Genomic DNA, 230,686 nt, shown 5'->3' with positions numbered 1-230,686 from the left:
GGTCGAGGACGCCGGGCATTTCCTTGTCATCATCGACATCGGTTGCAAGTTCAAGAAGCCCGCGCAATACGACGATCTGCTCACCTTGCGGACCACCGTCACCAGGGTGACGCACGTCAAGATCGTCCACAATTACCAGCTCTTCCGCGACGGCGAACTGCTCGCCGAAGGCCATTCGACCCTCGCCTGCGTCGATCGCGACGGCAAGCCCCAGGGGTTGCCTGAGATGCTCAAATGAGGATGCGATTCACTCGCTCGCGCTTCGAGCTTGTATTGGGGACTTCGGGTCACAATACAAGCTCGAAGCGCGAGCGAGTGGATTGATCCGATGGCCGCCTCTATCAGCGGAGCAGGCGGATCAGCTCGGCGCGGAGGTGGTCGAGGTGGGGTTTCGACTCGTCGAGGTCGGCGAGGTCGTGGGTCTGGTCCGGGTCGGCGGCGACGTCGAAGAGTTCTTCGCGGCCGTCGCCGTTGCGGATGTAGACGCGACGACCGCTCGCCACGGCTTTCATCGGGCCTCGGAAGACCGGCGATCGGCCCTGGTTGGGCGCGGTCTCAACCGGTGCGTCGACCGAGGAAAGCACCGAGTCGGGCGCCGTCGGCGATCCGTCGGCACCTGACCAGCAACGGGCGAGCGAGCGGCCGGGGAAGGGGGAGTCGGCCCCGAGGCCCAGCACGTCGACGACCGTCGCGGGGAGGTCGCGGAGGCTCACCGGGTCGGCGACGGTCCGGCCGGCGTGCGCGGATTTGGGGAGCAGGACGAGCAGAGGGACGCGCAGCTCCTGGTCGTACAGGCTGCTCGCGTGCCCGTACAAACCGTGCTCGCCGAAGTGCTCGCCGTGGTCGGCCGTGACGATGACGAGCGTGTCGTCCAGCTTGTCGCGGAGAGCGAGGTCGCCCAGGATGCCGTCCACCTGCGAGTCCAGATATGCGAGGCAGTCGTCGTAGGCGTCGGAGACGAGCTGAACGTCGCGTGGGGTGAGCGTCGACTTGTCGAGGATGAACCAGCGCTCGAACAGCTTCAGGTCGTGCTCCGACTCGGGCTCGGCTCCGAACGGGGCGTTGAACTCGTGAGGCGGCAGGTAGGGGTTGTGGGCGTCGAACAGGTTCAGGAAGGCGAAGAACGGCCGGTCGTCGCCCCCTTCGCGATCGACCCATGCAAGGAGGTCGCGGCGAATATGGCCGGCGTTCTTGCGGAGGTGGTCGCAAGGATGGCCGTCCGAGCGCCGATCCTGGGGGGCGAACAGGGGACAGAGAATGCGGCGGCCGACGACCGTCGTCCACAGAACGTCCTTGAACGACACCGTGTGATCCTCGTACCGCGCGAAACCCCGGTCGAGCCCCGTCTCGGCGCCCGCGTAGGTGGTGTTGGCGACGAAGCCGGCCGTGTCGTAACCGTGGCCCGCGAGGTACTCGGCGAGGGTCGGGTCAGCGTTGTCGAGCGGCCGGTTCATGCCGGCGGACAGCTCGTGACGCCATCGCCCCGTCATCATGCTTGCGTGCGATGGAAGGGTCCAGGGAGCCGTCGACCGCGCCTGGCCGAACGTCACGCCCCGACCCGCAAGCCGGGCGAGCGAGGGAGTCGTGTCGCGCTCGTATCCATACAGACTCATCCGGTCGGCGCGGACGGTGTCAAGAACGATCAGCAACACGTTGGGCGGCTTGGGCGCGGCGGCCGGCAGGGAGGGCAGGCGCTTCGCGGCCGACGATTCGCGGAAGATTTCGCCTCCCAGCGACAGGCCGACCATGCCCGTCGCGACGGCCGCCAGCGGAATCAGGCTGCGCCGGACGAGCCGGAGCAGCGACCCGACACGAGGCTCCAGCCGGATCGCCAGGCGGTAGCCGAGGCCGCAGGCCAGCACCAGACAGGCCACGTCGTGGAGCTTGCGGAACGAAAGCAAGAGGGTCAGGACGGCGAGCATGCAGAGCGGAACGAGCGCCCACCGCGCGCGGGTTTGGGGCTTGAAGCAGAGGATCGCGGCGGCGACCATTCCGAGGATCAGGAACAGGACGAGGTTGACCGTCGGCATGGTCCAGAGGATGAACCGGTTCATCCGGAACAGGCCGGGCGAGGGATCGAACAGCGGCTTGAGCCCGAACGCCAGGCCAAGTTCCGCTAGACCCGCGACGAGCCCGAACCAGGTGGAGACCGCGACCGCTCCTCGGGGAGTCAGCAAAGCCGTCGCCGCGTTCGGCTCGCGGACCTCGCTGCGCGCCCGGACGCGCGGCAAGATCGATCGGCCTGAAGGTGCCGAGGTGTTCATCGAGTTCATCATCCTTGAATCGGGTTCCGATCGCGTGAGACCGCGGGCTCGACCCTTCGTCTTCGTTCTCCACCTTCCCTGGTGGGCGGGCGTTGACGAGCGGCTGGATTTCAGACGGCCGTATTATGATCAAAACCGTCAGGAAAGCCAGACCGATCAGGCGTCCGGCCGGGACATGAAAGACTCTTCATACCGGGCGCGGACGCGGCCAGTTCTCAGGCCTCCTCGACGACCGAGCCGCCGAAGAACGCTTCGGCTTCGGCGACGATCGCGTGAACGGCGGCTTCGGCCTGGGATTCGGTGATGCCGATCAGCTTGCGGGCCGTCTCGACCCGCTCGTGGTCGGCTTCCGAGAGCACCCGGTCGGCCACGACGCCGCGGATCAGCAGGGTGAACTCCTCGGCCAGTCGCTCGGCGATCCACGCGTCGTCGAGGTTGTAGGCGCGGGCTTCGGTCATCAGGGCGGCCCATTCCGATTTCGAGGCGGGCAGGTCCTCGAAGATGCGCCGCAGCTTCTTGCGCCACTGTTCCACGTCGTAGAGCGAGGGCAAGTCGGCGTCGGCCGAGGGCGCGATCGACGAGGACTCTCGGGCGGCGGTCGGCGAATCGTCGTCGAGGCCCCAGGCGTCGCGAAGCCGGGCCCGGGCGTCGTCCGAGGCCCCAGGGTGAGCCACGCTGGAAAGAAAGCCCTTGAGTACGTCGAAGAATCCCATCGAACTGTCTCCATTGGGGCGATCGTCGTTCGACTTGCTCATCGCGTTCCGGGGGCCGGGGGGGCGCCCGGGGTGGTTTGAGGTTTCGACGGCTCCTTGGCGACCGTCGACGCCGGGCCGGGAGTCTCGGGCTTGTTCTGGAAGTGGTCGAAGACTTCGCGGGCGATCTTGGCGCAGATCAGGTTGCCCGCGTTGTCGGCGATCCAACGTTGGTCTTCATTATCGGTCGTCAGCACGCAGAGGGCGACCGAGCCGGCGGGGCACTCGATGAGGCCGGCGGCGGTGCGGCTGGCGTCGACGCTCCCGGTCTTGAACGCGATCTTCGCGCCCTCCGGCAGAAACCGAGGAAACTTGTCCTTGTCGTCGCAGGTCGCGAGATGTTCATACATCGCCGCGCTGGCCTTCGGATCGACGAGCCGCCCGGCCTTGAGTTCCTCGCACAGCCGAATCATCTGGGCGGCCGTCGTGCTTCCCAGACCGTAGAGCTTGCTCCGCTCGGGGAAGACCGAGGTGTCACGGCGATAGACCTTGGAGTGGATCTTCGTGTCCGGACAGCCAAGCTTCACCATCGTCTCGGCCGTCGCCCCCATGCCGATCGCGTCGAGCACCAGGTTCGTGGCCGTGTTGTCGGAGAATTTAATCATGAGCCTCACCGCGTCGCGGAGGGCGAAGGTCGCCCCGTCCGAGAAGTGATCGGTCAGAATCCCCGATCCCGGCACCTTGTCGGCCTTGTGCAGCTTGATGGTCGAGTCGAGGTTGATCCGGCCCGCGGCGGCCTGTCGATAGGCTTCGATCATCACCGGGAACTTGATCAGGCTGGCGGTCGGCATGACGTCGTCGGCGTGGTAAACGTACGATTCACCCGTCTTGAGGTTCTTGACGGCGACGGCGACCTTCCCCTTGTGGGCCTTGACGAGGGGCTCGATCCGCTGCGCAAGGGTCTTCGCGGGCGGCTCGGGCGACGTCTGCGCGTCGGCGGCCGTCGCGCACGCGCCAAAGGCCAAGAGCAGTGCCGACGCCAGCGCCGCGCGGCGGAACAGCGCTCTTGGAGACATGGACCGTTCCTTCATTCGACGAGACCTGAGATCGAACATGGCGAGAGATTCCGCTGGCGTCGTCCGGGCTTGAACAGAATGAGTTTGTATTCTCGCATGCTCGCGGGCTCCCTCCAAGAAGCATCCTGACTTCAAGGACTCGCGAGAGGAGGCGAAGCGGCCGAAGCCGGTTTTTTGGTTTCGAGCATCAGGATCAACCGCCTGGCGACGATTCGCGCCCATAGATCGGCGCCGCGCGGGGAGAAGTGGTCGTCCTGGATCGCGCGGTTGTACAGCAAGCTCGCTTCATAGCCCTTTCCCTCGCGGATGGCGTCGCGCTTCAGCCGTAGGTTCTCGTCGATGAATTCGTCGACGGGGTTGCAATACTGCGCCGGGGCGGCGCGGAAGATGTTGCAGACCTGTCCCGGATAGAAGGCTTCCTTGCGCTGGTGTTCTATCTGGATGTGAGTCGGGACGGCCACCAGGAAGAGGGAGGCCGAGTGGGCGTTGCACCAGAGCTGGATCTTCTCGAGCCAGTAGGCGGCCTCGTCGAACCAGTCGCCGGCGCCGGCGAGGACCGGCATGCCGTCGCCGAAGTCGTTCGGGCAAACGCTGACCACCACGAACTGCGGACGCATCCGCTCGCCGTACTCCTCAAGCGCGAAATAATACTGCTCGGGCGAGTAGCCGATGTGGCCCGTGTTGGCGATTGAGACGGTCTGTTTCCAGTGGTCTTCGAGATGCCTGGCCAGGTAGATCGACGGGGTTTCGGCGTCGCCGTTGAACATCGATTGCATGAACGAATCGCCCAGAACAACGCCCCGGAATGGTGCGTTCGGGTCGGGCTCGGGGCCGCGGAGGCCCCAAGAATTCGTGTTCTGGACCGACCCTTCGTCGACGATCGCCCCGGCGCGCTCCGCGGCGGCCCGGTGTTCGGGGGCGTCGAGCACCTGGAACAGGCCGAACGGCCCGTTGTGAAGCGTGACCTGCCGGAGCCAGACCGATCGCGTGTTGGGACGCATCCGGTACGATCGACCGTGGTCGTCGCGCTCGAAGACCTGCGACGAGATCAGGAACGCCTGATCGCCGCGGCCGTATCGGATCAGGCCGTGGTCGGGGTCCATCCCGGCGACCCGGAACAGCGCGCGCATCTCGTCGGACGTTCCATCGTAGAATTTCGACAGGACGTCGTGGGTCTGGTCGATCGACCGAGACCGCCGACGCCCCCATCCGGCCTCGACCTCGGTCCGGTCCGGTTTCAGGCCCGCGACGCGCCAGAGCAGCTCCGCGCGGAGCTGCTCTGCCCCGTTTCGGACGTGGAACCGCGCGGTCGACGACGCCAGAAGCAGGCCCGCCGCGACGCCGACGGTGGTCAGGACGATCGCCCGCTTGAACCAGCGGATGCGACGGGCCGAGCGGGAGGGGGTCGGAGGATCGGCGGCGCGTTGGTCCATGATTCCTCACCTTGCTTCACAGTCCATCATCCCGCAAAATGCAACCGGAAGATACCCGGTCGTCGGACCGGCCGACGCTGGTCTTGGAGAGATTCGTCATGCGGATCGCCGTCACGGGAGCCACGGGATTTCTCGGGCGCTACATCGTCTCGCACCTGGCGGCGGCGGGGCACCGGCTGGTCTGCTGGCATCGCCCGACCAGCGACCTCGGCCATTTCCCCACGCCGCTTCCTCCTCGCGCGCTGAGCTGGATCGAGGGGACGTTGAACGACCGCCGCGCGGGCGAGGAACTCGTCGCCGGGGCCGACGCCGTCGTACACTCGGCCCTCGATCACCCCAGCGGCGGCTTTCGGGGCGAGGACGGCGACCTGATCGGGTTCGTCGAGCGCAACGTGGTGGGCACGCTCCGGCTGATCGAGCAAGCGCGCGCGGCGGGCGTCGAACGGTTCGTCTACATCTCGTCGTGCGCGGTGCACGACGTGATTCTGGACGATCGGCCCCTGGACGAGACCCATCCGACGTGGAGCACCAACCACTACGGGGCTCACAAGGCGGCCGTCGAGAACTTCGTGACAAGCTTCGGCCTGGGCGCGGGCTACCCGATCTGCGCGCTGCGGCCGACGGGGATCTACGGCCTGGCGCATCCGGCGGCCGCGAGCAAATGGTATGGGCTGGTGAGGAATGTCGTCGAGGGACGCCGCGTCGAAGGCCGGCGCGGGGGCAAGGAAGTCCATGCGGCGGACGTCGCCCGGGCCGTTGAAATTCTCCTCGAAGCCGACCCCGGCGCGATCGCGGGCCGCATGTTCAACTGTTACGACCGCTACGTCTCGGAATACGAGGTCGCGCGACTGGCGCAACGCGCGTCGGGGGCGAGCGGGGTGATAGACGGGGAGGAAACGCATCCCAAACATCAGATCGACACCGCCCGTCTGCGGTCGCTCGGCATGACCTTCGGAGGAACTCCGCTGCTCGAACGGACGATCGACCAACTTGTCGAGGCCGTCCGGGCCGAGTGACCGACCGGGCTCGGGTCAGGGCGAGAGCGACGCGACAGGGGAGGACGCAGCCGACACGGCCGACGGCTCCGGGGCTTCGAGAGTGAGCGCGTCGGCGACCACGCGGTCGCCCTGGCGGACGCCCGAGAGCACCTCGACGTAGTCGGGGCCGCTGAGGCCGAGTTCAACCTTCTGCCAGCGATAAGGCGTTTGCGGCTTGGCGGCAGGCGAGCGATCCGGGATGGCGACGAACGATTCCCCACCGACCTCGCGAATCGCGGCGAGCGGCACGCGGTCGACCTGCGAACGCTGATCGCTGAGGAAGCTCACCTCGGCGCTCAGGCCGGGGCGGAGATCGGCGAAACCCTGCTCGATCGAGACCAGCGCGAAGTACACGCGGACGTCGGAGAACGGCCCGTTGACGGGCGTCGCGATCGCCGTCACGTCGGTGACCTTGCCGACCAGCTTGCGATCCGGGAAGGCGTCGATGACGATCTGGCAGTCTTGACCCGGGCGAATCTGTGCGACCTTGGTCTCGTTGATCCGGACTTTGACCCGCAGCCGCCTGGGGTCGGGAAGCTGGAAGATGGGCTGATCCTGGCGAACGGTGACGCCTTCCTCGATCGCCGATTCGACGCGTCCCCAGCCGTTGGCCTGGTTGACGTAAACCACGACGCCGTCGTCCGGAGCTCGAAGGGTGCAGGCCGCCAGGTTCTTCTCAAGGCGGTGCAACCGCTCGGTCTCAAGCGCGAAGCTCGAATCCTGCGCCAGCTTGTCGGTGAGGATCGACGCCAGCTTGGCTTCGAGCGATTTGATGAGCTTCGGGCCGGTGAATTTTTCGAGCCGTTCCAGCATCCCCTTGGCCTCGTTGAGGGCGATCAGGGTCTGCTGGACGTTGAGTTCGTCGGCGATCACCTGAGAACGGGCGCGGAGGCCCTTCTTCATCATCTCGCTCGACCACGTGTAATTGCGAGCGGCGATGTCGTATTCGATCTGACACGTCTGGATGTACTGACGAATGAGCTGAAGATCCTGGGGATAGATGCCGTCGCGGTACTCGCGAAGGGTGATCTTGTTGACCTCAAGGATCGCGCTGGCCTGCTCGACCCACGATTGGGCTTGGAGGTGGCGGATCTTTTGCACCTTCAACTCGTCGCGGAAGGCCGACGCGTCGAGTTCGCAGACGATCTCCCCCTTCTTGACTTTCGTCCCCTCGCGCAGGATCGAGATGATTCGGGTCGAGCCGGGCTTCTCCTGATCCATTCCGTTGGTGCTGCCCCGTCCGCCGCCGCCGCGTCCGCCTCCTCCGCCACCGCCGCCGGTCCGCGTCGTCGTCGCGGAGGCGGTCGCCGTCGTGGATGCGCCGCCGCCGGTCGAGGTCGCGGGCTTGAGCGGAACGTGCGGCGTGACCATGTAGGTGAAGCTGCGGATCACCGGTTTGACACTGCCCGTCGTCGTCGTGGCCGCTGTCGAGCTGGAGGTCGCCGACGCGCTGGACGAAGCCGCGCCGCTGGCCGATCCCGAGCCGCTCGCTGATCCCGAGCCACTCGTCGATCCGGAACTCTGGGTCTTAGACGACGCTCCCGACGCGCCGCGGGCGCTCTTGCTCTTGGTGGCGACGGGCGCGGCGGCCTGCGGGCTTCCTCCGCCCGACGCCGCCTTGCCGCTGGCCCCCGACGTCGTGCCGCCGCCACGCCCGCCCGCGCCGCCGGCGCCCCCGGCTCCGGTCGTCCCGCCCACCTGGCCGACGAGCGCTTCGACCTGGCACTTGACCGTCGCGTCGCTGGCGCTTTCGAGGCTGCCGTTCTCGACGACGAGCAGCACGATGTCACCGCGATCCACCTCGACCAGGCTGAGCCGGATCGGGCTCTCGAAGTAGTTCATCGACGGCCGAAAACCCTGTTGCCACGCCCATGTCGAGCCGCAGACCACGGCGACGGCCGCCAGGATGGTCAACCATTTGGACATAGATCGTCGCTGTTTCGGCGTTTCGATAATGATCGGAGAGCCTGCGCTCGCGTGGTTTTGCATAGGTCATCCGAAGAAATGCGATCGTCTCGGCAAGAAAACTTGCAATCGTTCCGGCCCGCGCAAGGACTCTCTCGTCGTCTACGTCACGCCCAGAGGGACGGCGGCGACGCCATGCGAGTGAGATTCCTTTCATTATCGGTCGGCGTCCGTGGCCGTCAACGCGCGACAACACGGAATCTCACTCATGAAGAGCGTCGAAATCCTTTTTCTCGTACCTGGTTCTCCGGGCGAAGCTCCGATTACCCGCCGGCCCCGGCGCGAGGAAGCAGGCCGGACGCCGCTCGCGAAGTCGCCAGTTCGAGCGAGTCGTTGGCGGAAAAGAGCCCGTAGACCGATTTCGTGAACGCGAACGCGGCCTTCAGACGCTCCTCGGAGGCCGCCTCGCCGGTCGTCTCAACCCCGCCGATCACGACCAGCCGGCGCGGAGCCAGAAGCGCCCCGAGGGTTCCGATGTCGCCGTATCGCAAGAGCTTGGGGGCGATCAGCCCCATTGGGATTCCACTCCAGGCCGATGCGTTCGGAGGCGCATAACTGACCAGGCCGTGGTCGACGCAGACGGTCTGAACGCGGGCGTCGAACGCGCCCGCCAGGATAGGCGCGAGGCCGATCGGGCCGGTCGCGTCCAGGACCAGCGGAGCGCCGGCGACGGTCGGCCCAAGGTTCTTGGGAGGGTTCTTCACCAGGGAGGAAACGACCTCGATCCACTGGAGAACGTCCCAGACCCATTGACCGAGCAGCGGACGGCCGAGCCACACGGCCCACTCGGCTTCATCGTGGTCGGCGGCGCCGGCCACGGCGGGGGTGTTCGGCTTTCGCTTGCCGGTGGCCCGCAATTCGACGCAGCAGGCCGCATAGCCGGCATCGATCCAGGGCTTGCAGCGCTCGCGGGCCGTTGCGGGCTCCAGGTCACTATGCTGGATCACGATGGCTGTCCCGCGCGAGGTCGCGCCCGGCTTGGGAGTGAAGAACAAGCCGGTCAGGGTGAGGCCGGCTTCGGTCGTCGTCTCGATAGTCAGCAGGTCTTCTTTGGCGTCCCGCGCCACGATGGGGAGCGGAGGGCGGACGACCGGAAGGCCGCCGAGAACGTGATCGCGGAGCATGGCCTTGATTCGGATCGCCTCGGCTTCCCAGGCCTGGCGGTGGTCGGGCACCGGGGGGAGCGCCGCGAGCCGGGCCAGGCTCTCGCGGTGAGCGAAGACGGGAATCGTGACGACCGAAGCCGGCCGGGACGCGGCGTCGGGATAGCAGCGGAGGTCGGCCGGATCTTCGGGATGGATTTCGGGTTCGGGAACCGGCGAGCCATCGCCCCGGCCGCGCAGCCAGCGGTCGAGCCAGCCGTACATGGCCTCACGCATTTGCTTGTTGTAATCGTGGCCGGACTCGATCGACAGGTGCCGGACGCGATCGTCGGCGTTGAGCAGGTGGAACCGCGAGCGGGCGTAAGCGAGGCTCTTGGCCGCCTCTTCGACGCTGAACTGGCGGGCGTCGTGGGAGGCGCTGATCACCAGCAGCGCGCGGGGGGCGATCATCGCCAGCAGGTCGCCGGTCAGTCCGTAGGACAGGCCGCCGGGATTGACCTCGCAGACGCAGCAGGCCGCTTGCAGGTAGGCCTCGTAGGTTCCGACGCCGCAGACCGGAACCACGGCCTTGAACCGGTCGTCGGTCGCCCCGGCGTACAGCGACTGGTTGCCGCCGCCCGACGCCCCGGTGATCGCGAGCTGGGTCGGATCGACTTCGGGGCGGGAGATCAGGTAGTCGACGGCTCGGCGGTTGTCGTAGACCTGTAGGCCGATCAAGGGGACGTCCGCCGACCAGAGCGAGGCGCCCAGAAGTCCGCCGTGGTACGTGCCGGGACCGGGCGCGACGGCCCGCTCGCCGGCTCCGAAGGCGTCGACGCAAAGGCAGACGTAGCCGAGTTGGGCCAGTCCGATGCACCGCGTCTGGACGACCGGATCGATCCGCGCCCACTTCCAATGTCCGTGGACGCTGAGAACGCCCGCCGCCCGGCCGTCGACCCGCTCGGGACGGTAGAGATTCGCCGTCACACGGACCCCGGGACGGCTCTGGAAAGTCAGCCGTTCGATGACGTACCCGGGCCTCGTGAGCACGCCGAGGATCTCGGGTTCCAGGTCGCAAGGGTGGTCGGGAACCTGACCGAACGAGTCGCGCAAGCCGTCCGCCACGGCGCGGAGACGCGCGTCCCAGCCGGCCAGAGTCGACGGAGCGACAGTCGGCCGCCGGGCGCTCGGCGCTGAGTCCCTGACGAACGCAGGGTATTGCTCTCGGGCCGCGTCCGAACCTTGGAAGGCTCTCATGTTCTCGCTCCCTGTCTCGTGGTCGGATCTTGGGTCTCGGCCTGGGTCTCAGTTCGCATCCACGCTACCGGCCTAGAACCCGGCGGGCAAGACGTCGGCGAGCCTCGGCCGAAACGCCTCGTCGGACGGCCTCGACGGGGGTCGGATCGCAGCGCGGCGTTTGGTGAAGAACTTGAGGGAAAAATCGACGCGCGCGGCGAGTTTCGCCCGCGCTATCGGCGCAACCCTCCCAGTCGTGCGAGCCGGAACGGGTCGAAGTCGGTCTGTCCGGCCTATCCCGGGTTTCGACCGGCGTTTCTCCAAGAAACTTCTGGAAGTGCGCCCTAGTTTTCAGGTATCCGGTGGAATAACTGGTCCGTACGACACGGCCGACGCAAGCGCCCTTACGGTTCTCGTCGGCATCGTCGGTACGGTCCACGGACGGTTCGTCTCCGGGGCTCGACCGGGTTCTTCTCGGTCGAGGCGCTCGGGGTGCGGACTGTTTCGAGAGCCGGATCAGGATGAGCTCCCGTTGCATCGGGAAACAGGAGTTTTGGCTCACGGAGGATCGAGCGGAATGAAGGCGACACAGGACGGGAGGTTCGGCCGGATCGGCTCCGACCTTCCGGCGCGCCCAACCGAAGACCGGAGTGCACCATGTTTGGGTTTCCCCAAGGGCTGCTCGGAGAGCAGGCCGGAATCAGGTGCAAGGATGGCGGATTTCGTTTTGGGCTCAGGGAGCGTGTTCGGTCGAGACGAGGAGAGAAGCGGTCGAAGACGACCAGGCCGTGCTGTGAGCCGCTCGAAGAACGCGCGTTGATGGCGACGGGCGACTACGTGCTCACCGGCTACCAATGGTCCAACCCGGCCCGAATCACTTACAGCATCGCCCCCGACGGCGTCTACTGGGGGCACGGCACGAACACGCTGAACGCCTACTTCAACTCGACCATCGGCTCGAACGGCGTGTGGCAGCGGCAGATCGCCCGGGCCCTGGCGACCTGGCAGTCGGTGGCCAACATCAACATCGTTCAGGTCGCCGACGGCCCTTACGACGAGGATACGCGAGGACTTTCCCAGGGCGACCCACGATTCGGCGACATCCGGTTCGGAGGCTACGCGTACGCCAACAACCAGACCACGCTCGCGGCCACCGCGTTCCCCCCTCCCCAGGGTTGGACGATCGCGGGCGACGTGCAGATCAACACCAGCCTCAAGTACAAAGTCGGCGGCGGCGATTACGACCTGTACAGCGTGATGCTCCACGAGACCGGGCACTCGCTGGGACTGGACCATTCCACGAATCCGGTGGAGGTCATGAACGGAACCTATCAAGGGGTCCGCACCACGCTGGCCGCCGGCGACATCGCCGGAATCCAGGCCATCTACGGCGCGCGGCAGCTTGACGTCTATCAGAGCAAAGGGTACGGGCTCAGCTCTTCGGTGCCGATCGACTTGAGCCCGATGCTGGTCTCGGCGAGCACAAGCACGGCGTCCTCGGCCTCGCTCACGAAGATCGGCGACGTCGAGTGGTTCAGTTTCGTGGCGCCGAACTACGCCTCGGGCTCGTGGCAGGCGACGGCGTCGGCCTCCAACCTCAGCCTTCTCAGTCCCAAGATCACCGTCTACGACGCGGCCGGCAATGTTCTGGGACAGGCGGCCAATCCCACCGCCTGGGGAGACGACGTGTCGGCCGCCATGAAGTCCGTCACGGCCGGTCAGCGCTATTTCATCGCGGTCACGGGCGCCACCGGCGACGTCTTCGATACTGGCGCTTATCAGCTCTCGGTGACCCTGTCGGGCAAACCGACGGCGCCGGCGCCGGCTCCGGCCACGTCGGTCCCGGTCACGCCTCCGGTGACGATTCCGGTCACCCCCCCGGTCACCCCCCCGGTCACGGCTCCGGTCACGATTCCAGCGCCGGTCTACCCGTCGCAGACGAACTACGTGGCCCCGGATCGGCTCGAACCCAACGACACGTTCAGCACCGCATCGCGGCTGGGCAAGGTCAGCCAGGGGACGGTTTACGGACTGAACCTGAATACGGGCTCGGACCTGGATTATTTCACGTTCCAGACGTCGACCGGGGGGAGTTTGCAGTTCACCGCGGCGGGAACCACGATCGTGGTTTACAACACGCGCGGCAAGGTGCTCGCTCAGGGGGCCGGCGTGGTGAACGTGTCGGCCGCCCGCAACGCCACGCTCATCGTGCGGACGCAGTCGCCCAATTCGGCGCCAGTGGCTTCGTACACGCTGACGATCGCGCCCAAGCCGGTCGCTCCGCGGCAGGTCAACATCGGCAAGGCCGCGCCCAAGCCGGCGCCGAAGGTCGTGGCTCGCGTGGTCGCCAAGCCCATGGCCCGGCTGGCGCGGCAGGAGGTCGTTGCTTCGGGATTCTCGGCGCATTTCGTGACGGCCGGGGGCTGGACGGGCACCATGAAGACGTCCTCCAAGGTTTGAGGTCGGCCCCGCGTCTGGAGTTTGGCTCGCATCGGCGTGGAACTTGCCGGTTTGAGAGCCTGACCGGCATGTGGTAGCCTGTGCAGAGCAAACGAAGACTTGCTCGCGCAAGAGATCGACGGCCCCCCGGATCGAACGGGCCGGGGGCGTCGATCCGACCGCATGGAACCCGCTCGGAAGTCCCCCAGGAGCGAATATCATGGCTGAATACACTTTGCCCCCGCTGCCGTACGATTTCGGCGCCCTCGAGCCTCACATCGACGCCAAGACGATGGAGATCCACCACGACAAGCACCACGCGGCCTACGTCAACAACCTGAACGCCGCGCTCAAGGATCACCCTGATCACCAGGGCAAGCCGATCGAGGCGTTGATCGCGAACCTGAACGCGCTGCCCGAGGGGATTCGCACGGCGGTCCGCAACAACGGCGGCGGCCACGCCAACCACTCGTTCTTCTGGCAGATCATCGGCCCTGGCGGCGGCGGCGAGCCCAAGGGCGCGCTGGCGCAGGCGATCACGTCCGAGCTGGGAGGCTTCCCGGCGTTCAAGGAAGCGTTCGCCAAGGCGGCCGCCACCCGGTTCGGCTCGGGATGGGCCTGGCTGGCCCTGGGGAAGGACGGCAAGCTTGCCGTCACCTCGACCGCGAACCAGGACAGCCCGATCATGGACGGCCAGACCCCGATTCTCGGGATCGACGTCTGGGAGCACGCTTACTACCTGAAGTACCAGAACCGCCGCCCGGACTACGTCTCGGCCTTCTGGAACGTGATCAACTGGGACGAAGTCGGTCGCCGATACGACGCCGCAAAGAGCTGATCGGCGGGGCGGCGCGCCGCCTCGTCGATCACGTCGGTCTCATCGACGGCCCTTGACCGATGTCTGAAGATGGCTATGATCCGGACGCCCTGGCGGTGCGAAACCCCGGGCGTCCGGTTCCCTTTCTGGTTTCGACGGGCCTCTCTGCTCGCTCGTCGGACGCCTCCCGAATTCCGGTGTTCGCCAGGGTCTTTCCTGGCGAGCGACTGGAATACCGGGTGCGGGCCACGTCCCCGAGCCGGGCGGTGCAACGGAATTCGAGCAGGTGAGAGGCCACGCCGATGGATCGGCCCTGTTTCTTCGCTTCGTGTCGACTGATGGGAGCGGCGCTCCTAACGACGGTCGTGCTGTCCTCGGGCTGTCGCAGCACGCGCAGCGAGGTCCCGCCCGCCAAGCCGTACGCTCGGACCGGCGAGGCGCCGCCGACCGTCGGGTTCAGCTCGCAGCCGCACCCGGCGAACGCCGGAGGCATGCCCGCGTCGGTCAACATCGGCCCTGGCGGCATGCCCGACGATCGGCTCGCGACCGGTCAGCCGCAGTACGGCACGCCCACCCCCGGCAGCAAGGGCGTCGCACTGCCGACCGGCAATCGCTACGGACCGCCGGGAACCTCGGGCCTCGATCCCACCGCCGGCGCCAATTCGACCGCGATCGCCGACTCGCTCATGGAGTCCGGGCAGTCGGTGTCCAAGACGCTCGCCGACGACCCCAAGTTGAACAAGGCCGCGACGATGCCTGTTCAATAGCTTGAAAGCCCTACAGGCGCGGGCTGACCGACCTCGACCGTCGCGAGATGAAGGCCGAATCCCAATGTCCGCAGGGCTTGACGTCGTATTCGAGGACGAGCATTGCCTGGCCGTCGTGAAGCCGGCCGGCCAGTTCACCCAGGGAACCTGGGCGCCGCCGGGCGAGACGACCCTCGAACAGGACGTGCGGCGGCGGCTCAATCCGGCCGCCCCGGAGTCGGCCTACGTGGGGATCGTCCACCGGCTCGATCGCCCCGTGTCGGGCGTCTTGATCTGGGCGAAGAACCCCAAGGCCGCGCGACGGCTGGCGTCCCAGTTCGAGAAGCGCCAGGCGATCAAGGAATACTGGGCGATCGTCGAGGTCGCCTCGGGGGCGGACGCGCCCGCGCCTTTTCCCCCCGCCTCGGCCTCATCGATCTTCCCGTCGACCGAGGCCGTCTGGGAAGACTGGCTGATCCCCGCCGATCAGGCGGGCGTCGTGCGATCGGTTCGGGAAGGCGACCGCGGCGCGCGGCGGGCGGTGACGCGGGTCGTCCGCGACGAAGCCGAGCGGAGCCCTGAGAAGTGCGCCTGGCTGCGGCTCTGGCCGGAGACCGGCCGGACGCACCAGTTGCGCGTGCAGGCGGCGACGCGCGGCATGCCGATCCTGGGCGACGCGATCTATGGATCGCGCAGGCCGTTCACGCCGGGCGTGGCGCTGCACGCCCGGTCGTTGCAGGTGCGGCATCCCACGCTCTCAACGCCGCTGGTGCTGGTCGCGCCGTTGCCCGGATCGTGGGGAGAGCAGGGGATCGTGATCCCCCGCGGCGCGTCATGATCGGGATAAAGTAAGCCAGGCGCTTACTCGGCCCCGATCTCGACGATCCTGAGCTTGAGAGTGCCCCGGGGAATGGGAACCTCGACTTCATCGCCGACCTTCTTGCCGACAAGGCCTTGGCCGATCGGGCTGGTGAGGAGGATGCGGTTGTTGTCGTAATCTTCCTCGCCGGGGCCGACGAGGACGAAGTCTTCCTCTTCCGCCATGTCGACGTCGAGGACGCGGACTTTGGATCCGAAGACCACGCGGTCCGTCGGTAGAGTCGTCCGGTCGACGATGTATGCGCGGTGGAGCTTGTCTTGGAGGTCGTTGATCCGGGCCTGGAGCATTCCCTGAGCTTCGCGGGCGGCGTCGAACTCGGCGTTCTCGGAGAGGTCGCCGAAATCGCGGGCGACGGCGATCTGCTCGGCGATCCGGGGCATGTCCTCGTTTTTCATCTTGTCGAGCTGAGCCTTGAGCTTTTCATAGCCTGGCTTCGACATCGGGATTCGGTCTGTGGACATGCCGATCTGCTCCCCCACCTCGTCACGGGTGCGTAACGTACCGATCGAACCGCCTTTGCGGCTTCGCCATCAACATCGAACCTGGGCTGAACGAGGATCGAGGGGCGTGGCAAACTCGGATCGATGGCGATCGTCGAGCGTCATCGCGCCTGGGATTGAGCGGAATGGACGTCCATCCGCCCGCGGCCCCTCGACACTGGAATGGTTCAGGACGGACGCAGTCGCGGTCAACGGCTCCAGGTCTTGCTTCGGGACGAGTCCCGAGGCCAAAAAAAATGAGACGTCCGGCGGGCCCCTGCCACTTCCGGTTTCGTCTTTCAATGATCAAGCCTAGTAATCCCGGAATGGCGATGCAAGCCCAACCAGGAAGAACTTCAAGCTGCGTTGCACGCATAGGCAGGCCCGGCGGCCTGTATCGATCCGGCCGCCGGGAGGGATGGTTTTGAAGCACGGGAACGGAATCACTCGTGCCGAAGCGCTTCGATCGGGTCCATGAGCGCCGCCCGCCGCGCCGGGTAGAGGCCGAAGAGGATGCCGATGGCCACCGAGATGCTGAAGGCCAGCATGACCGAGCTGCCGGTGACGAACGCTTTCTGGTCGGGGATGAAGTAGACGATGATCTGGGGGATCGCGATACCCATCGACACGCCGAGCAGTCCGCCGACCCCCGAGAGCACCACGGTCTCGATCAGAAACTGTTGGGTGATGTCCTTGCGCTTCGCTCCCAACGCCCGACGGATGCCGATCTCGCGGGTGCGCTCGGTGACGGTCGCCAGCATGATGTTCATGATGCCGATGCCGCCGACCAGCAGCGAGATCGCGGCGATGGTGCCGAGGATGATGCTGAACTGCCGGGCCGTGCGCTGGGCGGCCAGCAGCAAGTCGTACGGCACCGTCATCTCGACGTCCTTCTTGGGGTGGAACTTCTCGCCCTCGTAGGCCGCCTTGATGATCGGCACGGTGGGCTGCACCTGCTCGATGGTCGCGACCTGGAGCGTGATCTGCGAGAGCTGGGTCTCCTCGGCTTCCATCGAGCCCGACCGACTGTTGACGATCTTCTCGCCGAACCGGACCCGGCAGGTGTTGAGCGGGATGTAGACGTCCTTGTTGAAGTCTTGCGCGGCGAGACTGCCGCCGACGCCCGCCGAACTCTCCCGCTCCTTGGTGACACCGACGACCGTGTAGTAGTCGGAGCCGAGCTTGACCGACTGGCCGATCGGGTCTTCGTAGGGGAAGAGGGTCTTCGAGGTCGTGGCGGCGAGCACCGCGTAGTTCTGGTATTTCTCGTTGTCGGCCGCGGTCAAGAACCGTCCCCGGTCGACTTGCAGCATGTTGAAGTCGGCGTAGTCTTGCGTCGTGCCGACGACGCGGCCGTCGAGGTAGTGCTGCAACCGGCGGATCTGCTTGCGGATCTCGCGGATCGGCAGCGCCTTCTTGATCGTCGGCACCGTCGCCAAGATCCGATCGTAATCGGCGTACTTGATCCCGTAGTTGAGGATCCGCGCGGGGCGGCCGCCGCTCGCCTGGGCCTCGTCGCTGGGCTTGACCGAGCGGACGATGATGTTCGTCGCGCCCAGGGCCTTGATCTGCTCCTGGGCGTCGCGGCTCGACCCCTCGGCGATGGCCAGCATCGAGATCACGGCGGCCACGCCGAAGACGATGCCCAGAACCGTCAGCCCCGACCGCAGCTTGTGCAGCAGGAGGCTTTTCATCCCGAGTTTCAGCCCGCGCCAGATGCGTCGCATGAGAGCGATTCCTTGTCGTGTCGGTCGAATCGGATCGGTTCGGGAGAGCGAGCGGAGGACGGTCGAGGCCGGCTCAGGCTTCGGCTGGGAGCGACAGGGTTTCCTGGGCTTCCAGCATCCGGGGGCTGGGGCCGTCCTCGATGACCAGGCCGTCGCGCATCCGGATGATCCGCTTGGCGTGGTGGGCGATGTCGTCTTCGTGGGTGACCATGATGATGGTCTTGCCGGCGTCGTTGAGCCGTCCGAGCATCTCCATGATCTCGTGGCTCGTCTTGGTGTCGAGGTTGCCCGTCGCCTCGTCGGCGAGGATGATGTACGGGTCGTTGATGAGCGACCGGGCGATGGCCACTCGCTGTTGTTGACCGCCGGAGAGCTGCGTCGGGCGGTGGTCGTAGCGGTCGCCGAGGCCGACCATCGCGGCCAGCTCGCGCGAGCGCTCCTGAGCCTCGGGCGTGAGCTCGCCGTTCCCTTGATACGTCAGCGGGAGCTGGATGTTCTCCAGCACCGTGTACTGGGCGATCAAGTTGTACGACTGGAAGATGAAGCCGAGGTAACGACTGCGGACCTCGGACAGCTCGTCGTCGTCGAGCCGCGAGACGTCGCGGTCGCCGAGGTAATACTGGCCGCTGGTGGGGCGGTCGAGGCAGCCGAGCAGGTTGAGCATGGTGCTCTTGCCCGAGCCCGACGCCCCCATGATGGCGACGTACTCGCCGGGGTAGAAATCGACCGACACGCCCCGAAGGGCGTGTACGGTGACCGTGTTGTTCTGGTTCCGACGTCCGAAGAGGCCGCCGCCGGGGCCGTGCCCCATCACGTAGGTCTTGCGGACGTCCTTGATCGAAACCAGCGGCTTGTCGGCCTGATGGTCCTGGCTGGGACGAAAATCCACGGTCAGTTCCCTCCCCCGCCTGGGCCGCCGGCACCGCCACCGCCACCGCCACCGCCGCCTCCGAATCCACCACCACCACCGCCGCCGGGGCCGCCGCCGCCGTTCTGGCGCATCTGCTTCATCTGCTCGATCTCGGCTTCGGTGATGCCGGCCTTCTTGAAGATCGCGGCCCGTTCTTCTTCGGTGGCGCCCTTCAACTTGGCCCGGTCTTCGGCGGGGATTTTCGCGAAAATCCCTCCACCGGCGCCGCCGCCCTTGCGAGCGCCCTTGGCCTTGGCCTTGGCGAAATCGCCGGTCTTTCCGGCCGGTGCGCCCGGTGCTCCGAGAGCGCCGGCGGGTCCGGCCTTGCCGGCTTCACCCGGCGCGCCGGGGGCCCCCTTCTCGGCTCCGCCCCACGCCTTCTTCGAGGCTCCGCGGCCGGCGCCGAAGAGTTCGCGCTTCTCGGCGTCGGAGAGCAGGACGACGGGGTTGAGGGCGACGAACATGCCGGCCGAGACCCCCTGGGTGACTTCGACGAACTTGTCGTTGGTGGCGCCGAGGGTGACTTCCTTCCGCTCGTAGCCGTCGCCGGTGCGGACGGCGACGTGGTCCTTGCCGCCGTATTCGAGGATCGCCTGCACCGGCACGCTGAGGACGTCTTCCTTGCGGTCGACGAGGATCACGACCTCGGCGTTCATGCCGGGACGGAGGCCGGGGAGCGGCTTGTCGATCTTGATCCGGGTCGTGTAGACCTTGATGTCCGAGCTGAAGAAGCTGGTCTGGTCGGGCAGGGGCGCGACGTCGACGACATGGCCGATCAGCTCGGTGTCGGCGAACGCGTCGACGCGGATCCGGGCCTGCATGTTGGGCGTGATCTTGTCGATCTGCGATTCGTGGACCTTGGCGTTGACCTGCATGTTGGCGATGTCGGGCAGGCTGAAGATCTTCTGGCGCTCACGGACGGTGGCGCCTTCCTCGATCTGCGGCGCGTTGCTGCCGAACGACCGGCCGGCGTCGTTGGCGTAGACGATCAGGCCGTCGTTGGGGGCGTACAGTTTGCAGTTGACGATCTGCTTCTCGTACTTCGCTTCCTTGTCGCGCTCAAGTTTCAAGGTCTGCTCCTTGGCCAGCTCGTCCGAGTGGGCTTTCTCGACGTCGCTGCGCAGCTCCTTGATCGTCTTGGCCTTGGTGAACTGGTCGAGCACGATCAGCTTGCCCTGGGCCTGTTCGAGGGCGAACCCGGCCTTCTGGTAGTTCAGCTCCTCGGAGACCTTCTGGGCCCGCGAGACGTAGCCTTTCTCGAACATCCGGGCGGCCCAGGCGACGCGGTCCTCGGAGCGGGCCATCTCCGATTCGGCGAGCTTGATCTCGCCCTTGATCGTCGCCTTGTCCTGGAGGTAGACCCCTTCCTCGTACTCCTTGACCGCGATCTCGGCGACCTCGCGGGTCAGCTTGGCCTGCTGGTACGAGGCCTCGGCGCCCTGAGTGGCGATCTTCTGGTTGGTGAGCGAGTCGCGGAGGGCGGCCGAGTCCAGCTCGCAGACCAACTGGCCTTTCTTGACCCGGGTCCCTTCCGGCAGGATCATGATGATTGTCGTCTGCCCTTCGACCAGGCAGGAGACGTCGTCGTTCTTGGAGCTTTCGAGCGCTCCTTTCTCGGTGACCGTGATCGGCAGCGCCCCGAGCTTGATCTCGTGCGGCACGATCTCGATGCTCGTCGCCGCGAACAAGGTGCGGAACGGCTTGCTGAGGCCGGGGACGCTCACGAGCGCCACTCCGGCCACGGCGAGGGAGGCGACGAGGCCGAGCGTCAGCAGCTTACCGAGCGACGGCCGCCGCCGCTTCGGCCGCTGGAGCGCGGGCAGATCGCGTGTCACTGGTGCCTGAGCCGAGGCTGGGTCCTCGGTATTCTGCAGGGAAAAGTTCACTGAACGCCTCCCATTCATCGTAGGGCAAGGTGCCGATGTCGCGGTAAAGGGATAGTCGAGCCAACTGGAAATTCTGCCAGACGTTTTGCAACGTCCCTTCGGCCTGGATGAGCGACTGCTGGAAACTGATCAGGTTCGTGGTTTGGGTCGCCGCGTTGGCCGACTGAGCCAGGCCCTGGCCGGTCCCTCCCTGGGGGGGGCGATGATCTGCTCGAACGCCTGGTCCTTCAGTCGGATGTTCAACTCAAGACTCTGTTTGGCGATCTCATAGGTGATCGCGGCGACCTGCATCTGGCGGATGTCTTGCCTGAGCTGGACCTTCAGCGAGTCCTCGATGTTCTGCAGATTCCGCCGCTGCCTCTCGTAGTTGACGATGGCCGCTCGGAAGTTGTTGCGTTCGGCGAGGCGGATCAAGGGAAGCTCGGCGTTCAGCACGAGACTGAACTGGGTCGCCTGCGAAAAGAAGCCAAAGGGGTTGGTGCTCGTGGGCGGAGTGAGTACCTGGTTTGTAACACCTACGTTGAGTATACCTTTCAGCGAATTCGCTTGTACCCGAATTTGCCGCCAGGTGTCGTAAAGTTGCGCCCGTTGGTTCATGACGTCGAGCCGGTATTCGAGCGCGGTCCGGACGCCGGCCTGGAGCACGTCCTCCAGCTCTTCCTCCTCGCTATACGTCGTGCTCCCTTTGTATAGGCCGAGCATGGAGCGGCCGTCGATGACCACGTCCTCAAGCTGGGGCACCTTGCCGACGAGCGTGGGCAGGTCTTTCAGGTCGCGCTTCGGGTCCCGCTGCCAGTCGTCGATGCTGTCCCAGACGTCGACGAAGGGCTGGACGAGGCTGAGGTCGCAGATCATGGGCAGGTCGGGGGGCAGGCCGAGCTGCTGCTTGAACTGGTCGAGGCTGAAGCGGTATGTCAGGGTGTCCTGCACCAGGGTTTGACGCGCCCTGACCAGGTTGGACCGGGCCTGGTCGACCTGGAGCTGAGTCAGGCCCGAGGCCTCGCCGTCGATCAACTGGGTGTACAGGTTGACGAGCTGCTCGAAGTAGGCGACGTTCCGGCGGTCGATGCTCACCTGGGCGAGATTGAAGGCCACGGGGATGAAGCCGGTGGTGGGGTCGCTGTTGCTCCCGGTGGAGAACGCGGTGCCGCCGAAGGTCGTCCCCAGGCTCTGGACGGTCGAGCCCATGAGGACTGCGACGATGAACTCCTGCCGGAATTTCGCGAACGAGCGGACCTGGTAGACCAGGTTGCGCTCGGCCTGCGTCAGGGCCTCCAGAATCACCGCGCGTCCGCCGCCACGCAGGAACGGCTGGAAGAACGAGATCGGGAGCGACGACTGCACGCTGGGCTGAATTGGGTTCTTGCCCACCAGGTTGAAGACGACCTGGTTGGCGAAGCCGAGGGCCAACTGGCCGCCCGAGTTGAGCAGCTTGCCGACGCCGGCCACCTCGCTGATTTGCAAGGCCGACACCTGGCCACCGGGCGAGAACCGGGTCTGGTAGTTGAACCGGTTGGGTGGGATGGCCCCGGCGAACCCGGCGAGCGGCGACGTCTGGGGCGACAGGCCGGCGTAGAACTGCGGCTGGAATTGGAACCGCTGGAGGGTGACGGCGAGGGCCGTCGAATACACCCCCTCGAGCTGCGACTGGTACGCACGACTGTTAATCAGCGCCAAGGTGAACGCTTGCTGCATCGTCACCTTGTAAGGATTGCTGTTGCTCGGGAGGCCGGCCGCCGCCGCCTCGTTGAGTTCGGGGATCGACGGAACGAGGACGCCGGAGAGTTCCGCGGCCTGCTCCTGCGTGAACGCGCCTTTCGGCCCTTCCGGTGTCATCTGCCCAGGGCGTGCCAGGTTGGGATCGGCCATGTCGCGTTCGTTGGGATTCGGGTCCAGGGGAACCGGGGACACCGGCGTGAGCGTGGAATCGGGCTGACCGAGGGGCTTCTTCTCGGAGTCGCCGGGGCGGACGCCGCGAATGGAATTGTCGGCGTCGACGGCTTGCTGGGCCGTCCTGCGAACCGCGCCGTCCTGCGACCGCCTCGGCTGCTCGGCGTTCGCCGTCGCGAAGCTGGAAGCCGGCCGAGGGGGCGGGATGACCTTCTTGGCACCCGCCGTGCGTGCGTCCGCAAGTAGTATCGGCGTCGTTTTCCGCGCCTCCGCCCCGGCTTTCTGATCCAGTTTCCAGGTCGAGGCCTGCGGCGGCGTGGTCGCCCCCGCGCCGGGCGGGGCTGCCGCTCCGGGAAGGAACGGCGACGGCGTCTGTGACGGTCCAGGCGGGGCGGCCGGCTGACCGACGCCTTCCGGACCGTTCGGTTGGGCGGGTTTGGCTCCGTTTCCACGCTTGGGCGGCTTGGGAAGCGACTCGCGCTCCTGCTGCCAGCGCTCGAGCATCTCGATATAGCCCGTCCCCTCGGCGGGGATCATCAACTGGTTGTCGGGGCTCTGCGGGACCGGCGAGAGCGCCGCGGTGGCATGGTCGTCGGGCGGTGCCGGTGGGAAGTCCGGATCATACGGGTCGGCGAACCGGGACATCGCCGGCGGTTCGATCGAGAACGTGTCGAGACGCCATCGCGGGTCGCGACTCTTTTCGAAGACGGCTTCCGACACGTCCTGGTTGGCCCATTCCCGGAAGAATTCGCGGGTGCAACCCGGCTGGGTTCCGAGCAGAAGGGCCAGCAAGGCCGGCGCGGCTCCGAACCGGTAAGGGATCGGAACGTTTCTTTTACTTCTTGGTTCGGCCATGTAACTTGCCTCGACAACTCGCATTCCACCGGATCGCGTCCACCAGGAGGGGTGGACCGCGCCTCGCGTCGTACGGGGGCGCCCGTCGTGGCGTTCCCTCGGGCCTTCGACTTGGGAGTGGTGGGAGACAAGGTGCATCGCGTCGTGACGAGGCCCGACGGAGCGTCGACCGGACGGGAAGCCGATCGATTCACCTGAACTATCGGATTTACGGATTGTTCGAGTTGAATCGAAAGAACGGGAGTCCGGATGAGTGCGGGTTGTAAGCCGGACGGTTTCAATGGAGTTGCGGCCGCGAGCAGGTCGAAACTGCTGAGGTAAAAGGGAACCCTTGGCGGCGAGATCGCGCCGAGGCCGTTCGGCTTCGAGAGCTGGAGCTTTTCGGGGTCGAACGCGTCTAACGAGGGTCGCCCGCCGCGAGGCGCCGTAGCGAATTGACTCGTGGCGGAACGCGGATAGGAGCCTGGAGGAGGGAGTCTCCCATGCTGTTTGGCAAGCGCGGTCCGCGGCCGTCGAAGGCGGTGCGGAAGAAAGTGGCGTTTCGGCCTCGTGGCGAAAACCTGGAAGCCAAGATCTTGATGGCGTTCGACCTGGGATCCACGACGCCCCCGGCGTTGCCCAACATCGCCACCGGCAACGTCGGCATCAACATGGTCGGCTCGACGACCAGCCAGAACGCCGGCGCCAGCGTCGCCGAGCTCGGCGATATCAACGGCACTGGTTACGACAGCTTCCTGATCGGCTCGCCGAACGGCACCACCCCGTCGGTCTCGCTCGTCTTCGGCTCCCAGCAGCAGTCGACCGCCACCACGACGTCGACGCTCGACTGGCTGAACACGACCGTGCCCCTGGTCACCAACGTCGCCCCCAACGGACGGGTCGGCGCGTTAAACACTCTGGGCACGACCGGCCAGGTCAATCCGATCTCCGGCAGCTCGACCGGCGCCTACAACTTCACGGGGATCACCTTCATCGCGAGCAAGAGCGGAAGCTCGCAACTCGGCTTCTCGGTGGCCAACGCGGGGGTGATCAACGGCACGCAGGCGTTCCTGATCGGCGCCCCGAACGCCCTCGACGCCGCCGGCGACGCGACGAGCATCGGCTCGGGCCGGGTCTATCTCGTCTACGGCTCGACGAATCTTCTCGGCCTGTCCGGGCAGACGATCGACCTTGACAACCCGACGGCCACGGCCGGCATCAGCATCGTGACCTACGCGACGTCCGTGCTCGGCTCGCGGCTGGGGGCCTCGGTGGCGGGGATCGGCAACTTCCTGAACGACGGCTCCAACGACATCGCCATGGGGGCGACGAACGCCACGGTCGGCACCGGCGGGACCGCCAACAGCGGCGCCGTCTACGTCGTGTCGGCCAACGGCATTCCGACGAGCACGAACACCACGCCCATCGATGTTTCGCTGTTCGGCCAGGCCGGCGGCACCGCGGGTCTGGTGCTGGCCGGCGCCGCGGCGGGCAACCAGGCCGGCTTCGCGGTCTCCGGCGCCGGCGACGTCAACGGCGACGGGCTTGGCGACCTCCTGATCGGCGCCCCGGCGGCGGCCGGCGGGAACGGTACCGCCTACCTGGTGTACGGCGGCAATCTGGGCGGCCTCGTCACCAACAACTTCAACTACAATTTCATCTCCCTCGCTCGCGTCGGCCAGCCGGCCGGCTCGTCCCCGGCGACGGTGCCCGGCGCCGCGATCAGCGGCGGCGGCGGGGCCGGCAGCGAACGCGCCGGCGCCGCGGTCTACAGCGCGGGCGACTTCAACAGCGACGGCGTCGCCGACATCATGATCGGCTCGCCGAACTACGGCGGCTCCAGTACGACCGCGAACCAGGGCCGCGTCACGATTCTCTACGGCGGCGCGAACAATCTCATCAACGGGATCTTCACGCTCAATACGATCCCCGCCGCGGTCAGCTCGTTGTCGCTGATCGGCAACCTCGGCGACATGGCGGGCTCGGCCCTGGGCTTTGTCGCGCCGATCAACTCCGGACAGACCAACGAGGTGTTGATCGGGGCGCCTGGCAACAACTCGGCGTACCTGCTCCCCGGGCACGGGGGCACCTACACCGGCTCGTTCCAGCTCTCGGACGCGGAGAATCCCGCGACCCTGGCCGGGGTGCAGTTCACCGCGACCACGCCCGGGTTCGGCGCCACCGCGTTCGGCTCGTCGGTTTCGGGTCGGCTGGTGACGTCGGGCCAGATCCACACGGCTGACAGCGACCTCGTCGGCGACTTCATCATCGGGGCGCCTAGCTACACCATCACCAGCAGTGCGACGGCGGCCGGGGGCGGGTTCATCGTCCAGGGGGCGATGATCACTCTGGGCATCCCTCCAGCGACCAACGTGATCCAGACCACGATCACCCAGATCGACTCGTCGACGACGTCGCCGTTCGCGGTCAATCCGACGACGCCCGACGCGATGAAGATCTACGTGACGAACTCCACGACCCCCACCGGCCAGCCGTTCGTCGCGTCGACCGACATCGACCCGACGACCATCACAGTCAACGGGGTGTTGTTCGCCAACGCCACCGTCACGGCGGACCCGAACAACGCGAACCAGGCGATCATTACGATCTCGCCTCGATCGGCGTTGAAGCTGCCCTCGGGCAATTCGACTCTGGTCGTCAGCGGCAAGACGCTGGCCGGCTCGCCCGAGGGAGTGCAAACCTTCCAGGGCACGGCGGCGATCAACGGCGGCAGCGGCGGCGGAGGCAGCGGCGGCGGTTCCACCGTGGGCGCCGTCTCCACGCCGCTCCCGCCCGGATTGTTCACCCCCGTGAGCTATCTGAGCCAGTTCGGCGGCTCGTTCGTACCGACGATCTCAGCGATGTCGCAGTACAACTACGCGCCGCTCCCGATGAGCGTCGCGCTCAGTCAGTACCTGCCGCCGGCCGGCTTCCGCCAGCGAATCCAGGCCTTCCACGGCCAGAAGGTGGCGGGCCGCAGGCAGAACGCCAGCCGGAAGAACGACACCGGCACCGGCGTCTGGACCCTCGGCCGGAGCGTCTACAACCGCGGCAAGTTCCACAACGGCAACACCTATACGTGGGTTCACTCGGGGATCATCGTGCCGACCACCCGCAAGGTGCAGAGGTTCACGAGCGCCGGCAACAAGCTGCCGGGCTGATCGTCGCCCGAAGCGGGAAAACCAATACGGACCGGCCGACGCGCCACAAGGCGTCGGCCGGTCCGTTTCGCGTTTCCGGGCCGTGCGCTCGTATTCAGGACGCGTCGGCGCGCTTGTCGACGATCGCCGCCAGCTTGCCGGCCAGCCGGTCGAGCGCCGGGCTGTGGTCGAGAGGATCGAGATGGACGTTGAGGATGGTGAAGCTGCCGGTATTTCCCAGCGCCCGGGCGAGTCCCGTTTCGAGTTCGCCCATCGTGCGGATCTCGATCCCCAGGCCGGTCCCCAGCACGTCGGGGATGCGGTGGAACGCCCAGCCGTGGACGTCGTTGAAGTCGCCTTCGAGGAGCAGCCGCTCGGTGGTGTAGCCGTGGTTGTTGAGAACGATCACGATCGGGTTGAGGCCGTGCCGCGCGATCGTCGACAGCTCCATTCCGGTCATCTGAAACGCGCCGTCGCCGACGATCACGAGGACCCGGGCGCTCGGGTTGGCCAGCCCGGCGCCGACCGCCGCGGGGACGCTGAAGCCCATCGACGTGTAGTACGCTGGGCTGAGGAACTCGGTGTGCCGGTGCATTTCGAGATCCATCGCCCCGAACAGCGAGTCGCCGATGTCGGCGATGACCGTCGTCTCCTTGTGATCGGCCAGAAATCGGTTGAGGCGAGAGAACAGCCTCGGCGAGGTCGTCGGCGAGTCTCCCGACCCCATATCGATCTCGGCGAATGGGTTCGACCGCTTGGGGACCGGCGTGCGCTGGACCTTCAGGTTCCGCGCGATCAGGCCTCGGATGAAGTCGTCGAGCCGGACGTCGCGGTAATGGTGGTGGCCGATGCGGAGGTGCTCGCTGGTTGCGTCGATGCATCGCGACGGGTCGAGCTTGGCGGTGAAGATCCCCAGGTTGATGTCCGTGAGGAAGCAGCCGAGCATCAGCAGGCAGTCGGCCGTCTCGACCAGTTCGGTCACCTCAGGACGCCCCATTCCGCCCTCGTAGACCCCGGCGAACAGCGGGTGGGCCTCGGACAACACGCTCTTGCCGAGGATCGTCGAGGCGATCGGCATTCCCGTCGATTCAGCCAACTCCAACAGCTCTTTCAACAGGCGGAAACGATGAATCTCGACGTCGGCCAGGATCGCCGGCCGCTTGGCCTTTGTGAGCCGTTCCGTCGCCTCGTCGAGCGCCTCGCGGAGCGCGTGGGGATCGCTCGGGGGCTCGGGCTTGGGGGGCCGTCGCGGTCCGATGCGGCGGACGTGGATCTGGTCGCGGGGGATTTCCAGGTAGACCGGTCGCTTGTTCCGGACCACGACGTCGAGAACCCTGTCGATCTCGCTGAATGCGGTCTCGGGGCGGTCGAGCACGGCCGACGCGGCGGTGAGCTGGCGGTAGACCTTGTACTGGGTGTCGTAGTCTTTCACTTGATGATGGAGCATCGGGTGATGAACGCGTTCGCCCATCCCCGGCGAGCCGCTGATGACGATGACCGGCGACTTCTCGGCGTAGGCCCCGGCGATGCTGTTGCAGGCCGACAGGCCCCCGACGCTGTAGGTGACGCATACGCACCCCAGCCCATGAACCCGCGCATAAGCGTCGGCGGCGAACCCCGCGCTGTCCTCGCGCGTCGTACCCACCAGCTTGATCGGGCTTTGCTCCAGCATCTTGTACAGGCTGAGCACGTAGTCGCCCGGTATCCCGAAGACGTGGTCCACGCCGAGTTCCGTCAAACGGTCGATCAGGTACTGGCCGAGCGTCGGCGATTGATCCGGCGTCGGACTCGGAGAAGCCGCGTGGGGCATGTCAGGTCTCCTTGCTGGGGGCCTTGATCCGAGGAGGCGCGGTCAGCGCGTCGTCCTCTACTCCTATTCTAGGCCCTCGGCCGATCCCGAACCATGATCACGGGGAGACGCGATCGACTGTCAGGCGCGCGCCTTCGGGTTGACGACCTTCGCCACGTCGTGGAACAGCGATTCCAGGACCAGCGGCATGTACAGGTTGCGCGCGAGGTGGAAATCGGCTTCGAGCGCGCGGTCGGCGAGGATGAAGACGTCTTCGGGTTCGAGCCGTTGGGCGAGAACGGCGATGGCGCGGCGGTCGGCGGGGTCGGCCGACGGCGGTTCGAGGCCGGCGGTCTGCCACAAGACCCCCCGGAACAGCCGGGCCAGCTCGCCGACCATCAGGCTGGCGCGTCGGCGCTGGGCGCCGGTCTCCTTGCCGGCCTTCTTCGAGAAGGCGAGAAGCTGCTGGACCTGCTCGGCGGGGTCGAACCCGCGCTCGCCGGCCAGGCCGTCGATCAGGTCGCGGCGGTAGCGGTCGAGGTCCGGGTCGGCCAGGCCGATCGCCCGACTGACGCTCCCCTCGGCCAGCGCGGCGAGCTTGGCGGCGTCGTCCGCGTCGGCGGCGATCCCCTTTTCCAGCAACAGCCCGGCCAGCTCGTCGACGGGCAGAGGATCGAACCGGACCACCTGGCATCGCGAGACGATCGTCTCAAGCTGCTGCTCGGCCGACGTGCCGATGAGGATCAGCACGGCCCCCGGCGGCGGCTCTTCCAGCGTCTTCAAGAAGGCGTTGGCCGCCTCGTCGTTCATCGTGTCGACGTCGTCGACGACCGCCACCTTGCGGACTCCGCGCGCCGGCTTGAGGCCGAACTCCGCGCAGAGGTCGCGGATCACCCGGATCGGCAGCTCCTGCTTGTCGTCGGGGCGACCCGTGACGATCAGGTCGGGATGCGATCCGGCCTCGACTTGGACGCATCCCGGGCATTCTCCGCACGGTTCAAGCAGCCCCTCGGCGTTTCGCTCGCAAAGCAGCGACTGCGCGAGCGTCAGCGCGAACGTCCGCTTGCCGATCCCCTCGGGACCGACGAACAGGAACGCGTGCGGGAGCCGTCCCGACTGGGCGCTGGAACGGAGTGAAGCGAGCGCGCGGTCATGGCCGCGAACCGAGACGCAGGGCATTCGCCACCGCCTTTCGAATCTGGCGAGCGACGTCGTCGGCGTCCTTGCTCGCGTCGATCGTCGTCATCGGGGATGGATAGTAAGGGCATCCCTCGGGGCCGACAATCATCAGATCAAGGGCGTTCGAGAAGCCCTTGTTCACCTGGGCGTGATAGCTCTCGGGGCGATCCTCCAGCCGGTCACGCGCCGCGCCGATGCGGCTCTTGGCGGTGTCTCGGGAGACGTTCAGGACGAGCGTGAGATCCGGCAGCAGTCCGCCGGTCGCCACCTGGCCGACGCGCGCGATCTCGTCGATCGGCAGGCCCCCGGCGACTCCCTGGTAGACGATGTTCGACAGCAGAAAACGGTCGCAGATCACGACTCGGCCCGCCGCGAGCGCCGGGCGGATGACATCCTCGACGAGCTGGGCGCGGCTCGCCATGAAGAGGAGCATCTCGGCCCTCAAGGTCGGATGAAGCTCGCTCCGTTCCAGGAGCAGCTCACGGAGCCGGTTGCCGAGAGGCGTACTGCCCGGATCGCGGCAGGTGACGACGTCGAACTCGTCGTCTTCCCTGAGCCAGTCCGCGAGTCGGGCCGCCTGAGTCGACTTGCCGCCGCCGTCGGGCCCTTCGAACGCCAGGAAGAAGCCCGGATGCGGCCGCTCCCAGGATAAATAGCTCGGCAATTTGTACTCTGTCACGTTGGTTCCCCCCTCTCCTCAAGATGATATCTCGCGCCCGCGAGAAAAGGGAGCGGCGGGTGAACCGGCGCTTCGACCTACTCGATCAAGAAGGCTCCGGGTCCGGCTCGGCCTCGGGCGGCGGCGGGACGTCCAGAAGCCACGCCTGGGCCTCGGCGAACACCTGGCGGATCTTGGTGTGGTAGAGCAGCCGATTGATCTCCTCGAAGGTCCCCCAGTGGAACCAGTGGCCGTGAGGGTCTTCGACGTGCTCCTCGGACCGCGTCGGCTCGATCGGACCGCCGACTTCAACGAGGTAATATGTGACGGTTTTGACGACTTTGCGGCCCCTGCGGATGTAGGTGTATGAGAGGCTGCGTTCGAAGCCGTCGAGGATGGTCCAGTTCGACAGGCCGGTTTCTTCTTGAAACTCGCGGCCGGCGGTCTGCCGGGTGCTCTCGCCTTGCTCGACGCCCCCCTTGGGGAATTCCCACTTGGCGCGGGGGTTCCGCACCGTCGCGGAGTGCAAGACCAGGTAAATGAAACCCTGGTCTTCCTCGCGGTGATAGGGGATGACGCCAGCGGATCGCTCGTGAAACGTGGTCATTACCGGGGGCGACCTGACCGACGTGGCGATTCGCCCGGGCCGCGCTCGCCGTTGCCCCCGTTCCGTTCCGTCGCGTCGTCGTCGCCACCGTCCCGCTCGTCGTCCGGAGCGACGTAGCCGAGCACCGACCCTGGTTCAACCAGGTCGTCTTCCCGACCACGAATCTCGACGAGGCGTCCCGTCGCCGGCGCGGAAACATCGAAGGTCAGGGGGCCGGCGAGTACTTCGACCAGCCGATCCCCTTCCCAGACGATTTCTCCCCGTCCGGCGTACCAGTGGCTGACGACGATCGGCATGTCCGGACCGGTCCCCAGCTCGGGCAGGATCACTGCCTCCAAACGCATGGCGAACCCCGTCACGTCGAATTTTTTTGATCGTCGGCCTCGAGTCGCGAAGGCATGCCCGAAGGCACGTCTTCACGCTCACTTCACTAGTTAGCTTATCTTTGCCGATCCCGGTTGGCCAGAGTGTTTTGGACACATTCAGTACCGGGCCGACGGCTCGCCGACCGTCGCCGTACGGGCCGGCTCCCGCGCCACGAACTCGAAAACGCCGTAAACATCGCGGAGCCAAGACTCCCCCGACTTGCCGGGGTCGACGACGAACGTCTCCGACCGCCGCAACCGGTAATCGCGATCCATTTCGGACAGCCACGCACTCATGGGAGGCGACTTGTCGTCGAGATCGTTGTAGACGACCAGCCTCAACGGGTGGGCCTCGGTGTACGAGTCGCGGTCGAGCTGGAATGGGGTGCCCGAGCGGTGCCGGGGCGAATACAGACGCTGGTAAAACAGGTAGACGGCCGACATTCCCGCGCGCCAGGTGTGGGGATCGAACTCGACGCCCAGGTCCGACTTGAGGCAGGCGAGGTCGGCCCCTTCACTCTGTTCGACCCAGAACCGACGGGCGAACTCGCGGGCGCGGAGGTCCGCGGCCACTCGATACGGTTTGGCGAGGTCGCGGACCGCCAGGCCGACGGCCAGCAGTGCCATCGCCGCGACCAGAAATCGAGGCGCCGACCAGGCCAGGGCCGGGCGGGAGAGCCGGGCGAACAGCGCCGCCATTCCCAGACCGGCCAGGAGGCAGATCGACGGGGCGAGGTACTGCATGATCCGCGCCTCGCCGCCGTACGGATACCGGCCGAGGAACGCGGCGACCAGGCCGAGGCCGAACGGCAACGTCAGAAAGGCCAATACGGTGCGGCGATCGCGTCGCCAGAGGGCCAGGCACCCCACGAGCGCGCAAGCGAGCGTCGCGACGCTTCCGCCTTTCCGCTCGCCGACCGGGTAGGCCATCATGTTGCCGCTGTGCATATCGAGCAGCCAGACCGGTATCCACCACGGTTGATCAAGGGGAGGAAACGAGTCCTTCCAGTATCCCAGACGATAGAACGTCCCCATCTCCCGCTGCTGGACGACGGTCGCCGCCAGGTAGATCGCCAGGAACGACCCGACCAGCATCAGACCGTAGGCCACGAACCCCAACCGCACTGGCGTCGAGCTGCGCGACACGACCGCCGGGGCCAACGCCAGGCAGATCGCCCCGGCCACGAAGACGGCCGGGTACGACAGGCCCAAGAGTACGGGCAAGGCGGCCGACGCGATCCACAACCACCGGCTTGAATCCGGTTTGCGGAGATACTCGACCGCCAGGGTCAGCAACGAAACGGCCGCCAGCAGGTCCGCGGAGTACGGCTTGATCTCGTTGCCGTGGCGGATCGGGTAAAACGCGCAGGCGAAGACCGCCGTCGCCAGGACCAACGCCCAGCCGCGCAGCAGTCGAGACGCCAGATGGCGGAACACGACCACGCTGAGGATGCTGCAAACCGTGGGAAACAGCCGGAGCGTCAGCTCGGAGTATCCCAGGCAGAGCACGACGATCCGCTCGACGACGAGGAACAGCCAGGGCGCGACTTGCCCGTATTCCAGTGGCTGGGCCAGCTCGCCGAAACTTCGGTTCCAGAGGCTCGCCGCGACGAACGCCTCGTCGTGCCAGATGGGATAGTCGACCAGATAGCGGACCAGCCGGGCCAGGATTCCCAACGCCACGAGCCACCAGCTCGCGCGGGCGAACCAACTCTCGTCGGTCGCCGGACCGCGATCGACCCGCAGCGGCGTCAGGGGGCGAACGGCCGCCAGTCTCAGAGCTTCAGCGCTCATTGTTCGACGTCTCCATCGGAACGTGGTTCTCCTCGCCCGTCGGCTTCGATCGGGGGATGAATTCGTAGATTCGCCAGCGCTCGGGCGCTTGTCTCGCCGGGTCGCCGAGCGTCACGAGGGGTTCCCGCATCGATTGCGATCGCAGGTCGTATTCGGTCCGCATCCGTGCCAGCCAGGCGCGGACCGGGGCGCCGTCGGGGTCTTGCTCGAACACGACGCAGCGGAGCGGGTGATCCGTCGACACGCGGTCGAGCCTCGGCCCGCCGTGCGCTCGACGCTGGGGCGAATAGATCGCCTGGTTGCAGAGATACCAGGCCTGGCGACCTTGCCAGCCGGGCGAATCGAGGCCGAAATCGAGATGCGCGCACGCCAACTCGGCGTCGCGGCCTTGCTCGGCCCAGAACCGCCGGGCAAACTCCCGCGCTTCCTGGTCGTGCAACATCCGGTACGGAATCATCGAGCTGACCACCTGAGGCGCGATCCCGCAGGCGACCAGCCCGGTCAGTACGGCTCCAAGCACGCGGCGGCGTCGCCCGGCCGATCGAATCCACTCGATCGCGGCGCCCGCTCCGGCTCCACTCAGGAGGCAAACGGCCGGCGCGGCGAACTGCATCAACCGCGCCTCGGTCCCGAACGGATAGCGATGGAAAACCGACGCCAGCAGCGTCAGACCGAACGGGGCGATCAAGCAGACGACGAGCCGGCCCTTGCCTTGTCGTGTCAAGACGGCCGCTCCCGCGACGAAGGCCAGGAACGTGACCGTGCTCAATCCGTGGGCGCCCCCGCCGGGGTACGCGAACATACTTCCAGTGCAGGCGGCGAGCAGCCAGCCGGGGAGCTTCCAGGGTGTTCCGAGCGGCGGAAAGCCCGACGACCAGTAGTTTTGCAACCCCGCGATCGCCCCGGCGCTCTGCGTCCGGCCGAAGCCCAGATGCAGTACCACCGACAGGCCGACGAAGCTCGCCAGGCAACTCGCCAGGGCGAGCCGATCGCTCCAACGTCCCGATTTCCAGACCGGCATCGCCAGGACGGCGATGATCGCGCCGAGCACGAAGACCGCCGGGTTCGACAGCGCCAGGCAGAAGGGCGTCAGGGCGGCCAGGAGCCAGAGCCGCCGCGAACGGCTCGGATCGTTCAGCCAGGCGACGGCCGGCCCGAGCAAGAGCAGGGCGGTCAAGAGGTCGGAGGCGTAGGGCTTGGCTTCGGCCGCGTGTCGGATCGGATGGACGCTGACTGCGAACACGCCGACCGCCAGCAGCAGCGGAAGCCGCCGGAGCGTCGCCCTCGCCAGCCGCTCGAACAGCAGCATCGACGCGAGGCCGCAGGCGATCGGGCCGAGCCGCAGCGACCATTCCGAGAACCCCAGCGCGACGACCGCCGCCCGCTCGGCCCAGAGGAACAACAAGGGCGCGATCTGCCCGTTGTCGAGCGGTTCGAGCAACTCCCGGAATCCGCGTTGTAGGAAATTCACAGCCAGGAAACATTCGTCGGACCACAGAGGTAGATTCTGTGCGTATCGAATGGTCCGCAAGATCAGGCCGAGCGCGACGAACAACCACACGCCGCGGTTCAGCCAGAGAGGCTCCGTCGCGGCGTGAGGCCGGCTCTCGACCTGATTTTCGACGAGGAATCGGCGCAGCCGCGCGGGGACCGGGCGCATTATGCGACCGTCGATCGTGGCGGCGGGTTTCGCTGGATCGCGTTCCGGTTCCATCCGGTCCTGCCCGTGAGACTTGCGCGCGACTCTTCTCGGATCCGTCCGATCGAGTGCACGGAGCCTTTATGTAATGGAATACCAATTCCGCACAAGGGCGTTTCTCGATACTCTGAATTCTATCGACGTACCAGCCATGGTCGCTTCGAGCCGTTTCGTGAGGCATTCATGTTGCAGCCGGACCTGTTGCGAAATCGGATCGGTTCCTCCCTGATGGTCCTGGCCGCCCTCGCGGCCGGCGTCCGCGCGGCGGCCGACGACCCGCCCAAGCCGTCGGTGCCGCAACCGCCGTCGTCGGCCACGACCGCCGACGCATTGCCGGTCGATCGATCGGTCGGCCAGCGGCTGGCGAACTTCACGTTGACCGACGCGGTCACCGGAAGGCCTTACATGCTCTACGGTTACGCTGGGAAAACCGGCATGGTCCTGGTCTTCATGGGGACGACCTGCCCGGTGGGCGACGTCTACATGCCCCGGCTCGCCGAGATCAGCCGCGACTACCGGGCCAAGGGATTCGTCGTCCTGGGCGTGAACTCCAACGCCCACGAGACCGACGCCGAGATCGCCGCCCACGCGCGGAAATTCCAGCTCGATTTCCCGGTCCTCAAGGACCGCGACAACCTGATCGCCGACGCCGCCCTGATCGAGCGGACGCCCGAGGTCCTGGTTCTCGACGGCATGGCCCGAATTTGCTACCGAGGGGCGATCGACGACCAGTACGGCGTCGGCGCGCGCAAGCCGGCGGCCGAGCATCATTATCTTCGCGACGCCCTCGACTCTCTCGCCGCCAAGCAACCCGTGAAGGTCAAGGCGACGGCCGCCGTGGGCTGCCTGATCGAGAGGGTCAAGGCTCAGGCGGTCGCGAAGACTTCGCCCCCTCGCGTGCGGCCTCCCGCGCCGGCGATCGCCGCGGCCCACGACGCCGACGCGATCAAGGCGGCCGATATCGGCCAGGTGACCTATTCGTCGGCCGCCGCCGCGATCATCCAGAACCGTTGCGAGTCGTGTCACCGCCCCGGCCAGGTCGCGCCGTTCTCGTTGCTGTCGTACGACGACGCGCGGAAGCATTCGGCGATGATCCGCGAGGTGGTCGACAACCGCCGCATGCCTCCCTGGCACGCCGACCCGAACTACGGTCATTTCGCCAACGATCGCAGCCTGACCGCCAAGGAGCGGGCGACGCTGCTGGCCTGGATCGATCAGGGCGCCCCGCTCGGCGAGCCCAAGGACATCCCCGCCGCGCGGACGTATCCTCAAGGCTGGAGCATCGGCACGCCCGACCTGGTCCTCGAGATCCCCGAGACCTACACGGTCCCCAAGCAGGGCGTGGTCGCGTACGTCCGGTTCCGCGTCCCCACGAATTTCAAAGAGGACAGGTGGGTTCAGGCCGCCGAGGCCGTGCCGGGCGACCGCTCGGTCGTCCACCACATCGTCGTCTACCTCGACACGCATCAGAAGGAGCGAGCCGAGGGGCTGGGCGGGCGGCACTTTTGCGGCTACGCCCCCGGCGACATGCCGTCGGTCTTCCCCGAGGGGACGGCCAAGCGGATTCCGGCCGGCTCGGACCTGATTTTTGAGCTGCACTACACGCCGATCGGCGAGGTGCGCCAGGATCGTTCCAAACTGGGCCTGATCTTCGCCAAGAAGCCGCCCGTCCGCGAGGCGTTCACGATGGCGGTCTTCGAGAGCGACTTCATGATTCCCCCGAACAAAGACGACTTGGCGGTCGCCTCCTCGACGACGCTCTCGCAAGACCTGCGGCTGCTCAGCTTCATGCCGCATATGCACCTTCGCGGCAAGGACTTCCGCTACACGATCACGCGACCCGGCCAGGCGCCCGAGGTCGCGCTCTCGGTGCCGGCCTATGACTTCGGCTGGCAGAGCTACTACACGCTCGCCGAGCCGTTGGTGCTGCCGAAGGGGACGCGCATCGACTGCCTGGCCCACTTCGACAACACGTCGAACAACCTCAACAACCCCGACCCGAACAAGCTGGTCCGCTGGGGCGAGCAGACGTTCGAGGAAATGATGATCGGGTACATCGACGTCGACGTTCCGGTGGGGACGGCGGTCAGCCGCGCTCCCGGTCGCCAGCCGAGCGTCGGCAGGCAGGTACTTCAGGCCCTGTCGGGGCGCGGTCCGCGTGCGGCCGCCCCGCGACAGGCCAAGCCGTGATGAGGATTTGATGATGAGACGTCGCCTCCGGCCGCCGGTTCCCATCGCCTCGGCTTTCGTCGTCGCCGTCGCCGGCGCGGTCCTGTTCGGGATCGCGACCGTCCGGGGCGACGGGGCCGCCGGCCGCGAGATCCCGCCGCCGTTCGCCCCCTTCGAGTACCTGGTCGGGAGCTGGAAGGGGCAGGGGGTGTCGCGCGAGGACCCTTCCCAGCGGTTTCGAGGTTGGCCCGAGACGCACGCCTGGGCCTGGACCTTCTCCGGCGGCAAGCCGATCGCGATGTCCGTGACGTTCCAGGGGTCGAAGCTCCTCAAGGCCGCCACGCTCACCTTCGACGCCTCGAAAGACCGCTACCAGCTCAAGGCCGAGGCCGTCGCGCCCGCCGGCGCGACGATCGTTTACGAAGGAGGCCTCGACGCCTCCCGCAAGCTGTTGACCCTCGAACGAACCGGCGTCAAGTCGGGCGATCCGGCCGAGCGCCTGACGCTGCGCGCCAACAGCAACTTCATTCGCTACACGCTCATCGCCGACCGCAAGCCGGCGGGCCGCGTCCAGTACGCGCCCGCGATCGAGGTCGGGCTCACGAAGGAAGGGGAGACGTTCGCCGCCGGCGCGCAAGCCGTCGAGCGCCGCAAGTGCGTCGTCACCGGCGGAGCGGCGACCCTGACGGTCTCTTTTCAGGGACGCGAGTTCCCGATCTGCTGCACCGGATGCCGCGACGAGTTCCTCGAAACCCCCGACAAGTACATCAAGAAGGCCAGCCTGGCCAGCGAAGCCGCCGCCAAGGGCATGCCGGCCAAGCCCGCCGCCGGCCCCTCGCGCGTTCGAGGCGCCGACGACGCCTTCGCGGGCGACGTCGAAGAACCCTCGTCGAAACCCGAGAAGGAGAAGGCGAAATCGAAGTCGATGGACAAGGCCGAGCCCGACGACGACGCCCCCGCGCCCAAGCCCAAACCCGCCGCCAAGTCCGCCGACCGGGCCGCGGGCCTGCTCAAGATCGCGCAGAACCTCGAAAAAGCCGGCAAGCCCGCCGCCGCGCTCAAGAATTACCGCGAACTCGTCAAGTCCTTCCCCGACGCCCCCGCCGCCAAGACCGCCAAGGAACGCATCAAGGCGCTCGCGGATCAATAAGCGGCTCCCGGAAGGCGGTGACCAGCTTGTGCTAACCTCCGAAGTCGACCCCCTCCTTGGGGGCGATGCGGATGTCGAGGCCGATCTGGGTGGTCCAGACGTCCCAGTCGTCGCGGTTCCAGCCGACGATGATGCCCGAGGCTTCGAGGCGGTCGAACATCTGCTCGACGTAGGCGGGGACGCGGTCCTCGTATTCGGTCACGAGGTCGAGCTTGCGGCCGAGCAGGTTGAAGATGCCCCGGATCGAGGAAGGGCCTTTCTCGATGATGCGCTCGCGGCCTTCGGGGGAGACCGGGTCGGGGCCTTCGAGGGTCAATTCCATCGACCGGATCAGTCGGCCGAACTGGCCGAACCAGGTGTCGCCGAAGCCGAAATACTCGCGGTGGATGATCTGGACCTCGCCGCGCTTGAAGACCGCCGCCTGGTAGACCGACTCCAGGTAGTTCTCGCCGTAGTCGGTCTGAAAGGCGATGTTCACCGCCTTGGCCAGATGCTGGAGCGCGCCCTGGACGCCGACCTTGCGCGGGTCGACCTGGAGGCCCATGTCACGCAGCTCGCCGGCCTTCCGCGCCGTGACGACGCCCGACTGGCCCGGAGAGGTCGACACCGCCACGCCGATCGGCGCGTCTCTCGTGGCGCGTCCGGCGACGACGACGGGCGTCGCCGAAGCTTGGGCCGAGGGGTCGGCGGCCTGGTCGGTTCGTTGGGAATCCTGGCTCGATCCGGGTTTCGACATGCCTCGCTCGCTCCCGATGGATCGCGTTCCTCGCTTCAGTTCGAATCCGCTCGACGACATCCTATCAGATCCGCTCCTCGATCAGGATCGGCATCCGCGACGACCGCGTCATGATCTGGTAGTAGTGGCTCGACGGCTCGCAGATCATGTAGGCGACGGCGACGCCGTGCTCGTCGGGGACCAGGACGCCGCGGATTCCCTGGCGGATGCGGAACCAGACCCCGCGTTCGAAGCCGAGCGCGGCGGGGATGTCGACGAGGACCGCGTCGAGGTTCCGCCAGTAGCCGTCCTCGACGGTCGCCTGCCAGGTCCAGCCGGTCGGCGGCAGGAGCCGGCTTTGGTCGCGGCCGTTGCCCCACCGCACGATCTGGAGCCGGCCGTCGCGCCAGATCGGCAGCCGGGGCTGGCGGTCGCGGTACAGAAAACGAACCTCGCGCTCGCCCCCACGATCGTGGACGCGACGCTCCAGGTTGTGCCGCCTGATCAGGTCCGTGGGCAGCTCGCTCCATGCCAGCGCAATTCCGACGCACACGATGTTACAGAGGGGGGCAAGAGGTCGCGTTTGAACGCATATAGGGACATCAAAACAGACTGACGCGAGCATGCCTCTCCTCTCGGAATACCGGCTCGAAGCGTCAGCGAGTGAATCGATTCGAATGGCCGACCGGAAATTCACTCGCTGGCGCTTCGGGCTGGTATTCCGACCCACGCGCTAGAAACAGATTTTCCCGCGAATATCGCAGATGTCGTAGGCGTTGGCCGTGTCGCGGTAGATCGACGGCAGGTACAGCGTGGCGGCGCTGCGGAGGGTGAACCGGCCGTGGCGGTCGTTGATCTGCTCCTTGACGCGGGCGACGGCCTCGGCCTGGATGCGCTGGGAAGGCGGGTCGAAGAGGGCCAGCGCGCACTGGCCGCGCGGGGCCAGGTTCTCGGCGATCAGGTGCATATGCGTCGCCTGGACGCCGCGCATCCACGCCTGCCGCAGGCAAGGCCGGGCCGTCTCCAGCAGGACGTCGAACCGGTCGCTGGGGACCACCAGCGACTTGCCGCCGGCGCCGGTGTGCCCGGTCTTGTACTGGACCATGACCGTCAGCCGGCCGGCGGCCACGTCGTGGAACCGCAGCTCTTCGATCAGCCGTTCGAGGTTGCGGACCAGCCAGGCGTAGAGGACCATCGGATCGGCCGTCGACTCGCCGAAGCTGCCGCCCCGTGAGAGCGCCTTGTGCGCCGGGCGACGCGAGTGGATCGCCTGCACCGGCTCGCCGTTCAGCTCCCACCAGAGGGTCTCGCCGGCGGCCGTTAAAAGCTTCCGCACCAGCCGGCGGTCGGCGCGGGCCAGGTCGAGGCAGGTGGCGATCCCCCAGGGGGCCAGTCGGGCCGCCCGCCGGCCGGCGACGCCGGTGATCTCGGTCACCGGCTGGACGGCCAGAAACTGCTCCACCTCGTCCTCGTCGATCACCGCCAGGGCCCCATGCGGCTTGGCGGCGTCGGAGATCAGCTTGGCCAGGGTCCGCGTCCGCGCGATCCCCACCGTCACCGGCACGCCGATCCGCTCCCAGATCCGGTCGCGCATCGCTTCGGCCAGGTCCTGAAACGTCCGCCCGCCACGCACCTCGGCCTGGAAGAAGAACTCGTCGATCGAGTAATACTCCACCCGCGGCGACAGCTCGTGAACCAGGTCGCGCATCAACCGGCTCAAGACCTCGTACCATCGGAAATCGCGTTTGACGTAGATCCCATCGGGACATTTGACGAGCGCCTCCCAGATCGGGTCCGCCGTCTTCACCCCCGCCGCCTTCATTTCGTAGCTCTTGGCGATCACGCAGGCGCCCTGGTTCCCCAGCACCCCCACCGGCTTGTCCACCAAGAACGCGTCCCGCACCCGCTCCGCCGACACGTAAAAGCAGTCGGCGTCGAGATGACCCACCGCCGTCGTCCGCTCCCTGGTATCCATGGACAAAAACATAGTATGAACTATTGGACAGGTCAAGTTGAAAGCGGGTTCTTGTGCAAGAAAACCCTGGCTTACGCCGCGATTCTCGCGGACGGTGCATATGGAATGGAATAGCACGCCGAGCTGGTCGATTCCGGCCCCCTGGTTTTTTGCGAAGCGAGGACGGCCGCGAGCTTTATCAAGAAATGCTCAAAAGATCGAGTGATTGCGGGCGGTGCCGTCGTCGCTCACTTCAATACGGATTCATGGAGGCCGTCCAGGAGCAGCTTCCAACTCTGTCACTGTAGTGGGACGTCGTGACGATTCACCACGGAGGACGCGGAGGACACGGAGCGAAAACGATTCAGATGAAAAGTTCTCTCTTTCACCCTCTGTGTCCTCCGCGTCCTCCGTGGTGAATCTTTTCGAAAGTTGGACGTTGTTCGTGGGCGCCCGTTGGTCCATCCCACCATTCCGTGGTTGGCTCATGTCGGGGTCGTGGTGCCGAGGGAGCCGATTCCTCGTAGGGTGGGCATCGCCCACCATCCGAAACCGTTACGTGGTTACGGGTTGGAGAGGTGGATGATGCCCACCCTACAAAAGATGCGAAGAGCGTCCACCGATTGATCCACATGAGCCCCGTGGTTTATTTTTCGCAAATTTGCTATGAATCGACAGGGGAAACGCACCCCGATGCACGACGGCGTCCAGCGCGGCGGTCGTGTCGCACGGGTTGACCAAGGCGAAGGCCGTTCCGGCGGGCGAGATTGATGAGGCGGTCGAGCGAAAGAAACGGTTTGAAGTCGACCCACGGAAGCACCGGTTTCAACCAAACGCGTGAGGTAAGAGCGATGGGTCGAAAAAGTCGATTCGCGTCCGCGGCTCTCGAGCACGCCTATGCGACGTTCGTAGGGAGCGATAAGAAGCGTGCGGCGGCTTTTGAAAAAGAGCTCGCAAACGCCGAGATAGGGCGGCAAATCTACGATCTTCGGACAAACGCCGGGCTCACTCAGAGTGAACTCGCCAAGGCCGTCGGTACGACGGCCTCGGTCATCAGCCGGCTCGAAGACGCGGATTACGACGGGCACTCCCTCGCGATGCTTCGTCGCATCGCACGGGCGCTCGATCACCGGGTCGAAATTCGATTTCTTCCCATGAAGGACGCCTCTCGACCCGCATAGGGCTTATTGAGGGCGATTCCGCAGCCTCAGCGCGATCGCCTGGGGGCCGGCGTTGGTGCTCGATGGAGCCGGAGCGCTTCGAGGGTCCGGGCCATGTCGGGGGGGAGGGGGGCGGAGAGTTCGACGACCGCTTCGGTCGTGGGATGGATGAACCGGAGGGCGTGGGCGTGGAGGGCCTGGCGTTCGATCAGGAGGGCGTCGGGGTCGTCGGTCTTGGCCCCGGGGACTTCGAGGTCGGCCAGGGTGAGCTTGTCGCGGCCCGAGTACGGCTTGTCGGCGACGAGCGGATGGCCGATGTGGGCCATGTGGACCCGGATCTGGTGGGTCCGGCCGGTCCTCGGCTTGCACCGCACCAGGGCGTAGCCGCGAAACCGCTCGACGACCTCGTAGAACGTGGCGGATTCTCGGCCGCCGTCCTCGACGGTGCGGACGGCCATCCGCTCGCGCACGGTGGGGTGGAAGCCGATGGGCTGCTCGACGTAGTCGCTGTCGCGCCCGGGCGCGCCGTAGACGATCGCCAGGTATTCCTTGTGGATCGTCCGGTGCTCGAACTGAAGGGCGACGCGGCGGTGGGCGAGGTCGTTCTTGACGACGATCAACAGTCCGGTGGTGTCGCGGTCGAGGCGGTGGACGATGCCGGGTCGGTCTTCCCCCGCGACGGTCGAGAGCTGGTCGAAATGGAACTGGACCGCGTTGACGAGGGTGCCCCGCCAGTTGCCCCGCGAGGGATGCGTGACCATGTCGGCCGGCTTGTTGACGATCGTGAGGTCTTCGTCCTCGTAGACGACCTCGATCGGGATCTCTTCGGCGACGGGCGTCGGGTCGGGAAGCTCGGGGAGCCAGACGCGGATCTGGTCGCCGGTTCGGATCTTGTACGACGCCTTGATCGGCCGGCCGTTCACCACGACGGCCTCGGCCTCGATGATCCGCTGGATCACGTTCCGCGAGTAATCGGTGAACCGGCTCGCCAGGTAGGCGTCAATCCGCTTACCGTCGGTGCGCGGCTTGACGTCGAATTCCTGGGGCGTTTCGGAGAGAGGCGACTCCCGCATGGATCAAGCCGGTCGAAAGCGAGTAAGGAGCGAGGCAAACGGCGAGTCGCCGAACAAGGTCGTCAGTTTCCGGGCTTCTTGGCTTCCGCCGGAGCAGGCGCGGGAGTCGGAGCCGGGGCGGGCTTGGCTTCTGCCGGAGCAGGAGTCGGCACCGGAGCCGGTTTGGTTTCCGCCGGGGCGGGCGCGGGCTTGGTTTCGGGGGCCTTGGCGGGCGCGGGCTCGGGTTTGGCGGCGTCCGTCTTGGCGGGGTCGGCGTCCTTGGTTATGGGCGACGGAGGCGGCGGGGGCAGGATCGGGATCGACGGGATGCCGGTCGCCGGTCCGAGCAGGCCGTCCGCGCTTCCGGGGAAGCCGCCGATTCCCGAAGGCAGATCGAACGATTCGGTTCCCATGGGGGGAAGCGTGACCTTGGAGGGCGTGAACGAGTAGAGCTCTTTGTAGAAGGCCGCCGCGTCGGGCTTCTGGAGGGCGGCGGCGAGTTCCTTGGCCTCGGCGGCCTCGGGGCTGTTGGGCCAGGAGTCGGCGACGAGCTTGTACTGATCGATGGCCTTGGGAAGCTCGTTGCGGGCTTCGAGCGAGCGGGCCTTGCCGAGGGCGGCGGTGAGGGCCACGGGCGAATCCTTGGCCACGCCCTTGCCGGCTTCGTCGAACAGGTCGATGGCCTTCTTGAGGCTCTGGAGCGCGGCGTCGTGATCCTTGGGGAGGTCGTCGATTCCCGTCTTGTAAAGCCGCGACGCGGCCTGGAGGAGGGCCCAGGAGGCGGCCGGGGTGCCGGGGTGTTCCTTGGCGATCTTGACCTGATCGTCGGCGTTCTTGGCGGCGTCGAGGCGGGTCCAGACGTCGGCCGCGCTCCCCGACTTCGACGAGAGCACGCTGCCGAGGACCACCAGGCCGAGGATGGCCGCGACTCCGCCGCCGACCACGCTCCAGAAGCGGGTGGGATTCAGCATCGCGCGGTGGGCCCACTTCGCGAGCAGCATCATGTCCGCTTCGGGATCATGGATCACCGTCGGCGTGAGGTGCTCGAACTGATGCCGAGCGGGTGCCGGGCTGATCGGGGACGGGGATTTCGACGGGTCGTTCTTCATCCTGCTCACCTCGCGCCGTGGCTCGCGAATGCCGCGAGACGGACTCCACCCTTCGGATCGTAAATTCTCATGAATCTTAGTGTTTGGACCGCGAAACGGTCAAGCCGAGCGCCCGTCTGGCGTTACGTCCCCACCTTCGACCCCTTTGAAACCAGCATACTCCATCACGACTTCGCCGTAGAGGGGGGAAAGAGAATTTGCTCGGCGGCGCGGAACAGCATCCACTCACGATCGTCGGGGCTGAGGAAATCAAGGTGGTCGCGGACCAGCGCGAGGCTGTCCTCGTAGCGCTGACTCACGACCTGGAATGGGCAGTCGCTTTCCCACATGCAACGCCGCGTGCCGAACGCCTGAACGACGCGGCGGATCAACGGGGCGAGGTCGGTGTAAGGGGGAGACTTCTTGCCGAGGGCGTAAAAAGCGCCGACCTTCACGGAGACCCGGGGGTGGGCGGCGAGGTCGCAGAGCGCCCGGACGTCGGCGTCACGGACGGTTCCGTCGACTCCGATCCGTCCGAGATGGTCGATGATCACCTTGGTTTCCGGATATTTGCGGCACATCCGATCGACTTCCGCGAAGCCGTCGGGGTCGATCAGACAGCTCAGGCACTGGCCGGTCTGGGCGGCGGTCGCGAACATGGCTTCGTAGCCGGTCGGTGCCAGCCAGCTCGCCGGAGGCTGCTTGCTGTAGGACGGTTGAATCCGGAACGCGCGCACGCCCTTCGGCAGCAGTTCCTTCATCGCGCTGGCCGGGTCGACGCCGAACGGGTCGATGATCGCCGTCCCCACGAACCGGTCGGGGTGCAGCTTGATCATGTCGAGCATGTAGCGGTTGTCGAACTGGTAATAGCTCATCTGGATCAGGTTGACACGGCCGACGCCGGCCGGCCGGCAGACTGCCAGCAGCTCTTGCGCGGTGAACGACGGCGGCTGCATGTCGGCGGGCTGGAATCCGGCCGCCAGCGGATAGTGGCCGACGTCGGGCGTCCAGATGTGCGAGTGGGCGTCGATGTACGGTTCTGCGATCACGGGGGCGAGTCCCAGGCAAGAGGGTGACGGAGTCGACGGCGCGGGTTTCGCGCGTCGGGCCGATTGTGCGGGTCGGGTCAAGTTTTACGCATCGGACGACGATAGAGAAGAGGCGTGTCTCCCGGACGTCCGGCACCGGTCGCGGATTTTTTTCTCAGCACGTCCGGGAGTGGTGAAGGCCCATGGCGGTCCCAAGTCGAAACAAGCCTCGACGGCGGCTGATTCTCGGGGCGTGGGCCGTCCTTGCCGCTATCATGGTCGGGCCCGGGTGTCTCGGGCCCAAGGCCCTGCGGACGACGCGGATGAAGTACAACGAGTCGGTCCGGGTCACGAACGACGAACAGCTCTTGATGAACATCGTCCGCTTGCGGTACGCAGATTCGCCCGTCTTCATCGATTTGCCGAGCATCACCAGCCAGTTCGAGATCAGTGGCAACGCGCATTTCCTGGGAGGGTTCGGCAACCAGTATCCGGGCAACGCCAACCTCGGGTTCGGCGAGCTTGGGGCCCGCGACAGCCCCACGCTCAGCTACCGGCCTCGCGAAGGGAAGGAAGTCGCCAAGGCGCTGTTGACGCCGTTGTCGGCCGAGCTGTTCAGCGTCGTCAACGCCGGCGCCAACCTTGAGCAGATGATGCTGCTGACGCTCAACGACGTCAACGACGTCGGCAATGCGCCGCAGGCGACCGCGATGACTCCCAAGGCGCCCGACTACAACGCCGAGTTCCTCCGTGGCGTACGGCTGATGGCGAGCCTCCGCGAGCGGTCGGCGACCGAGATTCAGGTCGGTTACGAGGAGGACGCCGACGCCTCCTCCGATCCGATCGCCGAGAAGGGCCTGGGCGGGGACGACTTGCTCAACGCGGCCAAGGAAGGCTACGTCTTCCGGCAGCGTGGCGAGGGGCGGATGGCCCTTCTGAAGCGCGAGAAGTCGCTCGTCCTCCGGGTCCACCGCCCATACGTCGACTCGCCTGACATGCACGAACTCTGCCGGATCTTCCATCTTCGTCCCGGCCTCTCACGGTATCGCTTGAAGTCGGAGTTCTCGCAGAACGCGCTCGATGAGACGCCGGACGCGATCGAGACCGGGGAGACGATCTACCTCAACCTGCGGTCGATCCTCCAGATGATGGTTTTCCTGTCGAAGGGCGTGTGCGTGCCCGAGGAGCACGTCGCCGAAAACGTCGCCCCCAGCACGCCCGGCCCCGACGGCCGACCGTACAACTGGACCCAGATCACGGCCGGCAACTTCTTCGTCCGCTCCCAGAAGCACCGCCCGCGCGACGCCGAGATGGCCGTCTTCTATCGCGGCTATTGGTTCTACATCCCGAGCAACGACGTCAACAGCCGGGCGATCATGGCGATCCTCGAAATCCTGGTCTCGATCGAAGAATCCGAGACCCACACCGGCGGCCCGCTGCTGACGATCCCCGTCGGCGACTGACGCGGTCGGACGTCCAGCGTGGAACGGCGAAAGGGGTCAGAATGATGAGAGTGGTCATTCTTGAATTCCGCCAGGGCCCGCGAAACCGGGCGATTCGTGTTTGCCAGATCTCCTAGAGAGTGTTACGGACTCCACCAGAAGTGGGGAAGTCCAGCACCCGGACCGCGAGTTTCGGGGCGTGGGCGGCGAGTTTCGGGGCGTGGGCGGCGATTACCTCGACTACGTGGAAAGGGCGTTGCAGCGATGAAGGCGAACCGGCCAATCGGCACAACCAGGGAAGCGTCATCTGCAAGAGTCGCGGCTGCCCGGCGCCGAGGATGAGACTTCTGTGTCTTTCTTTTGGCCGCCTTTCCTTCGAAGATCAACCCGATTGATCTGCTCCACACCCCATTCCCACTGGGCTTTGCTCCGCCTCTTGAACTCGGCGGGATCACTGGGGATGTTATCCTCTAAATGCATTTTCGGCCCGTCTCCGACGCGCAGTGGGGAAAAACCGTTTCTTTTCTCCATTTCCTGGATTCCTTCCAGATCGATCCAGATCACCTTGTCGCCGAAACGGTTTTTGATCTCTAGTCTTCTCTCGTCGTTGGTAAAGCCGAATGTATTTTCATAAACGTACGATTCTATTTTCTCGGCGGGGTTTGACGCTCGCAACTCCTTCATTCGAATGGCCATCACCTCGTCGCCCAGCGAAAGCGCTAATTCGATGGGCGAAATGTTCAGCGCACCTGTGATAAAAAGTTCTTTGGGATGACGGCCCGTGGGGTCTTCTAGCCACATGGGCGCGGTAAGGTACATATCTGCCAATGCGGCTCGGGCCACATCCCAGACCCGGTAGTCACTACGGACTTCTACATCTGTATGGATCGGGGCCTTCGGGAACATCTTTGCGATCGGCGACTTTCCGTATTTCACTCGTGCGATTTCGTCCGCCGTCAGCCGATCGGTGAAAATCACCTCCTGATAGAGGGGCTGAGAATTCTCGGGTCGAGGCTTACCTTGCAACTCACGTGGGTAGAGGATCTTTGTCGCCACAAAAATGGCGCGCATCTTGTTTGCTGAAAAGGGAATATTCATTCCGGCGGGACTGAGATCGAAAGGGACATCAAGGAGGGTGTCTTTGTTCTCTCGATACAGGGCGGGATAGACGGCCACCGGGGTCATCTTAAAAGGGCTTGGGTTAGTGCTGAGTAGGGAAGAAAGAAAGGGGAGCTTGCTTGCCTTGTTGAGCCCTTTCTTCAATTGCATTCCCGCGATCCGGGAAGTCATTTGCTCGTAAAGCAGGCTCGAAGCGGTGTTTCCGTCTTTATCCACGACTCTAGAATAGAAATCCTTGTTGACTTTGACTCTTTGCATGATTCGGAAGTACTCGTCCGACAGAGCGGCCTCATACCATTTCGTCGGATCGGGTTGACCGGGCTGGACTTGGGTGAGTGAGTTTAAATACGCGCCCGGGATCTTGGAGAATCCGCAGGTGTAGATGGTCACATCGGGAACCCATCCCCTCTGATGAAGTGTGGCCATCATCGCAAGGCCCGCTGAGAAGCGAAGCTCGCCTCCTGAAAGAATGAGCACCTTGCGAAAGGGCTTCGGCTCGGCCCCTTCAGGAATAACGACGTCGTCGTTCGGCCTCCAGAAGGCCGCGGCCCGGGCCGGTGCATTCAGACCCAGGGCGAGCGCGACGGCCCAGACGAAGAGTGGAACACGCTTCCGCCCGATAGTTGCCCCTGGCTGTACCACTTCATTCCCCTCAGGCTGCTGAGGCTGATCCGCTCCGCAGCCGAACACCTGCCCGACCCGAATCAGCTGGTTACAAACCCCCTGGAACCTACACTGCGGGTCGTGTCAGCTTCAGCGCTGGTTCGACAGATACCTCAAGCGGTCGTGACTAACAGACGATCAACAAGTGGCCCACGAAATTCGGGACCAGGATTAGCGCCAGGACCACTGCCCCATCGCAAAGCCACGAGATGACAGGCGGTGTTCCGGGTGTCCCTGGCCAGAACTTCACCGGGCCGCAACGCACAGCCCGACAACGAGGGCACCGGCGGTCAAGGGTCGGCGGTGGGCGAAGCCATACCGGGGTCACGTGCACCCGCTCCAAACCTTATGATATCGAGAGCCATTCCCATAAGCAAACGGCGACAGGCGGCCAGCGCGTAGCCACACCCGGTGGGGAGTCTCGTGGCGACTGTCGGCGGGAAGGTCCTCACGAGGGGAAAACCCGGTGTCGGGAATCACGTTGTCAGTTCAGTTTTTCCTTGCGTTCGACCCTCGCCCCATCAAGACTCTCACCCATGGGACGCCCACTCCGGAAGGAACGGGGGCATTCCTAAACCACAGGGAAGTCTAGGCGTTTTGGGCACAGTCGTCGAAGGCAGTCATTCAGCCGAGGAACAGTTTAGATCCCGACTCGCTTCGCCCTCGTCGTTATCCGTGCAATCCTTTCCTGTCGCGGAATCGTTTCGATCGCACTTCGTCGCGTCCAATTTCGGTGCGGGCGAGAGGAATCATCGATCAAGCCCGTCGATCGGTCGTATGTTCAAGATGGAGGACTCTGCGAGTCGTCCTAATCTTTCGCAATACGGCTGTCGGGTGGTCATGGAAGGTGAACCGACGATTGACGCCGACGGCTTCGATCATCGCGCGAACAAAGCTAATCGCCATAGGTGAAAGAGCCGGAGGAAGCTTGGAAAAGCGCGCGAACAGAGCCAATCGTCCGGGGCTGGTCCGTGGGAGGCGGAGCGAGGGAAGTCGAGGTTGGGGGCGGGAACGAACCGAGATCGGGTGGTTTTCGCGCGATCAAAGCCAATCTTAGAGCCAGCCATAAATCTTTTCTATTGCAGAGCTTAGGGGCTGGGAGTTCGGCCTTTCTGCCGTCAAACGAACCCAAATCCGCCGGTGAGCCGGGAGGGGGTGGTTTCGGCGCGAACGAATCGTCATGCCCCAGTTTGGGGTGACCGACCTCATGGAAATGGGCTCTGGGCCGTGTCGAGAGCGGCCTCCCAATACCAGCCCGACGCGCCAGCGAGGGAGTGTTATCGAATCGCCGAGGCGATCCCCTCGCTGGCGCGTCGGGCTGGTATTCCGCTCCTCGATCGTCACGCAGTCGGTCCCACGAGCTATTTTCAGAGCAAGCCGAGAGATGGGGATGGCCGGTGGCTGAGGAGGCGAGGGCGATGAGCAGGACAGGGCGCGCGGCGGCGTGGGGCATCGCGGCGGCGATCGGGATCGTGGGCTCCGGCGCGACGGGGTATGCGCAGGACAAGCCGCCGGAGACCGTTGCTGAGAGCCGGCCGATATCCAAGGCGGAGGCGCTGGAGTTCGGCAAGAGGATGGCCGACGCGATCGTGCGGCTCGACTCCAAGGCGGTCGAGCAGGCGATGGACACCGAAGCCATGCTGGAGGCCGCCTCCTCGGGCGTCAAGGCACCGCCCCCGTTCCGGGAGGGGTTCCTCAACGGGGCGCGGAAGACCCAGGAGCGCGACGGCCCCGCCCTGCTCGTCGAACTCCGACCGACCGTCCAGGCTGGTGCCAGTGTGCGCGTCACCAAGGCGCTTGAGTGGCGGGGCCGGCCGGCGTTTCTGTTCCGATTGATCCAGCCGGAGGGGATCGTCTCGTACCTCCTGTTCATGCTCGACCGCAGGCCGGACGGCCGAATCCGGGCTGTGGACTACTACTCGCTGTCGACCGGTGAGCTGGCCTCGCAGGGGGCCCGTCGTATGTACCTGGCGGGCATCGCCCAGATCAACCGCGGCATCGTCGACCGCCTGTTGAGCAAGGATCACGATCTTTTCAAGCACATCGGCGATGTGAAGCGTATGTCCGCCGCCAATCGTGAGGGACGGGCGCAAGAGGCGCTGACGATCTACGACGCCCTCCCCGAGGAGCTGAAAAACGAGAAAATCTTCCAGGTGCTCCGGTGCGCCGCGGCCCAGAAGACCGGCGACGACGCGAAATATCTGGAGGCGATCCAGGACTTCGCCCGACGCTTTCCTGGCGACCCGGCCAGCGACTTCCAGATGGTAGACGGCTGCCTCTTGATGAAGCAGCCGGAGAAGTCGTTGGAGTACATCGGGAAGCTGGAGAAGGCGCTGGGCGAGGACGCGTACCTCAAGGTGCTGCGAGGGAACATTCTGACGCTCCTGAAGCGGCCCGACGACGCCCTGGCGGCGTACCGCGCGGCGATCGTCGAGGAGCCGGACCTGAAGCCGGCTTACGACGGCCTGCTTGGCGCGGCCATGGAGCAGAAGCGGTTCGGGGAGGTTGCGGAAATACTCGAAACCCTGGAGTCGGTGTTCGACGAAGAAATCGGCGACCTGTCGGAAGTCGGAGAATTCGCGGAGTTCGTCGCCTCGCCCGAAGGGAAGGCGTGGGCGGAGAAACACGAGAAGCAGGAGAAGCAGAAGCCCGGTGATAAGTCGCCGAAGCCGTGACGCCCGACCCGTCGAACACCAGCATGACGTCGAAGTCGACGACGTGGTCACCGGCGATCTGGTAGACGCTTCACTCCACATCCGCATGAGACTGGCCTCACAGGGTCGGCTACAAATCGGTTAGAGCGGTTCACCTTTGAGTTGCGCTTAGCCGGGGGGGATGGAAGACCGCATGCCTGTAGGGGCGTCTCTTGTGGGCGCCCGAATTGCCGGGGATCGCCGCAGTCGCCGACGCCGATCGGGCACCCACAAGGGACGCCCCTACGTGCCCAGCCCAAACTCAAACCACACTAACTTCTAACGACATCTCAAATCTCGTGCCGAACACTATTGGCAGGGCAGGCCACGTTTTCTCTTCGGCGATCGACACGCAACATCGTACCTGCCGGCCTCCGCTCAGGTCCGCGTGCTTCTTCTGGGTAGGATTACACCAACCGGTCGCCTTTCTGGCCCGGTTTCTCTTCCTTTTCTGTTCTCTTTTCTGTTTCTTTTCCCTGTTCTGGTAAACTGAGTGAACGCCGGTCTTGAACCGGCTCTAGCAGGTGCATCAACCCGCTCTCGCAATGGGCTGCGCCGCTCAGAAGAGAAAACGTTCATGGGCCTCATACTGGAATTCATCACGGGAGCATCGCTGCTGGCGAGCGCCCTGGTTGCGGTTTGGATGGTCGGCGCGATTTACTACGACATGTGCGGCGGAGCCAGGTGGGCCCGTTGGGTCGCGCTGGCTTGGGCCGTTGGCGTGATTGCGGTGTTCGCGGCCTGGAGGCCGCTCTGGCAGCCGATCGTTGCCTTGCTCGGGGCGGAGTTCCTATTCCTCCTTTGGTGGTTCCGACTGGAACCGACCAACGATCGCGAGTGGGACCCAAACGCCGCCGTACTGCCGCGGGCTGTGAGAGCCGACGATGCGGTGACGATCGAGAACGTCCGCAACCTTGAAGATCATCCGCTGGACGATTTCACGCCGCGGTACGAAGCCCGCGTGTATCATCTGTCGAGCATCAAGGGCGTGGACGTCATTTTCTTCGACTGGGGAAATGGGTTCTTGGGCCACCCTGCCCTCATCTTCGACTTCGGACCCGATGGCCGCATCTGCATGTCGATCGAGGCGCGTCTCCCGAAGGGGCAAAAATACTCGGTCGTTCGCAGCCTGTATCGACAGCAGGAACTGATCTTCGTCGCCGCGGACGAACGCGACGCCATTCTACGACGCACGAAATACAGCCAAGGTCAATTGGCGTACCTCTACCACCTCAATTCCACCGTCGAGGAACTAACAGAAGTGTTTCTCGATTACGTGAATACGATCAATCAATTATACGAGAGTCCTCGCTGGTATCACGTCCTGTTCACGAATTGTACAACTTCTTTTTACAAGCTTCCCAGCACACGGGTCCGCTGGGACTGGCGCGTCATTGCGAACGCCCGTTTGGATCGGGCTCTCTACAACGACGGTCGATTGGACCGGACTCTACCCTTCAAGGAACTCCGCCGACTCGCTTGCCTGAACGACATTGCGGACACAGCCCCGGCGTCGGGCTTCGGCGATCACATCCGTCGCGAACTCGAAAGGCGGCGTCATGAACGATGAGATCATTCCGCTCCTGAAAGTGCACGAGTACTTCAAGGGGGCATCCGATGAGACCCTCGACGAAGTCGCTCGGCTCGGCCGGGTCGCGCAGTATGCAGCCGGCAGCGTCGTCCACGAGGCGGACGTCGTGCTCACCACGGTGGGCTTCGTCCTGCGAGGGAGGCTCAAGGCGGTTCGAGTCAGCTCAAACGGTACTGAGTCGCTGTTCCGCATGATCGAGCGCGGCGAGCAATTCGGGCTGATGGTCGGCGCGCTCGGCGAATCCGTGCCGATCCGCGTCGTCGCGCTGGAGCCCACGACGGTCCTCAGGCTGGACTACGAAGAGGCGATGGAACTGACGCTCGCCAGGCCGGACCTGCGCCGTCTGTGGCTGAAGACCTACGCGGGGAGCTTGCGAAAGCTCTTCTTGGGCGACGCCCCCAAGCGCTCGGTGATGATGCTGGCGCTGATTCACGATTCGCCCACCACGCGTCAGACGGCAGAACGGCTCATCCGGCGACTGAGCGACGTCGGTGAGCAACTCGCGGTGTTGAGCGATTCGGACCAGCGGATGGATTCGCCGAATGTGCGGTTTCGGGCACTCCGAGAGGACGGCCGAGATTTGACCTCGGAGGAAATCCGGGAGCAGGTCGCTCGTTGGCAGGACGCCAATCGAATCATCTTCGACGTCCACACCTTCCTGACGCCGGAACGGGCGGCGCAGCTCATGAATCTCGTCGACCGCGCCGTCTTTTTCATCCCGGCAGATGAGGCCGACAGCGCAATCCGCCGCCTGCAGGCGATGGAAGTGTCTGCCCGGGGCTGGCGCGACAAGATCAGTGTCGCCTGGCTGATCAGGGGCGACAGTTCCGTGGTCTCCGCAGTTCCGAACCTTCCCGAGCTTGTCTCCCGCGATTTCAAAATCAAGGAAACGCCGCCAAAACCGCCGATGGGTCGGTCGCTGGCCAACGGGCTGGAGCGGCTGGTACACGACCTCCGGGGCGTGCGTGTGGGCGTAGCCCTCGGCGGGGGGGCCGCCCGAGGCATGTCGCATCTCGGCGTGCTCAAGGCCCTGGAGCGCAGCGGCATCGTCGTCGACATGATCGCCGGCACCAGCGCCGGAGCCATGACCGGCATCATGTACGCCGCCGGCCTGGATCCCGATTACAACGCAAATCAGTTCGCCACGGACCTTCGCCCCTCATGGATTTTCCGCCGCTTGCCGCAAGGCAACTACTGGTACCTGATTCACAAGTATCGTCGCGGGAAATTCGACCCGATGCTTCGCAAGTACCTGCACGACTGGAGACTCGAGCAACTTGCCGTCCCCTGTCTCTCCGTCACGGTCGACCTGGTGAGCGGCAACTCGGTCGTTCGCGAACGCGGCGACGCCGTCCATGCGATCCTCGAGAGCATCAACCTGCCCGTCCTCTCCGTGCCGATCGTCCGCGACGGCCAGGCGCTGATCGACGGCGGGCTGGTCAACAATATCCCGGCGGATGTGCTGGTTTCGATGGGCTGCAACTTCGTCATCGCCATCAGCGTGACGGCGAAGCTGGAGACTCGTTTCTGCGACATCAAACCTGGCCAAGCCATTCTGGCCAGGAACAAGCCGGGCATCGGGCCGACGATCTTGCGCAGCCTGTTGGTTCAGAACCACAGCCTGAACGCCTTCGGTGTTCAGCCGGCGGACGTGGTCATCGAACCGGACGTGACGGGCGTCGACTCCGCGGAGTTCATGAGGGCGAAGGAGCTCGCCGCGATCGGAGAGGCGGCCGCGCTCGAACAAATCCCCAAGATCCGGCGGCTGTTGAATCGGCTCGATCCTCAACTCTTCAATACAAACTCTGATACATATGGGGAACAAGCCACGTAACAGGAGTCCACTCTCATCGCGTACCAGAAGCCCACCGCAATCGGGGGGGGAGCCGGAAAAGGGTCATTCTTGAATGGCATGAGGAGAATCAAAGGGGTTAAAACAGAATCAAGGGGCCCGGGAGCGATTGAGGTAGCTTGACTGGGTCGGGACTGACCCAGTTGATACCCTCTTCATGTGGAGGAGACGAGATGACCGAGCGACGGACGCTCAGCTTCGACGGCCTCGACGGCCTCGACGGCGTGATGACCGACGTCGACCGACTTCTGGCCGGTCATGAGGCCGTCGGCCGTTGGACCCTGGGGCAGATCCTTTATCACCTGGCGGTGGGCGTCCGGCTCTCGATGGAGGCCGATCGAGATGCCGAGCCCGTCGAAGGACGCGACCGCTCGCGCGCCCTGCGCCGGATGTTCTTCCGCGCCGGCCGCTTTCCGGAGAATGCGCACCCGCCGCTGGCGATCCTCGTACCGCCCGATTCTTGCGACCCGACCGAACAGGCCGAGGCCCTGCGCGACGCGATCAAACGCTTCACGACCGACGACGGCCCGTTCGCCTCGCACCCGGTGTTAAGGAATCAAAGGGGTCAAGGAATCAAAGGGGTCAAGGAATCAAAGGGGTCACAAGGAATCGAAGGGGTCAGGAGCTATTGAGGTAGGGAATCAAAGGGGTCAGGAGCTATTGAGGTAGATTGACTGGGTCGGGACTGACTCAGTCGATCCCTTCTTTATGGAATTTCGGCTCCTGACCCCTTTGATTTTTCCATCCCCGTCGGCGACTGACGCGGTCGGATGTCCAGAGCGGGACGTCGGGTGGGCGTCCCATTGGACCGGTCGTTTTCAGGACGACAACCGCAAGTTCGCGTGCCACTTCCACCCTCCGCCGATGCACCCTCGAAATTCCGAGGCTCCCGACCGGATGAAATTCTAGGCGAGCTTTCGACGGCGGGCGGTGCGGACGACCAGCACGCCGGCTGCGGCGAAGATCAGCAGCGTCGACGGCTCAGGCACCGCGGGCGGGTCCAGACCCGGCGGCGTGAGCATGAAGGCTTCCGACCCGGTATATTGGTTGTCGGCATAAATAACGATGTCGCCCCGATCGTCAATGCCCTGGACGTACTGATTGTACGGATAGTTCTGCAAGATCTGTTGTGGAACCAGTTGATCGAGCGACGTCGTCGTGCCCTTGTTCAGGTCCACCAACCACGTCTTTTGGCCGAGGGCGAGAATCTGATTCGCCTGGCTCAAGAATAGGTGGACGTATGCGCCGTTGGGCGCGGTGGCCATCGTCACGAACGGCGAATAGGTGCCGTCAGGCGACCTGACGGCATACCCGATATTGGTGGAGACCGAATTGCCGAAGCGATCGACGACCGTATCGAGGGTGCCGATGACCGTCCCGGAGTTGTTGATCAACAGCGGATGCATCGTGACGGTTTTTGTATGAGCGGTGCCGTCCCCGATGGGAGTGAGAGGCTGGCTGATGTGCGCCGAATAGGTCGGCAGGTTGTTCCCCTCCGCACCGGCCAATTGTCTCACCGTCACGGGGAAGGCGTAGGAGACGCCTGTCTTCGTGTTGTCGAAGCTCTGCCCTTTTTGCTGCATATCAGAAACGCGGCCGAGATCCGTCGCGATGTAAGGCGACGCCCACGACTGCCCCGCAGCCAAGGCGCAGACCCCGACGGCCAATGCCTGTCGCGCGACTAAAACGAAGGTCCGTCCGAGACGAATTCCGCGAGTTTTTTGTATCGATCGCGTGAGCATGATGGTCCCCTCCCTGTGCTTCATTCGTCTCAGGCCTCGGCGTCCAAGCCGAGGTCGGCCCGTGCGAGCTTTGAAAATTAAGCGAAGTTCAGACGGGTGTCAATACGATCCAAGCATGCTTCGGTGTGCGCAAAACGCTCGTCCAGCGACGTCGTAACCCACGCTCTTCTAGGGACTTGGCCTGTTTTTTTTCTCGGGGCTTTCGGGGCGGGAGACGGGATCGCCGCATCCTAGTCCGATACGCGGTCCGGCGGGCGGACGGCCTTGCCGGTGCGCTTTTGCAGGCTGTCGCCGAGTTCCTCTCGGAAGCGCTCGGCCTTCTCCTCCAACTGGCGAACGACCTCGGGCTTCCGTTCCGCCAGGTTCGTCGTCTCCCCGATGTCGGATTCCAGGTCGTAGAGTTCCAGGCCCACGGCGAGCTGCGCGTACTTGCCTGGGACGCCCCCCTTGCCGGCGGCCTGGCCGATCATGGTCCTCGCCGTGTGCGGGAAGAGAAGTTTCCACCGCCCCGACCGCATCGCCTGGAGCTGGCCGTTGAGGTACTGGAAGAAAAGCGCGTCGTGCGGGCTGCGGGCCCCGGGCTCGCCGAAGAGGAGAGGGCGGATGTCCTTGCCGTCGATGGGGCGGTCGGGGAGTCGGGCGCCGGCGAGTGCGGCGATCGTGGGGAGAACGTCGATCGTCGAGGCTGGCTCGCGGCAGACCAGCCCCGGCGGAATCCGTCCTGGCCATCGGGCGATCATCGGTTCGCGGACGCCCCCTTCGTAGCACGTCCCTTTCCCCTCGCGGAGCGGGCCGGCCGAGCCCCCGTGATCGCCGTAGCTCAGCCACGGGCCGTTGTCGGACGTGAAGACGACCAGGGTTCGGTCGTCGAGCCCGGTTTCTTTCAGGGTCCGCAGGATCTGACCCACCGACCAGTCGATCTCCGCGATCACGTCTCCATAGAGCCCCCGCTCGGTCTTGCCGCGGAACTTCTCTCCGGCGAACAGCGGTACGTGCGGCATGTTCGGCGCGAGGTAGAAGAAGAACGGGCGGTCGCGATGGCGACGGATGAACGAGACGGCCCTCTCGGTGAAGCGCTCCGTGAAGCGGCTTTGATCCTCCGGGGTGACGTCCGCGATCGCATTCCGATCGCCGTCGATCAGAGGGAGCGGTGGGTACGCTTTCGGCGCCTCCGGGTGTCGGGGCCACATGTCGGCCGAATACGGGAGGCCGAGGAACTCGTCGAACCCGTGCCGGGTCGGGCGCTGCGAGGGATGCGAGCCCAGGTGCCATTTGCCCGCCATCCCGGTCGCATAACCCCGTTGCTTGAGCAGCTCGGCCAGCGTGGTCTCGGCGTGGCTCAGCCCGGTCCCGCTGCGAGGCCCCAGTGCGCCTTGAATGCCGACCCGCTCATGGTAGCAGCCGGTCAGCAGCGACGCCCGCGAGGCCGAGCAGACGGGGCTCGTCGCGTAGAAATCGGTGAACCGGACGCCCTCGCGAGCCATCCCGTCAAGATTCGGCGTCTCGTATCCCCGCGCGCCGTAACTCCCAAGATCGCCGTAGCCCAGGTCGTCGCAGAAGATCAGAACCAGGTTGGGGGGGCTCGCCTCCTCACCCGGCGCGGCGTCCGGAGAGGCCGCGCCGACAAGGAAGGTCAGGAAAGCGGCGAGGCAAGTCGAACGTCCAGGGAGTGGTGCCGGCCAGGCGGGCAATTGCATCGTTCTTCCTTATGGTGACTTCGTCAGGTTTCGCGTGCGAAGTAAGGGGCGACGGCTGAGTGAACCCGCCGACACCCGGGGCGTCGGCGAGTTTTCGTTTCATCCAGCTTCCATGCTTGGGATTGTTTCTCAATAGGCGTCGGAACTGATCACTTCGCCGCCGGCCCTGGTGCCAAGCGCCCAGTAGGTCCGAAGGTCGATGCTACTCTTGATGAAGCGAACACTGCCATCGGCGAAGGTGAAGTTGGAGCCCCCTGAATGGTTGCTGGTCGAGTTCACGAACCCCGAGAGCCCCCACGTAAACAGGGGGTCCGCCTGGCACGAGTTGAAGGCGTATTGCGGACTGTTGGGCGGCGTGATCGTGTTGAAGAGCGTCGTGCCCAGGTAGCCTGCCATCCAGGTGGCACCGCTGAAACTGGATCCCACGGACGTATCGGTCGTGGCTGCATTGGCCCGGGCGTACGCGCCGCAAGCCGCGAGGGCCTGGACGACTTGCGGGTACAAGGCGGTGGGGTCGAGGGAGACCACGCCGGCGACCTCAGGCACTCTTCCCCAGCTCGCGCGGCGCGTGTCGGTGACCCTCGGCCCGACTCCTCCAACCAGATGCTCGGAGTAAGCGATGGTGTTGGACGTGCCGTCGGTCACGCTCGCCACGCTGTAGACGCGGGAGCCGTGCTTGATCGGGTTGTCAAAGCCGAAGATGCCCGTCGAGTCTTGGATCGACACAGTCTGTTGCACGGCCCCAATCGCCTCGACGGTCGTCCCCGTGCTACCTGAGTAGTTGCAGTTGAAGTCCATTCTTATGTCGTCCAGGGTCGTGGGAGAGATGCCGTCCGAGGGGCAAATGAACGAGTTCAGTCGCAAGTAGAGAATCGTTGAATTGGTGTAGTACGCCTGGTTCAGTGCTTGAGCCGGAGCGAAGCTGAAGTTGATCGCGTTGTAGACCGTAGACTGCTCCAGGTGGCTCAGTACTTGCGAATGTGCGCTCCACGGGTTGCCCCCGTAATTGGCCCCCGGCGTGGTCTTCGCCCAGGACTGGGCGATGGGAAACGAGCCGATCGTGGAGTGATAATTGTGCAGGGCGAGCCCAAGCTGCTTCAGGTTGTTTACGCAGTGGATCCGACGCGCGGCTTCGCGCGCCGCCTGCACGGCCGGCAGCAAGAGTGCGATCAGAACCGCGATGATGGCGATCACGACCAGTAGCTCGATCAGCGTGAACCCGGGGCGGCGGCGGAGCTGTGCGTGGGCCGGCCTCGACCGGCCGTCGCGATGCAGTATCAGCATGAAAGACTCCATCAGGTCCGGGTGCCTCCGGCTGGTGCGGTCGGCGAAACCCGGCGATCGACTCGACATGCCGCTCGTCGACGAGTCGGCCGTATCTAGGCGGGGAGGCGGGAGATTCCTCTCCATGCGGCCGCCATTCTCTTCAGGGTCGAGTGCTCACGTCAAGCCGAATACCTACTTTATTGATAGAGTTAGTGTGATTCAGGCTGATGCGACGGCTGGAGGATTCCAAAGTCGAGGACGACAGGGAGGAAGACATCCGCAGATTTCGCAAAACCAGGAACGGGGTCATTCCTATACCGCGGGGATCTTTAGGCGGTTTGGGCGACGCCGGCAAGGGCGACCATCGAGCCGAGAGTCAGACGAGTTCTCGGGTTGTGCCGTCCCCTTTATTCCATCCGCGCAATCCCTTCCTGCCGCCGGATCGTTTCAATCGCACTTCGTCGCGGCCAGGTTCCGGTCGGGCGAGAGGACTCGTCGATCAAGCCCGTCGGTCGATCGTATGTTCAAGATGGAGGACTCTGCGAGTCGTCCGGCTCTTTCGCAATACGGCTGTCGGGTGGTCATGGAACGTGAACCGGCGATCGACGCCGTCGGCTTCGATCATCGCGCGAACAAAGCTAATCGCCATAGGTGAAAGAGCCGGAGGAAGCTTGGAAAAGCCGCGCGAACGGAGCCAATCGACCGGGGCTGGTTCGATGGCTGGTCCGTGGGGGGCGGAGCGAGGGAAGGTGATGGAGGGGGCGGGAATGAACCGAAATTGGTTGGTTTTCGCGCGATCGAAGCCAATCTCGGAACCATCCATAAGTCTTGTCTATAGCAGAGCTTAGGGGCTAGGAGTTAGGCCTTTCGGCCATCAAACGAACCCAAATCCGCCGGTGAGCCGGGAGGGGGCGGTCTCGGCGCGAACGAATCGTCATGCCCCAGTTTGGGGTGCCCGACCGGATGAAAATGGGCTCTGGATCGCGCCGCGGGCTTCCATTCGGACCTGGCCGACCGCGATCCCCATTTTCATGAGGCCGTGTGTCCCCACGGCGTCATGATGGTTTGTATCGGGGCAGGCTCTCGGCAGACGCTTCAGCATAATGCGGTCAGGCGAGGACTTCGGGGATGACGTCGGCGTGCACCAGGGGGATCGGGCGTCCCAGGCGGTCGGCGATCATCGTCGCCGGGTCGATGCCCAGCAGGTGGTAGATCGTCGCCAGGATGTCCTTGGGCGAGACCCGGCGCTCCAGAGGGTCGCTGCCGATCTTGTCGGACTTGCCGACCACCCGGCCGCGGCCCACGCCGCCGCCGGCCATCACCACCGAATAGCACCGCGACCAGTGATCGCGGCCGCCGCCCTGCACGTTGCCGATCTGCGGCGTCCGGCCGTGCTCGCTCAACAGGACGACGAGCGTCTCGTCGAGCGTCCCGCGACGGTCGAGGTCCAGGAGCAGGCCCGAGAGCGTCCGATCGAGTCCGGGGAGCAGCTCATCCTTCATCCGGGGGAAGTGGTCCCAGTGGGTGTCCCAGCCGGTTCCGGCGAGCCCGTACTCGTCCCAGAAGACCGTCACGAATCGGCCGCCGACTTCGACGAGCCGCCGGGCGGTCAACGTCGCCTGGCCGAACAGCGTCATGCCGTAGAGGGCTCGCGTGTCGAACGTTTCCAGGTCGAGGTCGAACGCCTGGCGGAACTTCGCCGATTGCAGCAGTTGATAGGCCATCGCCCGGTTGCGGTCGACGCCCGGCCCGCCGGACGAGTCGATCTTGCGATGCGCTTCTTCAAGCTGCTGAAGCAGGCTGCGGCGACGGTCGAGCTGGTCGACGGTCACCGTCGCCCCCGGGCCTCCCGATGCGCCGAGCTGGAACCGGCTCTCGGGGGTAACGCCGCGATAAAGCTCGAAGTCGTCCCAGGTGAGCTTTGCCAGCGTCTTGCTCGCTTTTGTGGTTCCCTTGCCGACGAACTCGGTGTAGATCGGGTCGTAGGCTTGGCCGAGGAACCCGCCGTACGGGCCGGCTCGCGCCACTTCGCCGATCCGCTGGCTGCTGAACGCGAACGGCAGCGCCATGTTCCGCGGCACGGCCGGCGGCCCGCCGCTGGAGCCTGCGCGCTGGCCGTCGACGTAATCGACGACCGAACCGATGTAAGGCCAGTGGGCGGGGTCGCGGGGGTTCAGCTCCATCGCCAGCGGGATGACCGGGTTGCCCGTCGTGGCGTAGGCGACGCCGTGGACGGGGTACAGGTGCGAGACCGACCGGAGCACCGTCACCTTGTCCATCACCTGCGCCAGGTGCGGCAACCGCTCGCAGACGTCCAGGCCGGGGACGCTCGACGGGATGTGCCCGAACTCGCCGCGAATCGCCACCGGGGCGTCGGGTTTGGGATCGAACGTCTCGATCTGACTGGGCGACCCGTACATGAAGAGCATGATGCACGACTTCGCCTGACCGAACCCGGGCAACGACGACGTCGAACCCGCCTCGCGCGCCAGAACGCCGCCCGAACCGCCGAGCGCCGCGCCCAGCATCCCGAGCGAGCCGACTTGCAAGAGGTCGCGCCTCGTGAGGCCGTCGCACAACTGTTTCCGTCCGCCCAGCACCCGGATCATCGGCAGCCTCGCCAGTTGAGGAACCCTTGCTCGACGCCTTCGTGTCGACCGATCTTCTATCGACACTTACGATACTCTATGTTTGAGAACTGTTCAACGACCGTGCGTTGGATCGAACGGAAGCCGTCGTTCTTTTCGGCCTTGCCGCTGCAATTTCAGACGCGAACGATCAGGCTCTCATTCTGCCTTGGCCGGTCTGGGACGAGTAGAGTCTGCTCCTCGGTTCGGCGATCCTGGGCGTTGGTTGCTTTGCGGGGCCGCTTGGCGAATACTGGATCAGGTTGAACCCGGGAGTCGCGCCGATGTCCACGATGAGTCAGCCGGAAGTCTTGGCCTTACCGCCACCTGGGGAAGTCTTTCGAATCCCCGTCACGCTCTACGACCGGCTCGTCGAACAGGGTGAAATCGCCGAAGACCAGCCGATCGAGCTCTTGAACGGGGTCATCGTCTGGAAGATGCCGAAGGGACCACGACACGACGCGAGTTCGTCACGATGCCGTCACGCGATCGAGCGGATGCTGGGCGTCGGCTGGCATTTGCGCGTCGAGTGCGCGGTTCGCGTAGCGAGCCCGAGCCCGACCTCTCCATCGTTCGCGGCGACATCGACGACTACACCGATCGCCACCCGGCCCCGGCGGACGTCGGCCTGATCGTCGAGATCGCCGACAGCAGCCTCGCGAGGGATCGCGGCGAGAAGCGCGACCTCTACGCTCGGGCCGGAGTCCCCGCCTACTGGATCGTCAACCTCGTCGCCCGACAGGTCGAAGCCCATGCGCTTCCCGTCGGCGGCGCTTACCCTCCCGCTACGATTCTCGCCGAAGACCAGACGATCGACCTGGTTCTCGATGGCCAGTCGCTCGGTCGAATCGACGTCGCCGACCTACTCGCCAAACGGCCGTAGGTTCTCGCCCGTAATAAGGATGATGTCGCCAGGCTCCACCGCGCCATGATCCCTCCCTCCTGGCTTGGCATTTTCGCCAGCAAATGTTAAACTTTCTGAAGTGGACGGGGATTCTCGATTGGCTAGCCGGGTCGACGGGATTCACGGTTTGGAGTCTGCGATCATGAACTTGCGCGGAATTCAGGAATCGGTCGGCTCGCGGATGACGCGGCGCGGGTTCGTCCAGGTGGGCTACTCGGGCTTGCTGGGGATGAGCCTGCCGGGCTTGCTGGCGGCGCGGGCCGGAGCGGCGGGCCTGGCTGGGACCGGGACGACGGGCAAGGCGAAGTCGGTGATCGTGATCCTGCTCAGCGGCGGGCTCGGGCAGCACGATTCGTTCGACATGAAGCCCGAGGCGCCCGATACGATCCGGGGCGAGTTCAAGCCGATCCAGACCGCCGTGCCGGGCGTCCATTTCTGCGAGCACCTGCCAAGGCTCGCGGCCCGGGCCGACCAGTTGGCCGTCGTGCGGTCGATGTCGCATCCCGAAGGCAATCACCTGGTGGCGGTCCACCGGGTCTTGACCGGCCATCCGTCGAATCCGCGAGGCGCCAGCGACCTTGACCGCGTGGCCTCGCGCGACGACTTCCCATGCTACGGGGCGGTCCTCAACCACCTGCGCTCGCGGAACGACGGCGTGCCCAACGGAGTCTCCTTGCCGCTTCGCCTGGTCGAAGGCCCGCTGACGTGGCCGGGGCAGGACGGTGGATTCCTCGGACCGCGCAACGACCCCTGGCAGCTCCGGCTCGACCCGAACCGTCCGGAAGTCCGCGACGACAGCCTGACGCTCCCCGAAGGCCTCGACTCCCAGCGCCTCCATCTTCGCCGGCATCTTCTGGGCCAGACGTCGGTCTCGGGGCCGAACGACCCGTTCCTCGACCAGCAGGACGCCGCCCTGGCGATGCTTTGCAACGGCAAGGTCGGCACCGCGCTCGACCTCGACCGCGAAGACCCACGCCTCGCCGACCGCTACGGAAAGCACGTCTTCGGCCGGTCGCTGCTCATTGCGCGGCGGCTGGTGGAGATCGGCGTCCCGGTCATCCAGGCGACGATGGGGATCGTCCAGACGTGGGACACCCACGTCTCCAACTTCCCGAGGCTCAAGGACGAGCTGCTCCCCGCCCTCGACCGGGCGGTCTCGGCCTTGCTCGACGACCTCAAGCTCCGGGGCCTGCTCGACGAGACGCTCGTGGTGATGCTCGGCGAGTTCGGGCGGACACCCCGGGTTCATGAACTGACCCCCGGCGCGGTGCCGGGCCGCGACCACTGGCCCGCCGTTTTCCCGGCCGTCTTCGCCGGCGCCGGCGTGGTCGGCGGCCAGATGATCGGCCGATCCGACAAGATCGGGGCCTACGCCGTCACCAAAACCTTCGGCCCCCCCGACCTCGCCGCCACCGTCTACAAAGCCCTCGGCGTCGACCCCGCCACCGAACTTCGCGACCGCCTCGGCCGCCCCCTCCAACTCTGCTCGGGCGACGTCATCGACCCACTCTATTCGGCGGTCGACGTCTGAGCGACTCGCTCGACGAAGGTGCTCATCCCAGGAACAGTTGGTTGATTTTAGCGAGGGGCCGCCGGCGTACGACGGCCCCTCGTTCGCGTCCGATTAGCTCACCTCACGACGGCCTGGAACGATACGTAGCCTGAGCCGCCGGGGGGGATGGCGCCGGGGAGGGTCCATTTCAGCTCCATCGCGCCGGCGCGGTTCTCGTCGGCGGTGAAGGCGGCGCCTTTCGGACCCTTGGCCGAGCCGGCGACGTATTCAAGGCGGGGCAACAGGCTGTCGACGATGCTGACGGAGCGGATCGGCGTGTTGCCCATGTTCCGGTAGGTGATCACATAAGTGACCGAGTCGCCGGGCTCGGCCTCGTTGGCGCTGACGCGTTTGACGACGGCGAGGCCGGGACGGTTCGGAGGCGTCTCGACCCCCGTCATCTCGTTGGGCTGCCACGACATGACCGTCTGCCCCGCGCCCTGGGTCAGGGCGCTGACCACCGTCGATTCGGCCGTCTTGATCCCGACCAGGTGGACCTTCTCCTTCATGAGAGCCGGCTTGGCGCGGACACGGGCGGTCTCGGCCGATTGCTGTTGCGAGCCCGTGCTGGGCTGCTGGACGTTGCCGTAGCCCATCGCGCCCTGGACGTCCGAGCCCTCGCCGGCGAAGACCTTGCCCCTCGTCCCCTGGGCGCGGCTGCGCTCTCGCGCCAGCTCGGGCGACTGGTTCAAGGTGAACTTCTTGATGCGGTCGAGCTTCTCGGCCTGGCTGGCCTTTACGGTCAGCTCGTTGAGGTTGAGGCCGTGGATCTCGACAGCCTCGCTGGTCCCGTTCGTGACCCGGACCTCGGCGAACCGCGGCGCGTAGATGCAGACTCGGTTCGTGGGCAGCACCTTGGGATCGGGATAGCGGTCGAGGCCGACGTCGAAGCTGACCACCGCGTCGCGAGGTTCGACGCCGTGGAGGTTGCCGTACGAGTCCGTCCCGGCCCGGGCGCCGCGATCGCCGCCGTCGCACAGATACTCGTCGCGGGGAAGCCAGGGCCGGGCGGGGGGCTGCAACGGGGGGCAGGCCGGTCCGCAAGGCATCGAGCAATTACCGCCGTCGCCGTTGATGAACGGGCAGCGCCCGCCGGCCGGCGCGGAGGCCAGCACGTCGAGGCCGACGTCGCCCGTCGCGCCCGCCTGGATCTCGTCGATCGTCGGTCGTCGGCCGCCGATCCGCACGATCGCGACCACCCGGCCGAGGGCCGCGGCGACCTTGACCGGGTCTTCGGTGGGGCTGATCGAGACCGTCGGGATCTCGTCCTTCTTCATCTTCAGGGGAAGGGCCTGGTCGGGGTCTTCCAGGTAGATCACCTTTGTGACCAGACGGCCGTTGTCGACGGCGTCCCAGAGGTCCCGATCGGTGAAGACGACTCGGATCGGGTATTTGCCGGGGTCGATCTCCGCCGGCCGATGCAGGTGGCCGACGACCTCGATCACCGGGAACAGCTCCGCGCCGGGGCGTTCGGTGATGTTCGCCAGCCGGAGCCGATAGCCGACCCCGCGCTGGAGGCCGACGGTCATGATCCCGCCGCCGTCGCCGACGCTCGCCGGCAGGGCCTGCGGCGCGAGGACCTCGACCGACAGTCCCGTCGGTCCTTGAAAACGGACGATCTGCGTACTCGGGTCGAGGGCCGGGCCGCCGACGGGCAGGCCGTGGCCTTCGGGGACGACGAGCGGGGCCGCCGTCGCGACGGGCGTCGCGGTTTCGATGGGCCGCCCGGGCGTCAACTCGGGCGCGACCGGTCGAGCGCCGGCGGCCGGCGCCGGGGCGATCGGAGTCGTCGGAGCGGTGGGCGAGTCGGCCGGGGCGGCCTGCTGGGCGTTGGCTTGGGCGACGACCGCCAGGCCCAGGACGATCGCGTCGATCCCACCTCGGATCCACCGGTGGTCGAGTGGTTTTGCGTGTCGGCTCATCGACCTTGACCCTTGCTCACTTGAGAATAGGAGGCGTGCCTCGTCCAGGACCGGCGTCACCGGCGGCCGGACCGCGTGGACGATCGATTCGACGGGGATGGTCGGAAACCCCGGCGGAAGGCGTCGGTCGTACGCTCCCGCCGGGGTTTTGCTGGTTTCCAGACGGCTTGACCGTCAGGTCGGCCGCATCGTCAGAACTTGGGTTCTTCGGGAGTCGGCACGGCCGGCGCGGCGGGCTTGGGGGCCGGGGGGACCGGCGTCGCGGCGGCTTCGGGCTTGGGAGCCGCGGCCGGAGCGGGCGCCGTGTCGACCGGAACCGCTTCGGCGGCCGCAGGAGCCGTCACGCCGGGGGGCAGGTCGCCCGGCGGCAGTTCGGTCACGGGCGGGACGACGATCGCCGATCCGGCGGGCGCCGAGACGGGCGATCCGATGACCCCGCCGTCGACGGGACCGTTGACCGGGCTGCCGATGACCGGCCCGATGGGGACGCCGCCGATCGCGCCGGAGGGCATCTCCAGGTCGATGGCGCCGAGCCGGAGGATCAGGAGGATGGTGCCTCGCTTGTCGGCTTCGAGGATCGGATCGACGCCCGGCTCAAGCCGGGTCGACACGAGGGTCTCGACGCCGGAGACGGCCACTTCCTGGTACTTCGGATCGGGCAGATAAATCACCTTGGTCACGAAGTTTCCGCCGTCGACGACCTGGTCGAAATCCTCGGCCGTGAATTGGACCGGGATCGCGTTATGCGCCAGGTAGGCGTCGGTGGCGGGGGTGGTCGGGGCGACCTCGATCGTGGGGTACAAGGCGATGTTCGGGCGACCGGGGATGGCCGACAACTTGAGTCGGTAAATGTATCCCTGGTTGAAGTTGTAGCGAGACGGAACGACGAGCTGACTGCCGTAGGTCCGTTCCCCGCTGGGGCCGGAGCCGGTCTGCCAACTGATGTTCATCTTGTCGGGGTCGAGGAAATAGATTTGACTCCGCGTATTGACGAACCGCCGGCCCGCCGCGGCGCCGCCCGCGCCGCCGGGGCCTCCGCCCATGGTGGCCGCCGTGAACTGGGGGCCGCCCGGGGGGGGCGTGTGGGACGTTGAGACCACATGGGGTCGCAGCCATTTTTTGAGGCCGACGCCCGGTTTATCGTACCCGAATCCGTCGCCGGCGGTCGCTGCCGCCAGCAGCAGCATTCCGATCGTATGCATGGAAATCCTCCAACTCCCGCGATCCAGGCCGGCCGGTTCTAGGCCGAACGTTTCCGTTCTGCCGATCGGGGAGAATGCTTGTCGTCCTGACATCCACTGCGACCGACTCGGCCACGGTCGAGTCGAGGCCCATTCATCGTTTGAGTACGTCGCTTCCTCGCCGACGCGTCGCGTCGGTCGAGCCGGGCCTCTGATCGTCCGAAACCCTCCCCGGCAGGGGATCGATTTCGAGATCGAACCCCTTCCGGACCGTCTGCCGGACTTGCGTCTCCTGACGCCTAGCGATTATGATCGGGCATTCTTTCCCAGACCCTTGAGAAATTGCCTACATCCCAACCATGCGCAATAATCGGACCGCCTATCTTCCGGTGCTGGCATCGGCCTTCGCCGTCTCATGGATGATCGTCGGCAGCCCGTACCGGGCCGTGGCTCAGGCTCCGGCTCCGTCGGCGCAACCTCCTGCGGGCCAAGCGCCTGCGGCGAGCCCGGGAACGGCCGCCGAGGCCCCGGCCGAGCCGCCGACCGAGGCCGAACGGTTGATCGACGCCGCGATCAAAAAAATTGCGGCCGTCAAGTCCGTTTCGGCGGACCTCCAGCAAAACGTCAAGATGCTGGGCCAGAAGTTCGAGATCAAGGGCCGCTACCTCAAGGCGCCGGCGTCGAAGGTCTACCTCAAGATGAGCATCAGCGGACTGCCGGGCTCGACCGGGACGATGCTCCAGGTCTGCGATGGCGAAGTCCTCTGGGATTACCAGCAGATCCTCGAGTCGCAGGCGTACCGCCGGTTGAGCGTCAAGCCGATCTTCGAGCGACTCAACTCGCCCGACATCGACCCCGCGATGCGCGATCAAGTCCTTGGCGGGCTGGGCTTCGCGGGTCCCGAAACGCTGCTCCTCGGGCTTCGTAAATCGATCAAGTTCGATCAGAAGGAAGAGGGCGACTGGGAAGGCAAGCCCGTCTACATTCTTCGCGGAACCTGGCGCAACCGCGAGGGCCTGATCGGCCCCGACCAGCAGCCGGTTCGGCCCATGGGCTGGCTCCCCGCCTACGTCCCCAGCCAGGCGAATCTCTACATCGGTAAGGAAGACGGCTGGCCTTACAAGCTCGAACTCCTCGGCAAGGTCCCCACCGTGCTCATCGATACGCGTACCGTGGGCCCCGACGGCCGCATCCAGGGGAGCAAGGCTTCGGTTGAACGCCCCGACCCCAGCGAAATCCTTCTGATCTACTCCAACGTGCAGCTCAACCCGACGATCCGGCCGGAAGAGTTCGCCTTCCAGGCTCCGGCCAATGCCAACGTCGAGGACAACACCGAGATGATCACCAAGACCCTCGACAACGCCATCAACATGCAGGCCATGCAGAAGCGTGCGGAAGCCGCCAAGAAAGAGGGCTCGGTGCTCGAACAGCCGCTCGAAATCCCCACGCCTTCGGCGACTCCCGAACCGCCCAAGTGACCGTCCTCGGTGCCCCAAGGCAACGAGACCAGTCCCTCTACGCCCCAACCACTCCCTTCTCTCCTTGATTTTGTCGTCCTCCGCGCGCTAAAATCGAATACCCGACTAAGTTTGCAAGGATAGTAAACATTCCATTGTCCATCGGGTTGGGTTCAGGATCAGGCTCCTGAATCCGACCGTTGACGACTCGCCCGACGAGCGTCTCGAGGAACGATCATGACAGAGTCGAATGGGGCGTCGAACACTCCGAAGCCGAGCAAGGCCGAGGCGATCAAAGAGGCCAGTGGTTACCTCAGGCAATGGGTGGCGGAGGATCTCGGCAACGATCTGACGCATTTCTCCGAAGAGGCGGCGGCGGTCTTGAAGTTCAGCGGGACGTACCAGCAGGACGACCGCGACGTACGATTGAAGCTCAAGCGCGAGAAGCAGGAGAAGGCCTACTCGTTGATGGTCCGCGTGCGGATCGTCGGCGGTCGGCTGACCGCCGATCAGTACCTCGCCTGCGACGAACTGGCTCGGGAGGTCGGCAACAGCACGCTGCGGATCACCACGCGCCAGGAGCTTCAGCTTCACGGCGTCCTCAAACGCGACCTGGCGGTCACGATCCGGCACATCAACGAGCAGTTGCTCTCGACCCTGGCCGCCTGCGGCGACGTCGAGCGCAACGTCCTGGCCTGTTCCGCGCCGATCAAGGACCGGGTCCACGAAGAGATGATCGAAGACGCCCGCGTCTGGGCCGCGCACGCCGCCCCGCGAAGCACCGCCTATTGCGACATCTGGCTCGACGGCGAGAAGTACGCGAGCCTGCCGGACGCCGGTCCGCCGCTGCTGTCGCAGCCCGGCGACGACCCCGTCGAGCCGATTCTCGGCAAGACCTACCTCCCCCGTAAGTTCAAGACGGCCTTCGCATTCCCGGACGACAACTGCACGGATATCCATGCGAACGACCTCGGCTATCTGGCGATCGTCGAGGACGGCCGGATCGTCGGCTACAACGTTTTGGTTGGCGGCGGCATGGGGACGACCCCGAGCGCCGACAAGACGTTCCCGTTCCTGGCGGTGCCGCTCTGCTACGTGCCCCGCGACCAGATCCGGCAGATTGGCGAGGCGGTCATCCGGGTCTTCCGCGACTTCGGCAACCGGTCCGACCGAAAACGCGCCCGGCTCAAGTACGTGATCTCCGATTGGGGGATTGAAGCCTTCCGGGCCAAGGTCGAGGAGTACATCGGACGTCGGCTCGACGACCCGCTGCCGGTGACCGTCACCGACGTCGACGACCATATGGGTTGGAGCGAGCAGGGGGACGGCAAACTGTTTCTCGGCATCCCAGTCGAGAACGGCCGGATCAAGGATGAAGGTTCGTTGCGGCTGTTCAGCGGCCTCCGGGCGTTCGTCGAGAAGTACAAGACTCCCGTGCGTCTGACCTGCCAGCAGAAGCTCATTCTGGCCGATCTCGAGCCCGCCTGGCGCGATGAGGTCAACTCGTGGCTGGAAGAGTATGGGATCGCCAGCGTCGAGAAGATCTCCAACGCCCGCCGCTGGTCGATGGCCTGCCCGGCCTTGCCGACCTGCGGCCTGGCCGTGACCGACGCCGAGCGGGCGCTCCCCTCGGTCATCGACCAGCTTGAGGCCGAACTGGCCCGTCAGGGACTTGAAGGCGAGCGACTGACCGTTCGGATGACCGGCTGCCCCAACGGCTGCGCCCGGCCTTACAACTCGGACATCGGCCTGGTCGGCCGGTCGGCCAAGCTCGGCCCCGACGGCGTTCCGGGCCCCGGCACCTACACGATCCTCCTGGGGGGCCGGGCCATCGGCGACCGGCTCAACGTCGAGTTCAAGGATTACGTCCCGCACGATCAGATCGTCGCCGAGCTGAGCCCCGTCTTCGCCCGGTTCGTGGCCGACCGGATCGGCGACGAGACCTTCGGCGACTTCTGCGACCGCGTCGGCGTCGCCGAACTGGGGGGCGTCCCCGCGACCGCCGAGGCCGAAGCCGCGACCGCCTGAGCCGGTCTGGGAAGGAGGGGCCATTTGCTCTCCGACGCCGAACGAACCCAACTGCTCGAGGCCGCGACGCTCGCCGCGGCCCGAGCCTACGTCCCTTACAGCCACTTCCGCGTCGGCGCGGCCGTCCTGACCGAGCAAGGGACGGTTCACGCCGGTTGCAACGTCGAGAACGCTTCTTACGGTTTGACCATCTGCGCCGAGCGTAATGCCCTCTTCCAGATGGTCGCCACCGCCCCCCGCCCGATCGCCGTCCGGGCGATTCTCATCTATACCCCGTCGCCCGCTCCCACCGCCCCCTGCGGCGCCTGCCGCCAGGTCCTCCACGAATTCGGCCCCCGCTGCGCCGTCCTCTGCGTCTGCGACGGCCCTGACCAGATCGCCACGACCCTCGACCAACTCCTCCCCGCCGCCTTCGGACCTCGGTCCCTGGACTGACCCGAATTTGGGTTCGTTCGCGCCGAATCATGGCCGAAGGGACGACCTGGGAAATTGGCTTCGTTTGACCGTTTTCATGCCCCACGTCAAGTCGCAGGACACGTCGCACCTGGTAGGTCCGGCACCACTCGCCGTCGCTAACCATGGCTCTTGCAAAGGTTTCGGACGGTGGGCAGCACCCACGCCACGGGGTGATCCTTCCCCATGCGGACGTCCGACGTTGGGTTCGTTCGCGCCGAATTCTTGCTGGGAACGAACTCGGAAATTGGCTTCGATCGGCCGTTTTTCGATGTCCGCCCACCCTGCCACCGACCGCCGGATTGGGAAAGAAACCGATGGGATTCGTCTGATCCCCGATGATAGTTTACGACAGGATGGGACATACTGAACGAATCGATCGCAACTTCCGGCCGGATGAAGGGGGGCGCAGATGGCCGAGGAACGAACGTCTCCGTGGAAGTGGGCTCTCTGTCGCGCGTTGGCGGTTATGGTGATGCTTTCGCTGATCGAACGAGAAACGTGGACCTGCTCCGCGGGCGAACTTACGACGGCGACGATCATGGTGATGGTGGTCGTCAGCATCGTATCGTTCCTGTTCTGGAGACGGTCGGCGTTCTGGATCGGCTTCGTGGTCGTGGGCTGGGCGTGGCTCGCGATTTCGTTGGGGACGTCCCTCGGCCCCGATCTGCCAGAGACTGGTTGGATCGACGCCGTTCGCTCGCGCGTCGGTTCGGCGCCAGAGTCCATCCGATCATTCGACAAGTCTGAGGAAATGGACCAAAAGCGAAGGGATCTGCAACATCGCGACGCTTTCCGGACAGCGGGGCACTGCCTCGTGAGCCTCGCCCTGGCGTGCCTATGCGGGGACGCGACCCGACTGCTGTTCGCGACCGAAGACCCAGATCGCGAAGACTGGGTCACTCCCGACGGCTCCCTTTTCCGGCCGAACCCGCGTGACGACCGCGATTCCCCTTAGCGCAGGACGGGAACCGGATTAAGATCCCGTCCCGATCGACAGAGCGCGGATTCCGCGAAATCGGCGAATGAGTCGCCGGCAGCGGTTCGACGATGGGGTCCCGGAAGGCCGGGCCGGCGCGCACAAGTTCACGGAGGAAATGATCATGCGGCGGATCGCGGTGCTCAACCAGAAGGGCGGGGTCGGCAAGACGACGTCGACGGTGAACCTCGCCGCCGCCCTGGCGCTTGAAGGCCACAAGGTGCTGGTGATCGACCTCGATCCCCAGGCGCACGCGACCCTCCACCTGGGACTCCTTCCCGGTCGCTCGGGGCCTTCGCTGTACGAGATCCTCACCGAGGGGAAGGCCGTCCACGAGGTGCGCCGGCAGGTGGCGCCGAACCTCTCGATCATCGGCAGCCATATCGACCTGGCCGGCGCCGAGATGGAGCTGCTGGGGACCGTCGGCCGCGAGGTGATCCTCCGCGACCAGCTCGAAGCCGACACCGAAGAGTTCGACTACGTCCTGATGGACTGCCCGCCGTCGTTGAGCGTGCTCACCCTCAACGCCCTGTGCGCGGCGAGCGAGGTTTTGATCCCGCTTCAGGCCCACTTCCTGGCGCTTCACGGTCTGTCGAAGCTGCTGGAGACGGTGAACCTGGTCTCGAAGCGCGTCAATCGCGACCTCAAGGTCGGCGGCATCGTCCTCTGCCTCTACGACGCCGGCACCCGCCTCGGCGGTGAGGTCGTTGAAGACCTTCAGGGCTTCTTCGCGGGTCGTCGCAAGACGGTCACCCCCTGGTCCGACGCCAAGCTGTTCAAGACCCGAATCCGGCGCAACATCCGCCTCGCGGAATGCCCGAGCTTCGGCCAGTCGATTTTCCAGTACGCCCCGACCAGCCGAGGCGCTGAAGATTACGCCTCGCTCGCCGCCGAAGTCATGGGCCGCGCCCCCGCCGCCATCTGGGCCGATACCGACCTCGACGCCGACGACGCGCCAGCCCGGACCGAAGGCCCCGACGCCAACGCGGCCTGACCCGGCCTGACTCATGACGTTCCGCCGGCCGCCCGCCTGGATCACATCAAGGACCTGGAGGGCGGGACCGGCTGGATCGACGAGGCGGTACGCTCATTCCTCGGCCGCCATTCCAGGGAAAACTACGCTGGTCGGGGCGGCGTCCGGTGTCGAGGGTGTCGAAGATGACCTCGATCGCGGGCCGACTCGCCTGGTCGTCGGCGACCATGTGGATTGCGCGAGGCCGAAGTTCGGCGAAGATCCCGTGACCTGGATCGACCGTGCCCGAGATCAGAAGATCTTGGAATTCCAGGTAATGGGTGGGATCGTCGAAGGGCCTGCGGATGTACGTCACGTCTTCGTGGCGGCCGTCGGCGAACTTCCACCTCATGATCGCCGCATACCAGATCCGCCCCAGCTTGCGATCGGTCAGGAACTTCCGAAAATCTTCGAAGCTCCGACAGTCCAGGCTCCCCGACAGCTCGTCAGCCAGCGCGTCGAAACCCGAGGGCAGCCAGAGATCGACCAGTTCGATGCCGACGAACCGAGTATCCCCGGGAGGCCGCAAATCGACCTCCCCGACGGGTTCGCGCGTGACGAGCGCCGGGAAGATCACCGAGATCGACAGCGCTGACGCCAGGAGCAACACCGCCGCCGACTTCCACATGGAGAGCGGGGTCGGAGACCTGAAAAACTCTTTAAGCTTCGCCACGATCTCCCTCCAGGTCTGGGCCATGCGGACCGTGCGCGGGACAGGAGCGCCACGTCCGACCATCGAGGTCGCCACCCGATCGTTTCGAAGCGGAATTCGAGTCGCACCGGATCGTGTTGGGAACAATCTCGATTTCTGATCCGCGGAAGACGGCAGCCCCCATGAACGCGCCTCGATAGGCGGTCGATCGACCAGCGGTTTGCTATCTATGGATTGCAGCAGACCGAGAGTGCGAGATCGTCCCTAAGGTTTCGATAGGTCAGGGGGCGGCCGATGTCAAAGATCGGGGCGAGGTCTGGGAGGCTTTTCCTCGCGTCTGACGGGGGCGCGATAGGATGGGGACGTTCCGAAACGACGCCAAGGCTTGGGAGCGAGACGCTGTGCGCTGGTTGGGGATCGACGAGGCGGGTTACGGGCCGAACCTGGGCCCGCTGGTGATGTCGGCGGTCGTTGCCGAGGCCGACGGTGATTCGCTCGGCCCGACGGACCTCGCCCCCCCGGAGCGGTTCTGGGACGACCTGCGCGCCACGGTCGCGCGGGCCGGTGGACGCGGGGCGGGCGACCGCCTCTGGGTCGACGATTCGAAGGCGATTCTCAAAGGGGGTAAGGGACGTGACCAACTGATCGCGGGTTGCCTGGCCGTTCTCGACGCCGTCGGTCTGCCGCTGCCGTCGACCGCTTCGGGCTTGATCGAGGCCCTCTGCGGCGACGAGTCGGACGCCGCCGAACTCGATCGCTGGCTGACGTCGGGGGCGACCTCTGACGTTGAGTGTCGGATGGGCTCGTTGATCGAGGCTACTCGCTCGCGGCTCGCGTGCAAGCCGCTCGCGCCTCCTTGCGGGACGTGGCGGATCGCGGCGGTGCGTACGGCGGCCGTCGGGCCCCAGCGGTTCAACGAAGGGCTGGGCCGGTTCGATTCCAAGGCCGGCGTCCACTTCGAGGCGTTCGCCCGGCTGCTGCGATGGGCGTGGGAGCTGAGCGCCGACGGCCGGCCGATGCACGTTTGCGGCGACAAGCACGGCGGCCGGCATTATTACCTGGAGCCGTTGCTCGGGGTCTTTCCCGACGCCTGGATCGACCGAGGCGTTGAGGGGCCCGAGTTGAGCGAATACACGGTCCGGACTTCGGATCGGACGATGCACCTTCGGCTCACGCCCCGGGCCGACGCCCGCGACGGGTTCGTCGCGCTGGCGTCGATCGTGAGCAAGACGCTGCGGGAGGAGTGGATGGACGTGTTCAACGCCTTCTGGGCGAGGCACGTTCCGGGGCTCAGGCCGACCGCCGGCTATCCGGTCGATGCGGCCCGATTTCGGCGGGCCGTCGAGCCGTCGGCCTTGGCTCTGGGCATCGAACCGCGACTGTGGTGGCGCGAGAGGTAGGCGCGGAGCGAACCGGCGAACGTCAACGTTCGCGGTAGACGATCCGGCCCTTGGTGAGGTCGTACGGAGTGATCTCGACGGTCACGCGGTCGCCCGGGACGATGCGGATGAAGTTCTTCCGCATCTTGCCGGCGATGTGCGCCAGGATTTTATGGCCGTTTTCGAGTTCGACCATGAACTGGGTATTGGGGAGCGCTTCGACGATGCGTCCCTCGGTTCGTATCGGTTCTTCTTTGGCCACGCGGGTCTCCTGGGGCGGCCAGCGCCGGCCATGCAGAGCGCTGGTCGTATTGCGGCTTGCGAGTCGCGGGAAGGCCCGGAAACTCGCTCGATCGCCGGCTCGGGATGGCCTCGTTTACGAGCGCGGCGGAATACGTAACGCGATTCTACACGAAGCGTTCGCACCGGAACAGATCATCCAATTCATGAATGCGCCGGAATGCCGCCCGACGGTGGAAGAAACCGAGGCAAGACCCCCGGCTCATGGAACCGGACGTGGTGGACGGCGTCGGCCGCCGTGATCACCAGACCGCGGCCGTCGGCGTCGCACCAGGCGAGGTTCGACGGTCGCTTGGGGGTCGCCAGAATTCCCAGCAGGCGGCCGTCGGCCTCGAACACCCAGACGCCGAGCGCCACGGCGACGTACACCCGCCCCGCGCGGTCGACCTTGATCCCGTCGGGGCCGCCGGGGACGCCGGGGTCGAGCGTCGCGAAAATTCGCCCCGATCCGGCGACGAGATCGCCGTCGGCCGCCACCTGAAACGCCCGAACGTGGTATTTGCCGGTATCGCAAACGTAAAGCGTCGCCTCGTCGGGCGAGAACGCCAGGCCGTTGGGCTTCTCGAAGTCGCCGACGAGCAGGTGCAAGGCCGAGGCGGCCGGCTCGGACGGGTTCCAGCGGAAGACGCCCTGGAAGTCGAGCGCCTGGTCGGCGGGCGCGACGCCGTAGGCGGGATCGGTGAAGTAGGCCTGGCCGTCGCTCCGGCAGACGACGTCGTTGGGGCTGTTGAGCCGCCGGCCCGACCACGTCTCGACGACGTTGCGGACGTCGCCGCCGTCCGGGTTCATCGACGACACCCGCCGGCCGTTCTGCTCGCAGAAGACGATCCGGCCGTCGGCGAGGTACGTCTGGCCGTTCGCCGCCCCGGTGCTCGCTCGGACGACCTCCACCGAGCGGTCGGGGCGGAGACGGTAGGTCGTCTCGGCCTTGATGTCCTGGAACAAAATTGAGCCGTCGGCCCGCCAGAGCGGCCCCTCGGTGAACTGGAAGCCGTCGGCGAGCAAGGTCAGGTGGTCGCTTTCCACCAGGTCGGACAGGCCGGCGTCCCTCAGAATCGTGGTCATCGCGGTTCAGATCTCCCGAAGAAGCAGGGTTTCGACGTTCCGACAGTTTGGACGGTCACCCCACGCGCCGGCAACCGTATAGCGGTCGCGACCTGGAGAAAACGAGGCGATGGGCCGACGTTCCGCGACTCGCCTGTGGTGAGGCGCGCGGTCATTCATTAGAATCCAAAGAATCATAGACTCGATTTCTCAGCCGCCGCAGGCTTGGTGAGGAGCGCTCCCGATGCCACCGGAGTCCGATTCGCAGGACGTTCAGAAGGCCAGGACTTTCTTTCAGTACGGCAACGAAGCCGCGCTCAAGTCCAACCTGGACTATGCGATTGACATGTACAAGCAGGCTTGCAAGCTTGCGCCGGACAGCTTGATTTTCCGTCAAGCGCTGCGAGGCGTCCAGAGGCGGAAGTTCAACAACGAGCCCTCGAAAGTGGGACGTCTGGCGGGTGCGAGGAACCAGCCGATCCGGATGCGGGCTCGATCGGCCCGCAACAAGAACAACTATGCGCAATGCCTGGAGGTTTGCGAGGAGGCGTTCACGAACAACCCGTGGGACGTCGCGACGGCGCGCGAAGCCGCCGAGTCGGCGGAGATGCTCAGTTATTTTCCGCTGGCGCAGTGGTATCTGGAGTCGGTCCAGAGCGAGGTCGGAGCCAAGGACGCCGAGTTCTTCCGCCACGCGGGGCACGTCCACGAGTTGAACGAGGCCTGGCAAAAGGCGATCGCCTCCTGGGAGCAGGTCAAGAAGATCGACCCGTACGACGAGGACGCCAACCGCAAGATCAACGGACTGTCGGCGAGCGCCACGATCAAGCGGGCGAAGCTCGAAGATCAGCTCGATGATACGAAGAAGCCGGACACGACCGCCGAGGACATCGCGTCCAAGCTCGAATCGATGAAGCAGGAGAAACTGACGCCCGAGGAGCGGCTGCAAAAGGCGATCAAGGAAGACCCCACGCAGGTCTGGCCGTACCTTGAGTTGGCCGACATCTTCCGCAAGCGGAGCCAGTTCGAGACCGCCGAGAAGATCTTGGGGCAGGGGATCAAGGCCGTCCCCAAGGACCCGATGCTCTTGCAGGCGTACGCCGAGGTCCAGACGACGCGGCTCAAGCGAGCGGTCGACGCCCTCGCCAAGCGCGTGGCCGACCAGCCCGACGACGTCACGTCGAAGGGCAAGCTCGATCAGCTTTCCAAGCTGCTGCTGGATTACGAGGTCAAGGAGCTTCGCCGTCGGGTCGCGCTCAGCCCCGAGGATTCCAACCTTCACTATCAGCTCGGCCTCGTCCTCGCGAAGGACGGCAAGCACGGCGACGCGATCGGCGAATTCCAGATCGCCAAGAACAGCCCGAACCTCAAAGTCCAGGCGCTTCACCAGGCGGGCCTCAGTTTCGAGGCCGACGGCCGCCACAAGCTCGCCGAGCGCACCTATCAAGAAGCTCTGAAGGCGCTCGACCCCGCCGACACCGTGAATTTCAACGCCTTACATTACCAGCTCGGGCGGGTCGCCGAGAATTTGGGTAATATGGAAGCGGCCGAAGAGCACTATAACGAGGTCGCGGCCAACGATTATACGTATCTCGACGTCGCCCAGCGACTTCGCAACTTGAACTGATATCTCGTTTCGTGGTACAGTTTTCGCTTTGAGCGAACCGACCCAATGGGTGCTCGCTCTCCAGTTCGCTTGATCCCCTCGCGGGGACCGAGTGAAATTGCGGGAGCGACGAAAGACGAATTCGAGGATTGTGCCTCGAACGTCGGCGAGCCATAGTTCTCTACGCGGGATGATCGACGGACCCATGCCAACTACTTCCTCCGCCGCCAAGCGGCTGCGCCAGAGCGCCAAGAAGCGGCTGCACAACCGGATCACCAAGAAGATCGTCAAGACCTCCTCGCGGAAGGCTCTTGAGACGGTGGCCGAGAAAGACTTCCCGAAGGCCGAGACCGAGTTCCGCGCCGCGGTCGCCAAGATCGACAAGGCCGGCGCGCGTCGGGTTTTGCACCCGAACACGGCCGCTCGGCGCAAGAGCAAGCTCGCCCGCGCCTACAAGGCCGCGCTGGCCAAGGCTCAGCCGGCGACTTCCTGAGCCGTCGCGATGTGATCTGATCCCGGGCCCGATCGTCGGTCGTCGCCCGGCTTCGATCTTCGCGGGCGTCGATGATCTGCGAACCAGGCGAAGCTCTCCGCGATGCCGACATTGACCGAAGCCTACCCGACGATCGCCCGAGCGCTGGCCGCGCCAACCGGCCGGCGCGCGGCGTCGTTTCCGCGCTCGGACCCGTTTCCGGCGCTCGTCGGTTTCGCCGCCTCGCGAACCGGCGACTCCAAGACCGCCCTCCGTCTGCAAGCGGCCCTCGACGACGCCGGCCTGTCTGATTCCACGTTCCTCGCCACGGCCGACCCCGCCGAGGTGGTCGACCTCCTGCGCGAGGCGCGGCTCGATCCACCGATCAAGACCATCCGGCTGCTCCAGCGGCTCGCCTCCTGGTACGAAGGCCATCGAGAGAGCCTGGAGGGGGGGGCAGGCGAACCCCTCGAATTCCCGTCCGCCTGGCGCGACGAGCTGGCCGCGATCAACGGGATCGGCCGCGCGACGGCCGACGCGATCGCCCTGCACGTCTTCGGCGCGGCGACGTACCCCGTCGATCGTCCGGTCTACCGGATCTTGTTCCGCCACGGCTGGATCGACGCGACCGCCGACTATGACGACGTGAGCCAGCGCCTGATCGACGCGGCCGACGCGAATCCGAGCGCGCTTTCCGCGCTCTCCAACGCTCTGACCGACGTCGGCAAGCGGTTCTGTAGGCCGGCCTCGCCCGCTTGTGAGAAGTGCCCGTTGCGGACCGTCCTGCCGCCGGACGGCCCTCTCGCCCTTCATGATGAGTGACGCGACGGCCCGGAGACCCGCATGGCCAGTTACAAGCTCGAAGGGCCGAAGCCCGCTCGCATGTACGAGGTCATCCTGCCCAAGAAGCTCGGCTACTTCGGCAAGGTCCAGGAGGTTCTTGAAAGCCTCTTCGACGAGCAGGCCATTCGGGCCATCCCGTTCGTCCGCGCCTCGATCGCCGACCGCCGCAAGGATCCGAATTTCGACGAGGACGCCTGGATCAAGACCCTCTGCCAGGCGTCGCGCGGGTACTCGATCTACGAGATGGACGGCCGCTACCTGTCGCGGAACGGCCCGATCGACGAGCGCGTGCTCGTGATCCGGTTCATTTTCCACAACCCGGGCGACCCCTCGGACTCGCGGACCGACTTCCTCTCCGCCTCGGTGGCGGTCGTCAACCACCTGGTCGCTCACCGGTTCGCCCACGAACTCGGGGTCGAAGAGGAAATCTGGTTCCTCGAATACAACCTGCCACAGCTTTCGATCTGGCGGCGCGATCCGCCGGACAACGCAACGGAGAACGCCTCGAACCGGGGCGGGAAATCATGAGCACGCTCGAATCGCTGATCGACCGTTACGCCCGGGGCCCTTCGGTCCTGGCTTATGCCGTCGAGGGCCTGGCCGAAGCGCATGCGCAGGCCCGGCCGGGCCCTGGCGTCTGGAGCATCTCTGAGCTGGCCGCGCACCTGGCCGACAGCGACATGGTGGCCAGCGACCGCATGAAGCGGGTGATCGCCGAGCACGACCCGATCTTGCTCCCCTACGATGAGACGGCCTGGATCAACCGCCTGGCCGCCCATGAGGCGCCGATCGCCGATTCGGTGGCCATCTTCGCCGCCAACCGGCGATGGACCGAGCGCATTCTCCGCAATTGTTCCGAGGCCGATTTCGCCCGCGCCGGCCGTCACGCCGAGCAGGGGCGCATCACTCTGGCCGAACTGCTGGTCGTCTACGTCAACCACCTCGACCATCACCTAAGATATTTGTACACGAAGCGGGCGAACCTCGGAACTTCGCTGCAACCACGTTATTCTTATCCCATCGCCTGAGGGCGCCGACGATGAGCCGCCTGTTCTCCGGAACCCCGTGGGACCGTCCCCCCGTCTGCGACCGTTGCGGCGCGCTGGAGTCGGCCTGCGCGTGCCCGCCGGCGATCCAGGAGCCGGTCCGGATTCCCCCCGAAACGCAAACCGCCCGGCTGGCCGTCGAAAAGCGTCCCAAGGGCAAGCTGGTGACGATCGTCTCGGACCTCGACCCCGACGGCAACGACCTGGTCGACCTGGCGTCGCGGCTCAAGGCCTCCTGCGGGGCGGGAGGGACGCTCAAGGACGGCCGGATCGAGATCCAGGGCGATCACCGCGAGGCCGCCGAACGGGCGCTCCAGAAGATCGGTTACAAGACGAAACGCCGGTAGCCTCCCGAGAGGTCGATGAAGATGACGCTGCACGCGATGCCCGTGATGATCGGGGTTCTGGCGATCCTGGCGATCGCGTACCGCTATTACAGTGCGTTCCTCGCCGCGCGGGTGGCGGTGCTCGACGACGCGCGGGTCACGCCGGCCTATCGGTTCGAGGACGGCCAGAACTTCGACCCGACGAATCGCTGGGTCCTCTTCGGCCATCACTTCGCCGCGATCTCGGGCGCGGGGCCGCTCATCGGTCCGGTGCTGGCGATCCAGTTCGGCTACCTGCCGGGCCTGATCTGGATCGTCGTCGGCGTCTGCCTGGCGGGCGCGGTGCAAGACATGATGGTGCTGGCGATCTCGACCCAGCGGCGGGGGCAAAGCCTCGCCAGCCTGGCCCGCACCGAGATCGGCCGGCCAGCGGGGATCGCGGCCTCGCTGGCGATCCTCTACATCATCATCATCGCGCTCGCGGGCCTGGGCGTCGTCGTCGTCAAGGCGCTCGGCGGCGAGGAAGTCGCCATGAAGGCCGGCACGGTCCTCGTCTACCCCCAAGGGGCGTCGCTCGAAGCCGACCAGGCGACGGGCGGACCGCGCGTCTACAACGTCCCGCCGGGCTCGACCTACAAGTTCGGGGCTGGTTCCGAGCATTCGATGGACTTCCGGGAACCGTTCCAGCTCGCGGTGCCCAATGGCTCGCGGCTCACGGGAAATCCCGAGGGCGAAGGCTACTTGCTCCCGGCGAAGTCGGTCCGGCTGGTAAAGGGAAGCTCGTGGGGGACCTTCACGATCGCCATGACGATCCCGATCGCGCTCTTCGTCGGCTGGTACATGTACCGGTTCCGCAAGGGGAAGGTGGTCGAGGCGTCGCTGATCGGCGCGGTGCTCGTGCTGGGAGTGACCGTGCTCGGCGCGTTCGTGCCGGATTCTCCAATCGAGCAATACTTCTCGCTGACGCGCGGCGGGACCGTGGCGGCGCTCGGGATCTACGGCTTCATCGCGGCCGTGCTACCGGTCTGGCTGTTGCTCTGCCCGCGCGACTACCTGTCGACCTTCCTCAAGATCGGCACCATCTTCCTGCTGGTCGCGGGCGTGATCGTGGCCAACCCGAAGCTCGAAGCCCCGCCGATCAGTCCGTTCTTCGCTTCGGGCGGCGGTCCGGCGTTCAACGGGCCGATCTTTCCTTACGTGTTCATCTGCATCATGTGCGGGGCGATCTCCGGCTTCCACGCCCTGGTCTCTTCAGGCACGACGCCGAAGATGATCGGCCGCGAGTCGGACGTCCGGATGATCGGCTACGGGGCGATGCTGATGGAGGGCTTGGTCGGCGTGGTCGCGCTGATCGCCGCCGCGGCGTTGCCGAATACGATGTACTATGACATCAACATCGACCTCGGCCGGCGTCCCGACTTCCTCGCCAGCAACCCCGACTTCGCCCAGTTCTTGAAGGCCGGCGAGTTCGACATGGACGGCGGCCACGAGCTTGCGCCCGGCGCCGAGACCGGGGCGGCGCCCGAGAGCGAGCTGGTCGTGATGGAGCGCGAGGTCCGCGAATCGCTGCACGGCCGGACCGGCGGCGCGGTCACGCTGGCGATCGGCATGGCCCGGATCTTCTCGAATGCGATGCCCGGCCTGCGATGGATGATCGGCTACTGGTATCACTTCGCGATCATGTTTGAGGCGTTGTTCATTCTGACGACGATCGACGCCGGCACGCGGATCGCGCGGTTTTTGGTGCAAGAGATCCTCGGCCGGGTCTGGAAGCCGCTGGGCGATCTCGACTGGCTGCCGGCGTCGATGCTCGCCACGGGGCTCGTCGTCTTCGGCTGGGGCTATTTTATCGCCACGGGCTCGGTCGAAACCATCTGGCCGATGTTCGGCATGGCGAACCAGTTGCTGGCCATCATCGCCCTGGCCGTCGTGACCACGGCCCTCTTCAACGCCGGCCGCGGCCGGTACGCGCCCGTGACGATCCTGCCGATGCTGTTCGTCGCCACGACGACGGGCACGGCGGCCTATTATGAGATCACGAAGAAGTTCTGGGGCATGGTCCAGGCGGGCGACGTCGTCAAGGGCTGGCTGAACATCGGGCTGACGGCCATGATGCTGGTCTGCGTCGCCGTGATCGTCGGAACCGCCATGGCCCGATGGCTCGCTCCCCGGCCGACCCTTCTGAATGACGAGATCGAAACCGTATGATCATCGTCTTGATGGGGGTGACGGGGACCGGCAAGACGACAGTCGGCCGGGTCCTGGCGGCGGATCTCGGCTGGACGTTCCGCGACGGCGACGATTACCACCCGGCGGCGAACATCGACAAGATGCGCCGGGGCGTGCCGCTGAACGACGACGACCGCGCGCCCTGGCTCGCCGCTCTCGGCCGGCTGATCGACGAGACCGTGGCGCGCGGCGAAAACCTCGTTCTGGCGTGCTCGGCGCTCAAGCACCGCTACCAGGAGTATCTCCGCCACAACCTGGCCGCCGTCCATTACGTCGAACTCTGGGGCCCGCCGGAGCTGATCCAGAAACGGCTCGCTTCCAGGACGGGGCATTTCATGAGCCCCACCTTGCTGTCGAGCCAGTTCGCGATCCTCGAACCCCCCGCCGATGCGATCCTCGTCGAGGTCAGCGGCACCCCGCAAGAGATCGCGTCGGAGATCCGCCGCAAGCTGGGCGTCTGACGCATGCCGGGTCTCGATTTACAAACCCGAAGCGCCAGCGAGTGCATTTCCCGTCGGCTGACCGGACCCATGCACTCGCTGGCGCTTCGGGCTTGTATTTCGAACGATGGAATCCCCGCTTTGCCTCAGCCTTCCGCGTCCGCTCCGACGAGCGAGCCTTGCGGGTACTTGTTGCCCAGGACGCTGTGATGCCGGCCGTAGACGAAATAGATCACGAGGCCGATCGCCATCCAGACGACGAGCCGGATCCAGGTGTCCAGCGGCAGCGGGAGCATCAGGAGGACGGCCGTGATCACTCCCATCGGCGCCGTGAACCAGATGAACGGGGCGCGGAAGGGTCGTTCGACGTCGGGCTGGGTGATCCGCAGGTAGAGCACGCCGGCCGAGACGACGGCGAAGGCGAAGAGGGTGCCGATCGAGGTCAGCTCTCCGGCGACGTTCAAGGGCACGATCGCGGCGGCCGTCATCACGATGAGGCCGGTGATGATCGTCGTGATGTAGGGAGTCCGGAACCTCGGGTGGATCTTGGCGGCGATCGGCGGCAGGAGGCCGTCCTTCGACATCGCGTAGAAGATCCGGGGCTGGCTCATGAGCATCACGAGGATGACCGAGCTGAGGCCGGCGATTGCCCCGAGCTTGACGTAGAACGAGAGCCAGGGCATGCCCATGGCGTCGGTCGCGACGGCGACCGGATCGGGTACGAAGAGCTGCTTGTAGTTGACCACCCCGGTCAGCACGATCGACCCGAAGAAATAGAGGGCCGTGCAGATGATCAAGGAGCCGATGATCCCGATGGGCAGGTCGCGTTGAGGATTCTTGGCTTCCTGAGCGGTCGTGGAGACGGCGTCGAACCCGATGTAGGCGAAGAAGACCATGCCGGCGGCCCGGCAGATTCCACTCCAGCCGTATCGGAAGTCGGTCCAGGGGCCTTCCGAGGGGCGGAAGAACGAGCCTCCCCAGTTCTCGCTGTTGACCAGCGGCAGGCCGAGGACGATCAAGAGGACGAGGATCGAAACCTTGACGAAGACGATGACGTTGTTGACCCGGGCCGACTCCTGAACGCCGATGACGAGCAAGATCGACACGAGGGCGACGATCAGCATGGCCGGAGCGTTGAAGAGGGCCGTCACCTGCGGAAAGACCGAGAAGTCGATGTTCGCGGCCGTCAGGTTGTCCTTGACGGAATCGAGCATCGACCAGCCGTGGCGGAGATGCTGAGTCTTGGCGATCTCGTCGGGGATCTGGACCATGATCGTGCCCGGCGACGAGAGCAATCGAGGCGGGATGTCGAGGCCTCGATCGTGCAGGAAGCTTGCGACGTAGCCCGACCAGTTGATCGCCACCGTCGTCGCGCCGACCATGTATTCGAGGATCAGGTCCCAGCCGATCAGCCAGGCGATGAACTCTCCCATCGTCGCATAGGCGTAAGTGTAGGCCGATCCCGCGACCGGTACGGTCGACGCCATCTCGGCGTAGCAGAGGCCCGCGAACGTACAGACGATTCCGCCGAGGATGAACGAGATCGAGATCGCGGGCCCGGCGTATTTCGCCGACGCCTCGCCCGTCAGTCCGAAGAATCCCGCGCCAATGACCGCGCCGATGCCCAGCATGATCAGGTTGACGCCGGTCAACGTCCGTCTCAGACCGTGCTCTTCGCTCGCGGCCGCTTCGGCCTTGAGCGCGGCGATGGATTTACGAACCCACGGATTTGGCATCGTGTTCTCTCACTCGAAGTTCAATAAGGGGGAAAGCGGCTCGGCGCACCGCGGCGCATATCATCCGGAGAGGGGAGAGGTGCGCGGCCCGCCGAGGCTGGGGCCGGGAGAGAGGAGGCGTCCCGCGCCGTGGAGACCGCGTCGCGGGACGATCGTATCACAACCGGGCCGGATCAGGGCAGTTCGACGACCTCGATCTTGCGGATTTCCACCCGGCTGCCGGGGTCGTGCTGCTGAAAGGCGAAGTGGCCTTCTTTCCAGGCCTTGGTGCGGTCGAGGTACACGAACAGGATCTCGCCGTTGATCTTGACGGTGATGTGCGGAATGACCATGCCCCGCCAGTCCTTGTCGACGACTTCCAGCTCGTAGGTGAACCATTCGTCGGCCGGGACGAGCTGCTTGTAGACGTGCACGAAGCCGTAGATCGAGCCGGTGCGGATCGGGTCGCTGTGGGTGCTGTCGATCTGGGCCTCGTAGCCCTCGGAGAAGCTGCCGTTGGGGGCCGGGCAGCGGAAGTAGAGGCCCGAGTTGCCGTGGTCGTTGATCTTGACCTCGGCGCGGTACTTGAAGTTCTTGTACGTCTTCGGGCTGTAGAGCATCGAGGCCGAGCCGGTGCCGACGATCGAGCCGTCCTTCACCTCCCAGTGGCTCCCGTCGTTGCCGCCCCCCTTCGTCCAGCCGCTGAGCGTCTTGCCGTCGAACAGCGAGACCCATTCCTCGGCCTGCGCTCCGCAGGCGGTCAGGCCCGTCACGACCAACGACCAGAGACCGACGCGCGCCCATTGATACGGTTTCATGTTCTCGCTTCTCCTCATTGCTGGCTGCATCCTGACGAACGCCCGTCTCGATCGCGACGCCGAAACGCGGGTCGGGTCCGACGTTGCGGAAATCGACGCGCGAGGCGACGGCGGATCGAGCGGCGACGACGTCTCCCAAATTCAACGGTTGCAAGTCTATAACAGGAGGATCGAGCCGGCCAGTAGCCAGTCGCCCCGGGCGACGCGCCGAAGGCGTTTCGGCCCTCGCGGCCTTGGCCTCGGACGTCGGAGTTTGACGCGATCATGAGCGACCCGCTCGACCCCGAGATCCTAACACGGATTCTCCGCCTCGCGACGTTGTCCCCATCGCCGTTCAACCTCCAACCGTGGCGGTTCCTCGTCGTCCGCGACGCGGCGAACCGTCGCCGGCTTCAGGCGTGCGCCTGGAATCATCCCCAGGTCGGACAGGCGCCGGTGGTCGTGATCGTGCTCGGCTTTCACCAACCGGACCGGACGCACCTTGACGCCGTGCTCGCCCGGCAACTTGAACTCGGCGCCTGCACCCCGGCGCGGGCCGCCGAGATCCGGGGGCGGGCGCTCGCCACGCTCGGCCGCGTGGCCGATCGGTCGCTCTGGGCGCTGCGGTCGGCGATGCTCGCCGCATCGGCCCTGATGTGCGCCGCCGAGTCGCTCGGGGTCGCCTCGGCGCTGATCGACAATTTCGACCACGAAGCCGCGCGCACGAACTTCGGAGTCCCCGACGACCACACGGTCTGCTGCCTGATCGCGCTCGGCCACGCCGCGGGGGCCGAACCGTTTCCGGGCCGGTTCGGCCTCGACGAGGTCTGTTACGCCGAGCACTTCGGACAGCCCTGGACGGGTTGACGCTGGCACCGCGACCGGGGCCCGATTACGATGGCCCCGGGCTCGAAACACGACGCCTCCGCAGTCTCCCCACCAACAACACCCCCGAGGTCACTCCACAATGCTCAACACCGTCATCGCCGGTCGGCGGTTCGTCCCCATCATGCTGGGCGCCGCTCTGCTACTGACGTCGGCTTCTCAGGTTCCCGCGCAGACGCCGACCACGCTGGCGGCGGCGCCGAGGACGGACGAGTGGTGGACGAACATGCACAAGGATTTTCTGGCCCAGACCAAGAAGGGGGGCATCGACCTGCTCTTTCTGGGCGACTCGATCACGCAGGGATGGGGCGGCAACGAGACCTGGAAGAAGCATTACACGCCCCGCCACGCGGCCAATTTCGGCATCGGCGGCGACGGCACGCAGCACGTCCTCTGGCGGGTCGAGAACGGCGAGATCGACGGCATCAAGCCACGCGTCATCGTCATGATGATCGGCACGAACAACGCCGGCGGCAGCTCGGCCGACGAGATCGCCGCGGGTAACAAGGCCATCGTCAAGCAGCTTCGCAAGCGGCTTCCCGAGACCAAGATCCTCCTGCTCGGCGTCTTTCCCCGCAGTGAGAAGCCGGACGACACCCGCGCGAAGCTCAAGGCCGTGAACGAGAAGATCGCCAAGCTCGACGACGGAGACAAGGTCCACTACCTGGACATCGGTTCGAAATTCCTCCGGGAAGACGGCACGATCTCCGCGGACATCATGCCCGACTTCCTCCACCTGAGCCCCAAGGGCTACGAAATCTGGGCCGACGCCATCGAGCCGAGCCTCAAGAAGCTGCTCGGCGAAGACAAATAAGGCACTCTCCACGAACAGCGTCCAACAGGCGTCGGGACCTTGTCCAGATCCAGCAGGCGGGCCGGCGGTAGAATCGGAAGCTATGCTTTGAACGGTCCCCAAGTTAGTCGTTCTTGCCCGCGTGGCCTCCGTGTCACCTGTCGTGAGTCTGATGCCCTTGCTTCACTTCATCCTTCGGGGGTGGAGGCGAAGCATGGGATCGAAGGATTTCACCACGGAGGACTCGGAGGACACGGAGGGGAAGTGGCGAGGAATCGAGCATGCTTCATGAAGAGATCAGCGGAGCAGTCGTTAACGCGGCGATGAAGGTCCACTCCGTCTTGGGGCCAGGCCTGCTGGAAAGCGCCTATGAAGCATGCCTCGCATACGAACTCTGGACGTCGAGACGCAGGTTCCACTACCAGTGGGCTATGAAGGCGTCCGAATCGATGCCGGGTATCGGATCGATCTCAAAGTCGCCAGGGTAATCCTAGTCGAGATCAAGGCAGTGAGCGCGATTGCGCCGATCCATAAGGCTCAACTGCTCTCGTACCTGAAACTGAGCGGTCTTAAGGTCGGCCTGCTTCTCAACTTCAACGTCGTCCATCTGAGAGACGGCCTCACCCGCATGATCATGTGAGTCGTTTCCCCTCCGTGTCCTCCGTGGTGAAACATCCCGACTTCCAAGGAGCTGTCTCTGAAAAGCTTAGACGGCCCCTCGAACCCGGACGGACCTATCCCCCGAATAGGTCGGACGGCTTGAGTCGGGGGAGGTCGTTCCACATCGCCTGCTCATCGGCGTAGGGGTGGCCGCAAGCCGCCGGCCGCGCTTTTTCGCGCAGGTCGAGCACCGCCTTGGCCATCGCCAGGTCGTCCTGGGTCGTTATTTTGAGATTGTGCGACGAGCCCGGGACGATCGCACACGGATGCCCGATGGCCTCGACGAGCTGGGTGTCGTCGGTCGCGGCCTTTCCGTGCTCGGCGCGCCTTGCATACGCTTCGACGAGCCAGTCGCGGCGGAAGACCTGCGGGGTCTGCGCCAGGAACAGGTTGTCGCGCGAGACGGTCTCGGTGGTGAGACGGTCGGCATTCGCCCGCTTGATCGTCTCGAAGACCGGCGTGGCCAGGAGCGCCGCGCCGTGGGCTTCGGCCGCCTTAAAGACTGCCGCCACCTGGTCGGCGGTCAGGCAGGGCCGGGCGGCGTCGTGCACCGCGACGAAGTCGCATTCCGGCTTCACCCGCTCCAGAGCCGAGGCCACGGTGTCGGACCGCTCGGCCCCGCCGACGATCACGTCGATGCCCAGGAAGGCGACGCTCTCGCGATAGCGGCGGTCGAACAGTTCCTGGTCTTCCTCGGCGATCGCGACGATGATCTGCGCGACGTCGTCATGCTTCAGGAACGGATCGACCGAGCGCAGCCAGACCGCGCGGCCCTCGATCTCGGCGTAGATCTTCTTCTGTTTCGGATCGCCGAAGCGGCTGGACCGGCCGGCCGCCGGCAAGATCACGGCGAATCGTCCCATGGCGTCGTCTCCCGACCGTCGAACCGAGCGTGCTCTGGAATGGGATGGTGCGCGGAAATGAGGCGCATCGAGTCGTCCTCTCCCGGCGGCTCCGCTCGTGTTCGACCTCTTCGATTCTGCGAACGTCCTCGTCGGGAGTCAACGCGAGCAGGCGACGAAACGAGAGTCCTCTTGGCGAAGCCGCCGCCGACAAGGGACAATAACGCTTCACCACGCCCGATGCGTGAAGTCCGGCCGAGGGCCGAGGAGCGAGACGAACGATGGAGTGTCTAGGGCCGCAGTGCGCCGCGATGCTGCTGGAATGGATCAGGACGCAGAGTGAATCGCCGACCATCTCCAGCGGCGAGGGCCTCGGGCCGCAGGCTCGGCAGGGCTTGCTCTGGAAAGCCGCGCCCTATCAAGAAGACGCCCCGGCGCTGACGACGACGGCCGAACTGGAAGGCGCGCTCGAACACCTGCGATACGCGGTGTTCCGCCGGTTCCAGAACCAGCTCACGCGGTCCGAGCGGTCGCGACTCGACAACTCGATCGAGAACGCCTTCTTCAAGATCGACCGCTATCTACTCCGAACGGTCGAAGCCGAGCGCGCGGCGCACGAGTCGGAAGTCGACCGGCTTCGCGAGGAGGCGCGCGAGGGCAAGGAGCGGGTCGAGCGGCTCCGTCTTCAGGCCCGTCGCGCCGAGTTGAAGCTCGCCCAGTTGACCACGCTCACGCCCGAGACCTTCGAGGAATTCGTCGGCGAATTATTCGAGGCGATGGGCTATGAGGTCCAGCAGGTCGGCGGCTCCGGCGACGAAGGCGCCGACATCCGGCTCCGCCGCGGCGACCTGTTCGCGATCGTCCAGTGCAAGTATCACAAGCGGGGCGTCGTCGGCTCTCCCGAACTGCAAAAATTTCTTGGCTCCGTGCACCACAACCACGCGCACAAGGGCTTCTTCGTGACCACCAGCACCTTCTCGCTGGCCGCCGAGAAGTTCGCGACCGACCACCCGATCGAACTGGTCGACGGCCCCCGGCTCGTCGAGCTGGTCACCCAGGCGCTCGGCCCCGGCGCGCGTCGCGAGCCCGAACCCTCGTGGTTCTGATCGCGTCGAGGTTGGTCTGGGGCTTGGTGGATTTTTCCGTGGCGACGCGCCCCCGCGCCGCCTATGATTCACATGCGCGGTCGGATCTCGATCATGGCGAACAGCGGAATTCGTCTCCAACGCATGGCGGCGATCTTGCGTAGTAGACGACAAGTATATGTGTCCCGCATCGGGATCGACACGCGCGGACCAGACGCGGAATAGCCCGCCCGACGCATGCTTTCGATGAAACAGAGATCAATGCATTATTGGCTTGACTGAGGGAAGGATCGCGGGTTAGCTTCAGGAATCAAGGACGTCTTGGAATGCTGCTCGGATCACCCTTGGCCATGGAGGGTACAACATGCTCCCCCGGATTCAGAAACCCGCTCTCCGAACGCTGGATTTGCCGCCGGAGTTTGAGGATCTGACAGGTGTCATCAACAGCGACGTAAAGGTCATCGTCTCGATCCTCGCCGAGCGAGCCTCCGAACGGCTGTTGCTCTCGAAACGGCAGACTCAACAACTCCAGCGATCGCTGTGGAACAGCCTCGCCGAGACGATCAACGACAAGATCAAGGTCCTCTCCGTCGATCGTCGCTGAGCCTCGTTCGGCATGTCCGGCGAGCCGCCATTCACCTCGGGGTTCCATTGGCTCGGATCATTCTGGCGGCGACTGGCTCGGTGGCGGCGGTGCGGACGCCCGCGCTGTTCTCCGCGCTCATCGAACGCGGGCATGAGGTCCGCGTCGTCGCGACAGAGTCCGCGCTCTATTTCTTCGACCCTGACGACCTTGGCGCGTCGGTCCTGATCCGCGACCGCGACGAGTGGCCGGGCGAGCGTTACCGCCGCGGCGACGACGTGCTGCATATCGAGCTGCGGCGTTGGGCCGATCTCTTGATCGTCGCCCCGCTCGACGCCAACACCCTGGCGAAGTTCGCCCTGGGGCTGTGCGACAACCTGCTGACCTGTCTCTACCGCGCCTGGGATCTCGACAAACCCGTCGTCCTGGCGCCGGCCATGAATACGCTGATGTGGCGGAAGCCCGCCACCAGCCGCCACCTGGCGCGGATCTGGCTCGACCAGACCGGCCGCGACGCGCCCCCTTCCGACTGGTCGCTCGACGCGGCCCCCGACCTTTTCGCCCTCCACGCGCCCCGGACGATCCTGATCCCCCCGCAGGCGAAGCGACTCGCCTGCGGCGACGTCGGCGTCGGCGCCATGGCCGAAGTCGCCGTCGTGGCCGAGGCCGTCCGCGCCTGGTCCGAACGCTCCGCAACCGCCGAATGACGGGCAAATAGGCGGGGCGCGCAAGCCCTCCAATACGAGCCCGAAGCGCCAGCGAGTGAATTTCCAGTCGGCCATTCGAATCAATTCACTCGCTGGCGCTTCGGGCTTGAATTTGGATCTGGACCACCGTGATCCCTCAGTTTTATGAGGCCGGGCGTCCCCGCGGCGTCATGGTGGTTTGTATTTCCCGGGCTCGGAACAGCCGTCGAGTCGTCAGCCCCTTGCGGGAGAAGGCATGCTCGCGACAGCCTGTGTTTATGGCCGTCTTCGATCCACGAGAAAATCAGGCCAAGCAGTAATGATTTGACGGATTATTCCGCGCCGCGCCGAGGCCTTCACGCCCCCCTCGCCGTTGGAATCGAACCGCGTCGGCGCAAAAATCGCGTCAGTGCCGGAAAAAAAGCTCTTGACGCGTGGGTGCAACGGCGGATTAACTATTACGAAATCCGATACCTCTCCGATCGTACTATCGAGAAATGCGGGCAGGCGGGGGCACATGCAGTTCGAGTCGCTTCAGATTTTCTGCGATGTGGTGCGCTGGGCCAGCTTTTCGCGAGGGGCGCAGGAGAACGGGATTTCGCAGTCGTCGGCCAGTCAGGCCGTGCATCAACTCGAAGTGCGGCTTGGGGTGAGGCTGATCGATCGGTCGAAGCGTCCCCTGGTTCTGACGGAGCAGGGGAAGGTTTATTACGAAGGCTGCAAGGAACTCGTCGGTCGCTATCTGGAGCTTGAGAACCGAGTGAAGGTGTTGAGCGACGAGCGGAAGGTGACGGGTACGGTAGGGGTGGCGTCGATTTACTCGGTGGGGTTGTTGCACATGAGCCAGTACGTCAAGACTTTCGGGGAGCGACATCCCGAGGCCAGCGTACGGCTCGAGTATTTGCATCCCACGCGGGTCGTCGAGCGCGTGATCGCCGGCGGCGCCGAGTTGGGCCTGATCTCGTACCCTCGCAAATGGCCGGAGCTGACGGTCATTCCGTGGCGCGAGGAGCCGATGGTGCTGGTCGTTTCTCCCACGCATCGGTTCGCTCGTCGCAAGACCGTCGAAGTGCGGGAACTGGACGGCGAGCCCCTGGTCGCGTTCGACGCCGAGCTGTCGATCCGAAAGGCCATCGACCGCGCCTTGCGACACCACGAGATCACCGTCGACGTGGTTCTCGAATTCGACAACATCGAGAACATAAAACGCGCGGTCGAGATCTCGGCGGGGGCGGCGATTCTGCCGGAGCCGTCGGTCGCGAAGGAAGTCCGGGCCGGCTCCCTGATCGCCCTGGGGATCGACGGCCAAGAGGCGAAACACCGCCTGACGCGTCCCCTGGCGATCATCCATCGCCGGCACGACAAGCTCGACCTGACGGCGTCGCGATTCCTGGACCTGCTGACAGGGAGCGACGCGGTTCCAGCCGAGCCGGGTGCCTCGGCCGACAGACGTCTTGCCGCGGCGTCCCCGTCCTGACAGCCGCCGCGGCGTGCCTCAGGATCAAAAGCGGCGAGGACGGAAGCTCCTCCGGCCCGCCGTGGATCGCCATGTGATCGTGTTCCCGCTTGCTGTTCTCAATGTTGAAGAAAAAACGATCGGCCCCTCGAACTTCCGGCTCGCCGAGCTGGTCGGATAAGGGTCGAAACCTGAAGTTCAAAGTCGAAACCGTATCTGTTTCGTCCGTGCAGCCTCCCTACGATCGTCGCGCCGAGAGGGCTCCGGCTTGAATGTCAACGATCACTTGTCTCTGAACGCCAGTCCCGGAAGGACCATCGCCATGAGATCTGGACTCCCTTCTCCCCAGGGTCTTTACGACCCGATGAACGAACACGACGGCTGCGGGGTGGGATTCCTCGTCGACCTGAAGGGGCGAAAATCGCATGCGATCGTCCGCGACGGCCTGACCGCGCTGGTCAACCTCGACCACCGGGGCGCATGCGGGTGCGAGAACAACACCGGCGACGGCGCGGGGATCTTGATCCAGATTCCCCACGAGTTCCTCAAGTCGCGCTGTGAGCCGCTGGGGATCGACCTGGGCGAGCCCGAGACGTACGGCGTCGGGGCGTTCTTCACGTCGCCCGACGCGTCGCAGCAAGAGTTCGGGATGAAGCTGTTCGAGTCGATCGTCGCCGACGAAGGTCTGGTCTTCCTGGGCTGGCGGCGGCTGAAGACCGACAACGGCCCGCTGGGCGACGGCGCGAAGTCGGTCGAGCCCGCCGTGTATCACGCGATGATCGGCCGTGGGCCGGCGACCCGCGACGCCGACACGTTCGAGCGCAAGCTCTACGTGACGCGCAAGCGGTTCGAGAACGAGATCGAAGACTCGGGGCTCGACGACCACAAGTTCTTCTATTTCCCGAGCCTGTCGTGCCGGACGATCGTCTACAAGGGCATGCTCACGCCGAGCCAGGTCGAGGAGTACTACGCCGACGACCTCCGCGATCCGCTTCTGAAGAGCGCGATCTGCATGTTCCACTCGCGGTTCAGCACCAACACGTTTCCGAGCTGGGAGCTGGCCCACCCGTACCGAATGATCTCGCACAACGGCGAGATCAACACGCTCCGCGGCAACATCAACTGGATGCGGGCTCGCGAGGCGCTCTTCGAGTCGAGCCTCTACGAGCCCGGCGATCTGGCCAAGCTGCGGCCGATCATTCGCGAAGGGCTGAGCGATACGGCCTGCCTCGACCACGCCGTCGAGCTGCTCGTTCGCTCGGGCTACAGCCTCGCCCACGCGATGATGATGCTGATCCCCGAAGCCTGGAACAATCACGAGTCGATGTCCCAGGTGAAGAAGGATTTCTACGCTTACCACACCTGCTTGATGGAGCCGTGGGACGGCCCGGCGGCGGTGGCGTTCACCGACGGCAAGGCCATCGGCGCGACGCTCGACCGCAACGGCCTGCGTCCCAGCCGCTACGTCGTCACGACCGACGACCGGATCATCATGGCCTCGGAAGTGGGCGCCCTTCAGATCGCCCCCGAGAACATCGTGCGGAAGGGTCGGCTTGAGCCGGGCCGGATGTTCCTGGTCGACCTGGAACAGGGCCGGATCGTCGACGACGAGGAGCTGAAGCACGAGATCGCGTCGGCCAAGCCGTACGGCAAGTGGCTCCGCGAGTACATGGTTCCGCTGGCCGAGCTGCCGGAAGCCCCCGAGGTCCCCGGGCCCGACCACAAGACGCTGTACACGCGTCAGAAGGCCTTCGGTTTCACACTTGAAGACATCAAGTACATTCTCAACCCGATGGGCGAGCGCGGTGAGGAAGCCATCGGCTCGATGGGCAACGACGCCCCGCTGGCCGTCCTGTCCGACCGCGCCCAGCCGCTGTTCAGCTACTTCAAGCAGCTTTTCGCCCAGGTGACCAACCCGCCGCTCGACGCGATCCGCGAAGAGCTGGTGACGTCGGTCTTCACCGGGGCGGGGGGCGAGAAGAACCTGCTCGAACCTTCGCCCGACTCGTGCCGCCAGATCGCGCTCGATCTGCCGGTCGTCGACAACGACGAGCTGGCCCGCCTCAAGCAGCTTGACGGCTGGCGCGGCTTCACCTCGGTGACGCTGCCGATGCTGTTCCCGGCCGCCGAGGGGGCCGCCGGCATGGAGCGGGCGCTGGAGTCGCTGTTCGAGAAAGCCTGCGAGGCGATCCAGCAGGGCGCCAGCCTGATCATCCTTTCCGATCGCGGCGTCGACGCCGAAACCGCGCCGATCCCCTCGCTGCTCGCCTGCTCGGGACTGCACCACCACCTGGTCCGCCAGGGGCTTCGCGCCCGGGCCGGGCTCTTGATCGAGTGCGGCGACGCCCGCGAGGTCCACCACTGCGCCCTGCTGCTGGGCTACGGGGCCGGGACGATTAACCCGTACGTCGCGTTCGAGACCCTGGACGACATGATCCGCCAGGGACTGCTCAAGGGCCTGACGCACGACGAGGCGGTGTACCGCTACCGCAAGGCGATCAAGAAGGGGGTCGTGAAGGTGATGTCCAAGATGGGCATCAGCACGATCCAGAGCTACCGCGGCGCCCAGATCTTCGAGGCGATCGGCCTCGATCATGAGTTCGTCCGCAAGTACTTCGACAAGACCTCGTCGCGGATCGGCGGCGTCGGTCTCGCGGAGATCTGCCGCGAGACCCTCGAACACCACGCCCGGGCGTTCTCGCCGCGCGGCGAGGTGGGCCCCGAGCTGCTCGACGAGGGGGGCCAGTACCAGTGGCGCCGCGACGGCGAGTTCCACCTGTTCAACCCCGAGACCGTCTTCCGGCTCCAGCATGCGACCCAGGCCGGGCGGTACGACGTCTTCAAGAACTACACCCGGCTCGTCGACGAGCAGAACGAGCGGCTGAACACGCTTCGCGGTCTGTTCACGTTCCGATACGACGACCGCACGCCGATCCCGATCGAGGAGGTCGAGCCGGTCGAAGCGATCGTGAAGCGGTTCGCCACCGGCGCGATGAGCTACGGCTCGATCTCGGCCGAGGCTCACGAGACGCTCGCCATCGCCATGAACCGGCTCGGCGGCAAGTCGAACACCGGCGAAGGGGGCGAAGATCCCGAGCGGTTCAAGACGTTGCCCAACGGCGACAGCAAGCGCAGCGCCATCAAGCAAGTGGCGTCGGGCCGGTTCGGCGTGACCAGCGAATACCTGGTCAACTGCGACGAGCTTCAGATCAAGATGGCGCAGGGCGCCAAGCCGGGCGAGGGGGGCCAGCTTCCCGGCCACAAGGTTTGGCCGTGGATCGCCAAGGTCCGGTTCTCGACTCCGGGCGTCGGTCTCATCAGCCCGCCGCCGCACCACGACATCTACTCGATCGAAGATCTCGCGCAGCTCATCTTCGACCTCAAGAACAGCAACCCCCGAGCGCGGATCAACGTCAAGCTGGTCGCCGAGGTCGGCGTGGGGACGGTCGCGGCGGGGGTCGCCAAGGCCCACAGCGACGTCGTGCTGATCAGCGGTCACGACGGCGGCACCGGGGCCAGCCCGCTGACCTCGCTCAAGCACGCCGGCATCCCCTGGGAGCTTGGCCTGGCCGAGACCCAGCAGACGTTGGTCCTTAACAATCTCCGCGACCGGATCGTGGTTCAGACCGACGGTCAGTTGAAGACCGGGCGCGACGTGGTGATCGCCGCGTTGCTCGGCGCCGAGGAGTACGGATTCGCCACCGCGCCGCTCGTCGTGATGGGCTGCATCATGATGCGGGTCTGCCATCTCGACACCTGCCCGGTCGGCATCGCGACCCAGAACCCGATGCTTCGCGAGAAGTTCCAGGGCCAGGCCGATCACGTCGTCAACTTCTTCAAGTTCATCGCCGAGGAAGTCCGCGAGTTGATGGCCCAGCTCGGGTTCCGGACGATCGACGAGATGGTCGGCCGCAGCGATCTGCTCGACACCAAGCAGGCGCTCGACCACTACAAGGCCAGGGGCCTCGACTTCTCGAAGATCTTCTACCGGCCCGAGACCGCGCCGGGCGTCGCCGTCCGAAAGATCCGCGATCAAGAGCACGGAATCCAGGAGACGCTCGACTGGACGACGCTCGTCCCGGCCTGCGAGCCGGCGCTAGAGCGCGGCGAGCCGGTGAGCCTGGACCTGCCGATCCGCAACGTGAACCGGACCGTCGGCACGATCCTCGGCAGCGAGATCTCGCGGCGGTACGGCGGCGTCGGGCTCCCCGACGACACGATCCGGCTCAAGTTCCACGGCTCGGCCGGCCAGAGCTTCGGCGCGTTCGCCCCGCGCGGCGTCAGCCTGACGCTCGAAGGCGACTCGAACGACTACGTCGGCAAGGGCCTCTCGGGCGGCAAGATCGTCGTGTATCCCCCCAAGACGGCGAAGTACCTCGCCGAGGACAACGTCTTGATCGGCAACGTCGCGCTCTACGGGGCGACGGCCGGGCAGGCGTTCTTCCGGGGACGGGCCGGCGAACGGTTCTGCGTCCGCAACAGCGGCGCCCACACCGTCGTCGAGGGGACCGGCGACCACGCCTGCGAGTACATGACCGGCGGCGTGACCGTCGTGATCGGCCTGACCGGCCGGAACTTCGCGGCGGGCATGAGCGGCGGCGTCGCCTACGTGCTCGACGAGTCCGGCGACTTCGCGACCCGCTGCAACCTCGAAATGGTCGACCTCGAAAAGACGACCGAATCGGACGACCTCGATCTGATTCGCGATCTGCTGATCCAGCACGCCGGCTACACCGGCAGCACCGTGGCCGCCCGGCTGCTCTCGGACTGGGAATGGGCGGCGAGCAAATTCGTGAAGGTGATGCCCCTCGATTATCGTCGTGTCCTGATCGAGCAGAAGAAAAAGGCCGCGGAGCAAGTCGGAGAGGCGGAAGCGCAAATGGAGGTGACCCATGGGTAAGCCGAGCGGTTTTATCGAGTTTCCCCGCGAGTTGCCGACGCGACGCCCCATCCCGGAGCGGGTGCACGACTATCTCGAAGTCTACAACCCGTTCCCGGACGAGAAGCTCAAGGCGCAGGGCGCGCGGTGCATGGACTGCGGGATTCCGTTCTGTCATCAGGGCTGTCCGCTGGGCAACCTGATCCCGGACTGGAACGACCTGGTTTATCGCGACCAGTGGCGGATGGCCATCGACCGCCTCCACGAGACGAACAACTTCCCGGAGTTCACCGGCCGCCTTTGCCCCGCGCCGTGCGAAGCGTCGTGCGTGCTGGGGATCAACAGCGACCCGGTGACGATCAAGCAGATCGAAGTCGGCATCATCGACCGCGCCTGGGACGAAGGCTGGGTTCAGCCCGAGCCCCCCAAGACGCTGACCGGCAAGAAGGTGGCGGTCGTCGGCTCGGGCCCCGCCGGCCTGGCCGCCGCCCAGCAGCTCGCCCGCGCCGGCCACTCGGTGACGGTCTTCGAGCGGGCCGACCGGATCGGCGGCTTGCTGCGGTACGGCATTCCCGACTTCAAGATGGAGAAGCGCGTCCTTGACCGCCGGCTCGTCCAGATGGAGGCCGAAGGGGTCGTCTTCAAGGCGGGAGTGAACATCGGCGTCGATATACCAGCCGAAGCGCTCCTGTCCGACTTCGACGCCGTCTGCCTCTGCGGCGGAGCGACCCAGGCCCGCGACCTGCCGATCGAGGGGCGGACGCTCGGGGGCATCCTGCCCGCCATGGATTTCCTGACGCCGCAGAACCAGCGGGTGGCCGGCGACGCCGTCCCCGAGAGCCCGCACCTGCACGCCAAGGATAAGCACGTCATCATCATCGGCGGCGGCGACACCGGGGCCGACTGCCTCGGGACCGTCCACCGTCACGGCTGCCGGAGCGTCCACCAGTTCGAGATCGTCCCCCGCCCCCCGGACACCCGGACGCCCTCGAACCCTTGGCCCCAGTGGTCGAACGTCTTCCGCGTCTCGTCGGCCCATGAAGAAGGGGGCGTGCGCGAATTCGCGATCAATACCAAGCGATTCATCGGCGAGAACGGCCGGGTCACGGCCCTCGAAACCGTCCGCGTCGAGATGGTCGTCGAGAATGGCCGTCCCAAGTTCGTCGAGATCCCGGGCAGCGAGAAGGTCTATCAGGCCGATCTCGTCTTGCTCGCAATGGGATTCGTCGGGCCCGAACGCCCGGGGATGCTTGAACAGCTCGGCGTCGCGCTCGACCCGATGGGCAACGTCAAGAGCGACGCCGACCGCCGCACCAGCGTCGACAAGATCTTCACCGCCGGCGACATGACCCGAGGCCAGAGCCTGATCGTCTGGGCGATCGCCGAAGGCCGCCATGCCGCCGCGTCGATCGACGCGTTCCTGATGGGCTCGTCCGACCTGCCCCGCCCGCTCGACTACGGCAACAGCCAGCGGCCGTTCGCCTGAGCGAGTCATCCTCCCGATCCGGCCCGACGCCTCACCGCGTCGCGGCCGCCGGGGGCTCGCCTTCCCGAAGATGGTAGTACGCACCGGCCCTCAGGTCGCGGAACTGATCCACGCGACCCGAGGGCCAGCGCACTTCCACGAGATCGGCCTTCTCCGCGTCGCCAAGGCCGAACCGAAGCCGGGGATCGGAGGCCGACAGGTAGCTCCCTCCCCCCGTCCGCCAGGACGTTGACCGCCGGCCCGCCTCCGTCACGCTGACGCGCGCGCCGACGGCATCGCGGTTCGATTTCGTTCCTTCCAACCGGAATCCGATGAACCGGCCGACGTTCGCGCTCTCGTTGTGCAGATACGTCGCCGGCTCGTTCTGGCTGACGATCAGAAGGTCGACCTTGCCGTCGTCGTCGAGGTCACCTACCGCCAGGCCTCGGCCGATGTGAGGTGTCCGCCAGGGCTCGCCGCTGGCGTCCGAGACGTCGTTGAGCTTGCCGCGACCGTCGCCGGCGTACAGCCGCGCGGGCATGGCGAAGGGCAGGGCGGGGCGATGGTCGTTGACGTGGCCGTTGGCCGTCGCCAGTTCGAGCCGGCCGTCGTTGTCGGCGTCGAGGAACGCCGCGCCGAAGCCGAGCAGGAACCGGCTCGCCGCGCGGAGGCCGAGGTTCGCCGACTGGTCGACGAACAACCCGCCGCCCAGGTTGTGGAACAGCGTCGTCGACTCGCCGTAGAAATTGGTGACGGCCAGGTCGGGCCGGCCGTCGCCGTCTAGGTCGCCGCAGGCCACGCCCATGCCCGCCTGGTAGCCCCCTCGGCGTTGCCGGCCAGGCCTGCCTCGTGCGCGAACTCCTCGAACCGCATCCCCCCCTTGTTTCGATAGAAGAGGTTGGCCGACATATCGTTGGCGACGACCAGATCGATGAGGCCGTCGTCGTCGAGATCGGCGGCGACGACGCCCAGGCCCCGGCCGTCCGGATCGTCGATACCGGCCGTTACCGTAACATCGACGAATCGACCGCCGTCGTTGCGGAACAGGCGGTCCCGCAGTGCGGGGAACGACGGGGGATAGCACGACACATACCGATTCGTCCCGCGTGAGTTCGGGCAGAGGGTCGGATGCTGGGCGTCCCAGGCCAGGTAATGGCAGACGTAGAGGTCGAGGTCGCCGTCGCCGTCGAGGTCGGCGAACGCCGACGAGGTCGGCCAGTCGCGGTCGCCCCCCAGGCCCATCGCCTCGGTGACGTCCTCGAAGGTTCCATCGCCCTTGTTGCGGTAGAGCGCATGACTTCGCCACCGCGTGACGAACAGGTCGGGGCGGCCGTCGCCGTCGTAGTCGCCGACCGAAACGCCGAATCCGTAACCGCCGGTCGTCGTCGCCAGGCCCGACCGCGCGGTGACGTCCTCAAACGCGCCGTCGCCCTTGTTGCGGAACAGGCGGTCGCGTGAGGTCTGCGGGGAAGTCGGAGGAATCGCGCCGCCTTGTGTGAAGTAGACGTCGAGCCGGCCGTCGCCGTCGTAGTCGAGCAGGCCCACGCCGCCGCCGATCGTTTCGGGAATCTGGTGAATCTCGGTCTCGCCGTTCTCGTAGACGAAGGCGAGGCCCGCATCCTTCGCCCGATCGACGAACGCGAGCCCTCGGGTTTTCGTCGCGACTCCCTCGGTTTCCTTCGCGAGCGAACTGCTGACGAGGCTAGCCAGCAGGCTCTGGAACTCGGCGGTCGAGACCCGCGTCGGTCGGGGAGGCTGGGCGGCGAGGGCTTCGAGGCGTTCGCGCGCGACCTTGGAGTTCGAGGCGCGTTCGAGGACGAGGGTCCACCAACCTCGGGCTTCGAAGGTCCGGCCCAGGGCTTCAGCGAGCCGGGCGCAGTCTTCGAGTCGAGCCGGGGTGAGCACCTGGAGGTCGCCGATCATGAGGCGACGATACGCCTGGCGGTCCTCCTCGATCTTGGCGCGGTTGCGACGGATCTCGACGGCCCGCTCGCGGTCGCCTCTCTCGGCGGCCAGAACGGCCAGTCGATCGAGGGCCGATACGCTGTCGGGCTCGATTGCGAGTCGTCCTTCGAGGGCGTCGGCCTCGGCTCGGTTGTCGTGGGCGCGGCCGGCGGTCCAGGCCCGGATGGCGAGCGCGTCGACGGGCTCAAGACGGTCGGCGGAGAGATCGAGCAGTCCCCGGCGCACCTCGTCGGGCCGGTCGGCGGACATCGCCCATTGGACCCGAAGGCGGTTGACGGCGGCGTCGCCCTTGCCTTGCGCCTCGCAGCGACGAAGCCAGTCGCCGGCTTCGTCGAGCTTTCCCGAACGCAGCGCGATGTTCGCGCGCGCGAGCCAGGCGCGGTCGTCGTCGGGCGAGCGCTCGGTCGCCGCCTGGAGCGGTTGGTCGGCGTCCTCGCGGCCTTCGAGCATGGCGTCGAGTCGCCAGTGTTCGCGGAGCGCCGTGCGGCGGTCGTCGCTGCGGACCTTCCCGAACAAGCCCTCGAACACGCGGCGAACCTCGCCCATCCGGCCTTGCCAGATCCAGAGTTCGGCGAGCATCCAGTCGCTCCGGGCCGACGCGGGGTCTTTGCGATCTCTCAAAGCCGTGAGCAGCGTTTCGGCGTCGCGAAACGCGCCGAGGTGCTTGATCGCGAGCCGCGCCCGTCCGTGCGCGGCCGGGCCCCAGTAAGGGCTTTCCGTGGCGACCGAGGCCCAGGCGGCGATTGCGGCGTCGGGGCGGTCGAGATGCTCTTCGCAGACGCCGAGTCGGAAGGCGATCTCAGGGTCGGACGGCTGCCAGCGACGGATCGCGCGCAGCCGAGCGGCGGCCGCCGTGTAGTCGCTGGCCTCCATCTCCCGATCGGCCCGGTCGAGGCTGCCGCGGATCATGTACAGGCTCGTCGCCCAGACGGCCGCGACCGCGATCGTCGTCGCGAGGGCGAACCATCCGGTAAGGATGAAGAGTCGGCGAGTCATCGGCCTGGCTTCATGAGAGTTCAACGCGGTGAGACGACGGGTTCGGTTGATCCATTCTTCCGCTGGCGCGGCACGCCGGCAAGGCTGCCTTGCTGGACCAAGCCGTCGGGCGAGTTCGAGGGGAGGGTGCGGCTCAGGCCGGCGAATTGGGGAGGATGTTCCTTGTCGAGCTGGTAGAGCGATTGCTGCGTCGAGCGGTCCAGCGGGTCGTTCTTGATCGCCAGTTTCAGCCAGGCGCGCGCCTCGGGGATGCGCCCGGCCTCGGCGCAGGCGAGGCCCAGTTTGCGGGGGACCTCCGGATCTTTCTCCCCCTTCTCGGTGGCGGCGTAGGCGACGATCGCGAAGAGGGCGTCCTGTTTGCGGGCGGCGGCGAGGTAGGGCGCGGCGGCCGTCTCGTCGCCTTTCATGTGGAGCGCGGTGCCCAGGCCGAAGACCGATGAGCGGTCGAGCGGGTCGGCGTCGTAGGCGATCCGGTAGGCTTCGACGGCGGCGTCCGCATCGCGCTTCCGCAGCGCGAGCTGGCCGCGTAGGCGGGCGAGCGCGGGGTTGTCGCGACTCCCACTCGCGATCAGCGATTCCGCCGTCGGAAAATCGCCCCGGTCGAGAGCGAGGGTCGCTCGCATGGCCAGCCCCTCGGGATCGGACTCCTCCAGCTCGTCCATCAGCGCCTGGGCGCCATCAAGGTCGTCTTGTCGCCGCAAACCTTCGGCGAGGGCCAGCCGCGACCATCGATCGTCCTTATCGGCGTCGACGTACTTGCGAAGCGTGGGCATGTCGGCCTTGGGGCTCCATCCCACGGTTCGCGTCTTGCTCCAGAGCAAGACGTAAGCAAAATTCAAAGTTTGAAGCTCGCCGAACGCTTCGAGCTGGTCGTCCATCTCGGTCTGGCGATGCTGGATGTTGTAGATGTACGCCAGCTCGCGACGAGCCTGAAGCGCATAGGGGGCGAGCCGCACGGCGTCGAGGAAGTACGTCTCGGCGTCGCGAATTCGCCCCCTGCGCAGCTCCGCCTGGCCGGCGACGATCCGAGCCGGAGGTGCCAGGGGATGCCCGTCGGGGATCGCGGCGAGTTCGGCGAACGCCTCGTCCAACCGCTGATCCGACGCGGCGAGCATCCCACGCAACAGGCGATCGAAGGGCGTCGGTCGTCGCAGCACACTCAAGACGCCGACGTACCTTCGAGCGCTCTCTTGGTGGCCCGCCTGATACTCGGCCCTGGCCCTATCATAAAGGGCGTCGGCCAGGGGACGGCGGCTGGAAAGCAACCCGACCGCGAGCAATACCGCCAGGGCGCCGAGGAACATCCATTGACGATTTCGAGATTTCATCATATGTATACTCGACTCCATGGCGACGGCCGCCGCGCGGGCGCGAAGCAGCCGTCGTCTGGTCATTGCTTGGCTTGCCCTGTTTCAGTTTTTCTTTTCGGGCTCGGCCGTGGCCGCTGGCTTCACCGCCGGTGAGGCCGTCTTCTTAGGGGTGGGCCCCTTGACGTTAGCCATCATCTGCTTCTTCATGTCCTCGAACTGCTTCGTATTGGTGTCGGTGGCCTTGAAGGGCACGGTCCCCTCGGTGACGCCTGAGTCGCCACAACCAACGATGGCAAGGGCCAGGATGCCAGCGGCGAAGCACGAGACGAATCGCTTCATCAAACTCTCCCTGGAATTAGCTTTCGCGAAAGTGGGAATTTCGAACCGGCCCGGGGGGCGTCACTCGCACCCCGGCCGATGTCTGTCACCTGGTAGTAGAATAGCTCGAAGACAAAGGGCGAAGGACAAGGTCGCCTTGACCGACGTGGAAGTTGGTCGAAGCGGACGCGCGCCGGATTAATACTGGTCGGCCGAGACGATCTCGTTGCCGTTGCGGGTACCGATCGCCCACCAGACCGGAATACTAATGGAGTTCTTGATGAACCTCACCGAACCGTCGCCGAAGACGACGTTGACTCCGCCAGGATGATTGCTTGAAGGGGGCATGGCATCCGCGACGTGCCCGTAAGCGCTCGAATTGGGGTCGTTGTCCGCCATGCAACCGGTGCCGTTCGGGGGCGAGAAGTGGTTGTAGGTGTCCCACAGCAAGCAAGAGCCGGGGTTTCCGACGATCCAGTAGTTGCCGTTCGGGGGTGCCCCCGGGCCGAACGACATTTGGCTGCCGGGTATGGCCATGCAGGCTTGGACGAACTGCTGAGCGGAAGGCCCGCCCGCCGGCCCTTGATTCAAGTTGTTAGTCAGGCCCGGTTTCCACATATACGTGCCGCGTCGGGTCGTCGAAGACAGGGGAATCGGTGAGGATGGGCCGGAGCCGATCAGCGACTCGCTGATCAAAGCGGTATTGGAGGATCCGTCGGTGATCGACTCGAACCCGACCGTTTGCCCGCAGTTGGAACTGGTGGGGGCGCCCATCCAGTTGTTCGTGCCGTCCTTGAGCGGTACGAGGATGCCGCTCCACGCCATGAAATTGGCCGGACCGCCGATGCTGGCCATGTAGTTCTTGCGGGTGCCCGGCCCTTGCGTCGTGTTCTTGAGGTTCTCCGACGGGCACAGGACGCTGGAGAGCTGCGTGGCCAGGACCGTCGTGTTCTGTTGGTCCCACCCAGCTCCGCCGAAGCCGCTGCTAAGCCCCCAGTTCAGGGCGTTGTACAGTGGCTGCTGCTCCATCTGCGGCAGGATGGAAGCCGTCCAGTCAAGCGGCCACGGATCGAAATAAAGGCCGCCGAAATTATTCCAGACGATCAGGCCGCCGTTCTGCACCACCGGCGGGAACGTATCGTTCTGGGACACGTAGTTATGCATCGCGAGTCCTAATTGCTTCAGATTGTTCACACATTGCGCGCGACGCGCCGCTTCGCGCGCCGACTGTACGGCGGGAAGCAAGAGCGCTATCAAGACCGCGATAATGGCGATCACGACCAGCAGCTCGATCAACGTGAAACCCCGACGCCGATCCATGAGATACCTCCGGGCATAACGCCCAGCAATGACGACCCTGCGGGAAGAAATGTGCTGCGCGAGTGAGCTTAACTCTTCAATCAGTGTTGCACAATCATTCGCTCACCTTCTTATCGAAGTCTTAATTCTTGCGGTTTCAGAAAACCGCTGGGGCGTGCCGGAATCTTAATGAATTCGCGCAGGAAAACCCTTCTATGAAGCCAAGTCACTTCGGTGTTCATGGCGGAAATCTTGCTTGAATTTGACGGATTTTTGGTAAATCCAGTCGCATTCGCTCGTTCGGCATAGGCGCGGTCCTCGTCCTGGTGCGGAATGGATACCCGATCGTCCGTGGCCAGTCGCATCTGCAATGCTGTATTTCGCCGGACCGCCTGGGACGTGGTATCCTCGAAAACCAAAGGGGGCGAGGCGTCGATGGGCCTCGTCGTCACATGATTCATTCCTCTGGTCGTCAACTTTTTCAAACAGGACCGACGTTATGACATCGAACGAACCTTCGCCGTCCATGGACCCATCGCGCGAGTCGACGTCTGCAGAATCAGCGACGTCGGTCAAGGGCGATGGCCGTACTCGCTTCCAGGCTCCGGCGAATCCGATACGGTGGGCGATCCTGACCGCATTCGTCGTCGGAATCGTCGCTGGGGGAATCGGGGAGACGGAGGCGGTCAAATTCAAGCCGGCCCTTACCACGATCTCAATCCCGGGCTCGACTTACCAAGGCCCTTCGTCGAACACGCGGAGGGCGGCGCAGATCAAGGAGGTGGCGTTAAGATCCGCCCTGCTGGGAGGAATGCTCGGGCTGGGCGTCGGGCTGGCGGGTGGCTTCGCTCGGAGGAGCGGCTTAACCGCGATCCTCGGCGCGACGATCGGTTTGATTGTGGGTGGTGGTCTCGGATCTGCGGTGGCCTGGCCCGTTCTGTCCCTCTACCTGGACGCGGAGGACGCCGGTCCCGGCGAGTTGCTACGATCCGTTCTTATGCACCTGGGCTTGTGGCTTCCCATCGGCGTGGCGGCCGGACTGGCCCTCGGCCTTGGCGAGCCCCGGCGCATTCCGGCGGCCGTCCTTGGAGGGCTGGTCGGTGTGGCCCTGGCGACGATCGCTTACGAGATCCTCGGCTCGATCGTCTATCCCCTGGCCGAGACTGGCGGGCCGGTCGCTCTGGAATGGCAGCCTCGGCTGCTGGCCACGCTGCTGGTCGCCGTCGGCGCGGCTGGCGGCGCCGCGGCGCTGGTCAGGTCGAGCAAGTAGATCCTCGTCAGCCGAACGACCGGAGCACGCCGGCTGGGTCGTCGGTGATGAGGCCCTCCGCGCCAAGCTGGGCCATGTAGTCGGTCAGGCTACTCGGCCCAGGGGCGTTGACCGTCCAGACCGGGAACGATACCCGGCTGGCGCGGAGGTCGTCGATCATATGTCTTTCCAGTAGGCGCTCACCGAAGCTGATTTCCGGTAGGCCGTCGAATGAGCGCCCAGGCAATCGGCCAAGAGTTGGCAGGTTAGCCTACAACTGGAATGGATTGTTTGAGATCTGTAGCGAATAGGACATGCGAAGATCCGCAGTTGCATTCGTGCTCGAGAATTGGCCCAGGTTGTTGTTGAACTGAACGCCCCATGGAACTCCAATGGCCGTCCCATTGGGATTCGATCCCGCACCAGGCAAAGCGCCCACGGGTAGCGTCGCGGTCAGATCGAGATGCACGGTGCCTGTGCCTGTGGTGAAATTGTATTTAATCTTTTCCTGGCCAGTCGTGATGATTCCGGAATTAAGGGCAGCTGGGAAAGTAACAAGGTCAGGATTAGCCGCACTTCCGACCGTCACCTGGTTCATGGCACCCCGGACCGTAAGTGCTGGAGTAGTGAGATTCGAAAGGTAGATAATGTTACCGCCGGTAGCGGTCAAATCGTATGAAAAGGTCTCCTCCACGAACGCCGCAGGACCTCCTGCGGCGACGGTGTCGGCGAGAACGTAATTCCTGATGAAGTTGGATGCTGTGCCAGCTGCGACGAATCCGTTCCCCGTGCCGAAGATCTTTATGTTGAGATCCGAACCTGCCGTGACCGCGCCGGTCCCAGTAGGTAGAGCGGGAGGATTGGAATTGCCCGTGTCTATAACGTTTATAGATGCTGATTCCAGGGCGGTAGTCGTGCCGGGGGGGTTAGCGGAGATCGACCCGAGAACCTGGGCTGCGTTGAGGCCGGCGTTGCCCAGCAAGCCGTTCGCGCCGGCCCAAGTTCCGTCCTGAAGTGACTGCGAGTCGGCTGGAGGCCGACGGAAGATCATAGGGGCCGTGAGGGCTCGAGCTTCCAACCGTCCGTACCCCGATTTCGCAGACCACGCGGGGACGAAGTTCCTGCTGCGCCGCTTTTCGCATTGCCGAAGCGATAGAATTGACATGTTGCATCTCCTGGAGAGAGTGAAAGGCAGACATCTCAAAACCGACATGGCCTTCTTGGGCGCACTCAAAATTACTTGTTCGTTAGCAGCGAGTCAACTATATTAGTCCACTCAGCAAAAAATGGCAAAATCATCGGAGCCTCGGCCCTGGTCAGATTGAGCAAGTAGAATCTCGTCAGCCGAACGACCGGAGCATGCCGGCCGGATCGTCGGTGATTAGCCCCTCCGCGCCAAGCTGGGCGAGGTGGTCGGTCAGGCTGCCGGGTCCGTGGGCGTTGACGGTCCAGACCAGGAGCGGGACCTGGGTGGCGCGGAGGTCGTCGATCACGTCTTTCCAGAGGGCGCCTACCGACGACGACGCCCGGTAGGCGGTCGAATGCGCGCCGAGGCAGTCGGCCGAGAGGTGGCAGGTCTGCGCGCCGACGATCTGAGACGTGTAGAGGCCCGGGCGATGCAGGGGATTGCTCTGCAAGACGCCGAGCGGCACGGCGCGATCCGGCGAGCCGGCCGTCAGGGTGCGGAGCTTGGCCAGCTCGCGGTGGTCGAAGCAGGAGATCAAGACCCGCGAGGCTGTCTCGGTCCGCTCGATCGTCTCCAGAACGGTCCGCGCCAACCCGGGGTAGCCTTCGGGAAACGATTTCAGTTCGACGTTGATCAGGAAGTCGAGTTCGGCCGTGAGCCGGAGCGTCTGTTCAAGGGTGGGGATGCGGACGGCACCGGTTGCGAAGACTTTGCGGGCGTCGCCGAGCGCGTTCAGAGTGCCGAACTGCTTGGCCGAGCGGTAGCCGCCCGATTCGGCGACGAACCACGAGCCGGCGTCGAGGGTTTCGACTTCCTTCCAGTCGAAGTCGGAGACGTACCAGCCGCTCTTGCCGCGCGGGTCGCCGGCGAACTTCATGGCAACGTCGGTCGTGCGCTTCAGACTCTCGTCGTGGAGCAGGACGGGGACGCCGTCGCGCGTGAGCTGGACGTCGATCTCCCAGGCGTGCGCGCCGGCCTTCTTGGCCGCGCGGCCGGCTTCCAGGGTGTTCTCCGGCGCGTGGAACGAGTCGCCGCGATGAGCCACGACGACGGGCGCACGTCGCTTCGACTTGAGAAGTTCGATGAAACGGTTGTCCATATACGTCTCCTTCGCGAGGTGTGGTTCGATCTCAAGCCGGAACTTGAGGATTTGTTCGGCGTCGCAACCCTGTGTTGATTCTTAAGTTTCATTCATTCGCGGGTCTGCAGCTTGGCGAGCGTCCTTCGATTCCCGCCGCGGGGCCGAAATCCGATCGACCTGGTCCGGTTTTACGAATTCGGAAGTGAATCGGTGATCGGCCGTCCCGGTTTTTCCGACTTTATACACGGTATCGTTATGTCCGGCATGTTGCGCAGTCGGGACAAGGAGAGTTCGACGCGCAATCGCCCAGATCGAGAAACGAGTAACCCGATGACGAACCGGTCATGGCCGACGATACGGCACTGGACGTGCTGTATCGCGGTTTGCTTCCTGGCATCTCAAGCGTTGGCGAACGGCCAGGAAGCCGATAACGAAAAGAACTCGTCTAGAGTGGGGAGCCGGTTGCGTCGGTTCTTCGGTGGAGCTGAGGCGAAGCCCTCGCGTGGGGGAGTCGCGGTGCGTCCTGATGCGCCTTGGGGGGCGAGTTATCTTCGCGGCCAGAGTCCCGAGCCGGCGGCTCCCGCGCCGGCCCCGAGTCGACTCCGCACGTCTTCCCCGAGCGCACTGACCAATGATAGCGCGGTCCAGAGGGTGCAGAACGCCGTCACCGCTGGCGAAGCTCCCCAAGGGGCGGCCGAGGCTCCTCCGCTGCCTTCCCCGACCGGCGAGGTTCCGGTCAATCCGGTCGATCTGAATGTTCCCGCCTCCGACCGCGAGATCGGCGGCGGCGAGTCGACCACCGCCGAGGCCGCCACGGAAGCCGCCGACGCCGACAAGGAAGGGCAGGTCAAGCACCTTCAAGACCTGCTGGGCTACGAGGAGTCGCCGGTCAAGATCTACGGCTGGATTCAGAACAGCTATACCGGCAATACCAACGGCAAGCCCAAGGACGGCGAGAACTTCGGGGTGAACCCAAACCACCGGGCGAACTCGTGGCAGGGGAACCAGTATTACATCGTCGTAGAGAATCCCCTCGAGCAGAACGACGAGATCAACTTCGGGTTCCGCGTCGACAGCCTGTTCGGCAACGACTGGCAGTTCAACTATATGCAGGGGTTCGCTAACAACGCATTCAAGCTGAACTCGTTCTCGGGCTACGACATGGCCCAGCTCTACGGCGAAGTGCACCTACCGTTTCTGACGGAAGGCGGCATCGACGTCAAGGGGGGACGTTGGTACACGATCGCTGGGTATGAACAGGTGCCGGCGATCGCACGTCCGTTGCTGTCGGTGCCTTACATGTTCAACTACGGCCAGCCGTTCACCCACCTCGGCGTTCTGACCACCTGGCATGTCACCGACAAGATCAACCTCTACAACGGCGCCATCAACGGCTGGGACCGCTGGGTCGACGAGAGGTTCGCCTGGGGATACATCGGCGGCTTCTCCTGGACGAGCAAGGACGAGAAGACGACCCTCGCGACGACCGTCGTCTGGGGGCCGAACCAGTTCCCCAACCAATTGCCGAACGGTCAACAGATCTATCCCACGGGCTACGTGAACGTTCCGTCCATCGCCGGCCTCCCCAATCCCGGCTACTTCCGCAACGATCGAACGCTGTTCACGACCGTCGGCACGCATAAGTGGAATGATAAGCTCACGCAGGTCATGGAAACCGACCAGGGGTGGGAACGCTCGATCCCCGGCCTCGGCTCGGGCGGCGAGAACGGCCAACCCCGCAGCGCCACGTGGTTCAGCTACGGCAACTGGTTCCTCTACCAGTTCCACCCGAAGATCACCGGCGTCTGGCGATCGGAAGTGTTCTGGGACCCGCAGGGCGCCCGGACCCAGAAGATGATCAACAACCAGTTCGTCGGCGACACCTACTATGAACAGACCGTGGGCGCTATCTATAAGCCGAATCCGAACATCTGGATTCGCCCTGAAGCCCGGTACGACTGGTCGCAATACCACGCGGCCTATAACGACAACACGCGCAACAGCCAGTTCACCCTGGCGGTCGACGTGATTTTCCTCTGGTGATTCGACCGCCGCTCTGAGTCAGAGCCTTCGTGGGCGTCTCTCCCGCCCGCGTATCTCGACTGCACTCGCACTGTGATCGTCCCCGATGAGCCGCCCCCCGCCTTTCACCTCTCGCTCGCTTGAATCGAACGTCGTGGGCGTCTCTCCCGCCCGCGCGGCGTTCCTTCCGCCTACACGTCTTGATAAGTCCTTCGCTCAGTTTCTTCGCATGGCACGAGTCTTGCTTCAGGAAGGTCTTTCGTAGCCGGCATCCTCCCGCTTGCCGCTCCTCAAGTGATCCGCCTGTTCGCCTAAACCTCGATAAATAGTCGCCTTGCGACTTTCGAGACAGCGAACGGACGGGCCTGGTCTCCTGGAGCAGAGGATTGCGGAAGACTCTCCAGTGCCTCGAAACTAGAAGGACACGCCTATGAAACGCGCAGTATTCCCCTTCCTGATTCTGGTTGTGATGGCCGTTCTGGCCACGGTGATTCCCGCAACGGGAAAGGCCCTCCCGCCGGGAGACACGCTGAACACGGGCGACGTCGCCTGGATGCTGACGGCGTCGGCCTTGGTGTTGCTGATGACGCCGGGGTTGTCGTTCTTCTACGGGGGAATGGTCAGCAGCAAGAATGTGGTTTCGACGATGCTTCAGAGCGTCATCGCGCTCGGCGTCATCAGCCTCTTGTGGGTGGTGGTGGGTTTCAGCCTGGCGTTCGGTGACGACATCGGCGGTGTGATCGGCAATCCGCTGACGTTCTTCATGTTCGACAACGTCAGCGCCGCGCCGGTGACCTTGGGGACGGGCGACGGGGCGCTCAAGATGACGATCCCGCTGCTGGTCTTCGCGATGTTCCAACTCAAGTTCGCCATCATCACGCCGGCCTTGATCACCGGCTCGTTCGCCGAGCGGGTGCGGTTCTCGGCTTACTTGCTGTTCATGGTGTTGTTCAGCCTGTTGATTTACTGTCCGCTCGCGCACATGACCTGGCACCCCCAGGGGATCTTCTTCAAGTGGGGCGTGAAGGACTTCGCCGGCGGCACGGTCGTCCACATGTCGGCCGGGTTCGCGGCGCTCGCCGGAGCGATGATCCTCGGGCGTCGCAAGACGCACCAGGCCAACGTCGCCCATGAACCGGCGAACATCCCCTACGTGATGCTCGGCACGGGCATGCTCTGGTTCGGCTGGTTCGGGTTCAACGCCGGCTCGGCCGGGGCGGCCAACGGCACCGCGGCCCTGGCCTTCGCGACCACCAACACGGCGTCGGCCGTCGCGATGCTGGGCTGGATGTTCTTCGACTGGATTCGGGGCCGTAAGCCGTCGGCGATGGGCGCCTGCATCGGGGCCGTCGTCGGCCTGGTGGCCATCACGCCCGCCGCCGGCTTCGTCACGGTCCGCGAGAGCATCGTCATCGGCCTGGTCGCGAGCGTGCTCTCGAACATGGCCGTGCATCTCAAGACGAAGTCGACCCTCGACGACACGCTCGACGTCTTCCCCTGCCACGGCGTCGGCGGCATGGTCGGGATGATCGCCACCGGGATCTACGCCACGGACGTCGGCCTGAAGTACGGCAAGACCGAGACGTTCATGTACCACATGATCGCGCTTGTGATCGTCGCCGTCTTCTCGTTCGTCGGCTCGATGATCCTCTACAAGCTGGTGGACCTCATCGTCCCGCTCCGCGTCCCCGAAGACCAGGAGTACACCGGCCTCGACCTCAGCCAGCACGGCGAGGCGGCCTGGCGGCTCAACGGCCTGCTCAGCGGCGTCGGCCATTCCAAGCATGTCGTCGTCGAGGAAGAGCTGATCGTCACCTCGTAATTCAGCGCGAGCAAGAAAGCAAGAAACCCGAAGGGCCCGGCCTGGAACGTCTCCCGGCCGGGCCCTTTCGTTGCTTTTCGAAGTCGTTCGGGGTGGACCCGCCTTGGGACTGGAGTAAGGTAAGGCCCCACGCGTACAGGAGCTTGTCGTCGTCCAGTGGAGGGATGCCGTGAAGTTACCCCGCCTCTCGGTCAATTCGGTCATGATCGTCGTGTTCGCCGTCGCCGTCGACTGCATGGCGATCCGGTCGATTCGAATCCGTCCCGGGGTTCTCACGGGAGCGCTCGATGTGCTCTTATTGGGGACGCTGCCGATGGCGAATATCTTGGCCGTCGTACTCACTCGCCTGGTCTGGCGGCGAGATCAAACGAGACCGTTCCGACTCGGATTCGTCGTCGTCGGACTGCTCGCCGTTCTCGGCACGGCGGTTGGGCTCAAGCCGTTGCTCTCGTACCTTGAGTCGGTCCTGGTTTCCACGACCTTGGGAGACTGGCTCGAATCGTCCGAGATCGGTGCGATGGTCGTCGCCTATGGCGTTATTCCCGGTCTGCTGCTGCTTCTCCAGTTGCTCGCCGCCCTGACTGGTGGTTCGCTGGCGCGGAAGTTCGCGGCCAAGGTGGAAGCGGCTCCGGCCGTCGCCTCCCCGCGCCGACTTCGACTCGGCGCGCTGTCGACGATGACGATCCTCCTTGCGGCGCCCGCTCTCGTGACCGAAGGAACTCTTCGCTGGAAGATCGACTCGATGACTTTCAGGCATCGCGTCGGGGCCAAAGCGGTCATCGACGTTAAAGTGTTCAACGGCTGGAGAGTGGCTCTTCGGGATGGATCGACGTTCTTGCTGCCCAACGGCTCCGAGGTCCGGGTCGACGACGACAGCCAGCCGTCGAGCCTTGCGGGAATCCGGACCTCGACGGGCGAGCAGTTCGGCGATCATCGAGCCGTGCGCGTCACCCTGCTCGACGGCGAGTGGACCGGCGAACCGACGTCAGTGCCCCGGCAATTGCTCCGGGCCGTTCGCTAGCGCGGCGGCCAGGATGGAGCCCCGACAAAGAACGGATTATTAAATCATCAAATATGATTACGTTGTCTCGAAATAGAAGTCCGAAGCGCCAGCGAGTGAATTCCCCGCCGACCGGACCATTCACTCGCTGGCGTTTCGGGCTGCTTCCCAAATTACGATCTGTGGTTTGCCGTAGGGGCGCCCCTTGTGGGTGCCCGATCGCCGAGCGTGAGCGGTCGACGTGAAAGGAACCGGGCACCCACAAGGGGCGCCCCTACCGGACCTGGTCGTGACGCCATGCGCCCCCCATTTCATGGGGCCGGGGGTCTCCACGGCGTCATGGTGGTTTGTATTTCGAGAGGTCGGGATAGGTGTCGGGTCGTTAGTCCGATGGGAGAAGGAAGAGAGTTTCGACGTCTCTCTATGATCGTTGCATGTGGCGCAAGAGCGAGCCGCGTCAGCCGGGGAGCGCGATCTCCGGGCTCTGTATGTGGCGGATGTAACCTTCGGCGAAGAGGCAGCCTCTTTCGACGCCGCGCATCCGGGCGACTTGTTCTTGCAGGGCGTAGAATTTTTCGGGCGATTGGCTGGCGTGGGCGAAGCAGGCGCGGCGTTTTCTCGGCTCGGTCGCGGTGACGTCGACGTAGTGCGTGGGGGCGAACTGCACGGTGTCTTCGCCGTTCGACACCTCGTAATAGAAGAGGGCGAAGCTTCGCTTCAGCTTTAGCCAGGCGTCGTAGACCAGCATCGACATGGCTCGGTGGTCGGCGTGGTTGTCGATCGGCCAGTGGGTGAATACCACGTCCGGACGCTCGGCCTCGAGGATCTTGTGGAACGCCTCGTAATGTGCGCGGTCGACCACCGCGTCGCCGTCGATCTGCCCGGCGAAGATCGGTCGGGCCTTGAGGATTTCACAAGCCTTGCCGGCCTCGGCGACGCGAACCCCGTTCTTGGGTTTTCCAGTCGGCACGCCGTCGTTCAGATAGAGCAGCACGGCGTCGTGCCCGTCGTCGGTCCAGCGGGCGATCGTGCCGCCGCAGCCGTACTCGGGATCGCCAGGATGGCCGCCGGTGACGACCAACTTCCGCTTGGGATGCGTCGGCTCGGACGGACCCGCGCCGAACGCGGCGGTCCCCAGCACGGAGGCGCGGCCCAGCAGCTCTCGTCGATGGATCGGCGGCATGGCGGAGTCGATCTCCCTTCGGCGGTTCCACGAAGGCCACGAAAAAAGGGTCCCGGCCGGCTTGGCGCCGGAGCAGGACCCTTTTCGACTGAGCAACGCTATCGGCGAGAGGCCGACAGCGTCTCGGCTCTCGTGCGCTTCATCACTTGATGAACAGCATTTCCTGATAGGTCGGCAGCGGCCAGAGGTCGCTGGCGACGAGGGTTTCGAGGATGTCGCCGGCGGCGCGGACGGCGTTCATGGCGGGGATGACGACGTCGCGCGAGTGCTTGGCGTGGTCGAGCGAGTCCCCCTTGGGGTGCTCGTCGATGACGTCGGAGAGGCGGTCGGACGCGCTCTGGAGTTCGTCGATGGCGTGGACGATCTCGTTGAGCAGGGCCGTCTGGTGCTTGGGAACCGTCGCCCCGGCGGCCTTCAGGTTGGCCACCGCGGAGGCGATCACCGACTGGTAGCGGAGGGCGGCCGGCAGGATCATCCGCGAGGCCATCTGGAGCGTGAGCTGCGATTCGATCGCGATGGTCTTGCGGTAGCCTTCCAGGAAGATCTCGTACCGCGAGTGCAGCTCGCGCTCGGTGAAGATCTTGTACTTGGTGAACAGCTCGACGGCCTTGGGGGAGACCAGGTCGGGGAGGCTGTCGATCGTCGACCGGCGGTTGGGCAGTCCGCGCTTCTCGGCCTCGGCGTGCCAGGCTTCGCTGTAGTTGTCGCCGTTGAAGACGATCCAGCGCGATTCCTTGATCACCGACTGGAGCAGCTTCTGGATCTCGGCGTTGAGGTCCTTGCCCGGCGCCACGGCCTGTTCAAGCTGCGTGGCCATGTAGTCGAGGCTCTCGGCGACGATCGAGTTGAGGACCACGATCGGACCCGCGATCGACTGGGCCGAGCCGCAGGCGCGGAACTCGAATTTGTTGCCCGTGAAGGCGAACGGGCTGGTGCGGTTGCGGTCGCCCGGGTCGCGGGGCAAGGTCGGCAGGACCGAGACGCCGATCTTCAGCTCGCCGCCGGACTTGGCCGACTTGGCTCCTCCCTTTTCGATCTGCTCGACGATGTCTTCGAGCATGTCGCCCAGGAAGATCGAGATGATGGCCGGCGGGGCCTCGTTGGCGCCGAGGCGATGGTCGTTGCCGGCGTGGGCGACGGCCACTCGCAGCAGGTCGCCGTGCCGCGACACGGCGCGGATGACGGCGGCCAGGAAGATCAGGAACTGCGCGTTGTCGTGCGGCGTGTCGCCGGGGCGCAGCAGGTTGTTTCCCAGGTCGTCCGACATCGACCAGTTGACGTGCTTGCCCGACCCGTTGACGCCGGCGAACGGCTTCTCGTGGAGCAACGCCTGGAGGCCGTAGCGATCGGCGATCCGCTTCAGGCTCTCCATGACCAGCATGTTGTGGTCGGTGGCGACGTTGGCGCTCTCGAAGACGGGCGCGATCTCATACTGGGCGGGCGACACCTCGTTGTGCCGCGTCTTGACGGGCACGCCGAGCTTGTACAGCTCGGTCTCGGTTTCGAGCATGCAGGCCAGGACGCGCTCGGGGATGGAGCCGAAGTAGTGGTCCTCCATCTCCTGCCCCTTGGGGGGCTTGGCGCCGAAGAGGGTCCGGCCGGCGTTGATGAGGTCGGGACGGGCGTAGTAGAAGTTCTTGTCGATCAGGAAGTATTCCTGCTCGGGGCCGGCCGTCGTGCTGACCCGTTCGGCCGTCGATCCGAACAGCTTGAGGATGCGGACGGCCTGGTGCGAGAGCGCCTCGACCGACCGCAGGAGCGGGGTCTTCTTGTCGAGGGCCTCGCCGGTCCACGAACAGAAGGCGGTCGGGATGCAGAGCGTCGTGCCGTTGGGGTTGTCGAGGATGAACGCCGGGCTCGTCGGGTCCCAAGCCGTGTAGCCGCGGGCCTCGAAGGTGCTGCGGATGCCGCCGGAGGGGAAGCTCGACGCGTCGGGCTCGCCGCGGACCAGTTCCTTGCCGCTGAACTCGGCGACGGCCGTGCCGGCCTCGGTGGGTGACAGGAACGAGTCGTGCTTCTCGGCCGTCAGGCCGGTCATCGGCTGGAACCAGTGGGTGTAGTGGGTCGCACCCCGCTCCATCGCCCATTCCTTCATCGCCGTCGCCACCACGTCGGCGATCGAGGGGTCGAGGGGCGCGCCCTTCTGCACCGTGGCGCGAAGCGTCTTGTAGACGTTTTCCGGCAGCCGGGCCCGCATGACGTCGTCGGAGAAGACGTTGATGCCGAAGAGCTGGCAGACCGGCGTGACCGACTTGGGCGCTCTTCGGCCCAGGTTGGACCAGGATGTAATGGCTTCCACCGCGGAGTCGTATGCGCTCTTATGTTCCATCGAAAGGCTCCATCAAACAGAGTTGGTGGGTCCGAAAACGCGCGAATGTCGCCCTGACTGGGTTCTGCACGGCCCTTCGAAAGGGAGAAGAGTCCACAGAGAACGATCTTCACGCGGCCCGCCCTCGACTGAGTCAAGGGAATTCGAAGGGGGCCGCAAGACCGACACATAGCGCGGAGTTTGGGAACGCCTATCGATCCGGAAAGCCTTGGTGCACGACCGGAATCTCAGAACGAAGAACGCTTCGCCGGGCCGTCCCGGTCGTCTCGCTCACGTCCAAAGGATGATCGTCGCTGTGATGACAAGGCCGGCGAGTGGTCAGAGGGGGATCACGAGGACGGCTCCATCCGGGTGCGTCCCGGAGATCTCAATAGAGTCGCGCCCGCGACCCGTCGCACTGCCGTTTCGCCTCAGCGCGGGAGAGTCGCCGATCCTGGGATTGCGTTTGATCTCCGCCCAACGAACGGGCGGTTTCGAGATCCCATTCTCGCAGGCAGGAATTATATCCTCCGACGCCCTCGATCGCCAGACCCTCATCGTCTTCGCATGTAAGAAACCGTCGTCGAGTTTTGGAAGACTGGGGAGCGGAGAGTTGAGGCGATCGGTGGGGAGAGGAAAAACCGCGTGAGGCCGCCCGTTCGAGGGCGAGCGGACGGCTTTACGAAGCGATCGAATCGACGGCGCGAGCCGCGCCGTCGGGTGATTTCTGCTTACTTTTTGCTAAGCTTGTCAAGCTTGGCGACCACCGCTTTGGCGTCGTCCTTGACATCCTTCTGGCACCCTTTGCAGCAGATGTAGAACGTCCGGCCCTCGGCGCTGACCTTGATCGGGGCACCCATGGCACCGAGGTGTTCGTCGCTCACCGGGCAGACCGCCTGGGCCAGAGCGACGGCCTGGTCGTCGGCCGGAAGTTCCTTGATCGAAGCGACTTCCTCTTCGGTCAGCTTGACGGCTTCGGCCTTGGGGCCTTCGAGGCTCGGCTTGGCTTCGGTCTTCTTCGGCTCGTCGGCCGGAGGGGTCGGAGCCGGGGCGGGCGTGAGCGTCGGCGTCTTGTCCTTGTCCTCATCCTTGGCCGGGGCGGGCGTGAGTGTCGGCGCCTTGTCGTCCGCCTTGACCGGGGGAGCGGAGGGCTTGCTCGCCGTCGGCGTCGAGCTGGGCGTCGACGCGCTCGGGGCCGCCGCCTCTTCGCCCGCGCAGCCGATCAGGAACGAGAGAGCCAGGGCCGATGGGAACAAACGGTGTCGAGTCTTCAAGGTGCGATCCTTTCGGTGGTTGGAACGCGAGCGCGCCGCGGCCTGCGACGGCTTCATCCAATGGATCGCATTGTATCCCTCAACAAGCCGGATCGCCAAGCGCGGGGCGGAGGCTTCCTGAGATTCGAAGGATCGCGACTGGAACGGGGCCTGGAGCGTTCCGCCGTTCAGAAGGCGCTGGCGTCGTCGTCGTCGGGGGTCTCCAGGGGAATCCCCTTGTAGATCCGCCGGTTGTCGAGCGCGTAGACGCGGTCGGTGAAGTCGTCGTCGGTCTTCGACAACAGGCGCTGGCGGGCTGCGACGTTCATCTTGGCGTCGAGGTCGTCGATGTACGACACGAGCAACGCCTCGATCGTCTGGGGCAGGATCGGAGCGCCGAATTCGCGCTTGCCGTGATGGGAGAGGATCGCGTGTTCGAGGAGCAGGAGGAGTTCCTCGGGGAAGCCGTCGATGGTCTTCGCCGTCTCGCGAACGAGGTCGCGGCCCATCAGGACGTGCCCGACCAGCGAACCTTCCTTCGTGTACCGCGCCTCGACCGGGTGGTACTTCAACTCGCGGAGCTTGCCGATGTCGTGCATGATGATCGCGGCGATCACCAGCCCCTTGTCGAGCGGCGGATTCAGCGTGTCGTAGTAGCCCCCGTAGTGCTCGACGAGCAGTTCGCCCACACGGCTCATGCTCCAGACGTGCTCCAGGAGCCCGCCGGTGTAGTTGTGATGCATGCTCTGCGCGGCCGGCATCTTGCGAAGCAGGTCGTCGTGGTCGTTGAGGATCTGGAGCACCAACTGCTTGAGGTGCGGCTCGACGATGTATTTGTGGACGCGATTGAGAATCGAGTCGATCAACTTCTGCGGTGGATACTTACCACTCTCGACGAGGTCATTGAAGTCGTAGCCGTCGGCGGCGTCGGCGTCGGTGGCGGGACGGATGCCTAGGATCTCGATCTGCATCCCGTACCGGAGGTTGAAACTGGCGCGCATCTGGAGGCGGTAGGCGAGGCCCTCGGTCCAGCCCTCAGCCTCCTGGATGTAGCGGTGGTCGTGCCAGAGGGGTGCCTCGCAGGCGACGCGCTTGTCCCGGAAGAGGCATTTGATGAACGGCTGGTTCGCCTTCGTCATCCCCCGCGTCTTTTTGACCAAGGCGGCGAAACAGACGGCTTCCTGGCCGTCGACGACGTCCGAAAGACGAGTCACGACGTTGGCGATGGCAGGCATGTCGTTGCTTCCCCTCATCGGGACCTCGGACAAGGATCGGCGACGGGCCGAGACGCCCAACGCCGAAACCGACGGCCGTCTCGATCCATGAGTGGAGAGCGGCTCGCGTGATGGCTCAATCGGCTTCTACGTGTCAAGTTTACACCATGCGCCGCTCCAAAAGCGCTCATTTCGTTCAGTCAGCCGGCTTGGTCGAATTTTCGGCTCTGTACCTTGCTAGACTCGGCCAAGTTATCCTGAGGCTTTCCGACCCCGCGTCTTTCCCTTGGGATCGTTGTCGCCTGGTCATTTACACACTGTTTCAGCGAAGGTGGGATTTGTCATGGCGATCACGCCCGGGGGCAATCGGCGGACGATCGAAACACTCGGGAGGATGGAACTTACGACGCCGATCAAGGACCTCGCGAGCCGTCGATGGGACGCGATCGTGGTGGGCGGCGGCCATAACGGGCTGACGGCCGCGGCGTATCTGGCCCGCGCGGGGAAGTCGGTCCTGGTGCTTGAGGCGCGCGACCGCGTCGGCGGGGCCTGCACGATGGAAGAGGTCTGGCCAGGATTTCGGCTCTCGCCCTGCGCGTACCTGGTCGGACTCCTCCACCCGAAGGTGATCGACGAGCTAAGCTTGCCGGCGCACGGGTTCCGGTGGTCGCCGGCGGCGGCGGGCCTGTTCGTCCCGTTCGACGACGGGAGCAGCGTTCAATTATGGGACGACGACGAACGCTGCGCGGATGAGATTCGTCGCCTCTCCCCCGTCGACGTCGAAGGCTGGCGCGACTTCTGTTCGGTCAAGAGCCGGCTCCGCGACGCCCTGCGACCGGAGGGGGACGACGACTTCTGGATCGGCAAGGCGCCGACGATCGACCAGATCGACGAGCGGCTCGGCGGCGATCACGAGGCCCGGCGGCTCTTGTTCGAGTGGTCGATGGTCGAATGCGTCGAGAATTACTTCCAGGACGAGCGGCTCCAGATGGCCTACCTCGGCCAGGGGGTGATCGGCACCAACGCCAGCCCGCACGATCCCGGCACGGCGTCGATCCACTTCCACCATCAGTCCGGTCGTCTCGGCGGAATCGCCGGGATGTGGGGATATGTCGAGGGGGGCATGGGGGTGGTGTCGTTCCTGCTCTGCGACATCGCCCGCGACCTCGGCGTCGTGGTCGCGACGGGGACACCGGTGGCGAAGATCTTGCCGGGAGAGGGGGTCGAGCTTGAGGGAGGCGACCGCATTCTCGCCGACGTCGTAGTCTCCAACGCCGACCCTCGGGTTACGCTTCGACTGCTCGGCGACGCAGTCGACCCCACCTGGAAGGCGCGCGTCGAGTCCGTGCCGCAGGTCGGCTGCACGCTGAAACTCAACGTCGCGCTCAAGGAGTTGCCCAGCTTCAAGGCGCGGCCGGGCGTGATGAACGACCATCATAAGGGGCAAGTCAACACGCCGCTGACGAAGGCCGAATGGGCCGAGGGCTTCAAGGCGATGCGTCGAGGAGAACTGCCCGATCGGCTCTGGACCGAGTTGTATTTCCACACCGCGCACGATTCGAGCGTCGCCCCGCCGGGGGTTCACACGATGAGCGTCTTTGCCCAGTACGTGCCGTACACGTTCGCGCGCGGCGACTGGGACGCGCGGCGTGAGGAGGTGAGGCGGCTCGCCCTCGATTCGATCGGCCGGTTCTGCGAGAACATCCCCGACGCCGTGATCGACGTCCAGGTCCTCGGCCCGCCCGACATCGAGAAATCAGTCGGCCTCACCGGCGGCCACATCTTCCAGGGCGAATGTCTTCCGCCCTTCATGTGGGCGAACCGCCTCACGCCGCGAACTCCAATGCCCGGCGTCTTCCTCTGCGGCGCCTGCACCCACCCCGGCGGCAGCGTCATCGGGATCAACGGCCGCAACGCGGCAATGGACGTGCTCGGGCTGTGATTAATCGGCGACCAGGAATACGTAGCGCGGTTTGGATTTGGGTTGCACGCGGGATGGGGCGGAATTCCCTTCTCCCCCTGCGGGAGAAGGTGCCCCGCAGGGGCGGATGAGGGGTTCCTCGATCGCCTTGGCCCTCGCCCCCCCCTCATCCGGCCGTTCCGGCCACCTTCTCCCGCGAGGGGAGAAGGCATGCTCGCGACAGCCTGTTTTGACCCTTGTAAGCATCCCAAACGTAAACCGCGCTGATGCGGGATGATCGGAGAGCGGAATGGAAGTCCGAAGCGCCAGCGAGTGAATGGTTCCGACGGCCCAACGCTGATTCACTCGCTGGCGCTTCGGGCTTCCATCAGACCGCCCGCAGCGCCCGTCGGTCTCGGCTTCGCAGGGCCACGCCGGCCCCGCCCGCCAGGCTGATCCCGCCGGCGACGAACACCAGCCAGTACCAGTCGAGGAGCGTCGCGGTTGAGGGCTCGACCGCCTGCTGCCAGTTGGGCCGGTCCGGCCCGAGGTCGGCCAGAAACGGTTCGAGCGCAAATTCGGCCTCGGGGATCGGCCCGAACCGGCATTCTTCCACGTCCAGTCGGATGGTCCGTTGCTTGGCCGGTATTGTCCTGACGAACGAGCGCAGGGCGGGGCGGCCGTCCGGATGGCTTCAGGGATTGAGCGGGTCACGCCGAATAGGTGTGGATTGACGGTCGCAAGGGCGCTCCGCGCGCCGTGTCGTAAACTGACCCATAAGGGGAAGGTGCGCCTTTCGCTTCCGCGCTCGTTGTCGATTCGGCGGTCGGTAAGTCGTCGCACCGTTACGACCCGGCGGGCGTCGGCGGCGAGGGTGGAAAAGTGGACGAGCGAACCCAATCCGCTACTGGGCCGGCGGCCGGTGAGGGAATCGTCGGCGAGGGTGAAAAATGGCCGATCGAACCCAATCCGCCTGGGCCGACGGGGTCGGCCGTCAGGCGGGGCGAGCCGCTTTCGGCGCAATCGAAGCCAATCGGAAGTCGGCAAGCAAAATGTTGGTATAGCAATAGTTACGGTGACAGAACAGGCGGTTGGGCTGCGCAAACGAAGCCAATTTCGGGTCGATGGGGAAGGGCCGGGGCGGTCGCGCCGGATGGGTTCATTCGCGAGGAAGGATGGCGAGTGACGACCTGGTTTCGGCGCGAACAAACCCAATCACCCGACGGGCGACTCCAGGACGACCTTCCGGACGACCCGGCGTCCCCGTTTCATGGGTCCGGGCGTCCCGAAGGGGTTATGAGGGTTGCAGGGGCTTTTCAGACCACGGAACGGAAGTAGGCGAGCGTCCGTTTCAGGCCGTCGGGGCGGTCGACGATCGGGTTCCAGCCGAGCAGGGTCTGGGCCTTGGTGATGTCGGGCTTCCGGCGCTTGGGGTCGTCTTCGGGGAGGTCGTTGTAGACGATCCGGCTCTTGGTCCCCTCGACGAGCGCGATGATCTCCTCGGCGAGCTGGTGGACGGTGATCTCCGACGGGTTGCCGATGTTGACCGGCAGCGCGTAATCGGCCTTGAGCAGGCGGTGGATGCCGTCGACCAAGTCGGTCACGTAGCAGAAGCTCCGGGTCTGTTCACCCTTGCCGTAGATCGTGATCGGGTCGCCGCGGAGGGCCTGCTTCATGAAGTTGGGCAACACGCGGCCGTCGTTAAGGCGCATCCGAGGGCCGTAGGTGTTGAAGATTCGGACGATGTGCGTCTTCACGCCGTGGAACCGGTGGTAGGCCATGGTGATGGCCTCGGCGAACCGCTTGGCCTCGTCGTAGCAGCCGCGCGGGCCGATCGTGTTGACGTTCCCCCAGTAGTCCTCGCGCTGCGGGTGGACGTCGGGATCGCCGTAAATCTCCGACGTGCTCGCCAGCAGGAACCGCGCGTCCTTGGCCTTGGCCAGCCCGAGCGCGTTGTGGGTGCCGAGCGAGCCGACCTTGAGGGTCGGGATCGGGTGGGCGAGGTAGTCGACGGGGCTGGCGGGGCTCGCGAAGTGAAGCACGTTGTCGACCGGGCCGTCGAGTTCGATCGGCTCGGAGATGTCGTGCCGCACGAACCGGAACCGCGGGTCGGCCGCGAGCTGATCGATGTTCTTGAGCGACCCCGTCAGCAAATTGTCGACGCAGACGACCTCGTCGCCGTCGTCGAGAAACCGCTCGCAAAGATGCGAGCCGACGAACCCGGCTCCTCCGGTGATGACCGTTCTCAAGTTGTTCCTCCTGATACGTCCTTGATCCTGTCGGCGCGGATCTCTCTCCGCTATGCCGCAGCCGCCCATCATAACGCGACTCGCGATGCTCACGAAACCCGGAACCTCGATACGGATCGCTACAGCCGGTCGCCGGGAATCAGGCGGAAGAACCGCTTGAGGCGGTGCATGAACACACGAAGCCGGACCCGCCACGATCGAAGCCGTCGAGCCCGCGCGGCTCGAAGGGCCAGGGCGGGGGAGATGTCCTCGAACGAGAGGAGATCGACGAGGTCGAAGCCGAACGGCCGGAACTCGGCTGTGTATCCGTTTCGGAGAAGACACTCGACCATCAGCGACGCGGCGGCGAGGTTGTAACTGTGAATGAAGAAGCGCGTGCTGATATGATGGGGGCGAGGCTTGGCGCAGAGCCAGCGGACGACGGCCATGCCGCAGTCGTCGCGGCTGGTGTCGACGAACTGTTCGCCGCCCAGGTCGTGGTCGAGGTGAACCTCATCCCAGCATTCCGACAATCGGACGATGCACGTGTCGGCCGACTTGACCCAGACGGCCTCGGGGCATCGTTGGAGAAAGACTTCGACCCTTCGAGCGTCGTCGTCCATGAACAAGACGCGCCGGGGCCGGGACGCGGGTTTCGTCGACGCGGCCGGCGCCGGCGCCACCCGCGACGCTTTCAAGCCGTTAGGCGCAGTCTGAGCCGCCACGTCGGCGGGAGTCGCCGACGCGGAATCCGCAGCCTCAGTACGCGGCGGCGTCTCGGTCACGAACATGACCTTCTCTCTCGGTCGGACCAACCCCGACGATTACGAAACCGCGCCCTATTCCGCGCCTTCGTCGGCCCGGCCTTCCCTCGTCAAAGGATACTCATGGATCGGGACGGACTGCGCGGTCAGTTCGTGTAAGCGACGATAGCCGGACGTCACCCGCGCCTCCTCGGCAGCCACGAACTCGTCGTCGAGCAACCGCTTGGTGAACGCCCCGGCGACCTCCACCGGTGGAAACTCGTCGGCCACGATGAACTGGGCGAGGATCGGATTGCACCGGATGTGCCGCTCGGGCAGCTTGTGGAGCAACTCGGGATCGACCTCGCCGAGCGTATAGCGGAGATAGAGGTCGGAGTCGGCCAACTCCTCGACCTCCTCGCCGCAGACCACGCAGAGGTATCCTCGTTCGCAGCGGGCCATGATCCGACGTTCTCCCAGGCCTCCGGCCTTCGTCCCGGCCGACGCTGGCGAGACGCCGGCCGGCGGTGTCACCCGAACGCTCTCACTGCGCAAAGTCTAGTACATTCGCCATCGAGTACCAACCCGCCGGTTTGCCAGCCAGGAACCGGGCCGAATCGATCGCCCCGCGGACGAATCCGTCGCGGTTCAGGGCGCGGTGGCTGAGTTCGAGCGTCTCGCCAAGCAGGCCGAAGCTCACCGTGTGCTCTCCCGGACAGTCGCCCGACCGCACCGCGTGAACGCCGATCTCGCCGGGCTTACGCTCGCCGACCAGTCCCTCGCGACCGTGGACCAGATGATCGGCGCCGGACGCCTTGGCGGCGATCTCGGCCAGTTTCAACGCGGTGCCGCTGGGGGAGTCTTTCTTCAGATGGTGGTGGCGTTCGACGATCTCGATGTCGGCGACCCCGGCCAGCGCGGCGGAGGCCTCGCCGACCAGTCTCATCAACAGATTGACCGCACGGCTCATGTTAGGAGAGAGCAGGATCGGGATCGTCGCCGAGGCCGCTTCGAGGGCCTTACGTTGCTCCGGATCGAAGCCCGTCGTCCCCACGACCAGCGCGATCCCGTTCCGGGCGCAAACCGTCGCCAGTTCGAGCGAGGCGGAAGGATGGGAGAAATCGATGACGACGTCGACGCCCTGGCGCTTTTCGAGGGCCGAGAGGGGCTCGATCGGCACGTCCAGCCGGCCGATTCCGGCCAGCTCGCCGGCGTCCTGGCCGAGTTTCGGATGCGCTTCGCGGTCGATCGCGGCGACCAGCCGCACGCGCGGGTCTTCGGCGATCAACTGGATCAGCCGGATTCCCATCCGTCCGAGCGCCCCATGAAGTCCAATTCCCACAGTCGCCGTGCTCACGGGCCGGTTTTCCTTTCAGTTTGTCGAGTCGAGATGAAGCGGTCGAAGATCGCGGCGGCCTGGGGCCGACGTTCACGCGCCGGCGGATTCCGCCTCGGAATAGAGGGCGATCGTCCGGATGATGTCGTCGAGGTCGTTCGGCACGATGACGGGGCGGTTGGCGAACCCAGCGCGGCGGACGCCTCGACTCCCCAGGACTTTCTCGAAATTCTCCTGATCGGCGCCGTGGTAGGCGACCGTCGCCGTCGGGTCTTTGAGCTGGTGCCCGGTGAGGATGCAGACGACGCGGTCGGACGGTGCGATGACCCCTTCCTCGCGGAGCAGTTTGGCACCGGCGACGCTCGCCGCGCTCGCCGGTTCGCAACCGAGCCCGCCGGCTCCGACGCGCGCCTTGGCGTCCATGATCTGCTGGTCGGAGACCTGGCGGACCACGCCGTCGCAGAACTCGAGGGCGCGGAGGCACTTCTTGAGGTTCACCGGCCGGTTGATCTCAATGGCCGAAGCGATCGTCGACGCCTTGACGCCCGAGGCGTCCAGCTCGTTGTAAAACGCTCCAATCTTGGCGGAGTCGGCCAGGCCGCTCCGCCAGCGGACCTCGCGGGCGCTGTAAAGCTCATTGAGCGTGCGCGCGCCGGCGGCGTTGATCACCGCCAGCCGAGGAACCCGATCGATCAACCCAAGGTGCTTGAGCTCGATGAATGCCTTGCCGAACGCACTCGAATTGCCGAGATTGCCGCCGGGGACGACGATCCAGTCGGGGACCTCCCAGCCGTTGGCTTCGAGCACCCGGTACATGATCGTCTTCTGGCCTTCAAGCCGGAACGGATTGACCGAGTTCATCAGGTAGATGCCCAGCCGATCAGAGACCTCCCGGACTCGGGTCATCGCGTCGTCGAAGTCGCCGACGATCTGCACCGTGAGCGCCCCGTGGTCGAGCGCCTGGGCCAGCTTGCCGTAGGCGATCTTGCCCGAGCCGATGAAGATGATCGCCTTGAAGCCGTGATCGGTCGCCGAGCAGTAGACCGCCAGCGCCGCCGAAGTATTGCCCGTGCTCGCGCAGGCCACCCGACGCGCCCCGACCATCCGGGCGTGGGTGAACGCCGCGGTCATGCCGTTGTCCTTGAAACTTCCCGACGGGTTCATACCTTCGTATTGAAGCATCAAGTTGCCGGTCGACATGCCGACGAACGCGCCGACCTTGTCGGCTCGCTGCAACAACGTCTGGCCTTCGCCGATCGTCACGATCCGGTCGGCGGGGGCGAACGGCAGCAGTTCGCGGAACCGCCAGACGCCCGAGAAGCAGAGCGGGTCGAGCCGGCGCGACCACTTCGCCTCGAAGTCGCTCAGGGCGCGCGGGACCGGCAGCCGGTCCCAATCGTAGACCACGTCGACCAGATCACCGCACTTCGGGCACGAGAAATGAGCCTCGTCGATCCCGAACGTCGCGGAGCACGACGGGTTCAGGCACTGCTGATAGGCGGCTTCAGTCGATCGCTCAGTCGTCGGAATCGAATACCCGGCCATCGGTCGCTGACTCTCAATGGGCCTCGAACCATGTCGCTTTTTTCCACACCCTCGCCGTCAAGCCGACGAGGTCGTATCATCCAGACCAAGCCGTCGCCCTGGCGGTCGGTCCCCTGCCACTCTAATGGAAACCCCGGTCGCCTCACAAGCCAAACGGCTCACGACGGCACCCTCCGAACCGACCTTGAGGCCTGGCCTGAATTCGACGGTTAGGCAACCATTGCAAGCGCTTCGGTCGCTCCTGGATTCCTCGTACTGGTCTCATCAAGAGCTTCGTGGGAGGATAGACACAAGGGGGCTTGACTGGATTGAAGGATGATTCTATTATGCCTCAAGCGATTCACAGTTAACAATACCGTGATATGGCCGACGTGGCCTGACGTTTAATTGTGCATACGCAATACAAAATAAAGGAACACGATGGCAGCCACCACCACGCGCGCCGCCTCGTCTAGTCGGACCTCTAAGGCGTCAGTAACGGCGGCCGCCCGCATGCTCGCTGAGATCCGTCGTGTCGCCGAGCTGCTCAAGCAGGTCTCGGACCCGACGCGGCTTCAGGTTCTCATGCTGTTGAGTGAAAGAGAGCGAAACGTAACGGAGCTGTGCGCCGACCTCGGCACCCAGAGTCAACCCGCCGTAAGCCATCACCTGGCGCTCCTGCGTCACGGCCGATTGATCGAGCCTCGTCGGTCCGGCAAGCACAATTACTACGCGCTCACCGAGGCCGGTCGCGAACTGGCCCAGGTCGTCGACACCGTCGTCGGTTGAACTCGATTCCTCCCTGCTCTGACCGGAATCGCTTCCGGCGCCTCGCTGCCGCCGCCGGTTTTTCCTCGCCCACCCCTGCATCGAGCCTGATCGGCTCGGGGTGAGGAACCACGACCCGCTCCCCGGTCGAGAGCTTTGGATTTCTTCCGCGACGTCCACTCTAACGGGGAGGGCTCGTGGGCGGTCCGCTTTCAACGAGCCGGCCCATTCGAACGACTCCCGCCGAGAGACCTCTTCGTCGGCGGGAGCCCGTTCAGTGCGGTGATTAACTTGCGTTTGCCAGGCAGTCGCGAAGGAACGCGAGGCCGTGGGCCACGTCGCGCAGTCGCCCTTGCTGGTCGCCGACCTCGCGCTCGACGACGAGCGAGCCGGTGTAACCGACCGACTTCAGGGTCTGGACGAATCGCTTGATATCGACCTCGCCCTGGCCCAGCGGCACTTCCTCACCCCAGCTTCCCGCGACCTTGGGCCGGCGCGCGTCCTTGACGTGGACCGAGCGGATGTCCGTCCCGAGCAGTTCGACGGCCTCGATCGGGTCGCCCATATCGTAGAGCAGCATATTCGCAGGGTCGAAATTGACCTTGAGGTTAGGTGATTTCAGATCGTCCAGCGTCCGCCGCAGCAGTTCGGCGGTCTCCTGACCGGTCTCGAACGCGAGCGTCACTCCTTGAGCACGAGCCAGGTCGGCGGCCTGAGCAAGGGTGTCGAGCAGACTCGAACGTTCGGGAGAGTCGACCTGGGGCAAGAAACCGGCGTGGAGCGTGAGGTCGCTTAGTCCCAGCGCAACGGTCCGATTGATACCCCACGCGAGGCGTTGGAGCCGCTCGGGCCGGAGCGCTGGGTCGCCGAAGCCGCCCGTCTTCTGGATCGTCTGGGGCGTGGTGTAGTCCTCACCTGGAAATCCGAGCATGGCACCGGTCATCGTGAACCCGGCCGCACGCGCCGCGCGGGGGAGGTCGTCGCCTTCATCCCAGCTCGCGTGGTGCGGATCGCCGCACGCGATCTGGACGACGTGGATACCCAACTCGTCGAGAAAATTCTTGAGTTCCGCCACGCTCTTGACTTGCAAGCTCCAGCTACAGACTCCCAGGGCGAGCGGCTCCAGGGCCGGGGCCGGCGTCGAAACTTCAGGCCTTGTAGACACTTCAGTCACCTTCGTTGGCGAGACGTTCTCGTGTGGTAAGCGCCGCCAGGGCGCGCGTCGGACTGATGATATCCGGCCGGGACGCGGCAGGCGATAACCGATTCCAACGAGAGACCCCGCGTCGTAGGCGGGGCGATCGAATCCGTCCGACAGCGAGGAGCGTCGCGTTCCATTTGGGGCAGGCTTAGCAGACGGCCATGGCGTCGGCCGATTCGGTTCGTCGCAGGCTTGCGAGAGGGGGCTTGAAGGCGGGAACGACGCGGTTGCGGCCGTTCAGCTTCGCTTCGTAAAGCGCCTCGTCGGCCGCCGAGATCAGCCCCGAGATGCTCCGAGGCCATCCGCTCAGGCTGCACGACAGGCCGATGCTTACGGTGACGTGCAACTGCTTGCCGTTCGCATGCATCGCCCGCTGCGCCAGGTGGATGCGAACTCGCTCGGCGCGCTCGACGGCTTGTTCGAGCGAGGCGACCGGCAGGGCGAAGACGAACTCCTCACCGCCGTAACGGGCGACGAGGTCTTCCAGACGGGTCGATTCGCGAAGCACCCGGGCGACTTCGCGGAGCACTGTGTCGCCCGCGTCGTGGCCGTGCTCGTCGTTGATCTGCTTGAACCGATCGATGTCGACCATCAGGATCGCCAAGCCCAGGTCGCGCTGGACGTTGCGATCGCAGAGCGGCCCGATCTGCTCCAGGAAATAGGCGCGGTTGTACAGGCCGGTCAGGTTGTCTCGCACGGCTCGTTCGAACATCTCGCGCTGGAACCGCTCGTCGCACGGGTCGAGGCTAACGTATTTGAGGACAAGCGCCGCGCCGAGCTGGATGCGGCTCCCCTCTTCGACCCGCGTCGGCTTGTTCGGAGCCAGTTTCTTGCCGTCGACGAACGTTCCGTTGCTGCTCCCCACGTCGGTCAGCCAGGCGCGGCCGTCCGAATCGTACGAGAGCACGGCGTGCCGTCGCGAGACTGTTGCGTCGTGAAACTGGTACGTGTTCTCGCCCGACCGCCCGAGGCTGGTCGGCTCGCCGCCGAGCCGGAGCATCGTCCCGGTCATCCCGCCTCGTACCATGATCAGGTACATCGGAAGGGGGGCGGCGATCTGGGTCCGTTCCTCCGATTCCCGAACCGGCGAGAGGCAGATCTGCGTATTGCCCTTCACGTCCATATCCCGCCTCGATTCCGCCGGAGAGTCTCGAGCGTCCAGGTGCAAAGCCGTGGTCGCCTTGCACCTAAAAGCATCCCGAGCGTCTCCTCGTCACCTTGGGAAGTCTCGCCTCCATGCCGTTTGAAATCGGCTTCGGCTCCTTACCCGTAGCGTAGGTCGCCTCCTGAAGTTGTCAAATAAGGGTGGTGGAAGTACACCTTCAACGGGGGCTGGACGATGCCCTGGTCGAGCGCCGGGGCTAAAATGAAACAAGGCCCCGGGCGACTCGCCTGAAGATCTCGGGGACGGCGCTGGAAACCGTCGCAAGGAGTCTCGGAATGTCGTGGTCGTGGAAGCTGGCTCGGGTGGCAGGAATCCCCATCTACGTCCACTGGACGTTTCTCATCTTGATCGCCTGGCTGGTGATCGCGGGAACGCTCGAAAACAACAACGTCAGCCAGGGGATCTCCGAGGCGGCGTTCGTCCTGGCGCTTTTTGGCTGCGTGGTCTTGCACGAGCTGGGCCATGCCCTTACCGCAAGACGGTTCGGCGTCAAGACGTCGGACATCACCCTCCTGCCGATCGGCGGCGTGGCGCGGTTGGAGCGGATGCCCGAGAAACCCAGCCAGGAATTGCTCGTCGCTCTCGCCGGGCCGGCCGTCAACGTTGTGATCGTGGCGCTGTTGCTGATCTTCGACGTCCCGCTTCCGGCCGGCGTCGGAGCTTCGCAAGAGCTGGTGCACGCGGGATTCTGGCCCAAGCTTCTGATGGTCAACGTCTTCCTCGCAGCGTTCAACCTCTTGCCGGCGTTCCCGATGGACGGCGGCCGGGTGCTCCGCGCCCTGCTGGCCATGCGGCTGCCGTACGCCCGCGCGACCCGGCTCGCGGCGAATATCGGCCAGATGATGGCGATCGGCTTCGGGCTCCTCGGCCTGAGCGGCCAGGCCCCGATTTTGCTGTTCATCGCCATTTTCGTCTGGATCGGCGCCGAGGCCGAAGCCCAGCAGGTCGCCGAACGCGCGGCGCTCAAGGGCGTGTCCATCCGCGACGCGATGATCACCGAGTTTCACACCCTGGACGCCGACGACACCCTGGGGCGCGCCGCCGACCTTCTCCTGGCCGGAACCCAGCAAGACTTCCCGATCGCCGTCGACGGCGACCCGGTGCTTCACGTACTGACCCGGGCCGATTTGATGTCCGGCCTCTCCCAGCGCGGTCGCGACGGTCTTGCTCGCGACTTCGCCCCGTCGGCCCTCCCGACGGTCGAGTCGTCCGGCAGTCTGTCCGAGTCGTTGACGCTCTTGCGGTCGCGAAACACACCCTGCTTGCAAGTCGTCGATCGCGGCCAGGTCGTCGGTCTGTTGACCCTCGAAAACGTCGGCGAGCTGCTCATGGTCCGCGCGGCGCTGGGCGAGCCGCAAGACGGATCGGTCGAAGGCGGCGAGACCATCTACTGACACTCGTTGAGAAGGACGTCTCCGAGCATGACGATCGCCGACAAGCTCAGCCGGGCAGCCGAGACCGACGCGACCTTCCAGCGCGTCGGTCCCGACTGGATCGGCAAATGCCTGATCTGCAACGGCCCGATCGCCTTCGACGTCAAGACGGGCGAGGGCGCGACCCTCGAACACATCCGCGCCCGTAGCCGGGGCGGCACGGATGACCTCGACAATCTCGCCGTCGTCCACGGCCGCTGCAACTGGGAGAAAGGCCGCCGCTGGGACCCCAAGAAACGACGATCCACCGCCGACTACGACGAATTCGTCGCCCGCCTCCTCCAAAAACGCGCCGACCGCTGGCGGGGAATGTAGACTACGCTTGGCCGTGCGGTGTCCATTGACGCGGTTTATAGTAGAGTTGCAGACAGTACGGGGCCGAATTCCCTTCTCCCCTTGCGGGAGAAGGTGCCGCGCGGCGGCGGATGAGGGGTATTCGACCTCTGGGGCGCCTCGAACAAAGCCTATTATGTTAACCCCTCATCCGGTCTTCGACCACCTTCTCCCGCAAGGAGAGAAGGCATGCTCGCGACAGCCTGTTTAGACGACTGTCTTCAACCCAAGGGAATACTGCGCGATGTCGCCGCGCTCCATTACAGCAACTCGCTACCGACCGCTTCGTCATCAAGCCACGCGCGATCTCCGGCAATTGGCTCGGCCGAGGGGTCGCATTGGGCCAGCAGCTCATCCAGGGTGTAACGCGGGCGCGGGTTGGGCTCAATCACCAGGCGTCTGCCATCGAAGACGACGCCGACTGTGGCACCGGCACGCAGGCCCAACAGCTCAAGCAAGCGGGGCGGGACGGCCAGCATGATAGAGCCGCCGACTTCGTGAAGAGTCGCCTTGTACACATCGCACCTCCTGTGTTCTGTAGAGTCACTTCTGAAGCGACGCCCGCCACTCCTCGTCGAGTTCCTGGACGGTCTTGCCGGTGAACTGATTGAAGAGGTCTTCGGAGTACGAGCCTTCGCGCATGGCTCGGTTGAGCTTGAGGACGAGGTCTTTGTCGTACTTCTCTGAGACGTAGGCGAGGAAGCGGGCGGAGACGCGGTAGTTGCCGTCGTAGCGGGCGGTTTTCGGGTTGAGGCGGCCGATGTTGGCGGGCTCGTACTGGAAGAAGCGGATGTAGTCGGCGACGCCCTCGACGAGCCAGCCGGGGTTGTTGCGGCTATGGTAGCGCTGGACGATGTGGACGGTCTCGTGGATCATCGCGCCGACGTCGTCGGGGTGGTCCTTGAACCACTTCACCGAGCCCGTGATCCGGCCGCCGCCGGCCATCGCCGGGACGTCGATGCCGTTCTTGAGGTCCATCCGAATCAGGTGGATCGGCTTGTAGCCGTCGCTCTTGAGCTGGTCGTTGATCCGCCCGTACCAGCGCTCGCACGTCCGCGCCGCGTTGTCGGCCCACGCCTTCATCTCGGGGGCGTCGGTGACGTCGACGACGATCTCGACCGGATAGGCGAAGGTTCGCACCTTGGGATTCGAATCGACGACGATCTCGCGGATCACCAGCGGATGCGCATCGCCCTTGCCCGGCCGGATGCGGATCGCCTTCAGTCGACGCCCCGGCTCGGCCTTCGCCGCGCCCTTCTGGAACGTCGCCGCGTCGTGGAAGGTCGTGCCGTCCTCGGATGTTTCAAGAGTCCCCGACGCCAGCGCATCGGCGCCGTCGGGCTTGCCGGTCTGGACGGCGATCGCCTTGACGACCACCGGCTCGTCGAAGACCAGAGTGAAGGAATCTTCCGCCCCGGGCGCGGCTTTCGAGGTGAAATACGTGCCGTCGTCGCCGTCGAACGCGAACTGCCGGATCTTGTCCGAGTCCGTCGCGAGCGTCGACTCCACGACCGCCGCCACCGGTCCCACCTCGGCGAAAGCGGAGGCGTCGCCCCCCATCTCCCAAACCCAGGCCGTCAGAATCGCGGAGAACAGTCGGGCGCGTCGCGTCGTCAGCATCAGAGAATTCCTCCGTGGGGCGGTTCGAACGAATGCGAATCAGGTCAAGAGCCGTGGGCGTGTTCGTCGGTCCCAACTTGGATCACCGAGGCGCTCGAGGGCTTCGGAGTCCGAGGAGCTTCGCGTAGACGTCCAGTTTCGCGGCGAGGGACAATCGCCGGGGCCCTCGCGCGTTGTGGAACACGGTGAGCAGCGTCACGTCGTCGTCGGCCGGCCTTCCGGACCGATGCCGGCCGATGGCGGCGAGCAGGGCGGGGGCGATGCGGTGGGGATCGCTCAGGTCCAGCCCGCGAGCGATTTCGAGCAGGCCGTCCTCGCCGAGCAATCGACCCGACGCGTCCATCGCCTCGGTCAGCGCATCGGTGTAAAACAGCAGGACGTCGCCGGCACCTAGGGTGACGGTGAACTGGTTGTAGGGCGAGTCGTCGTCGAGCCCGAGGGGTAGGTTGCCGGCCCCGGCGAACTCCTTGTCGAGCAATCCCCAGGGGCCTGTCGCGGCTTGATGCCATAGGGGACGCGGATGGCCCGCGTTACAGATGGTCAGGGTGCGCTTGGTGGCCAGATAGGTAGCGACCACGGCCGTCGCGAACCGGAGCAACTGGGCCGTCTCGCCGAACTGGCGGTTGAGCGCCTCGACGAGCCGGGTCTGGCTCTTGGTGTTGATGTTCTTCCACATCATCGACCGCAGAGCGTCGGAGAACTCGGCGACCTGCTCGCCGTGACCCGAAACGTCGGCGACCACCAGACGCGTGATCACACCGCCGCCGCAGACCGATACGTAATGGAGATCGCCGCCGCGCACGCTGTTCTCGAACGGCAGGCTGTAGAGCCACGCATCGAGCCCTGGAGTCTGGAACGACTCCTCCACGGCGCGGTTGCCTCCGCGAATCTCCATGCAACGCATTGGATTGAGGCAAGGCTTCTCAGGCGACGAATCCATCGGATTCCCTCGACGGCGCGGAACGGTCGCAATCGCTGATCATCCTACGCGTCGCGGTTCGGGCTATCAAAGATCTTGATCGCCTTCTTGCCGGGGGCCGAAGCGGCGCAAGGCGACTCTGGTCGATTCCTGCTGATCTCGTGGTGCGACGGCACCTGAGCCTCTGCTCATTCTACGCCAGATTAAAAACGGATCGGCTTGAGAGAGTACTCTTGCGGTATGGAATGGCCGGATGTATTCTTTGCACACGATTCTTGAATGTTTGCAAGACCGCCAGGCGCGAGTCATGGTATCAAGGAGTCGCACGGGATCGGACGCGTCTCCTTCGAGGGAAGATTCGCCGATCCGTACGGATGAGAATACGAATATGAGCGGCGTTGGGGGGCGAAAGCGTGTTTCGGAAGCTCCTGGGATCAAGCTGCTCTCTCAGGTGACCTGTCCTCACTGCTGGGATCGGTTCCTTCCCGAGCAGGTGCTCTGGATCTCGGAACACGTCGATCTGATGGGCGACCCGCTCCTCGGTCCTGAGCAGCAACAGCGCTTTCTGCCCAGTCGATTCACCCTGGAAGGGGATGCGATCGATGCGCGGGGCATGACCGCGCGGTCGCTGGCCTGTCCCAAATGCCATCTCTCGGTCCCTCGTTCGATGATGGAGATGGAGCCCCTTTTCCTCTCGATCCTGGGGGCGCCGGCCAGCGGGAAGTCGTACTTTTTGACGGCGATGACGTGGCAACTGCGCAAGCTGCTCCCGATGGAATTCTCTATTTCGTTCACGGACGCCGACCCCGCCGCCAACCGCGCCTTGAACGACTGCGAAGAGTCGCTGTTTTTGAACTCGCGCGAGTCGATGATCGTTCCGCTCGGCGACTTGATCCGGAAGACCGAGCTTCAAGGCGAGCTTTACGACTCGGTCGCCTACGGCCAGCAGATCGTCAGCTACCCGAGGCCGTTCCTCTTCACCATGCAGCCGCGCGAGGGGCACGCCCGTTTCGACCGCTCGGCCGAGCTGTCTCGCGTGTTATGTCTTTATGATAATGCGGGCGAACACTTTCAGCCGGGGCAGGACACGACTTCGAGCCCCGTGACTCGCCATCTCACCCAGTCGCGGGCGATCCTGTTCCTTTTCGATCCCACCCAGGACAAACGGTTTCGAGCGGCCTGCAAAAGCAAGGCGCTCGGGCCGCAAGGGAGTCGCGACAACCGGCTCAGCCGGCAGGAAACGCTTCTGACCGAGGCCGCCGTGCGGATCCGCAAGTTCAGCGGGGCCTCTCAGCAGGCTCGCTATGATCGTCCCGTCGTCGTCGTGCTCTCGAAGTTCGACGAATGGTCGCATCTGTACGGGGCCGTCGACGACGGCGAGCCATGGCGGAACAGCGGAGGAGTCGCTGGAGTCGACGCCGACCAGATCGAGCAGCGGTCGAGACGGTTTAGGCAGATCCTCCAGGAGTATTGTCCCGAGACGGTCGCCGCCGCGGACAGCTTCGCCCAGGATGTGACCTACGTCGCCGTCAGCTCGCTCGGGAATCAGATCGAGCTCGATCCCGCCACGGGTCTGCCTGGAGTTCGCCCCGCGAACCTGAATCCCTACTGGGTGGCGGTTCCGCTGTTGTATTGCCTGAGCAAGGTGCTCCCCGCGCTGACGCCCCGCGTCAGGAAGCGATCCGCGGCCTCCGGGTGATCGAGCCGGATTGGTTTCGAGGTCGGTTCCGGGGCGGAACTCCGCAAATCGAGACGAGTTGAAGATCCGAGGGCGGCGACGACGGAGTCGACGAATTCATGAGCCAGGAATTGCACTACACGTCGGTCCCGCGCGGGCTTCAGGCTGGATCGCGAGGCTTTTGCACCGTCGCTGTCACACCGAGCCTGTCCGGCCCGCTTCGCGAGCGGCTCGAAGGGCTGAGCGGCTATCAGCAGATCTTCCCTCCGCACGACCCCGACGCCGCCCGCAATCCGGTCGTTTTCGCGCATCATCGGCTCAACCTCGGCGGTCGGCTCTCTAGCGTGCTGTCTCGGGTGTCGTTCGCGGGGCTCGACTACACCGAGCGGTCCAACAAGTATGCGCATCACGTGGTCGTCGATCCCTCGGAGCGGCCCACGGCAGGGCCCGCCTGGCTGCTGAGCCAGCCGGGATTCATGGACCATTCCTGGCAGGGAGAACCCCGGCTCCTGTCGTCGGGCCGTCCGGTTCCGCAGGGCGATCATCCCGGCGGCGTCGCGCATGCGTGGGAAACCGTCACCGGCGACGCCGGCTGGGCCGGTGCCCTCGCCGAGTCGTTCCTCGCCGCCCCCGGTCGCCCGGCCTTCCTGGTTTTTGATCCGGGCCAGGATCTACTCTCCCTGTTCGTCGAAGCTCTGGCGCTCATCCCCCCGGAGAAGCGCTGGGACGTCGAGTTCAACACTTACTTCACCCAACTTCCCCAGGGGCTGACCTGCGCATGGCGCGGCGTCGTCGCCGGAACCCCGCTCGCCAAACAAGCGGCGCGGACGCCCGGCGCCCTGGTGATCGATCTTCGCGCCGCGCTCGGCCAAGCCCAAGGGGGGCCGCTGGTTGATCAGGCGAGGACGGGTCTACTGCGCCTCGTCCCCGATAAACTCATTGAAACCCCCGATCCGTCTGAGCAAGATCGTCGCTGGCAGGCCGAGGCTCCGCCTGAAGGCGCTCGCCTCGCGAAGCCGATCGCTGATGAAGAGCGCGTGCCGGCCTATGACGTGAGGTTAGGGCCGCCAACGTTCAGGTCAGGAAGTAAACGATCGACCCTTGTGCATCCAACGCCGCGATCCGGCGCCAGGACGGCCTGGTGGATCGCGGGATCACTCGCGGCTTTCGGTTTGCTCGGCATGCTGTCCTTCTTCATGTGGCGAGGCTCGGAGTCAACCGACGTTATTGAGCAAGCGACCAAGGCTGTGGAAACCAAGAGGAAGATAGCCGCCGAGGTTCAAGTCGGCCCGGCCGCGAAGGTCGACGCAGCGAAGGAGGCGGTTCCCATAACCGCCGAGCCGAACCCCGCTCCAAAGCCCGAACCAGTCCCCAAGCCGTCTCCGCCTCCGTTCGTGGGCCCCCTCTCCGCTGACAAGACTCCAAACGCAGCGGCGACATCTCCTGACCCGGCGCGGGCGGCCCAGTTGGACCCCTTGCCGACGTTCATCGAGTTACCCAAACCCCCGGCATCGGGACTTGGTCCTCAAATCAGAACAGAGCAAACGTATAGAATTCCTCATGATGTCAAGGCACTGGAGTTGGTTCTGGAGCCCGATAACCTGAGAGCGACAAGCATCGACGTTCAGGGAAGCGACCCGAGTCGGCGATCGTGGGCGATCGAAGTACCCAGCGCGGGGTTGAGCGCGACTGTCAAGCTGGCTCAATTCGAGACAGCCGGCGACAGGTTGACATTCTCCTGGAACGTCGAAGAAGTCAGGAAGCGACCAGAAATGGCCGAGGCTTTTCTCGACAGTCTGCTCAGCGTCGAGACGACCAGCCAGGGGCGTCGCCACATCGCGCTACGAGCTTTGAAGCTACCCTCGAAGGCTGCGATTTCGCTGATCGAGCCAGGCAAGAAAGCTGAGGGCCTCAAGCCGCGCACTCTGAGAAGACCTTGGGCGGAGTCGTCGGACCTGGAAAACCCGAAGGCGGAGTCTTGGGCCCTGGAGAACTCGAAATGGGACCTCTGCATCCGCATGTGTCGTATCGACGTAGTCGATGAGAAATCCCAGAAGCTATCTCCGGGGGTGCCGAAGCCCGAGCCTAACGGCGGTGGTCAGAACCTTGAGATTATGGAGGGCCGTCTTTGGATGAAAATCATTCCCGATGGACGATTCGTCAATGCAACCTTGAATTTCGACGCCAAGACGACAAAAGATATCAAAAAATTGGAAAGTCTCAAGGCCGCAAGTCTGACACGGAACGCAAAGCTTAAGGACTTGATGAGAAACCACGAAGCCCACAAGACAGAAATCGACGATCTTGAAGCAGAGAATGAGGAACTAGATAAGATGAAGAAAGAACTAGAACCAGTAATCCATGTGTATAACTTGGTTGATCATGCAGTCAAAGCCGAGTTGAGTTTGATCATGGCGATTCGCATGAAGGACGGGTCTTTCATCGATATCGCGCGGATCGGCGCGTATGCGGATCAACCGAAGTAGCGAGGTTCGACGTAGACGGAGACGAGAGTTCCGACCATGCCCGACCATCACGAGATCGTCGACCAGATTCGAGCCCTCTTGCAGGCCGTGGACCAGACGCGGACGCCGGCGCTGGACGCCTTGGCGGCGGCTTACGCGCAGGCTTGCGGCGACGTGAGCCGTCGGCTGGCGCGGTGTCATCGGCTGCTCCAGCAGGGGCTGCGGTCCGAGGCCATCCAGCTCGCCGACATCGCGCCGCGGGTGCTCGACGCGATCGCCGATCTCGACTTTCCCGAGCGAGCCGACTGGGACGAGCTCGTCCAGATGTACGGGCTCCCCGATGCGCCCAGGTTCCCGATCGAGATCACCTCGTTCCTCAACGAAGCCTACGCTCAGGAAGACCCGATCCAGGACCTGCTCCGGACTCATCGTCGGCTCGCCCTCGCCCGCGCGCCGTTGCGAGCGCGGATCGGCGTGATTCGCAAGCTGACCGCTCAGGACGCGAACAATCCGATCTGGCAGGATGACCTCAGGATTTTCGAGAAGGCCCGATTTCGGGAAATCCAGGTCGAGGCGGCGGAAGCCGCGCGCCGTCACGACGCCGGCTCTGTCGGCCGCCTGCTCGCCGAGCTTGAAGACCAGACGTGGAGCGAGCCGCCCCCCGTAGTACTGGTTCAGGCGATTCGCAAGAGCGACGCTCATTTCCGGGGGCAGCAGAACCGCGCGATTCTCGCCGACATCGAGGTGAGTCTGAACGACGCGTTCTCGGCCCACGACCCGATTCGCGGTCGGCTCGCTCGCGACCGCTGGCGAGCGACCATCGCGGCGGTCAAGCTCTCGCCGAAAGACGCCGTCCATGAGCGGGTCGAACCGGCGTTGCGGTGGCTGGAAGACCAGGACCGGCGCGACGAGTTCAACCGAGACCGCGAAGACAGTATCCGAGATCTGGTTGATCTGCTCGACGATCCCAAGTCCGTCGCTCCCGCCGTGCTCGACCGGACGGCCAACGAAATCCTGAAGCACAGCGACGGCATGCCCGCGTCGATCCAGGATCGATTCGTCTCCCGCTTGACTCTCGAACGCGCCCGGCAAACCCGTCGCAGGCAGTGGGCCGCCGCCGCCGCCGCAGTCGCGGCTGTGGTCGTGGTGTCGGCCGTCGGAGCGGGGATTCGAAGCCAGTCGAGGGCCCGCGATTCCGCGCGAGCGGCGACGGCCCTGAGCGATATGCTCGAACTCGGCGAGCACGGGCAGGCGGTCGAATTCCTTGAGCGACTCACCAAGGCCGACCCCTCACTGTTCGAATATCCCGGCCTCGCCAACGCCCGAGCCCTCGTGCAAGGAGCGCAGGAGAAGGAAGCTCAACGTCAGATCCAGTTCGACCAGGCGATCCGGCAGGTGGAGCAAGCCCCCGTGACCGAGGCCGACCCCACCGCCCTGGAAACCGCTCGCGGCTTGGCCCGCCTATCGACCGAGAAGACCCTGCTCGATCAACTGCTGCAACGTCGAGGGGCGGCTCATCGCGAAGACCGCGATCGACGCGAGCGTGAACTGGCGCCGCGACTGTCTGCTCTGAGTGCGAACATCGAGGTGATCCGGCTCAAGCTGGAGAAAGCCAAATCCGACGGTCAGGAAGCCTCCGCGTCTCTCAAAGAGCTGGTGCAGACGCAAGCGGAACTGCGGGGCTTGGGGACGGAGATCGACCACGTCGGCGACGAGCAACAGAAAGCATTCCGCGTTCTCAGCCTGAAGCTGGACGCGATGCGCGCTGAGCAAGAGGGCCGTAAACAACGACGCAGGCTCGAAGAACAGATGACGAGCGCCGTCGCCTATTCGGCCGACGACGAGCCCCGAGACCTCGACGCTTACACCGAGCTGATCCAGAAATATATCAAGAACTATCCCGATTCGCCGCGATCGCGCGCGATGGCCAAGGTCGAGCCGGAACGGGCGATCTGGCAGACGATCACGAAGGAGAATCGCCTGCTCGCGAGCTGGCAAGTCCCGGAATCAACCGCGACCAGCGAGCAGTTGAGCGCCCGCGCCGCGGCCTGCAAGACGTTCTTGGCGGAGAATCCGAACGATCCGTCGGCCCTCCGACTCACGGAATACCAGGCTCACCTCGAAGCGATGGCGCGTCGCGACCTCCGCGTCGACAATCCCAGGAACCGGCTGAAGCAGCTCTTCTCCGACATCCTGATCGACTCCGTCTGGGTCGTTAAGGTCAAGAATCCGCCGTCCCGGCCTAAAAGCTATTTCTTGACCAAGCAGCCCAGCGAGGATTCCAACCTCCTCCGCTACATCAGCGGATTCGACGGACGCGAGCGGGCGAAGCCCATCGTCAAGGCGAACATCATCTATTCATCCGTGTCGCCGCAGACCAAGATCGGCGTCAGGTACAAAGCGATCTTCAGCCGGGCGGCGATGATCCCCGACTGGGACAAAGTGATGTTCGACTTGCTGACCGAGATCCGCAAGGACGCCGAGATGGATCCCATTCTCAAGCTCACGCTCTTGAAGAAGGTGACCGAATACGCCATGCAAGGAAGCGTGCCCCTCCAGGCGGCCCTGGCGCCGTTGAAAGCCGTAATGGAGCAATCGGACGTGGATCTGAACGTCCCTTGGATGGATCCCGAGAGCGTGGACGCGGGACGCTTGCGCCTCACCGCGGAACGGGTCGTCGAATCGATGCCGGATAGTCTCGAGATGTTGCGCGAGGCGCGCGTTCAGGAACATCGCATCGAGCAAATCATCACGCTCACGTATCGGTCGGTTGGCTGGCTCGCCCAGGAGGATTCGACGTGGGGGCTTCGATCGGGATCGGTCCTGCCCAACGAGGGAGAACTCTGGGTGGCCGTTCCGGAGGGGAGTCCTCGCACGGCCTGGAAAAAGCTGGGAAAGATCAACAGCGGCAAGGTCAGTGTGGCACCCGAATCGCTAGACGTCCGCGCCGAGGGGCGGCCCGTCTTCGTGACCGTGAACGCCGTTCCAAAGGTATGAACCGTCCGTAACCCCGGCGCGGAAGTACAAGGAATCTCAAAGAGGCCATGGCGGAACAAAGCTGGTTCATCCGATCCCGGGGACGCGTCTTCGGGCCGTTCACGCTGACGCAGTTCGAAGTGATGAGCAAACGGGGCCAATTCACTCGGTTTCACGAGGTTTCCACGGACCGTCAGAACTGGGGAGGCGCCGCGGCGATCACCGATCGTTTCTCCGCGTCTCACGGTCAACCTGCCGCGACGGCTCATCACAACGCGCCGATCGAGCTGGTTGAGACGGAGCCGGGGCTCGCGTCGGCCGCCGACGCTCCCGGTTGGTACTTCGCGCGTGGCGAACGTCAGGAAGGGCCGGTGCCGTTCCACGAACTTCAGCGGATGGCCAATCAGGGCGAGATCACCCCGCGGACGCTCGTCTGGAAAAACGGAATGCCGGAATGGGCGTCCGCCAACCAGGTCGGCGGGCTGGTCTTTCCGGGTGGCTCGAATTCGGGTTCTCCCGCGCCGTTCTCCCAGGCGGCGGGCGACTATCCAACTCCATTCACGACGCCGAGAACGAGTGGACTGGCGATCGCCAGCCTTGTTCTGGGCATCCTCTGGCTGTGCGGACTGGGAAGCCTTCTCTCGACGATCTTCGGAAGCGTGGCGCTCAGTCAAATTTCACGGTCGCGAGGAACACTGGAAGGTAAGGGCATGGCGATCGCCGGGCTCGTTCTGGGACTCGTCGGCCTGAGCTGGCTCTTGCTCGTCTTCCTGGGAATTCTAGTTGGGCCTCCTCGCCCGAGATTCTGATCGCCTGAAAACCGGCTTCCTCGCCAAGTCGGACGAAGAGCTTTCAATCAGTGGTTTTCCGTGAGCCTGCGGGCTTGAATCGTGTTGATCGTATTGATTGCGGCGGAGATGCGCGACCAGCGGTCGAGCTCGCTTCGCAATACCGCATCAACGACCGCGCCGTGAGCATCGTTGATGGCTCGTCGCCGGAGATCGCGCAGCTTCCGACGAAGGGGCCCGACGAACTTCTCTTCGCCCCCCAACCGCGACACCCATTTCTCACCGTCTCCATGGTCGATCCGCCCGCCCGTGACGTCGACGAGCGCGACCTTGAACGCATTGGCATAACTTCGGGACGCCACGAGGTAGTAGTCGCAACTTCCCAGGATTTCGAGCGACTCGATGACGATCAGCGCGGGCTCGCCATCGACCTCCTTGGGGCTGTTTTCGATCCGAACGCCGAGGATCGTCTTGTACGTCGGCTTCGTAGTCGCCGCCATCTTGAGTCGCCCGAAGAGCTGCTGGAGGTTCCTCGCCACTTGCTCCTCAAGGATGATGTGGAGATCGTGGCCGAAAACCTTTCCTTCCAGGGTGGAGATGGTCCGGTCGTCGTCGCGGGCGATCGTGATCGTCGAACCCAGTTTGAAGCCGTTCTTGTCCTTGGGATTGAGGATTCGCGTCCCGACCTTGAACACACCTTCCAGAATGAAGCGACTGCCGAGAAACTCCTCGGGACGGTCGAGAACGGCGTCGATCGACGCAGCCGTAGCATGCTGGCTGGCGTCGGCCTGCCTGTGAGCGCGCTCGGCGAGGTCGATTCGTGGACGATCGCCGAGCGGAAGCGGTTTGGCCGTGACGTTGGGATCATGGAGGACCGCGACGGCCGCTCGCCGGGCCGTCGCGGGAGCCGGCTGAGCGATCCGGCCGGGCGCGTCGCGGATCGCGGGTACTCGCATCGGCGCTGCCGGTCCGACGATTCGAGCGGCGATTGAAGGAGCCTCCTTGATCGCGAGGATAGGGGGCGGATCGACGCGGACGTCCGCCTTTGTCACGATTCTGTGCTCAACGACGGGGCGCTTGCGCAGCTTCGTCTCCCGTTGCGTTGATCGCCCCCTCAATGCAAGCTCCGCCGTTACAGCAACCAGTACAATCGCGGCGACCCCAGTCAAAAGCAGCAGCCGCGATGGGACTCGGCTCGCCGGGAGATCCTCAGGGATCGGGGCGTCCCCAACCGCCACGGGAGGATCACTTGCGGGTGTGGGCGTTTCAAACAGGCCCTTCACGCAGCCAGCCGGTGTCCATTCGGCCAGCTCGGCCGTCCAAACCGGGTCAGTTACTTTGAGCCTGCCTGTTTTCGACAGACCCGCAAGGACCAAGAACGAAACCGGTCCAAGCTTGCGTCCATCCCTCGTGAAGTGCCACTCGTTCGCGTGAGTCGGCTCGGGCTCGACGACCTCGTATACCGGGTTGACTTCGAGCACCGCGGCGAGTCTTTCGGCGGCGAACCAATCTCCCGATGCGCCCCGACGAATGAGCGTGCCGACTCTGAGCGAGCCCTGAGTCGCGAGCCACTTCAGCTCTTTGGCCGACAACGGACCGACGACCGAGTTCTCATGCTGATAAAACCAATCGGCCGCCATGGCACTCCCTTTCGAACTTCGTGCGACGTGAACAGGATCGACGAATCGGTCGGATTTACTCGGAGAATTCGACGGCCAGGTCATCTTCGAGCAGGCGGGCGCACAGGACAAAACGTTTCTTGAGGTCCGCGATCGACCTTCGGAGGGGGACGGCCGTCCCTTGAGGCGACTGCACGAGTTCCTTGAGTTCAAGGGCGACGGCCCGGAGTTCCTCCAGCAAGCGGCGACGCGGCCGCGCGAGATCCAGGTTTTTCGAGTTCGTCCTCGACTTCGCGCGGCACGGAAAAGTCGGGACGGGCGGAAGCGCGGGCGATCATCTCCACGGCCTCGTTCAGCGCCGACTGCGCGGAATCTCCCCGGGCGGCCGTGGCCTCGATGCCCGATGCATAAATATCCAGCACCGCGATATAGCCGGAGCCCACGGCGTGGAGGCGACGAGCAAGGCTCGACGTTGTGCTTTCTCTCGATCCCGGTCCGCGCGTCCTGGTCGATCCGATCCATTTACGTCAGCATGTTGATGGCGACGTCGATCGGAACGCAGAACCTGATCGCTTGTTCCTTTCGGGCGGTCGCCGTGACGATCCCGATCACCGAGTCGTGCGAATCGATCGCCGGCCCTCCCGAGTTTTCCTGGATTGATCGCGGCCCCGAGCTGGTAGAAGCGCTGGTCACCCAGTTTCGTCTGCGTGCTCAGGACGCCATGGGTCAGCGCGTTCTCGAACGTGACCGTTGCACCCAGCCCTGGATTGCCGATGACCGTTATGTCTTCACCTTTGCGAAAGGCATAGGCTTCCGCCAGCGGCAGAGGCGGCAGGTCGGTCGCGACCTCAAGGATGGCGAGGTCGCGTGGGGAGTCCTCGTCGAGGTCGAGCAAGCGGGCGGCGAGCAGCCCCTTGAGCCCATCGTCGGCTCCCGGGAAGTGGATTTCGAGCGATCCTATCAATTCGCCCCGAATGACGTGTGCATTCGTGATCAGAATTCTTCGTCGAGCGAGGAAGCCGGTCCCCATGCCGTCCCGACCTCGAATCAAGGCCACGGAAGCCTCGGATCGAGCAACGATCTCGCGGGTGCTCAATGCAGGCGCCTCGGCGGCGCGTGCCGTCGCCCGGTCCGGCTCGGGCGGCCCCGAGTTGGGATCCAGTTGGGCGATTCTCCCGCCTCGCGGCGGAGGAAATGCAACCTCCAGCGACCCAAGCCCGATGATCGTCGCCCGGCTCGCCGTCGACGATCCCTTGCTCCCCCCCGCAACCCTGACCAGAAGCTCAAGCAAGGGAATTCGAGAGAAGCGTCGAGCGAAGTGTGTGCCTGCCACGGGAGGAGGCATTCGACCAGGAACCGGCAACGGGGGAGGAACCGTGGGAGACGCAGACCTACGGCGATTGAGATCGGATGCGTGCGGATTCGGAAAAATCAGAATCTTCCCGCAGGTCGAGTATCGCACTTTCCCAGCTCTGGAAGGCGATTGGACCGACACCGAACTGCCGCAAGTGCATGCGAGGATCGTCGGCATCGCTCCAGCTCCGTCGCGGTCGATGATCTGCGAGCCACGGTCGATCCGAGCTTTGGAGGCCGTTCCATTTACATCAATCGCTTACATGTAAACCCGCGAACGACGAACATGGACCTCGGGCATGGCGCCTTTCATGTATCATACCACGGCGGAGGTTTTAAAAAAGCGTTTAAATGCAATACTTCCCGAATGGTTCCCCCGCGCGTGATCCTTCGGCGGCGACGGACCGTCTCGCATCTCAAGGGGAACGCCAGGGCGGGGGCGTCTACGGAGAACTTTCAACATAAAGTGTGGAGTCGAAACGAGGGGTCGAAGGAATTCAGGTTCACCACGGAGAATAAGGCGCGGTTGAGGAGAGGAATCGAGAAGGACTCGGCAAGGTCAATCCGTTGCGTCAGTCCCTCTCTTGAATTCTCCGAGCCCGCCGTAGTGAGTTTCTTCGACTCGACGATTGGACTTTGTTCGTGGACAGCCCCTAAAGGTCGGCGGTCCACTCACGGAACCGCAGGCCGTCGACGTTGCGACCGCTGAGGACGACGACGACGTCGCCCTCGCCGTCGAGGCTGGCGCGGTGGGCGAGGAGGGCTGCGGTGGTGATGGCTCCCGAGGGTTCCGTCCGCAATCCGTGGGCGGTGTCGAGCCATTTCATGGCTTGCCGCGTGGAGTGGTCCGGGATCGCGACGGCGGTTCTCACGTACTGCAGCAGGATGGGCAAGTTGTGCTCGCCGACGTCGTAGGAGAGCAGGCCGTCGCAGATGCTGGTGGGGTGTTCGAGTCGCGTGCGGGCGCCGGAGACCAGCGAGCGTCGGAAGTCGTCCGCGCCCTCGGGTTCGACGCCGATGATCTCGGCCTGGGGAAAGCCCGACGCGATCGCCAGGGCGTGTCCGGCCATCAGGCCGCCGCCGCTGACCTGGCAGAAGAAGTGAGAGACGCCCCGGCCCTGTCGCTTCAACTCCTCGACGATCTCCAATCCTCCCACGCCGTTGCCGGCGATCACGTCGGCGTCGTCGTAGGGGGAGGCCTGGATGGCGTTCTCCTGTTCAGCGATCTCGCGCGTCAATCGATCGCGCTCGCCGGTCTCGTGATCGCGGGCGATGTCGTACGTGCGGACGTCCGCGCCGAAGGAACGGGTCAGGGCGAACTTCACCTGGGGCGCGGACTCGGGCATGACGACGATCACGCGCTTGCCGTACGTCATTCCGGCGAAGGCGATCCCCGATGCGAAGTTCCCGGAGGAATGGGCCGCGATCGGTCTGTCGCCGATGCGAGCCAGGTTTCGAGCGACCCAGTTCAGAGCGCCCAGCACCTTGAACGAGCCCACCGGCGTCCAGCCGTAGTCCTTGATCCAGACCCTGCGACCGGCCGGCAAGCCGAGTTCCCGTTCGAGAGCATACGAACGAACAAGCGGCGCGGGCGAGAGATGCTCGTGGATCACGCTCGCCGCATCGTGAACGTCGTGAAGCTCGGCGATTCGAACGGACATGCGTATTTTCCTATGCTCTGGAAAGGAGGCGGAGCAGGGGGGCGGTCAGCGCACGTGGAGGACTACGGGGTGGCTGGCCTGACCTCCCGCCGCGGCGGTGGTCAAGTGGAACGAGCGGGTTTGATGGGGGACGGATTGGTCGGCCGTGACGAAGAAGGTGCGCTCGTTCTGCTTCTCGGTGATCAGCAGGCCGTTGAGTCCGATGTTGTCGACGTAGACCCCGTGAGGCAGGTTGCGGCCCGCCCCTTCGTTGCCCAGGGAAACCGGCCCGGCATGTCCGTTCCGCTCCAGCACGACCTTGAGCTCGATCGTCTGGCCGGGATGGATCTCGAACTCCAGCGGCCCGTCGGCCGAGTCGCGGACCGGCTTCGCGCCCCCCTCGGCCGGCCGGATCGCGAGGGTCAACTGGGGCTTGTCGGCCAGTTTGACTTCACCGAGGGCGCCGACCGGGTGGCTCAACTCGCGACCGCCGATCACGGCCGACGCCGTGACCTTGCCCGCCTTGGCCTGGTCGGGTGAGGGCGCCTTGGCGTCGACCTTCGCGGAGACAACGCCCAAGGCCTCGACCTGGCCCTCCTCGATCACCAGCGGCGTCGTGACGGAGAAGCCCGGCGGAAGGCCGTCGACATCGATGCGGATCGGACCTTCGAAGCCGTCGATCCGCTGCGCCTTGACCCGGAATTCCTGGGCCCCGCCCGCTTCGATCGCGGTCTTCAGCGGAGTGAACTCGACCCGGAAGTCGGGGCGACTCGGACGGATCGTCAGCGTGTACCGGAGGTCGGCTCCATCCAGGCCCCGGACGTCCCGGATTCTCGCCAGGTACGAGCCGTCGGCCGGGGCGTTGAAATAGAGCTTCGAGTCCTTGCCGAGTTCGCGATGCGACTCGTCGTCGTTCTCATAGTACAAGGGAAAGACCGGCAGTCCGTTGGGGACCAGTTCAGTGCCGGGCGGATGCGCCTGGACCACGTAGCACGGCTCGCCGAGGGCGTGGGCGAGTGGGGTGGTGTCGAAGTAGCCCCACCGATTCCCCTGGCCGGGATAAACGCCGAATCCGGAATCCGGACCCCTCGGATAGAGCCAGAGCTTCACGACTTCGCCGTTGGTGAAGAGATACTCATTCAAATGCATCTCGTCCTGGCTGAAGAGGCGGAAATCGTTGACCGTGCCGTCGTCCTTGCCCCGGAACGTGAAGTACGATTCGCGGACCGCCTGAAGTCGGACGCGCTCGATGCGCTTGCCTTTAGCGTCGAGAACCTCGACGAACGAGTCGAGCTTCGAGCCGGTTCGCGCCGCCTCGACTTCCAGAACCAGGGGCTCTCCGGCCTTCGCCAAGAAACGATAGAGGTCGATGTCGGCCCAGCCGTCCTTGCCCCCGCCGATGGTCCCGGCGGCGATCGCGGGAAGCTCCAACTCGTTCGCCTGCTCGACGGCGTTGTTGGGCTCGTGCTCCGCGACCCGCTTGGCCTCGACTACGTCGCGAACGGGCGCGGCCGAGGCGTCTTTCACAACCCGAGCGTCGTTCTTTCGCTCACGAGCGGCCGGCAGCGGATAACGCGACGACGTTCCGTCCATCCGGCCGACCCAGAACGACTTGCCGTCGCCGGCGACCGCGAGAGCTGTTGCGACGTCCGGCTGATTCTCCCAGAGCTGAAGTTCCGAGTAATCGGCGGCGTCCCAGACCTTGATGGTCCGGTCCTCGGCGGTGGTGACGAGTCGCGAGCCGTCCGGAGTGAACGCAAGCTGGACGATCGGCCCCTCGTGGGCGAACCGAGCCAGGACCATCGGATTGATCCTCGGCCGGTCGGTCGACACGAAATCCCAGACGCGGATCGTGTTGTCAGCCCCCCCGGCGACGATCGCGCGGCCGTCCGGGCTGAAGGCGCAGGCGTATTCCTCCTTGAGCGGCTGCGGGAGCGTGTCCAGCCGCAGGCCGTCCTCGATCCGCCAGACCTTGCAGGTGTCGTCCGCGCTCGAGGTCGCCAGAAACCGACCGTCGGGGCTGAACGACACCTTGTAGACGGCCCCGTTGTGGCCTTCGAGGGTCCGTAGCGACTTGCCGGTATCCACATCCCAGAGTCGGATCGTCCGGTCGTATCCGGCCGTGGCCAGAACCTTGCCGTCGGGGGAAAGCTCGGCGTCGAAGAGGAGATCGCGATGGCCCCGGAATCGGCTGATCAGCGAGCCGTCCTCGGGATTCCAGAGAGCCGCCTCGCCTTCGAGGCCGACGACCCCCGAGGCGGTCGCCAGGCGGGCGCCGTCGCTCGAAAAATGGACGGCGGTGACCTTGCCGGGGAAGTCGTTCAGCACGCGTTTGGGTTTGTCGTCCGGAGTGGGGCCGTCGCCCGAGGCCGCGTGCAGTTCGACCCTGCCGAAGCGCGCGACCGCCAGCCACTTGCCGTCGCGCGTGGAGGCGACCGCCGTGACCGGCCGGGCCTTCGCTCGCGAAGCGATCTTGGGGACGACCAGGGCCGGGCGGTCGGCCGGGTCACCTTTCGGCGCCGGCGCGCCCGCGTTGATCCAGGCCTTGAGCGTTGCAATCTCCGGGTCGCCCGGCTTGGGCTCGCCTTTCGGCGGCATGATCGGCTTCGCGGCCCCGGTCAGCACGCGGATCATCCGGCTCGACGCCGCGTCGCCGGCCTTGAACGCCGGGCCGTGCTCGGTTCCTTTCTGCAACGACGCGAAGGACTCCAAAGAGAACTCCCCCTCGCGCTCCTCGTCGTTGTGGCAGCCCGCGCAATACTTCTGAAGAATCGGCGCGACCTGGGACGCATAGTCGACGGCCGGCGAATCATCGGCCGCCCGGGTCGGAGTCGCCGTCAGGAGAGTGGCCACGACCAGGGATCGCAACATGAGAAGGCGTCCTGAGAGTCTGAGTAGGGGATTCAACCGGACTTGCATGGGGCTATCAGAATCGGCTGCCGCGAGCATGCCTTCTCCCGCAAGGAGAGAAGTGACGTCGGCCACATCTGTCTGCGTCGCAACAGCAAACCTCGTTAGTGGTTGAACAGGAATTCCCGGCTGCTCAGCAGGCCCCAGAGAACGTCTTCGACGACGGGCCGCTCGTCCGGGTCGCCGGGCGGGGGGAGCATCGCGACTAACCGGCTGCGCTCCGCGCCGGTCGGATAGCGGCTCAGGCAAGCCAGGTAGATCTCGTCGACGATCGCAGCCTCGGACATCCCCTGCTTCCGCAGGCTGAGCAACCTTTCGACCCGGTTGCCCTTCGCGCTCAGCTTCTCATTCAGGGTGTCGCCGTTCGTGAGGTGGAGAACCTGGACGATCGAAGGCTCGGCCGAGCGGTCGCATTCGCAGACGATCCGGCGCGGGTTTCGGCCGAACGATTGCAGGAAGTAATTGTCGACCGAGGCGTCGTAGAGCTGGATCGCCCGGGTGCCCGGCGGATAGAAATCGGTCTTCTGCTTGGACCCGCCGGGAACGAGGATGTTCTCAAATTTCGTCGGGACCTGGGTGACCTGCACGATGGCGTCGTGGAGGACTTCGGCCATCATCCGGCGCGGGTAGTACCGTGAATAGAAGCGATGATCGCCTTTGTTGCCTGGCAGAGGACGGCTCGATCTCTGGTAGGCGTTTGACCGGAGGATCGACTTCATCAGGGTCTTGAGGTCGAACTTGTTCTTGACCAGGTCGTCGGCCGCCGCTTTGAGCAACGCCTCGTTGCTCGCGGGGTTCGAGAGCCGGACGTCATCCACCTTCTCGACCAGGCCGACGCCGAAGAAATTGGCCCAGACGCGATTGGTGATCGCCCGGGCGAAGTAGGGGTTGTCGGGAGCGGTCAGCCAGTCGGCCAGGCTCGCCCGGCGATCCGAGGGATCGTCCATCGCCAGCGGCCGGCCGTCGAGCGGCGTCGGCGGCTGCGGCTTGCCGGTCCTCGGCTGGATCAGGTCGCCGGACTGCGCGACGTAGAGCGTCCGCTTGCCGTCGCCCGCGCCGGCGTCGCCGCCCCAGCCCTTGGCCTTCACTCGCGCGAACAGGTTGGCCATCGCGTAATACTGGTCGTTGGTCCATTTTTCGAGCGGGTGGTTGTGGCATTTGGCGCAGCCGATGGACAGGCCCAAAAACGCCTGGCTGGCGTTCTCGGTCATCTCCTCGGGCGATTGGCTGAGGCCGTAGAAGTTAGTGGCCCCGTTCTCGAGGCTCTCGCCGGTCGCGACCAGGATCTCGCGGACCAGCTTGTCCCAGGGCGTATTGGCCGCCACATGCTTGTGGAGCCAAGTGTAATACGATTTGACCGACGGCGGGAGCAGTCGCGTGCTCGTGAGCGTCAGCACGTCGGACCACTTGTAGGTCCAGTAATCGGCGAACTCCGGTCTGGCGAGCAACTCGTCGATCAGCGCGTCTCGCTTGTCCGGCGCGGTCTTCGCCAGGAACTCGCGGACTTCGTCGGTGGTCGGCGGCCGGCCGACCGTGTCGATCCAGGCGCGGCGGACGAACTCGGCGTCGTCGCAGGCCGGCGCGGCGGGCAGATTCAGCCGGGCGAGCTGCTTGTCGATCAGCTCGTCGATGAAATTGCGCGGCTTACGAACATCGACGACGATGCCTTCCTTGACGGCGGGCGTTCCGTCGCCATAGGGAACCGTGATGCGGGCGATGGCGATCTTGCTCGCATACCAGGCGATCACGGCCCCCTCGCCCGGTCCGACGACGGATGCGATCCCCTGATCGTCGACCCGGCAGACCGACTCATCGGCCGACGACCATTTCACCCAGCGGGTGACGTCTTCAGACCGGCCGTCGCTGGAGCGGGCGCGGACGAGGATCGGTTGCGACTCGCCAACCCGGTGGATCGAGCTGCCGGGCAAGACCTCCAACGCCTCGACGCGGGGGTCGGAGTCGGCCGGGGGGACGGCACCGGAGGCGATCCAGTCGGCGATGATCCGGTATTCCCGCGTGTCGGTCGAGAATCGGAGCCCCCCCTTGTGAGGGATGGCCCCGGACGGCTTCGCGAGAACGAGGCTGCGGCCGGGATCGGAGAGTTCGACCCGTCGCCCGCGATCGAGCTTGACGATATTGAAGCAGTCGGACGCCGGGTCGAAGCCGTTGAGCGAGAGCCGGAAGCCCCCCTTGCCGGCGAGGGCCCCGTGACACGCGCCGGTGTTGCAGCCCATCTTGGCGAAGATCGGCTCGACCTGGTTGCGAAAGCTCCGCTCGATCGGCCGGCCCATGCCGGACACGACGATTTTGGCCGAGGCGGATCGATCGCCGGCCTTGGCCGACACGACGGCCTCTCCGTCGCCTGCCGGCTTCACCAGGCCGTCCGTCACGGTGGCGACCTTTGGGTTGCTCGACGACCATTCGATTCCGTCGGTCAAGCGCCGAGCGACTTCACCGTTGACCGTCTCCTGGAGGAGCATCGACTGCGCGCTTTCCGACGTCCCGAGCGCGACCTCGGAGGGGAGCAGGACGAGGCCGTCAGCTCCCGCCCGGGCGCCGCCTTGGAAGGCGATCAGAACGGCGATCGAGTACGACCAGATCCAGACGTTCCACATGCGCGTCACCTCATCGACGGTGGGGGATCAGAACAGCTCTCGGATCTCGCGATGGCCGAAGTCCACGATCGGGAACGGTCGACCGGCCGGGCCGGGGAGCTGAGTTTCGAGGTTCAGACCGAGGCTGTGGAAGATCGTCGCCGCGACGTCGGGCGGCTCGACGGGCCGGTCCGCGGGCACCGCGCCGATCGGGTCGCTCGCCCCCACAATCCGCCCCCCCTTGACCCCGCCGCCTGCGAAGCCCACGGTGAAGCACTGGGGCCAGTGGTCGCGTCCGCCGGCGGGGTTCACGCGGGGCGTTCGGCCGAACTCGGCCAGGTTGCAGACCAACGTCGCGTCGAGCAGCCCGCGCTGGTCAAGATCCTCGATCAACGCGCTGTACCCCTGGTCGTACAGTGGGCAAACAATGTCGCGCATGCCTTCGATCGACGTGAACGGCTTAGAGCCGTGGATGTCCCAGGTGATCTCGTCGAACACGGTCAGGAACGTGTTGATCGTCACGAACCGGACGCCGTTCTCGATCAGCCGGCGGGCGAGCAGGCAGCTCTGGCCGAACCGGGTCATGCCGTACCGATCGCGGACCTGTTGGGGCTCTTGCGACAGATCGAACGCTTCGCGCGCCTGGGTGCTGGTCATCAAGCGGAACGCCGACTGGAAGTTGTCGTCCAGGATCGCCGCGCTTTCGCTCGACTCGAACAGGTCGACGGCGTTGTCCACGAGGTCGCGGATCTTCCGGCGACGGTCGAGTCGGACCGTCCCGATCTCCTGGGGAGGCAGAAGGTCGGGCACACGGAAACCCGGTTTCGACGGGTCGGCGTGCAACTCGAACGGATCGTGGGCCTTGCCGAGGAATCCGCCGGCCTGCCCGTTGGGCATGTTGCCGCCGCCTCGGCCCATCAGCTCGGGCAGGACGGCGAACGGGGGAAGGTCGGTCTTCCGGCCCTGGAGATAGCTCACGACGGCCCCGACGTGCGGTGTGTTGACGCCCCCGGTGAACAGCCGCCCGGTCTGCATCATCTGCCAGCCGGCGTCGTGGACCGCGGCCCCGCCGTGGTGCACCGACCGGACCAGCGAGATCTTGTCGGCGAGCCGGGCGTGGCCGGGCAGGATCTCCGAGAACTGGTAGCCCGGAATCGTGGTCTGGACCGGCTTGAACGGCCCTCGGATCTCGGCCGGAGCGTCCGGCTTCATGTCCCAGAGGTCCATGTTGCTCGGTGCGCCGAGGTTGAAGATCATGATGCACGACCGGTCGTCGTGCCCCGGTTTAACCGCCCCGGCCGCCCTCGCGGCCATCAGGTGCGGGAGCGAAAACCCCAGGGCGCCCAGCGCGCCGACCTGAAGGAAATCGCGACGGGTCACGCCGCCGCACGTGGCGACCTGGCCTCTTCCGGTGAAGGTGAGCATGCGACGACCTCTGGCTGAGATTCCCGCTGCGACCGCGATGGCTCGCGGCCCCGACGTTCGTTCGAGGGCGCGGAGGTCGACGACCTCGCTGGGCGATGGCCAACCGGATCGCGGTGTAGCGCCATCATCCCGACCCGTCCACTGCCTCGCCAAGGTTCATCCTAACCGCTCCCGGCCGGCGAGTCATGCCTCTCCTTCGGCAAGTTCGGTCGGCATGATGCGGAAAAACTCGGCTCGGCCCGGACTCGGTGCGAATCACCGCATCGCGACCTGCGGCGATGCCGAGCCAGTTTCCCGCATGGACGGGAACACCGTCGCGAGGCCCAATTCAGGCCGTCGCCCCGCATCGCCGACCCGTTCAGGAGGAACGAGATCCTCAACCCGAGCCACAGCAGGGGCGGAGCGGACGTCCGCAACGTGAAACGAAACAAGGGCTCGCGTCGAAGCGACGCGAGCCCTTGTTTCTTTAACCCATTCATTAAGTCGGGGCGAGGGGATTTGAACCCCTGACCTCTAGCACCCCAAGCTAGCGCGCTAGCCAAGCTGCGCTACGCCCCGATCGTCTTTTGAGAAAAACCATTCACTGTTCAGTGCCGGTTGTTCCCAGTCGACGGTTTATTGTAAGTTATCGACGGGATCTGTCAATCGCGGTACGGGAGGATAAGGCGTGGAATTCGCCGACCGAGTGGTGTTGGCTGTGCGGGCGAAGGGAAATCCGATCGTCGCGGGGATCGATCCACGGCCCGAGGAACTGCCTCCAGGCTTCCTGGACGGCTTCCCGGACGACCGGAAGGGGGTCGCGGACGCGCTTCGGGCTTTCGGGTGCGCGATCGTCGACGTCGTTGCGCCGCTCGCGCCAGTGATCAAATTTCAGTCGGCGTTCTATGAGGCGTATGGGCCGGAGGGGCTCGCGGCGCTGCGCGACACCATCGAGCACGCGCGGAAGTACGACGTCCTGGTGATCTTCGACGGCAAGCGGAACGACATCGGCACGACGGCCGAGGCTTACGCGCGCGCCTATCTAGGCAAGGTTCCAGTCGGCGGGTCGTTCGAGCCGGCCTGGGACGTCGACGCGATGACGATCAATCCCTACCTGGGGACCGACGGAATCGCGCCGTTCGTCAAGATCGCCTCGCGCGAGCAGAAGGGCGTGTTCGTCCTCGTGCGGACGAGCAACGCCTCGGCCGGCGACTTTCAGGATCTGGTTTGCGACGGCCTCCCAGTGTACCGACACGTGGCGAATCGGCTGAAGGGCTGGGGGCAGGGGCATCAGGGGGCGGAAGGCTACAACCTTCTGGGGGCCGTGGTCGGGGCGACGTATCCTCAAGAACTGGCCCAGCTTCGGGCGGATCTTCCGGGGGTCTTGTTGCTCGTTCCGGGGTACGGCACGCAGGGGGGCACGGCGCAGGCGATCGCGGCCGGCTTCGATGAGAACGGGCAGGGCGCGCTCGTGAACAGCTCGCGCGGGATCACCTTCGCTTATGCGAAGGCCGCCTATCGTGATCGGTTCAAGGGCGAGTGGCAGCGGGCCGTCGAGCAGGCGGTGCGCGACATGATCGACGACCTGGCCCAGAATACGCCGGCGGGACGGCTCCGGTCCGGCTGATCGGCTGTTACATCTCGGGCAGGACGCCCAGCTTGACGGCGCGTCGGACGGCGACGGCGCCTGCCCCGAGCATGGTGAAGGGAACCCCGATCATGAACATGACGCTCCAGTTGTAGCCGTCGGCCATGCGCGCGACGTCGGCCGGCTGGGCGGAGACGGCTTCCTTGCAATTGGGGCATGCCGAGGCCTTGCCCGAGATTGTGAGGGCGAAGGCGAGTGATGCGACGCAGATCGAAAGCCAGGCCCGACGTCGAATCCATCGCATGATACAGGCTCCGCGAGCGAGATCTCCGGTCGTTGTCGCGCCGGCGGTCAAGTCGACGGCGGCGCTCGTTCACCTTACTCTAGACGCTTAGGTGTCTGGAGGCAAGCTTCCCGAGCGTTCGGCTCAGCGGTGGCGGAGCGCGACGACCTTTGGCGCGGGGACCGGGCGGACGGCGACGGGCCTCGGTCGAATGGGGGGGACGCGCGGGTTGATCGGTTGCCGGCTCGCTCCCGGGATCGGCTTGCCGGTCGAAAGCGCGAACGGATAGTTTTTGACGAGGAACGGCGGACTCTTGAGGTTGACGCGGATCTGCCCGAACGCGCCCAAACCCTCGATGGCGCCCACCGCCGTGACGCCGGTGCCGCGCCCGTACTGCCGGGCGACGCTGCCCGAGAGGACGGAATATCCCGGCGCGCCCTGCTGGAGCGTCACGACCTGGGCGTCGCCCGCGACGTTCCGCGTGACGTCCAGGAACCCGCCGCCGGTGACCTGGAACGAGACCAGATTGCCGATGGAGTCCGTATAGTTCAGCGACGCCCCCCGGGCGAACAGGCTCGCATAGTCGACACCGCCGCCGAGCGGATTGCCGGCGAGGTCGGTGATCGCGGAGGGACCGGTCCCCACGAGTCGGATTGCGTAATTACGGCCAGTGGTCAGCGGCTGGGTGGGCGTGATCGTGACGGTCTGGGACGACGGATCGTAGCTGGGCGCGGAGAACGCGATCCAACTGTTGTCGCCCGCCCCGTAGACGCCGCTCGCGCCGAGATCGAGAATGCCGTAACCCGTGCTGCTGAAGGCCGGGCCGGGGCTGAGGGGCTCGCTGAAGCCGATCGTCAGACTTGTGATCGATGTCGAGTCGCCGTTCAGGTGGACCCATTGGACCTGCGGCGGGGTGAAGTCGGGATCGATGTCTTGAATCGTAAGAGGGACGGCGTAACGGCCGCCGAGCACGGCGCCGCCGGTCGGCGCTCCGAGGTAAAGTCCGACGCCCTCGTCGTGGTTGTCGTGCGGGTTGGGGAGGACCGGAACCGTGATGTACTTGACAGTCTCGCCGGGGCCGAACGACAAAACGCCCGATACCGGCAGGTAATCGATCCCGGGCGTCGCGTTGCCGCCGAACGTCGCGTACGGCACCGTCACCGTCCCGCGCGCGCCCAGGGTGCGATAGACGGGGATCGTCGCCAAGCCGGCGTTCTCGGGCACGCTGAAGGAAGGCTGCGAGAACTCGATCGCCCCGGGCGACTCCTGGACCGTGACGGTCGCGGAGGCCTGATCGTCGGCCGGGTTCAGATCGTACTGATCGCCCCCGACGAGGGCCGACAGGCTGCTCGTTCCGGCGACGGTCGGCGTCAAAACGAGCACGACGGTCGCGACGGCCCCGGGCGCCAGGGTCCCCAGTTGGACCGAGACCTGGCCGGCGGCGCTCTGAACGAACCCCTGAGTGGTCGTCGAGGCGACGTAGGCCCAGGCGTTCGCCAGCGGCAGGTTGAGGACGACGCCCGTGGCTGGTGACGGCCCCCAGTTGGCGACGCTCGAAACCCAGGTGACGTACTGGCCGACGTCGGTCTGAGCCTGCAAGGACGTCAGGCTGACGGCGAGGTCGACCGTCGGCTGGACCATGACGTTGGCGGGAGAGGCGACGCCGGAAGTCGGATTGAACGGGTCCTCGACCGCCGAGCCCGGCAGCGACAGAGTCGAGTCGGCCGGGGCGGTCGGCCGAACGAAGACGGTCAAGGCCGCCGACTGACCGACGGCAAGGCTTCCGACCTGCGCGACGACAATTCCCGCGTCGAGCTGCGGCGGCGGTCCCTGGCTCGACGCGGCGGAGACGAACTCGACGCCGGCCGGCAACGGCGCCCGGATCGCCACTCCGGTAGCGTCGTCGGGCCCGTTCGCGGTCACGACCACCGAGTAGGCGAAGATCGACCGCTCGTGCACGGGCCCGGACGGCGGCGTCACGACGACCGACAGGTCGGACGACGGCGCGAGCGTGACGCTTGCGACGGCCGTGTTGTTGACCTGGTTGAAATCCGCGTCGTCGCCCTGCACGGCGGCCGTGACCGTGAACGGACCCGTCGCTGAAGTTTTGGGAGTCAACACGAGCGTCAGCCGCGCCATTCCGCCCGGCTCCAACGTCCCCAGCCGCGCGGTGAGAACCCCGCCGGCGAGCGCCGGCGGCGCGCCCTGGTTGGACGAGGCCGACACAAAATTCGCCCAGTCGGGAAGCGGGATCGAGAGCACGGCGTTCGGTTCGGTCGAAGGGCCCTGATTGACGACCAGAACGCCGAACGTCGCCGGCTGGCCGCGCGGCGCCGACGGCGACATGGGGAGCATGGCCACGGCCAGGTCGCCGAGGGGGCGGACGGGCGTCTGGCGCCAGTCGGAGTTGTCGGCGTCGTTGGGGTCGTCGACCGTGCTTCCGACGTGGGCCGCGTTAATCAGAGTCGTCCCCACGGACAAGCTGGGAACCGCGACGATCCAGAGGGTCGTCGATGCGCCGCTGGCCAGGTGGCCGACGACCGCCGTGACGATCCCGTTCGCGAAGCTCACCGCGCCGCCGCCGTCGACCGAGGCTGCCACGTACGCCGTCCGCGACGGCAACAGATCCTGGATCGTGACGCCCTCGGCGGCGTCGGGACCCGCGTTGAAAATCGTCACCCCGTACACGACGTTGTAGCCGTCGGCGGCGACCGGGGGCGCTTGCATGACGAGCCGGAGGTCGGCCTGGGGGCGAATCATCGTCGCCAGGCTCGCGAAGTCGTCGTTCAGATTCGGATCGTAGGCGTCGCTCGTGACGCTCGCGGTCGAGGCGATCGTCCCCAGGCCCGTCGCCTTCAGGACGACCGTGATCCGAGCCTGGCCGCCCGACGCGATCGAGCCCAGATTGACGATCAGCCGGTCCGACTGCAACACGCCCGCCCCTTGCGTTCCCGAGGCGCTCACATACGAGGTGTTGCTGGCGAAGGGGAGGATGAGGACCGCGTTCGACGCCGGGTCCGGTCCCGCGTTCGAGACGGTCAGCTCGTAGGTGAGGAGGTCGCCGACGTGGCCCGAGGGGGGCCCGGCGGTCAGCTTGAGGTTCAGGTCGGCCGTCGTCGCGATGCGGACCGAGACGCTCGTCGAGTTGTCGCCGGGATGAGCGTCGACCTCATCCATCGTCACCTGAGCCGTGCTGACGAGGTTCCCCAAGTAACCAGCCGGGGGTTGAACCACGACGACCACGACGGCCGACGCTCCCGGCAACAGTGAGCCCAGGGCGGCGGTGAGCGTCCCTCCCTGGATGACGGGCGACGACCCCTGCGAGCCCGACGACGAGCCGATCGTCGCTCCCATGGGGAGCTGAGCGGTCAGGACGACGTGATGGGCGATGAGATTGCCGGTGTTCTTGACGGTCGCCGTATACGTGATCGCCGCGCCCGGGGACGCGGGGTTGGGATTCGCCGTGAGCTGGACGCTGACGTCGGAGACGGGTTGGACGAGCACGGCTTGCGAGAACTCGGACGTGTCGCCCTGGGCGTCGGTGGCGGTCGCCGAAATAAACCCGCCGGGCGCAACGGCACCGAGCGTCGGCAGCTTGAAGGTCGCCGCGCCGGCCGCGTCGGTCGTAACCGAAATCGACCCGAGATACAGTTTTCCCTCGCCGAACCCCGAGGGATCGGGCAGATCGCTCCAGAAAAACTGGATCGTGTACGACTGCGACGCTCCGCCCGAGAGGGTCCCCTCGGCCAGCGTCGCCTGGCCGTCGCTCTGGGCCGTCGACAGGATCGGGTAGTTCTGCCAGTTGTTAGGCCCGGGACCATGGATCGTCGGATGATTGAGGGTCGGTCCGTCGCCGAAGTTGATGCCGAGATTGGCGTTGTGGTGGATCGAGTTGGAGAGGATCGTCACGCCGGTGACGAGTCCCATGAGCTGGACGCCCGACCCGACCGCGCCCGTGCCATTGTACGCGATGGTGTTGCCGGCCCCCATGCTCATCCCGCCGATCGAGTTCGATCCGGTGCCGAGAGTGAGGCCGTTGCCGAGATTGCCCAGGACCAGCCGGCCCGAGGCGTCGGTGCCGATCTGGTTGCCCTGGACCACCAGGCCGGTCGTGTCGACCTGCGTTCGTATGCCGCTGCCGTTGTTGCCGGAGATCTGGTTGGCCGCCTGGGACGTGAGCCCGCCGATCGTGTTCGCCGGCGCGGAGTTGAGCAGCACCCCGTCGCGAAGGTTGGCCACGGCGTGCACCCCGTCGATCGCCAGACCGATCGCGTTCCCCGTGATCTGGCTCTCGCGCGCGCCGGAATTCAGCTCCAGGCCGTTCCCCTTGTTGCCGGAGATCACGTTGCCCAGCCTGGGGCCCATCCCGCCGATGATCGCGCCGCGGCCTCCCGAGAGCAGAACGCCGTCCGACCCGTTGCCCAGCGATCGCAAGCCGTCGAGCGTCGTGCCGATGAGATTGCCCGAGACCTGGTTGCCGATCGTATCGAGCGACGTGCCCGTGATCTTGACGCCGTTGCCTTGGTTGCCGGAGATCAGATTTCCCGCGCCGGTCCCGCCGCCGATCGTGTTGTGCGACGACGCGAGGATCACCACGCCGTCGCCGTTGGGCTGCGCGGAGACCCCCTGGGGACCGACTCCGATGTAGTTCGAAGCGACGAGGTTCCCGCCTCCCGTGGTCAGGAGGATGCCCGCGCCCTGGAACCCCGAGATGATCAGGCCGGCCACCGTGCTGTCGCCGGCCGAGATCACCAGGCCGTTCTGAATCATCGGCAAGGCCGACCCGTCGAGCTTGACGAGCGGTTGGCCCGAATAGGCCGGCTGCGTCCGAGCGTCGATCGTCACCGGGTGGATGATCGGCTCAAGGGCCGAGGTCAGCGCGATCGTCCGCACCCCCGCGCCCGGAATGGCGAACTGGATCGTGCTCGGCGACGTGTCGGCGTTGACCTGGAGGATCGCCCAGCGCAGCGAGCCCGCGCCGTCGTCCGCCGTGTTCTCGACCGTGAACGTCGAGAGCAAGATCCGCCGTTCAAAATATTCAAGCGTCGGCCCCCGCGACTTACGTCGTCGAATGCCAGCGGATAAGCCACGGACTGAAACGGGAAGTCGCATGGATGCTCATCGCGAAGAGAATTCCAGATGAACGTCAAGCACCGTTGCGTCGCAACATGCAGTCGACCAAAACGGCGACGATCCTTGCTCCTCTGTCTCTACGCAGTCTCGCTCAAGGAATTAGGATTATGATACGAAACCACCGGAAAAAGGATCGAACATTTTCCGGGATTCCCTATTTAGTGGACATAACCCTGTCACAGGATCGGTTAACGCGAGTGCGATTGGTTGCAGTAAACCTACCATCATTCTCTGGGCCGGCTGGAGATCTTGTCAAGCCGAATCGCCGCAACCCGCACCCGGGATGAGTTGGGTTGCGCAAGGACGAGAGCCCGGATCAGTAGCTCGAGGTCGAGGTCGAGACAGGCATCTGATAGAGCATCAAGTAGATGACGACGCCCGTGATCGAGACGTAGAGCCAGATGGGGAAGGTGAGCTGGCCGAGCCGGGCGTGGCGTGCGAAGTCGCCGCGCAGGGCGCGGTAGAGCGTGATGAGCACGAGCGGCGCGACGCCGAGGGTGGCGAGCACTGTGTGCGAGAGCAGGATCGTGAAGTAGAGCCAGCGGGTCGAACCCTGTCCCCGAAAGGCCACGCTACCGGCGTGAAAGTGGTAGAAGAGGTACGATCCCAGGAACAGGGCGGCGGCCGTGACGGCCAGGGCCATCGCGATCACGTGGCCGCGCGTGGCCGGGTGATGAAGCGCGTCGGACGCCGAGAAGACGGCGGGGGCGACGCGGGTCGATCGATCCGACCCGGGACGGCGGATGAGCACCCAGCCGGTGAGCAAGAGGATCGTGCAGAGGCCGTTGAGGCTGGCGTTGACGGCGGGGAGCGCGCGAACCCAACGCGGCAAGGCGCGGCGTTTGGCCTGGGAGATCAGTTCGTCGAGGGCCTTCGAATCCTGGGAATCGAACAGGCCGACGATCCGGCCGCGGTCGACCAGGGCCAGGCGGTCGCTGTGGACGATCGCCTCGTCCTTGCCGTCGGGGTCGGGGGCCGGGTTGGCCAGCGCCGTGAGATGGAACCGCTTGGCGATCATCTCGTAGATGGCGTCGTGGTCGCCGGTCAAAAACAACCACCGCCCGGCGATCGCGCCGAACCGCTTGGCGTAGTCGGCCAGGATGGCCGGGGTGTCGTGGTCGGGATCGACCGAGAGGCTGACGAGCAGGACGTCGTCGCCCGCGAGCCGCTCCTGAAGGCTCCTCATGATGCTCGTGATCCGAGGACATGAGAGCTGGCAGCGCGTGAAGATGAACGAACCGATCCAGACTCGGTCGGCGAGGGTCGCGTCGGTGACCGCGTCGCCCGACCGCTCGGTCAGGTGGAATGCGCCGAGGTCGTAGGCTCCATCGCCGAGATCCTGAGCCGCTGAAGCCCCGCCGCGCGGCCCCCGGGCCGTCGCCAGGCAGAGCAGGCCCGAGGCCAGAACCGTGAACAAGACGATGAGCGATCCGCGCCGATAGGCCGATTCCACGATAACGCCGCCTGGCTGTCTAGCAAACCGGAGAGAGGGTTGCGATGGGATGGTGTTAGTGAGGGTTGACGACGGTCGCGACGGCGAACGAGGGCCGCTCGCCGATCAAGTGGGCCGTGGTCGTTTGCGGTTCGTTCGCCTCGTCCTCAGCCTCATCGTACTTCAGAACCATGTCGGGGCACAGCGCGAGGGTCAAGATCGCCGCGAAGACCAGGGCGGGGACGATCATGAGATAGACCCAGGGCTTCTCGAACTTCAGGTGCATGAAGTACCAACCGACCATGCAGGCCTTGACGATCGCCAGGAACAAGAGGCCGAGGATCAGGAACGTGAAATGATCCATGAAAATTCGGGCGTAGAAATACTCGACGAGGGTGAACACGAGCAGCCCGAACCAGACCTTGAGGTACGGAGTATGCGACTCGACTTCGAGCTCGGCGGCTTCGCTCGGGGAGATCGCGGCGGCTTGGTCGCTCATGAGCGGGGTCCTCGGGACGGCGTTGACTTCGGTCAGACGAGATAAACGATCGTGAACAGGATGATCCAGACGAGGTCGACGAAGTGCCAGTAGAGGCCGACGTGCTCGATCGTCGCGTAGTTCGCCGGATTGTACTTGCCTGTGAGCGACTGGAGGAACACCAGGAACAGCGCGAGGACGCCGATCGAGACGTGCAGGCCGTGGAACCCGGTCATGGCGAAGAAGCACGAGGCGAACAGGCTGACGTCGGGCCGGAAATGCCCGGTCGCGCTGATCCCGGGCGGGTAGTGGTGGCCGACCATGAGCTGATAATACTCGAAGACCTGCACGCCGACGAACACTGATCCGATCACCACCGTGGCCAGGAGGTATGCGGAGCATTTCCCCTTCTTGCCCTGCTGGATCGCCGCGAGGGCCAGCACCATCGTCACCGACGAACAGATCAGGACGAACGTGTTGGCGGCCGTCAGGTCGATGCTCAGCGGGTTGGTCATCGGGTCGTAGGGCTTGGGCCAGTTGTGCGTCACCAGCTCTTCGGTCTCGGCCTTCGCCCCTTGGGACTCAAGCTGTTCGAGCAGCGCATGGGCCTTGGCGGCGCTCAGCCGGGCGACGACCGCGTGAGGGACCGCTTCAAGGACCTTCTCGACCTCGACGGGGGTCATCCCGGTCGCCCCCTCGATCGCGTGGGCGACCTGTTCCGGCGCGCCGCCGACCGCCTTGATGACCACGCCGTGGGTCTTCTCGAGTTCGGCGATGTTGGTCGTCGGCGGGTAGAGGTTGCTGTACCCCCGCGACGAGCTTCCCGCGCGGAGGACGATGTACGAGCCGATCAGGCCCGTGAAGAACATGATCTCGGTCGCCAGGAACAGCCACACGGCCACCTTGCCGGCCGTAGCCGGAGCGTGATGGCCGGTCGAGCGGCCGTGGCCGGCTTCGGAAGTGGTCGAGACGTCGGCGTGTGCCATCGTGGTGGAAACCCCTGAGACGAAACCGAGGAGGAAAACGAAGCGACCCGCGCCGATCGCGCGTCGGTCAGGTCAGGCCGGCATGGGATTCAGAACGAGCAGCAGCAAGACCGCCGGCAGATACACGATCGAGGCGCGAAGCAGACGGCGGGCCGTCGCGTCGTTCACGCACGACCAGAACCGGGCCGCCGACTCCAGGTAGGCCAGGCCGAGGATCATCGCTCCGACGAAATAGAACGGACCGGCCAACCCCACGATCGACGGCAGCAGACCCGCCGGCACCAGGGCCAATGCGTAGAGCGTCGACTGGCGGCCGGTCATCGTCCCCCGCGGATCGACCCCAGGAAGCATCTTCATTCCACCCCGCGCGTAGTCGTCGCGGTAGATCCAGGCGATCGCCAGAAAGTGCGGGAACTGCCAGAGGAAGACGATCAGGAACAGCACCCAGGCTTCGATGCTCAGACTTCCCGTGGCGGCCGTCCAACCGATCACCGGCGGCAGCGCGCCCGGCACCGCGCCGATGGCCGTGTTCAACGTCGTGTAAGGTTTCAGAGGCGTGTAGACGTAAACATAAAGCAAGAGAGTGACCAAGGCCGTCGCCGCCGCCAGCCCGTTGACGCCGACCAGCAGGATGAGCGTTCCAATCAGGCCCAAGGCCGCCCCGAAGATCGCGGCTTCGGGGGAGGCCAGCCGACCGCTCGGCAAGGCTCGACGGGCCGTCCGCCTCATCAGGGCGTCGCGCGATCGTTCCAGATACTGGTTGAGAGTGCTGGCGCCGCCGGCCACGAGCCCGGTGCCCAGGAGGGTGAGGGTGAACGTCATCGGATGAGCGCTGCCGCGGGCTCCCAGCAGGAAGCCGACCCCGACCGTGATCAGAACCATGAGCACGATGCGAGGCTTCGTGAGCGACAGGTAAGCCGAGGCTCGGCCCCCGACCGCGGCCGCCAGAGCGGCGTCGGCGGACGGAGAAACGAGGGTGTCCTGGCTTACGGAAACTGCGGATTTCAAGCGAGCACCTCCAAAGGGACCTGTGCGGACGGAGACGAAGGGGACGAGGCGGATTCGGGCGGGGACGACGGCCCCAGCCGGCGGAACGCGCGCAAGGTCAGCACCAACGACGCGGCCAACAGCACCGCCCCATTGGTCTGATGCCCTGTGCGGACGACCGCCTGATAAAAACCGACGGCCCGCGGGTAGCCGTCGAACGGCAAGAGCGTGATGAACGACGCGATTCCCAGGACGATCTGGAGCGACGCGATCGCCACCTGAGCCCAGGCCGCGCGCACGACCGAAGGCGGCGCCGAGGCACGCCGGGCGCGGTGCAGGAAGACGGCCGTCGAGACCCAGATCGCCAGGGCCAGGCCGCCGTGGACCAGCGCCGGCGATAGGCCGCCGAGGTGCCGGACCGTCGCCCCGAGCACCACCTGAGCGTAAATCAAGGCGAGGTTGAGGGCCGAATGCGTTCTCAGGCGGGCGACGTCGGCCGACGGTCGCGCGTCGCTCAGCCAGTCCCGCCCGGTCGTCACGGCGAGGGCCGTCGTCAGCGCGAAGAAGGCCTGGCCGAGACAGCCGTGCAAGGCCGCCAGCAGCGTCGAGACCTGCGTCACACGGGTCCCGCCCAGAATCCCCTGGACGATAACGACGACCAGGGCGACCACTCCGAGCGCCTTCATCCATCGCCGGGACTCGAACATCAGGAACCAGACGCAGAGCCCGACCGTGGCCAGGCCCACGGCAGCGCCGTAGAGCCGGTGCGTATGTTCGACCCGAACGCCGAACGGGGCGTTCCAGAAGTCGTACAGGAACATGTTAATGCCGAACGTCGTCGGCCAGTCGGGGACCGCGAGCCCCACGCGGTAGGTCGTCACTGAGCCGCCTACAAATAGCAGCGGCAGCGTGAAGACCGCGGCGAAAACCGCGGCCCAGTGCGGACCCGGGCGGTAGGCCGAGGGGGGATCAGATTTCGGATTCGATGTCAGCCGTGTCATGCTTTCGGAAAACCCGGCGATCGGGTGATCGCCGTCCTGGATTGATTTCATCGAGGGTCGCGGACGATTGGGCGCGGCGGCCGGAAGGTCCGCCGCCGCTCGCTCGGAAGCCCGGAACGGGCTCGCGAACGAGCGGGAGGACAAGGCCCGTTTCGTTCAGGCCATGACCGGATCGAGCGTGATGTTCCGCGGCAGGGGGACGGTCTGGGGCACGAAGTCGGCCTCGACGCCGGGCACGCTGAACTCGTAGGGGGCGTGGTACACCCGGGGCAGCGTCTCGAAATTATAATGCGGCGGCGGCGACGCCGTCGACCATTCGAGCGAGTTGGCGTTCCAGGGGTTGGGACCGGCCTCGGCCCCCACCACCAGGCTGGACAAGAAATTATAGGCGAAGATCAACTGGGTAAGCCCCAGCCCGAACGCGCTCAGGGTCATGAACTGGTTCATCCCGGTCACGCCCGCGCCTCGGAGGAATTCGTAGGCCGTGGGATCGGCGATCCGCCGGGGATGGCCGTGCATCCCGATGATGTGCATCAGGAAGAACGTGCCGTTGAAGAAGATGAAGGTGAGGAAGAAGTGGATGAGGCCGAGACGCTCGTTCATCATCCTTCCGAACATCTTGGGAAACCAGTAGTAGATGCCCGCGAAGATCGCGAACGTGCTGCCGCCGAACAGCACGTAGTGGATGTGGCCGACGATGAAGTACGTGTCGTGGATGTGCATGTCGACCGGCGTGGCCGCCATGAAGATCCCCGACAGGCCGCCGATGATGAACATCGCGACGAACGCCATCGCGTTGAGCATCGCCGACGTGTACTGGATTCGTCCGCCCCACATCGTTCCCAGCCAGTTGAACACCTTGATGGCCGAGGGGAGCGCGATCATCATCGTCGACAGCATGAACGTCGCGCCGAGCTGCGGGTTCATGCCCGACTGGAACATGTGGTGGCCCCAGACGATGAAGCCGAGGCCGGCGATCCCCGCGATCGCCAGCACCATCGGCTTGTAGCCGAACAGCGGCTTCCGCGAGAACGTGGCGATCACGTCCGAGACGATCCCCATGCCCGGCAGGATCATGATGTAGACCGCCGGGTGCGAATAGAACCAGAACAGGTGCTGGAAGAGCAGGGGGCCGCCGCCGCCGACCACCGGCGGAGAGTTGGCGACCGTGTGGCCCACCGGGCTGAAGAAGTTCGTGCCCGCCGTCCGGTCGAGGAGCTGCATGATCAAGGCCGAGGTCAGGACCGGCAGGGCGAACGCTTGGAGCAACGCCGTGATGAACATCGCCCAGACCGTCATCGGCATCCGGAACATCTTCATTCCAGGCGACCGGAGCATGACGATCGTCGTGATGTAGTTGATCGAACCCATCAGCGACGAGATGCCGGCGAACAGCAGGGCCAGGAGCCAGAACGTCTGTCCGTTGAGCGAGCCGGGCGTCGACCATCGGAACACCGAGAGCGGTGGATAGCTCGTCCAGCCGGCTTCCGCCGAGCCGCCTTCCACGAAGAAGGAGTAGGTGATGATGATGAACGCGGGCCACATGAACCAGTAAGAGAACATGTTCAGCTTCGGAAACGCCATGTCCCGCGCGCCGATCATGAGCGGGATCAGGAAGTTGCCGAACGCGCCGGTCAACAGCGGGATGACCACGAAGAAGATCATGATCGTCGCGTGCATCGTGAACAGCTTGTTGTAGTCCTCCGGCGGCATCTGGTAACCGAGGGCCGGGTGCGACCAGAGGGCCTTCGCCAGGATCGGCACCGGCTTCCAGGGCCAGGCGAGTTGCCAGCGGACGGCCATCGCCAGCAGGCCGCCGAGCACGAAGAAGATCAGCCCCGAGAACAGGAACTGGATGCCGATGATCTTGTGATCGTGCGAGAAAACGTACTTCGACAAGAAGTTGGACGGCGCCGGGTGGATGTGGTCGTGGCCGTCGGAATGGCCGTGATCATCCCCCCCGGCGGGAACGGCAGCCGCGCCGTGGGAACCGTTGGCGGTCAAGTCCGCACCCATTTCCGATCACCTCCCCTGGGATTCCGAGGCCATCGAAAGCTGGCTCCGGTTCTGTTCGGCCAACTGGTCGGCCTGCCATTTCTGAAATTCTTCTTCCGTCTCGTGGACCGTGACGTGGCCGCGCATCTTGTAGTGCCCCCAGCCGCAAAGCTCGGCGCACACTAGCTCGTAGTGGCCCGCCGTGTCGGCGTCGAACCAGACGGGGATCGTCATCCCCGGCACGGCGTCCTGCTTGATCCGCATCTGAGGAAGGAAGAACGAGTGGAGTACGTCCGACGACTTGAGCTGGATCAGGGCCGTCTGGTTCTTCACGAAATGCAGGTCGCTGACGGTGAACAGGTCGTCGGCCGTGTTCAATTTGCCGTCAGGCCCCGGATACTTGATGACCCACTGGAACTGCCGCCCCGTGATCTCGGCCAGCACCGGCACCCGGGGCGTCGCCGACCGGAGCTTGATGCTCGCCCAGGTGTCCATCTGGTAGAGGGCGAGGAACACCAGGATCGCCGCGGGGATGATCGTCCAGACGACCTCGAGCCGCTGGCTGCCGTGGAAATACTGCGCGGGGCGCGTCGGCTTGCCGTCCGGGCCGATCTCGTCGACGTACCGGTACTGCACCCAGACCAGGACGATCTGGGTGCCGATGAAGGCGACGCCGGTGATCCCCAGGATGATGAAGTAGAGGCTGTCGATCTCCTTACCGAACGTGGAGACGACATGGTAGGGGTCGCCGGCGACGTTGGGCAGCCACCAGTCGGCCGAGAACGGAGCGTAGACGAAAGCCCCGACGCTGAAGACGGCGGCGACGGCGAACAGGATACTCCAGTATCGCACGAGGAGACTCCCCCAGGACCAGCCCTTGGATTCGAGTGTACCGACGGTCGGACCGGGCCGGGCCGCGTCGTCACTTAGTTTGAAAGCAGCCGAATCTTCGGCGAAGACCAGTCGACCCGCGCCGTCGCGAGCCGCGACGGCCGGCCGTCTCCGTCTCGTTCCTCAGCGATGGGCGACCGCCGCCTCGGCCTCGGCGTCCGACGGCTCGCCGCCTCGAAGCAGGTGGGGCTGATACGGCAGCGCCAGCACGAAATTGACAAGGTCCCAGATCTGTTCATGGTTGATGGTCGGGTAGTGGGCCGGCATCTGGGCGCCGGTGATCCCCTTGGCGATCCGCCAGTAAATGTCGAGCGGCCGTCTCCCCCCTTTGTACACTCCGCGGTTCAGGTTGGCCGGACGCAGCGGGTTGCCCCATTCGTCGAGCTTCTGGCCCCAGAGTTCCTTCGTCTTCGCGTCGAGGGCGTCGACCCGCTTCTGCCGCTCGCTCGGGTCGCCACCGAAAACCACGGCGTTGAAGACGTCCTGGCTCACGAAGCTCGGTCCGTCGCCGCGGCCCTGGGGCCCGTGGCAGCCGGCGCATTCGAGCTTTTCCTTGGTCTTGCCGAGGAACAGCTCCCGCCCCCGGAGGATGCTCGCCTGGCTCGAAGGGGTCCGCGGTATAGGTGGATTCACCACCGTCGCCGGCGCGGTCGTCCACTTCTTGAAAACCCCCTCGATCAGGTCTTTAACCACGTCCTCGGAGATCGCGTCGGGGTCTTTCTCGTCGGCGATGAAGCCTTCCTCAATGAGCGCCAGCTCGGTCTCGCCGCGATTGGTCAGGAAGATCACGTAATCGACGACTTCCTCGATCTCCTCGTCCGTCATGAGCGCCTCGAAGGCGGGCATTGACGTGCCGTGGAGGCCGTGGCGGACGGTCCGCCGCAGGTCGTCGCGGTCGGGCCGGGCACCGTTGGGCGTCGACGTGAACTTGAACAGGCCCCGACGGTAGTCGCGCGGGATCGGGTACAGGAACGCGGCCGTCGGCCCGTCGCCAGCACCGCTGACGCCGTGGCAGTGGAGGCAATGGCGGCGATAGAGGCCGTAGCCGCCGGTCTGGGTGGCGGTCGTCCCGTCGGCGCGGCGGACTGCGACCGGCCCGACTTTCCCGTCCGCTCCCTGCATCCGGTTCGCCAGTCGCATGCCCACATAGCCGCTGTCGGCGCCCGTGAGGGGCGCGCCGGGTTGCACGCGCATCTTCTGGGGAGACTCGCCGAACGACTCGGCCAGGGCCTTACGAACCTTGTCCTGAATCACGGGCTTGCCCGCGAGATTGGATTTCCCCGGCAATTCCTTGGTCATCGTCTCTTGTTCTTCGTAGACGATGGGACCGGCGAGGAAGCTGTCGGAGCAGCCGGCCGACGTCAGCAGCACAACCAAGAGCCCGAATTCCAGAACCAGACGTCGCCGCACGATCACGCGATCCCCTCCCCAAAAAACGGAGCCCGCCTCGTTCGCGAGGTTCGTTGCAAACAGCGATCGCCCGACGCCAAGGCGCGTCAGAGGATCTTTTGATCCTTGCAAAGGAGACTGTTTGAACCCGTGCGAACCGGACGATCGGGGCCGTTCCGGCTCGCGTCGTCGTTGACGAATTCCGATCGCAGACCAAGGAAAACCACGGGCTGCACTATTCTGAAGCCGGCCTGCGACGCCGTCAAGCGGACGACCCATCCGTATGATAAGGTTATCCTAGCCGCCTCCCACCACGCCCACAAGACGGACGCCTATTTCGTAATTTTCGACGAGAACGAAGAGTTTGGAGCGTTCGAAACGGAGCGGCGGCCCCCGGGGTGAAGGCGACGTTTCTCGAATCCGCGGCCGACGGCGATCGATCGAGAGTACCCATGAATACTTCCCGCTCGCAACCGGACTATCGGCTGACGCGATCCCGCGACGGCGAGGAACGCTGGAGCGAGCGGCGGTCGAAGCGCCGGCTTTACATCGAACCGATGGAGCCCGCCCCTCCAGGGTACTGGGGGAGCACGCGGCGGCCGCTGCCGTCGCTGGCCCTCGTCGGTCCGATCGTCCTGGCTTATGAAGGCGGAGTCGCCTGGCTGGCGGGGGTCTCGTCGAACACGATCCGGACCGGGGCCGACGCCTGGATGCGCCGGTCGCTGGCGGAACTCGGGCTCACCGATCACTGGTTCCTACCGCTGGCCTTGCTGATGATCCTCCTCGGCTGGCAGGCCGTGCGACCCAAGGAATGGCGGTTCTCGCCGACGATCGTCGCGGGGATGCTGATCGAGAGCCTCGTTCTGGCCGTCTGCCTCGTCGGCGTCAGCCGGCTCGTCGACCTCGGTTTCTCCTACCTGGAGCGATCAGGCCCGACGCTTCGGCTCTTGCAGGTCGCTCCCGACGCCGGCCGGAAAGAGCTGGCCCAGCTCATCGGCTTCCTTGGCGCGGGGGTTTACGAGGAGGCTCTCTTCCGCCTGCTGTTGGTGCCGATCTTCTTCTACGCCCTGCGGATCTTGCAAACGCCGCAGGTGCTGGCGTGCGCCCTGGCCGTGACGGGGTCGGCGCTCTTGTTCTCGCTGGCTCATCACGCGGGTAACCCCGGCGAGTCGTTCACCTGGTTCGCATTCGTCTTCCGCTGGATGGCGGGGGTCTTTTTCGCCTGGGTGTTCATCCTCCGGGGTTTCGGGATCGCCGTCGGCGCGCACACCGCCTACGATATCCTCGTCGGCTGGGTCGGCTGGCACGGCTGATTTCGGCCCAGCTCATCCGCCATCCTTCCATCCGGAACGTCCGCCTTGCCGCCGATTCGACTCGTCCACGTCTCCGACGTCCACGTCTGGCGCTACGCGATCAACCCCGCGCAGTTGTTCAACAAGCGGCTCTTTGGGATGAGCGCGCTCCTGGTCAGGCGGGCCCGCAAGTTCCGGCTGGAGCGGCTGGCGCACGTCGTCGACCGCGTCGTCGCGCTCAAGCCCGACCACATCCTGATCTCGGGCGACCTCACCACGACGGCCCTGCCGATCGAGTTCCAGGCCGCGCGCGAGGCCCTTGCCCTCTGGCTCGGCGATCCCGCGCGGGCCACGGTGATCCCCGGCAATCACGACCGTTACACCGGTGCCGCCGCGCGCGACCGCCATTTTGAGCAGACGTTCGGAGAGTTCGCCGGCGCGGCCGACTACCCGTGGATTCGACCGCTCGACGACCGGACGTCGATCCTCGGCCTCGACCCCACTCGCGCCGGCTGGTCGGCGCGCGGCATGCTTCCCCGCTCGCAACTCGAAGCGGCGAAGGCGCTGTGGAATGAACGCCGACGCGCAGGCGACCGCCTGATCGTCGCCTGCCACTACCCGCTCGATGCCCCGGAGCCGTTCCGCGACGAGCTTCATCCCAAGCGGATGACGAACGCGGGCGAGGTCGGCCGGTGGCTGTCGACCGTCGGTCCCCACCTCTATTGCTGCGGCCACGTCCACCGCGCCTGGGCGTTCGGACCGACCGAGATCACCGACCAGCTTTGCCTGAACGCGGGCGCTCCGCTGCTCCGCGATCCGAGCGGCGCCAACCCGCCGGGCTTCCTCGAAATCGTCCTCGACGCCGCCGACGTACACGTCGATCATCATTACTGGAACGGTCATGATTGGGAAACGCGCCCGCTGGTCCACCGGCCCGGCTTTTTCGAGCGACGCGCCTTCTGATCTTGGAAATCGAATCCGGCCGCCCTGGCATTCTGGGCCGGCTTTCGTTATCTGTTGAATGATATCGACAAATTCATCCTATTCGCGAGAATCGGAATCCGACGGGGAATCGGGAGCGGTACGGGCTCCTTCCCTTGTTGCGGTTTCTGGTCCGTCAGGCCGACGCCGCGAATCGTCTTGAATCGAGGCGACGACGGCGCTCCATTCGCTCGCGTGGATGATTTCGCCTCCTCGCTTCGGCCCGGATTCTCTCCACTCGCCAGGCAGGAAAGTTCGATAGATTCACCATGCGCTCCCTCGCTGATCCCGCCAACTTCGACTGGGAAAGCGCATTCTTCGCCTCGTGCGGCCGTTGTCGCGAAGCCGACCTCTGCCGCGCCCGCGAAACGCCGCCGCGCACTGCGGTGGGATGAACGGCGCGACGGCCGCCTCGGCGCGGCATGCTGATTGCAACTCCCCGTCATAACGAGACATAGACGCTTACGCGGTCTCCGTTCGCCTTCCCGATCGAGAATTACAGGTGACTCCGCCCATGAGTATTGTCGCAAGCCTTCAGGATCAGGTTGAGGAGAATCTGGCTCTGCTCGCGCCGGTCGAATCCGCCTGGCAGCCGACCGACTTCCTCCCCGACTTCTCCGCCGAGGACTGGTACGACCAGTTGAAGGCGTTCCGCGAAGGGGCGCTCTGCGTGCCCGACGACCTTTTGGTCGTGCTCGTCGGCAACATGATCACCGAGGAAGCGCTGCCGAACTACTCGATCTCGCTCGAGCAGATCGCCAAAGACCCGACGGGGATCACCGACACCCCCTGGGCCCGCTGGCTCCGCGGCTGGACGGCCGAGGAGAACCGTCACGGCGACCTGCTCAACGCCTATCTCCGACTGACCGGGCGCGTCGACATCCGCAGCGTCGAGACGACGATCCACCACCTGATCCGCAACGGCTTCACGACCGGCAACGAAGGCAACCCTTACGCGGGGCTGATCTACGCCTCGTTCCAGGAGCGGGCCACCCGCCTGAGCCACGGCAACCTCGCCCGGCTGGTGGATCGCTCCGGCGAGGAGACGTTGGCCAAGATCTGCCGCAAGATCGCCGCCGACGAGACCCGCCACGAAGTCTTCTACACCAAGATCGTAGGCGAGATCTTCAAGGGCGACCCCGAGAACGCGATGCTGGCCTACCGCCACATGCTCCGCCGCCTGATCTCGATGCCCGGTGCCCGCATGGAAGACGGTCGCGACCCCGACCTGTTCGACCACTACTCGAACGTCACCCAGCGCACCGGCGTCTACACCACCACCGAGTACGCGGGCATCATCAGCCACTTGAACAAGGCCTGGAACATCGGCTCGCTTTCCCTCACCGGCAAAGCCGCCAAGGCCCAAGACTACATCTGCAACCAGCCCCAGCGCTACGAGAATCTCGCCCCCGAACTCGAAGCTCGGTCCAAGTCCGAGCCCGCCGCCAGCTTCTCCTGGATTCGCGACCGCAAGGCGTGAGCCGGTCCGGACGCCGACGACGGGCATGCGCGGCGTCCGTGACCCCGGTACGTTCAACGTGTGCTGGTGAGAGATCCGTACAGTTCAGGGCGCCGGAAGCGGTAGAGGTATTCTGGCTCCGCCCTCGCCTGGCGGAGCAACTCCGCCGAGAGGTCGACGACCATCATGCCCGGCTCCCCGGTGGAGGCGGTCCAATCCCCGAAGATCCGGCCCCGAGGGTCGACGGCCATCCCACCGCCGGGGAAGAACTGGCTGACGGACGCACAGGTCACCGCGCCGACATAATTGCAAGCGACGCCGTAGACGCCGTTCTCCGCGCACCTGGACCTGAGCGCGGTCCCCGCCCACTCGGCCCAGCCCTGCGGCGTCACGGGGGGCGGGTCGGAAGCGAACGGGAACAGGACGATCTCGACGTTCTTGACCGCGAGCAGGCGGGTCGATTCGGGGATCAGGACGTCGAAGCAGATATTCGCGCCGATCCGACCCAGCGGAGTCTCGACCACGTCGGGCGCGCCGCCGCCGTTATAAAACGGCGTCTCGTACATCGGGACGTGCATCTTCCGCCAGTGCCCGAGCAGCCCGGTCCGATCGACCAGGACTTGGGTATTGTGGAGCACGTTTCCGGCGTCTTCCAGCAGGCCGGCCGAGACCAGCACGTCATGCTCGGCGGCGAGCTTCGAGAGTTGACGCACGGCCCGGCCGTCGAGGCGTTCCGCTGTCTCCCGGCCGAACTGGAGCGCCTCGCGGAGCCATGCGTCGTGGTTCTGCGTGGGATGATTCGGGATAAATCCCGATAGGGACAGCTCCTGGAATAGAACCAATTGAGCGCCGGCCGAGGCCGCCTTCCCGGTCCAGGCGGAGATCTTCTCCAAATTCTCCGCGACCCGGCCGGGCTGGGTGTCGACGGCGACCGCGGCAACCCGCACGTTGTTGAGCATATCAGCCTTTCGGAAGGGCGAAGCGATCGGCACACGGTCCTCTTCGACCGTCATCCAGGCCCATTCTATCGTACGTCTTCCGCTTTCACCGTCCGAGGTCGAAGGACCGAGCCGGGGCTCAGGCGAGCAAGGCGTTGATCGGGCGGCCGTCTGGGACGACGGTCATCGGCCGCTGGAACTGATCGTGGAGGATCGTGTCGGCGGAGATTCCCAGACAGTGGTAGATCGTGGCGATGATCTCGGCCGGGGTGACGGGATCAAGTTGAGGACGGCCGCCGATCTTGTCGCTGGCCCCGTGGACATGGCCCGCCTTGATCCCTCCCCCGGCGAAGAACAGACTGTATCCGAAGTTCCAGTGATCGCGGCCGGCGCCGGCGTTGACCCTGGGGCTGCGGCCGAACTCGCCCATGACGACGACGAGCGTCCGATCGAGGCGGCCTCGCGTCTGGAGGTCGTCCAGCAGAGACGAGAGGGCGGAGTCGAGTTGCGGCAGCAGCCTGTTTTTCAGAGCGGTGAAGTTGTTGCCGTGGGTGTCCCATGTGGCGTTGGCGTCGGGCGCCCACGAAATGCTGGCGACCCGGACCCCGGCCTCGACCAGGCGGCGGGCCAGCAAGACGCTCTGGCCGTAGATGTTACGGCCGTACCGGTCGCGCGTCTTCGGGTCCTCCTTGTCGATCCGAAACGCCTCTTGGGCGGCAGGTGTGGTCAGCAGGTCGTACGCCTGGGCCCGGAAGCCATCAAGATCCAGGAGTCGGCGTTGAGTCGCAAAACCGTCCGTCGTTGCTCTGTAGAAAACCCGTAGTCGCACAATCATGACGTTATGGGTAATGGCCCGAAGGACGATCTCGCGGCACTGGGTCGGATGCTTCCGCGCGCGGAGGGCCGAGCCCAAGCGCCGCTTGAGCATCGAGTTCACCGTCTCCACCTGCCACCGTTGACCGTACTTGCGTTTGAGCCCGGCGAAACGCTGTTTCATCACCCGCCGCCACCAGCCCGTGGGGGGCTTGTCGGTCGGCCGGCCCCGCTTCGGCGGGATGATCGTCCGCACGCCGTGCGACCGGACGGCCCGGTGGACCCGTTCGGCGTCGAAGTCGGCGTCGGCCAGCAGCGTGTCGATCCGGGCGCGGCGCACGGCCTGGGTCCAGGCCCGGCCGAACTGCACCAGATCCGACGCCGGGCCACGCCCCGGGACCGCCGAGAGGATCATATGGCTCTTGCAGTCGACCACGAAGACGACCTTCGGATAATGCGCGTAAGTCCTGGCGGGGTCGGAGTCTCCGGCGGAGCGACGCTTGGCGTAGTAGCGGCTGACGTGCCGCGACTCCATCCCCGTGCCGTCGACGGCCGCCAACGGGACGCGGCGCTTCAGCGTGCCGTCCTCCCTCGCACGATCGAGCACGGCGTCGAACATCCGGCGGCCGGGGACCGAGGCCAGCAACCGCTGTGCGGCCTTCTGAAACGTGGTGAAGTGCGGGACGACCGTCAGCCCGATCCGGTCCCGGAGGTCGGCCTGGTCCGCCAGATGCGCCGCCAACCCGCGGTAGTCGAGGCGGAGGAACTCCTTGAGCACCAGGCAGGCCAGAAGTTGAGGCTGGGTGAACTTCTTGGGGCTGAACTGGTGGCGGTGCGCCGGAAGGGCGCGACAAGCCGCCTCGTAGGCGACCTGGAACACCCGCAGTGGTGATTTGCTCGTAGTCACATGTCATTCTACGACCGCCAGTGGACGACGGTTCACGGGTTTTCTACAGAGCAATTCGTACGGGCTTAATGTCCGGTTTATCGCGTGCCCACCAATTCCCGCCATCCCGTGCAAGATAGCCAGCAGATCGCCGATGGTTGAACTCCGTTGACTTGACGCACCCGTGGCCAAAATCATCGAGGATACGAAGCATGAGACGCTCCGCGCGCAGATCGCGGACGTTGACACCCAAGATCGATCATCTCGAGGAACGCTTCGTGCTGTCGACGCTGGTCGCCGGCGTTGCCGTGCCGTCTCCGACGGCTCATGGAGGGTGGGTCGGCTACGGGAGAAACAGTGCTTCGACCGCGATGCCAGTGCGAATCCAGGGGCTCGTTAACGGCGACGGTGCATCTCTGGCTCACCGCGGCTTCGGGAATTCGGTGGTCGTGGCTTGATTGACGGCGTCGAAAGCAGCGGGCTCACAGCACCACGTCGCTCACACATCCGCGCTCGGAGCAAACGGCATCTTCACGGCGTCGGCCGGATCGAATTCCGTTCATCTCGCCATGCGTTCGTCGAACGCCGGAAACACGCCGGCCGCGGGCGGTGCAGTAGCGGGGCCGGCGAGCCGCGCCGGATTCTCACGCTCGCGATCAACCGCTGTCTCGACGCCTGGCGCGATTCGTCCCCTGGCCCTCGCTCCTGGTGCCAGCCGCTCCACCGCTCGCGATTCCACGCTCGACTTCACGACGATGAGCGGCTCCGGCGGCAACCCCCCGGCCTACTATCCGACCTTGAAGGGCAGCGGCGGCAGCGTAGGCTCGATCTTGGCCCCGGGAGAAGACCCTGCCAAGCCGAAGAATTGGATCCTCTACAACAACAACCCGGCTCCGATTGGCGACATCATGCACTTCTGGGTGGAGAACATCGATACATCGAAGATCTTGTCCTATACTTGGTCCGGCGGCAGCGACATTAAGAGCTATTTCGGCGGTGACGGCCAGGACGCTTCGTCCCTGCACAAGTTCGTCAGCATGACGCCCGGGGTGCCCACTAATCAGGCGGGGTATGATTTCATCATCCCCGCCACGGTCGCCCCGCAGAATTACGATGTGAAGTTGACGATCAAGTATAAAGCGGAGCCCACGGGCACGGCCCCGGATTCCGTCTTGCACTGCACGTTCACCACCGTCTCTCCGGACACGGCCACATTGACGGTGGAGCATCAGGGTACGCCGCAAGCCGGTAACCCATACGCTTTTATCTGGACAGGATTGTGCCTTACTCCCTATGGCGAGACCGAAGCGGAGTCCGGGATCGAGATCACAGCCAGCACCAAGGCGGCATCATCGGTCGGCGGTAAGTTCATGTTTCTTCAACTGGTGAAGCCGGATCGATCGCGTAGGTTCAATGACAGAGTGACGGGTTTGCCAAGAACCGAAATTATGGAGGCGAGGGACGAAAGATCCAGTCCGCCGGGATGGGCGTCCGGCGAGTGGAACCTCGATGACCCATGTGGGAAGACGGGCTATTGGCTCGCTGGATATCCCCCGGATGTTTATGTTCATGAGTGGAGCGTCTCCGCAGGTGAAACTAGTCGGGCAGTATCCATGTGGGATAGTCAAATGATGAAATATTACCAGGGTATAGTTCTAAATCTGACCATCGGGCACAAGGTTCCCGCGGGCAGCACCTACTCGCCTGAACACTACGTCACATACTTAATGTACCAGCCTCCGAGCGGTGTCTGAGTGGCCCTGTACAAAGTGGCTTGGTCGTTCGGGATATCCGTAAGCGTTGTCCACCCGGACCCGACCACACCGACACAGTGGTGGTTACGACCGACAGCATGACGAACGTCGTAGCCACTCCCTCGAGCGCCGTGGGAGAATGGCCTTCGTGGATCGGTCGAGCCTCTCAAACGGTCGACGGCCACTCATGAACCGCCGACCGCTAAAGGCTGGCAGGATCGGCGGTCGGCTGAATGCCCGACTACGGGAGGCCCCGGACGCGGACAGCGGCCGAGGGTTGACGCCTGGTCGCGTCCGTCGGCATCGAAACGGTCGAGACTCAACGAGGGCTCGGACATGAAACCGCCCCGCATGCAGTTCACGATTCGCCGCCTGATGCTCGCGGTCTCGGTCGTCGCCTTGATCCTCGCCCCAGCCCGGTTCGCGAGACACGCCGTCCCCCATTTCTTGCGCTGTAGGGTTCTGTGCTTGCAAGCGGATGATTTGAGTCGGATGTGCCGCTCCCTGGCGGCGCTTTATCGGGATTGTGGCCTGCCCCACCCGCCCTCTCCCTTTATTTACTACTGCGATGACCCCAACATGGACCACTTGTACCCCGCGTCCGCCGAGAAGGAGGGGGACCGCATCGCCGATGCGCGTTGGCTGGCAGCCGTGGCGCGGGCGCGGGACCGCATCGCCGAGGAGCATCGACGGGCGGCCGAGGACCACGAGCGCATCGCAGAGATCTTCGCCGCGAGAGCGAGGCGATGTTGGCGGAGCGCATTCCGACCATGGGAGGCGATGCCGGTCTGGACAGAGGCCGAGAGAATCGCCGACGAGGTTTCCACGCGATACAGGACAATCAGCAAATTCTGAGGACCATGCACTGCCCTAGCGCGCGACCGGCTGGTTGCATCGCGGTGGCGATTGCTGAGTTGGTCCTCTCGAACACCATGCACTGCCCACACGCGCGATCAGCTGGTTGCATCGCGCTGCTTGACTCTCGCCCTGGGGGCGAACGTGAATCCATTGAAGCCTCTGATTCACTGGGACGAGCCGCCCATGAAGGTAAGCGGTCACGGCCTGGTATTGAACTTTGCCGTTGAGGGCGCTATACCGTCGTAATGACGAACGCGCCGCCGATCCCCGAGGAGCTTTGGAGTAAAGTGCCGCCTGACGCGCAGGCGGCCGTCGCCGCCGTGTTTCTGGCGACACAGCGGCGGATCGACGTTCTGGAGCGGCGGATCGCCGATCTCGAGGCGCGGCTGAACCAGAACTCGACCAACTCGTCGAAGCCGCCGTCGTCGGACCCGATCGGGGTGAAGCGGAAGCCGCCGGCGCCGCCGTCGCGACGCAAGCGGGGCGGACAGCCCGGGCATCGCAGGGCGGTCCGGCCGCTGGTTCCGCCGGAGCAGCTCGACTCGTCGACCGACTGCAAGCCGACGTCGTGCCGGCGGTGCAAGGGGCCGCTCGACGGCGTCGATCCGGCGCCGTTGGTCCATCAGGTCGCCGAAATCCCCCGGTTCGATCCGTGGGTGGATCAGTATCGGTTGCATCGTCTGACCTGCCCCGGCTGCGGCGCGTCGACTTGCGGCACGCTCCCCGAGGGGGGCTCCGCGAGTTGTTTCGGCCCGCGGCTCCAGGCGGTGCTGGCGACCCTGGCCGGGGCCTATCGGCTGAGCAAGCGGCAGATCCGCCAGTTGGCCGGCGACTTGCTGGGGCTGTCGATCTCCACCGGCATGATCGCCAAGTTGGAGCGGCGGTCGGCCCTCGCCCTGGCCGAACCCCACCGCGAACTGGCCGCGGCGGTCCACGAGGCGGCCGTGGTCAACGTCGACGAGACCGGCTGGCGCGAGCAAGGCCGTCGGGCCTGGCTGTGGGCGGCGACGACCCCGACCGCCACGGTCTTCGCGATCGCCGCGAACCGCTCCGGCGAGGTCGCCCGAAGCCTGCTCGGCGACAGGCCGGACCGGACCGTCGGCAGCGACCGCTTCAGCGCGTACAACTGGATCGCCGCGGCGGACCGGCAACTGTGCTGGAGCCATCTCCGCCGCGATTTCCAGGCGATGATCGACCGCGGCGGGGTCGGCGCGAAGTTCGGCGGCCGGCTGCTGGGGTTGTCGAACCGGCTGTTCCGGATCCATCGCAAGGCGCGCGACGGACTGCTCGGCGGAGCGACATATCAAAAAGCGATCGGCGGTCTGGAACGGCTGGTCCACGCGACGCTGGAGGCCGGCGCGCGGTGCGCGAGCGAGCGGGCGGCCGGTACGTGCTCGGAGCTGTTGCGGCTGGAAGCCGGGCTGTGGAACTTCGCGCGGCGGCCGGGCGTCGAGCCGACCAACAACGTCTCGGAACGCGCGGTGCGTCACGCCGTGATCTGGCGACGGATCAGCGGCGGGACCGCCAGCGCTTCGGGGAGTCGGTTCGTCGAGCGGATGCTGACGGTCGTCGCCACCTGCCGACGACAAGGCCGCAACGTGCTCGACTATCTGACCTCCGCCTTCCAGGCCCATCGCGCGGCCCTCGCCGTCCCATCGCTGACCCCGCCCTCAGTCGGCTCGCGCTGATTCAACAGCGCCGACCCGTGAACGGTTACAACGGTCTTATGCCATCATATACGACAACTCCATCCACCTGTTCCTTTATGTAGTAACCCCAAATACCGTATGACAGCCTTTTGTAACGACGGTGCGTCGCCACAACAGTTCCCAATCCGGGCAACCACAATACTATCATTACCATCACCATTAGAGTCCATGCTAAAAGCCTTTTCATTTTTGCAACTCCACCCACTATCCATTCACCAACAACACCCAATGGGTCCCGTCGATACACCACAGGCCACGGTCGATCCGCCACTAATCGTCGCGTCGGTCCAGTATCTCCGAGAGAACGCTGGAAGAGTTACCGCTGAATGGCGCGGTTCAGCCGCCTGAACCGGGATTACGAGCGACTCGACGAGACCCTCGAAGGGCTGAGCTACGTACCCTTCAGCATCCTCATGCTTCACAAAGCCGCCCCCCATTTCTGGTGAAGTTCACAACACTCTCCAAACGTATTGATTATCTTCATTGTCTAACCGATCCTAGGACCGTCACCTATAGGCCCAGATTTCTTCGTCGCGAACTCGGGAGATGTGCGCACGAAAACGGGGACATAGAGCTTTCATTGGTTCGACCCTGGAGACGGCCTCGGAATGAATCAATTCGCTATGTCCCCGTTTCTCTTTTTGTCCCCGTTTCTCTTTTGTCCCCGTTACTCTTTCCGATCGAGCCTCTTTGATGATGGGTCTATCCGGACGCAGGTTCAATGGGAAGGGTGACATTATGGTAGATCTCTTGCACGTCATCGCAATCGTCGAGCATGCCTAGCAATTTCTCGAACGCGCCCAAATCGTCCCCGCTGAGAGTCTTGCTCGACTGCGGGAGGAAAGTGATTTCCTGCACTTCCAGCTCAAGGGCGGGGAACGCCTCGTGCAGGGCCATTTTCGCTTTATAGAACTCGGCGGGAGGGGCGAAAATCGTAACGGTGCCATCCCTGCATTCGACGTCTTCAACAGCGACATCCGCGGCGAACATGGCCTCGATCACTTTCTCCTCGTCGTCACCATTGAAAGAAAGCACCGCCAGGTGGTCGAAAGACATGGCCACGGATCCATTGGCAGCTAATTTGGACCCCGTCTTGCTGAAACAATTGCGAACGGCGGAGATGGTGCGTGTGTTGTTGTCGGTCAAGCAATCGACGATGAGCAAGGAGCCACCGGGACCAAACCCCTCATAACGCGCGGCTTGGAAGTCCTCGCCCCCCGCGCCGGCCGCTTTCTGGATCGCCTTTTCGATCACATGACTGGCTACGTTGTCGCGCTTCGCCTTCTCGACGAGAGCGCGCAAGGCCGGATTGGCGTCCGGGTCGGGCACGCCATTCTTGGCGGCCATGTACAATTGCCTTCCATACTTGGAAAAGAGCTTTGATTTCTGAGCGGAGGTTTTGAAGATCGAAGCCTTGCGCTTCTCGAAGATCCGTCCCATGCGAATCCTGCCTTGCTATTTGTGGTGACCGGGGATTTTCCAGGGCGAGAGGCCCTTGGGAGGCGAAAACAGGGGCGAAACGCTCTCATTTCCTATCTCGCCCGGCCGACGGCATCAGCGAAGCCGGCGGTGCGGCATTCGAGGGGGAGGATCTGATCACGGATCGACTGCTCGGCTTGCATGATTGGGGCACGGATGAGGAAGAAAACACCGAGGATCAGCAGGGCGAGGCCCGCCGCGACGAGCAGCATGCTTGCCTATTCCTTGCCGAGCAGTGACGAGGTCAATGAGAAGGCCACACCGCGACCAGGGTGAAGCCGAAGGCCATCCGCGCGGCGAAGGCTTCGGGCGAACCGCCGGGCGTTCAGCGGCGTCCAGCCGAGACGGAAGGATTGTGAGCCGATCTCAGTTATCCCCAGGATTACGCCCCTCTACCGCCCGAGTCAGCGTACGTTGAACGACTCAATCGTCGGGACCGGCATGATGTAGAAGGGCTGCTGGGCGAAATTGAGGTGAGGGGCGATCTTGGGCTGCGCCATATATTGAGGCTGTGGCCCGTACTGGGGCTGTTGCATGGGCTGGAGTTGTTGGACATAAGGGAATTGTTGCATGTATTGCGTCTGCCGCATCGGATCCGGACGCAGCACATTCTTCGGGTAAAAGTACCGCGGCTGCGCCCCGTACAGTTGATTCTGATACTGGCGCAGATCGTTGGGGAACATCTGTAGGTCTTGATTGGCCCACCCAACATTTCCCATCAGATCCCCATTGCCGCCGTTGACTTGTGCGCCGTATCCGTTCCCGTAGGGCTGGAAAGGATCTTGCTGCACGAATCCCATGTCATAGTAGAAGCCCTCTCCGGTGGGGTACGGGACGTACTGGGCGGTCGCCGAACCGCTCAGGAGACTTCCAGCGGCGATGACGCCGATGCTGAGAAGAACTGCTCGCATGGGTAAGTCTCCTTGAAGCAAATGACCGATGGAAAGAACTTCGCGACCCCCATCCGGGTGTCTTGCGGAAGCGTCCGCTCGGCGTCCTACGGGGGCTGCGATCGTAAGAACCACGAGTGCCCGTGAAGTCTATCTCATGCGATTTCCTTGAGGAGATCAAGAAGGCCCTCGCAGAGTATTGAAAATGCGGATTCGGCGGCTCGATGATTCCGACGCACTTTCTCTCCCTATTCTATCTGACCGCTGCGAGCCTCACGCGCCCGGCTGACGGCCTCGGCGAAGCCGGCGGTGCGGCATTCGAGGCGGAGGATCTGCTCGCGGATCGTCAGAACGGCTTGCTCGATCCGGGCACCGATGAGCAGGACCGCGCCGAGGATCAGGAGGGCGAGGCCGGTCGCGACCAGCGGCATACTCGCCGATTCCTTGCCGAGCAGGGACGAGGTCAAGGACAGGGCCGTCACCGCGACCAGGGTGAAGCCGAAGGCCATCCGCGCGGCGATGAGTCGCTCGGCGGCGAAATTCCCGCGACCCCGGGCGAGCATCCAGCCGGCCAGCAACGTCCAGCCGAGGCCGAAGAAGGCGAACAAGATGAGGAGCCAGCGCACCGCCCGGGGCGTCGATTCCGGCTCCGTCAGGCCGAGCGACCCGCACACCACGCAGCCGATCAGACCCGCCAGGCCGACGGCGATGTAGCGGGCCTTGCCGCCGCCCGGTTTGAGATCGGCGAGGCCGGCGTCGAGGATGGAACGGTAGCGCGCCTGGAGGGCGGGGTCGGTCGGCTCCAGGTCGTTGAGCAGCTTGTCGATGGCTTCGGTCCGGTCATTCATCGTGGGCTCCTTCTCGTTCGAGAACGTCGCGCAGGGACTTCTTCGCCTTGTGCAGCCGGGACTTGACCGTCCCCGGCGGAATGCCGAGCACTTCGGCCACGTCGTTGACGCTGAGGTCGCGAAGGAAGAAAAGGGTCAGGATTTCGCGGTCCCCTTCGGCCAGCAGCGCGAGCCCATGATGGACGAAATCGGCCACCTCGAACCGAGCCTGGTCGTCGACTCGCGTCGCGACGGTCGCGGTGGCGTCGAGCACGCGGTCGCGGACGTACGCCTTGCGGTGATGGCTCAGCGCGTTGTTGCGGGCGACCGCATACAACCAGACGGGCAGCCGTTGAGGATCGCGGAGGGCATGGACGCCCCGGACCACCTGAAGCCACACGTCCTGGAGGACCTGCCAGGCGTCCTCCTCGTTCGCGACCAACCGCCGGACGTAGAAGAACAGCCGCTGCTCCCAGGACCGGATCAACTCGTCGAAGGCCGAACGCTCCCCGCGCTGACAGCGCAGAACAAGCAGCTCGCGTTCGAGATCCCGACGATCCTGGTCCATGCTTCGCCTCCCCAGCGTCAACTCACAGACAGTCGCGGGCCGAGCCGGACCGGTTCATCGCCGGCGACTCGATTTCAAGACTCCGGGGACAAGAGCGCGCCGAATGTGGCGGTTCGGGAGTAAGTTAACCGTAGGGGACGCTGCGCGCGGAGGGCTCGTTGGCAATCCGGCTGGATCGTGAAGGGGGGCGAAAAGGCCCGCGAGGAAGAGCAAAAAACGGACGATCGAAGCCAATGCCCGACGGACCGAAAGCAAGCCCTGGACGGGCCGAGGAGGGCCGGCCGAGCCCGTCGATCCGGGTGAATCCGGTTGGTTTTTCGGTCGAGCGAAGCCAAAACTCCGGACGGCTGCAAATCCCTTCCTGAAATAGACTTACATCTGGAAATGGGATCGTTTGCGAGCGTCGAACGAACCCAATTGGGGAGCAGGGGCGATGGGGCGGCGGTGGAGGAGGGGAAGGGCCGGACCGGGCGGGAAGGCGCAGGAAAAAGGGACCGAGCGAACCCAATTCGAGGAGGTCCGCTCGGTCCCGGATTTCGGAGGGCCAAGTTGGGTCAGTGCTTGCCGCTGACGCGGAGCATGGCCCTGAGGCGGGCGACGGTCTTGGTCTTTTCGGCCACGGCCTCGTCGGTGTGGGCCGGCTGCTGCTCGGCCTTTTCGAGCGCCTCGGCGGTGTTGGACGAGTCGATCTGGCTGGCGGGCAGGGCGCGGCTGGTCAGGATGGTGACCAGGTTGCCGCGAATCTGGGCGAACCCGCCGTCGACGAAGTAGCGCTCGACGGCGTCGTTCGTCCTGGTGCGGAGCTCGCCGTAACCGAGCCGGCCGATCAGAGGCGAGCGGCCGGGGAGGACCCCTAGCTCGCCGTCGTAGAGGGGCAGGGCGACGAAATCGACGGTCTTGTCGAAAAGCGTCTTCTCGGGGGTGACGACCTGGCACTGGAGCCTCGCATGAAGCCCCGCGCCGCGGTCGTCGCCGGTTTCGGAATGACTGGCCATCGTGTTACGAACTCCCGAACCTGGACCGAGGAGGAATCAGATCGCGCCCATCTTCTTGGCCTGCTCCTCGGCCTGCTCGATGGAGCCGACGTACATGAAGGCCGATTCGGGCAGGTGGTCCCACTTGCCGTCGCAGATTTCCTTGAAGCTGCGGATGGTGTCCGCCAGCTTGGTGTACTCGCCCGGCTTGTTGAGGAAGACCTCGGCAACGAAGAACGGCTGCGAGAGGAACCGCTCGATGCGGCGTGCGCGAGCGACGATCTGCTTGTCGTTCTCCGAAAGCTCGTCGACGCCGAGGATCGCGATGATGTCGCGAAGCTCTTTGTACCGCTGGAGGATCTTCAGAACGCGCTGGGCGACTTCGTAGTGCTCCTCGCCGACGTACTGGGGGTCGAGGATTCGCGAGTTGGAGGCGAGCGGGTCGATGGCCGGGTAGATGCCCTTTTCGGAGATCGACCGCGAGAGCACGATGAAGGCGTCGAGGAAGCCGAAGGTGGTGGCGGGGGCGGGGTCGGTCATGTCGTCGGCGGGGACGTAGACGGCCTGCACCGACGTGATGGCACCCTTCTTGGTCGAGGTGATCCGCTCCTGCAGGGCGCCCATCTCGGTGGCGAGGGTCGGCTGGTAGCCGACGTTCGACGGCATCCGGCCCAGCAACGCCGACACCTCGGAGCCCGCCTGGCTGAACCGGAAGATGTTGTCGATGAAGAGCAGCGTGTCGGCCCCGGTGGTGTCGCGGAACCACTCGGCCATGGTGAGGGCCGACAGGGCCACCCGTAGCCGGGCGCCCGGCGGCTCGTTCATCTGGCCGAAGCACATGACCGTCGAGTCGATGACCGACTTGCCGGTGCTGCCGACCTTGGTCTCCTGCATTTCCAGCCAGAGGTCGTTCCCCTCGCGGGTTCGTTCGCCGACCCCCGCAAACACGGAATAACCGCTATGAACCGACGCGATGCGGGAGATCATCTCCTGGAGGATGACCGTCTTGCCCAAGCCGGCGCCGCCGAACAGGCCGATCTTGCCGCCCCGGACGAACGGGGTCAGCAGGTCGATGACCTTGATGCCGGTCTCGAACTGCTCGGTCTTGGCCGAGAGGTCGTCGAACTGGGGCGGGTCGCGGTGGATCGGCCACTTTTCGGAAGTGACGACCGGTCCGCGGCCGTCGATCGGCTGGCCGAGCAGGTTGAAGACCCGCCCCAGAGCCTCCTTGCCGACCGGGACGCTGACCGGCGCGCCACTGTCGACCACGGTCATTCCGCGGACCAGGCCGTCGGTCGATCCGAGCGCCACGCAGCGGACCCGGTTGCCGCCCAGGTGCTGTTGGACCTCGCCGGTCAACTGGATCGACAGCCCCTTGTCCTCGGAATCGATCGTCAGGGCGTTGTAGATGTTCGGCAGCTCGCCTTCGTCGAACTCGGCGTCGAAGGTCGAGCCGATCACCTGGGCGATTCGTCCATTCTTGGTAGCGGTCGACATGTTACGGCAATCCTCGTCTTCAAGCGCCAGGGACGCATCAATCTTGATATATCTATCTGCATCGTCCGCGGATTCTCCGGTCTCGCGTCATTCGAGTCCGAAGCGTTGTTTCGGGTTCGGGCCGACGGGGTCGCCGGCCCTCGGCGGCTCACTTCAGGGCGGCCGCCGCTCCCACGATGTCGGCCAGGTCGCGGGTGATCTGCGATTGCCGGGCCCGGTTGTACGACCGGGTGAGTTCCTTGACGAGGTCGTCGGCGTTCTGGGTCGCCCCCCGCATGGCCACCATCCGCGCGATCTGCTCGCTGACGGCCGCGTCCAGGAAGCACTTGAACAGCCGGACCTTGAACGAGACCGGCACGATCTCCTCAAGAATCCCCTGGGCGTCCGGGATGTACTCGTAAGGGACGGCCTCAGCCTTCGCTCCGACTCCCTTTCCGGCGGCCGCGTCGGCCGTCTCGGGATTCGGCCGCGACGCGCCGGGGTCGGCGGTCGGGATCGGCAGCAAGGTCTTCACGACGGCGTTTTGGCGGGATGCATTGACGTACTCGGTATAGACCACGTCGAGGCGGTCGATCTCGCCCTTCAGAAACATCGTGATGTACCGTTCGGCGAGCTTCTCGACGTCGTCGAACTGGGGGCGGTCCTCATACTGGGTGTAGCTGGCGGTGAGCGGCAGCTTACGGTACTTCCAGAAGGTGACGCCCCGCTTGCCGGAGACCTCGACGTCGGGGACGACGCCGTCGGCCTGAAGATCCTGGTACGTGCGGAACGCCGCGCGGAGGACGTTGCCGTTGTAGCCGCCGGCCAGCCCCCGGTTGCTGGTCAGGACCAGCAGCAGCGACCGCTTGACCGGCTCGCGCTTGGCGAACAGCGGGTGGGCGACGTTCTGGGAGGTCTCGCCCAGATCGGAGACGAGCTCGGCGATCTTCTTCGTGTAAGCCTCGGCTTCGGTGGCCCGATCCATCGCCTTGCGGAACCTGGCGGTGGCGATCAGCTCCATCGTCCGGGTGATCTTCCGAATATTGTCGACCGCCTTGCGGCGTTTGATGATCGCGCGGGCCTTGGCCATCGTTGGGTCTCTTGGGAATCACTCGGACGCCCGACGCCGGACTTGGATCGTCTGCCAAACCGGCGTCGGGGGCTGATCGGGTATCGACTCTCTGGGGACGACGAGTCAGGACTTGGCGGTCGCCACGACAACGCCGGCTTCCGGCTTGCCGGCGTACTTGAAGCTCGCCTTGAAGTCCTTGAGCGCGGCCTTGAGGTCGGCCACGATCGCGTCGGTCATCTTCTTTTCCTTGTCAAGAGCCGCGCGGAGCTGGGGCCGCTGGGTCTTGACGAACTCCAGGAACTCTTTCTCGAACCGCTGCACTTCGCGGATCGGAACGTCGTCGAGGGCGCCGGTGGTGCCGGCGTAGATGCTCATGACCTGATCGATGGCGGCGAGCGGCTGGTACTGGGGCTGCTTGAGCAGCTCGACCATCCGGTAGCCGCGGTCGAGCTGGGCCTGGGTCGCCTTGTCGAGGTCGGTGCCGAGCTGGGCGAAGGCTTCCAGCTCGCGGAACGCCGCGAGGTCGAGCCGAAGGCCGCCGGCCACCTTGCGGATGGCGGCGATCTGGGCCTTGCCGCCCACCCGCGAGACGCTGATACCGACGTCGATCGCCGGCCGGACGCCCGCGAAGAACAGGTCGGGCTGGAGGTAGATCTGGCCGTCGGTGATCGAAATCACGTTCGTCGGGATGTAGGCCGAGACCTCGCCTTCAAGCGTCTCGATGATCGGCAACGCCGTCAGCGAGCCGCCGGAGGTTGGCGTCTTGGCGATCTTGTGCCCCTGGGCGTACGACGCCTTGAGGTCGTGCGCGGCCTCTTCGGCGCCGGGGACGCCGATGTAGACCTTCTTGTTGACGCCGCCGTCCTCGGTCACGTCCTCGGCCTTGATCGACTCGGGGACGATCACGTACTTGTTGGCCAGCTTGGCCGACCGTTCCAGGAGCCGGGAGTGGGCGTAGAAGATGTCGCCGGGGTAGGCCTCGCGGCCGGGAGGCCGGCGAAGCAAGAGCGACACTTCGCGGTAGGCGACCGCCTGCTTCGAAAGGTCGTCGTAGATGCAGAGGGTCGGCTTGCCCTGCTCGTACATGAAGTACTCGGCCATAGCGCAGCCGGCGTACGGGGCGATGTACTGGAGCGGGGCGGGGTCGCTGGCGCCGGCCGCGACCACGATCGTGTAGTCCATGGCGCCGTGGCGGCGGAGGACGTCGACCAGGCCGGCCGTCGTCGACTCCTTCTGGGCGATCGCCACGTACACGCAGATGACGCCCGTCCCCTTCTGGTTGAGGATGGTGTCGATGGCGATGGCCGTCTTGCCGGTCTTGCGGTCGCCGATGATCAGCTCGCGCTGGCCTCGGCCGATCGGGACCATGGCGTCGATGGCCTTGATGCCGGTCTGCATCGGTTCGTCGACCGGCTGGCGGCCGGCGATGCCGGGGGCGGCCGACTCGATGGCCCGCGTGAGGCTCGTGACGATCGGCCCGCGCTCGTCGATGGGCTCGCCGAGGGGGTTGACCACGCGGCCGATCATGGCGTCGCCGACGGGGACTCGCAGGAGTCCACCGGTCGCCGTGACCTCGTCGCCTTCTTCGATCTGGGTGTAGTCGCCCAGGACGATGACGCCGACCGAGGTCTCTTCGAGGTTCAGCGCGATTCCCTTGACGCCGTTCTTGAACGCGACCATCTCGCCGGCCATGACGCCGGAAAGACCGTGTACGCGAGCGATGCCGTCGCCGATCTCGAGAACCGTGCCGACCTCAGTCCGGGTGATTTCGGGCGAGAACCGCTCGACTTCACGCTGAATGACTGAACTGATCTCGTCGCTTCTGAATTTCATACATCTTCCCTTCGATCAGCCGCTGGCGTACCTGTTCAAGACGAGTTCGTACCGAGGCGTCGCATACTTGATCGCCCACCTGGACGACCAGACCGCCGATCAGGTCGGGGTCGATGACGACGTGAAGAATCGGGGTCGCCGCGATCATGGCGGCCAGCTTCTTCGTGAGGGCTGCTTCCTGGCCGGCGTCGAGCGGGGACGCCGTTTTCACGTGCACGGGGATGCGACCATGACGACGATCCCAGATCTTCCGGGCTTCCAGAGACAGGGGACCGATCAGGCCGACCCGGCCGTGACGGTTGAGGACGCGGAGGAACCGCAGGGCGACGCTGGAGATCCGGCCGTCCAGCAGCTCGACCAGGATGCGGTCCTTCTCGTCGCCCGCCATCTGCGGCGACGCCAGAAGCTGCGTGAATTTCGGGTTGGGGTCGAGGATCTCGACGCGGACCGCGTCCAGATCGTCGAGGGCCGCTTCGACCTGGTTCTCTTTCTCCGCGGCGCCGAGCAAGGCGGCGGCGTACTGCCGGACCGCTTCGGCGTCGTCCTCGGAGAGCACGGATGCCTTGGTCGTCATGCGCGGACGCCTCCCTGGCCGTTGGGGGCCGCGGGAAGCTCGGCGATGGCCTGGTCAAGCAGCCGGCGGCGGTCGTCGTCGCCGAGATTCTTGCCCAGGACCCGGCCGGCGACGCTCACCGCGACGTCGGCGGTCTGGCTCCAGATGTCGGCCAGGGCCTGGTCGCGGGCCGTCGCGATGTCGCGGGAGGCGCGGTCGCGGGAGGCGTCGGCCTCGGCCTGGGCCTGGCGGAGCACCTCGGCCGCGCTCGTCTGAGCGTCGCGCTGGGCCTGGTAGAGGATCGACCGGACCTTGTCGTCGGTCTCGGCCATCAGCCGACGGTGGTCGGCCAGCAGCCGCTCGGCGTCGTTGCGGGCTTTTTCCGATTGCGACAGACAGTGTTCGAGGTGCTCTTCACGGTTGTGGAGAGCCTGGACCAGCGGCTTCCAGGCGAACTTGCCGAGCAACGTCAGCAGTCCCAGAAAGACGAGGACCGTAAAGATGGCTAGGCCCGGCTGCGGCTCCATCGGGTTGGACTTCGCTTCGTGGCCGCCATGTTCTTCATGGCCGGCCTCCGCCTTCACCACCGCCACGCCGTGGGGCGCCGGGGCATCGTGGGCGGCGGGTTGCTCCGCGTTGGAGGCCCGCGAGAAGACCGAGACGACGGCGACGGCCAAGACCAGCACGACGAGCCGGAACCCCATTGCGAACGATGAACTGCGGAGCATGGATTGGTTCTCGCGAGTGCGGGGCGCGATCATGCGATCGACGAACGAGGGAAAGTTGAGGAAGACCCGGCCGCGCCCAAAGAGGGGGGCCGGGTCGTCGGTGGACGCGACGCCGACTGCCGCCGTGCTGGGGGCCAGCTCAGACGATGATCTGAAGCAGCAGCGCGAAGAACGTGACGCCTTCGATAAGGGCGGCCGCGATGATCATGGCCGTCTGGATGTTGCCGGCGATCTCGGGCTGGCGGGCCATGCTCTCGACGGCGGCGCGGGCCAGCAGGCCGATGCCGAGCGAGGCGCCGACGATCACGATGCCGGCGCCGATCGGCTTGAGGCTGCCGGCAACGGCGGCGGCTTGGGCCGTGGCGTCTTGGGCGTGGGCGGCCCCTTCGCTCATCAGCAGCAGGGCGAACGCGAACAGGGCGGACTTGATCAGTTTCATCGGACCCTAGACTCCTTGGTAACGATTCGACGAGCAGGCGGACGTCGCGAGGCTTCACAACGCCTCGCCGCGATCAAGGGCGGCCTCGGGGCCCCCCCTCCGATCGTCTTCACTTATCACGAGATTGCAGGCAAACCGAACATGAACCAACGGCGGCTTCCACGACTCCGGCCGACTTCGCTTCACGGCCTCGCGGCCGCCTCCCCGTCAATGCGGGTGAACGGCCGAACCGATGAAGAGCGCCGACAGGAAGGTGAAAATGTAGGCTTGGAGGAACGCCACCAGCAGCTCCAACAGGCTGAGCAGGACCACGCCCGTGATGCTGGCCGGCATGACGAAATAGAACAGGGTCCCCTTGGCCACCAGGATGAACCCCAGGATCACGGCCAGCACGACGTGCCCCGCGAACATGTTCGCGAAAAGTCGCACGGCCAGCACGATGTGCTTGATCAAGAGGCCCACCACCTCGATGACGAACATCAGGGGCCAGAGGAACAGCTTGAGCACCGGGGGGACGTCGATGTGAGGCACGAGCCCCACGAAGTAGCCCGCCAGGCCGGCCTCGCGGATGCCCGCGGTGAGCACGGTCCCCAGGGTCATCACGGCCAGCGCCGCCGTCACATTGATGTTGCCGGTCGGCGAGGCGAGCCCGGGGATCATCCCCAGCAGGTTGTTGAACAGGACGAAGAAGAACGCCGTCCACAGGTACGGCAGGAAATGGTCGGCCCCGTGGCCGCCGATCGCCGGCCGGGCGACCTCGTCCCGGATGTACATGAGCAACGCCTCGAAGGCGTTCATGAACCCGCCCCGGGTCACCGCTCGTGCGGAGATGTGGCGGACCACCGGAATCAGGATCAGCACCATCAAGACCGCCGCGATCAGCTCCATCACCATGAACCGGGTGAGGGGGACCCCGATGACGGGGATGCGCGGCAGTTCGACCTTCCACTCATACGTGGGAGGCGTCCACCAGGGCAGTTCCAGGTAGTTGTGATCGACGACGTGGTCGAGGGGGTCGTGTGCTGCCATGGTCGAGAACTAGCTCTGAGTCTGAGAAGGATCGTTTCGGCGGCCGGCCCGATACGCCGCGTCGCCTCAACCGGTTTCTTTCCACGTCGATTCAGTCCGGTACGTTCCGGGAGGGCGAGTCTCCGGGCTTTCGCCGGGCCCTCGCCTTCGCCCGCTCGTCGGCCCTCGCGAGCTCGCCGGGCAGGCGGAGCACATGCAGCATGCCGATCGCCATCCCCAGGAGCGCTCCGAGCACCGTCAGCCAGGGCGCCGTGCTCAACCAACGGTCGACCACATGCCCGAGTACGGCCGGCACGCAGAACTCCAGGCCGATCGTCGTCACCCGCGCGCTCCAGTCCAGGCCGACGGACAGCGACGAGCGCGAATCCTGATCATCGATCACGATCGCCTCCCGCTCGCCGTCGATTCCACACACCGCGACGCCGGCCGACGAACCGCCGCGAACGGCGAAACGCATGGGGTTGGACGCGGTAAGCATGGGGGTCTCGGCAGGACTGCCGTCGCACGCACGTACCATTAAGCAGTGCGTCCCAGGCCCTGTCAACCACCCACAGGCAAAGATCGAGAAATTTTTCACAAAGTCGGTCGACTCTCGTGGTCGCACCTGTTTGAGGGCCTTTCCGGCGCGCGTCCGAAAGGGCTTCGAGCCGGCCGTCGGCCGGGGCCGCCCTCTTACTGGCGCATTCGCTCATGCGTGGCTCGTCGCGGCGGCTGGGGGCATGAGCTTATGATCGATCAAAGGGGCGTCGATGCGCCACGTCGTCGGAAGTCGCTTGCTTGTGAAGAAATCGGAATTGACAGTCTCTCTGTCATTGTGGTATCCCGTTTAGCAGCGGGTGCCTGACAGCAGGCGTACATCGGCTCCCGCCACCCCCGATAGGCCTTGAATGAGGGGACCAGCGATGCCACCACGAAGGCTTGAACGAAACGGCTGCGGCTGAGGAAACGGTCTCGACCCATGGAGGGTCGACGGCCGTTTTTTTTTCGTTCGGCGCCCTTCACGGACAGTCGATCTGGTCTGTTGAATCTCTTGTCGACTCAGCTCATCCGGAACACAGGGAGTTTTCCGGATCGGTCCACTCACGGAGGATTCACGCAACCCGTCATCCACCGCTAGGGCGCTCCGTCGCGCGGCTTGCGGTGCTGGAGTGGCTCCGCATGACCGTCGACGCGCTCAAAGATTGTAATAAGAAGCATCTGTCCCAGTTGGCCAAAGAGCGAGGAATCTCGGGCTGGCACGCGATGCGGAAAGACCAGTTGATTCGGGCTCTCTCGGTAACCCGCTCGACCCCGTCGGCTCGCGTCAAGAAAGAACGACCCGCCCCCCGCGCCCCCAAGATCGCCAAGCGCCCCGTGCCGGCGCTGCCCGACGCTCCCGTCGCCCGCCGCGGCGCGGCCGCGCCGTCACTGCCGCTGGCGTGTGCGGCGCCGCACACGCTCGACCACGCGTCGCAGAAAGACCGGATCATCGTCCTGGCCCGCGACCCGTACTGGCTGCACGCCCACTGGGAGCTGAGCCGGACGACGTTGGCCCGGGCCCAGGCCGCTCTCGGCCAGGAATGGCACAGCGCCCAGCCGATCCTCCGACTGATGGACGTGACGAGCGAGGACACGACCAACGCGACCGAACGCCAGCTCCGCGACATCCCGATCCACGGCGGCGTCAACAACTGGTACATCGACGTCCTCAAGCCCCCGAGGTCGTTCCGGATCGACGTCGGCTATCTGTCGCGTCGCGGCAAATTCTACGTCCTGGCCCGGTCGAACATCGTCACGACCCCCAAGGCCGGCGTCACCGACGCTCTTGAGGAGAACTGGGCCAGCGTCCAGCAACAGTTCGAGCGCGTCCAGAACCCCTCCACGATCGGCGCGAACAAGGCGAACAACGCCTCGGTCGACCTCAATGACCTGTTCGACGAGCGGCTCCGCCGCCCGCTGTCGAGTCTCTCGATGCAGAACCTCTCGCTGGGAGCGCTGCCGGGCATCGGCCGGAACTTCCACTTTCAGCTCGACGCGGAATTGATCGTTTATGGGACGACCGAGCCCAACGCCCAGGTGACCTTGCAAGGCGAGTCGGTCCAGCTCCGGCCCGACGGCACGTTCACCGTCCGGTTCAGCCTGCCGGATTCGCGCCAGATCATCCCGGCCGTCGCCTCCAGCGCCGACGGCGTTGAGGAGCGGACGATCGTCCTGGCCGTTGAACGGAACACGAAAGAGCTCGAGCCGATGATCCACGACAGCAACGAGCTGTAAGCCGCGACGTCCTCCCTCGTCGTCCCGGACGCCATGCGTCCACCCGTTCGACACCGACCGCGAGCGTCGCGTTCCTGCCGCGACGCTCGCGGTTCGTCGCGCGCGAGGTTGCCCAAAACGGCGGTCGTGCGTACATTTGAGATGATGGGTGCCGACTGCCCGCTCCTCGCGCGGCGAGCGGCCGACCGTCGATCGGGAACCGAGGGGATTTTCCATTGAGCGAAGACATCAGCGCCGCGCTGGCCGGCTGGGACTTCCACGCCGACGATCTCCAGGTCCGTATGATCGTCGGCGACGACGGCCGCGAGCGGATCCAGATGCGCATCGACCTAGGCGTGCTCCAGATGGAGTGCGAGGGCCGTCCCGACGGCCAGCGTCCCGATGGCTTCGACTCGTTCCTCGACCAGTACGAGGCCCGTCGGAACGAAACGGAAACGGCCGGCGACGAGTTCTCGCTCGAGCCCGACGCCTGCTCGATCCTGATGCGCGAGGGCCTTCAGTATTACCATCGTTACCTGTCGGCCTTCCATCTCCAACTTTACGACATGGTCGCCCGCGACACCGAGCGCAACTTGCGATTGTTCGCGTTCGTCGCCCGCTACGCCTCCCGCCGTCGCGACAAGATCCAGTTCGACCAGTACCGACCTTACGTCGCCATGATGCGGAGCCGCGCCCTCGCCCTCAAGGAGCTCGCTCGCAACGACCACGCCGCGGCCCTTGAAAAGATCGACGACGGAGTCCGGCTGATCCGCGAGTTCCTCGAAGAGTACCACCAGGGCGACCGCGAGGCCGATTGCTCCGAACTCAGCTTCCTGCTCCGCTGGCGGCGCGACGTCCAGCACGACCGCCCCACCGGACCGCTGGAGCGTCTCGAAGAGCAGCTCGAACTTGCCGTCGCGCTCGAGATCTACGAAGAGGCCGCCCGACTCCGTGACCAGATCCGCAAGCTGAAAGGGGCGGAGGCCCCCGAAGCCCCCGGCCTCGGGATGACGGCGACGCAGCCGGGCTCGATCATCCAGGATCAATGAAATCTTGATGTCCGACTCCGACACGCGTGTTCGTGAGGTGGACTTTCATTCACTGAATCGAGACGCTCTCGGCTTGCCTTTTCGGGGTTCGGAAGCTACTATGGAGAAGTTCAGTTTCGGCTGAACAACGCCTCTGCCATGTTCGACAGGGGGCGTACTTTTGGCGAACCAACGTTAAGCCCGTAGGGATCCCATATCGGCCTCTTGAAGCTCTGCTTTCTCGTAGGTCTGCGGCTCCCACCTGAACTGCGGGTTCTCAAAAGCGCCTCAACGGCATTGCGGTGGAGGTTTGATCGGCCCGTGCCCCTCGTTTCGGCGGGGAGTCACGGGCTGTTTCATTTTTCCGGTCAATCGGGGGCGTCGCGTCGTGAAATCCGATCCCGCCGTGAAGGCCTTCAAGAAGGCGCTCCGGATGTCGACGATCCAGGCGATCCGCGACCTTGATCCGGACGTCCGCCGCGCGCAAGAGGCCCTGTTGCTCGACCAGGTCGCCGAGCTTCCCGAGTATCGCGATGCAAAGACCCTGCTCCTGTACGTCAAGGCCTTCGACGAGGAGATCGACACGCTTCCCCTGATCGCGAAGGCGCTCGAAGCCTCGCGGCGGGTGATCTGTCCTCGGGTCGACAAGGTCGCTCACCAGCTTGAGTTGTTTGAGATCGAGGACCTGGAGCGCGACCTGGAACCGGGCGTGCTGGGCATCCCCGAGCCTCGGCGGACCTGTCGAGTGGTCGCCCCCGGCGAGGTCGACTGGGTTCTTGTCCCGGGGGTGGCCTTCGACCTCCGTTGCAACCGGATCGGCCGAGGCGCGGGGCATTACGACCGGTTCCTGCCGGGGGTTCGCCCGAAGGTCGAGACCTGGGCCATCGCGTTCGACTGCCAGATCCTCGACCCGATCCCGGTCGAGTCGCACGACGTTCCGCTCCGCGGAGTGCTCACGCCGGCGGGACGAATCGCCGCTCGGGCGTGAGCCGTGATTGACATTCAATTGGCGGCGATCCACCTGACGGACGGCGGCGACGCGTAGCCGGCGAACTGGTCGGCGATTCCGGCTGACGGGCCGTCGCCTGCGTGAAGGATCACGCGGTAGCCGAACCACGCCGACTCCCCTTTCGGGATCGTGTGTTCGCCTTTTTCGGACAGGCCGAAATCATGCCATCCGAACGGGTTGGCGGCGAACAGGCCGTAGGTCCGAACGTGCCAGGTCGTGGGATAGCGGAAGCTCTGAGGATGGTTGAGGATCGCGATCCCGACCGTCTTGCCGCCGACCGGCCCCGAGTAGTCGACCCAGGGCGAGGGCTTGCCCCACGCCTTGTCGTCTTCAAGCCCCTCGGCGTTGCGGATCTTGCCCCCCGCCTTCTTGGTGACGTCCATGCTGGAGGCGACTCGCACGCCAAACGTCCCTTCCTTCGTGTCGCCCAGCACGAGCGGCCCCTCGGTCGCCTTGAGCTTCACCGCGAAGTCGAGGACGCGCACCGATCGAGTGTTGTAGACGGTCAGCACGCGCTCGTCCTCGCAGACCTTCGCGCCGTCGGGGCCGAGCCAGTCGTCGCGGGTCGTCAGCCGGCCGAGAACGGGCGTCGGCGCCGAGATCGTCCGCTCAGTCTCCTTGATCGTGCCGTGGTTCTTCAGCTCGCTCCAGAAGTCGACGCCGTTGACCAGTCCGTGCGTGAACCAGAACGAACGCTGGTGGGGATGATCTTCGTCCTCTCCTTCGACCTTCTCCATCGGGAAGGCGCGGGTGTACGAATCGCCGGTCGGGCCGACGAGCGGGAACAGGAACGGCTTGGCCCCGACGTCCACGCGGTGGACCGCGAACCGCTTGCCGTCGATCTGGATTTCCAGATTCGGTCCTTGAGGGACGAATGCGACCCCCGCGCCGGGAGAGCCCTTCGCGTCGTCCTTCTTCAAGACGAAGGTCGACGGCCCCGTGAGCGCCGGCAGGACGACGGTCAGGGTCCGCTTGCCGTCCACTGTCGACACAATGGCCGGCGTCGACGCCGCATCCGCTCCGGTCGAGAGTCGGTAAACGCCCTCATCGACGCCGTCGGGCGCCGGCGCGACGATCGGCGTGTCGGCCTGCAAGGAGCCCGACGGCCGGAACGTCAGACTCCAGTCCTTGGCGGACGTCGTGCCGCAAACGGCGAGTCCGATCATTCCGAGGACAACAATGCGAGTCCGTTCATATCTCAGTGATGTTCGCATCGACGTTTTTTCCAGGGTGAACCGAGGAGGCGAGGCCCATCGACGTTCAATGTCCGCCAGCGCGGGGCCCGATGCAAGTACCGAACGCGGCGGGGTCGCGAATCGGAGGTCGCCGAGCGGGCCGAAAGAGGGTCGCAAACCAGAGTGCGGAGAGAGAAAGGAGGTTTCCCGGCATCCATGTTGCATCGTCGGCTTTTTTGTTGAACAGCGCGATCGAACTGGATACAGTGCCAGACGCTCCAGACCAGGCGGCGAGGGTCCCGGGTCGGCCAACAGCCCAGGCGCCGGATTGGAGTGGCGATGCCCTGCGGGGTTCGGCTCGTCCGCTCCCGCGGAGTCGTGCTGTTGGACCACGTTGCGGTCGATCGGTGGAGAGCCTGTTGCAGGCGAATGCAATGGCGAAGAGGCTTTACGTCGGTAATCTCAAGTACTCGGTCACGTCCGAACATCTTCAAGAGATGTTCGAGCAGTTCGGAGCGGTCAGCTCCGCGCAGGTGCTCGGCGATCGCGAGACCGGCCGCAGCCGGGGCTTCGGATTCGTCGAAATGCCCAACGACGACGAGGCGCAAGCGGCGATCGACACGCTCGACGGCCAGGACATCGACGGTCGTCGGCTGACCGTCAATGAAGCGCGTCCGCGCACACCGGGCGGCGGCGGTGGCGGCGGCGGATACCGTGGCGGCGGCTATCGGGGCGGCGGCGGCGACGATTATTAAGGACGTCGGGTCGCCGGGGCTGGACTCAGGCGGTACACTTCCTTCAGGGTCCGGATGTACGGATCGTCGGATCGAGATCGTTCGCCTCGTCGAACGGTCCCGATCGTCCTGACGGGAAGGTGCGTCGGACTTTCAGGGGAGGTCCCTGTCAACGGCGAGCCTCCACTCATCGCATCGTCCCGCGCGAGCCTCATGCTGATGAACGTTACAGCCCAGTCGCGGCAGTCGACTCCCGAAGTTCGCCAAGAGCTTCTGGGACGCATCGAAAACGTGCTGAACGAACGGGTCCGCCCCGGCCTCATCGAGGACGGCGGCGAGGTCCAGGTCGTCAGCATCGACGAAGACCATATCGTCCAGGTCCGCCTGCTTGGGACGTGCCAGGGCTGCGTGTCGTCCGTCGTCACCATGACCATGTTCATCGAGAAGGCCGTCAAGGCCGAGGTCCCGGAAGTCCGGTTCCTGGAAGCGATTCCCTGAGCAGTCCCCGATCGAACTCGACCGGAGCGGAGCAACCCATCGTCGCCGCGCCGGTCGATGAAAGTCCCATGAATCTATCGAGTTGCGACCTCAACGCGGTGCCGACCGCGACGGATCTGGATCCGCCCTGGCTCCGGCCGCGCTCGGCTTACGTCCACATTCCGTTCTGCGCCCATAAATGCGGCTACTGCGATTTCGCCTCGCTGGCGGGTGCCGACCATCTGTCCGAACGGTATCTCGACGCCCTCGAACGCGAGATGCGGATGACGCTGGTCGAGCCCCGACCCGTCGACACGATCTTCATCGGCGGCGGGACCCCGACCCGGCTCGACGCCCCGGCCCTTGGTCGGCTGGCGACGATGGTCCGCCACTGGCTCCCCATGAACCCCGGTGGTGAGTGGACGATCGAGGCGAATCCCGGCACGCTCGACGCCGAAAAGGCCGACGTGATGGCCGAGGCCGGCGTCAACCGGGTCAGCCTGGGCGCGCAGTCGTTTCAGCCCCGGCTGCTGGCGGCACTCGAACGCAACCATGCGCCCGAGGAGGTCGGCAAGGCGGTGGAAATCGTCCGCTCGCGGTTCCCTCGCTGGTCGCTCGACCTGATCTTCGGCGTCCCCGGCTCGACGCTCGACGACTGGCGGGCCGACCTGGAGGCGACCCTCGACCTCGCACCGTCGCATCTTTCGTGCTACGGGCTCGTCTACGAGAAGGGGACGAACCTCTGGAAGCAGCGCGAGAAAGGCGATGTCCAAGAGGTCTGCGAGGAAACCGAGCGGCTGATGTACGAGCACGTCATGGACCGGCTTGAAGCCTCGGGCCTGATGCTCTACGAGATCTCCAACTACGCCCGGCCCGGTCACGAGTCGCGGCATAACCTGGTCTACTGGGCCAACGACGCCTATTACGGGCTCGGCCTGGGCGCGGCGCAGTACCTCGACGGGCTCCGCACGGTGAACACCCGCGAAATGTCGGCCTACCTGAAACGGATCGAGGCCGGAGAGTCGGCGATCGGGCCCAATGAGCGGCTCGAACCCGAGGAGCGCGCGCACGAGACGGCCATGCTCATGCTTCGCCGCACGGTGGTCGGTCTCGATCGCGACGATTTCCGGACCCGAACCGGGTTCGATCTCGACGCTTTGATCGGCCCCGCGATCACCCGGTTCGTCGGCGAAGGCTTGCTCGAGGACAACGGCCGGCGCATCCGGTTGACTCGGGAGGGGCGATTCCTCGCCGACCGTGTTCTCTGCGAGGTCGTTTGAGGCGTCCGGACGATCATCAACCTCGGCGCATCTGATCGGCCCGGGCGGCGAGCTTGATGACGGCGGCGTGGAAGACGCCGCGCGCGTTGGAGCTTGCCGCGCGATAGCTGTCGACGAAGCCGTCGGCCTGGGTCCAGGCCACGACCTCCATGATTTGTTTGGACATGACGTCGAGCAACTCTTCGATCGAAGGCGCGGCCACGTCGATCGGGCCTTGCGAGGCGATGATGCGCGGGTCGACGCCGCCGGCGAAATGGACCTCGTCGGCGATCGGGTTCTTGGTCCTGGCCGCCGGCGCGTCGTCGTCCCACGGGGCAGTCGCCGTGGCGGCGCCGCTCATGCTGCGTCGCCCTTGCTCCGACCCGTCGAGTTCACGCTTGTCACTCGGGGCGTGTTCGTTAGGATCGCGAGGGAGGCCGGCCGTCGTGTAGAGTTTGCCGTCGGAGCCGACACGACCGGGGTTGTTGGGGATCTGCGCGCCTTCAATCAACTGCTTGCGGATCTTGGCGACCAGCTCGCGGGAGACGCCCAGCTCTTCGGCCGTCCGGCGGTCCGACCAGTCGTGGTGGAGCTTGAGTTTGACCTCGACGGCCCGCCGGCGCTCGGTGCGCGTGAGCGGCAGGCCGTGGAACAGGTTGACGCTCGAAACGTAGTCGAGCGCCTCGTTGAACGAGCCGGCGCGGATCTCGACGGGGATGGTCCGCTTGCCGAGCATGACCGCCGCGGCGTGGCGGTGGAAGCCGTCGGCAATGAGCCAGCGTTCGTCGACGCTATAGACCGTGATCGGCGGCAGCCGGTCCCAGGCCTCGGCGTAGCGCTCCACCGTGAAGTCGTCGAGCCGATCTCGGAGGTTGAGATTCGGGTCCAGGACCAAGTCGTCCAATGCCACGTTGCGAATATCCATCGCGGCCGCTCCCACGTTGCTCATGCAAGTCCAAGAACCCTGGCGCGTCAAAGTCGTTCCCTGAGGGACCTTGTTGGCCTATCATCGGCAGGGCTGGAATCGGGCTTGCGATGGTTTTCGGGAAGTCCGCGGTGCGGATGTGGGAGTTGGCGATCATGCGGATTGTCGTGACGGGCGCGAGTGGTCAGATCGGCGCTTACTTGTTAGAGCCGCTGATGAGGACGGGTTGGGACGTGGTCCCCTGGAGCGGCGGCGCCCGGGGCGATTGGGGAACGACCCGACTGCGACCCGTCGACCTGGCCGACCTCGGCGCCGTCGACCGGGCTCTCGTGAACGCCGACCCCGCCGTGATCCTCCACGTAGCGGCGATCAGCGCGGCGGACCAGGTGTCCAAAGACCTCGATCGAGCCCGACTCGTCAACGTGGAAGCAACCCGCCACCTGGCCGATTGGTGTCGCGATCGAGGGCGGCGGATCGTCTTCACGTCGACCGACATGGTCTTCGACGGCGACCGATCGTGGTACACGGAAAGCGACGAGCCGAGTCCGATCCTCGCCTACGGTCGGACCAAACACGAGGCCGAAGCCGAGGTCGTCCGAACGCCGGGCGGCGTGGCGGCTCGGCTGTCGCTGCTGTACGGACCGTCGCGATGTGGTCGCGAGGGCTTCTTCGATCGCGCCGTGGCGGCCCTCCGCGCCGGGCGTTCGCAGACCTTCTTTCACGACGAGCACCGCACGCCGCTCGACTACCGGACGGCGGCGGAAGTTCTCGTCGCACTCACCGACGCCGATTTCGAGGGCGTCGTCCACGTCGGCGGTCGCGATCGGCTGAGTCGGTTCGCGTTCATGTCGCGCATCGCCCGGGCGCTCGGCCTCGACGAGTCGCTCATCGCCGCGAACAGCCGGGCTGAGGCCGTTTTCACCGAACCGCGCCCGGCCGACCTGTCGCTCGACACCACGCGCCTCGCCGACCTTCTGCCAGATCTTGACCGGCCTCTGATCGAGGAGGCCGTGTGGAGGATGTCGAGTAGGAACTGAGGGCGATTCGTTATCAGTCGCGGTCGTCGCGTCGGAGCAAGTAGTAAGCCGGCAGGCCCGCGAGGATCAGCACGGTGCCGACGACCGCCTGCATACGGCTCTGTTCGTTGCGGAGCATGTCGCCCAGGAGCAAGAGCGAGCCGGCGACGAACAGCAAAGGGGTGAATGGGTAGCCCCAGGTCCGGTACGGGCGCGGAAGATCGGGCTGCTTGACGCGGAGGACGAAGACGCTCGTGATCGTCAGCATGTAGAAGATCGTCGCGCCGAAGATCACGTAGGTTCGCAAAATGTCGTACAGCGGCGTCTTGTTCAGCGTCAGCCAGGCGGAAGTGAGGAATTGCGGCATCCCGGCCGTCGATTCGGGGGGCGGGATGACGACGAGAGCCGTTCCCACCGCCGTCAGGATGATCGCCCAGACGCCCTGGGCGAGGATCGCCGAGGCTGGGGTCTGGAACCGGGGATGCACGCGTTGGAACCATGCGGGAAGCATCCCGTCGCGGGCGATCGCGAAGTACGAACGCGGGCCGGTCAGCGCGTTGCCGTTGAGCGAGATGAACGTCGAGCACATCACCAGCGCGGAGATCGCGAGCACGCCGTACCCACCGAGGAGCGCCTTGCAATAGACGGCGGCCACGGCCTTCGTGATCCCTCCCTCGGGCTCATCGGCGGCGGCCATCTCGGACATCGGCAGGACGTAGTGGTAGGCGAGCGTCATGGCCAGATAAACGGAGATCAAGACCGCCATCCCCCAGATCATCGACCTGGGAATGTTCTTCTCAGGCTCCCGGATCTCCTCGGCGAGCGGCGTCACATTCATCCAGCCGTCGTAGGCCCACAGCACGCCGACCATCGCCGCCATAACGCCGGTGAAGATCGAGCCGTCGACGCGTTCGGGCCAGATCGGCGCCATGTTGCCGACGCTTCCACCGCCGATTGCGAACGGCAGGGCGATCAATGCAAGGACCCCGCCGACCTTGATCGCCGTCCCGAAGACCTGAACCGCGCCGCCGCCGCGCGTCCCCAGGATGTTGACGATCGTCACGATCGAGATCGCGGCGATCGCGGCCGCCGCTTGCCAGACGGCGCCGCCGAGAAACGACGGAGGGGGCACGATCTGGATGAAATACCGCGCGAACGCCGCGGCCAGCGTCGCCATCGACCCCGCGCGCGAGACGGTGAACTCGGACCAGCCGAAGAGAAACGCCGGAATCGGACCATACGCTTCACGCAAATAGACGTAAGGACCGCCCGCCCGGGGCATCATGGCTCCCAATTCGGCCATCGTCAGCGCCCCCGCCGCCGAGAAGATGCCGCCGATGATCCAGACGGCGACGATCCCGCTTAGAAACGGAACTTCCTTCGCGACGCTGGCCGGCACGATGAAGATCCCTGAGCCAATGACCGAACCGACCACCACGCAGAGGGCGGCGACCGGCCCGAGCACACGCGGCAACGTGACGGCGTGCGGGGCGACGGACGTAGGGGTTTTCATGCGTGAAGTTTCCTCATCCCGGTCGTCCCGGGGTCAAGCCCGTCGTCTCCCCGATCGGTCGTAGGTGGTATTCCACCAGAAATCATGAACGACGGATAGCATTCGGATCGCCGAAGCGTGATCCGCCCCCGCTACAGGCCGGTCGCGGCGTCGCGGGCGAGAGCCGAAGCGCGCTTCAGCGCGGCGGTCGCCGCGTCGATCGCGGCGGTCGTCGAAGAAACGGCGCTCTTCAGATTATCGGATTTGCGGGCCTCGAGCGATTCGCGGATGGCCGGCAACGGCCAGGCGGCGTACCCCGTCGTCACGCCGGGCGCGTAGATCGCGTGCTTGAACCACGAGCGGCCTTCGAGGCCGCCGGGCAACAGGAACGCGCGCTCCAGCCGCGTGAGCGCCTCGTTGAGAGAGGAGAGCGCATCGGCCCGCGCGCCGTCCTTGGCGGCGAGTGCGTCGAGCGCCTTGTCGAGGCTTCGGGCCTCGGACTGGAACCTGAGGACGGACTCGGCGAGGTCGCCGAGCCCTTCGAAGTCCTCATCGGGCCTCGTGCCTGGCTTCGCAGATTTGCGGACCTTGCGGGCGCGGATCAGCCTAAGCTCGTCGACGTGGTCGCGGAGGGCTTCCGCGTAGGGGACGAAGCGAAACGGGAGTACGTCGGCATTGGCGGCACGCATCAAGAGCACGGTGTAGAGGCGGGCGGCCATCGTGTGGGTGAGGAACTCGGGGTCGCCGAACTTCTCCATCCAGTTGAAGTCGTCGTACATCGAGTGATAGACGCCGTACTTGCCGGAGAACCCGACGTCAAGCGCGGGGACACCCAGGTGGTCGAGGAACGCCGTGTAGTCGGAGCCTGAACCGAGCGGGTGGAGTTGCGGCGTGAAGCCGCGAGGCGAGGACGGAGGATCGCCGACGCTGGTCGGTCGCGTCCAGAACGGATCGATAAGGACCAGCGGACTGCTCGCAACCCAGGCGTTCCGCTTGGATTCGAGCCAGACGTCGCGGAGCGAGCGGCTGGAGCGGACGTCGGTCACGGCGCCGGCGGCTTCGAGCATCAGGTCGCGGAGCGAGGGGACGCCTCCCATGTCGAGGTCGGGGCCGGCGACGGCCACGTCGACGTTGAGCATCAGGGCGGCCTTGCGGTCGATCTCGTCGGTGAACTGTTCGGCCCATTCGGTCGAGCCGACCAGGCCGTACTCCTCGGCGTCCCAGCTCGCGTAGACGATCGTCCGCCGAGGCTTCCAGCCGGCGCGGACGGCTTCGCCAAGGGCGCGGCAGGTTTCGAGGGTCGCCGCCGTGCCGCTGCCGGGGTCGACCGCCCCGTACACCCAGGCGTCGCGATGGTTGCCGACCATGACCCAGCGATCGGGTTCGACGGCTCCGGGAATCTTGGCGACGACGTTCCAGATCGTCCGCACTTTGTACTCGTTCCAGACCGAGAACTTCAGCTCGACGGGCCCCGGGCCGACGTGGTAAGCCAACGGCAGGCCCCCTTGCCAGCCGTCGGGGACGTTCGATCCGGCCAGCAGCTTGAGGATCTCCCGCGCGGCACCGTAGCCGATCGGTAGTGACGGGATCGTGGCGAAGTATTCACCGCGCTTCAAGCCGGTGTTCTTGTCCCATTCGGGATCGTCCAACCGAAAACCATGCTTCAGGTCGATCGGTAATCGATCCGCGCCAGGGATAGACGGGCCTCGGGGCGTCGAGGGATCGCCGGGGCCGAGTGACAGGAACTGGACGCTGCCGCGCTGCACGGCCGACTCCGGCCGGAACGGGCCGGCGGGGTAGACGTCCCCCTTGGCGTAGCCATCGTCGCCGGGGTCGGAGTAGATCAAGATCCCCTTCGCCCCGCGCTTCTGGGCGTTGAGCACCTTGAGTCCGCGGAACAGGCCGCCGTATCGAGCAAGAACGATCTTGTCCTTGACGGAGACGCCGAGCTTTTCGAGCGCATCGAAGTCCTCGGGGCGGGCATAATTCGCATAGACGACCTGGCCCGCAGCCGTCCCCGAGACCCCGTAGCCGTTGAACGCCGGGAAGGCGAGCGAGTTCGCGGAATCCTTGTCGGTCGCCAGCGGCTTCTCTTCGAGGTCGAGCGGCGCCGGCTCGGGACGGACGATTTCGAGCTTCGGCGGCGCGCTCGGGTGATTGAGCAAGACCTCGTACGGGAGGATCTCGACCGACCATCCCCACTCCTTGAGCCGGTCGTGGACGAACTTCGCCGTCCGCTGGTCGGCGAGGGTTCCGGCGGCGTGGGGTTCGGCCGTCAGCGTTCGGAGCAAGGCTCGGGCGTTCTTGGGCGTCGGAACCGCCAGCGCCCGGGCTTCGGCTTCGATCTGCTTGCCGCGCGAGGCCGGCGCGAAACCGAGCATCGCCGGCTCCGACGCGCCCAGACGCGGCGTCGTCTGGAGCAGGACGTAAACACCGAACGCCGCGAGAACGAAACGCCGCGCGAGCGGCCGAGCGGTACGACTCATCGAGGGGCCTTTCTCGGGGGGGGGCGAACGCTTGACAGCGGCTCAAGAACGGCGGCACACTCAGGGCCGCCGGTCGTGACTGGAGTCTGAGAGGAAGTCACCCAGGATACGACGCCCCTCGGCCTGATTCCAGAGTCGATCCCCCGGTCGGACGAACCGCCGCCGCGCGGTCGAATCCGTCCAATTTGATCCGCGCGAGAGTCCGCACCGATGAACCTGATCACGCTCGTTCCCGCCCTGGCGATCCTCCTCACCGCCCAGGATCAGCCGATGCCGGGGCCCGGTCCAGGCTACATCCCCTCGGGCTCGCCCGCCGATCTTCACGACCTGGTCCGGCTCGCGCGGCTCCGCGACCCGAGGGTTCGCGCAATGGGCTTCAGCTCGTACGACCGCAAGGGGGGGAACTACGACGGTTTCAACGGCACGTACTCGAAGCTCCGCGTCGAGGATGGCAACTCCGTCCTGGCCGAACTCGACGGACCGGGCGTCATCCAGCGGATCTGGACCACGCACACCAGCGGTGAGCACGCGGGCCTGCTCGACCGCAAGAACGAACACATCAAGATCTACCTCGACGGCCAGGCCAAGCCCGCGCTCGACGTCCCGCTGGAGACTCTTTTTTCGGGCAAGCACCCGCACTTCCCCAGACCTCTGGTCATGGAAGGCTCGGGCGGATTCGTCTCGTACGTCCCGATCCCGTTCCGCAACGGATGCAAGGTCGTCGTCGAAGGGCAGGGCGTGCGGTTCTACCAGATCGGGCTCGTCACTCTCCCCAGCGCGGAGGGAGTCGATACGTTCGTCGAACAGCCGTCGGCCCCGGTGCTGGCTGACCTCAAGGCGGCGAAGGCGCTCTGGGCTTCGCCCGAGACCTACGAGACCCAGATGCTCGCCAAGTCGTTGACGGCCGAGTATTCCGTGGAAGGGATCGCCCGCAGCGAGCAGGTCTTCGGAATGCCCGCCGGCCCGGCGACGATCCAGTCGATCGAGCTTGAGCCGAGCGCCGGCACGGCCGACGGCTGGCGGTCGGCTCGACTGCGGATGGTCTGGGATCAAGACGCGAGCGGCGAGCCGGGCGTCGATCTTCCTTTCGACTACGCGTTCGGAACGCTGCCCGACGCCATCGGCTTTCAGTCGCTCCTGATCGGCCAGCGCGGTGGTTCGTGGTACAACCGCTTCCCGATGCCTTATCACCGCCAGGCCTCGTTGCGGATCGACGCCGAGAAGCCCATCAAGGGTAAGCTCCGGGTCCGCTACCGGAAGGGGGTCGACGCCGACGCGGGCTATCTGCGGGCCTCGTACCGCGAGGCGCTTCCCACCCGGCCGAAGGAGGATTTCGGCTGGCTCAAGGAGGAGGGTAGGGGGCATTTCGCTGGCGTGTTGATGTCGACTCAAGGCCGCGCCAAGCTGCCGTACTGGCTCGAAGGGGACGACCGGTTCACCATCGACGGCAAGCTGGCGATTCACGGCACCGGCTCGGAAGACTTCTTCAACGGCGGCTGGTACGCCCTGGAAGGCCGGCTCAACGGTCCCTCGGCGTATCCTTCGCACGGGTTCCCAATCTATCGGAGCCCCGAGAACGAGGTCTGGCAGGCTGCGGCGTACCGATGGAACGTCGCCGACCCGGTCCCGTTCTCGATTTCGATCACGGCGGGAATCGAGCACGGCGGCGAGAATCAGTTCGAGGCCGACTACCGCGCGGGGGTCTTCTGGTATTCGCCGAACCCGAGCCCGACGCATCGAGTTCCGTGAGACCGATCCGCCCGCGACTACGATTCCTGGAGAGCCCGTTCATGTCTGATTTCCACTTTGAAGCCGTGCCGATCCTGCGGATCTTCGACATCGAAAAAGCCAAGGAGTTCTATGTTGGCTTCTTGGGATTCAAGGTCGAGTGGGAGCATCGCTACGAGCCGACGATGCCGGTGTACATGCAGATCACCCGCGACGGGTTGACGCTCCACCTCAGCGAGCATCACGGCGACTGCTGCCCGGGATCGACCGTCTACGTGCGTGCGAAGGGGCTCGACGCCTATCACGCCGAGATCACATCCAAGGGCTATCCGTACATGAGGCCGGGCGTCGAGGAGACGCCGTGGAACACGCGCGAGCTGATGGTCATCGACCCGTTCGGCAACCGGCTCCGATTCGGCGAACCCAAGTCGGCCGAGACCAAGCCGGCGTGAGCGGGCGCGCAGACACATCTTTCTGGGACACATCGCTTTGCGACTCCGCCCCGACTGACCTGAATCGTCGGCCGCGGCTTTTTTCGATCGCCGGCTAAGAAAGTTCGTCATGGCCCGTAGTTTCCATGTACGGGAACACGTCCCCTATCGAGGACGGTGATGGCAGGTCCAACGAACCTCGAGAGCGAGGCCTGGGTGCGTGAGGCGGTGTCCCGATTCGAGGGGCCGCTCTTGCTCTACGCCCGCCGCCTTTTGACCGACGCCGAATCGGCTCGCGACGTGGTGCAAGACGTCTTTCTGCGTCTGTGCGGGCAGTCGCGCGCCGAGATCGACGGCCACCTCGCCGAGTGGTTGTTCACGGTCTGCCGCAACCGGGCTCTGGACGTCCTCCGGAAGGAGCATCGCATGACTCGGTTACAAGACGAACAGGTCAACCGCTGCCTGAGCCCCGCCCCCGGTCCGCACGACGTCGCCGAACGTCACGACCTGGGGGCGCGCGTGCTGGCGCTCCTCGACACCCTCCCCCCCAACCAGCGCGAGGTCATCCGTCTCAAATTTCAGAACGGGTTCTCTTACCAGGAGATCAGCCGGATCAGCGGCCACAGCGTGTCCAACGTCGGCTACCTGATTCACGCCGGGATCAAAACGCTTCGTGGCCGTCTCTTCGACGGTCAGCCGGCCGAGGCCAGAGCCTGAAATCTTCGATCAAGGAGAACCTGAAATGAACTTCGACATCGACGACCCCCGGCTCACCGCCTACGCCTTAGGCGAACTCGAAGAGTCCGAGAAACAAGACTTCGAACGCCTGCTCGCGGACCGGCCGGACCTGCGCAAAGCCATCGACGAAATCGCCCTCACCGCCAGCCTGCTGTCGGAACGACTCCACGACGAGCAGATGCACGAACTCGCCGCTCACACCGACGGTCTCCAGGCGGTCGCGGCGACGCTTCCTTCCGTGCAGACTCCAGCCACGCCGCCCCGGGCCGCCCTCTTTCAGTGGCCGTCGCGTGAATTCCTCACTTCGATCGCCGCACTCTTCCTGTTCGCAATGGTCGGCGGCGCGCTCCTCCTGCCCGCCACGCAATCCGCCCGCGAAGCGGCGAGAAGGGCTGAGGGACTGGCTATAGCCCGGCGGGCCCAGGCCGACTCGGCCGAGGGCTTCGTCCTTCGGAAGCACAAGAGCAACTCTGACAAGAGCCCGATTGCAGCCGAGCCCATGCTGGCGATGCGTGGTGGAACGAAGTCCGCCACGCCCGTCGCGCCTCCCGGAGCAACGATGGGCGGGATGATGGCCGGCAGACAAGCCGATGCTGCTAAGCCGCCCATCGATCAGCGGCAAGCCCTCGGCCGGAAACTCGCCGATCAAGGCCCCAGCGACTACTACGCCTTTGTCACGCCCGAGAGGGAAGCCATCACACTTTCCAGCACGCCGGCCCCAGGACAGAAAGATGAGCCAGGCCAGCAGGTTGGCTTTGGAGGAGCCAAAGCTCAAGGTGACGGAAATCCGAACGGCCAGGGCCGGGGCCAACAGCAAGGCCAGGCCGAAAAGGCAGAAGGCTTGGCCCAGAAGGGGGATGGCCAGGGTCAGAGGGGCAAGATCGGCGAGGAGAGCCAAGGCCAATCCGTTCAACTGTCTGTACAGAACGGGAATGTCGGCCCGGTCGCCTTGGACATGAAACACCAGTATGCCAAGCAATCGATGAAGGAGAGCGTCACGGCTCTGGCTGCCGCCGAGCCCCAGTCGTCGCTTCCCGGTCTGGCACCGCTCAACCAGGCGATGGCGCCGGCCGCCGCTCGTGTTGAGAACGAATCGAAGTTCTCGGCCCTTCATGATTCTGCCGGCGATTCCGCCCGCGAGGCGGCAGGCCAGCCGGTAGCCGAATTCGCGGAGCTGCAGGACCGCAACGTGATGTTCGCGAATCCGAGGTTCGACGCCGTCCCGGAGAACCCGTTCGTGCTGGTCGGTCAGGAGGCCGTTTCGACCTTCTCGATCGACGTCGATACGGCGAGCTATTCGATCGTCCGCCGCTTCCTGACCCAGTCGAACCAGCTTCCTCCGCCCGACGCGGTTCGGATCGAGGAGATGATCAACTACTTCCCCTATCAGGACGCGCCGCCGGCCGCCGACAGCCCCGACCCGTTCGCGGTCCACGTCGAGGTCGCCCGCTGCCCCTGGAACGCTTCGAACCGGCTCGCCCGAATCGGGATCATGGGCAGGCCGATCGACCAGTCGGCCCGCAAGCCGACCAACCTCGTGTTCCTGATCGACGTCTCCGGTTCGATGGATCAGCCGAACAAGCTGCCTCTGGTTCAGTGGGGTCTGCAACGGCTCGTCGAACAGCTCGGCGAGAACGACCGGATCGCCATCGTGGTCTTCGCCGGGGCCGCCGGTCTGGTTCTTCCCTCGACTTCGTGCCTCAACAAGGCCGAGATCATGTCGCGGATCGAACAGCTCCGCGCCGGCGGCTCGACCAACGGCGGTGCGGGCATCCAGCTCGCGTATGACGTCGCCGCCCAGAACTTCATCAACAACGGCCTCAACCGCGTGGTACTGGCGACGGACGGCGATTTCAATCAGGTCATGACCGACCAGGCCGAGCTGGTCAAGTTGATCCAGGCCAAGGCGCAGGGGCCGAAGCAAGTCTTCCTGACTGTGCTCGGCTTCGGCATGGACAACCTCAAGGACGGCACGTTGGAGAAGCTGGCCGACAAGGGGAACGGCAATTACGCCTTCATCGACACCCCGGACGAAGCGTTCAAGGTTCTGGTCCGCGAGATGGGCTCGACGCTCGAAACGATCGCCAAGGATGTCAAGATCCAGGTCGAGTTCAAGCCGACCAAGGTCAAGGCGTACCGGCTGATTGGCTACGAGAACCGCGTGATGCCCAATGAAGACTTCGCCGACGACCGCAAGGACGCCGGGGAGATCGGCGCGGGGAGCCACGTGACGGCCCTTTACGAGATCGTCCCGGCCGCCCCTCTGTTGCCCGAGGCGGCTCTCAACGCCAAGAACCTGAACAACGCCGCGCAGTCGGCGCGGGCTGACGCCGAATCGTTCGTCGTCAACTTCCGCTACAAGAAGCCGACCGAGGACAAGAGCACCCTGATCCAGCGCCCGGTCGTCGACCGAGGGCTCGACTACCGTGAGGCCTCGGACGACTTCAAATTCTCCAGCGCCGTCGCCGGCTTCGGAATGCTGCTCCGTCGCTCGCCGTCCGCCGGCACGCTGACGTTCCCCGGCGTCGTGGAGCTGGCCACGCCCTCGCTGGCCCGCGACCCCTCGGGCTATCGCAAGGAGTTCGTGGGTCTTGTCAAGAAGGCCCAGGAGCTTCTCGCCCCCTGACGGTCGTCGAGAATCGGCCGGAATCAACGATCACGCCGGGCCGGGCCGTCTTACCAGACGTACCCGGCCCGTTGCGTTCGCTGGTTCGATCCGATCGAATCACGCCATCGGCACGAGGTTGTAATTGCCAACCGTGCTGACGATCGCGTACGGACGGCCCTCGGTGCCGACGCGCGGCACCCATCGGGGGCTCTCGTTGATGATGTTGATCTCCGGCACCTGCAATGTGTTGTAATGCCGGATCGTGTCGAAGCTCACATAGAACGTCGGCTCGCCGAACGGGCCGCTGAAAGCCGCATAATACGCCTGGCGACCACCCGGACGGAGCGTGAAATTCTGGAACTGGCCGCGATTGTACGTCGACGCGGCGGCGCTGAACGTCACCGTGTCCGAGGTCGTGTTGATGATCGTGATCACGCCCCAGTTGATGTAGCCGGCGGCCGATCCTCCCGTTCCACCCGTCCCGGGGCCTCCGCGCGGACGCCCAAACGCCACGACCGCCCTCGTATCGCCTCTCTGCGGGGCGACTCTCTGGTGAAGGTCCCGATTCACGGTCAGCCGAAATTGGGCGGCGGCCTCGCGAGCCGCCGGCCCCACGCCGGCCAGCACCGTCGTCAACAGCCTCTCCTCCGACATCTCCAAGAGAGGCCGGAACGCTTGCGACGCGCGCTTGCTCATGTGTCTCATCCTCGGTGTGTCAGAATTCGTCGATCGCGCAACCTGCTGAGAGTCTTACCGCGCAATTGCAGGTTGTCGAACCAAGGAAATTCTGACGCACCAAAAACAATCATGCAAGCATTTAAAAAGAAGTCGAGATTACTCGCGGATCTGGCCGTCGCCGTAGACGATCCACTTGGTGCTGGTCAGCTCGTTGAGGCCGCAGGGGCCTCGGGCGTGGTACTTGTCGGTGCTGATGCCGATCTCGGCGCCGAGGCCGAGCTGGCCGCCGTCGTTGAACCGGGTGCTGGCGTTGACGATCACCGCCGAGCTGTCGATCTCGGCGACGAACTTGCGGGCCGCGGCGAGGTCGCGGGTGACGATCGTCTCGGTGTGCGACGACCCGTGACGGCCGATGTGCGCGATCGCGTCGTCGATCGAATCGACGACCTTGACCGCGAGGATCTTGTCGAGGAATTCGGTGTCCCAATCCTCGGCGGTCGCCGCCGTCATGCTCGGCACGATGGCTTTCGCTTCAGCGTCGCCCCGCAGTTCGACGCCGGCCGCCGCCAGCGCCTCGGCGGCCTTGGGAAGCCAGGTCGGGGCGATCGCGCGGTGGACGAGCAGGGTCTCGGCGGCGTTGCAGACGCCCGGGCGCTGGGCCTTGGCGTTGACGATGATCCGCGTGGCGATCTCGGGATCGGCCGCCTGGTCGACGTACACGGCGCAGATGCCCTGATAATGCTTCATGACCGGCATCTTGGCCTCGGCGACCACGCGGCGGATGAGGCTCTCGCCGCCTCGCGGAATCGCCAGGTCGATGAACTCGGGGAGGGCCAGAAGATGGCCGACCGCCGCGCGATCCGTCGTGGTTACGAGTTCGACCGCGTGCTCGGGAAGGCCGCACCGAGCCAGCTCATCGGCGAGAATCCGGTGCAACGCGCGGTTGGAATGGAGCGCTTCCTTGCCGCCCCGGAGGATCGCGGCGTTGCCGCTCTTGACGCAGATCGCGGCGGCGTCGACGGTCACGTTCGGCCGGCTCTCGTAGATCATGAAGATCACGCCGAGCGGAACGCGGACCTGGGTGACTTCGAGCCCGTTGGGGCGTCGGCCCGACCTTACCACCTCGCCGATCGGGTCGGCCTGAGCGGCGATCTCGGTCAGGCTCCGGGCCATCTCGCCAATCCGCTTGGTGTTGAGCGTCAGACGATCGACGGCCGCTGCGTTGAGCCCCAGTGAAGGGGCCGCCGCGACGTCGCGGGCGTTGGCTTCGAGAATCTCAGAGGCCCGCGCGACGAGGGCCGAGGCCGACGCGGCGAGCCAGGCGTTCTTGGCCGCGCCGCCGGCCAGGGCCATCGCTCGCGACGCCTTTTTGACCCGGGCGGCCAGATCGCGGCAGCCGGCCTCAAGCTCGGCGGCGGCCGGATCATTCTCGCGGGTCTTGGGTTGCGTCGCCACGTCCAGCTCAGCCATCATTCGACTCCCAACCGATAACGTCGTTCCAGACGCGGATCGCGTCGACCATGGGGCCGACGTCGTGAACCCGGACCACGCGCGCCCCTTGCCGGCAGCCGGCCAGTGAGCAGACGACCGAGCTGGTGCTGCGCTGGGCCATGCCGCGTCCGGTGATCTTCTTGAGCAACCCCTTGCGTGAGATCCCGATCAACAGGATCGAATTCAGGTTGGCAAACTGATCGAGGTTCCGCAAGAGCGCCATGTTGTGCTCGAAGCTCTTGCCGAAGCCGATCCCCGGGTCGACGGCGATCCGCGACCGGGGAATCCCCCGGGCCTCGCACCAGGCGATCCGCTCGACCAGGTAGGCGCGGACCTCGGCGACGACGTCGTCGTACCGAGGATCGTCTTGCATGGTCTGGGGCGTCCCTTGCATGTGCATCAGCACAACCGCCGCGCCGGTGCTGGACACAACCTCGACCATGCCGGGTTCGCGCAAGGCCGAGACGTCGTTGACGATCGACGCCCCCGCGAGCACGGCCTGGCGCGCGACTTCGGGCTTGGTCGTGTCGATCGAGATCGGTACGCCCGTCTCCCGGGCCAATCGCTCGATCACGGGGACGACGCGCTCCAGCTCGTCGTCGATCGAGACGATCTCGGCGCCCGGGCGGGTCGATTCACCCCCGACGTCGAGCAGGTCGGCACCGTCCTCGACGAGCTTCAGCCCATGGGCCACGGCGGCATCGGTCGAGAACCACCGACCACCGTCGGAAAAGCTGTCGGGCGTGACGTTGACGATCCCCATGACCTTCGGGACGGAGCCGTCCGCGATCAGTCGGCCACGGGCCTCCCAGCGGCGAAACATGGTGCGATGTCCTTGGAGTTGCGGAATCCAGAGCGGTGGGCGCGAGGCGACGACCTACTTGAGGTCTTCCTCGATGAACCACGGTTGTTCCATCATATCGACAATCTGAGCGGCGAGGCTCGCATTCACCTTGGTCGTCGCCGTGAGCGACGTCTCGCCGACTTCAGGGACGAAATTCAGCGTTTCCGAGACGATCGTCGGCTGCCGCTTCTTTTCGAGGTCGGTCGGCGGGTTGTGCACCCAGTTGACGCTGACGTTGATCGTCCGGGTGAGCTGCCGAGGCAGGTTCGTCGGAGCTTCGACGATGATGTTCTTGTCCACGAAGTTGATCGTGCCGGTCAGCACGGTGTCGGCTTCTTCAATGCGGTGCACCAGCTTGTAGGGCGTGCGCCGGGTGATCTCCTGCTGCACCTGCCGGGTCAGGTCCTTCTCGACGTCGCGGATGAACGCCTGCGTCTTGAACATCGGCACGAACACCGTCCGGACACTCTTGTCGAACGGCGCACGGAACGAGTAGCCGCAGCCGCCCGACGCCGCCAAGGCGAGCACCAGGCAAGCCCTGAGAACGGCCCATCGGCCGCGTCGTGCTATTAAGGATCGGGGAAATCGACCGAACATGAGGGAAGCCTCGTCCTGGGCCTCGAAATCCGCTTCGCCATCACACCCGCCTCGGGGCGCGGCGGCCGTATACTCCGGGAATCACGCGTTACATCATGCCGCCAGGCGATCCGCCCATGCCGCCGCCCATGCCACCCATTCCGCCCATGCCACCCATCTGGCCGCCTCCGGCGCTGTAGTAGGGGTCGTTGGCACCGGGTTGAGTCAGGATCTTGCTCGGGAGCGTGGCCTTGCGAGGCATCTTGGCGAGCTGGGCCAGCTCGACCTTGGCTTTGACGGTCCAGGGGCTGTTGGGCCATCGCTGGGGGATCTTGCCGAAGTAGAACTCGGCGGATGCGACCTTGCCGATCTTCTTGTAGTACGCGCCGACCTTGTAGGTCCGCTCGGCTTCCTGGTCGTTGATGAGGTCGAGCGTGTGGTAGAGGTGTTCGGTGTCGGCCTGGCGGTCGGGGAACGACGCCATGGTCTGCTTGACCAGCTCGCGGGCTTTTTCGAGCCCTTCGCCGTCGTATTCGGGTCCGATGTAGCCCTTCATGCGCGAGTCGATCGCGGCGAGCTGCGCCTTCTGTAGGAAGGGGCTCTTGGGATGGTCGCTTATCAACTGGTCGTAATAGACGGCCGCCGACTCGTAGTCTTCGCTCGCCATATGGTAATCGGCGATCTGCATGACCGAGTCGTCGGCGAGGGCTCCGGTCGGGTCGTGATGGCGGACGTGCTCGAGCGCCTTGAGGCCGGTTCCTCGCGTGTCGATCAGCGGTTGCTGGCCGTTGAAGTGCGAGTACCAGGGCATCTTCGTCTCGGGCTTTGCTTTCGGATCGCTCTGCGACAGCCAGATCTGGGCGATGGCGTACTCGCGGCTGACCAGCTTGTCGAGGTACTGGGTGCCCGGGTAATCGGCGATCAGGCGCTCGAAGCTCTCGTGCGAGGCGACGTAGCTCTTGCGCTGGTACTGAGTCTCGGCCAGGTAGAACTGGGCCTTCTCGCCCCAGGGGGTTTCTTTGCGGTTCTTGGCGATCCCCGCGAAGGCCTTCTCGGCCTCGGGCAGCTTGCCTTGCTGGAAGAGCTGGATCGCGTCGTCGAGTTCTTTCTGGGCGTCGGGATTCGTCGCCGGCTTGGCGAACGGCTTCCAGCCGTCGGACCCGAGGACCAGGGTCGACGGGTTGCGCTTGGCGTCGTCGCCCGACGAATCGCTCTTCAAGCTCCGCGCCCCGATCGGCCGCAGCCAGCGTTCGAGCAGCGAGTTGCTGTCGGCGATTTTCTCGGACTTGGCGCCGGCGAGCTCGTCCTTGGTCAGCTTCTTGGCCAATCCCGAATCGTAGCTCGACCGCCACTGGGCGAGGGGGACGCTGAAGCTCTGGCAGCCGCTCAATCCGCCGACGACCGCCAGGGCGCCGAGCGACCGCAGCGCGGCGGCTCGGAGCACGAACCGCCTCGCATTCGACGGCGACGAATCGCGACGCGGAGCAAGATTCCGAGGCGTGGTTCTCATGGTTCCTCGTTTTCGAATCACGAGAGGACGACTCGGTTCGCGGCCGACGATCCAGGAAACCGGGTTCATCGGCTCATACTCCCAGCAACGGCCAGACCCGAGGTCGATGGCCCAGAACATGACTGATGACGGCGCCGACCGTCTGTCGAATCGACGCCAGGCTGGAACCGGCCAGCTCGATCTCGCGCCAATCGCTTCCGGGACTCGCCAGGACGCGAACGGCCTCGATGGTTCGAGCCGGCAGGGTGACGACGTGCGGCTGTCCGGGACGGCAGACCGGGCACAGAACGCCCCCGGTCGCCAGGCCGAACGCCACGGCTTCCCTCACGTCCACCGGCTCGCCGCAATGAGCGCACCGGTCGAGCGTCGGCATGTGTCCCAGTTCACGCAGGCAAGCCAGCTCGAACCGAAGGACCCGCCGCGTCCGCAAGCTCGCGTCGCCCAGATGCCGCAAGGTGATCCTCGCCGCGTCGAACAGCTTGGGGTGTGGGTCGTGATAGTCCGTCAGGTCGGTCAGCAGTTCGGCGATGTAGTAGCCGGCATACAGGGCCGCAAGATCGCGGCGCAGACATGCGAAACGCTCCAGAGGCGCGGCCTCCGTCAAGAGGTCCAACGCCTCCGACGCCTTGGGAAGCAGCACGATATCCGAAACGCCCAGCAGGTCAAGGCCACCCTGGAACGGCGACTTGAGCCGACGCCCCCCCTTGGCCAGCGCCGAAACCTTGCCCAGCTCGCGCGTGAACAAGGTCGCCACCAGGCTCGTCTCGAAGACGTCTACCGTTCGTACGACGATCGCCAGCGACCGATTCGCAGGCAAGGTAGAACCCTCCTTCGCAGCCTCGACAAGCCGATGCACTTCCGCCCGGAGAATTGTATCGTAACGTCCAATCGTTCCCACGCCCGGACGCGCCGATGGGACGGCCGCCCCTTTGGATCGGAGGACGTCGGACGGTGCGACGAGGCATCAGGCGGATCGACCGGTGCGGCCGTCGGCACCTTGCGAGCCAGGCTGGAGATCCATTTTGAGGCGGCGGATCGAGCGGTCGGCGACTTCGAGGACGGTGAAGTCGAGGCCCTCGTAGGAGAACGTTGCTCCTGGCTCGGGAAGGCGGCCGAGGACGTGGAGCGCCAGGCCGCCGATCGTCTGGTACTCGTCGTCAGTCGGCAGGTGGACGCCGAACCGGTCGTTGAGGTCTTCCAGGTCCACCGACGCGTCGAGCTCGAACTTGGACCCGCCCAGAGGGACGATCGGGTCGGCGGGGGCGGGGGCGTCGTACTCGTCGTGGATCGGGCCGACGAGCTGTTCGAGCAGGTCCTCGATCGTGACCAGTCCGGCGACCCCGCCGTACTCGTCGAGCACGATCGCCATCGGCGCGCGCCGGAACCGCATCTCTTCCAGAAGGTTGAACGCGTTCTTGGTTTCCGGAACGCGGTAAACCGGGCGGGCGATCGCGGCGGGGACGACCTTCGAGGAATCGTTCTCGAAGAGCATCCGGTTGAGCAGGTCCTTGGCCAGCAGCATGCCGACGATGTCGTCGCGGTTGCTGCCGTAAAGGGGGATGCGGCTCCGACCGGACTTGCGGAACGACTCGGCCGCCGCCTCGGCGGTGACCGTCGCCGGCAGCGCCACGATCGCCGACCGCGGCTGCATGATCTCCGAGACGTTCGTGCGGGTCAGTTCGACGACGCTGCTGAGCAGGTCACGCGCTTTCTCGGGGATCTCGGGCTCCTGGTCTTCGTCGTCTTCCGACTCGTTGGGAACCTCGACCTCCAGGCTCGCCGGCCGCGGTCCGTTTTTGTCCGAGCCCGACGACCACTCGACGATTCGCTCGATCGCCTCGGCCCCCATCGTGAGCGGGAAGGCCACGGCGCGGATGACGGTCGTCGCCGGCCAGAGCGAGTCGATGATCGGCTCCGCGAAGACCTCGCCGATGACGCCCGCGACCACGTAGCCGACCACGCCGAGGACGCAGATCAGGAAGATCAACACCACGATGGCCGCCGGAGTTTGAAGATGGGCGGTCCCAATCCCGATCGCCGACGCCAGGAACAGGCCGCTGAGGACCGCGATCGACTCCGAGGCGCGTTCCGTGCGGTGGTCGAGGTGCGCGATCTCGTCGGCCCGATGCGGCCTGTTGAGAGCTTCGGTCCGTTCTTCGAGGCGACTCCTCGAGTACGACTGAAGCGCCTTGGTCAGCGCGATCGAGACCAGATGCACCAGAAAGATCGGCGCACACACCAAAGACATCCACGTCCAGCTCAGCCCGAACACGCGCCGAAGTCCCCCCTGCTCGAATTCAGGCCGACGTCGGTCGGCGAAGGCGGAATGGATTGATCAGTCCTTCACGACTGAGCGCGGCGTCCTCGCCGGCTCGCATCACAGCCGCCGAACCGTCGTCAAGATCGTCGTAGCCGCACAAATGTAGCAATCCGTGGACCACATAGAGCGCGAGTTCGTTCCAGGGCTCGGCGCCGATCTCCGAAGCGACCCGCGCGGCGGTTTCGGTCGACACCACTAACTCGCCGGCCAGCGGCTCGTCATCGTCGGAAAGGACGAACGAGACGACGTCAGTCGGGCAGTCATGGGCGAGGTAGTCGCGGTTGACGCGGTGGATCGCGGCGTCGTCGACGAGGGCCACCGAGATTGTCGCCGCATCGACACCCTCGGCGAGCAGCACGCTCTCGACGAGTCTGCGGAGGACGTCGGAATCGACTGGAACGTGGTTCTGGGTGTCGCTGACTTCCACGAGGAAGCCGCGTGGGGGATTCTCCACGGTCAGGCCGTCCTCTGTTCGGGATACTTGACGCGGCCGTGGTAGATGCCGATCAGCGACTTGATCAAACTGTCGCGAATCTCTGCGATCTCGCGGAGCGTCAAGCCGCACTCGTCGAACTGGCCGTCGCGAAGCCGCTTGTCGATCAGCTCGCTGACGAGCCCTTCGATCCGCGACGGGGTCGGTTCCGACAACGTCCGGCTCGCGCTCTCGACGCAGTCCGACATCATCAGGATGCCGGCCTCTTTGCTTTGCGGCTTCGGCCCGGGATAGCGGAACGCGCTCTCCTGAATCGTCGCTCCGTCGGGATTGCAGCCGTTGCGGCGATTGGCCTCGTGAAAGAAATACTCGACGAGCGTCGTGCCGTGATGTTGCTCGATCAGATCGATGATCCGCTCGGGAAGGTGATGCTGGCGTCCCAGGTCGACGCCGTCCTTCACGTGGCCGATGATGATCAGGGTGCTCATCGCCGGCGCGAGGTTCGCGTGCCGGTTGGTGGAACCGGTCTGGTTCTCGACGAAATAGTGAGGCTTGAGCATCTTGCCTATGTCGTGGAAGTAGGCGCCGATGCGGACCAAGAGCCCATTGGCACCGATCCGTTCGGCGGCGGCCTCGGCGATGGCTCCCACGGTGATCGAGTGGTTGTGGGTGCCGGGCGCGCGTCGTACCAGCTCTTGCAGCAGCGGGTGAGTGTTGTCGCCGAGTTCGAGCAGGCTGATCCCGGTGACGATGCCGAACGCATTCTCGAGGAACGGCAGGCTGCCGCCCATGAAGAAGCCGGCCATCAGGCCCCAGCCCGCGCGCCAGAGGCCGTCGCTGCGGATCAGCTCGATCGGCTGATGCTCCCACAGACCGGTCGCCCAGGTCATGATCAGATACCCCAGGGCGGCGGTGGCGCCGACCTTGATGAGCTTGGTGCGCGTCCGGACGTCGTTCAGGCCCAGCACGCCGGCGGCGGTCCCTCCCATCAGCACCAGGAAATGGCCGATGCCCGTCCCGAGCGCCATGCAGGTCAGAAGCGACAGGCCGAAGGTCGCCACCAGGCCGAAGCCGGGGTTGTAGGCGATCGCCAGGATCATCGCGGCGCTGGCGACAGGGATCAGGTCGGCGTTCCACGACTGGTTGGCGAGCAGCCGCACGATCCCGAGGCTGATCACGACGAGCGCGCAGATAGTCGCCGTGCGGCCGAAGTCGGCGGCAATCAGCCGCTCGTGACGCGCGACGTAGTAGCCTGTCAGGATGAAGAGCGCCGAGACCATGACGAGAATTCCGAGCGCCCGCCGCGCCCGTTCGCCGAGCGTCAGCGAATTGATCGCCTCGTCGTGTTCCATGCGCAGCAGGATCAGTTGCTCCTCGCCGATCGTCTGGCCTTGCTCGACGAGCACCTCGCCGCGGGTGAACGGGTCATAATGCTCGGTCACCTGGTTGCGGGCGATCTCGCGAAGCAGGGCCGTCTCCTCCTGCTCGTAGGTCAGGGTCGGACGGCCGTCGAGCCGGTCGGCGACGAGCTGAAACAAGGTCTCGCCGACGCGAGGCGTGGTGAATGCGGCGATGAACTCGCGGGCGACCGCGCCGTCGGGTTTCACGATCCGTTCGGGGACGACCCGTTCGCGGGGGAAGACGCGCGCCTCGGAGACTGGCTGATCGAGGTTGCGGATCGAGAGGGTGCGGCTGGTCTCTTCGTTCCGGGGCAGGGCGCCCGGCCCGAGAACGCCGGCGTCGAGCAGCGGGACGAACGCCTTGGCGATCTGGATGTGGAGGTTGTCGCGACGCTGGGGCGTGTCGGTCGCCGCCTTGATGTCGAGGTACGTCTCCGGCTTGAGCTTCCAGGTCGAGATCAGCGTCTTGGCGAGTTCCTCATAGCGCTGCGATTTGGCGATGGTCACCGTCAGGTCGTCGAGCCGTTCGGCGAGATCCTTGATCGGCGCGGGATCGTTGACCATCGACGGCGGCACCTGGTCGGCGGCGGCCTGGCGCTCGTTGCTGGTCTTGGTCTGGTTGCGGATCCGGAATTCCTTGACGTTGACCCGGATCTCGCGGTCGGGGCGCTGGCCCAGCCGGTAGGTGAAGGCCGGGCCCGATCCGTGCACGATCGCCGAGGTCGCCAGAACGGTCAGTGCGACCAGCGACAGGCTCACGAGTCGGGCGCGCTGACGCGCCAGGCGACTTTGTTGGAGCGAGACGCTGGGGAACGAGCGGAGCTGGGCTCGACTCGGTTTGGGGCGACGTTTACCAATGCTCATGGATGCGACTCAAAGCGCCGTGGCGAACGCCGGGGGGCGAGCCACGCTGAACTGCGCCGGGGCCACTCGGCCCCCGATGCGCGCCGTCGACGCCGGAGGAGGGTCGTCGGCGCGGCCGACGATCCACCGATCCGGGAATAGGAGGAGAATGTTCACGCCGCTTTACTCCGCGGCCGTCGCGCCGAGGCCGGCGCCGGCTTCGGCGGTTCGGGGTTCACGGTCGCGCGTCGCATCGTCGGCCTCGTACGCGTCGACGATCGCCTGCACGAGAGGGTGGCGGACGATGTCGGAGCGGTCGAGCTGCACGGCGGCGACGCCAGGCACATTGGAAAGACGTTCGACGGCGTCGGCCAGGCCGCTCTTGGTTGCGGTCGGCAAATCCACCTGGGTCACGTCGCCCGTGACCACGATCCGGGCGTTCATACCCATCCGGGTCAAGAACATCTTCATTTGCGGCACCGTTGCGTTTTGGCCCTCGTCGAGAATGATGACGGCGTCGTTCAACGTCCGGCCGCGCATGTACGCCAGGGGAGCGATCTCGATGATGTCGTTGTCGATGTAGCGCCGGATCTGGTCGTATGGGATGAGGTCGTGGAGCGCGTCGAGAAGTGGGCGCAAGTACGGGTTGATCTTGGCTTCGAGATCGCCGGGCAGGAAGCCGAGATGCTCGCCGGCCTCGACCGCCGGTCGGACCAGGACGATCTTCTTGGTCCGACCCTGGCGGAGTGCCGCCACGGCCATCGATACGGCCAGGTAGGTTTTGCCCGTCCCCGCCGGCCCGATGCAAAAAACCAACGCGCTGTCGCGCAGCGCCTGGAGGTAGCGGTTCTGGCCATCGGTCCGGGGCCGAACGACGCGGTTGCCCTCGCGGATCTCCACCGTACCGGCCGGGAGGGAGGAGTCGACCCGGATGATCCGATCGATCGTCTCGGCGACGTCGGCCGAAAGAACCGTGCGACGAACGCGGTAGAGCGAGCGCAGGCCTTCGAAGATCTCGCGAGCCTGCTCGACGCGGTCGCCGTCGCCCTCGATGCGGACTTCGCCGTGCCTGGCCAGAACCTTCACACCGAGAGCGTCTCGAATCTGGCGAAGGTGCTGGTCTCGGCTGCCGAAGACCGCAAGCTCCTCGTCGTGCCCGTCGAGCGCGATGGTGATTTCCGGCATACCTCCCCTTTCAACGGCCCAACCCCGTACTTCGACGAGAAGTCCACACACCTCGCGCCCGGCCTGGCCGTCTTCGCTCATTACACACTATTATGCTACCAGATCCACGCCGAATTCAAGATCGCCGAAATTGCGATCGGCTCAGGCTTACGGACCGAGGCAAAGCCAGAGGCCGTAGGCGACTGGAGCGGAGAAAAGCAACGAATCCAGAACGTCGAGGACTCCCCCGAAACCCGGGACTGCCGCCGAGGCGTCTTTCCGCCGACAGTCGCGCTTGACCATCGACTCCATCAAGTCGCCGACCTGGGCCACGATGCCGACCACCACCCCGAAAGCCACCGCCCCAGCCCAGCCGACGCCGGTCAGGCTGTCGGAGTAAAAAGCGACCGTCTCGACGGCCAGCGCGGCGAGTGTCGCGAAGACCAGGCCGCCGAATGCACCCTCGATCGTCTTGTTCGGACTCACGGCAGGCCACAATTTGTGCCTGCCGGCGATCCTGCCCACGGTGTAGGCGCCGATGTCGGCGCCCTTCGCGGTCGCGATCAGGAAGGCGAGAGGAAGCAGCCCATGTTTGCAGCCGTCGAGCCAGCGAAGCTGAACGATGAAGCTTCCCAGAAGGCCGATGTAGGCGACCACTAGAATCGTGCCGGCGATCGCCGCGACGGCTCGGCCCGGCACCTCGAACTGGAGGCTCTGGACCACGAACGTCACCATGAGCACGCCGACGAAGCTCAAGAGCGGCCACGCGAGTACGGCGACGGCGGCGTTCGGCTCATGAACCAGGCCCGAGAGCCGGTTCGAATCGCCAAGCACCCCCAAGACGTGGGGAATCCAGTTCGCGACCAGCACGGCCGCCACGCCGCCGAGCACCGAACGGGTCGAGGGGCGCGAGACCGTCTCTTCCAGGAGCCCGCTGAACTCGAACGCGCCCATCCCCATCGCGGCGGCGGCCAGGCCGAACCAGAGCGGGAACCAGGGCGCGAGCCACTGGTCGACGAGCAAGATCAAGACCAGAGCGGTGACGATGAGAATGCCGCTGACGACACGGGTTCCGAGCATGACCGCCAAAAAAGACGAAGAGGAGTGTGGGGATGAGGAGCGAGGAGGGGGATCGTCCCGAGTCTCGGTTCCGCCAGTGTCCGACTCGTTCCACTCTAGCCGGCCGGCGTGCCCGCAGCCAGTGCCGAGGCCGGCAGTCCGCCGAACTTCCGCTCGCGGGCCGCATAATCGGTGCAGGCTTGCAGCAGGTCGGCCCCCCGGAAATCGGGCCAGAGCGTCGGCGTCACCCAGAGTTCCGTATAGGAGATTTGCCAGAGCAAGAAGTTGCTGATCCGCATCTCTCCGGCCGTGCGGATCAAGAGGTCGGGGTCGCTCGCCCCGGCGGTGTCGAGGTAGCCGGCGAACAGGGCCTCGTCGACCCGCGACGGATCAACCTTGCCGTCGCGGACGTCCTCGGCCAGGCGCTTCGCCGCGTCGGCGATCTCGGTCCGGCCGCCGTAGTTGACGGCCAGGCGGAGCGTCATCCCGGTGTTGCCGGCCGTCGCCGCGGCGGTTCGGTCGAACTCGGCGAGAACCTCGTCGGGAAGCCCCTCGCGGCGGCCGATCATGCGGAGCTGGACGTTCTGGTCCATCAGCTCCGCGCGCTCGACCGAGAGGAAATGCCGCAGAAGCCGCATCAGGAACCGAAGTTCGCGAGGCGGGCGCTTCCAGTTCTCGACGGAGAGGCAGTAGAGCGTGAGCTGTTCGAGCCCGAGGCGGCACCCTTCCTCGACCACGGCACGGACGCTCTGGATGCCGCGCCGGTGGCCGACGATCCGCGGGAACCCGCGATGCTGAGCCCACCGGCCGTTGCCGTCCATGATGATCGCCACGTGGCGAGGAAGCTGCTCGGGCTTCAGCCCCCAGGCGTCCAGCCGAGCCATGCCTTCTTCGGTGGTTTTCAGTGGAGGTCGCGTTTCTGCTCGCATGAGAGTCTCTGAGCCCATTCCGTCCTAGTGGAAATCCACGTGGCAAGCGAGGCGAGGCCGTTCGCCCGTGCGGCGACTGTCGACCGGGGTCTCATCGATCCTTGGGAACCATGATCGTCTGCTTACGGTCCGGGCCGACCGAGACGATCGAAACCGGAACTCCGATCTGACGGCTCAAAAATCCGACGTACTCGCGAGCCTGGCGCGGCAGATCGTCCCAGGTCCGGGCGGCGGTCAGATCCTCCGACCATCCCGGCACGGTCTCGTAAACCGGCTTGCAAAGCTCGAAATCGGCCAGCGAGGCCGGCATGGCTTCGACCTTCTTGCCGTCGGTCTCGTAAGCGACCGCGACCTTCAACTCGTCGAAGCCGCTGAGGACGTCGAGCAGCATCACGGCCAGCTCGGTCGTGCCGCTCACGCGGGTCGAATAACGAACGGCGACGGCGTCGAACCAGCCGCACCGCCGAGGCCGGCCGGTGACGGTGCCGTACTCGCGGCCGATCTGGCGGATGCGCTCGCCGGTGGGGTTGTCCTGCTCGGTCGGGAACGGCCCACCGCCGACGCGCGTCGTGTACGCCTTGACGACGCCGATCCAGCGGTCGATGTACCGCGACGGCACGCCCGAGCCCGCCGCCACGCCGACCGCGCTGCTGCTGGAGCTGGTGACGTACGGATAGCTGCCGTGGTCGATGTCGAGCAGCGACCCTTGCGCCCCCTCGAACATCAGCTTCCGCCCCTGCGCGACGGCCGCGTGCAGCCAGCTCGTCGCGTCGGTGACGTACGGACGAAGCTGCTCGGCGTATCCGAGGTATTCGTCGGCGATCTGCTTGTCGTCGAACGGCTCGAAGTCGGGCAGCATCGCGTTCAGCAGCCGGTTCTTGTAGTCGACGATTCGGGCCAGCCGCTCGCGAAATTCGGCCGTATGGTACAGGTCGGCGATCCGAACGCCGTGAACGCGGCCGACCTTATCTTTATAGCAGGGGCCGATGCCCCGCCGCGTCGTCCCCAGATGGTCGGCAGCCGACGTCGACTCTTCGGTCAGCCGCTCCTCGGCCAGGTGATAGGGGAGAATCACGTGGGCGCGGTCGCTGACGTGCAGCCGGCCCGTGAAGTCGACCCCCTGGGCCGTCAGGCTGGCGACCTCCTTGAGCAGCGCGGGGGGATGGACGACCACCCCGTTGCCGATCACGGCCTCGACCCCCTCGCGGAGGACGCCCGTCGGAACCAGCGAGAGCTTGTACGTCACCCCTTCATGGACGACCGTATGCCCCGCGTTGGCTCCACCTTGATAGCGCACAACCACGTCGTGGTGGTCGCACAGCAAATCCACAATCTTCCCTTTGGCCTCGTCTCCCCACTGGAGACCCACCACGCAAGTCGAGCCCACGGCGACGCACTCCGAGTAGCGAACAGCGACCGGAACGATCGCTTGGCATCGTAAAGTTACACGATAACGATGCCGATGCGCGTCGTCAATGACACCCGATCCCCCGCCCGAAGAAGTCCCGGGCGGGGGCGTCGATTCGCGATTTCAGAACTGCCCGCGCAGGTCGTCGATTCTGTCGCCCTGCTGGGGCGTCATGTCGAACAGGCTGTCGGCGACGTGGTTGACCGAGAGGTTCTTGACCTTGAGCGTCTCGACCATCGTCGGCTTGCCGCCGAGGTCGGGCGCATCCTTGGGGAATTCCTCGCCGCGGGTCGCAAAGGGGAGCCAGATCCCGGGCTCGACTTCCTTCAGGTCGGTGGTCGTGAACCGCCAGCCGACCTTGCCGTCAGTCGCCATCTCGCGTTTGCGAAGCACGAAGCCGTGATCGCGGTCGAGCCAGATCCGATCGGTCAGCCTCCCGAGGATGAAGCCCGGCTGAAGCAGCGAATTGAGGCTCCCGGCCAGAATCACGCACGTCGATCCGTCGACGACCTCGGTTTTCGGTTCCAGATCGTAGTCGCCGTGGTTGATCCATTCGGAAAGTTGGAATATGCCTTGGGACTTCTTCACCTCGGGGCGGCCTGTAGGGTCGGGCACGTGAAGGCCCACAGCGGCGAGATAGCCGGTCCCCTGGAACCAGTCGGCCGGCGACTTGGTCGGCCAGATCATGTATTCGTCGCCTTTCGGAGCGGTCGGCTTCTTCCGCCAGATCGTCTTGCCGTTGAATCCGAACGTCACATCCTTCTCCAGCGCGAGCACGTCCTTTGCCTTGCGCTTCTGAACGGGGATGCCGCGAGCCTGGTTCGCCTTGAGCTCGGCGATCGTGCGGTCGTAGCCCTCGCGGAGTTTCTTCTGGTTTTCTCGAATCGCGGGCGGGTCGTTCGGCCCGGCCTCAGGAGGCGCGAATAGGCCGTACTCGTCGAGTTCCACCAGCAGCTTGACCTCCTCGGGCTGAATCTGCCGCCGATACCTCTTCTCGCCCAGGAACGCCTGGCGCCACTCATCCTTGGGGAGGAACATCTTGTTACGGTACTCGGGCATCGATCGCAACTGTTTGGGCGTAAGCTCCGTCGTCGTGTCGAGCTGGTACGAAACGTCCAGGCTCTTGATCTTCTCGACGTTGCGGCGGAACGCGTCCTTGACCGCTCGCGCCTCCTCCGACTCGGCGCCGTTCAGCCACGCGGCCGTCGCCAGGCCGCAAGCAAGAAGGCCCACAATCCCCACGCTCAGACCGCGCATTCGCCATCGGCTCGTCATCGCTTCTCTCCGTTAGTGGGTTTCGATTCGACGCCAGTGACTTCGGAACGACCTTCGGAATACACCTGCCGCCCGAGGTCCGGGTCGTTGACTTCAAGGATCGCGTCGGCGGGGGGGCGGAAGGCGAGCAAATCGGCGGGGACGTTTTCGGGGGCGGGATAGTCGAGCCGCGACTCGGCCTCGGACCCGTCCGGGAGTTGCGATCGCTGTTGCACGGGTCGGAGCGAGTCGGGCTCGAACCAGAAAGTGTCGACCTGCGGACGAGCGCCCGGCACGCTTGGCCAACGCAACGTGACCTTGCGAACGGCCACGCCGTCGAGGGAATCGGCCTCGATCTTGATCTCGGCCCGATGCTTCTCGGCCCAGGCCAGCATCGATTCGCACGGCAGGACGCGACTTGCCGACTCGAACGCACTTCGATTCCCGAGCAGTTTGCGCGACCAGGCGGCCACCATGCCCCCCTCGACGTCCCACCGGAACTCCCAGCGGCTGTTGGCGACGACGACGCCGATCAACTTGTCGCCTCGCCGCGTCTCATGTCGTCCTCCCTTGTCGCGGACGTACCAGACTTCCTCGGTGCGAACCTCGCCGGCTCGCTTCATCGTGGACGTGATGTGGCACGCGGGGACCTCTGACCAGGTGACGCCGGCCGCCTTGAGGAACTGGGACGCCGCGGCGCTTCCCGGGCGGACCACCAGGCCGGCGACCCCGACCATCAGCAACGCCGCTGCCGCGACGCCGATCGACCGGAGCCAGCGCCGACGTGCCACCGCGGGACGCTTGTAAATTGGTTCGGTCGCCGTCGTTTCCAGGCAACGGTCGAGGAGGCCGTGCGGGACCGGCTCGACCGGGATTCCGCGCAGGCGGCTCCAAATTCCGGAGCCCGGAAGATCGGGCTCCCGTTCGACGTGTTCATCGAGCATGACGATCCTCCTTCTCGGAGTGTTCGGGACCTGGATTCCAGGGGGCGAGACGCGCGTGCAGCCGCTTCCGGGCGGCGAAATACCGCCACCTCGCCAGATCGGCCGAGATCCCCTGGATCGCGGCGATCTCCTCGTAGGAGAACTCGTTCCAGAATCGGAGCGTAAACGCCTCGCGCAGGTCGATAGGAAGTTGATCGACCGCGTCTCGCGCAGCGCTCTCGAACTCGCCGGCCTCGACGCGGTGTTCCGGTCCTGGATCGGACGAGAACGCCTGGTCGAACTCCAGGGGCACGAATTCGCGACGACCGCGAAGCTGATTCCGCCAGAGGTTTCGGCCGATCGCATACAGCCAGGTCCGGGACGAGACCTCCGTCGGCTGGCGAGCGCCGGAAGCCCAGAAAGCGGCGAAGCTCTCCTGGGTCAGGTCGGCCGCCCGCGCCGGGCATCCGGCCAGGCGATGAAACCAGCGGTAAAGCTCGACGTACGTTGAGCGCACGAACGCCTCACGAGAGGCTTGCCCGTTCTCCGTCGCGTCGGTTCGCTCGTCCGCTCGTTGGTCGTCCACCTGCGCCGTCCTCCTCGCGTTCTCCGATGAGAGAATAACGCGAGGGAGGATTTCGTTGGCGCGTCGGGCTTATTTTCCGTGAATCGGACCAGTTCAGCTCATCGCCGCGCGGAATTCGGCGAACAGGTACTGGCTGTCGTGCGGGCCGGCGGAGGCTTCGGGATGGTACTGGACGCCGAAGACCGGCAGGCGCGTGTGGCGCAAGCCTTCGAGGGTCTGATCGTTCAGGTTGACGTGGCTGGGGACCACGTCGGCGGGGAGAGTGCTGGGGTCGACGGCGAAGCCGTGGTTCTGGGTCGTGATCTCAACCTTGCCCGAGGCTTCATTGCGGACCGGGTGGTTCGCGCCTCGGTGGCCGAACTTGAGCTTGAACGTGTCGGCGCCGAACGCCTGGCCGAGCAACTGGTGCCCGAGACAAATGCCGAAGATCGGCACCCCGCGCGCGTCGGCGGCCTTGCGGATCAGCGTCTTGATCGTCTCGGTCTCCGCGGCCAGCGGCCGTGGGTCGCCGGGGCCGTTGGAGAGGAAAAGGCCGTCCGGCTTGTGCTCCAGGATCGCCTCGGCCGAGGCCGAGCCGGGGACCACGGTGACCCGGCAGCCGATTTCGACCAGGTGGCGCGGGATGTTCCACTTCATGCCGTAGTCGAGGGCCACCACATGCGGACGCTTGGCCGACGACTTTTCCGACTTCGCAGTCTGGTCCTTCCCCGACGAATCAAAGAGGAAATCCTGCATCAACCCCGGCTCCCAGACTGTCGCCTCGCGCGGCATCACCTCGCGGGCCAGGTCGCGGCCGAGCATGCCGGGGCTCTTGCGGGCCTTGTCGACGAGGCTGGCGTCGTCCAGGTCGGTCGTCGACAGAATCCCCTTGAGCGCCCCCTGGACCCGGGTCAGGCGGACGAGAGCCCGGGTGTCGATGCCGGCGAGCCCGATGATCCCGTGCTTTTCCAGGTAGGATTCCAGCGATTCGTCCGCTCGGAAGTTGCTGACGCGGCTGCTCAGCTCGCGGACGATGAAACCACGCACCCAGGGCTTGCCGCTCTCGGCGTCCTCGGCGTTGACGCCGTAGTTGCCGATCTCGGGGTAGGTCATGGCGACGATCT

At 65.3% G+C, this 230,686-nt stretch carries 183 protein-coding genes, 1 tRNA gene and 2 pseudogenes (2 of these 186 running past the window's edge); 69 read left to right on the top strand and 117 right to left on the bottom strand.

Translation table 11 applies throughout. The features are described 5' to 3' along the window. Positions 1-238 carry the 3' portion of an acyl-CoA thioesterase gene (locus BSF38_RS08390; protein WP_076344695.1) on the top strand. 149 nt of this gene lie to the left of the window's left edge, so the window shows 238 of its 387 coding nt (coding positions 150-387); its start codon lies beyond the left edge, outside the window; the stop codon is at positions 236-238. 103 nt (positions 239-341) lie between these two features. Here BSF38_RS08390 and BSF38_RS08385 read toward each other — a convergent pair whose 3' ends face one another. The 4 genes from BSF38_RS08385 to BSF38_RS08370 all read right to left on the bottom strand — a co-directional run bounded on the left by BSF38_RS08385 (position 342) and on the right by BSF38_RS08370 (position 5,465). Next, positions 342-2,264 (bottom strand): sulfatase-like hydrolase/transferase, encoded by a 1,923-nt coding sequence (locus BSF38_RS08385; protein WP_076350692.1) that lies wholly within the window; start codon positions 2,262-2,264, stop codon positions 342-344. A gap of 215 nt (positions 2,265-2,479) precedes the next feature. Next, a complete protein-coding gene (locus BSF38_RS08380) occupies positions 2,480-2,977 on the bottom strand; it encodes a hypothetical protein (RefSeq protein ID WP_076350691.1) in 498 nt (165 codons plus the stop codon). Between the two features lie 38 nt (positions 2,978-3,015). Then, complete coding sequence (locus BSF38_RS08375) at positions 3,016-4,032, bottom strand: serine hydrolase (protein ID WP_083713819.1); 1,017 nt, start codon at positions 4,030-4,032, stop codon at positions 3,016-3,018. A gap of 131 nt (positions 4,033-4,163) precedes the next feature. Then, a complete protein-coding gene (locus tag BSF38_RS08370) occupies positions 4,164-5,465 on the bottom strand; it encodes an SGNH/GDSL hydrolase family protein (RefSeq protein ID WP_076344691.1) in 1,302 nt (433 codons plus the stop codon). 98 nt (positions 5,466-5,563) lie between these two features. Between BSF38_RS08370 and BSF38_RS08365 the strand changes: the two genes are divergently transcribed. Then, positions 5,564-6,481: an NAD-dependent epimerase/dehydratase family protein gene (locus tag BSF38_RS08365; RefSeq protein WP_076344689.1), complete on the top strand. Its 918-nt coding sequence runs from the start codon at positions 5,564-5,566 to the stop codon at positions 6,479-6,481. Between the two features lie 15 nt (positions 6,482-6,496). Here BSF38_RS08365 and BSF38_RS08360 read toward each other — a convergent pair whose 3' ends face one another. Together BSF38_RS08360 and BSF38_RS08355 are read right to left on the bottom strand one after the other, a co-directional pair. Next, entirely contained in the window at positions 6,497-8,428 is a 1,932-nt protein-coding gene (locus tag BSF38_RS08360; RefSeq protein WP_237170800.1) for an efflux RND transporter periplasmic adaptor subunit, read from the bottom strand. Between the two features lie 302 nt (positions 8,429-8,730). Next, entirely contained in the window at positions 8,731-10,806 is a 2,076-nt protein-coding gene (locus BSF38_RS08355; RefSeq protein WP_083712791.1) for an alpha/beta hydrolase family protein, read from the bottom strand. A gap of 798 nt (positions 10,807-11,604) precedes the next feature. On the opposite strand from BSF38_RS08355, the gene BSF38_RS08350 reads away from it, so the two are divergent. From BSF38_RS08350 to BSF38_RS08335, 4 genes are all read left to right on the top strand, one after another. Next, positions 11,605-13,245, top strand: coding sequence for a matrixin family metalloprotease (locus BSF38_RS08350; RefSeq protein WP_076344683.1), 1,641 nt, complete (start codon positions 11,605-11,607; stop codon positions 13,243-13,245). Positions 13,246-13,444: 199 nt separating this feature from the next. Next, a complete protein-coding gene (locus tag BSF38_RS08345) occupies positions 13,445-14,062 on the top strand; it encodes a superoxide dismutase (RefSeq protein WP_076344681.1) in 618 nt (205 codons plus the stop codon). 317 nt (positions 14,063-14,379) lie between these two features. Then, positions 14,380-14,808, top strand: a complete 429-nt coding sequence (locus BSF38_RS08340) for a hypothetical protein (protein WP_076344679.1) — start codon at positions 14,380-14,382, stop codon at positions 14,806-14,808. 64 nt (positions 14,809-14,872) lie between these two features. Continuing rightward, the gene (locus BSF38_RS08335) at positions 14,873-15,625 is read left to right on the top strand and encodes an RluA family pseudouridine synthase (RefSeq protein ID WP_083712789.1); all 753 of its coding nucleotides are present in this window, start codon (positions 14,873-14,875) and stop codon (positions 15,623-15,625) included. 23 nt (positions 15,626-15,648) lie between these two features. On the opposite strand, the gene greA is transcribed toward BSF38_RS08335, so the two are convergent. The 5 genes from greA to BSF38_RS08310 all read right to left on the bottom strand — a co-directional run bounded on the left by greA (position 15,649) and on the right by BSF38_RS08310 (position 23,414). Next, a complete protein-coding gene (gene greA, locus BSF38_RS08330) occupies positions 15,649-16,128 on the bottom strand; it encodes a transcription elongation factor GreA (protein WP_076350690.1) in 480 nt (159 codons plus the stop codon). Positions 16,129-16,589: 461 nt separating this feature from the next. Beyond that, positions 16,590-17,873, bottom strand: a complete 1,284-nt coding sequence (locus BSF38_RS08325; protein WP_076344675.1) for an ABC transporter permease — start codon at positions 17,871-17,873, stop codon at positions 16,590-16,592. Positions 17,874-17,946: 73 nt separating this feature from the next. After that, positions 17,947-18,684 carry an ABC transporter ATP-binding protein gene (locus BSF38_RS08320; protein ID WP_076350689.1) on the bottom strand — a complete coding sequence of 246 codons (738 nt, stop codon included), beginning with the start codon at positions 18,682-18,684 and terminating at the stop codon, positions 17,947-17,949. 80 nt (positions 18,685-18,764) lie between these two features. Continuing rightward, positions 18,765-20,669 carry a beta-barrel domain-containing protein gene (locus tag BSF38_RS08315; protein WP_076344673.1) on the bottom strand — a complete coding sequence of 635 codons (1,905 nt, stop codon included), beginning with the start codon at positions 20,667-20,669 and terminating at the stop codon, positions 18,765-18,767. Positions 20,670-20,798: 129 nt separating this feature from the next. Then, positions 20,799-23,414, bottom strand: coding sequence for a TolC family protein (locus BSF38_RS08310; RefSeq protein WP_076344671.1), 2,616 nt, complete (start codon positions 23,412-23,414; stop codon positions 20,799-20,801). A 482-nt stretch (positions 23,415-23,896) separates the two neighbouring features. Between BSF38_RS08310 and BSF38_RS08305 the strand changes: the two genes are divergently transcribed. Continuing rightward, positions 23,897-26,554, top strand: a complete 2,658-nt coding sequence (locus tag BSF38_RS08305; protein WP_076344669.1) for a beta strand repeat-containing protein — start codon at positions 23,897-23,899, stop codon at positions 26,552-26,554. A 94-nt stretch (positions 26,555-26,648) separates the two neighbouring features. Here BSF38_RS08305 and BSF38_RS08300 read toward each other — a convergent pair whose 3' ends face one another. From BSF38_RS08300 to BSF38_RS08270, 7 genes are all read right to left on the bottom strand, one after another. Continuing rightward, positions 26,649-28,343: an alpha-keto acid decarboxylase family protein gene (locus BSF38_RS08300; RefSeq protein WP_076344667.1), complete on the bottom strand. Its 1,695-nt coding sequence runs from the start codon at positions 28,341-28,343 to the stop codon at positions 26,649-26,651. Positions 28,344-28,463: 120 nt separating this feature from the next. Then, positions 28,464-29,501 (bottom strand): DNA polymerase III subunit delta', encoded by a 1,038-nt coding sequence (gene holB / locus BSF38_RS08295; protein WP_076344665.1) that lies wholly within the window; start codon positions 29,499-29,501, stop codon positions 28,464-28,466. Beyond that, a complete protein-coding gene (gene tmk / locus BSF38_RS08290; RefSeq protein ID WP_237170798.1) occupies positions 29,473-30,180 on the bottom strand; it encodes a dTMP kinase in 708 nt (235 codons plus the stop codon). Before tmk ends, holB begins: the two co-directional genes overlap by 29 nt. Before the next feature lie 85 nt (positions 30,181-30,265). After that, a complete protein-coding gene (locus BSF38_RS08285) occupies positions 30,266-30,766 on the bottom strand; it encodes a bis(5'-nucleosyl)-tetraphosphatase (protein ID WP_076344663.1) in 501 nt (166 codons plus the stop codon). Beyond that, a complete protein-coding gene (locus BSF38_RS08280; protein ID WP_076344661.1) occupies positions 30,766-31,110 on the bottom strand; it encodes a biotin/lipoyl-containing protein in 345 nt (114 codons plus the stop codon). Before BSF38_RS08280 ends, BSF38_RS08285 begins: the two co-directional genes overlap by 1 nt. A 138-nt stretch (positions 31,111-31,248) precedes the next feature. Beyond that, positions 31,249-32,925: a hypothetical protein gene (locus BSF38_RS08275; protein WP_076344659.1), complete on the bottom strand. Its 1,677-nt coding sequence runs from the start codon at positions 32,923-32,925 to the stop codon at positions 31,249-31,251. Continuing rightward, on the bottom strand, positions 32,915-34,366 hold the full coding sequence (locus BSF38_RS08270) for a hypothetical protein (protein ID WP_145952023.1): 1,452 nt from the start codon (positions 34,364-34,366) through the stop codon (positions 32,915-32,917). The genes BSF38_RS08275 and BSF38_RS08270 overlap by 11 nt, the downstream gene beginning before the upstream one ends. A gap of 441 nt (positions 34,367-34,807) precedes the next feature. Here BSF38_RS08270 and BSF38_RS08265 point away from each other — a divergent pair, with 441 nt between their 5' ends. Together BSF38_RS08265 and BSF38_RS08260 are read left to right on the top strand one after the other, a co-directional pair. Continuing rightward, the gene (locus BSF38_RS08265; RefSeq protein WP_076344655.1) at positions 34,808-36,814 is read left to right on the top strand and encodes a redoxin domain-containing protein; all 2,007 of its coding nucleotides are present in this window, start codon (positions 34,808-34,810) and stop codon (positions 36,812-36,814) included. 10 nt (positions 36,815-36,824) lie between these two features. Next, a complete protein-coding gene (locus tag BSF38_RS08260) occupies positions 36,825-37,943 on the top strand; it encodes a tol-pal system YbgF family protein (RefSeq protein ID WP_076344653.1) in 1,119 nt (372 codons plus the stop codon). 31 nt (positions 37,944-37,974) lie between these two features. Here the strand turns inward: BSF38_RS08260 and BSF38_RS08255 are convergent, their stop codons facing one another. From BSF38_RS08255 to BSF38_RS08245, 3 genes are all read right to left on the bottom strand, one after another. Continuing rightward, positions 37,975-38,679 (bottom strand): hypothetical protein, encoded by a 705-nt coding sequence (locus tag BSF38_RS08255; protein ID WP_145952022.1) that lies wholly within the window; start codon positions 38,677-38,679, stop codon positions 37,975-37,977. Between the two features lie 64 nt (positions 38,680-38,743). Further along, entirely contained in the window at positions 38,744-39,211 is a 468-nt protein-coding gene (locus tag BSF38_RS08250; protein ID WP_076344650.1) for a hypothetical protein, read from the bottom strand. Between the two features lie 180 nt (positions 39,212-39,391). Further along, entirely contained in the window at positions 39,392-40,606 is a 1,215-nt protein-coding gene (locus BSF38_RS08245; protein WP_237170797.1) for a DNA polymerase Y family protein, read from the bottom strand. 803 nt (positions 40,607-41,409) lie between these two features. Between BSF38_RS08245 and BSF38_RS08240 the strand changes: the two genes are divergently transcribed. Next, positions 41,410-41,793, top strand: coding sequence for a helix-turn-helix domain-containing protein (locus BSF38_RS08240; protein WP_237170796.1), 384 nt, complete (start codon positions 41,410-41,412; stop codon positions 41,791-41,793). Positions 41,794-41,819: 26 nt separating this feature from the next. Here BSF38_RS08240 and BSF38_RS08235 read toward each other — a convergent pair whose 3' ends face one another. From BSF38_RS08235 to BSF38_RS08225, 3 genes are all read right to left on the bottom strand, one after another. Next, positions 41,820-42,845, bottom strand: a complete 1,026-nt coding sequence (locus BSF38_RS08235) for an RluA family pseudouridine synthase (protein ID WP_076344646.1) — start codon at positions 42,843-42,845, stop codon at positions 41,820-41,822. 62 nt (positions 42,846-42,907) lie between these two features. Further along, complete coding sequence (locus tag BSF38_RS30330; protein WP_099091960.1) at positions 42,908-43,933, bottom strand: YfgM family protein; 1,026 nt, start codon at positions 43,931-43,933, stop codon at positions 42,908-42,910. Positions 43,934-44,097: 164 nt separating this feature from the next. Continuing rightward, positions 44,098-44,961: an amidohydrolase family protein gene (locus BSF38_RS08225; RefSeq protein WP_076344644.1), complete on the bottom strand. Its 864-nt coding sequence runs from the start codon at positions 44,959-44,961 to the stop codon at positions 44,098-44,100. 302 nt (positions 44,962-45,263) lie between these two features. On the opposite strand from BSF38_RS08225, the gene BSF38_RS08220 reads away from it, so the two are divergent. After that, complete coding sequence (locus BSF38_RS08220) at positions 45,264-46,403, top strand: hypothetical protein (RefSeq protein WP_237170795.1); 1,140 nt, start codon at positions 45,264-45,266, stop codon at positions 46,401-46,403. A 282-nt stretch (positions 46,404-46,685) separates the two neighbouring features. On the opposite strand, the gene BSF38_RS08215 is transcribed toward BSF38_RS08220, so the two are convergent. Next, a complete protein-coding gene (locus BSF38_RS08215) occupies positions 46,686-48,143 on the bottom strand; it encodes a hypothetical protein (protein WP_076344642.1) in 1,458 nt (485 codons plus the stop codon). A 1,439-nt stretch (positions 48,144-49,582) separates the two neighbouring features. Here BSF38_RS08215 and BSF38_RS08210 point away from each other — a divergent pair. From BSF38_RS08210 to BSF38_RS08195, 4 genes are all read left to right on the top strand, one after another. Further along, positions 49,583-50,839 (top strand): tetratricopeptide repeat protein, encoded by a 1,257-nt coding sequence (locus BSF38_RS08210; RefSeq protein WP_076344640.1) that lies wholly within the window; start codon positions 49,583-49,585, stop codon positions 50,837-50,839. A gap of 595 nt (positions 50,840-51,434) precedes the next feature. Beyond that, on the top strand, positions 51,435-52,427 hold the full coding sequence (locus BSF38_RS08205; protein WP_076344638.1) for a lipoprotein N-acyltransferase Lnb domain-containing protein: 993 nt from the start codon (positions 51,435-51,437) through the stop codon (positions 52,425-52,427). Further along, positions 52,417-54,282, top strand: coding sequence for a cyclic nucleotide-binding and patatin-like phospholipase domain-containing protein (locus BSF38_RS08200; RefSeq protein ID WP_076344636.1), 1,866 nt, complete (start codon positions 52,417-52,419; stop codon positions 54,280-54,282). The genes BSF38_RS08205 and BSF38_RS08200 overlap by 11 nt, the downstream gene beginning before the upstream one ends. Positions 54,283-54,473: 191 nt before the next feature. Further along, a complete protein-coding gene (locus BSF38_RS08195) occupies positions 54,474-54,932 on the top strand; it encodes a DUF1569 domain-containing protein (protein ID WP_076344634.1) in 459 nt (152 codons plus the stop codon). Positions 54,933-55,205: 273 nt separating this feature from the next. Here the strand turns inward: BSF38_RS08195 and BSF38_RS08185 are convergent, their stop codons facing one another. The 4 genes from BSF38_RS08185 to BSF38_RS08170 all read right to left on the bottom strand — a co-directional run bounded on the left by BSF38_RS08185 (position 55,206) and on the right by BSF38_RS08170 (position 61,614). Beyond that, positions 55,206-56,042, bottom strand: coding sequence for a PEP-CTERM sorting domain-containing protein (locus BSF38_RS08185; protein ID WP_168189340.1), 837 nt, complete (start codon positions 56,040-56,042; stop codon positions 55,206-55,208). Between the two features lie 230 nt (positions 56,043-56,272). Further along, positions 56,273-57,739, bottom strand: a complete 1,467-nt coding sequence (locus BSF38_RS08180) for a sulfatase family protein (RefSeq protein ID WP_076344628.1) — start codon at positions 57,737-57,739, stop codon at positions 56,273-56,275. 129 nt (positions 57,740-57,868) lie between these two features. Beyond that, entirely contained in the window at positions 57,869-59,023 is a 1,155-nt protein-coding gene (locus tag BSF38_RS08175) for a DUF1559 domain-containing protein (RefSeq protein WP_076350685.1), read from the bottom strand. Between the two features lie 1,091 nt (positions 59,024-60,114). Then, complete coding sequence (locus BSF38_RS08170) at positions 60,115-61,614, bottom strand: DUF1501 domain-containing protein (RefSeq protein WP_076344626.1); 1,500 nt, start codon at positions 61,612-61,614, stop codon at positions 60,115-60,117. A 547-nt stretch (positions 61,615-62,161) separates the two neighbouring features. Here BSF38_RS08170 and BSF38_RS08165 point away from each other — a divergent pair. Both BSF38_RS08165 and BSF38_RS08160 read left to right on the top strand, forming a co-directional pair. Then, a complete protein-coding gene (locus tag BSF38_RS08165) occupies positions 62,162-62,515 on the top strand; it encodes a Uma2 family endonuclease (protein ID WP_076344624.1) in 354 nt (117 codons plus the stop codon). Positions 62,516-62,678: 163 nt separating this feature from the next. Next, the gene (locus BSF38_RS08160; RefSeq protein ID WP_076344622.1) at positions 62,679-64,067 is read left to right on the top strand and encodes a DUF1501 domain-containing protein; all 1,389 of its coding nucleotides are present in this window, start codon (positions 62,679-62,681) and stop codon (positions 64,065-64,067) included. A 98-nt stretch (positions 64,068-64,165) separates the two neighbouring features. Here the strand turns inward: BSF38_RS08160 and BSF38_RS08155 are convergent, their stop codons facing one another. Together BSF38_RS08155 and BSF38_RS08150 are read right to left on the bottom strand one after the other, a co-directional pair. Next, entirely contained in the window at positions 64,166-66,010 is a 1,845-nt protein-coding gene (locus BSF38_RS08155) for a DUF11 domain-containing protein (protein WP_076344620.1), read from the bottom strand. A gap of 191 nt (positions 66,011-66,201) precedes the next feature. Continuing rightward, on the bottom strand, positions 66,202-67,212 hold the full coding sequence (locus BSF38_RS08150; RefSeq protein ID WP_076344618.1) for a hypothetical protein: 1,011 nt from the start codon (positions 67,210-67,212) through the stop codon (positions 66,202-66,204). Between the two features lie 338 nt (positions 67,213-67,550). On the opposite strand from BSF38_RS08150, the gene BSF38_RS08145 reads away from it, so the two are divergent. The 4 genes from BSF38_RS08145 (at position 67,551) to BSF38_RS08125 (ending at position 73,102) form a co-directional block, all read left to right on the top strand. Further along, complete coding sequence (locus BSF38_RS08145) at positions 67,551-68,669, top strand: hypothetical protein (RefSeq protein WP_076344616.1); 1,119 nt, start codon at positions 67,551-67,553, stop codon at positions 68,667-68,669. Positions 68,670-68,885: 216 nt separating this feature from the next. Beyond that, positions 68,886-70,676: an NADPH-dependent assimilatory sulfite reductase hemoprotein subunit gene (locus tag BSF38_RS08140; RefSeq protein ID WP_076344614.1), complete on the top strand. Its 1,791-nt coding sequence runs from the start codon at positions 68,886-68,888 to the stop codon at positions 70,674-70,676. A gap of 24 nt (positions 70,677-70,700) precedes the next feature. Then, positions 70,701-71,111, top strand: a complete 411-nt coding sequence (gene cdd / locus BSF38_RS08135; RefSeq protein WP_076344612.1) for a cytidine deaminase — start codon at positions 70,701-70,703, stop codon at positions 71,109-71,111. 1,121 nt (positions 71,112-72,232) lie between these two features. Further along, the gene (locus BSF38_RS08125; protein WP_083713813.1) at positions 72,233-73,102 is read left to right on the top strand and encodes a ParA family protein; all 870 of its coding nucleotides are present in this window, start codon (positions 72,233-72,235) and stop codon (positions 73,100-73,102) included. Positions 73,103-73,148: 46 nt separating this feature from the next. Here BSF38_RS08125 and BSF38_RS08120 read toward each other — a convergent pair whose 3' ends face one another. Continuing rightward, entirely contained in the window at positions 73,149-73,793 is a 645-nt protein-coding gene (locus BSF38_RS08120; protein ID WP_145952021.1) for a hypothetical protein, read from the bottom strand. 335 nt (positions 73,794-74,128) lie between these two features. On the opposite strand from BSF38_RS08120, the gene BSF38_RS08115 reads away from it, so the two are divergent. After that, on the top strand, positions 74,129-75,172 hold the full coding sequence (locus tag BSF38_RS08115; RefSeq protein WP_237170793.1) for a hypothetical protein: 1,044 nt from the start codon (positions 74,129-74,131) through the stop codon (positions 75,170-75,172). Between the two features lie 22 nt (positions 75,173-75,194). Here the strand turns inward: BSF38_RS08115 and infA are convergent, their stop codons facing one another. After that, entirely contained in the window at positions 75,195-75,413 is a 219-nt protein-coding gene (gene infA / locus BSF38_RS08110; protein WP_076344606.1) for a translation initiation factor IF-1, read from the bottom strand. 182 nt (positions 75,414-75,595) lie between these two features. Next, a complete protein-coding gene (locus BSF38_RS08105) occupies positions 75,596-76,516 on the bottom strand; it encodes an SMP-30/gluconolactonase/LRE family protein (RefSeq protein WP_076344604.1) in 921 nt (306 codons plus the stop codon). Between the two features lie 223 nt (positions 76,517-76,739). On the opposite strand from BSF38_RS08105, the gene BSF38_RS08100 reads away from it, so the two are divergent. The 8 genes from BSF38_RS08100 to BSF38_RS08065 all read left to right on the top strand — a co-directional run bounded on the left by BSF38_RS08100 (position 76,740) and on the right by BSF38_RS08065 (position 83,478). After that, positions 76,740-78,122 carry a tetratricopeptide repeat protein gene (locus tag BSF38_RS08100; protein WP_076344602.1) on the top strand — a complete coding sequence of 461 codons (1,383 nt, stop codon included), beginning with the start codon at positions 76,740-76,742 and terminating at the stop codon, positions 78,120-78,122. Between the two features lie 184 nt (positions 78,123-78,306). Beyond that, a complete protein-coding gene (gene rpsT / locus BSF38_RS08095) occupies positions 78,307-78,594 on the top strand; it encodes a 30S ribosomal protein S20 (protein ID WP_076350683.1) in 288 nt (95 codons plus the stop codon). Positions 78,595-78,696: 102 nt separating this feature from the next. Beyond that, positions 78,697-79,395, top strand: coding sequence for a hypothetical protein (locus BSF38_RS08090; protein ID WP_076344600.1), 699 nt, complete (start codon positions 78,697-78,699; stop codon positions 79,393-79,395). A gap of 21 nt (positions 79,396-79,416) precedes the next feature. Then, positions 79,417-79,944: a hypothetical protein gene (locus BSF38_RS08085; RefSeq protein ID WP_076344598.1), complete on the top strand. Its 528-nt coding sequence runs from the start codon at positions 79,417-79,419 to the stop codon at positions 79,942-79,944. Next, positions 79,941-80,444, top strand: coding sequence for a DinB family protein (locus BSF38_RS08080; protein WP_076344596.1), 504 nt, complete (start codon positions 79,941-79,943; stop codon positions 80,442-80,444). The genes BSF38_RS08085 and BSF38_RS08080 overlap by 4 nt, the downstream gene beginning before the upstream one ends. Before the next feature lie 11 nt (positions 80,445-80,455). Next, positions 80,456-80,809 (top strand): translation initiation factor, encoded by a 354-nt coding sequence (locus BSF38_RS08075; protein ID WP_076344594.1) that lies wholly within the window; start codon positions 80,456-80,458, stop codon positions 80,807-80,809. Positions 80,810-80,830: 21 nt separating this feature from the next. Further along, positions 80,831-82,996 (top strand): carbon starvation CstA family protein, encoded by a 2,166-nt coding sequence (locus tag BSF38_RS08070; protein WP_076350682.1) that lies wholly within the window; start codon positions 80,831-80,833, stop codon positions 82,994-82,996. Further along, a complete protein-coding gene (locus BSF38_RS08065) occupies positions 82,993-83,478 on the top strand; it encodes a gluconokinase (protein ID WP_076344592.1) in 486 nt (161 codons plus the stop codon). Before BSF38_RS08070 ends, BSF38_RS08065 begins: the two co-directional genes overlap by 4 nt. A 125-nt stretch (positions 83,479-83,603) precedes the next feature. On the opposite strand, the gene BSF38_RS08060 is transcribed toward BSF38_RS08065, so the two are convergent. Beyond that, complete coding sequence (locus tag BSF38_RS08060) at positions 83,604-85,193, bottom strand: amino acid permease (protein WP_076344590.1); 1,590 nt, start codon at positions 85,191-85,193, stop codon at positions 83,604-83,606. Positions 85,194-85,366: 173 nt separating this feature from the next. Then, entirely contained in the window at positions 85,367-85,990 is a 624-nt protein-coding gene (locus BSF38_RS08055; protein ID WP_076344588.1) for a 3-keto-disaccharide hydrolase, read from the bottom strand. 264 nt (positions 85,991-86,254) lie between these two features. Between BSF38_RS08055 and BSF38_RS08045 the strand changes: the two genes are divergently transcribed. The 3 genes and pseudogenes from BSF38_RS08045 (at position 86,255) to BSF38_RS08035 (ending at position 88,287) form a co-directional block, all read left to right on the top strand. Then, on the top strand, positions 86,255-86,836 hold the full coding sequence (locus BSF38_RS08045; protein ID WP_076344584.1) for a nitroreductase family protein: 582 nt from the start codon (positions 86,255-86,257) through the stop codon (positions 86,834-86,836). Positions 86,837-86,936: 100 nt separating this feature from the next. Beyond that, positions 86,937-87,668, top strand: coding sequence for a platelet-activating factor acetylhydrolase IB subunit (locus tag BSF38_RS08040; RefSeq protein ID WP_083712782.1), 732 nt, complete (start codon positions 86,937-86,939; stop codon positions 87,666-87,668). Between the two features lie 332 nt (positions 87,669-88,000). Beyond that, a pseudogene (locus tag BSF38_RS08035) lies at positions 88,001-88,287 on the top strand (GxxExxY protein). 94 nt (positions 88,288-88,381) lie between these two features. Here the strand turns inward: BSF38_RS08035 and ispD are convergent. After that, complete coding sequence (ispD, locus tag BSF38_RS08030) at positions 88,382-89,170, bottom strand: 2-C-methyl-D-erythritol 4-phosphate cytidylyltransferase (protein WP_076344582.1); 789 nt, start codon at positions 89,168-89,170, stop codon at positions 88,382-88,384. A gap of 260 nt (positions 89,171-89,430) precedes the next feature. Between ispD and BSF38_RS08025 the strand changes: the two genes are divergently transcribed. From BSF38_RS08025 to BSF38_RS08000, 6 genes are all read left to right on the top strand, one after another. Continuing rightward, positions 89,431-90,255 (top strand): restriction endonuclease, encoded by an 825-nt coding sequence (locus tag BSF38_RS08025; protein WP_076344580.1) that lies wholly within the window; start codon positions 89,431-89,433, stop codon positions 90,253-90,255. 343 nt (positions 90,256-90,598) lie between these two features. After that, a complete protein-coding gene (locus BSF38_RS08020) occupies positions 90,599-90,838 on the top strand; it encodes a hypothetical protein (RefSeq protein WP_076344578.1) in 240 nt (79 codons plus the stop codon). 47 nt (positions 90,839-90,885) lie between these two features. Beyond that, a complete protein-coding gene (locus BSF38_RS08015; protein WP_083712781.1) occupies positions 90,886-91,524 on the top strand; it encodes a flavoprotein in 639 nt (212 codons plus the stop codon). A 496-nt stretch (positions 91,525-92,020) separates the two neighbouring features. Beyond that, positions 92,021-92,980, top strand: coding sequence for a LysR family transcriptional regulator (locus BSF38_RS08010; protein ID WP_076344576.1), 960 nt, complete (start codon positions 92,021-92,023; stop codon positions 92,978-92,980). Positions 92,981-93,281: 301 nt separating this feature from the next. Then, complete coding sequence (gltB, locus tag BSF38_RS08005; protein WP_076344574.1) at positions 93,282-97,859, top strand: glutamate synthase large subunit; 4,578 nt, start codon at positions 93,282-93,284, stop codon at positions 97,857-97,859. Continuing rightward, on the top strand, positions 97,852-99,324 hold the full coding sequence (locus BSF38_RS08000) for a glutamate synthase subunit beta (protein WP_076344572.1): 1,473 nt from the start codon (positions 97,852-97,854) through the stop codon (positions 99,322-99,324). The genes gltB and BSF38_RS08000 overlap by 8 nt, the downstream gene beginning before the upstream one ends. Positions 99,325-99,355: 31 nt before the next feature. Here BSF38_RS08000 and BSF38_RS29875 read toward each other — a convergent pair whose 3' ends face one another. The 6 genes from BSF38_RS29875 to BSF38_RS30605 form a co-directional block, all read right to left on the bottom strand. Continuing rightward, positions 99,356-100,102: a CRTAC1 family protein gene (locus tag BSF38_RS29875; protein ID WP_168189339.1), complete on the bottom strand. Its 747-nt coding sequence runs from the start codon at positions 100,100-100,102 to the stop codon at positions 99,356-99,358. After that, complete coding sequence (locus BSF38_RS07995; protein WP_083712779.1) at positions 100,084-102,264, bottom strand: FG-GAP repeat domain-containing protein; 2,181 nt, start codon at positions 102,262-102,264, stop codon at positions 100,084-100,086. The genes BSF38_RS29875 and BSF38_RS07995 overlap by 19 nt, the downstream gene beginning before the upstream one ends. 20 nt (positions 102,265-102,284) lie before the next feature. Beyond that, positions 102,285-103,595 carry a tetratricopeptide repeat protein gene (locus BSF38_RS07990; protein WP_168189338.1) on the bottom strand — a complete coding sequence of 437 codons (1,311 nt, stop codon included), beginning with the start codon at positions 103,593-103,595 and terminating at the stop codon, positions 102,285-102,287. Between the two features lie 81 nt (positions 103,596-103,676). Beyond that, complete coding sequence (locus BSF38_RS07985; RefSeq protein WP_076344568.1) at positions 103,677-103,913, bottom strand: hypothetical protein; 237 nt, start codon at positions 103,911-103,913, stop codon at positions 103,677-103,679. A gap of 177 nt (positions 103,914-104,090) precedes the next feature. Beyond that, the gene (locus BSF38_RS07980) at positions 104,091-105,212 is read right to left on the bottom strand and encodes a DUF1559 family PulG-like putative transporter (protein WP_076344566.1); all 1,122 of its coding nucleotides are present in this window, start codon (positions 105,210-105,212) and stop codon (positions 104,091-104,093) included. A 110-nt stretch (positions 105,213-105,322) separates the two neighbouring features. Next, positions 105,323-105,652, bottom strand: coding sequence for a hypothetical protein (locus tag BSF38_RS30605; protein ID WP_145952020.1), 330 nt, complete (start codon positions 105,650-105,652; stop codon positions 105,323-105,325). Positions 105,653-106,113: 461 nt separating this feature from the next. On the opposite strand from BSF38_RS30605, the gene BSF38_RS07975 reads away from it, so the two are divergent. Continuing rightward, positions 106,114-106,461 carry a hypothetical protein gene (locus BSF38_RS07975; protein WP_210405691.1) on the top strand — a complete coding sequence of 116 codons (348 nt, stop codon included), beginning with the start codon at positions 106,114-106,116 and terminating at the stop codon, positions 106,459-106,461. Between the two features lie 7 nt (positions 106,462-106,468). Here BSF38_RS07975 and BSF38_RS31275 read toward each other — a convergent pair whose 3' ends face one another. The 3 genes from BSF38_RS31275 to BSF38_RS07970 all read right to left on the bottom strand — a co-directional run bounded on the left by BSF38_RS31275 (position 106,469) and on the right by BSF38_RS07970 (position 108,725). Then, positions 106,469-106,621 (bottom strand): hypothetical protein, encoded by a 153-nt coding sequence (locus tag BSF38_RS31275; protein ID WP_168189336.1) that lies wholly within the window; start codon positions 106,619-106,621, stop codon positions 106,469-106,471. Positions 106,622-106,711: 90 nt separating this feature from the next. Next, a complete protein-coding gene (locus tag BSF38_RS30600; protein ID WP_145952019.1) occupies positions 106,712-107,422 on the bottom strand; it encodes a hypothetical protein in 711 nt (236 codons plus the stop codon). 358 nt (positions 107,423-107,780) lie between these two features. Further along, the gene (locus tag BSF38_RS07970) at positions 107,781-108,725 is read right to left on the bottom strand and encodes a glycerophosphodiester phosphodiesterase (protein ID WP_076344562.1); all 945 of its coding nucleotides are present in this window, start codon (positions 108,723-108,725) and stop codon (positions 107,781-107,783) included. Between the two features lie 633 nt (positions 108,726-109,358). On the opposite strand from BSF38_RS07970, the gene BSF38_RS07965 reads away from it, so the two are divergent. The 3 genes from BSF38_RS07965 (at position 109,359) to BSF38_RS07955 (ending at position 113,572) form a co-directional block, all read left to right on the top strand. Beyond that, a complete protein-coding gene (locus tag BSF38_RS07965) occupies positions 109,359-110,750 on the top strand; it encodes an outer membrane beta-barrel protein (protein WP_076344560.1) in 1,392 nt (463 codons plus the stop codon). A gap of 448 nt (positions 110,751-111,198) precedes the next feature. Further along, on the top strand, positions 111,199-112,551 hold the full coding sequence (locus tag BSF38_RS07960) for an ammonium transporter (protein ID WP_420819239.1): 1,353 nt from the start codon (positions 111,199-111,201) through the stop codon (positions 112,549-112,551). A gap of 169 nt (positions 112,552-112,720) precedes the next feature. Next, positions 112,721-113,572, top strand: a complete 852-nt coding sequence (locus BSF38_RS07955) for a hypothetical protein (protein WP_076344558.1) — start codon at positions 112,721-112,723, stop codon at positions 113,570-113,572. A gap of 436 nt (positions 113,573-114,008) precedes the next feature. On the opposite strand, the gene BSF38_RS07950 is transcribed toward BSF38_RS07955, so the two are convergent. From BSF38_RS07950 to BSF38_RS07935, 4 genes are all read right to left on the bottom strand, one after another. Next, on the bottom strand, positions 114,009-114,734 hold the full coding sequence (locus tag BSF38_RS07950; protein ID WP_076344556.1) for a PIG-L deacetylase family protein: 726 nt from the start codon (positions 114,732-114,734) through the stop codon (positions 114,009-114,011). Between the two features lie 142 nt (positions 114,735-114,876). After that, on the bottom strand, positions 114,877-117,063 hold the full coding sequence (locus BSF38_RS07945; RefSeq protein ID WP_076344554.1) for a glutamine synthetase III family protein: 2,187 nt from the start codon (positions 117,061-117,063) through the stop codon (positions 114,877-114,879). A gap of 710 nt (positions 117,064-117,773) precedes the next feature. After that, the gene (locus BSF38_RS07940; RefSeq protein ID WP_076350679.1) at positions 117,774-118,316 is read right to left on the bottom strand and encodes a TRASH domain-containing protein; all 543 of its coding nucleotides are present in this window, start codon (positions 118,314-118,316) and stop codon (positions 117,774-117,776) included. Positions 118,317-118,483: 167 nt separating this feature from the next. Beyond that, on the bottom strand, positions 118,484-119,530 hold the full coding sequence (locus tag BSF38_RS07935) for a 3'-5' exoribonuclease YhaM family protein (RefSeq protein ID WP_076344552.1): 1,047 nt from the start codon (positions 119,528-119,530) through the stop codon (positions 118,484-118,486). A 322-nt stretch (positions 119,531-119,852) separates the two neighbouring features. On the opposite strand from BSF38_RS07935, the gene BSF38_RS07930 reads away from it, so the two are divergent. Next, complete coding sequence (locus BSF38_RS07930) at positions 119,853-121,451, top strand: phytoene desaturase family protein (protein ID WP_076344550.1); 1,599 nt, start codon at positions 119,853-119,855, stop codon at positions 121,449-121,451. A gap of 346 nt (positions 121,452-121,797) precedes the next feature. Here BSF38_RS07930 and BSF38_RS07925 read toward each other — a convergent pair whose 3' ends face one another. From BSF38_RS07925 to thrC, 6 genes are all read right to left on the bottom strand, one after another. Then, positions 121,798-122,025, bottom strand: coding sequence for a hypothetical protein (locus tag BSF38_RS07925; protein WP_076344548.1), 228 nt, complete (start codon positions 122,023-122,025; stop codon positions 121,798-121,800). Between the two features lie 700 nt (positions 122,026-122,725). After that, the gene (locus tag BSF38_RS07920) at positions 122,726-123,658 is read right to left on the bottom strand and encodes a UDP-glucuronic acid decarboxylase family protein (protein ID WP_076344546.1); all 933 of its coding nucleotides are present in this window, start codon (positions 123,656-123,658) and stop codon (positions 122,726-122,728) included. A gap of 119 nt (positions 123,659-123,777) precedes the next feature. Beyond that, the gene (locus tag BSF38_RS07915; protein ID WP_145952018.1) at positions 123,778-124,428 is read right to left on the bottom strand and encodes a cyclic-phosphate processing receiver domain-containing protein; all 651 of its coding nucleotides are present in this window, start codon (positions 124,426-124,428) and stop codon (positions 123,778-123,780) included. A 48-nt stretch (positions 124,429-124,476) separates the two neighbouring features. Next, entirely contained in the window at positions 124,477-124,842 is a 366-nt protein-coding gene (locus BSF38_RS07910) for a hypothetical protein (RefSeq protein WP_076350678.1), read from the bottom strand. Positions 124,843-124,924: 82 nt separating this feature from the next. Beyond that, positions 124,925-125,737, bottom strand: a complete 813-nt coding sequence (gene dapB, locus BSF38_RS07905) for a 4-hydroxy-tetrahydrodipicolinate reductase (RefSeq protein WP_076344543.1) — start codon at positions 125,735-125,737, stop codon at positions 124,925-124,927. A 72-nt stretch (positions 125,738-125,809) separates the two neighbouring features. Continuing rightward, complete coding sequence (thrC, locus tag BSF38_RS07900) at positions 125,810-127,261, bottom strand: threonine synthase (protein WP_076344541.1); 1,452 nt, start codon at positions 127,259-127,261, stop codon at positions 125,810-125,812. Positions 127,262-127,753: 492 nt separating this feature from the next. Here thrC and BSF38_RS07895 point away from each other — a divergent pair, with 492 nt between their 5' ends. Continuing rightward, the gene (locus BSF38_RS07895; RefSeq protein ID WP_309382012.1) at positions 127,754-128,029 is read left to right on the top strand and encodes an ArsR/SmtB family transcription factor; all 276 of its coding nucleotides are present in this window, start codon (positions 127,754-127,756) and stop codon (positions 128,027-128,029) included. A gap of 265 nt (positions 128,030-128,294) precedes the next feature. On the opposite strand, the gene BSF38_RS07890 is transcribed toward BSF38_RS07895, so the two are convergent. Together BSF38_RS07890 and BSF38_RS07885 are read right to left on the bottom strand one after the other, a co-directional pair. Next, entirely contained in the window at positions 128,295-129,173 is an 879-nt protein-coding gene (locus BSF38_RS07890) for a sugar phosphate isomerase/epimerase family protein (protein ID WP_237170790.1), read from the bottom strand. Between the two features lie 184 nt (positions 129,174-129,357). Beyond that, positions 129,358-130,332, bottom strand: coding sequence for a GGDEF domain-containing protein (locus BSF38_RS07885; RefSeq protein ID WP_076344535.1), 975 nt, complete (start codon positions 130,330-130,332; stop codon positions 129,358-129,360). Positions 130,333-130,649: 317 nt separating this feature from the next. On the opposite strand from BSF38_RS07885, the gene BSF38_RS07880 reads away from it, so the two are divergent. Both BSF38_RS07880 and BSF38_RS07875 read left to right on the top strand, forming a co-directional pair. Continuing rightward, on the top strand, positions 130,650-131,768 hold the full coding sequence (locus BSF38_RS07880) for a site-2 protease family protein (RefSeq protein WP_076344533.1): 1,119 nt from the start codon (positions 130,650-130,652) through the stop codon (positions 131,766-131,768). 27 nt (positions 131,769-131,795) lie between these two features. After that, positions 131,796-132,122 (top strand): HNH endonuclease, encoded by a 327-nt coding sequence (locus BSF38_RS07875; protein WP_076344531.1) that lies wholly within the window; start codon positions 131,796-131,798, stop codon positions 132,120-132,122. 278 nt (positions 132,123-132,400) lie between these two features. Here the strand turns inward: BSF38_RS07875 and BSF38_RS07870 are convergent, their stop codons facing one another. The 3 genes from BSF38_RS07870 to BSF38_RS07860 form a co-directional block, all read right to left on the bottom strand. After that, positions 132,401-132,619 carry an AbrB/MazE/SpoVT family DNA-binding domain-containing protein gene (locus tag BSF38_RS07870; protein ID WP_210405731.1) on the bottom strand — a complete coding sequence of 73 codons (219 nt, stop codon included), beginning with the start codon at positions 132,617-132,619 and terminating at the stop codon, positions 132,401-132,403. A gap of 64 nt (positions 132,620-132,683) precedes the next feature. Next, complete coding sequence (locus BSF38_RS07865; RefSeq protein ID WP_076344526.1) at positions 132,684-133,760, bottom strand: basic secretory protein-like protein; 1,077 nt, start codon at positions 133,758-133,760, stop codon at positions 132,684-132,686. An 82-nt stretch (positions 133,761-133,842) separates the two neighbouring features. Continuing rightward, a complete protein-coding gene (locus BSF38_RS07860) occupies positions 133,843-134,700 on the bottom strand; it encodes a PP2C family protein-serine/threonine phosphatase (protein WP_083712774.1) in 858 nt (285 codons plus the stop codon). Positions 134,701-135,067: 367 nt separating this feature from the next. Here BSF38_RS07860 and BSF38_RS07855 point away from each other — a divergent pair, with 367 nt between their 5' ends. The 4 genes from BSF38_RS07855 (at position 135,068) to BSF38_RS31270 (ending at position 142,607) form a co-directional block, all read left to right on the top strand. After that, positions 135,068-136,378 carry a hypothetical protein gene (locus BSF38_RS07855; RefSeq protein WP_076344522.1) on the top strand — a complete coding sequence of 437 codons (1,311 nt, stop codon included), beginning with the start codon at positions 135,068-135,070 and terminating at the stop codon, positions 136,376-136,378. 98 nt (positions 136,379-136,476) lie between these two features. After that, positions 136,477-138,843 carry a GAP1-N2 domain-containing protein gene (locus tag BSF38_RS07850; protein ID WP_076344520.1) on the top strand — a complete coding sequence of 789 codons (2,367 nt, stop codon included), beginning with the start codon at positions 136,477-136,479 and terminating at the stop codon, positions 138,841-138,843. Between the two features lie 36 nt (positions 138,844-138,879). Continuing rightward, entirely contained in the window at positions 138,880-141,819 is a 2,940-nt protein-coding gene (locus tag BSF38_RS07845) for a hypothetical protein (protein WP_076344518.1), read from the top strand. 47 nt (positions 141,820-141,866) lie between these two features. Next, the gene (locus tag BSF38_RS31270) at positions 141,867-142,607 is read left to right on the top strand and encodes a GYF domain-containing protein (RefSeq protein WP_168189335.1); all 741 of its coding nucleotides are present in this window, start codon (positions 141,867-141,869) and stop codon (positions 142,605-142,607) included. Positions 142,608-142,654: 47 nt separating this feature from the next. On the opposite strand, the gene BSF38_RS31950 is transcribed toward BSF38_RS31270, so the two are convergent. The 8 genes and pseudogenes from BSF38_RS31950 to BSF38_RS07800 all read right to left on the bottom strand — a co-directional run bounded on the left by BSF38_RS31950 (position 142,655) and on the right by BSF38_RS07800 (position 154,685). Continuing rightward, positions 142,655-143,542: a hypothetical protein gene (locus BSF38_RS31950; protein WP_237170789.1), complete on the bottom strand. Its 888-nt coding sequence runs from the start codon at positions 143,540-143,542 to the stop codon at positions 142,655-142,657. Between the two features lie 327 nt (positions 143,543-143,869). Further along, positions 143,870-144,226 (bottom strand): annotated as a pseudogene (locus BSF38_RS32590) (GYF domain-containing protein); the annotation flags it as partial. A gap of 331 nt (positions 144,227-144,557) precedes the next feature. Further along, positions 144,558-145,496, bottom strand: a complete 939-nt coding sequence (locus BSF38_RS07825) for a S1 family peptidase (RefSeq protein WP_076344514.1) — start codon at positions 145,494-145,496, stop codon at positions 144,558-144,560. A 715-nt stretch (positions 145,497-146,211) separates the two neighbouring features. Beyond that, the gene (locus BSF38_RS07820) at positions 146,212-147,219 is read right to left on the bottom strand and encodes a threonine ammonia-lyase (protein WP_076344512.1); all 1,008 of its coding nucleotides are present in this window, start codon (positions 147,217-147,219) and stop codon (positions 146,212-146,214) included. 45 nt (positions 147,220-147,264) lie between these two features. Beyond that, positions 147,265-150,069, bottom strand: a complete 2,805-nt coding sequence (locus BSF38_RS07815) for a c-type cytochrome domain-containing protein (protein ID WP_076344510.1) — start codon at positions 150,067-150,069, stop codon at positions 147,265-147,267. 143 nt (positions 150,070-150,212) lie between these two features. Beyond that, on the bottom strand, positions 150,213-152,723 hold the full coding sequence (locus BSF38_RS07810; protein ID WP_076344508.1) for a DUF1549 domain-containing protein: 2,511 nt from the start codon (positions 152,721-152,723) through the stop codon (positions 150,213-150,215). A 27-nt stretch (positions 152,724-152,750) separates the two neighbouring features. Further along, positions 152,751-154,127: a DUF1501 domain-containing protein gene (locus BSF38_RS07805; RefSeq protein ID WP_076344506.1), complete on the bottom strand. Its 1,377-nt coding sequence runs from the start codon at positions 154,125-154,127 to the stop codon at positions 152,751-152,753. Between the two features lie 483 nt (positions 154,128-154,610). Further along, positions 154,611-154,685 (bottom strand) — tRNA-Pro (locus BSF38_RS07800). 109 nt (positions 154,686-154,794) lie between these two features. On the opposite strand from BSF38_RS07800, the gene pyrF reads away from it, so the two are divergent. Next, a complete protein-coding gene (pyrF, locus tag BSF38_RS07795; RefSeq protein ID WP_076344504.1) occupies positions 154,795-155,733 on the top strand; it encodes an orotidine-5'-phosphate decarboxylase in 939 nt (312 codons plus the stop codon). A gap of 7 nt (positions 155,734-155,740) precedes the next feature. On the opposite strand, the gene BSF38_RS07790 is transcribed toward pyrF, so the two are convergent. From BSF38_RS07790 to BSF38_RS07745, 10 genes are all read right to left on the bottom strand, one after another. Beyond that, a complete protein-coding gene (locus BSF38_RS07790) occupies positions 155,741-155,998 on the bottom strand; it encodes a hypothetical protein (protein ID WP_076344502.1) in 258 nt (85 codons plus the stop codon). Positions 155,999-156,121: 123 nt separating this feature from the next. Beyond that, positions 156,122-160,996 (bottom strand): Calx-beta domain-containing protein, encoded by a 4,875-nt coding sequence (locus BSF38_RS07785; protein ID WP_076344500.1) that lies wholly within the window; start codon positions 160,994-160,996, stop codon positions 156,122-156,124. Between the two features lie 430 nt (positions 160,997-161,426). Next, entirely contained in the window at positions 161,427-162,563 is a 1,137-nt protein-coding gene (locus BSF38_RS07780) for a DUF420 domain-containing protein (protein WP_076344498.1), read from the bottom strand. 55 nt (positions 162,564-162,618) lie between these two features. Then, a complete protein-coding gene (locus BSF38_RS07775; protein ID WP_076344496.1) occupies positions 162,619-163,041 on the bottom strand; it encodes a cytochrome C oxidase subunit IV family protein in 423 nt (140 codons plus the stop codon). A gap of 32 nt (positions 163,042-163,073) precedes the next feature. After that, entirely contained in the window at positions 163,074-164,006 is a 933-nt protein-coding gene (locus tag BSF38_RS07770) for a cytochrome c oxidase subunit 3 (RefSeq protein WP_076344494.1), read from the bottom strand. Between the two features lie 72 nt (positions 164,007-164,078). Beyond that, positions 164,079-165,014 carry a heme o synthase gene (gene cyoE, locus BSF38_RS07765; RefSeq protein ID WP_076344492.1) on the bottom strand — a complete coding sequence of 312 codons (936 nt, stop codon included), beginning with the start codon at positions 165,012-165,014 and terminating at the stop codon, positions 164,079-164,081. Further along, positions 165,011-166,045: a COX15/CtaA family protein gene (locus tag BSF38_RS07760; RefSeq protein ID WP_237170788.1), complete on the bottom strand. Its 1,035-nt coding sequence runs from the start codon at positions 166,043-166,045 to the stop codon at positions 165,011-165,013. The genes cyoE and BSF38_RS07760 overlap by 4 nt, the downstream gene beginning before the upstream one ends. Positions 166,046-166,150: 105 nt before the next feature. Then, positions 166,151-168,010 carry a cytochrome c oxidase subunit I gene (locus tag BSF38_RS07755; RefSeq protein WP_076344490.1) on the bottom strand — a complete coding sequence of 620 codons (1,860 nt, stop codon included), beginning with the start codon at positions 168,008-168,010 and terminating at the stop codon, positions 166,151-166,153. A gap of 6 nt (positions 168,011-168,016) precedes the next feature. Then, positions 168,017-168,841: a cytochrome c oxidase subunit II gene (locus BSF38_RS07750; RefSeq protein ID WP_076344488.1), complete on the bottom strand. Its 825-nt coding sequence runs from the start codon at positions 168,839-168,841 to the stop codon at positions 168,017-168,019. A 162-nt stretch (positions 168,842-169,003) separates the two neighbouring features. Beyond that, positions 169,004-170,296, bottom strand: a complete 1,293-nt coding sequence (locus BSF38_RS07745) for a c-type cytochrome (protein ID WP_237170787.1) — start codon at positions 170,294-170,296, stop codon at positions 169,004-169,006. A gap of 425 nt (positions 170,297-170,721) precedes the next feature. On the opposite strand from BSF38_RS07745, the gene BSF38_RS07735 reads away from it, so the two are divergent. The 3 genes from BSF38_RS07735 to BSF38_RS07725 all read left to right on the top strand — a co-directional run bounded on the left by BSF38_RS07735 (position 170,722) and on the right by BSF38_RS07725 (position 174,022). Further along, complete coding sequence (locus tag BSF38_RS07735) at positions 170,722-171,582, top strand: CPBP family intramembrane glutamic endopeptidase (RefSeq protein ID WP_083713799.1); 861 nt, start codon at positions 170,722-170,724, stop codon at positions 171,580-171,582. A gap of 45 nt (positions 171,583-171,627) precedes the next feature. Beyond that, positions 171,628-172,524, top strand: coding sequence for a metallophosphoesterase family protein (locus BSF38_RS07730; RefSeq protein ID WP_237170786.1), 897 nt, complete (start codon positions 171,628-171,630; stop codon positions 172,522-172,524). A 532-nt stretch (positions 172,525-173,056) separates the two neighbouring features. Beyond that, positions 173,057-174,022, top strand: a complete 966-nt coding sequence (locus BSF38_RS07725; protein ID WP_076344484.1) for an acyl-ACP desaturase — start codon at positions 173,057-173,059, stop codon at positions 174,020-174,022. Positions 174,023-174,075: 53 nt separating this feature from the next. Here BSF38_RS07725 and BSF38_RS07720 read toward each other — a convergent pair whose 3' ends face one another. Then, positions 174,076-174,960, bottom strand: coding sequence for a carbon-nitrogen hydrolase family protein (locus tag BSF38_RS07720; RefSeq protein ID WP_076350672.1), 885 nt, complete (start codon positions 174,958-174,960; stop codon positions 174,076-174,078). A gap of 118 nt (positions 174,961-175,078) precedes the next feature. Beyond that, on the bottom strand, positions 175,079-176,659 hold the full coding sequence (locus tag BSF38_RS29860; protein ID WP_145952015.1) for an IS5 family transposase: 1,581 nt from the start codon (positions 176,657-176,659) through the stop codon (positions 175,079-175,081). Between the two features lie 437 nt (positions 176,660-177,096). On the opposite strand from BSF38_RS29860, the gene BSF38_RS07705 reads away from it, so the two are divergent. From BSF38_RS07705 to tnpC, 3 genes are all read left to right on the top strand, one after another. Further along, positions 177,097-178,392, top strand: a complete 1,296-nt coding sequence (locus tag BSF38_RS07705) for a hypothetical protein (protein WP_145952014.1) — start codon at positions 177,097-177,099, stop codon at positions 178,390-178,392. A gap of 579 nt (positions 178,393-178,971) precedes the next feature. After that, on the top strand, positions 178,972-179,247 hold the full coding sequence (locus tag BSF38_RS31265) for a hypothetical protein (RefSeq protein ID WP_168189334.1): 276 nt from the start codon (positions 178,972-178,974) through the stop codon (positions 179,245-179,247). Between the two features lie 248 nt (positions 179,248-179,495). Then, the gene (gene tnpC, locus BSF38_RS07695; RefSeq protein ID WP_076344478.1) at positions 179,496-180,938 is read left to right on the top strand and encodes an IS66 family transposase; all 1,443 of its coding nucleotides are present in this window, start codon (positions 179,496-179,498) and stop codon (positions 180,936-180,938) included. 723 nt (positions 180,939-181,661) lie between these two features. Here tnpC and BSF38_RS07690 read toward each other — a convergent pair. The 14 genes from BSF38_RS07690 to BSF38_RS07630 form a co-directional block, all read right to left on the bottom strand. Continuing rightward, entirely contained in the window at positions 181,662-182,399 is a 738-nt protein-coding gene (locus tag BSF38_RS07690) for a YebC/PmpR family DNA-binding transcriptional regulator (RefSeq protein ID WP_076344476.1), read from the bottom strand. Positions 182,400-182,491: 92 nt separating this feature from the next. Beyond that, on the bottom strand, positions 182,492-182,650 hold the full coding sequence (locus tag BSF38_RS31260; protein ID WP_168189333.1) for a hypothetical protein: 159 nt from the start codon (positions 182,648-182,650) through the stop codon (positions 182,492-182,494). 192 nt (positions 182,651-182,842) lie between these two features. After that, positions 182,843-183,349 carry a hypothetical protein gene (locus BSF38_RS07685; RefSeq protein ID WP_076344474.1) on the bottom strand — a complete coding sequence of 169 codons (507 nt, stop codon included), beginning with the start codon at positions 183,347-183,349 and terminating at the stop codon, positions 182,843-182,845. Between the two features lie 227 nt (positions 183,350-183,576). Further along, a complete protein-coding gene (locus BSF38_RS07680) occupies positions 183,577-184,176 on the bottom strand; it encodes a hypothetical protein (protein WP_076344472.1) in 600 nt (199 codons plus the stop codon). Then, entirely contained in the window at positions 184,169-184,723 is a 555-nt protein-coding gene (locus BSF38_RS07675) for an RNA polymerase sigma factor (protein WP_076344470.1), read from the bottom strand. Before BSF38_RS07675 ends, BSF38_RS07680 begins: the two co-directional genes overlap by 8 nt. 554 nt (positions 184,724-185,277) lie before the next feature. Then, complete coding sequence (atpC, locus tag BSF38_RS07670; RefSeq protein WP_076344468.1) at positions 185,278-185,718, bottom strand: ATP synthase F1 subunit epsilon; 441 nt, start codon at positions 185,716-185,718, stop codon at positions 185,278-185,280. A gap of 36 nt (positions 185,719-185,754) precedes the next feature. Further along, complete coding sequence (gene atpD / locus BSF38_RS07665) at positions 185,755-187,194, bottom strand: F0F1 ATP synthase subunit beta (RefSeq protein ID WP_076344466.1); 1,440 nt, start codon at positions 187,192-187,194, stop codon at positions 185,755-185,757. A gap of 148 nt (positions 187,195-187,342) precedes the next feature. After that, positions 187,343-188,263 (bottom strand): ATP synthase F1 subunit gamma, encoded by a 921-nt coding sequence (atpG, locus tag BSF38_RS07660; protein WP_076344464.1) that lies wholly within the window; start codon positions 188,261-188,263, stop codon positions 187,343-187,345. Positions 188,264-188,368: 105 nt separating this feature from the next. Beyond that, positions 188,369-190,078 carry a F0F1 ATP synthase subunit alpha gene (gene atpA / locus BSF38_RS07655; protein ID WP_076344462.1) on the bottom strand — a complete coding sequence of 570 codons (1,710 nt, stop codon included), beginning with the start codon at positions 190,076-190,078 and terminating at the stop codon, positions 188,369-188,371. Then, positions 190,035-190,652: an ATP synthase F1 subunit delta gene (gene atpH, locus BSF38_RS07650; protein WP_076344460.1), complete on the bottom strand. Its 618-nt coding sequence runs from the start codon at positions 190,650-190,652 to the stop codon at positions 190,035-190,037. Before atpH ends, atpA begins: the two co-directional genes overlap by 44 nt. Further along, entirely contained in the window at positions 190,649-191,359 is a 711-nt protein-coding gene (atpF, locus tag BSF38_RS07645; RefSeq protein WP_145952012.1) for a F0F1 ATP synthase subunit B, read from the bottom strand. The genes atpH and atpF overlap by 4 nt, the downstream gene beginning before the upstream one ends. Positions 191,360-191,498: 139 nt before the next feature. Further along, positions 191,499-191,798: an ATP synthase F0 subunit C gene (atpE, locus tag BSF38_RS07640; protein WP_076344458.1), complete on the bottom strand. Its 300-nt coding sequence runs from the start codon at positions 191,796-191,798 to the stop codon at positions 191,499-191,501. A 207-nt stretch (positions 191,799-192,005) separates the two neighbouring features. Further along, positions 192,006-192,827: a F0F1 ATP synthase subunit A gene (atpB, locus tag BSF38_RS07635; protein WP_076344456.1), complete on the bottom strand. Its 822-nt coding sequence runs from the start codon at positions 192,825-192,827 to the stop codon at positions 192,006-192,008. 91 nt (positions 192,828-192,918) lie between these two features. Continuing rightward, positions 192,919-193,305 (bottom strand): AtpZ/AtpI family protein, encoded by a 387-nt coding sequence (locus BSF38_RS07630; protein ID WP_168189332.1) that lies wholly within the window; start codon positions 193,303-193,305, stop codon positions 192,919-192,921. Between the two features lie 680 nt (positions 193,306-193,985). On the opposite strand from BSF38_RS07630, the gene BSF38_RS07625 reads away from it, so the two are divergent. The 3 genes from BSF38_RS07625 (at position 193,986) to BSF38_RS07615 (ending at position 197,075) form a co-directional block, all read left to right on the top strand. After that, entirely contained in the window at positions 193,986-195,080 is a 1,095-nt protein-coding gene (locus BSF38_RS07625) for a DUF4912 domain-containing protein (protein WP_076344452.1), read from the top strand. A 215-nt stretch (positions 195,081-195,295) separates the two neighbouring features. Then, a complete protein-coding gene (locus BSF38_RS07620) occupies positions 195,296-196,108 on the top strand; it encodes a UvrB/UvrC motif-containing protein (RefSeq protein ID WP_076344450.1) in 813 nt (270 codons plus the stop codon). A 367-nt stretch (positions 196,109-196,475) separates the two neighbouring features. Further along, positions 196,476-197,075 carry a 5-formyltetrahydrofolate cyclo-ligase gene (locus BSF38_RS07615; RefSeq protein ID WP_145952011.1) on the top strand — a complete coding sequence of 200 codons (600 nt, stop codon included), beginning with the start codon at positions 196,476-196,478 and terminating at the stop codon, positions 197,073-197,075. Between the two features lie 14 nt (positions 197,076-197,089). Here the strand turns inward: BSF38_RS07615 and BSF38_RS07610 are convergent, their stop codons facing one another. After that, entirely contained in the window at positions 197,090-198,262 is a 1,173-nt protein-coding gene (locus BSF38_RS07610; RefSeq protein WP_237170785.1) for a DUF6807 domain-containing protein, read from the bottom strand. A gap of 443 nt (positions 198,263-198,705) precedes the next feature. Here BSF38_RS07610 and BSF38_RS07605 point away from each other — a divergent pair, with 443 nt between their 5' ends. The 3 genes from BSF38_RS07605 (at position 198,706) to hemW (ending at position 200,762) form a co-directional block, all read left to right on the top strand. Next, the gene (locus tag BSF38_RS07605; protein ID WP_076344446.1) at positions 198,706-199,026 is read left to right on the top strand and encodes an RNA recognition motif domain-containing protein; all 321 of its coding nucleotides are present in this window, start codon (positions 198,706-198,708) and stop codon (positions 199,024-199,026) included. A gap of 198 nt (positions 199,027-199,224) precedes the next feature. Then, positions 199,225-199,503 carry a NifU family protein gene (locus tag BSF38_RS07600; protein WP_076350669.1) on the top strand — a complete coding sequence of 93 codons (279 nt, stop codon included), beginning with the start codon at positions 199,225-199,227 and terminating at the stop codon, positions 199,501-199,503. Positions 199,504-199,571: 68 nt separating this feature from the next. After that, positions 199,572-200,762 (top strand): radical SAM family heme chaperone HemW, encoded by a 1,191-nt coding sequence (hemW, locus tag BSF38_RS07595; protein WP_076344444.1) that lies wholly within the window; start codon positions 199,572-199,574, stop codon positions 200,760-200,762. Positions 200,763-200,778: 16 nt separating this feature from the next. On the opposite strand, the gene BSF38_RS07590 is transcribed toward hemW, so the two are convergent. Continuing rightward, on the bottom strand, positions 200,779-201,666 hold the full coding sequence (locus BSF38_RS07590; RefSeq protein WP_076350668.1) for a ParB/RepB/Spo0J family partition protein: 888 nt from the start codon (positions 201,664-201,666) through the stop codon (positions 200,779-200,781). Between the two features lie 155 nt (positions 201,667-201,821). Here BSF38_RS07590 and BSF38_RS07585 point away from each other — a divergent pair, with 155 nt between their 5' ends. Beyond that, the gene (locus tag BSF38_RS07585; RefSeq protein WP_076350667.1) at positions 201,822-202,703 is read left to right on the top strand and encodes an SDR family oxidoreductase; all 882 of its coding nucleotides are present in this window, start codon (positions 201,822-201,824) and stop codon (positions 202,701-202,703) included. A gap of 13 nt (positions 202,704-202,716) precedes the next feature. On the opposite strand, the gene BSF38_RS07580 is transcribed toward BSF38_RS07585, so the two are convergent. Beyond that, positions 202,717-204,195 carry an APC family permease gene (locus BSF38_RS07580; RefSeq protein ID WP_076344442.1) on the bottom strand — a complete coding sequence of 493 codons (1,479 nt, stop codon included), beginning with the start codon at positions 204,193-204,195 and terminating at the stop codon, positions 202,717-202,719. Positions 204,196-204,326: 131 nt separating this feature from the next. Then, on the bottom strand, positions 204,327-206,660 hold the full coding sequence (locus tag BSF38_RS07575) for a M28 family metallopeptidase (RefSeq protein WP_076344440.1): 2,334 nt from the start codon (positions 206,658-206,660) through the stop codon (positions 204,327-204,329). A 210-nt stretch (positions 206,661-206,870) separates the two neighbouring features. Between BSF38_RS07575 and BSF38_RS07570 the strand changes: the two genes are divergently transcribed. From BSF38_RS07570 to BSF38_RS07555, 4 genes are all read left to right on the top strand, one after another. Then, entirely contained in the window at positions 206,871-208,409 is a 1,539-nt protein-coding gene (locus BSF38_RS07570; RefSeq protein ID WP_076344438.1) for a DUF2961 domain-containing protein, read from the top strand. 41 nt (positions 208,410-208,450) lie between these two features. After that, entirely contained in the window at positions 208,451-208,840 is a 390-nt protein-coding gene (locus tag BSF38_RS07565; protein ID WP_076344436.1) for a glyoxalase superfamily protein, read from the top strand. Positions 208,841-208,999: 159 nt separating this feature from the next. Next, the gene (locus BSF38_RS07560; RefSeq protein ID WP_076344434.1) at positions 209,000-209,536 is read left to right on the top strand and encodes an RNA polymerase sigma factor; all 537 of its coding nucleotides are present in this window, start codon (positions 209,000-209,002) and stop codon (positions 209,534-209,536) included. A gap of 25 nt (positions 209,537-209,561) precedes the next feature. Then, on the top strand, positions 209,562-212,183 hold the full coding sequence (locus BSF38_RS07555) for a VWA domain-containing protein (RefSeq protein WP_076344432.1): 2,622 nt from the start codon (positions 209,562-209,564) through the stop codon (positions 212,181-212,183). 99 nt (positions 212,184-212,282) lie between these two features. On the opposite strand, the gene BSF38_RS07550 is transcribed toward BSF38_RS07555, so the two are convergent. The 18 genes from BSF38_RS07550 to carA all read right to left on the bottom strand — a co-directional run. Then, on the bottom strand, positions 212,283-212,861 hold the full coding sequence (locus BSF38_RS07550; RefSeq protein ID WP_076344430.1) for a hypothetical protein: 579 nt from the start codon (positions 212,859-212,861) through the stop codon (positions 212,283-212,285). A gap of 138 nt (positions 212,862-212,999) precedes the next feature. After that, entirely contained in the window at positions 213,000-214,304 is a 1,305-nt protein-coding gene (locus tag BSF38_RS07545; RefSeq protein WP_420819238.1) for a glutamate-5-semialdehyde dehydrogenase, read from the bottom strand. Between the two features lies 1 nt (position 214,305). Further along, positions 214,306-215,157, bottom strand: a complete 852-nt coding sequence (folP, locus tag BSF38_RS07540; RefSeq protein ID WP_076344428.1) for a dihydropteroate synthase — start codon at positions 215,155-215,157, stop codon at positions 214,306-214,308. A gap of 54 nt (positions 215,158-215,211) precedes the next feature. Beyond that, positions 215,212-215,775 carry an LPS assembly lipoprotein LptE gene (lptE, locus tag BSF38_RS07535; protein WP_076344426.1) on the bottom strand — a complete coding sequence of 188 codons (564 nt, stop codon included), beginning with the start codon at positions 215,773-215,775 and terminating at the stop codon, positions 215,212-215,214. Between the two features lie 88 nt (positions 215,776-215,863). Further along, on the bottom strand, positions 215,864-217,264 hold the full coding sequence (locus tag BSF38_RS07530; protein ID WP_145952010.1) for a tetratricopeptide repeat protein: 1,401 nt from the start codon (positions 217,262-217,264) through the stop codon (positions 215,864-215,866). A gap of 73 nt (positions 217,265-217,337) precedes the next feature. Beyond that, positions 217,338-218,081: a DNA repair protein RecO gene (gene recO / locus BSF38_RS07525; RefSeq protein WP_076344422.1), complete on the bottom strand. Its 744-nt coding sequence runs from the start codon at positions 218,079-218,081 to the stop codon at positions 217,338-217,340. Positions 218,082-218,228: 147 nt separating this feature from the next. Next, entirely contained in the window at positions 218,229-219,512 is a 1,284-nt protein-coding gene (locus tag BSF38_RS07520; RefSeq protein ID WP_099092072.1) for a hemolysin family protein, read from the bottom strand. A gap of 49 nt (positions 219,513-219,561) precedes the next feature. Next, positions 219,562-220,011 carry an rRNA maturation RNase YbeY gene (gene ybeY, locus BSF38_RS07515; protein WP_257787848.1) on the bottom strand — a complete coding sequence of 150 codons (450 nt, stop codon included), beginning with the start codon at positions 220,009-220,011 and terminating at the stop codon, positions 219,562-219,564. 29 nt (positions 220,012-220,040) lie between these two features. Next, on the bottom strand, positions 220,041-222,281 hold the full coding sequence (locus BSF38_RS07510) for an HD family phosphohydrolase (RefSeq protein ID WP_076344418.1): 2,241 nt from the start codon (positions 222,279-222,281) through the stop codon (positions 220,041-220,043). 9 nt (positions 222,282-222,290) lie between these two features. Then, positions 222,291-222,437 carry a hypothetical protein gene (locus tag BSF38_RS31255; RefSeq protein WP_168189331.1) on the bottom strand — a complete coding sequence of 49 codons (147 nt, stop codon included), beginning with the start codon at positions 222,435-222,437 and terminating at the stop codon, positions 222,291-222,293. A gap of 6 nt (positions 222,438-222,443) precedes the next feature. Beyond that, on the bottom strand, positions 222,444-223,445 hold the full coding sequence (locus BSF38_RS07505; RefSeq protein ID WP_076344416.1) for a PhoH family protein: 1,002 nt from the start codon (positions 223,443-223,445) through the stop codon (positions 222,444-222,446). Between the two features lie 147 nt (positions 223,446-223,592). After that, positions 223,593-224,504, bottom strand: coding sequence for a phosphatidate cytidylyltransferase (locus tag BSF38_RS07500; RefSeq protein WP_076344414.1), 912 nt, complete (start codon positions 224,502-224,504; stop codon positions 223,593-223,595). A gap of 95 nt (positions 224,505-224,599) precedes the next feature. Next, the gene (locus BSF38_RS07495) at positions 224,600-225,367 is read right to left on the bottom strand and encodes an isoprenyl transferase (protein ID WP_237170783.1); all 768 of its coding nucleotides are present in this window, start codon (positions 225,365-225,367) and stop codon (positions 224,600-224,602) included. Between the two features lie 136 nt (positions 225,368-225,503). Next, complete coding sequence (locus BSF38_RS07490; RefSeq protein WP_076344410.1) at positions 225,504-226,799, bottom strand: adenylosuccinate synthase; 1,296 nt, start codon at positions 226,797-226,799, stop codon at positions 225,504-225,506. 144 nt (positions 226,800-226,943) lie between these two features. Next, positions 226,944-228,095 (bottom strand): hypothetical protein, encoded by a 1,152-nt coding sequence (locus BSF38_RS07485; RefSeq protein ID WP_145952009.1) that lies wholly within the window; start codon positions 228,093-228,095, stop codon positions 226,944-226,946. Continuing rightward, a complete protein-coding gene (locus BSF38_RS07480; protein WP_076344406.1) occupies positions 228,092-229,018 on the bottom strand; it encodes a hypothetical protein in 927 nt (308 codons plus the stop codon). The genes BSF38_RS07485 and BSF38_RS07480 overlap by 4 nt, the downstream gene beginning before the upstream one ends. After that, positions 229,008-229,583 carry an RNA polymerase sigma factor gene (locus BSF38_RS07475; protein ID WP_076344404.1) on the bottom strand — a complete coding sequence of 192 codons (576 nt, stop codon included), beginning with the start codon at positions 229,581-229,583 and terminating at the stop codon, positions 229,008-229,010. The genes BSF38_RS07480 and BSF38_RS07475 overlap by 11 nt, the downstream gene beginning before the upstream one ends. A 93-nt stretch (positions 229,584-229,676) precedes the next feature. After that, positions 229,677-230,686 carry the 3' portion of a glutamine-hydrolyzing carbamoyl-phosphate synthase small subunit gene (gene carA / locus BSF38_RS07470; protein ID WP_076344402.1) on the bottom strand. 148 nt of this gene lie beyond the right edge of the window, so the window shows 1,010 of its 1,158 coding nt (coding positions 149-1,158); its start codon lies beyond the right edge, outside the window; its stop codon occupies positions 229,677-229,679.

This window comes from Paludisphaera borealis, from assembly GCF_001956985.1.
Taxonomy (GTDB): Bacteria; Planctomycetota; Planctomycetia; order Isosphaerales; family Isosphaeraceae; genus Paludisphaera; species Paludisphaera borealis.
The sequence above is the reverse complement of the archived record's forward strand: the minus strand, read 5'-3'. Positions and strand labels throughout refer to the sequence as shown.

Bases quoted from the DNA above. Each gene is read 5' to 3' on its own strand.
- rpsT (WP_076350683.1), top strand. From the start codon at position 78,307: ATGCCAACTACTTCCTCCGCCGCCAAGCGGCTGCGCCAGAGCGCCAAG.
- ispD (WP_076344582.1), bottom strand. From the start codon at position 89,170: ATGGGACGATTCGCCGTGATCTTGCCGGCGGCCGGCCGGTCCAGCCGC.
- BSF38_RS07865 (WP_076344526.1), bottom strand. From the start codon at position 133,760: ATGCTGACGACGCGACGCGCCCGACTGTTCTCCGCGATTCTGACGGCC.
- BSF38_RS08175 (WP_076350685.1), bottom strand. From the start codon at position 59,023: ATGCTGATACTGCATCGCGACGGCCGGTCGAGGCCGGCCCACGCACAG.
- BSF38_RS07520 (WP_099092072.1), bottom strand. From the start codon at position 219,512: ATGTCTTTGGTGTGTGCGCCGATCTTTCTGGTGCATCTGGTCTCGATC.
- BSF38_RS07510 (WP_076344418.1), bottom strand. From the start codon at position 222,281: ATGAGCATTGGTAAACGTCGCCCCAAACCGAGTCGAGCCCAGCTCCGC.
- BSF38_RS08055 (WP_076344588.1), bottom strand. From the start codon at position 85,990: ATGAAACCGTATCAATGGGCGCGCGTCGGTCTCTGGTCGTTGGTCGTG.
- BSF38_RS08355 (WP_083712791.1), bottom strand. From the start codon at position 10,806: ATGAGAGCCTTCCAAGGTTCGGACGCGGCCCGAGAGCAATACCCTGCG.
- thrC (WP_076344541.1), bottom strand. From the start codon at position 127,261: ATGGCCGGGTATTCGATTCCGACGACTGAGCGATCGACTGAAGCCGCC.
- BSF38_RS08305 (WP_076344669.1), top strand. From the start codon at position 23,897: ATGCTGTTTGGCAAGCGCGGTCCGCGGCCGTCGAAGGCGGTGCGGAAG.
- BSF38_RS08310 (WP_076344671.1), bottom strand. From the start codon at position 23,414: ATGGCCGAACCAAGAAGTAAAAGAAACGTTCCGATCCCTTACCGGTTC.
- BSF38_RS07810 (WP_076344508.1), bottom strand. From the start codon at position 152,723: ATGTGGAACGTCTGGATCTGGTCGTACTCGATCGCCGTTCTGATCGCC.
- BSF38_RS08170 (WP_076344626.1), bottom strand. From the start codon at position 61,614: ATGATCCGGGTGCTGGGCGGACGGAAACAGTTGTGCGACGGCCTCACG.
- BSF38_RS08265 (WP_076344655.1), top strand. From the start codon at position 34,808: ATGTTGCAGCCGGACCTGTTGCGAAATCGGATCGGTTCCTCCCTGATG.
- BSF38_RS31950 (WP_237170789.1), bottom strand. From the start codon at position 143,542: ATGCGAGTACCCGCGATCCGCGACGCGCCCGGCCGGATCGCTCAGCCG.
- BSF38_RS08360 (WP_237170800.1), bottom strand. From the start codon at position 8,428: ATGTCCAAATGGTTGACCATCCTGGCGGCCGTCGCCGTGGTCTGCGGC.
- BSF38_RS08125 (WP_083713813.1), top strand. From the start codon at position 72,233: ATGCGGCGGATCGCGGTGCTCAACCAGAAGGGCGGGGTCGGCAAGACG.
- BSF38_RS07580 (WP_076344442.1), bottom strand. From the start codon at position 204,195: ATGAAAACCCCTACGTCCGTCGCCCCGCACGCCGTCACGTTGCCGCGT.
- BSF38_RS08020 (WP_076344578.1), top strand. From the start codon at position 90,599: ATGCTCCCCCGGATTCAGAAACCCGCTCTCCGAACGCTGGATTTGCCG.
- BSF38_RS31270 (WP_168189335.1), top strand. From the start codon at position 141,867: ATGGCGGAACAAAGCTGGTTCATCCGATCCCGGGGACGCGTCTTCGGG.
- BSF38_RS07680 (WP_076344472.1), bottom strand. From the start codon at position 184,176: ATGAATGACCGGACCGAAGCCATCGACAAGCTGCTCAACGACCTGGAG.
- BSF38_RS08155 (WP_076344620.1), bottom strand. From the start codon at position 66,010: ATGAGCCGACACGCAAAACCACTCGACCACCGGTGGATCCGAGGTGGG.
- BSF38_RS08195 (WP_076344634.1), top strand. From the start codon at position 54,474: ATGACCGAGCGACGGACGCTCAGCTTCGACGGCCTCGACGGCCTCGAC.
- BSF38_RS08220 (WP_237170795.1), top strand. From the start codon at position 45,264: ATGAAGTACAACGAGTCGGTCCGGGTCACGAACGACGAACAGCTCTTG.
- BSF38_RS08320 (WP_076350689.1), bottom strand. From the start codon at position 18,684: ATGGGGCACGGCCCCGGCGGCGGCCTCTTCGGACGTCGGAACCAGAAC.
- BSF38_RS07820 (WP_076344512.1), bottom strand. From the start codon at position 147,219: ATGTCCGTTCGAATCGCCGAGCTTCACGACGTTCACGATGCGGCGAGC.
- atpH (WP_076344460.1), bottom strand. From the start codon at position 190,652: ATGACGACCAAGGCATCCGTGCTCTCCGAGGACGACGCCGAAGCGGTC.
- lptE (WP_076344426.1), bottom strand. From the start codon at position 215,775: ATGTTCGGTCGATTTCCCCGATCCTTAATAGCACGACGCGGCCGATGG.
- BSF38_RS08380 (WP_076350691.1), bottom strand. From the start codon at position 2,977: ATGGGATTCTTCGACGTACTCAAGGGCTTTCTTTCCAGCGTGGCTCAC.
- gltB (WP_076344574.1), top strand. From the start codon at position 93,282: ATGAGATCTGGACTCCCTTCTCCCCAGGGTCTTTACGACCCGATGAAC.
- atpB (WP_076344456.1), bottom strand. From the start codon at position 192,827: ATGGCAGCACACGACCCCCTCGACCACGTCGTCGATCACAACTACCTG.
- BSF38_RS08275 (WP_076344659.1), bottom strand. From the start codon at position 32,925: ATGAGCGCTGAAGCTCTGAGACTGGCGGCCGTTCGCCCCCTGACGCCG.
- BSF38_RS07850 (WP_076344520.1), top strand. From the start codon at position 136,477: ATGAGCCAGGAATTGCACTACACGTCGGTCCCGCGCGGGCTTCAGGCT.
- BSF38_RS30330 (WP_099091960.1), bottom strand. From the start codon at position 43,933: ATGAAGAACGACCCGTCGAAATCCCCGTCCCCGATCAGCCCGGCACCC.
- BSF38_RS08375 (WP_083713819.1), bottom strand. From the start codon at position 4,032: ATGTCTCCAAGAGCGCTGTTCCGCCGCGCGGCGCTGGCGTCGGCACTG.
- BSF38_RS07575 (WP_076344440.1), bottom strand. From the start codon at position 206,660: ATGAGTCGTACCGCTCGGCCGCTCGCGCGGCGTTTCGTTCTCGCGGCG.
- BSF38_RS07870 (WP_210405731.1), bottom strand. From the start codon at position 132,619: ATGCTGGCCGTCCCGCCCCGCTTGCTTGAGCTGTTGGGCCTGCGTGCC.
- tnpC (WP_076344478.1), top strand. From the start codon at position 179,496: ATGACGAACGCGCCGCCGATCCCCGAGGAGCTTTGGAGTAAAGTGCCG.
- BSF38_RS08070 (WP_076350682.1), top strand. From the start codon at position 80,831: ATGACGCTGCACGCGATGCCCGTGATGATCGGGGTTCTGGCGATCCTG.
- BSF38_RS07950 (WP_076344556.1), bottom strand. From the start codon at position 114,734: ATGCCGCCGATCCATCGACGAGAGCTGCTGGGCCGCGCCTCCGTGCTG.
- BSF38_RS07770 (WP_076344494.1), bottom strand. From the start codon at position 164,006: ATGGCACACGCCGACGTCTCGACCACTTCCGAAGCCGGCCACGGCCGC.
- BSF38_RS08085 (WP_076344598.1), top strand. From the start codon at position 79,417: ATGGCCAGTTACAAGCTCGAAGGGCCGAAGCCCGCTCGCATGTACGAG.
- BSF38_RS31275 (WP_168189336.1), bottom strand. From the start codon at position 106,621: ATGATCGACGACCTCCGCGCCAGCCGGGTATCGTTCCCGGTCTGGACG.
- BSF38_RS08255 (WP_145952022.1), bottom strand. From the start codon at position 38,679: ATGTCGAAACCCGGATCGAGCCAGGATTCCCAACGAACCGACCAGGCC.
- BSF38_RS08145 (WP_076344616.1), top strand. From the start codon at position 67,551: ATGCGCAATAATCGGACCGCCTATCTTCCGGTGCTGGCATCGGCCTTC.
- atpG (WP_076344464.1), bottom strand. From the start codon at position 188,263: ATGGCCAAGGCCCGCGCGATCATCAAACGCCGCAAGGCGGTCGACAAT.
- BSF38_RS07815 (WP_076344510.1), bottom strand. From the start codon at position 150,069: ATGTTGCGATCCCTGGTCGTGGCCACTCTCCTGACGGCGACTCCGACC.
- atpF (WP_145952012.1), bottom strand. From the start codon at position 191,359: ATGCTCCGCAGTTCATCGTTCGCAATGGGGTTCCGGCTCGTCGTGCTG.
- BSF38_RS07760 (WP_237170788.1), bottom strand. From the start codon at position 166,045: ATGAAATCAATCCAGGACGGCGATCACCCGATCGCCGGGTTTTCCGAA.
- BSF38_RS08280 (WP_076344661.1), bottom strand. From the start codon at position 31,110: ATGCGTTTGGAGGCAGTGATCCTGCCCGAGCTGGGGACCGGTCCGGAC.
- BSF38_RS08185 (WP_168189340.1), bottom strand. From the start codon at position 56,042: ATGCTCACGCGATCGATACAAAAAACTCGCGGAATTCGTCTCGGACGG.
- BSF38_RS07960 (WP_420819239.1), top strand. From the start codon at position 111,199: ATGGCCGTTCTGGCCACGGTGATTCCCGCAACGGGAAAGGCCCTCCCG.
- BSF38_RS07605 (WP_076344446.1), top strand. From the start codon at position 198,706: ATGGCGAAGAGGCTTTACGTCGGTAATCTCAAGTACTCGGTCACGTCC.
- BSF38_RS08105 (WP_076344604.1), bottom strand. From the start codon at position 76,516: ATGACCACGATTCTGAGGGACGCCGGCCTGTCCGACCTGGTGGAAAGC.
- BSF38_RS07945 (WP_076344554.1), bottom strand. From the start codon at position 117,063: ATGGAACATAAGAGCGCATACGACTCCGCGGTGGAAGCCATTACATCC.
- BSF38_RS07570 (WP_076344438.1), top strand. From the start codon at position 206,871: ATGAACCTGATCACGCTCGTTCCCGCCCTGGCGATCCTCCTCACCGCC.
- BSF38_RS07690 (WP_076344476.1), bottom strand. From the start codon at position 182,399: ATGGGACGGATCTTCGAGAAGCGCAAGGCTTCGATCTTCAAAACCTCC.
- BSF38_RS07985 (WP_076344568.1), bottom strand. From the start codon at position 103,913: ATGAAGCGATTCGTCTCGTGCTTCGCCGCTGGCATCCTGGCCCTTGCC.
- BSF38_RS08140 (WP_076344614.1), top strand. From the start codon at position 68,886: ATGACAGAGTCGAATGGGGCGTCGAACACTCCGAAGCCGAGCAAGGCC.
- BSF38_RS08365 (WP_076344689.1), top strand. From the start codon at position 5,564: ATGCGGATCGCCGTCACGGGAGCCACGGGATTTCTCGGGCGCTACATC.
- BSF38_RS07860 (WP_083712774.1), bottom strand. From the start codon at position 134,700: ATGGATTCGTCGCCTGAGAAGCCTTGCCTCAATCCAATGCGTTGCATG.
- BSF38_RS07600 (WP_076350669.1), top strand. From the start codon at position 199,225: ATGAACGTTACAGCCCAGTCGCGGCAGTCGACTCCCGAAGTTCGCCAA.
- BSF38_RS07970 (WP_076344562.1), bottom strand. From the start codon at position 108,725: ATGGACAACCGTTTCATCGAACTTCTCAAGTCGAAGCGACGTGCGCCC.
- BSF38_RS08350 (WP_076344683.1), top strand. From the start codon at position 11,605: ATGGCGACGGGCGACTACGTGCTCACCGGCTACCAATGGTCCAACCCG.
- BSF38_RS08000 (WP_076344572.1), top strand. From the start codon at position 97,852: ATGGGTAAGCCGAGCGGTTTTATCGAGTTTCCCCGCGAGTTGCCGACG.
- BSF38_RS07845 (WP_076344518.1), top strand. From the start codon at position 138,880: ATGCCCGACCATCACGAGATCGTCGACCAGATTCGAGCCCTCTTGCAG.
- BSF38_RS07720 (WP_076350672.1), bottom strand. From the start codon at position 174,960: ATGCTCAACAACGTGCGGGTTGCCGCGGTCGCCGTCGACACCCAGCCC.
- BSF38_RS08150 (WP_076344618.1), bottom strand. From the start codon at position 67,212: ATGCATACGATCGGAATGCTGCTGCTGGCGGCAGCGACCGCCGGCGAC.
- BSF38_RS07610 (WP_237170785.1), bottom strand. From the start codon at position 198,262: ATGATCGGACTCGCCGTTTGCGGCACGACGTCCGCCAAGGACTGGAGT.
- BSF38_RS08335 (WP_083712789.1), top strand. From the start codon at position 14,873: ATGTCCGCAGGGCTTGACGTCGTATTCGAGGACGAGCATTGCCTGGCC.
- BSF38_RS07675 (WP_076344470.1), bottom strand. From the start codon at position 184,723: ATGGACCAGGATCGTCGGGATCTCGAACGCGAGCTGCTTGTTCTGCGC.
- folP (WP_076344428.1), bottom strand. From the start codon at position 215,157: ATGTTTCGCCGCTGGGAGGCCCGTGGCCGACTGATCGCGGACGGCTCC.
- BSF38_RS07855 (WP_076344522.1), top strand. From the start codon at position 135,068: ATGAGCGGCGTTGGGGGGCGAAAGCGTGTTTCGGAAGCTCCTGGGATC.
- BSF38_RS08025 (WP_076344580.1), top strand. From the start codon at position 89,431: ATGGAGTGTCTAGGGCCGCAGTGCGCCGCGATGCTGCTGGAATGGATC.
- BSF38_RS07505 (WP_076344416.1), bottom strand. From the start codon at position 223,445: ATGCCGGAAATCACCATCGCGCTCGACGGGCACGACGAGGAGCTTGCG.
- BSF38_RS07555 (WP_076344432.1), top strand. From the start codon at position 209,562: ATGAACTTCGACATCGACGACCCCCGGCTCACCGCCTACGCCTTAGGC.
- BSF38_RS07915 (WP_145952018.1), bottom strand. From the start codon at position 124,428: ATGTTCGTGACCGAGACGCCGCCGCGTACTGAGGCTGCGGATTCCGCG.
- BSF38_RS07995 (WP_083712779.1), bottom strand. From the start codon at position 102,264: ATGACTCGCCGACTCTTCATCCTTACCGGATGGTTCGCCCTCGCGACG.
- BSF38_RS08235 (WP_076344646.1), bottom strand. From the start codon at position 42,845: ATGCGGGAGTCGCCTCTCTCCGAAACGCCCCAGGAATTCGACGTCAAG.
- BSF38_RS08115 (WP_237170793.1), top strand. From the start codon at position 74,129: ATGGGGACGTTCCGAAACGACGCCAAGGCTTGGGAGCGAGACGCTGTG.
- BSF38_RS07755 (WP_076344490.1), bottom strand. From the start codon at position 168,010: ATGGGTGCGGACTTGACCGCCAACGGTTCCCACGGCGCGGCTGCCGTT.
- BSF38_RS08160 (WP_076344622.1), top strand. From the start codon at position 62,679: ATGAACTTGCGCGGAATTCAGGAATCGGTCGGCTCGCGGATGACGCGG.
- BSF38_RS07980 (WP_076344566.1), bottom strand. From the start codon at position 105,212: ATGGATCGGCGTCGGGGTTTCACGTTGATCGAGCTGCTGGTCGTGATC.
- BSF38_RS08100 (WP_076344602.1), top strand. From the start codon at position 76,740: ATGCCACCGGAGTCCGATTCGCAGGACGTTCAGAAGGCCAGGACTTTC.
- BSF38_RS08090 (WP_076344600.1), top strand. From the start codon at position 78,697: ATGCCGACATTGACCGAAGCCTACCCGACGATCGCCCGAGCGCTGGCC.
- BSF38_RS07990 (WP_168189338.1), bottom strand. From the start codon at position 103,595: ATGATGAAATCTCGAAATCGTCAATGGATGTTCCTCGGCGCCCTGGCG.
- BSF38_RS08010 (WP_076344576.1), top strand. From the start codon at position 92,021: ATGCAGTTCGAGTCGCTTCAGATTTTCTGCGATGTGGTGCGCTGGGCC.
- BSF38_RS08205 (WP_076344638.1), top strand. From the start codon at position 51,435: ATGGGCCTCATACTGGAATTCATCACGGGAGCATCGCTGCTGGCGAGC.
- BSF38_RS07500 (WP_076344414.1), bottom strand. From the start codon at position 224,504: ATGCTCGGAACCCGTGTCGTCAGCGGCATTCTCATCGTCACCGCTCTG.
- BSF38_RS07880 (WP_076344533.1), top strand. From the start codon at position 130,650: ATGTCGTGGTCGTGGAAGCTGGCTCGGGTGGCAGGAATCCCCATCTAC.
- BSF38_RS07485 (WP_145952009.1), bottom strand. From the start codon at position 228,095: ATGACGAGCCGATGGCGAATGCGCGGTCTGAGCGTGGGGATTGTGGGC.
- BSF38_RS08300 (WP_076344667.1), bottom strand. From the start codon at position 28,343: ATGCCCCACGCGGCTTCTCCGAGTCCGACGCCGGATCAATCGCCGACG.
- BSF38_RS08385 (WP_076350692.1), bottom strand. From the start codon at position 2,264: ATGAACACCTCGGCACCTTCAGGCCGATCGATCTTGCCGCGCGTCCGG.
- BSF38_RS08210 (WP_076344640.1), top strand. From the start codon at position 49,583: ATGAGCAGGACAGGGCGCGCGGCGGCGTGGGGCATCGCGGCGGCGATC.
- atpC (WP_076344468.1), bottom strand. From the start codon at position 185,718: ATGGCCAGTCATTCCGAAACCGGCGACGACCGCGGCGCGGGGCTTCAT.
- BSF38_RS08045 (WP_076344584.1), top strand. From the start codon at position 86,255: ATGAGCGACCCGCTCGACCCCGAGATCCTAACACGGATTCTCCGCCTC.
- BSF38_RS08180 (WP_076344628.1), bottom strand. From the start codon at position 57,739: ATGCAATTGCCCGCCTGGCCGGCACCACTCCCTGGACGTTCGACTTGC.
- BSF38_RS30605 (WP_145952020.1), bottom strand. From the start codon at position 105,652: ATGAATCATGTGACGACGAGGCCCATCGACGCCTCGCCCCCTTTGGTT.
- BSF38_RS07550 (WP_076344430.1), bottom strand. From the start codon at position 212,861: ATGAGCAAGCGCGCGTCGCAAGCGTTCCGGCCTCTCTTGGAGATGTCG.
- BSF38_RS08065 (WP_076344592.1), top strand. From the start codon at position 82,993: ATGATCATCGTCTTGATGGGGGTGACGGGGACCGGCAAGACGACAGTC.
- BSF38_RS08345 (WP_076344681.1), top strand. From the start codon at position 13,445: ATGGCTGAATACACTTTGCCCCCGCTGCCGTACGATTTCGGCGCCCTC.
- BSF38_RS07875 (WP_076344531.1), top strand. From the start codon at position 131,796: ATGACGATCGCCGACAAGCTCAGCCGGGCAGCCGAGACCGACGCGACC.
- BSF38_RS07565 (WP_076344436.1), top strand. From the start codon at position 208,451: ATGTCTGATTTCCACTTTGAAGCCGTGCCGATCCTGCGGATCTTCGAC.
- hemW (WP_076344444.1), top strand. From the start codon at position 199,572: ATGAATCTATCGAGTTGCGACCTCAACGCGGTGCCGACCGCGACGGAT.
- BSF38_RS07735 (WP_083713799.1), top strand. From the start codon at position 170,722: ATGAATACTTCCCGCTCGCAACCGGACTATCGGCTGACGCGATCCCGC.
- atpD (WP_076344466.1), bottom strand. From the start codon at position 187,194: ATGTCGACCGCTACCAAGAATGGACGAATCGCCCAGGTGATCGGCTCG.
- BSF38_RS08285 (WP_076344663.1), bottom strand. From the start codon at position 30,766: ATGACCACGTTTCACGAGCGATCCGCTGGCGTCATCCCCTATCACCGC.
- BSF38_RS07530 (WP_145952010.1), bottom strand. From the start codon at position 217,264: ATGAGAACCACGCCTCGGAATCTTGCTCCGCGTCGCGATTCGTCGCCG.
- atpA (WP_076344462.1), bottom strand. From the start codon at position 190,078: ATGAAATTCAGAAGCGACGAGATCAGTTCAGTCATTCAGCGTGAAGTC.
- BSF38_RS07560 (WP_076344434.1), top strand. From the start codon at position 209,000: ATGGCAGGTCCAACGAACCTCGAGAGCGAGGCCTGGGTGCGTGAGGCG.
- BSF38_RS07775 (WP_076344496.1), bottom strand. From the start codon at position 163,041: ATGAGCGACCAAGCCGCCGCGATCTCCCCGAGCGAAGCCGCCGAGCTC.
- BSF38_RS07930 (WP_076344550.1), top strand. From the start codon at position 119,853: ATGGCGATCACGCCCGGGGGCAATCGGCGGACGATCGAAACACTCGGG.
- BSF38_RS31260 (WP_168189333.1), bottom strand. From the start codon at position 182,650: ATGCTGCTCGTCGCGGCGGGCCTCGCCCTGCTGATCCTCGGTGTTTTC.
- holB (WP_076344665.1), bottom strand. From the start codon at position 29,501: ATGCCCTGCGTCTCGGTTCGCGGCCATGACCGCGCGCTCGCTTCACTC.
- BSF38_RS07495 (WP_237170783.1), bottom strand. From the start codon at position 225,367: ATGGCTCGGCTGGACGCCTGGGGGCTGAAGCCCGAGCAGCTTCCTCGC.
- BSF38_RS07585 (WP_076350667.1), top strand. From the start codon at position 201,822: ATGCGGATTGTCGTGACGGGCGCGAGTGGTCAGATCGGCGCTTACTTG.
- BSF38_RS07910 (WP_076350678.1), bottom strand. From the start codon at position 124,842: ATGGCCCGCTGCGAACGAGGATACCTCTGCGTGGTCTGCGGCGAGGAG.
- BSF38_RS07685 (WP_076344474.1), bottom strand. From the start codon at position 183,349: ATGCGAGCAGTTCTTCTCAGCATCGGCGTCATCGCCGCTGGAAGTCTC.
- BSF38_RS07630 (WP_168189332.1), bottom strand. From the start codon at position 193,305: ATGCTTACCGCGTCCAACCCCATGCGTTTCGCCGTTCGCGGCGGTTCG.
- BSF38_RS07480 (WP_076344406.1), bottom strand. From the start codon at position 229,018: ATGCTCGATGAACACGTCGAACGGGAGCCCGATCTTCCGGGCTCCGGA.
- BSF38_RS07625 (WP_076344452.1), top strand. From the start codon at position 193,986: ATGACCGTCGACGCGCTCAAAGATTGTAATAAGAAGCATCTGTCCCAG.
- BSF38_RS08370 (WP_076344691.1), bottom strand. From the start codon at position 5,465: ATGGACCAACGCGCCGCCGATCCTCCGACCCCCTCCCGCTCGGCCCGT.
- BSF38_RS07935 (WP_076344552.1), bottom strand. From the start codon at position 119,530: ATGCCTGCCATCGCCAACGTCGTGACTCGTCTTTCGGACGTCGTCGAC.
- greA (WP_076350690.1), bottom strand. From the start codon at position 16,128: ATGTCCACAGACCGAATCCCGATGTCGAAGCCAGGCTATGAAAAGCTC.
- BSF38_RS08040 (WP_083712782.1), top strand. From the start codon at position 86,937: ATGCTCAACACCGTCATCGCCGGTCGGCGGTTCGTCCCCATCATGCTG.
- BSF38_RS08260 (WP_076344653.1), top strand. From the start codon at position 36,825: ATGATGAGACGTCGCCTCCGGCCGCCGGTTCCCATCGCCTCGGCTTTC.
- BSF38_RS08060 (WP_076344590.1), bottom strand. From the start codon at position 85,193: ATGCCAAATCCGTGGGTTCGTAAATCCATCGCCGCGCTCAAGGCCGAA.
- BSF38_RS07725 (WP_076344484.1), top strand. From the start codon at position 173,057: ATGAGTATTGTCGCAAGCCTTCAGGATCAGGTTGAGGAGAATCTGGCT.
- BSF38_RS08080 (WP_076344596.1), top strand. From the start codon at position 79,941: ATGAGCACGCTCGAATCGCTGATCGACCGTTACGCCCGGGGCCCTTCG.
- BSF38_RS08200 (WP_076344636.1), top strand. From the start codon at position 52,417: ATGAACGATGAGATCATTCCGCTCCTGAAAGTGCACGAGTACTTCAAG.
- BSF38_RS07590 (WP_076350668.1), bottom strand. From the start codon at position 201,666: ATGGATATTCGCAACGTGGCATTGGACGACTTGGTCCTGGACCCGAAT.
- BSF38_RS08325 (WP_076344675.1), bottom strand. From the start codon at position 17,873: ATGCGACGCATCTGGCGCGGGCTGAAACTCGGGATGAAAAGCCTCCTG.
- BSF38_RS07885 (WP_076344535.1), bottom strand. From the start codon at position 130,332: ATGGACGTGAAGGGCAATACGCAGATCTGCCTCTCGCCGGTTCGGGAA.
- BSF38_RS08340 (WP_076344679.1), top strand. From the start codon at position 14,380: ATGGGAGCGGCGCTCCTAACGACGGTCGTGCTGTCCTCGGGCTGTCGC.
- atpE (WP_076344458.1), bottom strand. From the start codon at position 191,798: ATGAAACTGATCAAGTCCGCCCTGTTCGCGTTCGCCCTGCTGCTGATG.
- BSF38_RS07895 (WP_309382012.1), top strand. From the start codon at position 127,754: ATGCTCGCTGAGATCCGTCGTGTCGCCGAGCTGCTCAAGCAGGTCTCG.
- BSF38_RS07805 (WP_076344506.1), bottom strand. From the start codon at position 154,127: ATGCTCACCTTCACCGGAAGAGGCCAGGTCGCCACGTGCGGCGGCGTG.
- BSF38_RS31265 (WP_168189334.1), top strand. From the start codon at position 178,972: ATGGACCACTTGTACCCCGCGTCCGCCGAGAAGGAGGGGGACCGCATC.
- BSF38_RS07790 (WP_076344502.1), bottom strand. From the start codon at position 155,998: ATGCGATGGATTCGACGTCGGGCCTGGCTTTCGATCTGCGTCGCATCA.
- BSF38_RS08075 (WP_076344594.1), top strand. From the start codon at position 80,456: ATGAGCCGCCTGTTCTCCGGAACCCCGTGGGACCGTCCCCCCGTCTGC.